Raw genomic sequence first — 211827 nt, 5'->3', positions numbered from 1 at the left:
GTCCGAAAACAGATTTACTAGAAAAATAATTACTTTTACTCATCGTATTTTGTATGTCGAAACACAAATTTACGATTCATTTAAAGAAGCCATCTTTTTGGCTTCTTTTTTTATCGGACAACAATGATTCAAAATGAAAATTTAAAAAAAATAAATGATAGCTTAAATTCTAAAAACTTAAAAATTAATATATCAGATATTTCAAAAAAAGATTATAATAATTTATTAGCCTTTTTAAATTCAAAAGCTGAAAAAGAAAAACTTTTATATAGTCTCAACGAACTTATTAATATGTTGAAAAAGAACGAAAGTATTGCAATACGCCAAATTTATGCAAACTCAACATACGAGCACGATATGAAACAGCTAGTTCTACATTTAACAAATTTAAAATTAATAAGCTCAACTAAATATTTAGATGAGGCGAGAAACCCATATGAAGGACTAAAAATGGGCACATCTTTCAAAGATTTTCTCAACATGGATATTTAAAAAACTATCGTTAACACACACTACAAGCAATTTGGGGATTTGGCAAATTCGAAAGATTACGCATTCTTAATCCAAACCTTGTAGCGACGGGACGTTAGTGACAAGCAACCGTGAAAACCCAAAACAACACGATTAAAAACAATGAGAAGAATATTAGAACTTAATCACGCAGAAGCAAGAGCATATTTTCTTAAAGCTGAAAGCTATTTCAATTTTGATTTACCTCAATACTTTGTTTTTCAAAATATAATTCATCAAGTTTCTGCTCAATTAGCAGGGTGCAGATTATCTGATTTTTTAGGTACTTACATAACTCCTACTGGTCAAGTAAAACCTACTTATCCTTCAGATTTTGAAAATGTAAATTATTCTTTCCTAAACAATAAAGACGGAAAATTTGCGTGGCGACCATTCCAATTAATACATCCAGCATTATATGTTTCTCTTGTTCACAATATGACAGAAGAAGCTAACTGGAATTTAATAGTTGCAAGATTTGGACAATTTAATGCAAATCCAAAAATTAAATGTTATAGCATTCCTTTGGAATCTGATAATGTTCAATCTGACAAAGCATCTACAGTTACCCAATGGTGGCAAACAATAGAGCAACAATCCATCGAACTTGCACTTAAATATGAATATGTCTTGCATACGGACATTACGGATTGTTATGGTTCAATATATACACATTCTGTTCCTTGGGCAATTCATACAAAACCAGTTGCAAAACAACCAGCGAATAGAACTAACTACGCATTAATTGGAAACTCAATTGATAAACACCTTCGAGAAATGGCATTTGGACAAACAAATGGTATTCCACAAGGAAGTGTTGTAATGGACTTCATCGCAGAAATGGTACTTGGGTATGCAGACTTGGAACTTTCAATTCGAATTCCAGCGCACATTCAAGATTATCAAATTGTTCGCTATAGAGACGATTATCGAATCTTTTCAAATAATCCACAAGATGCAGAATTAATCACCAAAATCTTAACTGAAATATTAATAGAACTTGGGATGAGACTTAATGCGCAAAAAACATTAGTTTCAAATAATGTAGTTCGTGACTCAATAAAACCTGACAAACTTTATTGGATTTCACAGAAAAACGGAAGTAAAAGTATTCAACAGCATTTACTAATTATTCACACTCTTTCAGATAAATATCCAAACTCGGGAAGTTTAAGCAAAGCATTAGGAAAGTTTTACGACAGAATAAAAGGTTTAGCCGAACTTTACAATGTTCATGTTTTAATAAGCATACTTGTGGATATAATGTATAAAAATCCAAGAACCTATCCTATTGCTTCAGCTATATTGAGTAAACTATTTTCATTATTAAATGACCCTGCAAAAAGAGATGTAATTCTTCAATCAATTATGACCAAATTTGAAAAAATACCAAATACTGGACATATTAAAATATGGCTACAACGCTTAACAATAAAAATTGATAGAACTAAAGTTTACGACGAAAATCTTTGTAGAAAAGTTAACAATCCAGCAATACAAATTTGGGATTCAACTTGGCTCAACCAAGCTTTAAAAACAATGATTGACAATGCACAAATTATTGATGAGCAATTTATTCAAAGTATTGACGTAGTTATTAATCCATTCGAAGTACAATTATTCGTAAATGAATATGATGAAGAGCCAGAATATGACGATGAACCAGAAGAATAAAGCCAGCCACTAATACCATCTACAAACAATTTGGACATTTTGCTTAATTTAGGATGGTCTTGATTTGGCACATAGAATGTTTAAAAATTCTGTTCTCTCCTATGGTAAGTTTTTTTCAAGTTCTGGAAGTGGAAAAGTATCGCTGGATGCAAAAGAAGTTTTCAAAATTGAGCCAAAATTGAAAGAAATTCATTTGCCTTTTGTACGAACTATGCTATAGAAAAAGTAAATAGAAAAGTAGACAAATTGGAAGATAAATTTGGTGTAAAAATAAAATTTAGCTAGTTTTCGCTAATGATTTTACTCAAAAGCAAAATGTTTCTCTCCAGCATCATGAACTGGTTTATCCAGTACGGAGAATTCGGCAAGAATAGTGCAGAGATTTGGCATTAATAGTGCGGAATTTTTGACTATATAAAGTGCAGTGTTTTCGGCAAAAATAAATACATAGATCATCTTTTTGGGGCTTGCGGATTAAAAAAAATATACAGGTGGGATCCTATAAGGATTTAGAGAGTATATTCGTAATTTTAGAGCTATTTGGTGTATAAATTTTAATTTTTATTTCCTGTTTAAATGTTTTTTAATTGTTAAACTCTTAGGAGACTTGAATTAGTACTGAATTTTTAATGAGAGTAGATTTGTTAACTTTTTTTATTTTTAAACGTATTTAGCGTGTTTAATTTGTTAATTTTGTGGTTGTTAACTATTATGTGGCCCCAGAAATCTATCTCCATTAAAATGTATCATGTGCGTTGGTTTGTCTGCAATCCAAACTTCTGTTTCCCATGCAATATCTGCGGCATATTTCCTAAAAGTAGCGGAATCAGGAAATGCGGTTACATAAACTCGTCCAATTCCTGAATCTTTAAATGCTTCTTCTAATTCTTCCCATCTTTTTGAAGAAACAGGACCATGGGATGTAACTGCTTCAATTAAAAATAACCAATTACGCTTACTGTCATAAACTACAACATCAGGTAGTTTATCATGGGCTAATTGAGGTATATTTAATTCCTCCATTCTTTGGCTTTCAAGATGAAGCATTTTCCCTCCTTCATTTCGACTACTAGCAGTGTCGCCTACATATAAGACTTCACCACCTTCGCCGACGAATCTTTCACAAAATTCATGAATAATATCAGCATGTAGTTTGTTGTGAGGTCCTGGGGATAAGGTAAAATTTTTTCCATTTGGAAGCTTGATCGGAATTTTATGAAGATCACGTTCACGATTATATCTTTCTGTTAACTTTGGAACCTCAAGATTGAATTTATTAATTTCGTCCTCCCATTTGCCGTCGGGATAGACCTTTAAAATTTCAACTATTTCTGCATTGAGGGAATAATTGTTGAGGCCACTATTTGTAGCTCTTGCGGGTTTATCACGATTTCTTACTATCAAACCAGCTTGCTCAAATTGATGTAAACATTGGCGTCTAATAGTTTCTCTAGAATTCGCGGCATAATCTACTCCATATTCACCACGAATGAATGCCATTATTGAATGTGTAATCAGTAGTTTAGAAGCAGCACTTGTCCATTCAGAATCACTAGTTACATTGGCAAGAGCAAGTAAAACTAACCCACACATCGGATTATACTGTTGTTTAGGAAGTCCTAAAGCCTTAAGTAATATTTGAGCTTCTGATACCTTTTGTTCTTGTGGTTCAGTCATAATTTTTTAATTGGAGTTAATTATATCTAAGACTAATTTGTCAATTATTTGTTGTGAATTACTATTTAATTTAAGAATTTTTTCCCCTAATAATTTTATAGTCTTTCTTTCAGGGAATTTCAAAACTCGAATTTCATTTGAATTTACTTGTGTATTACCAGAAATACTTCTAAAGTATTTATCCATAAAAGTAGAATTAAGAAAAGATGATAATCCAGTTGCTTCTTCTATTGAAAATTCTTCATTTTTCAATCCCAAATAGTTTAATTTATTTGAAATTCCTATTGATGTATGCTTATTAGGAAGGTAGATATTAGCAACAAGTCTTTTAGTTTCATCCTTAGAAGTAATTCTTTTTAATATAATATAAGTTTTACTCTCAACTAAATGACTTTCAAATTGACCTTTAAGTTGAAAGGCAATATCTTTCTTATGATTACCATTCCAAATTATTTTTGAATCGCTAAAATTGTGAGGTCTAATAACTGGTACAGCAGAATTTAATTCTGTTGTATGAAATTCTCTAGTTCTAAATTCAACAACTGGGCCCGTTGAAATAAAGTATCCCGCTTTAGAAAAAGTCGTCGGTAGCTTTTCGGCAAGTTCTAGGATATCAAATTGTTCCTTAGATTCAGGTATTCGGATAAATCTTTGTTCATTTGAAGGATCAATTATTAAATTTTTCGAGTAAATATTTCTGTTAGATTTTTTTGCATCTGCAATTGAATTACTTGATGAAATTACAATCGAGTCTGATTGTTCTTTCTTAACAAAACTACAAATAATGTTTTCTTGTAAAACATCATCACTTTTAAAAATTTTATTCCTTTTTGCAAAAATATGAATCATTTCCAAACTAGAATTATTTAGCATATAATTCCTAAAGTTTTTAAAATATAGACCATTGGTAAAGCTTCTAGGAACAATAACAATAAGTTGACCATTTGACTTTAAACTTTTCAAGCAAAGGGCCATAAATGAAGCATAAATGTTTGGATTTCCTTTATACAACGATAAAGTTGCTTTGCAATAAGGAGAATCTTTTGTATTATATTTAAAGTATGGAGGATTTATTACGGACAAATCAAATTTTTCTTCACTTCCGATTTGGTATGGAGGATTTAATACAAAGTCTAAATTATGAATGCGAAAGGTAAATGTAGCACCTTTAGACATAAAGAAAATTACTAACAACTCATATGTCATTTTCAGATATTCAATAGCTTTGGTGTCCAATTCATAGGCTTCTACGTGAATTTCCTTAATTCCCTTTTCCAAACATTCAAGTGATGCGGCAGCACTTAGAATTCCCATTCCTGCACCAGCATCTAGAATTTTAATAGAAAGTTTGGTTAGAATTTCAGGCCCTATTAATGAAGCCATAAATTCACTAACCTCTAGGCTAGTAAAAAATTGTCCTAATTTTTTTTTATCTGATTGTGATTTAGAAGAAAGAAATCTATTTTGAATATTAAAAATTTCCGATAACATTTTTTGACTTTCTTGCAAATATAAGTCTCTAATTACAATTATTAACCTGTTATCTTAATTATAATATTCTCTTTTTTTTATTTTTTATTTGGATGTGAAATTATAGTTGTAGGAACAAGTTTAAAACGAAAAAAAAAAGCCCTCCCGAAATCTGAAAGGCCTTAATAAGTAAAAGTAAGAATGAATTATTTTTTAGATTCTTCAATATTATCAAAAGAAATTGATAAGATCGAAAATCAGAAGAAGTAAATTATCACAAGTAGATAAACATTTTACTTCAAAATATCCTGACTATACAGGATAACTGTTGATAATCTTGTTTTGATAATCTTCATATATTGATTAGTGGTTACAATGTTGTAGCCACTAAATCAATTAGATATGAATTCAAAACCAATCGATGAGCTGATCCAATCATGCTTGCAGTCTTTAAATGAGACTAGTTACAACAGAGAAGTTACCATGGCGCATAAAAGGCGTTTTACCTTGCTTAAAAGCTTCATGGTTATACACTCAAAAGACCTTTATTCAGAGGTCATTGGAGAAAGTTTCAAGTTGTCCTTTCTTGAAACAAATTCTTTATCCGGTTATAAGTTTAAGAGTATTAAATCTTCTGTAAACTTATTAAACGATGTTCTCAATAATATTCCAATGAGAAGGAAGCGTATTAATCGTAAAGTATATCAATTCCCAGGTAAAATAGGAGAACAAATCCTTTCATTCTTAAAAGTATTTAAGGAAAAGGAACGTATTGCCGATAAGACCTTTTTCAAACATAGCCGGAATCTAAGCTATTTTGCTGTTAGAATGTACCACGATAAGATCGATCTGCATAATTTGAATGGTATAGGGATTAAACAATTTACTTCGTCCCTAAAAAACTCTAAACTTTATGTATGTGTGTCTTTACGATATTTTTTAAATTATCTACATGAAATAAAACTAATAGATACAAATTTAAGTATTTCACTTAATCAAATAAAGCGAAAACCATCAATAGAAAAACTCCCTTCGGTATATAGTTTGGAAGAAATTCGTCAAATGGATGCTGTTATTAATAGATCAAAGACCATTGGGAAAAGAAATTATGCAATATTCCTCCTCGCTTCCCGTCTAGGATTACGGGCAAGTGATATCTGTTCCTTAGAATTTGGTAATTTGGATTGGAATCGCAACATCATTTATTTCGAACAGTACAAAACACGGCAAAATATTGAGCTACCATTGCTTCCCGTGGTAGGCGAAGCGATTATTGATTACATACGTTATGGCCGTCCAAAATCACAAACCAAAACTATCTTTCTCAGTGGTATTGCTCCCTTCGTACCGGTATCAGCAGCCAATATATTTGCCATAATCGATGAAATAATAAGCAAGTCCAAAGTGGAAATAAACAGCAGGCATCACGGATCGCATAGTTTACGGCATAGTTTAGCCTCTCAATTATTGGAGCAAGGTACGCCACTTACAGTAATATCGGATTCTCTCGGACATAGCAGTAGTGAATCAACAATGTTCTATCTGGGCATAGATGTTAAAGGATTATTGACTTGTTCACTTGAGGTTCCCTTGGTTCAGGAAAAATTTTATACTCAAAAAGAAGGAGGGTTTTATGAATAGTTCAGATAAATTTAGCAGCATATTTGCTCCTTATATTAGGAGCTATATCAAAGAGAAAGAACTCCAAGATTTAAAACTGGAAAGATATAGAAGTTTCTTATTGGATTTTGATAGATTTTTGTCACAAACTACGAAAAATAATCTTCTCATTAATTCTGAAGATATAAAGAGATGGGTAGATACACGTATAAATGATAAAAAGACAACACTTTATGCGAGGTTCTGTATCATATCGAACTTCTGTCGGTATATGGATAGTCTTGGTCACGAATGTTATATTCCTGCTCACCCCAAAAGATCTTTTGAGAGTACAATCACTACAGTGTTTACTCACAGACAAATACAGAATATTTTCGATGCGTGTGATAATATGGTCACAAAAACCCATTGCCCAAAGAGTATGCTTTTTGTCATACCTGCTCTAATCCGAACGCTGTACAGTACCGGAATAAGAATAGGTGAAGCCCTTGCTATAAAAAATAAGGATATTGATTTTAAACGGAGCGTTCTTGTAATTAATGACACCAAGAACAACAGGTGCAGAATTGCACCAATTAACGAGTCTCTGGAAAAAGTTTTAAGACAATATATTGAATATAGGGAGAAGATTCCTATATATGACATTGGACATCCTGATTCTTATCTGTTTGTTTCAACCTTGGGAAAGCCTTGCAGCCATATTACTGTATATAAATATTTTGTCAGGATTCTTGAAAAATGTGAAATTTATGGCAGTTTTGGAACTAATAACCCTTCACTGCATTCGATCCGGCATACAACAGCTGTACATTCGCTTGTTAAGTTAACTGGTGCAGGAAAGGATTTATATTGCTCCCTGCCTTTACTTTCAGTCTTTTTGGGACACAAGAGCGTTATCGGTACAGAATCCTATGTTAGACTGACTCAAGAAATGTATCCCGAAGTCCTTAAACTGGATATGCACACTACGGATCAAATTTTCGCAGACCTTAACTTAAAACTTCAAAAGAACTATGAAAAAGAGGATAACTGATTTTGCTGAATATTTGGAGGCATTCTTCATTGAATATCTGGGAGCAGAAATAAATGTAAGCAAACATACTGTTCGCTCCTATAGAGATACTTTTGTCCATTTGATCGATTATATGGGCAATGTGCAAGGAATATCAGTCAATAAGCTTATGATGAAGGATTTTGATCGTGACATTATATTAGCCTTTTTGAATTGGCTGGAAGAAAAAAGGAACAATAGTATTGCCACACGAAATCAACGCTATGCTGCGATACGTTCGTTTTGTCAATTCTTGGAAAGAAAAGACCCTACAAGATTGGCAACCTGGCAATCAATGCGCTCTATCAGGATAAAAAAGAAAAAGAAACCTTCAGTGAATTATTTAACCGTTGAGGAAATCAGATGCATATTGGATCAGGTGTCACTAAAGAATAGACATGGACGTCGCAATCTAACAATACTTACGTTACTTTACGAAACAGGAGCCAGAGTTCAGGAACTAATTGATCTTACACCTGCCAGCATGAGACTTGAAAAACCGGCAATAGTTCGGTTACATGGTAAAGGGAACAAATCTCGAATTGTACCACTAAGAGATCAGATGGTTGAAATTCTCAGAACTTACATTGAAGAAAACCACTTGCTTATTCCTTCAAAGAAAGAACATCCCTTGTTCTTCAACAGTAGTGGGCAAAAACTCACAGGATCGGGTATCACATATATACTAAGAACCTATGTAGTGATGGCGCGTACAACAGAACCAGAACTGATACATGAGAAAATTAGTCCACACTGTCTTCGACATTCAAGAGCCATGCATCTACTCCAAGCGGGTGTGAACTTAGTTTATATCCGTGATTTATTGGGACATGTTTCCATCCAAACGACGGAAATATATGCAAAGGCTGATTCAAGATTTAAAAGGGAGGCTTTAGAAAAAGCTTCAGAAAACTTTTTTAATATGGATATAAAAGAAGCTTCCTGGAATGATGACAAAGAACTGAAATCGTTCTTAAAGGGACTAGCTTAGTATATTATTATGAAAAGCTGTTTTTTAGAGTATCTCTGTAATTAATTGATTATCAAAGATTCTAAAAAACAGCTTGTGATAATTTACTTCTTCTGATTTTCAATAGAAACTTTTCTGAACTCTTTTAAAAATTTCTCAATTTCTAAAGTTGATTTACGAGCTCTTGCTCCAGCAGCTTTAACACCTTTTTCGATCAATGAATCTGATTCTGTTTTAAATGTTTCGATTTCTGCGTTGATTTTTGCAACTAGATCTTTCATAATGTAAATTTTAAATTAGAGTGCGAAAATAAACGATTATCCGGTATTACAAAATAACTAAACGGTTTAATTGAATGAAATTGTATTTGCTTTTGGAAAACTGCCGTCATCGCTTTCTTTTTTAATCTGCTCTATGAAATAGGCAGTGGGTACTCCTGTCCTGGTTTTGAATGACTTTACAAAACGTTGTGTACTTGTGAATCCTATTTCAGCTGCGAGGGCGCTGTTTGTGTAGAATCTTGTTACTTTATCCTTTTTTAATAATTCAATTAAGTAGTCAATTTTTAGATCGTTGGTATATTCCACCACACTTTTTTGCTTGTAGTGCGATATAACTTTTGAAATGTATTTCTGATTTGCATTTAGAATTACAGCAAGCGCTGGAAGCCGGACATCTTTGGCTAAATATTTCTTTTCTTTTTCAAATATTTCCAGCTGTTTTAATATGGCATTGATTGTTTCTTGCGGTATATCAAGCATTTGTTTCTGATGCTCGATTTTTTTGTGATTTCTCTTTTTGTCGCTGATTTCAGGTTGTGAGGTTAGCATAATATCATCATATCTTTTTTTGTACAGCTTTTTGATTTTGTAATGACGATAAGTAAGGATTACAGAGAGGGTAAACAGTATTATAATGATAACTGATAATAGGATATCGTAATATTTCTGGTTTTCAAGCCGCTTTTTTATTTTTTCTTTTTCGGTAAGTAATTCTTTGGTATCATATTCCTTATGTATTTTGCCAATTAAATACCGGTGCGTTTCTGTTAAAACCTTATCCGCTTTAAGAAGCTGGTTAATATATTGTAGCTGGGCCTTTAAGTTGCCTGCTGTCTTGTAATAATCCAGGAGCAGCTCGTATACTTCCCGGAGATCAGGTCGCAGGAAGTTTTTTTCCTGAAAGATCTTATCGACCTTCAAGAAATAGGGTAGTGCTTTATCTTTTTTTCCGAGTGCCCAATAGCTCTTACCGATGTAAAAATAACCCACGGACTCATTTGCAAAATCCTTGTTTGTTTTAATTGAATCCAGTGCAGAGTTGATTTTAGATATCGCTGAGGCGTAATTTTTTTTAAAATATTCATTGATGCCTTCGGAATGAACGAAGTAAGGGATCATTTCCAGCTCTTTTAACCGTTTGCTTTCTTTCAGGCCACTTGCATTGGTCTGCGAACATAGTCCATAATTTCCAATTCTATTGTAACACACGCTCAGGGAATGTATCGTATTGATGTAAGCCCTGGCGTTATGATCTTTAAAATAGTCCAGACATTCCCGGAACAGGGATATAGCTTCATCATAGAAGCCCAGATAGTATTTTATTTGTGCGATTTGATGTTTCACCTTAAAGGTGAGGTATTGGTCGTTTGTCTGGGATATGTAATTGTTGGCCGTGATGTAATTCTCATAAGCATCTTCGTATTTTTTCTGACCATAGAAAGCAATTCCCCTGGACAGATAAGCAGAGCCCAGAAGTGCTTTGTCCTGCGATTTTCCGGCTGCATATATCATACTGTCAGCATACACAATGCGTAAGGTTTCCGGAGATTGGTGCAGGATATTCTGATAAGCATACATCAGTTCTTCCCAGTTGTGTTCATTTTTAGATTTATGCAGATGGGCAAACAGATAGATTGCTGCCTGGGTACTGTCTTTTTTAAGGTCATAAATTTTTTTATCCAGGTATTTATAACTTTTATGCTCAAGGGAGTCGGGTATTGGATAGATTTTTTGCTGTGCGGTGGTCAGGTTATTTAAACCGATAAACAGTACTAGTAGGAAATACGGTTTCATAGATTGACAGTTTGAAGATTTGTATTGTAAGCGTTACGCTTCTTTAAATAAATACACGTAATTTCTTCTTAAATGTGATAATTCAAAAATAATATAAACAATTGAAATTAAAGCGATTAATACTGTTAAAAAGAGGTGTGGATTTCACGGAAATCCACATGTTGATTTCATTGAAAGCCATATATAGGGGCTTGCAGGATGTTTTTTAGCGGAATAGATTTGCTTCGAATTCAAAAGCAAAATGTCTGGCATAGTGCCGGATTAAAGTTCTGCTTATCGCGATGAAATGGACTGAGAAGGAATTCTCATTCACATCAAAACAATTTAATCATGAAAAATTATTTAGTATGCACAGCACTTGTATTATGCGCTGCATGTTCAACAGATGAAAACTTAAATGAAAGCCAAAGCTATACAAACGATCAGTCACAGTCAAATACCATACAGGTGAAGGCAGGTAACAATTTAAACCCCTTTGACCGGGCAGGAATCGAATTTTATGATAAGCTAAACTCTTATTATAATAGTATTGGCTATCCGGCTTCTAATGAGGATTTCGAGGCGCAGATGCTGTTTCTGGCTCAGAAACCAACAGGGGACAGGAGCCTAAATAAAAGTGTCATTACCATTACCCCGGAAATGATTGTGGCTATTTTAGCGGACCCTGAAGTAAAGCTTGTGGAACTTATTGAGGCTTCTTCTCTCAGTGTGGAAGTAAAAAATAGCCTGTACGGATTTGTTTTTGATTTAGTTAACAGGCAGCAAACCGACTATGAAGATGTTTACAGTTTTATAATCTCCTATGAAGCGGCCGTTATTGCCGACAGCTCACTTCAGACAGATGAAAAGGACACTATTTTAAAAGTCTCTGCTATTTCCAGGTATTCCCTTTACGCGGAGGCAAGAAAGGATCGTGACTGGGAAACAGCTGTAACAAATAAAAAAGGCAGTTTGGACTATTCAGGTGGAGAAATTACGCTTGCTGCTTTGGCAGTATTGTTTGAATCTCTGCTCTGAAAAGATTGCTGTAAACCGATTTAAAATGACTCTTCGAATCTTATTATTTGCAATCCTGATTGTTTTGAATCTGGTAAGCCTGTGTGGCATCCTACTTTTATTTACCTGTGATGAAAAAGCAGTGTATTTCAATGACAGCTGGCAAAATACATGTACTTCACGAGCGCAGATCTATCTGTTATTTGTTACCACATTATCGAATCTCTATCTGATCTCCTATACAATTATTAAAAAGGCTTTTGAAGAGAAGGGGTAGGTGCTTGTATTGGGAGATCTCATACAATTCTAATTTCTTTTACTGATGATCAAAGAATTTATCAATATTGAGCTTAATAACCTGCCTATAGAGGGGCTGGATATCCATATTATAAAAAAGTACGAGATAACCACTTCGGGAGCGGAATCATTTTTGGTAGAAAATTTATCGATATTACTGATCAGGTCGGGCAGTTTTAAAATAAAGCTGCACGACATTGTTCAGGATTTAACTTCCCATGATCTGCTGGTACTTCCCAAAAATTCTTATTGTACACTTCTGGAAGCTCGCGATAAGCTGCAATTGTATCTTGTGTCGCTTTCCTCAGAATTTACCGTGAAGAATTGCTTTAAAAAAGAACTCGTAGATTCGCTCTATTTTTTTATCCGGAAAAGGTCATTTAAAATTACGCTGGAGGAACGGGAGTATCAGATGCTGTCTCTTATCTATAAGCTCATTTATTTTGTAAACAGGGATGCTGTGCGCAATGGGTTTGATGCAGAGCTGCAGCGGATCAGCTTAAACCTATTTCTATACGAATTGCGGGAGATTTATATCAAATATTCTCCCAAGGATGAAGTTCCTTTTAATAGAAAGGAAACGCTGGCCATTCAATTTCTTACCATGCTTTCCATACATGGAAGAAAACAGCATTACGTTCAGTTTTATGCCGGTTCGCTGTATGTTACACCTGCTTACTTAAATTTTTTGGTAAAGCAGTTTACAGGAAAAAATGTAAAATACTTGATAACAGAAAACCTTATTTTGGAAGCCAAAATCCTGCTGGAAGATACGCAGCTTACCATTGCTGATATTGTTGATGAACTGGAATTTACCAGCATGTCTGCCTTTAGTTTCTTCTTTAGAAAACATACTGCTTTATCCCCTTCTGAGTATCGTTCCAAATTTGTTGAGAGATTTAAAAGCCAGTAGATCTATCGATTGTCACCTAAAAAGAAATAGTATGATGAGTAATATATATCCTTTAGAATGGTTAGATTCATTAATATTACAAACTTTAAATCCTAAAAGAAACAATATCTCAAAATTATCAGATAGCGAACTGGCATATATAGCAGAACATATCGTAAAGGAGTCAAAGAGTGTTCAGATACGTATCAAAAATGAAATTTTTTCGCTTCTCAAGAAAAGAGAAATTCGTTTGCAGGTCAGAAAATACCATTCCAATTTGACTTATCTGCTGGATACCCAGATTGAGATCCGGAAAAACCATTTTGCAGGCTCTTCGGAACTATCGCAAATAGCAGATATTATAATCGCTAATCTGGAAGAATTAATTTCCTTTCTGGAGAACCGTTTTGCCAATTATTTAAGCCTGGATGAAAGGGTACCCATAACCTATCTGATGATCACCAAAAACGAGTTGCTTCTGAAATTGAATATACTGAAGAGTAAATATAAAGCAATAGAACTATACGACCGTTCCATTGCTATTGTAATTAATAAGGCAGTAGATTTTGTAAAATCATTTTCCAGACGAAAGATAACATACAGGCAGATCATTTATCATAAAGAATTGCTCAAAAGCCTTCAGGATCTGGAAAGCAGAACTGGTCAAACCCACCTATTCTCATCAGTAGATGAACTTTTGATACAAAAAAACTTTAATAGTGAAGAATATGTAAACCACCTGGTAAGCCGTTTGAAAACCCATCTTAACCAATATGTTTTGCTTGACAGCAGGATTGATGAATTATTATTGAATTTCAAAGAGTTTAATCAATTGCAGTCCGATGAGAAAATATCATTGGATCCCACACATCTAAACTTAAAAAACACTTTGGATAACTGGTTTAAGCATGAAATTGTCTATTTGGAACGAAAGCTTGCTGCTGAAACGCAATCGAATCATGCCCATGAATCTCTATTATTGAAAGACGACCGCAGCAAGATAGAATGTGACTTGTCAGCAGATCAAATTGCTCTGATTCTGCGTGCGGCAGACGAAGCAAGGATTATAAAAGCCAGATCTATGACTTTGGTTTTTCAAACGATTGTGCCTCATTTATCAACTTCTTTCAAAAAAGAGTTGTCTTATCAATCTGTAAGGAGTAAATCATATAATGCAGAAGAGAACGATAAACAAGCTGCAATTGCCAGTCTCGAGAAGATGATAAAAAAGATTAGAACGTATTAAAAAATGGAAAAATCAGAAGATTAAATATTTACCTGAGTAACAAATTTTAATTTTTCCGACACATAACTAAACAAATTAATTATGACACTAATTGCCATATTTTTTCCTTGTATTTCTTTTCTTTTAAGGGGAAAGATTTTTACAGCAATAATCTGTCTGATTCTACAGATTACTTTAATTGGATGGATCCCAGCTGCGATCTGGGCCGTTATATCCCTGCAAAATTCAAGAGCAGATAAACGTAACTCAAGATTGATAAAAGCAATGAAAAAGTAATAAGCCAACAGGCAGATCCAACTCAGTTATTAACTCATAGAGATAATCTAATCGGATTATTTCTATGAGTTTTTTTATTTGCTACAGTAATTACTGTTTTTTATTTCTTTATAATTTTCCGTTAAGGGCAGTATTTACTGGGGGTACGAAAGGGTACAGAAAAGTCGTACTTGTACCGGCCTGATTATCATTGTTCCTTTGACCTGTGAAATAAATTAAATGGTTCATCATTTTATTTATGTCGCGGTAAAGGATGTTTAATGATAAATGACAAGAATTATGCTAGCAACAATTTCATGGAGTGATTATGCGGTAACGGTTGTGATACTGCTTTTTATCTGGTATACGTATCTGGTTTTCAGGTTTTATTCCACTAAAGTTAAAGCTCTTTTTAATGGGAAAACCAGGATAGGGTTTCCAAAGAAAAAAGCAATGCTGAACGATTTACAGGATAGCTTATTTTCCGAATTCAGCGAGCCCTTCGATACACTTCAGGACGCAGAGGAGTTGTATGAAAAACTTTTACAGGCAATTCAGGAAAGCGCAGAACGAGAGATTTCTAGGATAGAATTTAAAAATTATATCAGGTGTATTCTTGAGGAATATCCTTATGTGAAAATGTCTTCGCTGCGGATTAAAATAAATACCCTTCTGGTCTGCGAATGCGAAAAGCATGCTGCATTCACTTTACAATATGCCGAGGCAGACCATTTGTGGGAAGATAGTATTTAGTTATATGGCGGAGGGATGTCCCTGTTCACTCTAGTGCAGTATGGTAAGATGTGACAAGGAAATAGTTGTTGTAACAGCGATATTCCTCTGCTTTTTAAAATATGATTTTAACTTAAAAATGAAGTGTGATGAAATGGAACGATTGGAAATTAAGAAATGTTGACGTACAAAAAGTGATGTCCTACGGTATTTTGGCTTTGCTGCTGGTTTATCAGCATAAGGTATTCGGCCAGGACGGCGTAGCGGGAATCAATGAAGCCAACCAGAAAGTGAGAAGCTACTTTGACGCGGGTACAGAACTTATGTATGCTGTAGGAGCCATACTTGGACTTATCGGCGCGGTAAAAGTATACCAGAAATGGAATGCTGGTGATCCCGATACCGGAAAAGTCGCGGCTGCCTGGTTTGGAAGCTGTGTATTTTTAGTGGTTGTGGCTACAGTTATTAAATCTTTTTTTGGAGTATAATGGCAAACAGCGTATACCAGATCAATAAAGGCATTAATAAAAGTATTGAATTCAAGGGGCTCAAAGCGCAGTATATATGGTATTTGGGTGGGGGAGTAGTGAGTCTGATGATTGTATTTGCTGTGCTTTATATTATTGGTATTCCATCGTTGATTTGTGTTGGATTTATTGGTGTTTCGGGAACCCTTTTGGTAGTCAGAATCTACAAGATGAGCAATACCTATGGAGAATTTGGCATGATGAAAGTGCTGGCTAAAAAAAGGCTTCCTAAAAATATAAAGGTAAACAGCAGACGAATTTTCATAATGTGATAGCTGTAGAATGTTAATGAGTTAAAAATGTAGATGATGGAGAAAAGGATAGATGCTGTTTTACCGATACTGGATATAGAACATGATTGTATTTTGTCCAGGCAAGGAGATGTGACCATTGTTTTTAAAGCGGAATTACCGGAGATTTTCACGCTTTCAGATCAGGAATATGAGGCCTTTCACCAATCATGGATTAAGGCCATAAAGATACTGCCGAAGTTCTGTGTGTTTCACAAACAGGACTGGTTTTTGGAAAGCAGCTATCAGGCAGATTTTACAAATGATGATACGAGTTTTTTAAGCAGAAGCAGCGAAAGATTCTTTAATGAGAGGCCGTTTTTGGACCACAGCTGTTATATCATGCTGACCAAAAAACCAGCAGGAAGAAAGAATTCAAGTTCGTTGTTTTCAACACTCATCAGAAGTTCTTCGGTTCCAGAAGAAGCTTTGAAACCACAGCTGCTACAGGATTTTCTGGATTCAGCAGGACAGTTTAAAAGAATTCTCGAAGATAGTGGATTTGTAAAACTTGTCCAGCTCAGGAAAAATGCCCTTAAAAGCCAAAGCAGAAATTTGGGACTCATAGAGCGTTACTGTTTTTTATCAGAAAAGGAAAATGAATTTGTGTTTAATGACATTTCCTTTCATAATGGACTCAGGGTAGGAGATAAGCATTGCCAGCTTTTTACGCTTGGCGATGCCGCAGATCTTCCGGGACTTTGTGGATCGCGGATTAATTTTGACCGGTATTCAACCGATAAAACAAAGTTCAGCATTGGTTTTGCCTCAACTCTCGGACAGCTGCTATCGTGTAATCACATCTACAATCAGTATATATTTATTGAAGATGCGCAGAAAACAATCCAGAAGCTCGAAAGCAAAAGGCTGAGACTGCAATCTTTGTCAGCATACAGCAGGGAAAATCTCCTTGCAAGAGATGCCACTAATGATTTTTTGAATGAAGCAATTGCACAGCAGCGGCTTCCTGTAAAAGCCCATTTCAATGTACTGGCATGGACCCAGAACGCTGAAGAACTGAAAGAAGTGAAGAATAAAGTTTCTTCAGCGCTCGCGCAGATGGACGCTGCGGCAAAGCAGGAAACGGTTGGAGCTCCTCAGATTTACTGGGCAGGAATACCGGGAAACGCAGCTGATTTTCCTATGAATGACACCTTTGATACTTTCACCGAACAGGCAGTTTGTTTCCTGAATATGGAAACGGGTTACCGCTCATCACTAAGCCCGATGGGAATTCGTCTGGGGGACCGATTGACTGGAAAACCGGTTCATGTCGATATCAGCGATGAGCCGGTCAAAATGGGAATCTGCACCAACCGGAATAAATTTATTCTGGGGCCATCGGGCAGCGGCAAGTCATTTTTTACCAATCATATGGTCAGAAGCTATTACGAGCAGGGAACCCATGTAGTTCTGGTAGATGTGGGGCATAGTTACAAAGGATTGTGTGACATGGTTAAGGGGTATTATTTTACTTATGATGAAAAGAACCCGATTCGTTTTAATCCTTTTTATATCTCGGAAGGAGACAATCTGGATACGGAGAAGAAGGAAAGCATCAAAACACTACTGCTGGCGCTATGGAAGAAAGATGATGAAACTTTCAACCGAAGCGAGTACGTGGCCTTGTCCAATGCACTACAGTTGTATTATGAAAAGCTGGAGAAGGAGAAAGAATATTTTCCATGCTTTAATACTTTTTATGATTTTCTTAAAGATGAATTTGTAAAGATTCTGGAGAATGACCGGGTGAAGGAGAAGGATTTTGATATCAATAATTTCCTGTATGTGCTCCGGCCTTATTACAAAGGAGGAGAGTTTGATTACTTGCTCAATGCAACGGAGAATCTGGAGCTTTTGAAAGAACGATTTATTGTTTTTGAACTTGATAATATTAAAGATCATCCCATCCTTTTTCCGGTTGTGACCATTATCATTATGGAGGTTTTTATAAGCAAGATGAGAAAGCTCAAAGGTATCCGTAAAATGATTTTAATTGAGGAAGCCTGGAAGGCTATTGCTAAGGAAGGTATGGCGGAATACATACGGTATTTGTTTAAGACCGTTCGTAAGTTCTTTGGGGAAGCAATTGTAGTGACCCAGGAGGTCGAGGATATTATTTCTTCTCCGGTAGTAAAGCAGGCCATTATCAATAACAGTGACTGCAAGATACTTTTGGATCAGAGCAAATACCAGAACAAATTTGATCAGATTCAGGAACTCTTAGGTCTAACTGAGAAAGAAAAAGCCTTAGTGCTGTCGGTCAATAAGGCCAATGACCCATCAAAGAAATACAAAGAAGTATTCATATCGTTGGGAGGTATGTCTTCCAAAGTGTATAGAACAGAAGTTTCTCTTGAAGAGTATATGGTATATACTACAGAAGAAAGCGAGAAGGTAAAAGTGAATGCCTATGCGAAAAAGTTTGGAGGAGATATCAAAAAAGGAATCGCGGCACTGGCTCAGGATATCAGAAATGGAACTTAAACGAAAAAGAAAAATGAAAGTAAAAACAAAAGTAATTGCGGGTATAATCTGTTTACTGCTTATCAGCAGTCCGGCAAGGCCAGCCGAAACCAAGGCGGTTATTCCGATACTGGAAATAGTAAAAACGGCAGTTAAGAAAGTAATCAAGGCAATTGATCTCAGGATTCAAAGGCTTCAGAACAAAACGATATGGCTTCAGAACGCACAAAAGAAAATTGAAAATACGCTGTCCAGGCTCAAGCTGGATGAAATATCCAATTGGACCCAGAAGCAAAAAGAGCTGTATAGAGGATATTACGAAGAACTTGCCAAAGTTAAATCCATAATTACCTATTACCAGAGAATCAAAGACATTACAAAGAAGCAGGCCCACCTGGTGAATGAGTATGAAAGGGCATGGAATCTGATCAGGCAGGACAGTCATTTTAAAGCTTATGAGCTGGATTACATTGAAAAGGTGTATACCGGAATTTTAAATGAAAGCCTTAAAAATATCGACCAGATTTTTTTGATCATTGATTCATTTGCCACTCAGATGAGTGATCTGAAAAGATTGGAAATTATCAACCATTCGGCTGATCAGATTGATGCCAATTATGATGACCTTAAAATGTTTAACCAGCAGAATTTCATGCTCAGCCTTCAGAGAGCCAAATCGGCTGATGAAGCAAAAGCAGTCAGACAATTTTACGGAATTCCATAAAACAGTAAAAAAAATGAAAACTATTGTTCTAATGTTATGCTGTTTGTTCTGTTTTGTGGGTATGAAAGGACAGGCAAAGCAACGAAAGGAACTGCTGCTGCAGATTGCAGCACTTCGGGTATATGCGGATTATGCGCAGAAAGGATATAATACAGCCCGAAAAGGGCTCAATTTTGTGGGAGATTTAAAAAAAGGGGAAGTGAATCTTCATAGTGATTACTTTATATCACTTCATAAAGTAAATCCAAAGATCAGGAATTATTTTAAAGTTGCCGAAATTATAGCGCTTCAGTTAAAGATTGTCAAAACCTGTCAAAAGACTATTAGAAAAGTGGAACAGCATGATCTTTTCCATGGCAGTGAAATGGACCATGTAAAGCGCTCTTTTGACCGTCTGCTGGAGCACTGCTCCGATACAATCGATGCGCTTATTGTGATGACCAAAGATGCTTCAATTGATCTTAAAGATGACCAGAGATTAGAGCGTATTGACAAACTGCATCTGATCATGCTGGATGACTACAATTTCTGTAAAAGTTTCAGCATGGAAGCAGAGGTTCTGGCAGTTTCAAAAGCAAAAGAGAAAAACGACGCTGCTATTTTAAACGGATTATATGAATCAAAAAAATAGAAATCATGAAAAGGAAATTCATCGTTTTGCTGTTTTTAATATTACTCGCGGTACCGCACAAAAGTACTGCGCAGTCTCAGGAAATTCAGCAATTGCTTTTAAATATTGAAAAGCTTTCACAATTCAAAGAGATATTGAAAGACATGAAAAAGGGATATGAGATCCTGACCAAGGGCTACAAATCGGTTAAAGATATGTCTGAGGGTAATTTTACGCTTCATAAAACTTTTCTGGATGCCCTGATGCAGGTGAGTCCGGTGGTAAGGAATTATAAAAGAGTCGGGGATATCATCAACAATCAAATCCTATTGCTTAAAGAAAGTAAAACAGCATGGAGCCGGTTTTCCAAAAGCAGCTCTTTTAAGGAATCGGAACTTAAATATTTTGAAGGTATCTATGGCAATATCACAAAAGAAAGCCTGCGTAATCTGGATGATCTGACCACTATCCTGACAGCAGACAAACTCAGAATGTCAGATGACGAACGTCTGGAAGCTATTGACCAGATTTATATTCAGATGCAGGACAAACTTGAATTTATCAGAAGCTTTAATACTACTTCATCAATCCTGGCATTGCAGAGAACAAAGGAAGCTGCTGAGGTAAATTCAGTCCGGGAGCTGCATTCATTAAAAAACTAGAGCCATGAAAATTTTCAAACAAGGATATTCGGTTAAAATGGTAACCGCAATCCTGCTGTTGCCTTTTTTGTCCCAATCGCAGACTTTAGCAGGAGATATGAACAGCCTTCACTCGGTACTTGATCAACTATATGATGAAATGATGCCGCTTTGCAGTAACCTTATCGGAGTGGGGCAGGGAATAGCAGGTTTTGGAGCCGTGTGGTATATTGCTTCAAGAGTCTGGAGGCATATTGCGAACGCTGAGCCTGTAGATTTTTATCCACTGTTCAGGCCCTTTGTTATCGGGTTCTGCATTATGATTTTCCCCTCAGTACTTGCGCTGATAAATGGAATTATGAAGCCTACCGTTACAGCCACTGCTGCCATGGTCGAAAATTCAAATTCGGCTATCGAAGTCCTGCTTAAAGAAAAGGAAAAAGCAATTAAAGAAAACAACGCCTGGCAGATGTATGTTGGTGAAACCGGAAGCGGCAATCAGGAGAAGTGGTACCGCTATACCCATGGTAATGCTGATCCGGATGATCAGGGAATGCTGGAAGGAATCGGAAGCGATGTCAAATTTGCAATGGAAAAAGCTTCTTTTAATTTCAAGAATTCTGTAAAAGAATGGATGAGTGAAGTGCTGAGGGTGCTGTTTGAAGCTGCTGCATTGTGTATCGATACCCTGCGGACATTCCAGCTTGTTGTACTCTCGATATTGGGGCCACTTGTTTTCGGAATTGCGGTTTTTGATGGCTTTCAGCATACCCTGACCGTCTGGCTGGCAAGGTATATCAATATTTATCTATGGCTTCCGGTAGCTAACATATTCGGGAGCATCATCGGTAAAATCCAGGAGAAAATGCTCCGGCTGGATATCACTCAGGTTAATGAGTATGGAGATACTTTTTTCAGCCAGACCGATATCGGGTACCTGATTTTTATGATAATCGGCATTATCGGCTACTTTACTGTACCCTCTGTTGCTAACTATATTGTTCATGCGGCGGGCGGTGGTGCACTGGGACAAAAAGTAACAAATCTCTTTGGGGGTTCAGTGGGATCAGCAGTAAATAATGTTTCTCAGGGGGCTTCAATGGTTATGGATGCGATGGGAAATAAAAGCGGACAAATGGCACAAAGTATGGCATCCTCCTCCAGCAACTCTCCCTACTTAAAGGAAAACAGCAGTTATAGGGAGGACAAGCTTAAAGGCAATAGCTAATAATTAAAAAGAAAATCATGTTTACAAAAATGAAAAATATAGATACAGCTTTCCGATATGTCAGAGGATTTACCATGCTGGTCATTGCTGGTTGTATTGTGATATGCTGTTATGCGCTCTATAAAAGTTTCGAAGCGGTAGCCCTGACACAGGAAAAGGTTTATATACTGGCCAATGGTAAGGCGCTGGAGGCATTTTCGTCAGACAGAAAAGATAATGTTCCGGTGGAGGCAAAGGACCATGTAAAGACCTTTCATACCTTTTTTTTTACGCTCGATCCTGATGATAAGGTGATAAAAGAAAATATAACCAAAGCCCTTTACCTGGCCGATGACAGTGCTAAGCGCATATATGACGACCTGAAAGAAAACGGTTACTACTCTGGGATTATTTCAGGCAATATCAGCCAGACGATCAGGATTGACAGTGTAAGTGTCAGTGTAAAGGAATATCCGTACTACTTCAGGTGTTATGCCAGACAGGACATCATCCGTACGACCAGTATCCTCAAAAGAAATCTTATTACAGAAGGAACTCTCCGCAATGTATCAAGAAGTGATAACAATCCTCATGGATTTTTAATTGAGAGGTGGGTTACCCTTGAGAACAAAGATATTGGAGTTGAAAATCGAAAATAGAGGCTTATGAAATGGTTTAAAAAACAAGCTGATTACAAATTAAGCAATAGATATGCCGGGATTCTCAGACAGAAATGGGCAGATAAAATGAACGATCTGACCAAAGACCTGTCAAAGAAGTCATTAATCATTCTGCTGATATTATTTGTAACAGGAGCCGGAATCTTCTTTGGCTCGCTATTGTACAACAGTTTGAAGATGGAAGTATCAGGAGCGTTTGATATTATCCAAATTTCGAAAACATTGCCTTTAAAAGAGAATAGGATTGACAGTAAAATGTCTAATGACAGTGCTGGCTTAAAAAGAATAATTATAAAATCAAATAATAAAAAATAAAATCATGGAACACAAAACATTATCACCAAAGCAATTAAAAAGAAGAAGACTGCTTTTTATGCTGCCCTTGTTAACGCTTCCGTTTTTAACGATGCTTTTCTGGACTTTGGGCGGAGGAACACCCACGATTGCAGCGATTCAGAATAAGGAGCAAAAAGGATTCAATTTCGAGCTTCCCCTTCCAAAATTTAAAGAGGATGATGCGCTTGATAAAATGAGTTACTACGACAAGGCAGCCACGGATTCTTTAAAACTATTGGAGGAAATCAAGAAAGATCCGAATTACTCTGACAATATCGCTGAGGAGGAATTTGACTTGGAATGGCAGCAGGAATTTTTAAAGCCAAAAAATAGCCGAAAAGGAAAAACTGCGCTCAGCGGTATTAGTGAAAAAGATCCTGCTTCGGAAAAGATTTACCAAAAGCTTGCATCGCTTCAAAAGATAATTAATGAGCCGCAGCCTTACACAGATCCCGAGCAGGATATGAGAGAATTTGATTATCGAAATAATAGAGACGATGCTGCTCAGGATATGAAAAGCCTCGAACAAATGATGACTGCAATGACCGCTCCGCAGCAAGCCGATCCTGAGCTGAAACAGCTTGGCGGAATGCTTGAGAATATCCTGGACATTCAGCATCCCGAGCGCATGCAGGAAAAACTGAAACAATCCTCTAAAAATCAGAAAGGCAAAACCTATGCTGTTGACAAGAAAAAAGCAGAAGACAACCTGACTTTTCTGGAAGCCAAAAACGGTGAACAAAACAGCGCTATAAAACAGAACGCTTTTTTCTCGGCAGAAGAAGAATCTTCACCTGAAGAAAACCAGAATGCACTCGAAGCAGTCATACATCAAACCCAGACCATTGTCAGTGGATCCGTTATCAAATTACGACTTACTGGTGATGTTGTTATCAATAATGTGTCGATTCCAAGTAACAGTTTCCTGTACGGTACAGCTGCCCTTAAAGGGGAAAGACTTGAAGTTAAAATCAGCACTATTAAATATCAGAATTCCATTCTGCCGGTGGAACTTGAAGTTTATGATATGGATGGCATACCGGGAATATACATTCCGGGAACTATAAACCGGGAATCAGCCAAGGCATCAGCCGACAGATCAATACAGGCCGTCGGGCTGGCTACACTCGATGATTCCTGGGGAGCGCAGGCAGCAGGAATGGGAGTGGAGGCTGCTAAAAGTCTGCTTAGCAAAAAAGTAAAGCTGATTAAGGTTGTAGTGAAATCGGGATACCGTGTGCTGCTGTATGACGAAAAACAAAAGAATGCTAACTAAATCAAATTATCAAATGAAAAAGTATAAAGTTATAACTGCCCTGTTGATGATGTTTGTTTCCGTATCAGGATTTTCACAGTTCATGGCAACTACGATAGCTAAACCGAAGGAAGATTTTAAAAGTATTGGTATTTCCTTTTCTAAAACAACCAGTATAATATTCCCTTATTCGATCAAAAGCATTGACAAAGGAAGCACTGAAATATTGGTTCAGAAAGCAAAAGGAGCAGAGAATATCCTTCTTTTAAAAGCGGGAGTGCAGAACTTCAGACAGACCAATTTAACTGTGATTACTGCCGATGCAAAACTGTACGGATTTGTCATAAATTATGATGAAGAGTGCCCTGTTTTAAATTTCATGGTGGATAAAGCACAAAGTGTCGATCAGGAAGTTTTGTTTTCATCAGAAAATGAAAACCAGAATAAAATCGAATTGTATTCCAAACTTGCCTTGTCCAAAACGAAAAAAGTGAGCGGTATCTCGAAAAGCAGCTATGGAATTAAGCTTGAGATGAACGGAATTTTCATTCAGCAGGATATCATGTATTTCAGGCTGGTTCTGCAAAACAAATCAAGGATAGGCTATGATATAGACCAGCTTCGGTTTTTTATCTGCGATCAAAAAAAAGCAGTCCGCACTGCAACACAGGAAATTGAACTTGAACCCATTTATTCAACCTTACAAGTATCGAAGATACCGGATGCATCTAAGTTGTCAGTTGTGGTTGCGGTACCAAAGTTTACTATTCCTGAAAAGAAAATCCTTACCATTCAACTGATTGAAAAAGACGGAGGGCGTCATCTGGAACTTACTATTCATAACAATGATCTTGTAAAACCGGAGATGCTTACGGGGTACTAGATAAATATTAATCTTTAATATCAAATAGTATGACATATGACAATAGATTTAAATGATATGGAAATGCTGTTGAGTTTTGCTCAGGAAATGGCTGATCTCGGCTATAAATATGCCGCTTTCAATTCAGATGATGTAAATAACAGCAATACGATTGAGTTTTTTCGGGACTCATCAGGTGCGAAAGAATACTGCCTTGTTATGACTAATGATGCGGATTATTTTGAGAGTCTGCCGATAGATAAACTGGTAAGCGACCTAGAGGCGCTTATGCAGAGCGGAATTGATACCTCCGTCAATGAGGCATTTGATCTTACTGCATTTGCGCGATTGGACAGGGAAAAGAGGGAAATATTAGATAATAACTTAAATACTAAAAAAATGAATCAGAAAAATTTGGATTTTTTGAAAGACCAGTTAAAATATTCTGGCTTTGGGGAAACACTGGAAGGTGTACTAAAACAAAACCTTGAAAAAGGTGATAAGGAATTTAAAATTGCGCACGAAGCCAAGTTCGGCAGCGATGATGTGAAAGCGGAACTGCATTTTAAAAAGTCCGATCAGAGCGATATGTATTTTTTTAATTCTTATAAAATAAATCTTCAGAAAGAAGGTTCTAAAGACGGGCTGGAGCAGATCTTTTATATCAATAAAGATAATAATGTCACCATGAAAGAAGCCTACAATCTTCTTGAAGGACGTGCAGTAAACAAAGACCTTAAAAATAAAGAAGGAGAAGTTTATAATTGTTGGATGAAAATGGATTTGAAATCTGCTGCTGATGACAAAGGCAACTTCAAAGTCAATATTTACCACCAGAACTACGGCTATGATCTTGAGGCTACTTTATCTAAGTATCCAATTAAGGAGCTGCTGAATGGGGAGCATAAAGAGAATTTGATAGCATCGCTCAAGAAAGGAAATGTTCAGTCCGTTAATTTTATAATTGATGGTAACGAGAAAAAACATTTCATTGAAGCAAATCCGCAATTCAAGTCAATAAATGTTTATGACGGTAACATGGGGCGAATCAGCAATCGTGAAGGCAAGGATAAAAAACAGTCTGAATCGGAGAGTAATTCAGTTTCAAAAGAACAGAAGAATACTATTGAGGGTGATTCCGATTCTCCTGAATCTGTAAAGAAGAATAACAGAAAAAGCAAATCACATTCAATTTAAAATCATGGAGAATTTAAAATCCTTGTTTAATTTTTTTTCTGCCATAGAAAAAGATTTTCGAATCAGTTCAACGCATATTGCCATTTATGCCGCATTGCTTAGGTTTCGTGAAGATAAGGGTTTTATTAATCCAATCTTTACTAACTCAGAGGAAATAAAAACAATTGCCAAGATATCTTCGCCAAAAACATACTTTAAATGTATAAAGGAGTTGAATGAATATGGGTACCTAGTCTATATGCCAACGAGCAAAAGGAATCAAAAAAGTAAGATTTATTTTTTGACCGATTAATAATTAGAATAAATTTAAAAATACGTTATGGATGAAATAGTAACAAAAGAAGACTTAAGACAGTTTGGTCTGTTGCTCTTCGAGAAGATACAGGGGACATTGAAAGAAATAAATTGTTCAGAGAAAGTGTCAGTTGATTCTGAATGGCTTAAAAGCAGAGCGGTGAGAAAACTATTAGATATTTCACCTGGTTCTGTACAGAATCTTAGAACAAGTGGTAAAATCCGCTTTAAAAAAGTTTTTGGCTCGTACTATTATAACAGAGAAGATCTTCAAAAACTGTTTAAGGATGCAACTGAGCGCTAGATCAGAGCAAAAAGAGCTGATGAATTATTTATCCGCTTACATGAACGATCCCAAGCTGAGCGTATGGCATCTTATGATTTTAACTGCTATTTTGACTCTTGGTTACGGGCAGAAAGAATGGAGCGCGATAAAAGTCAGCCGTCGAAAGATTATGATGCTTTCACATATAAAAACACTGCCGACATACCACAAATATTTTAAGGAGCTTCAAAAGTTTGGTTATATAACATATAGACCTTCTTTTCATCCTGGAAGCAGGAGTGAAGTGAATTTAAATTTAAAAGAGGTTATTTCATAATTTGAGATAACCTCTTTCTATTTTAAAATGTTCTTGACATTTAAGATCAGATGGTTTTATATTTTCCTTTAATTTCCTGTATTTCTTTTTCCAGTCTTTCCAGTAAGTTTAGATCTGGTATTGAAATTTCAGGCATATGCGGATTAAGTTTTTTAGTAAGTACCGACATCTCTCTTCCAATTGAAGCCTGTTCAGTAATGGCATAGCTTTCGGTCTGTTTGACTGATGAGTGTCCCAGCATTTCCTTTACAACATTAATAGGGACATTATTGTTTAGTGTTACTGTGCTGCCGAATGTCCTGCGGGCCATATGGGTATTAAGGGTGAAAGGAAAGCCGCATAATGATGCAATTTCTTTAAGGTATGCGTTCATTTTTTGATTAGAAGAAACCGGCAGTACTGTACCGCTTTTCAGACAGAGTGGATGATCTTTGTATTTTTCTATAATTTTTAATGCTTGGGGTAGCAGGGGAACATTTGTTGTGGAATTCGTTTTCTGTCTTTCGGACATAATCCACTTTTTCCCATCAACGCCATCTTTAATATTAGCACTTTTGAGCTGATAAGTGTCAATGTAAGCAAGACCTGTATAACATTGAAATACAAAAATATCCCGAACTGTATTGAGTCGCTCTACTGAAAACTGAAATCTTTCCAATTCTGCCAGTTCCTTTGCAGAAATGGGCTTCTTTACAATTTTAGTTTTCTTCCCTTTAAAATTCTTAAATGGATCTTTAATTATGATTTCTTTATCGATGGCTCGTATTACAATTTTCTTGAAATTAGAAATATATTTAAGTGTGGTATTATTTGCACATTTCCTTACGGTACGAAGATAGAATTCAAAGTCTTTTATGAATTCAAAATTTAAGTCAGCAAATTCAATGTCACTGTTATTGTATTTAGATTTAATGAAAGCCGTTAAGTGATTTTTAGTAATATTGAATCTTTCCAATGTGGCTTCTGTATATCCGTTGCCAATCAGGGCTTTCAATTCATCATTGTGTTTTTGAAATTCTTCCAGCACCTTGGCTCTGGGTATCATTCTTCCCATAACATGATCCATAATCTTTTGGGAAGTTATGTGTTTTCCGGTGTACCTAATTTCTGATTTGATTTCATGGATCTTCATAGCGAGTGAATCCAGAAAAAAGTTCAGGGATTTTGCGTCTTCTTTTGTACCTGTTGCTCTCTCGGTTTTCTGGTTCCAGCGCTCGCTGTCCCATTTCCGTCTTGTGGATGCTTCTTTCGGGATTCCGTCAACGGTTATCCTGAAATAAACGATTCTAATGTTACTCTCATTGCGGGATGCTTTCAAAAAGAATATCAACCCAAAGCTGTTCTCTAGCATAATTCAACTTATTAGATTAGTAAATGTAGAATTATAACCTCATTTAAACAAGATGTAAACGTGCTTAACCCCTTTGATATCGGGACTTAAGATGAAATTTTGTGGCACATTTTCGAAATTTGCAAGTGTGCCACGAATGTGCCACAAAGATTTTGTTCGATTTTATAAATATTGAAAAAAGGTATAAAAGAAAAAACCCTGCAAATCGTTGGATTTGCAGGGTTTACCGCTCTTTTTAGGCTTTTTTGAAAACTTTGTAAAGATTGCTATCCTTTAGTTTTTAAGCCTTCAGCGGAGAAAGAGGGATTCGAACCCCCGGACCTGTTACAGTCAACAGTTTTCAAGACTGCCGCATTCGACCGCTCTGCCATTTCTCCAGTATGTTGCGATCATTTGCTGATTGCGAGTGCAAATATAAGACGCTTTTTCGGTTCTCAAAACTTTTTTTGGACTTTTTTTGAAACTTTTTTTAAATAATTTTCAAGTGTCTAATTATCAGTATTTCTGGAAAAGAGATTTTTGAAAAAATTACTACAAGTCGTCTAAAATTGGCGTTGGTTTTTTGTTTTCATCAACTGCAACAAAAGAAAAAGTTCCTGAAACTACCGTTTCGCGAAGCTCGGAATACATTTGTTCCATAAAAATATCAACATGAATTTTACAACTTGTTCTTCCAACGGTATCAACTTTTGCTACTAATTCAATTAAAGTTCCAGCCGGAATCGCCTTTTTAAAATCGATTTGACCTGTAGATATAGTTACTACTTTTTTACGGCTAAAACGAGTCGCGCAAATAAAAGCAACTTCATCCATAAGATGAAGTGCAGTTCCGCCAAATAAAGTGTCATAATGGTTTGTTGTACTCGGAAAAACCGCTTTGAAAATATGCGTTTCAGATTTTATAATTCTTTCTTCTAAAGTTCCCATATCTTAGTAGCTTACGTATTCTGTTATTTCAAGTCCGTATCCAATCATTCCAACACGTTTTGTTTGCTCAGTATTCGATACCAATCTTATTTTGGAAATATCAATATCATGCAAAATTTGAGCTCCAATTCCGTAATCTTTACTGTCAATAATCACCTTTGGAGCTTTCATTGTACCTTCTGACTGTAATGTCTTAAGTTCAGAAATTCTATTTAATAAGTTTACTGCAGTCATATCCTGATTAATGAATAAAACGGCACCTTTACCATTTTCATTGATCACTTTGAACATATCGTCTAATTGTTGCTCGGCATTATTAGTCAATGTCCCTAACAAATCATTATTAACCTGGGACGAATTGATTCTCGTTAAGATTGGCTCTCCAAGATTCCAGGTTCCCTTAGTTAAGGCAATATGAATTTGCTTATTTGTAGTTTGCTCGTAAGCTCTTAATCTAAAAGTTCCAAAACGGGTCTCAATGTCAAAATCTTCTTTTTTAACGATCAAACTATCGTGCTGCATTCTGTACGCTACTAAATCTTCGATCGAAACTAATTTCAAATTAAATTTCTTAGCCACTTTTACCAATTCAGGTAAGCGAGACATAGTTCCGTCTTCATTAAGGATTTCACAAATTACACCAGCCGATTTAAATCCTGCTAATCTTGCAAAATCAATAGCAGCTTCTGTGTGACCAGTTCTTCTTAATACACCACCTTGTTTAGCTACCAAAGGAAAAATGTGTCCAGGGCGCGCTAATTCATGCGGTTTTACATTTGAATCTGTTAATGCGAGTACTGTTTTAGATCTGTCAGCAGCAGAAATTCCAGTCGTTACTCCATGTCCTTTTAAATCAACTGAAACAGTAAAAGCTGTTTCCATATGATCCGTATTATTGGTAACCATTGGTCTTAAATCCAATTCCTTGCAACGACTTTCAGTTAATGGAGCACAAATTAAACCACGTCCGTGAGTAGCCATAAAATTGATCATTTCCGGTGTTACTTTTTCGGCTGCAGCCAAAAAATCACCTTCATTTTCACGATCTTCATCATCGACTACAATGATTACTTTACCTTGACGAATATCTTCTATAGCTTCTTCAATGGTATTCAGTTGTATTTTTGTTGTTGACATTGGATAATATATTGTTTGTTATTTGTTGAATTCAGCAAGTGCTTCTTTCATGTGTGTTTTATTAAATAAATAAAAAAAGATATAAAAAGGAAATCCTAAAAACAATGTGAAATAAGGATTAGCAAAGTTTGAATTATCTGTTAATTTTGTAATTTCAGATAAAGTTTTAGTTGTTTTATAAATAAATAAATAAAACAAAATTAGATTAAGTATTTGTGCAATTATAAAAAAGAAATTTGTTGTTAGCAATGAAGAAAGGATGAATCCTAGCACGTATAAAAACAAAACTACATTACTTTGCTGGCGATATAACTGAAAATAGTATTTAAGTTTAAAGTAGTTTACATTATACAAATCATTAGATTTTAATAGATCTTCCTGAGTGATTCCTCTGTCTTCTAAAATCTTTAAAACTTTTAATCTTTGATCAGTTGAATACCCAAACTGTTCAGTGTTTTTGACAATTCCTTTTAATACATTCTCTGGTAATTGTGTATATTCTTGATATTCCTTATCATCATTATTTAATTCAACCAAATCGAGTGAAACTACCTCTTCTTTAAAATTAAATTTATTTTTATTGAATTTACTGATTAAATTATGGATTGGAGTTGTAATCGCATCAAAGTTGATTAGTCCGTTGTCGTTTGTAGCACGATACGTTAATAATATGGCTAATGGCGATAATACAAAAGAGGACATCCATGAACCTACAAATGGAGACATTCCGCCTTCTTGGGAAAGTCTTTTTCCAAAAGTATTGATAAAGTGAAAAGTGATAAAAATTAACACTGCGAAAACAATTGGCAAGCCAAGTCCGCCTTTACGGATAATAGCGCCTAATGGAGCTCCGATAAAAAACATTAAAAAGCAAGCAAAAGCAATTACAAACTTTTCATATAAAGCAGTTAAATGTTTATTGATGTCTCGTTGTTTATCTTTTAAATCTTTTTGCGTAGTTTCAATTGAGTAAATGTTGCTGGTAACATTACTGCTGGCCATTTTTAAGATATCTGATTTCTGCTTATTGGTGTATAAAGATAAAATATTATCAGGTAATTGTTTTTTCTTTATATTAGATTTTATCGAAACTGGAGTTTTTCTAATCCCAACACGTTGATTAATATTCTCTGAAAAAGAGATAATTTCATTGTCCAGATTTTTATTTAAAGAATCTAAAGTGTAGCGTAATTCGTTGACATTTAGCATTCCATTCGTACTACCAACATTTTCTTTATCTTCATCGACTTTATTCAATTCAGATAAATCAATATTGATAATTTGTTTTTTAAATTTTCCTTTTATAAAAGGTAACTTAGCACGTTCTTCATACTTCTTGGGTGTAACATCCTGATAATAATAGCCATCATTTAAAACTAATTTTAAAATGCTTGATTTCTCATTACTAATTAATTTACCACTTTTTGCCTTAATAACGGTTTTGTTTTCCCCAACGTTATTTGGTTTTTCATGAATAGTAACTCCCGTTAAGATATTTCCGTTTTCGCCTGATTTTTTATTTACTTTAATGTTGTAAAACCCTACATCATTAAATTGACCCTCGGCAATTGCCATTGCAGGTTTTGCCTGAGCGATGTTTTTTCTGAAATTAACAAACTTATATTCTGCATATGGAATTACATTGTTGGCAAACCAGAAAGCAACGATACTTAATACACATATAAAAACAATCAAAACCCGCATCGCTCTTTGAAGAGAGATTCCGGAAGATTTCATAGCTGCAAATTCATAATTTTCGGCTAAATTTCCAAATGTCATGATTGATGCCAGTAAAACCGATAGTGGTAAAACCAGAGGGATTATTCGGGGCATTGAGAATAAAAGAAATTTTACAATCAACAACAAATCCAAATCTTTACCTGCAAGTTCAGAGATAAAGAGCCATACGGTTTGAAGTATGAATATAAAAAAAAGGATTACAAATACCGTAGTAAATGTAATCAGAAATGTTTTTAGTAAGTATTTGTCTAAAATTTTCAACCTTGTAATTAGTCTAATTTGTTGATGTAGTATTTTGGATATTTGCTCGCTACAAATGTAAATTGATTTTTTGATAAAGGCTGATTGGTTTTAAAAGAATTAACGGTTAAAGTGGTTTTTGTTCCATTTTTTCCAGTTTCAATTAAATTGTAGATGTGTTTTGTCTGAACATCAATACCTAAAAGAATTTCTTTTCTCTGATCTTTTGTACTTGTAGGAGCTAATTTGATGTATTGAATTTTTCTTCCTTTTACGTTTTGTACAATATCCATATTGTATTTGTATCCGGAATTAAAAAAAGTCAACATTTTTGAAGGTGTAATTGCTGCATCATCTTTTTCGTTTACTTTTGATACAGTAACTTCCTCGTCTTCAGGAACGATAGTGTATGTTTTTTGACCATCAAAAATTTTAGTAACGCCCATAAAATTCAATACATATTGATTTCCTTTCATAGTTACATTTCCTTTACTGTCCTGATTGATATTCTCTTTTGCGTTATTCAAAGAATATTTAAAATCAATCACAATATTGTCGTAACTTTTAATTTTAGCAGTTACTTCGTTCAATAAATCTTTGGCTTTTTTATCCTGAGCCTGAATAGAAGTAAAGCTCAAAAGCAATATAACTGCCATTTGAAAGCACTTTTTAGTCATCTTAGTAATAGAATTGTTTTGGATTTCCTGAATTTTTGTTTTCATGATGGGATTATTTTTGTTCATTATTAAAAAATTGATCAAGAGCACTTAAGTCAGATATGTTCACACTTCTTGCTTTACTGCCTTCAAACGGACCAACAATTCCAGCTGCTTCCAGCTGATCGATCAAACGACCGGCTCTGTTGTATCCCAATTTTAATTTTCTTTGCAATAATGAAGCAGAACCTTGTTGTGCATTGACAATAATCTCAGCAGCTTCTCTAAATAAAGTATCTCTGTCGGAAATATCCATATCAAGATTAATGCCAGTTTCTTCCCCAACAAACTCTGGAAGCAAATAAGCTGTGGCATAAGCTTTTTGTGAACCAATAAAATCCGTAATTTTTTCTACCTCAGGAGTATCAATGAAAGCACATTGTACGCGGACGACATCATTTCCGTTAGTATATAATAGATCTCCGCGACCAATTAACTGATCAGCTCCTTGTGTATCTAGGATAGTTCTGGAGTCAATTTTAGAAGTTACTCTAAAGGCAATCCTCGCAGGGAAATTCGCTTTAATTAAACCCGTAATAACGTTAACCGATGGTCTTTGTGTTGCAATAATCAAGTGAATACCAATAGCACGAGCCAGCTGAGCTAGGCGCGCAATAGGAATTTCAACTTCTTTACCTGCCGTCATAATCAAATCTGCGAACTCATCGACAACCAATATAATATATGGTAAGAATCTGTGTCCAGCTTCTGGATTTAATTTTCTTGCTTTAAACTTATCGTTATATTCCTTAATATTACGAACCATCGCGTCTTTTAATAATGAATAACGATTGTCCATTTCAACACAAAGTGAATTTAAAGTATTCACTACTTTTGCATTGTCTGTAATAATTGCGTCTTCAGTATCAGGAAGTTTCGCTAAATAATGTCTTTCGATTTTATTGAATAATGTTAACTCTACTTTTTTCGGATCCACCAAAACAAATTTTACTTCGGCTGGATGTTTTTTGTATAAAAGTGAAGTTAAAACAGCATTTAGTCCAACAGATTTTCCTTGTCCTGTTGCACCCGCCATCAATAAGTGAGGCATTTTAGCTAAATCGACAACAAAAGTTTCATTCGAAATTGTTTTTCCTAAAGCAATTGGCAGCTCCATTTCAGCTTCTTGAAATTTAGCAGATCCAATAACGCTTTTCATAGAAACCATTGTTGGGTTCTTGTTCGGAACCTCGATACCAATTGTTCCTTTTCCTGGAATTGGTGCTATAATACGAATTCCTAATGCCGAAAGTGACAAGGCAATATCATCTTCTAAACTTTTAATTTTAGAAATTCTAATTCCGGCTTCCGGTACAATTTCATATAAGGTTACAGATGGACCAACGGTTGCTTTAATTTGTGCAATTTCGATTTTATAGTTACGTAGCGTATCTACAATTTTATTTTTATTTTCTTCTAATTCTTCCTGATTAATCGTAATTCCACCTGTCGAATATTCTTTTAATAAATCGATTGTTGGAAATTTATAATTCGATAAATCTAATGTAGGATCAAATAAACCAAAATCCGCTACCAAACGAGAAGCCAGGTTTTCTTCAATAATGTCTTCTTCTTCAGCTTTTTCAATAACAAATTCTTCTGTGTGAACCTGTGGTGCAACTGTTGCTGGTTTTATATCCATTTGAACTGGTTTTGCAACCGGATTCAAATCAATTTCTGAGGAATGATTAATCGTAGGTTTTAAAGCTTCCTTGTTGATTTCGAATTGTGTAACATCAGATTTTAAATGAATATTGTCTACTTCAGGGTCTTCTTCAGTAGCAAATTCTTCTAAATTGTAAGCACTTTCTGCTTGTGGTTTTAGAGAACCTAATTCTGATTTGAATTCTTTTTTTGTAGAATCAAAATAAGATTGAATTTTCTCCGGGGATAATTTAATTTTAAAGATCAAATAGATGATTAAACCAAACAGCAGCGCCAATAAAGTACCTGTTTTTCCGATGTAATCCTGAAGGAATAAATTCAGTTCATAACCAATTGTTCCGCCTAATTCAGGTGCTGAAGTAGCGAAAAATCCAAATAAAACAGAAACAATAATAATGGCAAATAAATCCCAAAACCAAATACTTTTGAGTCTTTTCGTCGACATTTCTAAAGCCAGAAATAATCCGGTTAAGAAAAATAAACGCACTAATACAAAAGAAGCAATTCCGAAACCTTTATAAACGATCAAGTCAGATAAAAAAGCACCAAATTTCCCTAGCCAATTTTCTACAACTTCTGTGCGATCGCTAAGCTGAGTTACTGCACTTTGGTCTGTTTGCCATTGTCCGTTGACGTAAAAAGAAATAAAGGCAACTAATAATGCGATAGAAAATAGTACCAAAAGGCAGCCCAAAACAAAACGTTGTTGTTTGTTGGGTCTCCAAGATTTTAAAGTCTCAGTTTTTGGTTCGTTTTTTTTATTTACAGTTTCTTTTTTTGTTGTTTTTGCCATTCTTGGGTTTCCTGTTGCCTATGTAAATTTTGGAATATAAATTATCAAGCCTATTGCAATTGCTGTCATTGCGGCAAAAAATACCGCTCCTGCAGCAATATCTTTAATAAAACCAATTCGTTTACTGTAATTAGGATGAATAAAATCGGCAATTTTTTCAACTGCTGTATTTAATCCTTCAATACTTAAAACTAAACCAATTACTAATGTTTGACAAAGCCATTCAGTTTGTGAAATATGAAAATAGAATCCGGCAATGGTCATTAAAATTCCCAACGAGAATTGAACCATAATGCTGTGTTCTGTTCGAATAAGTTTTACAGCTCCGTTAAAAGCATACGTCATGCTTTTTAATCTGCCTTTAACAAAAGTATTATCTTTTTGAAACTCCATTTAAAAGGTATTATTGTATTATAGTGCCGCTAAAGCTGCTTCGTAATTTGGTTCGTTTGCAATTTCAGCAACTTGTTCTGTATGTGTAATTTTTCCGTTTTCGTCAACAACAATAATAGCTCTTGAATGTAAACCTGCTAAAGGTCCGTCAGTGATTTCTAAACCGTTTGCTTTACCGAAAGTTCCTGCTTGAAAATCAGATAAGTTTACTACATTTTCTAATCCTTCAGCTCCACAAAAACGTTTTTGAGCAAAAGGCAAATCTCTTGAAATACATAAAACAGTAGTATTTTCTAAGTTACTAGCACTTTCGTTGAATTTTCTAACAGAAGCAGCACAAGTTCCTGTGTCAACACTTGGAAAAATATTTAAAACTAATTTTTTTCCTGCGAAGTTACTTAATGAAGCAACAGACAAATCGTTTTGTATTAATTTGAAATCAGTAAGTTGAGATCCAACTGTTGGTAATTCGCCTGAAGTATGAACTGGATTTCCTCCTAATGTTATTGAAGCCATGATTTTTATTTTTTTATGAGGTTCAAAAGTAAGGATTAATATTTGAATCTAAAAGTATTTGTTGTTGGTTTAAGTATAGATTAAGATGCGAATTTGTCTTTGCGAAGAACGAAGCAATCTCGTATGGGATTGCGCATATTTTGCCCGCGGATGACGCAGATTAAACGGATTATTACGGATTATTACGGATTTTATTGTCATTGTATTTCATTCCTAGTTCCTCGGAAGGATAAGATTCCGCTGAAAACTGAAACTGAAAACTGCTTTCCTCGCGAGAGGGATGGAAGCAATCCGCCGCGGCGGAGCGTACAGCCTGACAGCATTAGGGAAAGGGGCGAATAAACGCAAAGTAGATTTGCCCCTTTTTCTAATGGTGGCTCGCCCAAATGATTATTTGATTTCAGAATGAAGATTTTAGATTTTAGATTTTGATTGTGGAGTTTTTATGCGATCCTTCGACTTCGCTCAGGATGACAAGACTGAGTTAAAAACTGAAAACTGAAAACTGACACCGAAAACTGAAAACTAAAAACAAAAAAAACGCTTTCTTGGAATGAAAGCGTTTTTTAAGTCATGTTTTTTCTTAGGAAAAGAGGTCGATTATTTATCTATAGAGCCTAAAACACGTTTCATGAACGCATTTAGAGCTTCTTTTTTATCTGTGCCCTGAACTACCATTTTGTGTACTTCGAGTGCGCCATACATATTAGATATTAATTCGCCAATTACATCTAATTCTTCATCTTTTAGTGACGGAATTTCAGTCATCGCTTCCAGAACTTCAATCGTTTCAATGATATAATCCTGATCGTTTTCTTCGATGAATTGGGTTAATTGCTTTATTACGGGTAATTTCATTTTTAGACTTCTTAGATTTTTAGACTTGCTTAGACTTCTTAGACTTTTTTAAAATTTAAGACAACATCTACGAAGTCTAAAAATCTAAGCCAGTCTAACTAATCTAAATTTAAGCAATTGCGTTTACCAAGTCGATTAAAACTTCTTGTTTGTTGGTTTGAGTTTCTCCAACTAATTTTCCGTTTACGAAAGTTGCAAAAGTAGGCAAGTTGCTTACATTAGCTAATTTTCTTGATTCAGGAGAATTTTCCGCATCAACCAAAACAAAAGTGATAGCTTCATTTTCGGTTGCTAATTTTTTGAATTTTGGTTTCATAATACGGCAATTTCCACACCATGAAGCTGAATATTGTACTACTACTTTTTCGTTTTTAGCAACTAAATCTGCTAACGTATCTTCGTTTAAGTCGATTAACATAGTTTTGTTTTTTAAGGTTCAAAGGGGCAAAGGCTCAAAGGGACAAAGTTTTTGAAACTTCGTTTGTCTTTGTTGCTGTGCAACTCTGTAAAATTTTAAATGATTTCAAAGTAGCAAAGGTTCAGGGATATTAAATTTAAAATTTAGTAAATCGTAGCAAAAAACCTTTGCTACTTTGTACCTCTGAACCTTTGTACCTTTATAAAAAAATTAGTTAGCGCTCAAGTACTCAGCAGTACTGATTCTGTCAGCAGACATTGCTTCTTTACCAGCTTCCCAGTTTGCAGGACAAACTTCTCCTTTTTCCTGGATGTGAGTATAAGCATCAACCATACGCAAGTATTCGTTTACGTTACGACCTAATGGCATATCGTTTACACTTTCGTGGAAGATTTTTCCAGTTTCGTCAATAAGGTAAGTAGCTCTGTAAGTTACGTTTGAACCTTCGATAATAACGGAGTCAGTTTCTTCGCTGTATTCTGTAGATTCGATATCTAAAATCCCTAAAATGTTAGCTAAGTTACGGTTTGTATCTGCTAAAATTGGGTAAGTTACACCTTCGATTCCACCATTGTTTTTTGGAGTGTTTAGCCAAGCAAAGTGTACTTCGTTTGTGTCGCATGAAGCTCCGATTACGATAGTATTTCTTTTTTCAAATTCTGGTAATGCAGCTTGAAAGGCGTGTAATTCAGTTGGACATACAAAAGTGAAATCTTTTGGGTACCAAAACAATACTACTTTTTTATTATTGTTTACTGCTTCTTCAAAAATGTTGATTTTTAAGTTATCACCCATTTCTGAGATAGCATCTACTGCAATACTTGGGAATTTTTTTCCTACTAAAGACATATTTTTCGTTTTAAGTTAAAAATTTATTTCTGATGCAAAAGTAGGGTATAAGTAAGGGTACTTACAATAAGAAGTGATTATAAATATTTATATATTGATAGTATTTGGCTATTGAACTTTGTTGTTATTGTGTAACTTATTGTAAGTCAATATTTACGGGTAATTTTCCGTTACAAGTTGAATTTTCCAGAAACTGAATTCCTGCATTTTTCTGAAACTCATTAAAATCCTGATATACTTCAATAAGTCCAGAAGCTTTTTTAAGATTCGGAATTATGGGCAATGCGTAAGGATTTCCGAATACGTAAACGATGCATTTTTTTGTTTCTAATAAATTAGAAAGTAAATCTAAAACTTCAATATTGATTTCGAAATTATTCTGAGGTTTTGCTTTTGGAACAAATAATGAAATAATAATAGTTCCAAAATTCTCCAAATCTTTTTTGATGGTTTTTATATCTGAAACTTCCAGATTTTCAAAAGTAAATTCCGGTGAAGACAATTTTGAATTTAAAGTTTGAAAGAAGATATTTTCGACACCTTTATATAAACTCAGTTTAGCTAATTGATTGTTTTTATGCGCTTCGAAAGCCAATGCTGTATTTGAGTTATCAATGATTTTTGTGATTGAATTTTGAGCAATCTGAAGATTGAGTTCAGATGCTTTTTCGAAGTTTAATGTTCCCGAAGTAAAAACAGCATCAGAAAGAATTCCCACTTTTTCTTTAGCTCTCATGATTCTGTTAAAACTTTCTTCGATACGATCCGGTGAAGCATTTTGAAGAATCGCTTCAATTCCTTCCGCAACATTTTCGGCGAAACATAAAATATCATTTCCGGCGTTGAAAGCTTCCCATTCGAGTTCGCCTTTGGTTTCGTATAATTTAGAAACGCTGTGCATGTTTAAGGCATCAGAAATTACTAAACCATCATAACCCAATTGCTCGCGTAAAAGTGTTTGAATAATAGGTTTTGATAAAGTTGCCGATGTATTTTTACCGTCATTTAAACTCGGAACCGCTAAATGCCCAATCATAATTGAATCGACATTATTTTCGATTCCCTTAATGAACGGATATAATTCATTTTCCAGTAATTCTTCGAGAGTTTCGTTTAAAACTGGTAATCCCAAGTGCGAATCGACATTGGTGTTTCCGTGTCCGGGAAAGTGTTTCAGACAGCCTAGAATCCCAACTTCAGACATTCCTTTTAAATATTCAACGGCAAAATTGGCGACTTTTTCTTTGTTTTCACCAAAAGAGCGATATCCAATAACCGGATTATTCGGGTTGTTGTTGATATCTGCCAATGGCGATAGATTATAGTGAATTCCGGCGGCTTTAAGGTCTAAACCAATTTGTTTTCCAACTTCGTAAACCAAATGTGATTTACTCTCAGGCAAAGCACCAAGCGTAATTGCGTACGGATATTGTGGCGTTTTTTCAATGCGCATTGCCAAACCCCATTCCGCATCAATACTGATTAAAAGTGGAGTAGAAGCGGCTTTTTGATAACGAACAATTAAGTCTTTTATTTTTTGATAACTATCATCGTTAAAAACAACGGTTTTTTTGGTTTCATAATTCGTTGCGGCAGTGGCACGACTATGAAAAAATGTCAATCCGCCAATGTTGTGTTCTTTTATTAATCGTTCAGTTTCCTGAATATTTTCTTCGGTATCGTTTATGAAAACTGCGGGAAAAAAGAATTGTCCCACTTTTTGTTTTAATGCTTGAGCTGTCATTTTCATTATTATAAAGTCTTTTTCATGCAAACACTATTATCCATTTTTTCGTAAGGCGGATAATTTGGAATTATACTGTAACCTAGTTTTTGATACAAAGCAATGGCTTCCGGCTGTTTTTTTCCAGTTTCTAAAACTGTATAAGGATAATTTAGTTCAGTTGCCCAAATTTCTAATTCGGCTAAAACCTGAGATGCAATTCCTTTTTTGCGATAATCAGGATGTACAAACATACGTTTGATTTCGACCGAATCACTTTCTTTTTCTCTAAAAGCGCCACAACCTACGGCAATATCATTTTCATAAAAAATAATAACGTGTTTTATTTTATCTGTTTTATTAAACTGATTGTAAAAGGAGTGATCTTCTCCGTCTCTTATTTTTAAATCCTGATCTAGTAAAACTACCAGATTTTTAAAATCAATATCATCAGAGTTGGTTCTTTTTAAGCTGGTCATGATTGAATGCGATAAAAATTAGTCTTATTTAAGCTTGCTTTTTTTTTGTTTGGCAAGTTTAGCAAGCTGTGCTTTAGTATAAATTGCTTTTTCCAATCGGTTTTTGAAACGGAAGAGTTTTGGTAAACCTTCAATTCTATCTTCGATTGTAATTTCTTCATAAACAATAATCGCTTTTTCTAAAACCCGAATCTCGTTATCAATATCATTTTGGTTTTTGTAGATAGTGGCCAGTCGATCATAAGGATGATTTCCTTTAAAACTTTCCGTGACATTTTCTTCATATACCTCAATTGCTTTTTCAAAATTTCCTTCTTTTTCGAACTCAGCGCCTTTTAGGTTGCGTTCGGCTTGCAAATTCTCATTGATTTCCATAGGTAAGATGTTTGATTTGGGGTTAAACTTCTTCAGTAGATTTTTTCCCAAAATCTTTCGGGAAAATTAAAAAACGGGATAAAATAATTCCTGGAATTGTCGCCAGAAATACCCAGATAAAGAAATTTCCGTATCCTAAATATTCCTGAATATATCCGCTCACCATTCCGGGTAACATCATTCCTAATGCCATAAAACCCGTTGCCAGCGCATAATGTGCGGTTTTAGATTCCCCTTCGGCAACATAAATTAAATACATCATGAAAGCTGCAAAACCAAAACCATAACCAAATTGTTCTGTAATCACAACAGCATAAATATAATAAATAGAAGCAGGATGAAAATGTGCCAATGAGATAAAACCAATTATAGGTAAATGCATGGCTAAAATCATGGGTAACATCCATTTAGTCAGGCCTTGTTTTGAGATTGCAATTCCGCCAAGAATTCCTCCCAAGGTTAATGCTGCAACTCCAAATGTTCCGTAAATAATACCCACATCCTGAGTATCTAATCCCATTCCGCCTACATTTTTAGGATCAATTAAAAACGGACTTAACATTTTAATTAATTGTGATTCCCCTAATCTGAATAATAGAATAAAAGCCAAAACTAAGCCAATTTGCTTTTTCTGAAAAAAGGTAATAAAGATCGAAGCGAAATTTTGATGTTCTTCTGATTTCGGTTTTTCTCCGGCATTTATTTCTGTTCTTGGCGTGGAGAAATAATTATAGATCGTTATAAAAGTCATTAACAAACCAACAAAAATCATGGTGTATGACCATGCTTTTGTATTGTCGCCGTATTTGTGTTCCAGATATCCTGCTAAAAGCACAATTAATCCGTTTCCTGCCAACATTGAAAGTCGGTAAAAAGTACTTCTTATTCCCAGGAAAAAAGATTGTTGATTTTCCGGTAAAACCAATAAATAAAAACCATCGCTGGCAATATCATTTGATGCCGATGCAAATGCAGCGACCCAGAATATAGCCAGAGTCATCATGAAAAACCCGCTTGCGGGAATCGTAAATCCAACAATTAAAAACGCAATTGAAATAAGCAATTGCATCGATAAAAACCATTTCCGTTTGGTTCCGTGCAATTCAATAAACGGACTCCAAAGCGGTTTTATAACCCAAGGTAAGTATAATAAACTGGTATAAACTCCGATATCTTCATTTGAAATCCCCAGATTTTTGTACATAATGACCGAAACTGAGATAATTACAGCATAAGGCAAACCAGATGCAAAATTGAGAAGCGGAATCCAAAACCACGGTTTATTATCTATTTTCATTAGGCTGAGCAGGTGAATATGTTTTAAAATTCTTTTTTAAGTCGATAGCAGTTGGGGTACTTTCGTTCGCAAAATAATCAATAAATGTCACAGCGCAAGCTTTATACTGATTCATTTTTTCAGCCGGGATCGAAAATGTAATTGTACCGTCAAATTGGTAAACCGTTACTTTATCAATTATTTTAGATGGATCGTTAATATCTACTTTTGAGATATGTTCACCACCATAAATTACCATATAACGCACTTTTGTATTCAACGGAGATTTGATGTTGAACGAATATTTCGTGCTGTCTTTTTCAAATTCATTGATTACAGGCGTGTCTATAATAATGTGTTTTAAATTAGGAACGGCAGCAGGAAGTGCAGGATATTTATATTGGTTTTCTTCTAAAAGGCGTACGATGTCAAAGTTTTTGTTCATGAACCATTTCGAACTGAAATATGCACTTCCGCCCACTTTTTTGAAACTTCTGGCGTAATCAATCTGCGTTGGAATTTCATTCGCAAAATTCCAGCTTTTGTCGCTATCACCTCTAATTTTATACGAAGCGTGACCAATATAAAGTGCAGTATTGTTTGAGTTTTCTGACCACCATTTTACCAATTTAGAGTAAGATGCTCTTGGATTATTCATACTCCAATACAATTGGGGCAAGATGTAATCGATCCATTTTTGATCCATCCATAAAACTGGATCAGCATATAAATCGTCATAATTTGCAGTCGATTGTGTTTCAGAACCTTTTGGGTCAACAGATTTGTTTCGCCAAACCCCAAACGGACTAATCCCGAATTGTACCCACGGTTTACTCTCTTTTATGGTAGTCGAAATAGTGTGTACAAAGTTGCTCACATTCGCACGACGCCAGTCGGCAAGGGTTAAACCTGAACCGTATTTTTTAAACGAAGCCGTATCATTAAATACTTTTCCGGGAACGGTATAAGGATAAAAATAATCATCAAAATGAATCGCATCGATATCATATTTATCAACAACTTCTTTTACCACTTTTGTCAAATGTTCCTGAACTTCAGGTAATGCAGGATCGTAATAATATTTTCCTCCATATTCAATCATCCATTCCGGATGTTTGAAAATATCGTGATTTGGGCTTAAAAGATTTTTATTTAAATCGAAAGTCGCACGATAAGGATTCAGCCACGCGTGAAATTCAAAACCTCGTTTGTGCGCTTCGTCAATCATCCATGCAAGAGCATCATAATAAGGGTTGGGAGCCACACCTTCTTTACCTGTTAAAAAACGGGACCAAGGCGCGAATTCTGATGGATAAAAAGCGTCACCAACACTTCTAACCTGAACAATCACAGCATTATAATTTAGTTTTTTATAGGCTTCTAATATTTCAATATAATCGGCTTTTTCTTTTTCAACGCCATCACTGGCAGTTTTAGGCCAGTCGATGTTGACGACCGTAGCGATCCAGACACCTCTAAATTCGTTTTTAGGGTATATGGTTTTTTCCTGTGCATTAGAGATTAATCCAAAGAAAAGTATAAATATAATTGAGAAAAGGAGTTGCTGGTTTTTATGCATTTCAATCTTTTTTAACAGAAACCAAAAATAGTTTTTTTAGCTGAGTATAGTAAATAATTAATAAATTATAATTTGAACGTTATTTATTAGGTTTTCATATATGGGAATCTGTTTTTTAATAAATATTTTTTTTGCCACAAAGACAAAGGCACAAAGGTTATTATTAAAAAAAAATCTTCTTAATCTGCCAAATCTGCGAGAGAAAATTTTAAGCCACAGATTATAATGATTCACAAAGATTATCTCGTATATAAATTTCACGCAGATTTAAAAAGATTTAAGCAAATACGCGCAGATTAATTAAAAAAAATCTAAATTAAATCTGCTTAATTTGCAGAATCTGCGTGAAACAAAATCATTTTAATCCTTATAATCTGTGGCAAAAAAACTTTGTGCTTTTGTCTCTTCGGGACAAACATTTAATCCGGAAAAGAAATTTTCCCCATTGTCACAGAAGGAATTCCTTTTTTTGAACCAAAATTATAATCTCCTCCTGCAACAGTTTCATTGGCTAAAATGGCGAACAAAACAGCTTCTTTTGCATCACCTGCAATACCAAGATCGTCACTTTTTTGAAACCTGCAAGGCAATAATTCCTTTAGCCAAGTCACTAACAATGGATTGTTTGCGCCACCGCCAGACATATAAACGGTGAAATCCCCAATAGGCGTTCCTGAATTGTTTACGACAAACAAAATTGCTTCCGCAATTGTTTCTGCGCTAAGGCGCGTTAAAGTAGCTAACAAATCTGGTGCCGAAATGTTCTCTAAACCTGTTTTTAAAAGCGCTTTTTGTACAAATTCAAAATTGAATAATTCCTGACCAATTGTTTTTGGAAAACTTTTATGGAAGAAAGCATCACTTTTTAATTTGGTTAAAAGGTCTTGATTTACGATTCCGCTTTTAGAAATTTCGGCATCCTTATCATAGCTTTTTTCAGGAAAATAATGTTTGGTGTAAATATCGATTAAAGTATTTGCGGTTCCGGTATCGGTTACAAAAACGTCGCTGGCGTTTAGGGAAGCAGGTAAATACGTAAAATTCGCAATGCCGCCCATATTAAGCATGATGCGGTTTTCATCTTTTTTGCTGAATAATAAATAATCACCATAAACCGCCAAAGGCGCACCTTCGCCACCTGCAGCAACGTGTTTTTGTCTGAAATCCGACAACGTTATAATTCCTGTTTTTACCGCAATATGATCGCCATCGCCAATTTGCAAAGTCGCATTAGGAAATTTTTCCTGCTGATGCAAAAACTTCGGAGCGTGCAAAACCGTTTGTCCGTGCGAAGCAATTAAATCGACTTCATTTGCGGAAACATTCCATTTTGAGAGACAATCGTTCACCATATTTCCATGCAAAATCCCGATCCATTCGTTTAATAAAGCCAAATGCTGAAAATCGATCGTTTTCTGAGCAAACACTTTGCGGATTTCGGTTTTAATATCCTCAGTATAATTTATGGTTTCAAATTCAAGAATTTTTACATCAGTACTTTCGCCAGAGCCAGCAATAGCACAAAGCGCAATATCAAGTCCGTCAATCGAAGTTCCGGACATTAAACCGATTATTTTTCGGGTTTCTTTTTGGGCAATTTCATAAAGAGAGCGTATGTTTTTATTCATTAAAAATATGTTTTAAGGAAGCGTTTTTTGGTAATGCTAAAATCAGATTTTATTTGGATATAAATGTAGGGAAAATGTTTTTTACTGATGTTTTATCCAACTTAATCTTCGCAATTCAAATTATGTCTTATTCTATGTTTTATAAAACTTATTGAGGCTATTTAAACTGCGATAATAGTTTTGTTTTACTGATATCAAAACAACTAACTATTAAAACCAATCAGCATGTCTAAGTTTTCAGAACAAGTTCATATCACTATTGACGGATTTACACAAACAGTTATATACTACGATTTAGAACTTTCACAAGCTGTGATGGATCATCATTATTTTTCATTTGTATGGCAATATACTGGTCAAGCTATTATCAAACCTGCGGATCAGGCAAAAGCGTTGCGTACTTATAAAGGTATGGAAGTAATTTTTACTTTTAAAAGCTTAAACGGAGGCATAAGGTTAATGTCCAAAGGATTTATTACAGGTTTAAAGTCGATTGATATCCACGGAAGCCCTGTTGGTTTACATGTAAAAGGTACAAGTCACACCGTTCTACTGGACGATCTGGCAAAATCCAGAATCTTTTTAGACAGAAACTTACAGGAAATTGCAGTAAAAATATTTTCTGAAGAAACTGCCGGAGAGTTTTACCAGATAGACGCTATCAAACCCACGAACACAAAATATTTTGACTACAAGCCACAATACAACGAAACGAGTTTTAATTTCTTAAAACGTCTTTCGGCACGACATGCACAATGGTTTTATTTTGATGGAATGCGCATACAATTTGGTCAGTTAAAAACCAGCAAAGTAAAATTGATTAATGGATCCTCCCTGCATGAATTCGGAATCGAAACAAAATTGATATCTCACAAAGCATCGTTTACAGGTTATGATTATAATGATGACAAACACATCTTTGCATCGCAACTTAAAACAAACTCAGGAAGTGCAGACAGTTTTTCAAGAGTCGCGCTGGACAGGCAATCCTCGGTTTCACAACCTGATTTAAGCGTTGCTGGATATACCAATCAGGCAAAAAATGCCGATGAAATTTCAGAAATGGCGAAACTAAAAACCGCAGGCAGAGATGCAAACAGCGTGTTTTATACCGGAGTTTCGTACTTGCCTATTGGCGTAGGACAAGTTTTTACCATCCAGAACCAAACTGTCGAGCATGAACTTATTGCTATTGAAGTAATACATCAATCTGAGGTTCACGGAAATTACACCTGTAAGTTCAGAGCCATTCCTGCTGATGTTGCCGCACCTCATTATACCAATGTAGATGCTTTTGCAAGCGCAGCAAGCCAATCTGCAAGAGTTATAGACAATAACGACCCGGAAAAAATGGGACGTATAAAGGTAGCATTTTACTGGACAGGCGGAGACAACGAAAGTGAATGGATGCGAATGACACAACAATATTCCGGCGAAGGCAGAGGGATTTATTGCAGACCCGAAATTGGTGATGAAGTTCTGGTTGATTTTGAAGGCGGTAATATTGATCGACCTTATATATCCGGATCACATTATAACGGAAAAGCAAAACCTGAATTCTTCGATCCCAAAAATATGATAAAAGGATTCAAATTTAGATTTGGTCAATTATTAAAATTTGTCGAAAAAACAGGTATCTGGCTTTCTGATCCAAGCGGAAATGAATTGCATCTTGATGAAGTGAGTAAAAATATGAATTTGACTTCTGTTGAAACAATCACATTCAATTGTAAAAATTTTATAGTAAATGCCTCAGAAGGGATTACTTATAATGCAGGAACTCATATTGCTGAAACGGCGATAATGAATAAGACCACTAATATTGGCGGAGTTTTGCATACAAGCGTGGGCGGAGATAAAACACTGCATGTAGTTGGAGACAGTTATAAACAAATTGATGGTGAATCTAACTCAGAAGTTAAAAAGGGAAGAAATATATCAACTGAGAGTAAAATTATTATACAAAGTGAATCTGGACACGAATTCCATTCAGATCAGGAAATAAAAAATAATAGTGGCGAAGGCACGCGACTAAATTAGAAATATAACTATGAAGACACTTGGTGACGTAACTATAATAAGAAAGAAAGATCTAAATTGTTTCTACTATAATTTAATTAATGATGCGTATTTAAATGTATTTCCAAAAGTTTTTTTTTTATAAAGATCCTGTTGGTAATATTATGATAAGTTATCCACGTACTATACAGATCAACTCAAAGGTTTTTCAATTAGAGAAAATGGGAGATGAAATTAAGTTATCTAATGGTACACGATATATCATGATGCCTATCGAACAAGTTCAGGAAATTGCAAATAAAACTTTTTATGACAAGGGGCAATTTCGCACAGTAGACTTTTTAACTTTAATTATAACCGAAGAAAATAAATAACGATGTCAGAATATATAAGAGTAAAAGGCAATATTAATGAAAAAACTGGCGGCGTGTCTAAAGTATTTGCAAATGAAGGAATCGAACATAATTCTAACGGACACATTGATTATTTTGCGCCCAGTTATAGCTATGGTGATCCTGAAAAGTATGTGCCAAAACAACTGGAAGATGCCGTAAATGTATATGTAGGAATGTTTTTTGATGGTACAGGCAATAATCGTTTTAACTCTGAAAAAACATATTACTCTAAAATTAAATCAAGTGAAGCATTTTATAAAGCGGATACCATACCCGCAAGTTTTGAGTTTATAAATACGGTTAAAGACAAACAACAGCGCGAGGTAAATGTAAAAGTGAAAGTGGCTGATCGTGACAGTTACTGGAATCCTTATTCTAATATTGTCAAACTGCATGATTTGTATAAAGAAGTTACAGTCATTGATGATAAAAAAGAATTTGGTGGCGAATATGTAATTCTTAAACAATATGTAGAGGGCATTGGTACAAAACAGGATGAAGCTGATGATGTTTTAGGTTCAGCATTTGGGCGTTCTGGTTGGGGAATATTAAGCCGTGTAGAACAGGGAATTGAAAATATGGTCAACGACCAGTTTATCAATATCCCAACGACCAAAAAAATCAATAAAATAGTTTTTGATGTTTTTGGTTTTAGCCGTGGCGCAGCAGCAGCAAGACATTTTTGCAACGAAGTAAAAAAAACAGTAGATTATAAAGTTATCCCAAAAGACAAACATAATCAAGGCTCTGCACAAACAGTACTTATACATGCAGGTGGTTTACTGGGAAAGAAACTACAGGAAAAAGGATATCTGCCGGTTGGGCAAACGTATAGTATAGAAATACGATTTTTAGGCGTTTTTGATACCGTAGTCGGCGATATGGTAATAAAGGAAAATTTAGGATACAAACTCTCTTCATTGCCAGTTATAGGTCTAATGTCAAGTGTGGCACAGGCAAGTTTACAAACCATAAAAACCAGTCTGGCAGGTTTAGGAATCAAGAAAGTTTTTCACATTTTAGCTCAAAACGAATGGCGCGAAAATTTTGCACTTACTCCTGTTGATACCGGATTTACTTTTACAATGCTTGGAGCGCATTCAGATATTGGCGGCGGATATGCCAGTTTAGACAAGTACAAATCTGTAGTTGATTTTTTTGATGTTCCTGTAAATAATTCAGGTATATTAGCTGAAAAACAAAAGGTAAAGGATTTTTATGTTAATCACTATTTCTCTAAAAACAAAACAGAAATTGACTTAATTAATACCTACGATCATTATCAGGAAACTACCGCCGACCCACTTTTTGATAAATACTTTCCGATAATAGAAAGTAAAGAAGTGCAGAGATCCGGTGATTATTTGCCACCCCAAGAACGGGTTTATGACCCCACAAAAAAACATACAGTAAGCGAGACCAAACTTTCAGACCATTATATGATAACGGATCAAAGAATAATTTCAAACAAATACAGCTTGGTCCCTATGTATGTAATGCTCCAGAAAGCAATAGATCATGAGGTTCCTTTTTATGAAAATTATAAGACTGCAATAGGCAATAATGCTAAGATAGACTATCCTTTCGAATATGAAATACCCGAAAAAGATATCATATTAAAAGAGTATTTAACTAAAATGTTAGAAATCAGCAAAAAAGAAGATAAGAAACCGTATAAACTCTCTAAGGAAATGTACAGTTATATTTGTAATAAATATGTACACTTATCGGCACATTATGGTGGTTTAGATGCATTATATTCTAAAACAGGTGATCATTCTATTCTAGGAAATTATGGTTTTGTCAATTATCCTGTAGCCTATGAAAAAGACGAAAATGGAAATATCACTTATAAAAGAAAGTTTTATGCGAATCGTTAGTTATACTCTTTTGCTTTTTGTCTTAATGGCAAGTTGCCAATCTCCAAAAAAACAAGAAAAATTTAAATGGAATGCAGGAATTTCTTCTCCTAAATATTATTCAGCAGCTCCTTTTGTAGAATATTTTTACCAAGGAAAAAGTGTTGCAGGAGCTTCTACTAATGTTGGCGTAGGACAAGGTTGGGGAATAACAATGGGAGGTTTTACAGGCGGAGATATTTTTAAACCAGTACCTGACAGCGTTTTTGTAAAATGGTCATGTGGTATAGACGATATATTATACGAAAGAGGATATAAATTACCTCAAAAAAAAATGATTCAATTGTTTCGCTCAGGGGCTGTAAATTCATATGGTAAAATAGATGATTATACTGTATTGGTGGCTGGTACAGCACCCGGAGGCAATGTTACTATTTGGATGAAAGCAGGTCAGGTAATTACTGAAATTGTAAAATTTAAAGCTCAAAATAAAGGAATATGGATGAAAGGAAATGTAGAATATCAGGAACTCATGAAAGAAGTTAAAAATTCAAAAGAATATATTAATTCTGAAACTAGTATTTATTTGTATTTACATGGAGTTCCATATTCAGTTTGGGAAGCAGGAGAAGAAAAGTATGATTATGATATAGGATTTAGCAGTGAAGATTGTTTAGTGAAACCTAAAATAGTAACTATTTATTCAAGGGATGGTTCTTGGTATCAATCATGGACTAATATAGCGTCTATCAATTCTATAGATATTTATAAATGGGAAAATTATAATTATTTAAAAAATAATAATTTGAAAAGACAAGAAAAACTGCCGGTTCAAATTGATTTAAAATGGAAAATAACTAATCAAGATAAAATGATGCATGGAATTTTGGTAATGCCACAAAATCTAAAAGAATTAGTTTCTAGACCTTATGTCGATTCAATTTCAAATAAAACTGAATATTACAACCGTATAATTATCAGTTCATATAAAGGTGGAGACAAGGGTATTTTGTGGCTAACAGGTAAAAATAAAAAAATAAAATTGATGGAGTTTATAATGTTAGATTCTGAAGATAAAAATATAAAATCCTATTATTCTCTTCCAAAAGGTTTTGTTTTTCCTAAGTGGGAAGGCAGAGAACCTTTGAAAACTCTAGAAATTGAATATTGGCAAGAAAAGTAAGGGAAAATACTGAAACAGATTTGCAATAAATATGGCCATTTACCAGCGAACTATGATGGATTTAATGTTGTACTTAAAAACGGGCAATAATACATTATTAGCCCCAGCTAGCACGAGCGTCTACCTCGTGAACGCAAAGTTGATATAACAGAATTGAAATCCGTGGATGTGCACGAGCGCGACGGTCGCGCCAGCAGAGGATTCACATGAATCTGAAAGTATAAAAAATGTAGATTATTACGAAACAGTAGGAACAATTAAATATAATATGGGAAGAACTCTTAATAAAGCAACGACAGTTGTATGAAGACATATATTTTGGAAACCCTATAAAGATCATGAAAACAATAAAGGATATATTTGGAAATATTTTATGGATCGCAATTTATGAAAAAACTAATTCAAATATTAGTAGTTGTATTTTTAATAAGTAGCTGTGGCAGATTATTAAAAAAAGACAAAAATAATCAGATTACTGGTAATAAAAATAGTACCTCACTAAAACAGTGTAATAATAAAATTTTTCTTTATGACGAAAGTAACGATACCATAAAAACCGACACTTTTCTACTAAAAAACAATTTTAAGCTTGTTGTATTTGCAAACAATGTTGAAGAAAATGACAGTAGAATTAATTTTAATTTTTTAGGTAAAGACATCGATACAATAATCATGTCTGGTGTTATTTCAACCAAAAAAAAACACAGTTTATTTTGATGGTAGTGAGTTTAGCCATTTTTTTGCAATTAAGCAAAGTGGTGGGGGAAATATTAAATTTTTCTTATTTGATAAAAAAAAACTAAATCAATGTTTGATTGGACTTGAAGTAAAATTTGATTTAAAAAAACGAATTAATTATTTACAAAGATGAAAAATATAATTTGTTCTTATTTGATTGTAAATTAAATAAGAACATTCCAATAAATATACCATATAATGAATTAAAAAAATATGATTGTTTAAAATATGGAAACATTGAAAGTGAAATAAAAATAAAAAAGGTTTCTAATCATTTTTATCATTTTGGATTTAATATTTGTGATTCGATAGTCACTTTTAAAATAAAAAGATAATGTTAAATCCCCCGCTAGCGCGAGCGTCTCGCTCGTGAACGCAACGTTGATATAACAGAATTGAAATCCGTTGATGTGCACGAGCGCGACGCTCGCGCCAGCAGAGGATCTTCGATTGTACGGTTTATGCGTGATATTGTTCATGAACTGGATTTGAATACTAGGATTTGGAGAAAGGAATGATTTTTTTTAATATGTGAAAGCTCAACTTTGGTTGAGCTTTTTTTGTGGACAAAATCAGGTATAAGTACTTGCTTGTTTTAGAATGGTTAATTGATATTTTTGATAAATAAGATTTAACTCTACAAATATGGTTTTCCGTAAATAATTTGTAAATCGATAATCTACATTTGAAAATTGCTTTTACGAGCGAGATGCTCACGTCAGTTGGTTATCATTTTTGCTACTGTGTAGAAAATTGAATAAACCCAAATAAACATCTAGATAGCAATAGAAACACCAATATACTAAAAATATGGAAGCAGATTTAAGACTAAAACTTGAGCAATTACACCAAAGAGTTGATTCATTAAAAGATCAAATTAATACCGAAGAAGCTACTAAAAATGCATTTGTAATGCCATTTATTCAAATTTTGGGATTTGATATTTTTAATCCTACAGAAGTAATTCCAGAATTTATATGTGATATTGGTACAAAAAAGGGTGAGAAAATAGATTATGTAATTAAGAAAGATGGTGAACCCATTTTAATTATTGAATGTAAACATTGGAAAGAAAATGCTGATGCGCATAATTCACAACTTCATCGATATTATCATGTTTCAAAATCTCGTTTTGGAGTTTTAACTAATGGTCATACATATAATTTTTATGCTGATTTAGAAAAACCAAACATAATGGATGAAAAGCCATTTTTCACCTTAGACTTGGCAAATATTTCTGATTCCAGCTTAAAAATTCTTGAAAATTTCACCAAAAGCAGTTATAATTTAGAAAATATTTTAGACTCGGCAGAAGCATTAAAATATATAAAAGCAATAAGAAATGAATTTGAAAAAGAATTACAAAATCCGTCTGATGAAATTGTAAAGCTTCTGGTAAGTAAATTTTTTAATAAACCATTAACTGCGTCAAGATTAGTCGCTTTTAAAGAATACACAAAGAAAGCTTTTGCTAACTCTATAAATGAATCAATAAATTTCAGGCTTAAAAACGCATTAAATATTGGTGAAACTATTCCATCAAAAGAAAATCAAAAATTATCTTCTGTAGATGAAGAAATTGAAACGCCAAGATTTATTACAACCGAAGAAGAAATAGAAGGTTCACAAATTATCAAAGCAATTTTAAGAGAAGCAATTCCTGCTAATAGAATATTTTTTAGAGATACACAATCTTACTTTGGAATTTTACTAGACGATAATAACAGAAAGCCATTATGTAGATTACATTTTAATTCTGCTAACAAATATGTAGAGTTGTTTCATAATGGAAAAGATAATGGTGAAAAGCAACCTTTGCAAAGTCTTGATGAAATTTATAAATTCAAAAAAGAATTACTTTCTACTATAAAAAACTATGAATAAGTAATTACTTGATGTTTTAGAAGTCTTTTCAATTATGTGTAATGGCGAGAGCATCTCGCTCGTGTTTACAGTCTATATCACTAAATATTCTTAATGTTCATGAGCGAGACGTTCGTACTAGTATAGGAAGTTTATTAAAATATTGACGGAAATTAAAAAAGATATGGAAATTAATACTGCAATTTTCTTTATAAATGCAAAATCCAGCTAGTTTAAAGTGGATTTTGCATTTAAAATTGATTCAATTCAAGATGTGGTTATATAGAGGCACAATTAATAAAAAAGAAAGAAATCTCACTACTCAGTGGGATTTCTTTTATTTGATTTTTTCTTTTTTGTGATTTCTAATGATTTGGAAGAAATAGGTATTATTAAATCTCCTGTTATAATAGTCTCAGGATCGAAAATCGGAATGGATACATTAATATTTGTTCCTTCAGTCTTCGCATGTAAAAAGCCACGTGCGGCACCAACTGCAACAGAGAGCATTAAACAGACTGTAGCAAAAGGTAATGTAAAAGTATTTTCTTTTTTGTCGAAAAGTTTATCAAAAGATTTCTCATCTATTTTAAAATGCGCACCAACCTCAAGAACTAGAACTGGCACATTGCCATCATCTTTAATTAATTCAAATTTATAGATGCATCCTGTGGCTAACTTTGATATGTCAAGACCATATTCAAGCGAATTACTTATACTTAAACCAGTTTTGTCAACTTTAGAAGTAATGCTTTCTGCATGAAAAAACTGCTCAGTCGTAAGTTTTAACAGTTGCAGCTGTACTTTGATTTTGCTACTTTTTGCCATTTTGCAGTGTATTGATTTTGTGTCGGATAATTAGGTATTGTATCGTCAAAAGCAGAGATGTACGCAAGCGTTGGGGCTTCAAGTCTAATTGTAATTTGCGGTTTTTCTAGCTTTAAAGGATTTTGATCCGGAATTGCAATTAGTTTCAGTTCTAATATTTGCTGAATTTTGAAAATTGATTCTAAACCAAGATTTTGTTTTGACTTAAGTAATTTTGAAACATACTGTTTGGAAACACCAAGTTTTTCTGCTAATACTACTTGATTCCAACCTAATAAATCCATACGTTCAATTATACGTACAGACAGTTCAAAATAGAAATCATCTAATTCGTTTTCTAATTGTAATTGAAAGTCTTCTTTCCAAGAGTTATTGAAATTTGACTCGTCAATAAGTTGTTCTAGTTTTTTATTGTTTTCCATAATATTTATAAGTCGAGATAACACAAATCAATTTGATCATCTTCTCCAGACCGCAGATAATTTTCGGCCTGTTGTAGTTTTACAAGTTCATCCTGCAAATGCGGTGGAGACATATCTCTTGTCAGTTTAATACCACCACCCGTAATTAAATAGGTGTTTTTAGAGCAACGAACTGCATAAATTCTTAGCCAATTATGTTTTAATAAGCCTTTGCCTTTATCCCATTCTAATTTTCCGTATTTTCCATTTATTAATGGCATAAAATATTGAGAAAGAATCGTAAAATTATCATCTTGTCCATTTGCAATTGACAAAATTAATTTTTTCATTTCTTTTGCTTGCGCATGTGTTTGACGAACTGCATTGGCAATTGTAATACTTCCCCACGCTCCACTATTTAAATCAGCTTGGTTTGCTTTAAAAAAATTATATAGCCATAAAGGATCGTCCCACTTTTCAAACAATTTTACAAATTCACATTTTCCTTCCCCATCATATTTTATCGAAAATAACACATTGGGTATCAAACCTTCAAGTTTAAATTTACGATTTTTTGTCATAAAAATCAACTTATAGGTTTATTTTTTGAACAAATATTACGCAATTAAACAATATAACCAAATTTTGATACAAGTATTTCTTGTAACTACCGTTAAAATTTAAGTCTAATTGAACATTTACCAGTAAATACAAGGCAAATTTTAAACCAAAAAATGCACTAATTAAAATATCTGACAAGACTCCGCACAGATTTGTTCGAAATTATAACTATTTGCGTCAAAATCAATTACTAAATTTTAATGAAATTTTGCAAGTTTTAAAAATCACAAATTAAAATCAATAACTTCCGTACTGGTTTATTTCCTCTGACATCCTGACAATAAAAGTAGAATTAAGCACTACATTAACAGAGTGAAAGTTTACTATTTGCATATTATTTGATTTATTATGCTGCTGACGTGAGCGTTTCGCTCGTGTACTAAAAGAAAAATATTTAATAAAAGAATGAGTAGATTCAAAAGTATAGATTCAAAACTTTCTGATTTAACAAATAAGCTTAATGGAAGATTAAATAAAGATACCTAGTTACTCTTCGAAGTCTTCTAGAAACCAAAAATAGTATTGAAAGTTATACGCTGTGGCGAAGTCTCCTGACTTCGTACCCGTTACAATAATCAACAAAGAAATTAAACAAAAACCCTCGATCTTAAAAAATCGAGGTTTTTCCATTTATTGTAAAATCAAAATAAAACCTTACTCCAAACTCAAATAAGGATTTAAAACTTCGGCTAATTCATTCAACCAATAAAAGCTGTTTTCTAAAGTGTTTATTTGGGATTGAAGGGTTTCATGTTCCCTCATCAATTAGGATAAAATGAATATTATTAACTGATTGAAAAATATTTTTCTTAAATTAGAGAAACAATTAAATTCAAAAAATATGAATCCATCAAAAATAATAGGAATAATTCTAATCGTTATTAGTCTCGGTTTGGGATATATAGGTATCAACAAAATAGCCGATAATACAAAAGAAATCAATTTATTAGGACTAAAAATTAATGCGTCCAACGAATCCGGTAAACAACAAGGATACCTTTATTTAGGGCTGGGCGTCATTTTACTTGTGGGCGGAATTTATACTGTCAATAAATCAAAGTAAAGTGCTGTAAATAGGGATTGTAAAAATTGTATGAGGCATTGTTGGCTACTATTTCATGTCAATTAATTTTACAACAGACCCGCTTTTCAAAGTCTTGTTGAAACATGAAATTTAGCTGTGCGAAGTTCTCCTGACTTCATACGCGTTCCAATAACAACAAAGAAATCAAACAAAAAACCCTCGATCTTAAAAAATCGAGGGTTTTTTAGTTAATTGTAAAAACAAATCTTACTTCACATCCAAATAAGGATTTAAAATCTCTGCTAGTTCATTAAGCCAATAAAAGCTGTTTTCTACTTTGATAATTTCTTGTTGAAGCGTTTCATCTTCTCTGATAATTCCTAAAGCGAGTACAAAATTGACTTGCCTTAGTGCTTTCGCCATTTGTTCTGGCTCAATTGTGTTGTTGAAAAAATCTGTTAGCCTTGTTTGGGCTTCTTTTGAAAGAGTGTTTGTACTCATAACTTGACATTTGGTGATTAAAACCAATGTTGATAAGGTGTTGCGCGCGTTTTAGAGCGTTATTATTTTTACAATATTCGGCACCATTAACACAAGGGTAAATTTAAATTAATTCTTAGTGCCGTAGTTTAAGAAGAGCCAAATATAAGAAAAATCTTTCTATTTTTGCCGAAAAAATAACATATATTCGAATCAAATTATGAATTCGTTTTTTAATTATGATAAAAGAAATTTTAACTGACTACATTAATTTTATAAGAGCTTTTGAAGCTTTGTTAAAAGACAAATACAAAAGCGATAAAAATCCATGTTCGTTTTCAAGTACTTTTTTTGACCGAAAAGGAATTATTGACGGTATTGATTATTATTTTCACGGAAGTGGTTGTACTGCTGAAAAAGATGGTGTTAAGTATGAATATGATATTAGAGTAAACGAAATTAAATTTTCGCAATGGAAATTCTCAGAGTTAATAAGAACGCATCCGGATTACCAAAAACTAAATTATAGCGATGAATATATTGACTATGAATTATATCAACTTATAAATAAAGGAATATTAGGTTGGGAAATTGTCGAGAGTACAGCGGAAACAAATTTTGGTTGTGTTTTTAAATTGTATAGAGTTATTGAAGAATCATTTTTTGTATAAATCAATTTCTCCGTAAATCTCCTTATGAAATCAATTGCCCTAGCCCTGATAGAAGTGGAAATCCTTTTGTGCCGGGGTTCGGCACAAAAGATTGAAACGGATAGCAGGAATAGCTTCAAATTAATATTCCAATAAAAAAGTCCAAAATCCAATTATCCGTGATCTTTTCATTTTGAGGAACGAGAAATCACACGCGGTACGAACACACTGTTGCGGAGTTACTTGATGAGATTCTTCGTTCCTCAGAATGACAAACTTTATGTCAAATCTAGTTATTCGTGATCTTGTCATTTCGTCTGTTCGCGAAACCCGACAGGTTTTAAAAACCTGTCGGGTTTACTATGCGCAAAGCTTATGTGATTTCTCCTTCGGTCGATGACACACTTTGCGTCAAATTAGTTTTCCAAGATGACTTATGTCACTTATATGATGAAAACAAATGGCAAAGAAAAAAACCTTTGTGCCTTTGCAACTTTGCACCTCAGAACCTAATAAAAGAACCTTAAAAAAAACTATTTTTGTAACTGAAAAGAAAGCCATAAATTCAGTTATAATGTCAATAAATAAGGAGTTAGAACAATTATCAGCATCATTAGAGGGAACACTTTTATTTGATGATCTTCATAAAACGCTTTATTCTACCGATGCATCGGTGTACAGGATTCGACCAAAAGCGGTTGCGGTGCCTAAAACCATTGAAGATATTAGTAAACTGATAAAGTTTGCGGCGCAGCATCATATTTCGATTACGCCCAGAACTGCCGGAACTTCGCTTGCGGGACAAACGGTTGGCGACGGAATTGTGGTGGATGTCTCGAAAAACTTTACTAAAATCCTGAATTTTGACGCCATTAAAAAAACAGTAACAGTACAGCCTGGCGTAATTCGCGATGAACTGAATTTGTTTTTAAAACCTCATAACGTATTTTTCGGACCTAATACATCAACAACAAACCGTTGTATGATTGGCGGAATGGTGGGCAATAATTCTTCGGGAACAACATCGATTCGTTATGGCGTTACGCGCGATAAAATTGTTGAAATCAAAGGACTTTTGAGCGATGGATCGGAAGTGGTTTTTAACGAACTAACTTCGGCGGAATTTATCGAAAAAACCAAAGGAGATTCTTTAGAAAATAAAATATACAAAAGCCTTTATGACGAACTTTCGGTAAAAGCAGCGCAGGACGAAATTATAAAAGAGTTTCCGAAACCTGAAATTCACAGACGAAATACAGGTTATGCGGTTGATATTCTCTTAAAATCAGATTTGTTTGGCGGAACAGAACCTACAATCAATCTTGGAAAATTACTCTGCGGAAGCGAGGGAACACTGGCTTTTACGACCGAAATCACTTTGAAAGTCGACGATTTACCACCCGTTCATAATATTATGGTCGTGGCGCATTATCACAGCATTCAGGAATCGCTGGAATCTGTTGTCGTAGCAATGAAACATCATTTGTACACTTGCGAAATGATCGACGATACGATTTTAGATTGTACAAAAACGAGTCGGGAACACGTTAAAAACAGGTTCTTTTTAGTTGGCGAACCCAAAGCGATTATGATGTTTGAAGTGGCTTCGCACGATGCTGAAGATGCCGAAAATCAGGCAAATGCTTTAGTCGCTGATTTAGAAAAAAACAACTTTGGTTACGCGCTTGTAAAAATTTACGGAGCAGATATTGAAAAAGTAAATGAACTTAGAAAAGCAGGTCTCGGACTTTTAGGAAGTATTGTTGGCGATGACAAAGCAGCCGATTCTATTGAAGATACAGCGGTTGAATTGAGCGATTTACCGGCTTATATTGCAGAGTTTTCGGCGATGATGTTACGCCACGGACAAGGAGCAATTTATTACGCGCACGCCGGAGCGGGAGAACTGCATTTGCGTCCCGTTTTGAATTTAAAGAAAACATCTGACTTAAAATTATTCAGAACAATTGCGACCGATGTGGCAATTTTGGTCAAAAAATATAGAGGTTCATTAAGCGGTGAACACGGCGACGGAATTGTACGCGGAGAATTTATTCCGTTTATGATTGGTGAAACGAATTATGAATTGCTGAAAAGAATCAAATTAGCGTTTGACCCTAATTCGGTTTTGAATATCGGAAAGATTGTCAACGCTTTGAAAATGGACGAAAATCATCGTGTGATTTCAGGAAGGGTAGAACCGGATATTAAAACGTTTCAGGATTTTTCAGATAGTTTAGGAATTTTGCGCGCTGCCGAAAAATGCAACGGATCTGGCGATTGCAGAAAATTGCCATCGGCAGGAGGATCAATGTGTCCGAGTTATCGCGCGACCAAAAATGAAAAAGAAACTACGCGTGCGCGTGCCAATGCGTTACGTGAATATTTGACGTATTCTGAAAAAGAAAATAAATTTGACCAGAAAGAATTATACGAAGTTTTTGAATTGTGTGTGAGCTGTAAAGCCTGCGCCAGCGAATGCCCGAGTAATGTGGACGTTGCGACTTTAAAAGCGGAATTTTTATACCAATATCAAAAAGCAAACGGATTCTCGACCCGAAGTAAGATTTTTGCACACAATGCAAAACTGAATAAAATGGGAAGTTTGTTTCCGTCAATCACCAACTTTATTTCGAATCAATCGCTTGTGAAAAAAAGCATGGGAATTGCACCGGAAAGACAAGTTCCGTTATTGGCAAAAAAGACGTTTAAAAAATGGTTCGAAAATCAGAAGAAACAAAATCAGCATTTCCCAAATGGGCAAGTGTATTTGTTCAATGATGAATTTACGAATTATTATGATGTAAATATCGGAATCGATGCTTTTGAATTATTAACGAAATTAGGTTACGAAGTTTTGGTCGTAAATCACGAAGAAAGCGGAAGAACGTATTTGTCTAAAGGATTTCTAGAAGAAGCCAAGAAAATAGCAAATACAAACGTAAATATCTTCAAGGATTTAATTTCCGCGAAAGCGCCTTTAATAGGTATCGAACCTTCGGCAATTTTGACTTTTAGAGATGAATATTTGCGTCTTGCTGATGATAAGGAAAGTGCTGAAAGAGTAGCGCAATGTGCTTTTACAATCGAAGAATTCTTTAAAAAAGAAATTATCGATGGTAAAATCAGACCGGATTCTTTCTCACAAGAAAAGAAAGAAATCAAAATTCACGGGCATTGCCATCAGAAATCTTTGAGTTCTGTTGAAGCGACTTTCGCAATGCTGAATTTACCAACCAATAACACAGTTACAATTTACAATTCAGGTTGTTGCGGAATGGCGGGATCTTTTGGTTACGAAAAAGAACATTATCAGGTAAGTATGCAAATGGGGGAAGATACATTATTCCCAAAAGTGCGCGCAACCGCTCAAAATGTAAAAATTGCCGCTGCAGGAACGAGCTGCCGTCATCAAATTTTTGACGGAACAAACAGAGAAGCGCAACATCCGGTCAGTATTTTGAGAAGCTGTTTGCGTTGAGAGATGGCACACGGATGACACGGATGACAAGGATTTACACAGGTTTTTCTTTTTAATCTTTGTCAAAATAAATCTGCTCAATCTGCCAAATCTGCGAGAAAAAAGTTAGCCACAGATTATAACGATTAAAATGATTTTGTTTCACGCAGATTCTGCAGATTTAAGCAGATTTAATTTTAGATTTTTATAAAATAATTTGCGCGCATCTGCTTAAATCATTTTAAATCTGCGTGAAATAATCTGAGCTAATCTTTTAATCTGTGGTAAAAAAAAATAATTCGAGAAATTTGTGTAATTCGTAGCGAGAAAATAAACCTGCGTCAATCTGTTTAATCAGCATAATCCGTGGGCAAAATAATTCACCATAAAAAATACACACAAAACAAAATGGTTTTATATATTTGAAATCAGGATAATTTTTGCATTATTTGCAAAATAAAACCACAAAGACCGAAATATATTAATTTATAAAGCAAACTCACATATGGCATTATCAGGTTTATTCCGAAAAAAAACGGTACAAGATATTCTGAAACAAGTTGCAAAAAACGAAGCAGATGGTCATAATGCATTAGGAAAGCATTTAACCACCAAAGATTTAACTGCTTTCGGGATTGCTGCTATTGTAGGAGCAGGAATTTTTAGTACCATCGGGAAAGCCAGTGCCGACGGAGGTCCAGCTGTAATTTTCTTGTTTTTATTTACCGCATTAGCCTGTAGTTTTGCCGCATTTGCTTACGCCGAATTTGCCTCAATGGTTCCGGTTTCAGGAAGTGCTTATACATATTCATATGTGGCTTTTGGAGAAATCATCGCCTGGATTATCGGTTGGGCATTAATTATGGAATATGCCGTAGGAAACATAACGGTGGCAATATCGTGGAGTGATTATTTTACAGGACTGCTCCAGAGTGGCGGAATTCATCTTCCGCAATGGATTCAGATGGATTATCTAACCGCTTCAACGGGTTTTACTGATGCAGAAGCTTTAATGCAGGGCGGAAAATCGTTCGAAAATTTAAGTGCTTCTTTACAGGCAGCTCACACAGCATGGACAACGGCACCAACAATTGGTTCTTTCCATTTTGTGGCTGATTTACCTGCTTTATTTATCATTGTTTTAATTACCGCTTTGGTTTATAGAGGAATGAAAGAATCTCGTAACGCGAGTAATGTAATGGTTGTTGTAAAACTTTGCATCGTACTTTTAGTTATTGCGGTAGGAGTTTTTTATGTCGATACTGCTAATTGGGATCCGTTTGCACCAAATGGAGTTAGCGGAGTTTTAAAAGGAGTTTCGGCTGTTTTCTTTGCTTATATAGGTTTTGATGCGATTTCAACAACTGCTGAAGAATGTAAAAATCCACAACGCGATTTACCCCGAGGTATGATGTGGGCGATCATTATTTGTACAATTTTATATATTGCCATTGCTTTGGTTTTAACCGGAATGGTGCGTTATAACGAATTAAATGTTGGAGATCCTCTGGCGTTTGTTTTCGAAAAATTAAACCTAAAATGGATGTCGGGAATTATTGCCGTAAGTGCCGTAATTGCCATGGCAAGCGTTCTTTTGGTTTTCCAGATGGGGCAGCCTCGTATCTGGATGAGCATGAGCCGTGATGGTTTATTGCCAAAGAAATTTTCAACCGTGCACCCAAAATTCAAAACACCATCATTTGCAACCATTGTAACTGGTTTTGTAGTAGCAGTTCCTGCTTTATTTCTGAACCTGACAATGGTAACAGATTTATGCAGTATTGGTACTTTATTTGCCTTTGTATTGGTTTGCGCCGGAGTTTTGGTTTTACAGAATAAGCCTGAAATTCCAAGAGGAAAATTCAAAACGCCTTATGTAAATTCAAAATATATTCTGCCAGTTTTAATGATTGCCGGATTGTATTATGCTTTTGCATTCAACAATAAAGCGACAATGGCTTTTATAAATAATGATGCTCAGACAAATGATGCAACCACAATTATTACATTATTAGATAAAGAACAATCAGCAGAAGTTTTCAATTATTTAGAAAGTATCGATGTTCAAAATAAAACTGCCGAAACCGCAGATTTAGAACATTTACTAAGTCAATATCAAGACGACGATGCTAAATATGCTGAGGTTGTAAAAGGTTTACCAATCAATGATTCATTAAAATACGAATCTGGTTTCAGTTTATTCAAACACAAAATCCCAATGTGGATATTTTTATTCGTTTTGGTTGGATTAGCTGTTTGGTCGTTCAGACAAAATTTATCTTTAATTCCGTTGTTAGGGCTTATTTGCTGCCTTTATATGATGGCAGAATTAAGCGTCTGGAACTGGATTTACTTTACAATCTGGTTATTAATAGGACTTGTAATTTACTTTACATACAGTCGAAAAAACAGTAAACTAAACTTTGTAGAGAAAGTATAGTTTTTGAGTTATAAATTATAAGAGAAGCCGTTCTGATAGTATTTCAGAACGGCTTTTTTTATAAATAAAATGCAATTATTTAATATAAAAATTTTCTTACGCTATAAAATTTTCTTTAATTTGTTTTATAGTAAATATTAAATTTAAATTTTTAAGTGCATGAGTTTTTTCAAAAACATATTTAGTAAAAAAGAAGTCGCGATTACGTCATACAGTGATTTTTGGGACTGGTTTTTACAACATGAAAAAGATTTTTTCAAAATCGTTAAGAATAGGGAGAATATTGAGCAGGATTTTTTTAATAAAATTGCCCCAAAGCTAAAGGAGATTCAAAGCGGTTTTTATTTTTTGACCGGAATGTACAATGATGATACGGTTGAACTTATTCTCACGCCAGAAGGAGTAATAAAAAACATCTATTTTGTAGAAGAGTTGGTCAGTAAAGCTCCCAATATTGAAGGTTGGAAATTTACAGCCCTAAAACCTGCTACAGATATGACAGATTTTGGAATCAAAATGGAAGAATTTGAGTTTAACAAAGAAAACATAAAATTCTATTCTAATAATCATAGAGAATATTCAGATAAAATTGATTTGACAATAGTCTATGATGATTTCATAGAAGAAAAAAGAAGATTGATAACAAACGGAATTTATATTTTCCTGGATAATTTACTGGGAGAACTAGATTCGCTAACCATAATTGATAATTTAAATATAGTTGGAAAAGAAGGAATTTCTGAAGAACTAATTCCAATTGAAAAGCTAAAAGATTATCTAATCTGGAGAGAAAAAGAATTTGTCGAAAAATACGAAGCAATCAGGCATAATACAGAAAACGATAGTTACGCATGTCTGGAAACCACCACAGAAAACGGACCTTTATTAGCCGTTATAAATACAGATCTTATTAATTGGGACGCTAAAATGTCACACCCATGGATCACAATTGTTACCGTATTTTTTGATGGTAAAAGTAATAACGGAATGCCGGATGAAAAAATGTATAAATTCCTAGATAATTTTGAAGATGAACTAACAAGTGAATTAAAAGATTTTGAAGGATATTTAAACATCGGCAGAGAAACAGGAAATAATAAACGAGAAATTTATTTTGCCTGCAAAGATTTTAGAAAACCATCAAAAATTCTAAGCGAAATTGAAACAAAATATTCAAAAGAACTAAAAGTTACTTCCGAAATTTATAAAGATAAATATTGGGCATCTTTCAAACATTTTGAACAAAATTAGATAGCAAAAGCCGTTCTGAGACATTCAAAACGGCTTTCTGTTTTTTGATACAGATTATTGGATTTAAAAAAAAATGTTTCACGCAGATTTTACAGATTAAAGCAGATTTAATTTTTAATCTTAGTTAATGTAAAATCTGCCCAAATCTTTTAAAATCTGCGTGAAATAAAATCTGTGTATCTCTGTGAAAATTCTTTGTGAATCTCTGTGAAACAATGCTACAAAATCCCAAGTTCCACCATACAAGCTTTCATCATTTCGTAAGTACGCTCAATATCGTTATCCAACCCAATAGAAAAGCGGATTAAACCATCCGTCAATCCCATTTCTTTTTGTTCTTCTAATGGAATTTCACTCGAAGTCGAAGTTCCCGGCGCACTAAATAATGTTTTATAAAAACCTAAACTTACTGCCAAATAACCTAAGTTTCTCGCCTGCATCAACTCCATTAATTCATTGGCTTTAGCCAAAGTTCCAACATCAATAGTCATCATTCCTCCAAAACCATATTCACGGTTAATCATCGTTTTATACAATTCATGACTTGGATGACTTTTCAATCCCGGATAAACCGTTTTTAAACCGTCAGCTTCAAACTTATCCGCCAGAATATGCGCATTATGACTATGTTGTTTAATTCGGATATGAAGCGTACGCAGATTTTTCATTACAGAAGCCGAACGCAAACTATCCATTGTTGGACCCAAAAGCATACTTGCTCCCGAGTTTACATTTTTCAAAGCATTAATAAATTCTTTAGAGGCACAAGTCACACCACCAACCGTATCACTGCTTCCGTTAATATATTTTGTCAAACTATGAATCACAATATCCGCACCTAATTTCGCTGGAGAAACAGATAAAGGTGAGAATGTATTATCCACAACCAATTGCAAATTATGTCTTTTAGCAATTTGCGCCAGACCAGCAATATCAGCCACTTCTAATAACGGATTACTCACCGTTTCGCAATACAAAACCTTTGTTTTTGGTGTAATTGCAGCTTCTACAATATCCAATTTCGTAATGTCTACAAAACTCGTTTCAATCCCGAATCTAGGCGTAAAATTTTTCAAAAAAGCATAAGTTCCACCATAAATAGTTCGGCTTGAAACAATATGATCGCCCGCACCGCAAAGCTGTAATAGAGTAGGCGTAATCGCACCCATTCCTGAAGCCGAAACATTTCCAGTTTCCGTTCCTTCCATCGCTGCCAAAGCCTGATCCAGATACAAATTACTTGGAGAAGAATGGCGAGAATACAAATAGCAGCCTTCCATATTTCCTTCAAAAGTGTCAAACATCGTTTTAGCCGAAAGAAACGTATAAGTAGAAGAATCAGAAATCGAAGGATTCACGCCGCCAAATTCACCAAAGTACTGCAAATCCTGAATTTTATCAGCTGGATTAAAGTTTTTCATAATAGTTTTTGAGTTGATATTTATTATTTTTTGAGTTTGTTATTGAAATTGAAATTGAAATTGATTTTTGAAATTGCCATTGCCATTGCCATTGCCATTGGAATTTGGAATTTATTTATTGGAATTTTAATTTGAAGCTATTCCTGCTTTCCGTTTCAAGTCCTCATAAAAAAGGTAAGTTTCTAATGATCTAAAAAGAGCTTCCGTTGGTCGCTTTTTTAGACCAAGAAACTTTTGCCTTTTTTACTCCGGGCTTTCCACTACTATCAGGGCTATGAAACTCGTTTTCAAAAGAAATTCTATTCAAAATAACGTTTATTAAGAAAATTAATCAACCATAAAGCTTATAATTAGATTTTAAAACTATAAAAATTATTTTTAAAAGATTATTTATCTAAATTTGATTTAGAAAACTTAAAAAAATAGATTTTCTTTCATTGCAAAACAACAAACAATAAACCCGTTAAAATGACTTTAGACGCAACAGATAAAAAACTCCTCGTTTTATTACAAACCGACAGTAAAAAAACAACCAAAGAATTGTCCTTGAAACTCAATCTTTCGGTAACGGCAGTTTACGAACGCATCAAAAAGCTAGAGCGCGAAGGCATAATCACAAACTACGTAGCATTAGTTGATAAAACCAAAATCGATAAAGGATTTGTAGTTTTCTGTCACTTAAAACTCATTCAGCACACAAAAGAATTCCTAACCAAATTTGAAAGCGAAGTAATCAAACTCAACGAAGTTTTAGAATGCCATCACGTAAGCGGCGACTACGATTATATCCTGAAAGTCCTGGTAAAAGACATGGAAGAATACAGAGAATTTCTAGTTACTAAACTTACTTCGTTGCAACACATCGGCAGTACACAAAGTATGTTTATGATTAGCGAAGTAAAGAATTCGACGGTGATTTTTTGAGGGAGGTTCAAAGGGACAAAGGTTCAAAGGGACAAAGACTGACCGTAGAGAGGCACAGCTGTGCGTCTAAAATTTAGTGTTGATTTTTCAAAAGACGCAAAAGTACAGAGATGGATTTTTTTCTCATTCTGAGGGACGAAGGATCTCCGCAAGAAGCTCCGCACAGAATGTCGCCAATCTTTATAGAGTTACTTACGGAGATCCTTCGTTCCTCAGGATGACAAGTTGGTGTATAAACTTTGCGCCTCTCCGACTTTGCGAGAAACAAAAAAATCTGCTTTATCTGCAAAATCTGCGTGAAACATTCTTTTCAAAATCTTCAAAATCAAAAAAAAACTTTGCGGCTCTGCGACTTTTCGAGATTAAAAAAACAAAAGTTAGCGAACTTAAACGTTAAAAAACTTCGTGTATTTGTGCCTTCGTAGCAAAAACCTCACACCCAAAATTTCACACAAAAAACATTGAGATTTAAACTTTAAACAAAACTTTATTCCTTAATTTTGTATCGCTAAAAATAAAATAGACAAACTATGAGTTCATTTGACGTAGTCATTATAGGTTCAGGACCGGGCGGATATGTATCAGCAATTCGTTGCGCACAATTAGGTTTTAAAACAGCCATTGTAGAAAAGTATAACTCTCTTGGCGGAACCTGCCTTAACGTAGGTTGTATTCCTTCAAAAGCATTATTATCTTCTTCTCATCATTATGCAGAAATTGCACATTTTGCAGACCACGGAATCGAGGTTTCAGGAGATGTAAAAATCAATTTAGAGAAAATGATCGCGCGCAAACAAGCAGTTGTAGATCAAACCGTAGGTGGAATCAACTACTTAATGGATAAAAATAAAATTACTGTTTTTACTGGTTTAGGTTCTTTCGTAGACGCAACGCACATTGCAGTTGCAAAAGCTGACGGAACATCAGAAACTATTGAAGCAAAATATACCGTAATCGCTACAGGTTCAAAACCATCTTCTTTACCTTTTATCAAAATTGATAAGGAAAGAATTATTACTTCTACAGAAGCTTTGGCTTTAAAAGAAGTTCCAAAACACCTGGTAATTATTGGTGGTGGAGTTATTGGGATCGAGCTTGGACAAGTTTACTTGCGTTTAGGAGCTCAGGTTTCTGTAGTTGAGTTCATGGACAGAATTATTCCTGGAATGGATGCTTCTTTATCTAAAGAATTAACTAAAGTATTGAAAAAACAAGGAATGAAATTCTACGTTTCTCACAAAGTAAAATCAGTAGAAAGAAACGGTGATGCTGTTGTCGTTCAGGCTGAAAATGCAAAAGGAGAAACAATCACGCTTGAAGGAGATTATTCATTAGTTTCTGTTGGTCGCCGTCCTTACACAGACGGATTAAGCGCTGACAAAGCAGGAGTGAAAATTTCAGACAGAGGACAAGTAGAAGTAAATGATCATTTACAAACTAACGTTCCTAATATTTATGCAATTGGTGATGTTGTTCGTGGAGCAATGTTGGCACACAAAGCTGAAGAAGAAGGAACTATGGTTGCTGAAATCTTAGCGGGTCAAAAACCACATATTGATTATAACTTAATTCCTGGTGTAGTTTACACTTGGCCGGAAGTTGCTGCAGTTGGACAAACTGAAGAGCAGGTAAAAGCTTCAGGAACTGAATACAAAGTTGGAAGTTTTCCTTTCAAAGCTTTAGGTCGTGCAAGAGCAAGTGGAGATCTAGACGGATTTGTAAAAATCATCGCTGATGCAAAAACGGATGAGGTTTTAGGAGTTCACATGATTGGAGCCCGTACAGCTGATTTAATTGCTGAAGCAGTTACAGCAATGGAATTCAAAGCTTCGGCTGAAGATATTTCAAGAATGAGTCATGCGCATCCAACTTTCGCGGAAGCAGTAAAAGAAGCAGCATTGGCAGCAACAGAAAACAGAGCAATACACGTATAATACACGTATAATCTACGTTAAATCATATTTAGAAACCGTTAGAATTAATTTTTTAACGGTTTTTTTTATTGTTTCAATTTTTTTCATGTATAGCCCTATTGGCAATTTCATTAAGTTAAGAAAAAATCAATAATGTTATGCTGAATAAATCTCGCAAAATCAAAATGAAATAGTGTGTAAACTTTGCGTCTTAGCGTCTTTGTGAGATTAATTTTATTATCTAAAAGCTAACTTAATGACATTGCCCGTCGGGACTAAAAATTCCTCGTCCTGATTTATAAATTAGTGTAATACCAGAAAAAATATAAAATCTGCAAAAAATATTGTAAATTAAATAGACAATTGTGATGTTATCTTTACTCTATTAAAAGCCAACATCATGAAAAATAGATATATAGCTCCAGTTCTTATTGGAGCAGGAATAGCTTTAGCACTTTATTCTTGTGGTTCAACCATTCCTGATAATGTAAAAGCAGTAACAAATTTTGACAAATCAAAATATTTAGGAAAATGGTACGAAATTGCCAGACTTGATTTTAAGTACGAAAAAGGACTGAACAATGTTACAGCCGAATATTCCCTAAACGATAACGGAACCATAAAAGTAGATAATAAAGGTTATAACGCTAAAAAAGATAAGTGGGAGCAAAGTATTGGTAAAGCTAAATTTGTAAAATCAGATAATATCGGAATGTTGAAAGTTTCGTTTTTTGGACCATTTTATGCTGGATATAATGTAATTGCAATTGATCCTGATTACAAATATGCACTTGTTGCAGGAGAAAGCTTAAAATACTTGTGGATACTTTCCAGAGAAACCTCAATTCCTGAAAACATCAAGCTGGATTATCTTAGAAAGGCGCAGGAAATAGGTTATGATACTTCTGACCTTGTTTGGGTAAAACATGATAAAGCAAATTAATAAAAATCGTAAACGTTGAATTTTTATTAAATAAGAAACCCGGTACTTTTTTGAAGTATCGGGTTTGTATTTTTATAAGTAAAATAAATTATCTCGTGAAAACACTTCTATAATTACCCCAATATCTGTAAATCAAAAACAAATTAGCCAGAAACAATAACGCTGCAACAGGCAAACCATGCGGAGTCAGAAAATAATTGATAAACAAGATATTGACTGTAATAGGTAAGATCAAAATATTCGCTAATGTAACATACCGTCCCGTTACAAATGCAATTCCGCAAAGCAATTCTATTGATTTTGCTAAAGGAATTAAATAAGTTGAAGCCATTAAACCAACATTAAAAGCTTTGAAATTTCCGGTAGTTTCCTGTTCCGGCATCAGATGAAAAAAATAACTGATCGAAGCAAAAAGTAGTAAAAGACCAATTAAAACACGAACAATAATAGTAGCAATTTTCATAATACTTAAATTTTAGATAGGTTAAAAAAGTATAGTTTATTTATTGAAATCGTTATAAGCTGAATTCTCTAATAAAGGAAAGTCAATTTTTTTAAAGCTGATCTATTGAGAATTTTATAATATTTACAATCCTATTTTAGGATTACTACAATGCTATATCAAATATAACGAATTTTTTATTATGAAATTGCTATTTTATTAACACTTAATCTGTTTATTTGTAATGTTTGTGTTTAAGGTAAAAAGCTATTTTATGCTTTCATTTATAAGTCGTACCATTAATTTATTTAAGTGTTCAACCTGATAATTTCCTACTGATGCTGCAATATGATCATTCCCAATCCCGCTGTCGTTAGTTATAAAAACGTAAGTTCCATTAGTTGCAATTGCCATATAGCGCATTAAAAACTCCGTTTCCTTATCAATTCCGCTTGCAGTAATTGGGATAATTCTGATTCCTTTTTTACTTGCTGTGGCGATTAAATCATGAATTTCTGAGATAATATCATCCTCATAATGAGGTGGTGCGTCTAATACCAGAAACAAAATTCTTGAAGTAGCATCCTCAGACCATTCCAGATCATTGATTGATTTATCCAAAGCAGTTTCAACAGCTTCCGGAAAATCACCGCCGGCTTCAGCAGACTGATCTTTTATAAAATCAACAGTATCATCAATATCTGTCGAAAAATCAGATATTTTTGTTACATAATCCTCGCCTTTATCTCTGTAAAAAACAGCGCCCATATTTACTGTAACACCTTGGTTTTTATTTTTTACCTTAGAAATTACATCTGTTAATTCTTCCTTTAAATATTCCAGTTCATCTCCCATAGAACCCGTTGCATCCACCATAAAAGCAATGTCAATTTTCTTTTCGGTATTTTTTGTTTTATAATTTTGCAGCACTAATCTGTTGATTTTTTTATCATCAAAACTTTCGATGTTTTTAAATATCTGATTGCCAATTTTTATTTTTAAATTTTGGCGATTTGATTGATTTTCACCTTTTAAATAGGGCCATAATTCTGCATTTCCTTTATTGTTGGTTCTTGATGACCAAACAATTTCATTTTGAGAGTTGATCAATGAAACCGGTACATCAACTAAATTTTCTGAATCTGATTTTACATTTACAGAAACCCTGTCTTTCAATTGATATTTCCAATGATCGCTCATTTCAGAAAATTCAGAATTATTATTTAGAGATTCCCAGAATACCCAATTGCTTAAATCATTCCATTCGCCTGCGGTAATTTGACCAGCTTGTATTTGCTGTTGTGTTTCGGTTTCAGAATAACTGTCTCCCGATGATTCTGCTGCAGCTCGATCTTCCTTACTCGAAGATTCTACACTTGCATCTGCAGAAGAAGTTGCATCTGCTTTTTTACAAGAAAATAATAATGTGGAAATTACCACGGCGGTCAAGCCTAATTTTGCAATTGTTTTCATAAAAGTTTTAAAATTTGATTAATAAATAAAGTGGGAACTCTTATTAAATATCTTTTTTTGTTAAAAAGATGTTTTAATCTGAAGCGCTAATTCGATATACTAAAAAGTGTGCCAATAATTTTTGAGTATTATTTTATCGAAGGATTTTTTTTGTCGTAATTTTGAAATCTAAAATTTATACTTTTTTGAGAGTTTCCATTCATAAACATATTGCAAATCCGGAGCGTTTTAAACAACAACTTTTAAACTGGTCGCAACAATTTCGCGAAATAGTTTTCCTGGATAGTAATTCCTATCCGCAGGAATATTCCAGTTTTGATTGCTTATTAGCTGTGGATGCTTTTACGTCGCTAAAAACCGATTTTCACAATGCTTTTGAGGATCTAAAACAATATCAGCAAACGACTAAAGACTGGCTTTTTGGTTATCTTTCTTTTGATTTAAAAAACGATGTCGAAGAATTAAAATCATCTAATTTTGATGGTTTGGATTTTCCTGATTTGTTTTTCTTTCAGCCGAAAAAAATCTTTTTATTAAAAGAAAATCAACTTGAAATTCAATATTTATTCCTTTGTGATGATGAGGTTGAATATGATTTTGAGGAGATTGTACAAAGTCAGAATGATTCCTTTGAAACATTAAATGATGTCGAAGTGCAACAACGAATTTCAAAAGATTTATATGTTGAAAAAGTGACAAAAATGCTCGAACATATTCATAAAGGCGATATGTACGAAGCTAATTTTTGCATGGAATTTTATGCGGAAAATGCAATTATAAATCCGTTAGAAAAATTTCAGAAACTAAATGAAATTTCGAAAGCACCGTTTTCAGTTTTCTTTAAAAACCATAAACATTTTTTGCTTTCGGCATCTCCGGAAAGATATATAAAAAGAGTTGGAGAGACTTTGATTTCTCAGCCCATAAAAGGAACTTCAAAGCGATTTTCAGATCCTGTAGAAGATGAAAAATCAAAACAATTTCTCGAATCAGATTCAAAAGAAAGAGCCGAAAATATCATGATAACCGATTTAGTTCGGAATGATTTATCACACACCGCCCAAAAAGGATCGGTTGAAGTTGTCGAACTTTGTAAAATATATTCGTTTTTGCAGGTTCATCAAATGATTTCGACGATAACTTCAAAATTAGATGCTCAATATTCGTCAATCGATGTTTTAAAAACTACTTTCCCAATGGGGAGTATGACGGGCGCTCCCAAGATTTCGGTTATGAAAATTATTGAAAATCTTGAAGAAACCAAACGCGGATTATATAGCGGATCAATTGGTTATTTTACTCCCGAAGGCGATTTTGATTTCAATGTAGTAATCAGGAGTATCTTGTACAATCAGGAAAATAAATACGTTTCATTTTCGGTAGGAAGCGCTATTACAGCACAATCAATCCCAGAAAATGAATATGAAGAATGTTTGTTGAAGGCTAAGGCAATGCACGAAGTTTTGCAATAATTTTTTTAAAGTTAGCCACGAATTACACAAATTTGCACGAATTTTTTTGTTTTGCAATTCGTAAAAAATAGTTGCCACAGATTAAAGGATGAAAATGATTTTGTTTCACGCAGATTCTGCAGATTAAAGCAGATTTGAATAGATTTTTTATTAAAAATAATTTGTGTGAATCTGCCTAAATCTTTTTAAATCTGCGTGAAAATAATAATTCGAGTTATGAGTGACAAAAAAATGTAGCCACAGATTAAAGGATTAAAAAGATTTTTTCACGCAGATTTTGCAGATTAAAGCAGATTTGAATAGATTTTTTATTAAAAATAATTTGCCTGATCTGCCTAAATTTTTTTAAATCTGCGTGAAAATAATAATTAGTGAAAATTTGTGTAGTTCGTGGCAAAAAAAATATAGCCACAAATTAAAAAAATAAAATCTGCGTAATCTGCGTGAAAAAATAATTAGTGCTAATTCGTGCAATTCGTGGCAAAAATAAAATAAAATTTGTGCCAAAAAAATAACGCTTAACATTTCATTTAAAAATAGATCGAATTTAATTTTTTACATTTATCAAATGTTTTCAAAATTTCAAAATCACATCATTTCAAGGTTTCCATTTTTGGAAGAAAAAAAACTATTTCTGGCTGTTAGCGCAGGATTGGATAGTATGGTTTTATTGCATTTAATGAACCAATTGCCATACGAAATTGCCGTTTTACATTGCAATTTTCAGCTTCGCGGATTAGAAAGTTTTGGCGATCAAAATTTCATTCAGAATTACTGCGATCAAAATAACATTCCTATTTATACCACTCAGTTTGATACCGAAGCATTTGCAAAAGATTATAAATTATCTACGCAAGTTGCAGCACGTGAATTACGTTACAGTTGGTTTTATGAACTTCTTGAAAAAGAAAATTTCGATTATATCTTAACCGCGCATCATGCCGATGATAATCTTGAAACCTTTATAATCAATTTAACCCGAGGAACCGGTTTAGAAGGATTGACCGGAATTCCGGAACAAAACGACCGAATCATTCGTCCGCTTTTGCCTTTTTCCAGAGACGAAATTCTTAAATATGCCGAAGATAATACTATAGAATGGAGTGAAGACAGCAGTAATGCGTCGAATAAATATCTTCGGAACAAAATTCGTCATGATTTAGTTCCGATGTTGAAAGAAATCAATCCTAATTTTTTGAATGCGTTTCAGAAAACCCAATCATATCTGCAGGAATCACAGGAAATGGCTGAAGATGCTTCGATTATGATTTATCAGCAAGTTGCAAAAGACGAAGGTGATGATATACATTTCGATTTGAATCAGCTTAAAAAATTACCTAATTATAAATCCTATTTGTACCAATGGCTGAATGAATTTGGCTTTTTGGCGTGGAATGATATTTATGATTTAGTAGATGGACAATCCGGTAAACAAGTACTTTCGGCAGAATTTCGACTATTAAAAAATAGAAATACATTGATTTTAAGTCCGCTTTCTCAAATAGAAGAAAAGGAAGAATTTGAAATTAATGAAAAAGATAAAGAAGTTAATTTTCCCTTAAATTTGAAGCTTTGTCAAGTAGACGACATTACAATAGATTCAAATAAAGCTATCTTTGTGGACGCTGAAAAAATCCAATTTCCATTGATTTTACGTAAATGGAATGAGGGAGATGTTTTTCACCCCTTTGGAATGAACGGAAAGTCTAAAAAAGTAAGTAAACTTTTTAAAGATGAAAAGTTATCGCTGATCGAAAAAGAAAAAACATGGATTTTGTGTTCAGATAATCAAATTGTTTGGGTTATAGGAATCCGACAAGATGATCGTTTTAAAATAGAAAATACCACAAATAAAATACTTAAAATAGAATTGCAATAATGAACTTTAATCAATACCATCAAACGATAATGTCGAAAAGTATCTGGAATAAAACCATTGTGTTTTTGCTGTTTTTCTTGTTTGCTTTTGCAAAAGGAAATGCTCAAATCCTGGAACCGGTAAAATGGACTTCAAAAATTGAAAAGAAATCAGGAAATAATGCTGTTTTAATTTTTGATGGAACCATTGAAAAAGACTGGCATATGTATTCCCAGTTTACACCCGATGGCGGACCACTTGCGCTGGAAATTGTTTTTAAAAATCAAAAAGGGAATTATACTTTAGTTGGAAAAGCTAAAGAAGGAAAAACCAGAACGGCTTTTAATGATATTTTTGGAGTAAATGAAACTTTCTTTGAAGGTAAAGCGCATATCGAGCAGGAAATCACAATTATTAATCCGAATTTAAAAACGGTTGATGTTGATTTTGATTTTCAGGTTTGTAAAGAAGTTTGTATCAATTCAAGTAAAAAATTCTCCATCTCAGTTCCGTCAACTTTTAAAATGGATGCGGTTCCAACGATAACAGCAGCTGCACAAGATGAAACTAAAGTAGTTGGTTTAGCGGTTGATACTGCATCAAAAGCAACTGTTTCTGAAGCTGCTCCGGAAATTAAAACTGACAATGCATTGGCTACGGAAAAAGATGATATTCCTGCGCCGGCACCAACCAGAAGTTTATGGTCGATCTTTTTTATCGCTTTTATATCAGGATTTGCAGCATTGTTAACGCCTTGTGTTTTCCCGATGATCCCAATGACGGTAAGTTTCTTTACCAAACAAAGTAAAAGCAGGGCAAAAGGAATTAGAAATGCTATTTTTTACGGACTTTCGATTATTGCTATTTATGTTATTTTAGGATTAATTGTAACTAAGATATTTGGTGCAGATGCATTGAATGCTTTGTCTACAGATGTTTGGTTCAACTTAATTTTCTTCATTATATTGATCATTTTTGCCACTTCGTTTTTGGGAGCTTTTGAAATTATGCTGCCTAATTCATGGGGAAATAAAGTAGATCAACAAGCAGACAGAGGCGGAATAATAGGAATATTATTTATGGCTTTGGCTTTGGCAATTGTTTCATTCTCCTGTACAGGACCAATCGTAGGAACTTTATTAGTTGAAGCAGCTTCAAACGGAGGAATCGCTCCGGTTATTGGAATGCTAGGATTTTCGTTAGCATTGGCTTTGCCATTTATGTTATTTGCCATGTTCCCGGGCTGGTTAAATTCATTACCAAAATCTGGAGGATGGCTGAATACGGTAAAAGTAGTTTTAGGATTCTTAGAATTGGCTTTAGCATTTAAATTTTTATCAAATGCCGATTTAGTTCTTCAATTACATTTATTAGAAAGAGAAGTTTTTATCGCGATCTGGATTGCTATTTTTGCAGCATTGACTTTATATCTATTCGGAAAAATATCTTTGCCACACGATAGTCCGTTAAATCATATTTCTGTGGGCAGATTGTATTTAGGATTACTTACACTTGTGTTTACAGTTTATTTAATTCCCGGACTTTGGGGAGCGCCATTGAAATTAATCAGTGCTTTCCCGCCACCTCCACAATATAGTGAAAGTCCGTTTGGGGTAGGAGGTTCTGCTAATTCAAATGTTAGTGGTGAATCGATAAAAGGTTTGCCTGACGGAGCAGAATTAGGACCGCACGGTATTATGGTTTTTCATGATTATGAAGATGGACTAGCCTATGCAAAATCAATCAATAAACCTATTATGCTTGATTTTACAGGTTATGCTTGTGTGAATTGCAGAAAAATGGAAAATAATGTTTGGTCAGAACCAACGATTTTACCAATCTTAAAAAATGATGTTGTTTTGATTTCTCTTTATGTAGATGATAAACGTGAATTGCCAAAAGAAGAACAATTTGTAACTAAATCCGGGGATAAAATCATAACGGTTGGCGATAAATGGACTGATTTTATGATCTCAAAATACAAAACAAATACGCAGCCTTTATACATTATAACTGATCTAGAAGGGAAGAATTTAAACAGCTCAAAACCAACAATTAGTTATGTAAACGCAGATGAATATTTGCATTGGCTAAAAGAAGGAATTGGGAATTTTAAGTAGAGTTTTTTTAGATCTTAAAAGCAAGAAGCAAGATTTTTAGATACAAGATTTTAGAATAAAGAGAATAGATTATTATATTGAAATTAAGGTTTAATTAATTCAAAGCAAAAAAGCACTCTGGTATAAAACTCAGAGTGCTTTTTTATTTGGTTAACGCATAATCTACAACCTGAAAGATATTCATCTATAATCTTAGATCTATATTCTTGCATCTATTTTCTAAAATCTATAATCGACAATCCAGAAAAATCTTGCTTCTTGCTTCTAAAATCTATAATCAACAATCCAGAAAAATATTGCTTCTATAATCTTGCTTCTATTTTCTAAAATCTAAATCAAGCAAAAAAGCACTCTAAGTATAAACTCAGAGCGCTTTTTTATGGTTATTATATTGGTTTGGTATTGTGTCTTATAAAAATTCTCCGTGTTGAGAGATATCTAATCCTAATTCTTCTTTTTCTTCAGTAACTCTTAGAGGTGTAATTTTATTTACCACATAAAATAAAATATAAGAACCTACAAAAGCAAAGATAGAAACGATTACTAAAGCAGTTAATTGGTTAATGAATAAAGTTGGAGTTCCGAAAATCAGACCTTGATTATCTCCAACAGCCGGGTTAATCGCTTTTGAAGCAAACACACCAGTTAACAACATTCCTACCATACCACCAACACCGTGACAGGCAAAAACATCTAAAGCATCATCAATTTTTCCTTTAGGGAATTTGCTGACTACAAGGTTACTTACGATTGCAGCAAAAGCTCCGATGAAAATAGCGTGAGGAATACTTACGAAACCAGCAGCGGGAGTAATGGCAACAAGACCAACAACAGCTCCAATACAAGCGCCAAGAGCAGATAATTTATGTCCGATAATTTTGTCAAGGAAAACCCAAGCCATAGCAGCGGCAGCGGCAGCAACAGTTGTAGTTCCTAAAGCCTGAACTGCTAATCCGTTTGATCCAAGTGCAGAACCTGCGTTGAAACCAAACCATCCAAACCATAATAAACCTGTACCTAATAATACATAAGTAATTCTGGCTGGGTTCACTTTTTGAATTTTTCTTTTTCCTAAGAACATTGCTCCGGCTAATGCAGCCCAACCGGCGCTCATGTGAACTACAGTTCCTCCGGCGAAATCTAATACTCCCATTTTAAAGAAATATCCATCAGGATGCCACGTCATGTGCGCCAATGGTGCGTATATAAGTAAGATAAATAAAACCATGAATAATAAATAAGCCCAGAAACGTACACGTTCTGCAAATGCACCAGTGATTAATGCAGGTGTAATGATGGCAAATTTTGCTTGAAATAACGCGAATAACATAAACGGAATAGTTGGGGCAAGACTCCAGGCAGTATTTGTACCAACGCCCTGAAAGAATAAATTAGGAAGCGGGTTTCCGATGATTCCTCCAATAGTAGGTCCAAAAGCCAATCCAAATGCAACAACAACCCATAAAATAGTAACAATTACCATTGCCATAAAACTTTGAAGCATGGTACTAATAACGTTTTTCTTACCTACCATTCCTCCGTAGAAAAATCCTAATCCCGGCGTCATAAGCAATACAAAAGCAGTTGCTACGATCATCCAAGCTGTATCTCCTGTATCAAACTTTACAGCTTGTTCCGGAATCGGGTTGTCTGTGAGGATAAAGTTAGAGATAAAGGTTAGCACCAAAATAGTGATAAGAATCACACTTAAAATAATTTTTCGCATAGTTATTTAGTTTTAAATTTTTTATAAAAGTATAAAACGAAACGACACCCCTATAAAAAATAGAGTTAGATGTTTAATTTTTGTTAATTTTTAAATTTAACCCCCTATATTTTGCGTGTATTTGTTAAAATCAACTTAAAATTTGTAATTTACTAATCGAAAAGTTAAAAATAAGGTTGTTTGAAGTCTCTGTTAACAAAAAATCACGATAATAATTCTAATTTTAAGAGTAATTGTTTGGGAATTATTAGAAAAATGGATGAAACGGTTTTGATTCAAATAAAAAAGGCATCAGATGAAAATTTCAAATGATGCCTTTTATATAAAAGAGTTTTAACTATTTCTGGTTGAATTTTGCTTTGAATTTATCATTCAGTTTCGTTTGAAAAGTTTCTAAATTAATGGTTCTTCCCTGAATAAAAGCTGATGTTAATTTGTTTGTTCTCATGTCTAGCGCATCTCCTTCAGATACAAATAAAGTAGCATCTTTACCAGTTTCTAATGTGCCGCAAGTGGCATCAATACCCAGTAATTTTGCTGTATTTAAAGTAATAAGCTGTAACGCTTTTTCCTTATCTAAACCAAAAGCAACACAAGTTCCCGCTAAAAACGGAAGATTTCTAACACTCATACGTTCGTGATCTCCACTATTTTCCAGACCTACAACAATACCTTTATCAGTAAGTATTTTAGCCATTTTGTAAGGTAAATTTACATCTTGGTCATCACTTGTTGGCATATCGTGAACACGTCTCAATAAAACACCAACATTATATTTTTGCAAAACATCAGCTGATTTATACGCTTCAAATCCGCCTACGATAACAATTTTTTTAATCTGATTATCTACAGCTAATTGTATAGCATCTACAATTTGTTTTTCCTCATCGGCGTGGATGTAAAGTGTTTGCGTTCCGTCAAAAAGTCCTTTTGTAGCTTCAAGAACTACGTTTCTGTCTTTTGAAGCCGCTTGATTATACGCTTTTGAGTTCACTAAAAAAGCAGTTATTTCCTCCACTTGTTTAGGATAATCTTTATTTGCTTCAATAATTCCAGGTTCAAACCAAGATCCTGATCTTTTAAAATTCGACGGAAAATTAAGATGAATTCCGTCGTTTTCTTTTAAAATAGCATCTTTCCAGCTCCAAGCATCTAATTGTACCACAGATGATGTTCCTGAAATTGTACCTCCGCGAGGCGTTATCTGAGCGATCAAAACTCCATTTGGGCGAACCGTTTCTACAACTTTCGATTCAGAATTGTAAGCAATAATACTTCTTACATTTGGATTAAAACTTCCAATTTCTTCCTGATCGTCAGATGATTTTACGGCATCAATTTCTACTAAACCTAACGTTGCATTAGGAACAATAAATCCCGGATAAACGTGTTTTCCGCTGGCATCAATCGTGGTGTCAAAAGCATCTGCTGCAAGCCTTATTATTGTTGCATCAGCTACAAGTGTAATTTTTCCGTCTTTAAAACCAATTGCACTATTTTGAATAACGGTTCCGTTACCTAAATGTGCAGTAGCATTTAAAATCAAAACCGATTTGGTTTGTTTTGGTGCCGGTATTTGTTGCGCTTTTATTTGTATTGAAGTACAAACTGCGAGCAACATTATATATATATGTTTATTTATCATGTTATCTGTTTTTATCTTTACGAATTTTCTAAAGCGATTATTATTGTTCCAAAGTATCACAGTGATATTCTTTTTTCTCTTTTCTGGTTGGTTGTTGCGTTCCTGCACCTTTATTTTTTTCCTGTAGCATTTGTCCAATCAACAAGCTTCTTTCTTTAGTGATAGCCAATTGTTTTTCAGCATCTTTTTCGATATCAAAATAAACAACACCTTCAATAATTGTTTTTTCAGCTTTAGCATAAATAGATAAAGGATTATCGCTCCATAGCACGACATCAGCATCTTTACCCACTTTTAGGCTTCCTACCTTATCATCTATATGTAATAATTTTGCAGGATTCAGGGTGACGAATTTCCATGCATCTTCTTCAGAAATATTTCCGTATTTCACCGCTTTTGCTGCTTCCTGATTCAATCTTCTTGACATTTCGGCATCATCAGAGTTATACGCTACAACTAATCCCGCGTTATGCATAATTGGTCCGTTAAACGGAATTGCATCGTTTACTTCAAACTTATAAGCCCACCAGTCAGAGAAAGTCGAAGCTCCAACGCCGTGTTCTTTCATTTTATCAGCAACCTTATAACCTTCAAGAATGTGAGTGAAAGTATTTACTTTGAAATTGAATTTTTCGGTAACATTCATCAACATCAAAATCTCAGATTCTACATAAGAGTGACACGTAATAAAACGTTCTTTATTGATAATTTCAGCAATAGTCTGTAATTCTAAATCAACTCTTGGCGTTTTTCCTTTTTTAGAACCTGCGTTGAATTTTTTCCAGTTTTCGTCATATTCTTTTGCACGTTGAAAATAATCGGTAAAAACCTGTTCAACACCCATTCTGGTTTGCGGAAAACGAGTTGGATTATCAATTCCCCAATTTGCTTGTTTTACATTTTCTCCCAAAGCAAATTTGATAAACTTAGGTTGGTTTTTGTACAACATTTCATCTGGCGAAGAACCCCATTTCCATTTTACAATCGCAGAACGACCACCTATAGGGTTTGCAGATCCGTGTAATAATTGAGAAATGGTAACTCCTCCGGCTAAATCCCTGTAAATATTAATGTCTTCAGAGTTTACAACATCCTGAATTGTAACTTCGGCGGTAGAGTTATGACCCATTTCGTTTACACCTTTAGAAATAGCGATATGCGAGTGTTCATCGATGATTCCGCTAGTGATATGTTTGCCTTTTGCATCAATAACAGTTGCCGAAGCATCAGATAAATTTTTACCAACAGCAGCTATTTTTCCGTTTTTAATCAAAACATCAGTTTCAGTCAAAACACCTTCTTTTTCGTTAGTCCAAACCGTCGCATTTTTAAACAATAAGGTTTGCGCCGTTAGTTTTTTAGAATCACCAAAGGCAACGTTAGGATATGTTGTTGGGACAATTGGATTTGGTTTTTCAACTTTAGCTGTGTCTTTAACCGCAACAAATGCGCTGGTTTTTACAGCGTTCCAAACTAATTCATCACCGTTTGATAATACCGCTTTTCCGGATAAACTTTCAGGTTTTTCAACAAATCCTGTTAAACGGGAATAATTAGATTTAAGAGTATCCGCAGGTTTGATTAAAAGGGAAATCCAGTTTTTAGAAAAAGTAAAAGTTGTTTTTAATTTCTTTGCATCAGCAGTAGTAACCTCAGATTTTGGAGCATCGGCAGTTCCGTCGATTTTCCATTTATACGTATCTTTTCCAACCGTTAAATTATAGTTTCCACGAATATCTTTTCCATTAATATCATTTACGACATATTTAGTTCCCTGAACCCAGTTTTCGTATAAAACCGTTTTCTCGTCAAATATTTCACCAGATGTAATCACAAAATTGGCGTAACTTCCAGTTTTCAAACTTCCAACTTCATTACTTTTTCCAAGAATAGCAGCAGGAATTGTCGTTAAAGCTTCTAAAGCTTTCGTTTTATCGAAACCTAATTTTATCGCTTTCAATAAATTAGGTTTAAAATCTTCCGTCTTTTTTAATTTGTCAGTTGTCAAAGCAAAAACAATTCCGTTGTCTGAAAGCACTTTTAGGTTTGTAGGTGCCTGATTCCAGAAACGCATATCAGCCAATTCGATTTGATTCGATAAATATGGATTTGAAACATCATAAGCCTCAGGAAAACTTATCGGAATAATATATTTGGCGTTTGTGCCTTTGATTTCTTCGATTCTTTCAAACTCATTTCCGCTTCCTTTCAGAATATAGTTTAAACCGAATTCTTTAGCAATTTTAGACGCTCTTAAACTATTTAATTTGTCTTCTGAAGCAAAAATCTGAACTAATTTTTCGTTTTCTGCCAAAGCTTCTAACGATAAATCTTTGGTTTCAGAATTTCCTTTTTTGTACCAATCTAAGTCTAAATACATCTGACGCAACAAAGCCATCATACCCATTAATGAACTTGGATATGCCTGATTTGTTAAGGCACTTTTTGTAAACGCAAAGTGATTGGTTACTTTATTAGCAATAATTTGTTTGCTGTTTTCTGTATTGTTCAAGGCAACTAAAATTCCGGTTCCCTGAGCAACTCCGTCAGGAATATGCGTACCCACAACACCAAAACCGGCTTTTAATAATTCTTCAGCTTTTGGCTGATCGTATTTAAAAGATTCAAAAGTGTTTACTTCAGATCGAATACTTTCGTTCCAGTAGTAACCCACTCTTTTTGTGTCATATAATGGGTTACGATCGCGTCCGCGAGGCAAATTGCTTTTTGGTTTTTCAACTCCAAAGCTGGTATAAATATCAATAAATGAAGGATAAATTGTTTTTCCTTCAAGATCAATAGCGATGCTGTTTTTAGGAATTGTAATGTTATTTCCAACGGCGATAACTTTGCCATCCTGGATTAATAAAGTTCCTTTTTCGATTTTTTGAGTTGGGGTAACATAAATTGTGGCATTTGTAAAAACGGTGAAGTTTTTGCTTTTATTTTGCACACTTTCATTAACGGGGAAGTATTCCTGAGCGTACGTTTTTGTTAAAAATACACTCAAAAAGAGTAGGAGTAGGGCTTTTTTCATAGTTTATTTGCAATTTTGTTGCTAAAAATATGAAATATATGTTATCTAAAATTTATTTAGTAAAATGTTTTTTCTTTATTTAGATAAAATTTTAATTAAACCCTTGATAAATAGTACTTACAGAATATGATGGAAAATAACAATAAGATAAAATGGGGAATTATTGGCTTAGGAAATATTGCAAATCAATTTGCTGCCGACTTATTACTTTTAGATGATGCGGAACTTTTTGCAGTTGCTTCAAGAGACAATGATAAGGCAATTGAATTTGCCCAAAAGTACAATTGCCCAAAAACATACAATTCATATGATGCGTTATTTAACGACGATCAGGTTGATATTATTTACATTGCAACGCCACATGATTCACACGCCGAATTATCAATAAAAGCATTAGAAAATGGCAAACATGTTTTATGCGAAAAACCACTAGCATTGTCCTATAAAGATGCTGCTCGAATGATTGAAGCTTCAAAAAAGAATAATAAATTTTTTATGGAAGCTTTCTGGACACGCTTTATCCCATCGATTCAGGAAGTTTTATCTAAAGTAGATCAGGGAATAATTGGCGATATAAAATATGTCAAAGCCGATTTTGCTTTTTATGCCAATGAATCACAAGGAGGAAGGCTTTTTGATAAAAAACTTGGCGGAGGATCTTTATTTGATATCGGAGTTTATCCGTTGTTTCTCTCCTATATAATGCTCGGAAATCCGAAAGAAATAATTGCAAAATCAATCTATAATAATAACGGAATCGATCTTCAGACTTCTATGATTTTACAATATGAAAATGCTCAGGCATTTTTGCATTCCTCAATAGTTTCTGAATCTGATATGAAAGCAACTATAAGCGGAACAAAAGGACATATTCAGCTTAATTCTCCGTGGTATATTGCCGATGGATATACTGTTTCTATCGAAAATCAGGAGGTCAAATTTAGTTTGCCAAATCTGGGAAAAGGATATACTCATGAAGCAATTGAATGTCATAATTGCATTAGAAACAATCGAATTGAAAGCCAGCTTTGGTCACACCAAAATAGTCTGGATTTGAGTAAGATTGTGGAGGATATAAAAAATCAAATCGGATTAAGTTTTTCTTAATCCGATTAAGAAATAAATAGTATAGTTAATTAAGCAATTCAGCTATTTCATTCTGATTTGTTAAAACCGCGAGAGAAAATGCAGTATGTCCTTCCGCCGAAATTGATTTATCGGCATCATTTTCCAACAAAATCTTTACAACATCAATATGACCCATTTCACAAGCTCGATGTAATGCCGTAAATCCTCTGTGATCTTGCAGATTTATCAAACCTCCGGATTTTATAAGTAAATTTAATTTCTCAATTTTATTAGATTGTACCGCATTCATTATAGGCGTTGCGCCTTGATGCGTTCGTGCATTTGGGTCAGCTCCTAATTCAAGTAATTTTGCCATAGATTCAATACTTTCTGCTGCCATTGACCAATGTAAAGGCGCTAATCCATCTCCGGCTAAAGCATTTAAATTTACTCCTTTTTTAAATTGGTTCTCAATTTCTTGTAAATCTCCCTGGGCAACTGCAATATGAAGTAAAGAATGTGATCGCAAAGGCGAATTTGCAACGGGTAGAAATTGATCATCAAATACCCCCAATTGAGCCATATTTCCATAAGTCAAAAATGCCCAATGACTTGCAATTTTTGTATGATTTTCAAGTTCAAGAGGTAAAAGAGCAGGCACTATTTCCTCAATCGAATGGCTGATTAAAATAAAGTTGAGAATAGCTTTTGTAAATTCAGGACTTTCATCTTCTGTAAATTCTCCCGTAATTGTTTCTACTATAAGTTCATTTTCTTTTTGAGTTGTTTTTGCAATTACTAAAACTTCCCGTAACCAACTGCGAACAAAAATCAGAAATTCTCCATCAAAATAAACAGCCCATTTATGTTCCATTGTATTAGGTGTAAATAAAACTCCGGGATAAAGAATTTTATCTGTTTTAAATGAAATATTTGCAGTTATTGTTTTTTCAGTTACAGGTCTTTTTCCAAAAAAAGAAGAACCATTTTCACTACCATAAGAAATTGCATTTACAGCCATTTTTTGATTTTGAGAGGTAGAAATCATGGTTAGCGTAAAAGGTCGTAAATCTAAAATCCTGCGTCCCCACGGATTTTCAGCTGCTTCTATCCATGATAATTTTATTTCATCCGATATTATTTCTTCTTCTTTTTCCTCTTCCTGTTTTGCGTATTTTTCAACTCTTTGTTCCGTTTTCTGCTCAATTTTTTGTTCAACTTTATTTTTTCCGAAAAGATTTCTTAAAAATGACATTTTTTTGGGTTTTGGTTTTTATAAGGCTTATGTTTAAAAAACTAATATAGCAATTAAATTGTAATGAGCATTACGTAAAAATTTTATATCAAATTATTCATATCTCAAAATATTGTTTTTTAATATTGTAATAAAATATTTACAAAATAAATAGGTTTTAAGTATTTATTAGATACTTTTACTCTTTCAATAATGATCAGATATGTTAGTAAAAGTTTACGGAAGTGCTGTTTTTGGAGTTGAAGCTACTACAATTACAGTAGAAGTTCATATGGATAAAGGAATTGGTTATCATTTAGTTGGATTGCCGGATAGTGCTATAAAAGAAAGCAGTTTCCGGATTGCGGCAGCTTTAAAAAACAACGGATTAAGTTTGCCCGGAAAAAGAATTACCATAAATATGGCGCCCGCCGACTTACGAAAAGAAGGTTCTGCTTATGATTTGCCTCTTGCAATGGGAATTTTAGTAGGTTCAGATCAAATAAAAGCGCCCAATATTGAGGATTATATTATTATGGGAGAACTTTCGCTTGACGGAAGTTTACAACCTATTCGTGGCGCTTTGCCTATCGCCATAAAAGCAAAAGAGGAAGGTTATAAAGGTTTTTTTCTTCCAATTCAAAACGTAAAAGAAGCCGCTATTGTGGCAGGATTAGATGTTTACGGAGTCGAAAATGTGCAGGATGTAATTAACTTTTTTTCCGGAAAAGGAAATCTTGAACCCACTGTAATTGATACAAGAGCCGAGTTTTATAAAACACTGGATTTTCCTGAATTCGATTTCTCTGATGTCCGCGGGCAGGAAAGTATAAAACGCTGTATGGAAATCGCCGCTGCGGGAGGTCACAATATTATTTTAATTGGTCCGCCTGGAGCAGGAAAAACTATGCTTGCTAAACGTTTGCCCAGTATTTTACCGCCAATGACTTTGCGCGAAGCATTAGAAACAACTAAAATTCATAGCGTTGCAGGAAAATTAAAAGAAGTTGGATTAATGAATCAGCGTCCGTTTCGTAGTCCGCATCATACTATTTCGAATGTTGCGCTCGTTGGCGGAGGAAGTTATCCACAGCCCGGCGAAATTTCAATGGCGCATAATGGCGTTTTATTTCTGGACGAATTGCCGGAATTTAAACGTGATGTTTTAGAAGTAATGCGTCAGCCGCTTGAAGATCGCGAAGTCACTATTTCCCGCGCTAAATTTACTGTGACTTATCCATCATCTTTTATGCTGGTGGCAAGTATGAATCCAAGTCCGAGTGGTTTTTTTAATGATCCAAGTATGCCAAATACTTCTTCTCCACACGAAATGCAGCGTTATTTAAGCAAGATTTCAGGACCTTTATTAGATCGAATCGATATTCATATTGAAGTTACTCCGGTTCCTTTCGAAAAACTATCAGACGATCGAAAAGCCGAAAGCAGTGTAGAAATCAGAAAACGGGTTACGGCAGCACGTGAAATTCAAACTGCAAGATTTGAAGAAATGGAAAACATACATTACAACGCACAAATGAGCAGTAAATTAATCAGGGAATATTGCGCACTCGACGACCAATCAAAAGAATTGTTAAAAATGGCAATGGAACGATTGAATCTTTCCGCAAGAGCTTATGACAGAATCTTAAAAGTAGCCAGAACAATTGCCGATTTAGACGCTGCGCCAACAGTTATTTCGCAACATATCGCAGAAGCTATTCAGTATAGAAGTTTAGATCGTGATGGTTGGCTGGGGTAAAATTTTAGATTTTAGATTTTTAGATTTTTGCTAAGTATTGACATTACTAGGAACGAGGAATCTCCGCAAGTAATTCTACAAAGATGAGACAAACTTTGTCGCTTATTGTCGCGGAGATTCCTCATTTCTCGGAATGAAAAACTAGGCTTATAAAAGCTTAAACAATCTATTCAGCAACCTTTTTATATTCAAAAGTTCCTATTTGTGGTGTTGTAATAATACGTTTATTGGCATCAAAATAATCAACGGAGAATTTTACGGGCATTAAAATGGCAATAATAGTTAGTTCAGAATTATCCTTGGATAGTTTCCATTTCGCTTTATGCGATTCATCACCAACAAGACTTTCAAAATCACCATTTCCCTTGAAAACCTGAAAAACCTGATCGGTTTTATAATATTCCTTAATGTTTTTTTCCTTGCCTTTTTTAGTCCATTTTACTAATTGCCATTTTCCAATAAGTTCCTTTGAAGTCTGTGCGTTCATCGAAAAACCTATTAAAAAGATTACCATTAAAAATAATTTTCTCATAATTACAGTAGATTAAAGTTGTAGGATAAATTTACTGATTTTTAGAAATATTCCAAAGGCTCATTTTTCTTCTCGTCACAAAACCTAGTTTTTCATATAAGCCAATTGCTCCAATATTACTTTCGACTACATGCAAATATGGCGTTTTGTTCTGATTAAAAATAGCATTTACAACATGTGTAATTAATTGTTTGGCGTAACCTTTTCCCGTATGGTCCGGATGAGTTACAATAGCACTTACTTCGGTAAAATCGTTCATTTTCATGCGTTCACCAGTAATTGCAACTAATTGATTGTCTTTAAATATTCCATAATAATCACCTAATAATGGTGTTTTAGTTTTAAAATATCCGGGCTGAACTAAGTTTACCAAGTCACATAATTCAGTATTATGTTCTTCAGTAAGTTTAGTAATTTGAGCAGTTACAGGTTGGTCAATTTTGTCGTAAATAATCATTTGAAGGCAAACTAATTCCTTAACAATTTTTGCAGCATCTGCTATTTTTGGTTTTTCACCTACAATAAAAAAATTTTCTGATAATGCCACATATTCATTTATTGCTGCTACAGTACTTTCGGTTTTTATAACTCCTCCAAACGGACAATAATCGGGATTGTAAAATTTGGTTCCGTTATAATCAATATCAAATCCTGCATGGGTTTCACACAAAGAATTCCAGGTTGGATTGTCTAATTTATTTTCGTCTATACTTTTCATAATTGTATAATAGTATTCGATAATTTTAAAAGCTTGTTTTATTACTTCTCCTGAATTGGATAAAAGAACTTAAAAGAATTTGAAGTCGCAGGATGCAAAATTGTGCCATGATTTTCCTGAGGGAAATAATCAAAATACACTTTTATGTTTTTACTTTTTGTTGCTTTGATTTTTTCGGATAACAAATTGGCGTCAACTTCCATCACTCTCGGAATTTCCGTTGGCGTAAGACCTTCTTTACCAACAGCGATATAAATTTCGGTTTTTTGAGTAAAGTTTTCCTGAAAAATAGCACTATCCTGACTTAATATAGAACCATTATTCCACCAAATACTCGGACTCACAATAACATATTTATTAAAAAGTGTTGGTTTTTTTAATAGAATTTCGGTTTCTAATAATCCGCCTAAAGATTGTCCAATAATAGTTTTCGAATCGTTTGTTTTGTATTTTTTATCAATAAAAGGCTGTAATTCTTTTTCGATAAAAGCAATAAATTTATCCGAATGTCCGGAAGTTGCAAAGCGTTTCTGATCCTTTTCGATAGTGGTTGGAAACGTAAAATCCCTTCTTCTATCCACCGTTGCAATTCCTACTACGATAGATTTTGGAACCTGATTAATCCATTCAAAGCTATTAAATTGTACCAAACCCACAATGTGAATAAAATCTTCATCTGCTGAACCGTCTAATAAATAAATCACTGGATATTTAGTTGCATCTTTGGCTTTATAACCTTCCGGAAGATAAATGTTCAGGATTCGTTTTTCGCCTAATTCTTTCGATTGTAATTCATCAATTACGCCTAATACAAAAGGTTTGCTTGTTTCAGTGATTTTTGATTTATTGGCTTGACTAAAAATTAGAGTGGAGGTAAATAATAAGAAAGTAATAGTGATAATTTTATTCATTTTATGGTATTTAAGAATCATCTGGATTCAAATATAATATTTAGATAAAGTATTTTGTACTTATGCTGATTGTCTAATTTTGTATATGTGAAGTCACACAATATTCTAAATAGGCGATTATTTTTTCCTGAAGTCTTTTTTCCAGAAAATCATTACTTCCTTTTAATACATTTGATATTTGAACCGCTTCTTTCTGATATTCCTTAATTTTTTCTACACCCCAAAGTTGAGGCGGAGTTTGTAAATTCGTTATTCTGTCTGCTAATTTTACAGCCCAGACTTCTTTTGATAATTTTTTGATACGATTTAAACTATCACTCATTCTGTTTTCTTTAAGAACTTCAGCATTCTTTGTCAATGCTAAAACGGCTTCGGCAATTTCCTGACTAAATTCCTGAGAAAGTTCTTCAAATGTAGTTTTAGTATCTTCTAAAATGTCATGAAGCAAAGCTACCTGAATTGCAAATGGAGCATTAAAATCTTTTGTGTTTTGCGAAGCAACTAAAATTTCCATTGCTACATTACTTAAATGTACAACGTAGGGTAAATTAGTTCCGGGAATTACCTGATTGATATCTGCGTGTTTTTTTGCGGCGAATTTTATTGCTTTTTGATAAAGTCTTTGTATGTCAGTCATAATATTTGTTCAGAGATTTTTAATTTTTGGCGTATAATTATGTTTAAAAGACAGAGAATATTTTCTCTTATTACGAAAATACAAAAAAAATCCGCTTCGATTGAAACGGGATTTCATAGTTGTATAATTTAACCCGTTGGGTGTAATTATTTTTAACCCATAAAAGCATAGATATTTCTAGCTAAAAAAACGCGTTTCACTGATTTATAATACGCAAAACTAGCTCTATGAAAGAAATATATTTCTTTTTTGCGTTCTTTTTAAAGTTTAAAATCTATGTCCCAATAGCTATCGGGACTATGTGTTTAATTGAACTTTTATTAGTTACATCTAACGTGTTAATTTTATATAAATATTCCTCTTTATTTAATCAATCTGCATTCCACTTTCAGAATCAAATTGTTTTTTTTCGTCTTCAGACATTCTGTTTCGTAATACTTTTATAGTGTAACCGCCAAATAGTTTTCCGTTGTCAATATACATCCAGTCGCTAATGTTTTTAGAATCAACATTTACTTTATCGCCAATTTTATATTCGGTAATATATTCAGGTTCATTGTCTAAAACCCCGGAATATTTCCCATCTTTAAACTCAATATCACTTAGCCAAATATGCTCAGCATCAGTTTCATTTTGAAATTTAACTTTTAGTGATTTTACTTCAATTTCCGGATTCAGCAAAGCAGTATTAAAATCAGTCAAAGTTTGATTGGCTTTTTCAATTGCCGCATTCATTTCTTTATCAGTACTTTTAACATCATAAATATCAGGCTGATTTTCTCTTTCAACTTTATCAGAATTTTTACAGCTTATGAAACAAAATATAATTAAGGTAATCAGGATTTTACTTTTCATTTTGAGATTGAATTAAGTTTTACGTGGTTTTTTTTCAGAATAAGAACAAATCTTCAGGCAAAAATATTGTTTAACCTTTAAACTTATTCCTGACAATAATATCTTTAAGTCTGGCTTTTAAATCTTCGCCGGTATCAAAAACCATTTGTTCATTGTTAGGGAAAGGTACGGCGCGTTTGTTAAAATATGTCATATAATTATCCTCACAAGCACTTCTGTCGCCTTTGTAAGTCGAATAAATATTTTCGAAAATAAATTCACTCGTTACAGGAAATGATTGTAGCAATTGGTTTGTTTTTACATCAACGTAATCCACTTTTGCAGTAACCTGACAAGATTTAAATTGTCTAAATTCATAAATATTTGCGCGAAGTGTTCTGTAATTGTCCACTTTTATTTCCTTTCCCAAAGTATCTTTAACAGGTCTTCCGCGACTGTCCAAAAGTGTTTTTACACCATCCTTAACCTGTCTTTCTTTAATAAATTCCTTCTCCTTAATTTGTTCCGGCGAAATAATAATCTGTCTGAAATTGATAATCAGACTATAATCATACGCCACATTTTTTTGTCTTAAACTATGGTAAACCGTCCATTTATCGTTTAATCCGTAGGTTTTAAAATCTAACAAATCATCCTGAAGCTGTTTTGGGATCACCATATTTGTTTCGTTTTTTGCATAAACATCCACAAAATCAGTTCCTTTAAACTGCGCATCGTCCATCAGCTTTTTGGTGTTTTTATATCCCGGATTAATACTTTCCAGATAGAAAAAATCATCATAGGCTTTTCTGAAATCCAGCTTATTATTCTACTTTAAAAGTGCCGAAGCGTTTTCATATAAATATTTTGAAAGCGCATTTTTACTGCTCACAATTTGATCCGAATAATTCTCAAACGCAAACGAAGCATTTTTCCCCAGTTTTAATAAAGGCAATGGTAATAACGGTCTGATTTTTTCCTGACGATTATTAAGCTGTAAATAAGTATTGTAAATTCGTTCAGAATTAGCAACATTTGCTTCCTTTATCATCAAATCAAGATTGCGCAAATCCCTGTCTTTCGCTTTTGCAAAAGCTTCTTCGAGTAAATACACATAATCCTGTTTCCCTTTAGAGTCTTTTTTGGTTTTCAATGCTTCAACAGCGCGGTCTATGGCTCCGTCATAATTTCCGTCGCTTAACAACGACTGAGTAGTTTTTACACCACATGACGAAAGAGCTAAAAATAATATAGAAACCAGTAAAGTAATTTTTTGCATAACTATTGCTTTTAAAGCTGTAAATATATCTGTTTTTAGATGAATTTAAATAAGGTAAAATTTAAATTTCTGGAGAAGCAATTTTTGTTTTCAAAAGAACCATTCGTCCCGCTTTCGCCTTTATCTCTCCATTTCATTGCGAGGATATCGGCTCTATCGGGGCTAAATTAGACGATTTAGTTTTTATTAGAAATTCAGTCAAACTGTAATAATATTTTTTAATTAAGCCGTTGGGTGTAATTATTTTTTAACACTGAACTTTTATTGGTTGCACCCAACGGGTTTTAATTATACAATTAATCAAGTTTGTTTTTAATGTAATGATTCACGTAAAGGAAATCGTAGAGGCGCACAGAAGTACGTCTCAGTTGATGAATTTTTTGATGAATTTTAAAAATCTCAAAAATCACAAACTTCTGAAAATGTTATATTTGTAAGTTAAAAATTATATTTTTTAGTATTTAATATAAAATAATGAAAGAATAACTTTATAATTTAACCTATTATGTCTTTATTTGCGACAAATATTATCGTAATTATCTATAAAAGAAAAATGAAAAAGAAATTATTAGTTATTGGAGGTGGTTTTGCAGGTTTTTGGAGTGCTTTAAGCGCTGTTCGTCAAAGTCGCGAATTAAAAAAAGAAGATGAATTAGAAATAACCGTAATAAATATGGATGAATATTTAACCATTCGTCCGCGATTATACGAGGTTTCGTTAGAAGGATTGAGAGTTGAACTGAATAAATATTTCAAACCATTAAACATCAAACTTATCATTGGAAAAGCCGAAATTATAAATCCTGAAAAAAATCAGGTAACGGTTGCAACCGAGAACGGATCCAGAATGTTGGCTTATGATTATCTGATTTTATCTTCGGGAAGTGTTTTAAAGGCGATAGATATTCCGGGCATTGAAAAGACTTTTAATGTAGACACATTTAATGGCGCTCAAAAATTAGAAGACCATTTAAAACAATTAGCCGGAAAAAATTTTAATGGAGAAGGCGCTGCAACTTTTGTAATCGCAGGAAGCGGATTAACAGGCCTTGAAGTGGCGACCGTAATCAAGGAAAAAGCAAATAAAATATTAGCAGATCAAGCTCAGAAACCAATTGATTTTAAGGTTGTACTTATAGAAAAGGCAGAAAAGGTTGGGAGTTATTATTCGACCGAAGCACAGAATTACGTCATAGAAACATTAAATGCGAAAGACATAACAGTAATCACGGGAGTTACTTTAGATGGGTTTTCGCATAATGGCGCAACATTAAGTAACGGTCAATTTATAGCATCACAAACAGTGGTGTCAACAGTAGGATTAGTGGCGAGTTCGCTTTCTTCATTTTTTAAAGGCGAAAAAGACAAACAAGGGCGTTTGCATGTCAACGAATATCTCCAACTTGAGGAACATAATAACGTGTTGGCGGCTGGTGATGTTGCGAATGTTCCCGTTGATGATAAAGGAAATAGTTCAATAATGGCGTGTCAGTTTTCAATGTTTTTAGGTAAATGGGCGGGGCATAATGCAGTAAACGCATTATTTGGTCACGCTTTAAAACCTTACAATTATACAGATTATGTGACTTGTGTAGATCTAGGCCAGCAAGACGGAATGTTAACGACAGGGTGGGAACGTACATTGCTTTCAAGTGGAATTGAAGGGAAAACGATAAAAATGGAAGTGACTACAAAACTAATTTATCCGGCAGATGATGTTCAAACTGCACTGGAAGATTCATATCCTGAAGTGCCAAATGTGAGCCAAAACGCGGTTTAATATCAATCTGTTTTTTATGAAATTTATAAAATCATTGTTATGCCAACTTTAGGAAAAAATGTAGAATATGCCATACATTCTTTGGTTTATTTGATCGATACACCAAATAATTCTACGATTACGGTACGAGATCTTGCACAGTTTCAAAATATATCCGAAACATATCTGGCAAAGGCTTTTACCAAATTGAAAAAGGCAGGAATTGTGCGATCGAATATTGGTATAAAAGGAGGTTATAAACTGGCAAAATTAGCAAGTGAAATAACTTTTTTAGACATCGTTCTTGCGGTCGAAGGCGAGATTTCGTTTTTTGAATGCAACAATATCCGTGACAATTGTATCTTGATGGATAAAGAAAATCTCCCGTGGAAGAAAGGCAATTATTGCGCGATTCACCTCGCGATGATCGAAACCGAAAATAAGATAAAAGATTCGTTACGTGAAAAAAAACTGCAATGGGTTTATGATACCATGAATAAACAATACGGAAGTGGAATGATTGATAAATCGCGAAATTGGTTTCAGCGAAATGTAGTTGATGCAAAAAGAAGCTAGATTCCTGTTGATCGTAAAACGCACATTTTACAATATTTTTTACATTTCTATTAATTGTAGACGCGCACAACAGTGCGTCTAATAGTAACAAAAAAAGCGGAAAAGTATTTTTTGACTCTTCCGCTTTTTTATATGAAATTCTCTTTCGGGAATATTATTTTCCTTTTAGTAATTTTTCTAAATATTCTACTTTTTCTTTTTCAACCTGAACCAAACGTTCGTAAAGTTCAACCACTTTCTCAAGCGGATTAAAAGTACAATAATTATTAGGGCCGTTTACCTGATTATGATTAGAGCTATTGTCGTAAAAGTTATTGTAATAACTAAAAACAGTTTCTTCTGAAAAATTTTCAATTGCGTCAATTGTAACTCCAAGAATTTTTGCAATTTCTTTAAGCTTCTTAGTTTCAACTTCTTCACTTCCTTCGATGCTTGAAAAAGATTGTTGGCTTATGCCAATAGCTTCTGCAAATGCATCTTGTTTCATTCCGCGAAGTTCTCTCATTCGGCTAATATTTCTGCCAATGTGTTTACGTTTAGTTGCTGTGCTCATAATTCAAAGATATTTAAAATTCTTTAAAATAGAGATCTGTAAAAAACGCGTTTTTTTGGTGTGATACTATTTTGGTTGGTTTTGGTGAATTATCAATACAAGTGTTTTCTGATGTTTTAAACCTAAATTTCGATATTAATTTTTAGAATTAATTTTCAATTTTATCCGATACACAATTTCCCAAAACAAAATAGAAAATACTGCATTTGCCATAATTGCCGTTTTAATACCATAAGGATCCAGGTTTGAAAACAAATGCAAATCGCCAAACTTCATTGCTAAAAACAAAGCCAATGCTGCAATTGCAATAGAAGAAACGATATTTAATAAAACGTTCCATTTTAGTGCGAAAAAAGCATAAATAATATTCAATAAAGCAAAACCGCAGCCTAAAGTTTTAAAGGGATCAGTTGCTAATCTTTCTGCCAGCGAAAGTAAAGCGGAAGTCGAAGAAAGATACAGAAAAAATAGTATAGAATAAAAAAGGATTCGGATTTGAGGTTTCATTAGATTAATTTTTTTGTAAAGTTACTTAAAAGAATGAAACGGAGTTTTAGAATATTATTTTGATTATTGTTGTTGCTGCAAAGTTAAAATCCTGCAAGTTGTATTTACTTACTGCAAAAGCGCTTCTGTTTTAGTTTCCGATTTTTCTTTGACCGCACTGTCAGGACGTAAACTCCAGATTACCAGAAATTTTCCTTTTGCAAGATATTCTTCCGGATGCTCATCTGTTGGCTGACCATCTTTGCCCCACAATAATCCTTGCAGAAATCTGTCGCCTTTAAATGTATGTTCAAATTCGAAATACATTATTGATCCACGATCCGTTTTACTTTTAAAACTTTGAATTGCTTTATTCTTCACCGTTCCAACAATTGTACTGTAGGTTTCAATATCAGTATAAAAATTGCAAGCCTGAACAGAAACACAAATATTGCCGTCGTTTAAAGCGTAGGTTTTTGGAATTTCTTTTGGTTTTAGCTTTAAATCAGCGATAGTTTGGCTGAATATATTTGTACTCAGTAATAAAAATAACAGCGATAGGGGAATCGTAATTTTCATGAAGTTTTGGTTTATTAGGAATTGAATTTAACGAGCTAAAATAATATTTTTATTTGAATTTAATTAAAGTTCGTTTTCAAGGAAGGGTAAGATTAATTTGTATGCTAGCGCGAGCGTCCCGCTCGTGACAGTTCCAAATTTTTTAATTTCAGATTTGGCTATAGCTTGCGTTCACGAGCGGGACGCTCGCGCTAGCTGGAGAAGTTTTTTATTCAAAATACCAAATGTTTATTTAATTAGTATTTTTGATAATTCTATCGTGATCACCACTCAAAGAAGTTATATAATATGTAATACAGTCATAATCGAATTTTTCAAGTGTTTGTCCGCTTTCTATAATGTCGATTTCTTGATTTGTTAGTAAAGTAGTAGTTCCACCACCCGCACAAACAACAAAAAGTTCCTCACTTAATATTTTATAAAAATAGTCTAACGCAATTTTTATTTCTTCTTTGAAATCTTGATCACTATAACTATCAAAATGACAATGATAACCATCAAATCCGACAGTTAGTTCATTATTTTCGGAACTAAAGTATAAATTTGAAGAACTATTTTTGTTTTTGGATCTGAGTTCTATAAAAATGTGATTTTTTCCAAAATCGGAAGGTTGTAATGATATATTTTCGAGTAATTTACTATTATTCTTTTTTAGATATTCATAAACTTTATTTGAATAATCATTTAATTCATTTGAATTAATCATAATGTTTGATTTTATTTTTAAAATTTAAGTTTTTGTCTTGTATAACTTAATATTCTTATTTTTTTAGATTATCTCTAAATACTATTTATGCTGTAAAATAGTTAAAACGCACCCAGGTTATATTAAGTTTGTCTATAATTTTTTTATTTTTTATCAAGCTAAAATATTTATTTTTTCTTATAAATAACTATATCAACTGTCTTTTATCTCATGAAAATAATCCTGCGTCAGGGATAGAGGTGTTATCCTTTTGTGAAGTGGAATGGAACAAAAGATATAGCCGAAAGCCCGACCCGGAGGGAGACGCCCAAAATATTAAAATTTAATTTTTATCCCGAAGCCTCGGGACCAAGTTTCAATTATTCAGTTTAGTAAACCCGACAGATTTTTAAAACCTGTTGGGTTTGGTGGTTTAATGAAATTCTATTAAAGTTTCATTTCGAAAAACGAGAAATCACACAAGAAACTCGACAAAGCTTGACGATTTTGTTTGCTGAATTACGAGTGTGATTTCTCGTTCCTCGAAATGACAAACTTCTTGGTTTTGCATGGACTTCGACTTAAAAGTTCCGAAGGAACGTACTATTTTGTAGGGCTGGACTTCAGTCCAGTCTGACAAAATTGAGAATAGAATATCATAAAATCCGATTTAATCCGTGTTTTCATGAAGCTAATCCGTGTTATCCGCGTTCAGTATTGGCGATTTACTTTGCATACTTTCTTATGTGATTTCTCCTTTCGTCGAAATTGACAAATTTTGCGGTTATTTTGTAAGGACTTCTCCCGAATTCTCGAGGTGCCAGCCTTATACATGCTTCAATTTTTTTAATTAACCAAAATTAATAAGTAAGTTTTTGTTTACAATAATTAATCTTTTTAATTATCTTTAAAAATGTATTTATTACCTGTTTTTATCTGAAAAGATGAAAAGAAAATATAAGCACAATTCTTCAAAATAATAAAACACAAATAAAAGGAAATGGATTTAAATGAAATAACAAAAAAAGTTGTAATGGTATCTGATCAGTACGAGAAAAACTGCAATATCAAAAGAGACGCAGATTGGTATATTTTAAAACTACAGGAAGAATTAGGAGAGTTAACTCAAAATTATCTTTCATATACGCTTAGAGGGAGGAATAGAAATCTAACACAAGAAGAATTGAAAAAGAACATTTCGAATGAAGTCGCCGATATTTTGGGGCAAATTTTATTATTCGCAAATTATCATAATATTGATATAGGAAAGTCTATGGAAGAAAAATGGTTTACATATCTAAAATAAAATCTTGTTAAGTTTCCGCGTCAGGGATAGAGACGTTATTCTTTTGTGAAGTGAAACGGAACAAAATATATAGCCGAAAGACCGACCTGAAGGTAAGCGCCCAAGATATTAAAATTCAATTATAAAGTTTAGTAAACCCGACAGATTTTTAAAACCTGTCGGGTTTGTTACATCAAGTAGATTCAGTTGCAAAATCATGAGAAAAATCCGTTTTAATCCGCGTTTTTTCGAAGCAAATCCGTGTCATCCGCGTTCAATATTGGCGATTTGCTTTGTGGAATTTCTAATGTAATTTCTCGTTCTTCTAAATGACAAGTATTGTGGTTACTTTAAGCGGGCTTCGACTCCGTTCAGCCTGACAAGGATTGACGATTTTCTGCGGAATTACTTGATGAGATTTCTCCTTCGTCGAAATGACAAATATGGCGGATAAAAAAATCCCGTCTCAATTAAGAAACGGGATTAAATAGATATTCTCTTTTTTTTTATTTTTAAACTGCTGCAGCAACTTGCTCTGGCAACGGAATTTGATTTTTAAGTAAATCTTCGAATGTTTCGTGTTGGCGAATTAAGATTCCTTTTCCGTCCATCCATAAAACTTCGGCTGGTTTGTACCTTGAATTGTAGTTTGAAGCCATTGAGAAACAATATGCTCCGGCGTTTCTGAACGCTAGAATATCACCTTCGGTAATTTCTGAAATTCTGCGGTTATTAGCGAAAGTATCTGTTTCGCAAATGTATCCTACAACAGAGTAGAAACGCTCTTTTCCTTTTGGGTTCGAGATGTTTTCGATATGATGTTGTGAACCGTACAACATTGGACGAATTAAGTGATTGAAACCACTATCAACTCCAGCGAAAACTGTTGATGTTGTTTGTTTTACTACGTTAACTTTTACTAAGAAATGACCTGCTTCGCTCACTAAGAATTTTCCTGGTTCGAAAATCAACGTTAAATTTCTTCCATATTCTGAACAGAAAGCATTGAATCTTTTGGATAATTTTTTACCTAACTCTTCAATGTCAGTTTCGATATCGTCTTTTTTGTAAGGCACTTTGAATCCGCTTCCGAAATCTAAAAATTCAAGATCTTTGAAATGTTTTGCCGTATCAAATAAGATTTCAGCAGCATACAAGAATACTTCGATATCAAGGATATCAGATCCTGTGTGCATGTGAATCCCCACGATACTCATTTTTGTGTTCTCAACAATTCGCAATATATGCGGAATTTGGTGAACAGAGATTCCGAATTTACTATCGATATGTCCAACAGATATATTTGCATTTCCTCCCGCCATTACGTGTGGATTGATACGAATACATACCGGAATTTGTGGATATTTTGTTCCGAATTGCTCCAGAATAGATAAGTTATCAATATTGATTTGTACACCCATTGCGGCAACTTCTTCGATTTCTTCAAGAGAAACTCCGTTTGGTGTAAAAAAGATTTTTTCAGGTTCATAGCCAGCATGAAGTCCTAATAAAACTTCTTGAATTGATACAGTATCTAAACCAGACCCCATGTTCTTTAATAACTGAAGAATCGCAACGTTTGACAATGCCTTCATGGCGTAATTAACTCTCAAGTTTTCTACCTTAGAGAAAGCTTTAGTTAACCTATTGTACTGGGATTGGATTTTTTCGGCATCATAAACATATAATGGACTTCCAAATTGGTCTGCTAACTGCAGTAAATCTTTTGCTTGCATTTTTTAAACTATTTTGAGCAAAGTTATTACACTTTTGAGTAACCGCAAATTTTTTGTAGAAAAATAACAAATTGTAACAAATTGTTTGTTTTTAAACAAAAAGTACTTTATTTCGAATTTTTGTAAAATTATTTAGCCCACTGATTGTGCGGATCAAACGGATGAACACAGATTTTAAATAAAGATAGAAAAAATCAGCGTAAATCTGTTTAATCTGTAAAATCCGTGGGCAGAATCTGTGGCAAAAAAAGCCGCTAAAATTCCAAGCATAAAAACTTAGAACCTTAGCGACTTAGTATCTTAGAACCTTAGCTTAAAGACTCGGTAAGTCTCCGTTTCCTTTGGTTGGCAAGTTTGTAGAGCCCATTAAGAACAAATCTACCTCTCTTGCTGCTTCGCGACCTTCAGAAATTGCCCATACAATTAACGATTGTCCTCTTCGCATATCTCCAGCTGTGAAAATGTGCGGAACATTTGTTTGGTAATTTTTTGCCTGGTAGTTGCTTCTCATGTCCAATTCAATACCTAATTGCTCGCTTAAAGTTTTTTCCGGACCTGTAAATCCTAAAGCTAATAAAGCTAAATCGCAAGGCCAGATTTTCTCAGAACCTTCTTTTTCGATTAGTTCAGGACGTTGACCCGGAGTCATTTTCCATTGAACTTCAACTGTTTTTAATCCTGTTAATTCTCCTTTACTATTAGAAATGAATTCTTTCGTATTGATTAACCAGTTTCTGTCGCAACCTTCTTCGTGAGAAGACGAAGTTTTTAACTGCAAAGGCCAGAAAGGCCAAGGCGTAGATTCGCTTCTTCCAACTGGAGGTTTTGGCAAAATCTCAAAGTTAGTTACTGATTTTGCTCCGTGACGGTTTGATGTTCCTACGCAGTCAGAACCTGTGTCTCCACCACCAATTACGATTACATCTTTTCCTGTCGCTTTAACCTGATCCGGAATTGATTCTCCGTATAAAACTTTCGTTTGTTGTGTAAGGAAATCCATTGCCTGAACAACGCCTTTGCTTTCGATTCCTTTCGTTGGCAAACTTCTTCTTTCAGTTGCTCCACCGCATAATACGATAGAATCGAAAGCATTTAGTTCTTCTACACTAAAGTTAACACCAACATTCACATTCGTTTTAAAAGTGATTCCTTCTGCTTCAAGGATTAAAACACGTCTGTCGATAATTCCTTTTTCAAGTTTGAAATTCGGAATTCCGTAACGCAATAAACCTCCAATAGCATTGTCTCTTTCAAAAACAGTTACCGTGTGACCGGCTCTGTTTAATTGTTGAGCAGCTGCTAAACCTGCAGGACCTGAACCAATAACGGCTACAGTTTTTCCTGTTCTGGTTAATGGCGGTTGTGGTTTTATCCAGCCTTCATCAAAACCTCTTTCGATGATGTTTTTCTCGATGTTTTCGATTGCAACAGGTTCTTTAATGATTCCTAGTACACATGATTTCTCACATGGAGCAGGGCATAAGCGACCTGTAAATTCCGGAAAGTTATTAGTCGATTGTAAAATCGCTAAGGCACTTTGCCATTCTTCCTGATGCACCATGTCGTTGAAATCAGGAATTAAATTTCCTAACGGACAAGCACTGTGGCAAAAAGGAATTCCACAATCCATACATCTCGAACCTTGTTCTTTTTTCTTATCTTCTGCTAACGGTATAGTAAATTCGTTGTAGTTCGAAACACGTACTGCAACTGCAACATTACTTTCGTCGGCTCTGTTATATTCTTTAAATCCGCCTATTTTACCCATGACATTTTAATTAAAATTCCAATTTCTTTAAATTCCAAATTCCAATTTTTTATTAACATTAATATTGCCATTGAAATTGATTTTTGATTTTTGAAATTGATTTTTATTAAGCTATTAATTCTTCTATTTTTTTCTCTTCTGCAATTCGTTGTAATGCTTTTTTGTAATCGGTTGGCATTACTTTTACGAAATTGTTTTGTTCATTTTCCCAGTCTGCTAAAATTCTTTTTGCTAATGGACTGTTGGTGTACAAAGAGTGATTTTTGATTAGTTTTCTCAATTTCGTCACATCTTCTTCTTCGATAGGATCAAAAGCAACCATTTCCATGTTACATAATGTTGCATCGAATTGTTGTTTTGGATCGTAAACATAAGCAACACCACCGCTCATACCAGCTGCGAAGTTTCTTCCTGTTTTTCCTAAAACAACCACTGTACCACCGGTCATGTACTCGCATCCGTGATCTCCAATTCCTTCAACAACCGCAATTGCCCCAGAATTTCTCACACAAAAACGCTCACCCGCCATTCCATTAATATAAGCCTCTCCGGTAATAGCTCCGTAAAGGGCAACGTTTCCAATAATAATATTTTCTTCAGGTTTGAAAGTTGCAGTAGGAGGGACTTTGATAATTAATTTTCCTCCGGACAATCCTTTTCCTAAATAATCATTACAGTTTCCGTGAATTTTAAACGACAATCCGTTTGTTGCAAAAGCACCAAAACTTTGTCCGGCAGAACCTTCAAAATCAACTAAAATAGTGTCTTCAGGTAATCCTTGTGCGCCATATATTTTTGAGATTTCATTACTCAAAATAGCACCTACAGAACGGTCTGTATTTTTAATTTTAAACGTAACTCTTGTTTTTTCTTTTCTATAAATAGAAGGAATTGCTTCTTTGATAATCGCGAAATCCAATACGTTTTCTAAGTTGTGATCTTGCTCAGTTGTATTGTGATTCGGAACCGTTTTTGCTTTTTCTGGTTTGTATAGAATCGATGATAAGTCTAAACCATTGGCTTTATAATGTTTGATAGCTTTGTTCACATTTAATTTTTGTGATTGACCAACCATTTCTTTTAAGGTTCTGAAACCTAATTGCGCCATGATTCCTCTTAACTCTTCGGCAATAAAATACATGAAGTTGATGACGTGTTCCGGAGTTCCTTTGAAATTTTTTCTCAATTCAGGATCCTGAGTAGCAATACCAACAGGGCAAGTATTTAAGTGACAAGCTCTCATCATGATACATCCAGAGGCAACAAGCGGTGCAGTAGCAAAACCAAATTCTTCCGCTCCTAATAATGCAGCGATAGCAACATCACGACCTGTTTTCAATTGTCCGTCACACTCTAAAACTACACGGCTTCTTAAATCATTTAAGATCAAAGTTTGTTGCGCTTCTGCTAATCCAAGTTCCCACGGAATACCTGTGTGTTGTAAAGAAGTTAATGGTGCAGCACCAGTTCCTCCGTCATAACCTGAAATTAGGATAACGTCAGCTTTTGCTTTAGCAACACCGGCAGCGATGGTTCCAACTCCAACTTCAGAAACTAATTTTACGTTTACACGTGCTTCACGATTGGCATTTTTTAAGTCGAAAATCAACTGTGATAAATCCTCAATAGAGTAAATATCGTGGTGTGGCGGAGGCGAAATCAAACCTACATAAGGAGTAGAATTTCTGGTTTCGGCAATCCAAGGCACTACTTTTTCTCCGGGTAATTGTCCACCTTCTCCAGGTTTTGCACCCTGAGCCATTTTAATCTGAATCTCTTTAGCGTTTGTCAAATAGTTGATCGAAACACCAAAACGTCCTGATGCAACTTGTTTGATTGCACTATTTCTGGAATCTCCGTTAATTTCTTTCTGGAAACGTCTGGAATCTTCTCCACCTTCTCCGGAATTACTTTTTCCGCCAATTCTGTTCATTGCAATCGCCAAATTCTCGTGTGCTTCACTACTGATAGATCCGTAAGACATTGCACCCGTTTTGAATTTTTTCACAATTTCTGTCCAAGGTTCTACTTCGTCAATAGAAATTGGATCTAAATTGTTGAATTCGAATAAACCTCTAATCGTCATTAAGTTTGAGCTTTGCTCATTGACCATATCCGAGTATTCTTTATAACTTTCAGGACTGTTCAAACGAACGGCCTGTTGTAATTTTGCAATAGTAGTCGGGTTAAACATGTGTTTTTCTCCGCCACGTCTCCATCTGTAAATACCACCAATTTCTAATGACAATAAACTTGCAATTTTAGAATTTGGAAATGCTTTTTGAAAACGTTTTTTAACTTCTTTCTCTACTTCAATCAAACCAATTCCTTCAATTCTTGAAGGTGTGTAAGGGAAATATTTATTAGTGAAAGTTTTATTTAATCCTAAAATCTCGAAAATTTGTGCAGCTCTGTACGAATGTAAAGTCGAGATACCAATTTTGTTCATGATTTTAAGAATTCCTTTTGCGATCGCTTTGTTGTAATTTACAATTGCATAATCGGCTTTTATTCCTGTAATATGACCTTGATTTACCTGATCGTGAATGATTTCGTTTACCATGTATGGATTGATAGCACTTGCGCCATATCCAAACAATAAAGCAAAATGATGAGGTTCACGAGGTTCAGCCGATTCGATTATGATTCCGAATTTTGAACGTACCTGTAAAATGTTCAAAGAGTGGTGAATGTAAGAACACGCCAATAACATAGGAATTGGAGCGAATTCTTCGCTTACGCCTCTATCTGATAAAATGATGATATTACATCCTTCAGAAACGGCTTTAAATGTTGCCTGAACACATTTTTCAAGCGCTCTTTCTAAACCGTTAACTCCTTTTTCTATTTTATATAAAGTAGAAATTGTAGCCGATTTGAAATCTACGTGATCAATGTTTCTTATTTTATCTAAATCCTCATTTGAAATAACCGGATTTTGGATTTTTAGTTTTTTACATTGTTTAGATTCAATTTCAAAAATATTGAAATCTCCCCCAATTGCTAAACTGATATCGGTAATGATTTCTTCACGAATACCATCCAAAGGCGGATTGGTAACCTGAGCAAATAATTGTTTGAAATAGTTGTACAATAATTGAGGCTGATCAGATAAAACTGCCAATGGCGTATCGTTACCCATAGAACTAATGGCTTCAGCGGCCTGAGCTCCCATTGGGTTAATGATTGTTTTTAAATCTTCGATTGTATAACCAAATAATTTTTGTCTTGTTACGAAATCAAGTTTCTCAACAGGAGTTGGATTATTAGTATATGGAATTTTAGATAATGGCAACAAATTTGCATCGATCCATTCCTTGTAGGGACGCTTTGTTACAATTGCTTTTTTAATTTCATCATCTTCAATAATACGGCCTTCGTTCATATCAACCAGAAACATTTTCCCCGGCTCTAAACGACCATGCTGAATTACATCTTCCGGTTCAATATCAAGTACACCAATTTCTGATGACATGATTACGAAACCACTTTTTGTTAAAGTATAACGAGAAGGACGCAATCCGTTACGGTCTAAAAGCGCACCAATTACGTTACCATCTGTAAACGGAATCGAAGCTGGACCATCCCAAGGTTCCATAATACAAGCGTTAAACTCGTAGAATGCTTTCTTTTCCTCGCTCATCGTCTGGTGTTTTTCCCAAGCTTCAGGAACCACCATCATCATCGCTTCTGGCAATGAACGACCAGTCATTAATAAAAGTTCAACCACCATATCCATAGAAGCAGAATCTGATTTTCCTTCTAAGATAATTGGGAATAGTTTTTTGATATCATTTCCGAAAACTTTACTTTCCATCAATTCTTCACGAGCACGCATACGGCTCACGTTTCCACGAAGTGTATTGATTTCACCATTGTGACACATGTATCTAAAGGGCTGTGCTAACTCCCATGAAGGGAAAGTATTAGTAGAGAAACGCTGGTGAACTAACGCCAAACGAGTCACTAAATCGGGATCTTTTAAGTCAACATAATAACGGCTGATGTCTTCCGGCATCAATAGACCTTTATATATTATGGTAGTTGTCGATAAACTAGAGAAATAAAACATATGGCTTTCAGAGGTTTTTGATCCTCTAATAGCATGCTCGGCAATTTTTCTAGCTGCAAAAAGTTTTGCATTAAATTCTTGTTCAGTTAAATCCTGACCGTTTTTACTAACAAAAACTTGTTTAACTGTTGGTTCTTTTTCTGCGGCAATCTGCCCTAAATTCTCCACTTCAACAGGTACATCTCTCCAACCCAGCACTTTTAAGTTTTGATCCTTAATAGTTGATTCAAAAGCGTTGATGCAAAAAGAAACCTGGTTTTTGCTTTTTGGTAAAAAAACCATTCCTACTGCATACTCACGTGTTTCAGGGATTTCAAAATCACATACTTTTTTAAAAAAGGCATGTGGGATGTCAAATAAAATTCCAGCTCCGTCTCCAGTTCTTCCATCAGAACTAACGGCACCACGATGTTCCAATTTTATTAAGATATCCAATGCTTTGTGAATAATATCGTTAGATTTAATACCATTCAAATTACAAATAAATCCTGCACCACAATTGTCGTGTTCAAATTCAGGCAAATAAAGCCCTTGTTCTTTAACTTTCATTCTTGATATTTTTTCTACAAAAATAGAGATTTCGTTAAACATAATGTATTGAAATTGTAATTTGGCTTTCATTTTTGTTGTAATATTAGAAAAACAGTTCTTAAATGATAATAATTTCGTAGAAAGCATTGCAAAATGATGAAATCACAATATGTTTTGAATTATATTCTCGAAAGTCCTTTCTGAGCTATTGAAATCATTGAAGTTTTTGTTAAATTTCAAACTAAATAGGGTTTTTTAGTTAACAATTTGCATGCAATAGTTTAACGATTACTTTTCTTTAAAATATAATAATGCAGGAATATCTGAAGTACTTGTTTTTTAATTGAAAAAGATTTTACTTTTAAGTTGAATTTTGCTACTTTTGTCGCCACTTTTATTCTGAACTAAATTCAGAACCAGACAAATTCTATATTATGAACATACACGAATATCAAGGAAAAGAAATTTTAGCGAGTTACGGAGTACGCATTCAACGCGGAATTGTGGCTAACAATGCAGTTGAAGCTGTGGCTGCTGCAAAACAATTAACTGCCGAGACTGGTACAGGATGGCACGTAATAAAAGCACAAATTCACGCAGGTGGACGTGGAAAAGGTGGTGGAGTTAAGTTAGCAAAAAACTTGCAACAAGTTGAAGAAATTGCTGGACAAATCATCGGAATGCAATTGATTACACCTCAAACTTCTGCTGAAGGTAAAAAAGTAAACAAAATTTTAGTAGCAGAAGATGTTTACTATCCTGGTGAAAGTGAAACTTCTGAATTTTATGTTTCTGTTTTATTGAATAGAGCAACTGGTCGTAACATGATTATGTATTCTACTGAAGGTGGAATGGATATTGAAGAAGTTGCTGAGCATACTCCTCATTTAATTTTTACTGAAGAAGTTGATCCTTCTGTTGGATTACAAGGTTTTCAGGCAAGAAGAATTGCTTTTAACTTAGGTCTTTCCGGAAATGCTTTCAAAGAAATGGTTAAATTCATCGATTCATTATACAATGCTTACATTGGTTCTGATGCTTCTATGTTTGAAATCAACCCGGTTTTGAAAACTTCAGATAATAAAATTATGGCTGTTGATGCTAAAGTAAATATCGATGATAATGCTTTATACAGACAACCAAAATATGCTGAAATGAGAGATATCCGTGAGGAGAATCCTATCGAGGTTGAAGCTAAAGAAGTAGGATTGAACTATGTAGATCTTGACGGTACTGTAGGATGTATGGTAAACGGAGCTGGTCTTGCAATGGCAACTATGGATTTAATTAAATATGCTGGTTTTGAGCCTGCTAACTTCTTAGACGTTGGTGGAACTGCTGATGCAAAACGTGTTGAAACTGCTTTTAGAATTATCTTAAAAGATCCTAATGTAAAAGCTATTTTAATCAATATTTTTGGTGGAATCGTTCGTTGTGACCGTGTGGCGCAAGGAGTTGTTGATGCTTACAAAAATATGGGTGATGCTATTAAAGTGCCAATTATTGTTCGTTTGCAAGGAACAAATGCTGAAATTGCAAAAGAATTAATTGACAATTCAGGTATGCCAATTTTATCAGCTACTCAATTTCAAGAAGCTGCTGATCAGGTTAAAGCTGCACTTTCTTAATCAAACAAGAAATTAATTATATAGAAAATCCCTCCGAATATTCGGAGGGATTTTTTTATAGTACCAATTTACTGCAAGTTTTTTTTACCACAGAGAACGCTAAGATTTTATCCTGGAAGATGTTGACAAACACAAAGTTCACAAAGCTTTATCAAATCTAGCTTTGTGAACTTTGTAATTAATTTTAGCTCGCATAAAAAACTTCGTGAACTCTGCGTAAAACTTTGTGAACTCTGTGGTAAAAAAAATCTTATTGTTAGAAAATTATTTTAAAACTGTTGCCAATTCTACAATTTCAAATTCAGGATTATGTTCCACAAATTCTCTAATCATTGCCGTATGTCCCGCTCCCAATAAAACCATTATTTTATCATCTTTGCTTTCGGTCAATTTCTGAATTAAAGCATACATATAAAGATTTCTTCTATACCATTCCGAAACCAAATAAGCACCCACGAAATTATCCGTTTTTCCACCTTTAATAGCCGTTTCAAGATACCAATTAACATTATCATCATTTGATGCTTTTGTGTTAATGTCTAAAAGTAATTCAGTTAGATTATATTTAGCAATTTTTGCATTTTGATCTGTTTCATAATGTTTCATTGTTTCCTCATTTCTCTTGATTAAATCAAACTGACCTGCTGCCGTCATTCCTTTTACCAAACTATCATATGGGAAATCCGTATTGTTATAATCAATTGCATATAGTTGTTTATGACCTAATTTCTTAGCTGATCTTAAGGCGACCTGAACAATTTCGTCAGCATCTTTATGAAGTAAACTATCAGTATTTTTATTGTAGAATTTATCCAGTTTGGCTTGTTTTTGGTAATTCCATTCTACGAAAATTTTATCCGGTCCAAACTTTTTAATTTTATTGGTGATGTTTTCTAACTCTTTCTGACTCTTGTCTGACATAACGTTAAACGTATTTATTTTAGCGACATCAAGTCCCGGATTTTCAAAATGGAAAGTACCCAGTAATAAAATTTGTTTCTTTTTTGATTGAGCAGAAACAACGTTGAATGCAATTGTAAAAACTAATAATAAAGCGATTTTTTTCATGATGATTTGTTTTAAATTCATCACAAATGTATAGTAGCTTTTCGAGTCAATTTTTACTTTTTGATGAACACCAAGTTCCAAAGCACCAACGTTTAAAATTTGCCGCTGAAAAATTTCGTGTACTGTTTTTGATCGTTCATCCCATAAAATTGATGTTTTGTATAAACATAGCATTCATATAAAGTCATAGTTGTATTTTTGAACTACTAACAACATTATTATGAAGCTAAAAATCCCTCTTTACTATCATATTGTACTCTTTCTGGGAATATTTATAATTTTTTATCTTTGGGATATTGGGGTAAATAATCGTGAAATGAACTTCGTTTTTAGTACGATGTATTTTTCGTTTAATGTGACTTTTGTTTTGTCTGTATTCATCGTCTATATTCTTAATTTTTATACTTTTTGCGATTGGTTTTTTAATAAAAAGAAAATTGTATTGTATTCATTAAGTATTCCGCTTTCATTATTAATTTTTGCGGGAGTTCGCTATTTTTTGCAGGAAGTTATAGTTTTTGAAATTACAGGAATTCACAATTATTCCGAAAGATCGAGAGAGGTGACGTATTATATTCGTGATAATTTTTTCTTCGGATTACCGGCCATTATTTTAAGTGTTTTAAGCTATTTATTTTGGCAATTTCAGAATGCATACAAACAGAATCAGCAATTAATTTTAGAGAATAAAAAAGCCGAATTACAAATGCTGAAATCACAGGTAAGTCCGCACTTTTTGTTCAATACACTTAATTCGTTTTATAGCCAGTTGATTTTGAAAGAGGATAAAATGGCTTCGGATATTTTAGTGCTTTCAGATTTGCTTCGTTACGTAATTACAGAAACAGATAAAGAGGAAGTTTTACTTGCTAAAGAAATTCAGTTTGTAGAAAATTATATTCATTTACAGCAGAAGCGATTTGAAGATCAGCTTTATTTAGACTTTGAAATCGAAGGAAATTATTCGAATGAAAAAATTATTCCGTCAGCTTTGATTCATTTTGTCGAAAATGTTTTCAAGCACGGGAAACTGAATAATCCTGATGAAAAAGCTACTATTTCCATCAAAATAAAAGATGCCTTTTTAGAACTATCCACATTTAATTATAATGTTGAAGGAGAGAATTATTCTTCTACCGGAATTGGTTTTGACAATCTTACCAGACGTTTAGAATATGCTTATCAGGATCATTTTACAATAAAAAAAACCACAGAAAATAATACCTTTAAAACGTATTTTAAAATCCCTTTAAATAAATAGAAAATGAAGTTTAAATGTATCATTGTTGATGACGAACCGCCAGCAACCAGAATTCTGGAAAATTATATTGAAAAAGTTTCTTTTCTGGAAAAAGTGGGTGTTTTTAATGATTCATTAAAAGCATTAGAATTTCTAAACACACAAACAGTCGATGTTATTTTTTTAGATATTCAAATGCCACAATTAACGGGTTTACAAATTTCCCGAATCATTTCTAAAGATATCAAAGTGATTTTTACAACGGCATATCCTGATTTTGCTTTAGAAGGTTTTGAGTTAAATGCAATTGATTATTTACTAAAACCAATTGCTTTTGAACGTTTTTACCAAGCAGTTTCAAAACTAAACTCTGAACCAAAAACTGAAATCTCAACAAACAATTCATCTGATTTTATTTTTATTAAAACAGATGGTAAGAATAAATTTCAGAAGTTATTTTTAGATGAGATTTTGTACGTAGAAAGTCTTCAGAATTATGTTTGTATTCATACTAATAAACAGCAAATTATAACTCATTCGTCTTTAAAAAATGTAATTGAATCTTTGCCCGAAAATGATTTTATCCAAATCCATAAATCGTTTGTCGTAGCATTAAAGCAAATAGAATCTACAGATAGTTTTTCGGTATTTATCAATGCAAAAGAATTGCCGATTGGAGCAACTTTTAAAGATGCTTTTTTTGAACGAATTGATCAAAATAAGATATAGAAATGGCGATTGCCTGGGTGTTTACCGCAAAGCACGCAAATCTTTTTTTGTTCTGGATTATGATTATAAACACAAAGTTCGCAAAGCTTTGTGTTGAACCAGCTCTGTGAACTTTGTGTTTATATTATCTTGTAAATAAAAATCTTTGCGTTATCCGTGGTTAAATTTTTGTACTACGTTTAACCGCAAAATATTTACGATTTTTTACCTTTACCGTTTTTGTAAATCACTTTTTCTACGACCTGCACTTTAGGAGCAGTTTTCGTATTGTTTTTCTTGAAAGGTTTTTTAGCTGCGGGACCGGATTTAGAAGGAGCTTTGTCGCCTCTTCCTTTTTCAGCATCTTTTGCGCTAGCTTTAAATTCAGGTCTTTCTTTAGTGCTATCTTTCTTAGGGATTTCCGCTTTATGTTTTGCTAAAACGTCGTTTGGGTTTTTAGGATTTTCTTTTGTTCCTCTTAAATGAATTACCAATCCGTTTAAGAAATTACGCAAAACCTGATCGCCACATTCCATGTAATTTTCATGATCTTCGGCTCTAAAAAAAGCTCCCAATTCTGATTTTGTAATTCTAAAATCTACTAATTCTAAAATTTCAACTATTTGGTCGTCACGGAGCATCAAAGCCACGCGAAGTTTTTTTAGGATATCGTTATTCGTCATCGTTTAATTTTTTACAAAGGTACGTTTTAAAACTAATTTGATTGCAATTTATTGAGTTGGGTGAAGTTTTTTTGCCACGAATTTCACGAATTTTCACTAATTGGATTGCGTTTAAATTTTAATTCGTGATAATTAGTGTAATTCGTGACTAACTTTTACTTGGCATTGAAACTATTAATCGTTTAAGATATTTACTAATTTATCTAAATATTCTTTAAGATGATTAGCAGTAATCACGATTCGATTTAAATTTTTTGAGTTAGACTGATATTTAAAACTGGCGATAATGATTTTATTTTCTCTTAATATTTCAATTAAATTTTCATCTTCTAAATAAAGTAGAGGATACGATTTATCAAATTTAATGTTGTCTTTTTTGATTAACTTTTGATCGATATAATTCAGGTTTTCGAGTAGTTTTTGATGTTGAATTTTATAAATATATTCAGCATCGGCAAGAGTTTGCACAAAAGCAGGATTCATTCCGGCAGCAGAAATAAAAATATCAAGTTCCTTTATTTGATTGATAAATAAAACATCACTTGCAATAACGCCTCCATTTAAACCAAATGCTTTTCCTAATGAAGAAACCATAATTTTTCTTTTAACAGGAAGATCGATTCCTGAATAAATTCCAGAACCATCTCTTCCTAATATGCCAAACGAATGGGATTCATCAATAAGTAAAGTAATTTCTTTATGATCCGGAATTTCCTTTAAAATAGATAAATCAACAGCTTTAGTTTGAAATCCGGAAACACCATCGGTCAAAACCGTAATTTTTTCAGATTTAGAATCTAACAAAAGTGGATTTATTTTATCATTTATAAATATCGGTAAACTCTCATTAGTTTGAATTGCCGTGTGAGTATTTGGGAAATGAAAAAACGAATCTGTTTGTTTTTTTAGTTGATCGATCACTAATTTTCCCGCCAGCATTCCGGACGAAACTGTAACGGCGCTTTCGGCTTTTATATAATGGGCTAGAAAATTCTCGCCATTTTCATAAGCGGTTAATTTAATATTGGCACTTCTGGAGCTTCCGTAAGTAGTTCCCCATTGTTGAATGTTTTTAATTACCAATTCCTGAAAATCCTTATTTGTGGGTAATCCTAAATAAGCTGTTCCTCCAAAATACAAATAATGTTCCTGGTCAATCTCAATAATTCTATCCGGAAACTGATTGACATTCATAACGTTTAGATTAAAGTAACTCCGGTTCCGTTAAGTTCAGAATAATGAATAACACCATTTTTTATGGTTACGCCAGTTGCGATATCTTCGGCTAAAAGTAACGCTCCATCCATATCAACATAATCTAGTTGAGGTAATAAATGTGCAATTGCAGATATTCCAACTGTTGATTCCGTCATACAGCCTACCATTGTTTTTAGTCCCAGTTTTTTGGCTTCTTCAATCATACGTTTTCCCGGAGTTAATCCGCCGCATTTTACCAGTTTTACATTTACGCCGTGAAAGTGGTTGAAACATTTTGCAACATCCTCTTCGATAATACAGCTTTCATCGGCAATTATTGGCAAAACCGAATGTTTGAAAACTTCTTTATGCGCTTCCCAATTATCTGCTTTCATGGGTTGTTCCAGAAATTCTACACCTAATTTTTTTAATTCAACAGCATTAGTAATGGTTTCTTCAACGTTCCAGCCACAATTTGCGTCAATTCTAAAAATGGCATTAGTATGTTTTCGAAGTTCTTTTACAATCGCGATATCTTCTTTTGTTCCAAGTTTAATCTTATAAATAGGCCAGGGAAGTTCCTGCATTTTCGAAACCATTTTTTCTATAGAAGCAATCCCAATTGTATAATCTGTAAGTGGATTATTATTGATAGAATAATTCCATAACTCGTATAATTTTTTGCCTTTTTTGCGTGCATATAAATCATTATAGGCGAGATCTAAAGCGCATAAAGAAAACATATCATGTTTTAAATAGGGGTAGATTTTTGTCCAAAATTCATCTGGAGATTCATCTTCGGCAACTTCAATAATGCTTCTGATTTTTTCTAAATCCTGCATCATCACCGGAACCGTAGTTTTGTAATAGGGATTTGAAGTTGCTTCTCCAAAACCTGAAAAACCATCACTTTTGAGTTCCACAATCAGAGAAGGCTGAAAATCAATCGATTCTCTGGAAATAGTAAAAGTGTGTTTTAGTTTTAGATTGTATTCTCTTAAAATTAATTCCATAGTGATTTCGATTGCTTTTTATATTTCAGGTAAAATATTCGTCATCCAAAGCAATATAAAAAGAAGAATCCTCTAATGATGACTTCTGTTGCGTTTTAGATTTAAAAACAATATTTTAGCTAAAAATAATAAATTGATGAATACCGAAACAGAAAAGAGAAGTTTACTTTTAGAAATGATTGCTTTTTCTACCGTTGATGGGCAATTGCATAAACGAGAGTATGATTTTTTGTGGCTGGTTGCGCAGGAATTAAATATTGAATTGAGTGTTTTTCGTGATTTATTTCATCAGGAAAACACAAATTCGATCATAAAATCAGAGTTTCAGCGTATTCAGCAATTTTACAGATTGGCTTTGATTATGTATTGCGATGGTATTTTGCACGAAAAAGAAGCCAAAGCCATTCAGCAAATTGCAATTGAAATGGGGTTAAACCCAAATGCCACCAGACGTGTTTTAGATTTGATGAAAAAAGCACCAAACGCTATAATTGACCCTAATGTTTTACTGAAAGTTTTTCAGGAACAACACAATTAAGCCAATTGTTCCTGTAGTTTTTTAATATCGTCACGCAATTTTGCTGCTTGCAAAAAGTCCAGTTCCTTCGCTGCCTTCTCCATTGATTTTCGTTTTTCACGAATCATTTTTTCTAATTCTGCTTTTGATAAATAAGCCGTTTCCGGTTCGGCAGCAGTAGATAAAGAATGACCTAATTCATATTCAACCAAAGGGTTTTTAGTAAAAGCACTTTCGATTTTTTTGTTTAACGCCTGAGGTGTAATTCCGTGTTCAGTATTATAATTAATCTGTTTCGTTCTGCGATAATCCGTTTCATCAATTGTTCTTTGCATACTCGCCGTGATTTTATCCGCATACAAAATTGCTTTTCCGTTTAGATTTCTTGCCGCACGACCAATAGTTTGCGTTAAAGACCTGTGATTACGAAGAAAACCTTCCTTATCAGCATCTAAAATAGCAACAAGAGAAACTTCGGGTAAATCAAGTCCTTCACGAAGTAAGTTTACTCCAATTAACACATCAAAAATACCTTTTCGCAAATCTTGCATAATTTCAATACGCTCTAAAGTATCCACTTCAGAATGGATATAACGACAGCGAATATTCACTTTAGTTAAATATTTGGCTAATTCTTCTGCCATTCTTTTAGTCAAAGTGGTCACTAAAACTCTTTCGTCCAATTCACAACGAACGTGGATTTCTTCAATTAAATCATCAATCTGATTCAGACTTGGGCGAACCTCAATAATCGGATCTAATAATCCTGTTGGACGAATAATTTGCTCGACATAAACTCCATCCGTTTTTTGTAATTCATAATCTGCCGGAGTTGCAGACACATAAATGACTTGATTTTGCAACGCTTCAAATTCTTCAAATTTTAAAGGTCTGTTGTCCATTGCTGCAGGTAAACGAAAACCATATTCTACCAAATTTTCTTTACGGCTGCGATCGCCTCCATACATTGCGTGAACTTGTGAAACGGTTACGTGACTTTCGTCAACTACCATCAGGAAATCGTTAGGGAAATAATCTAATAAACAGAATGGTCTTGTCCCGGGAAGTCGTCCGTCAAGGTATCTCGAATAGTTTTCAATTCCGGAGCAATATCCTAATTCGCGAATCATTTCCAAGTCAAAATTAGTACGTTCTTCCAGACGTTTTGCTTCCAGATGTTTTCCTGTTTCTTTAAAATAATCAACTTGTTTGACTAAATCCTGCTGAATTTCCCAAATAGCACCTTGTAAAACTTCCGGAGAAGTTACAAACATATTCGCAGGGTAAATGGTGAGTTTTTTAAACTTTTCAATAACTTGTGAAGTCTTAGCATCAAACGATTCAATCTCTTCAATTTCGTCTCCAAAAAAGTGAATTCTGTAAGCATCATCAGCATAACTTGGATACACTTCAACCGTATCACCTTTAATTCTGAAAGTTCCGGGCGTAAAGTCGGCTTCAGTTCTGGCATATAAACTCTGAACTAAACTATGTAATAATTTTGTTCTTGAAATGACCTGATCTCTGGCGATTTCGATTACGTTTTTCTTAAATTCAACGGGATTTCCAATACCATACAAACAAGAAACCGACGCAACAACTAAAATGTCCCGACGACCTGAAAGCAGGGAAGAAGTTGTGCTCAAACGCATTTTTTCAAGCTCTTCGTTGATAGATAAATCTTTCTCGATAAAAACTCCTGTAACAGGCATAAAAGCCTCTGGTTGGTAATAATCGTAGTAAGATACAAAATACTCGACCGCGTTATTAGGGAAAAATTGTTTGAATTCTGAATACAACTGTGCAGCCAATGTTTTGTTATGGGCTAAAACCAAAGTTGGTCTTTGAACTTCCTGAATTACATTGGCAACGGTAAATGTTTTTCCGGAACCTGTAACTCCTAATAATGTCTGATATTTTTCGCCATCGACAATACCTTGCGATAGTTTTTCGATTGCTTGTGGCTGATCGCCTTTTGGACTATATTCTGAGAATACTTGGAAATTCATTTTTGAAGGATGAAAAGATTAGTTTTGTAAAGATACAAAGTTTGAATTCTATAAAAAAGAGTTGCCACGAATTACGCGAATTGCCCGAATTTTTATAAAATAACAGAATTTAAAAATTATATTTTTGATGATGAATTTATAAAATCAATTTTAAATAATTCCAGAAAATTTGTGTGATTCGTGGCGAAAAAAATCATTCTAAAAAATTAATCATCGCATCGTTCACGATTTTAGATTGATCAATTGATAAAAAATGTCCTGCATCTTTGACCATTTGTGTTTTGCTATTGACTAAATATTTTTGTGCTCGTTCTAGACTTTCGTCAGAATTGATAACGTCATGATCGCCTATTAAAACTAAAACCGGATTTTTAATTGACTCTAATTCCTTATCCGAAAAAGGTGTCATTTTAAGCATGCTAGAATTTGATTTTGCATATTTATTGGCCAGATAAAATTGTCGTTTATAAATAGGACTAATTTTTTCAGGATGTGTTGAAAATGTTTTTAATGTTTTTCCGAATTTCTTTTCGCTTGGAAATAATTTCAGCATTAAGGCAGAAGTTGTTTTGCCAACTTTGTCTATAAATTTAAAAGTTTGTGCCGGACTTAATAAAACTATTTTATCAATAGAATTTACTCTTTTAGTCGCTAATAAAGTCGCAATCCAGCCACCACGAGAAGCTCCTACAATATCAAATTTCTTTAATTTATAATGATCAAAAACTTCATTATACAAAAGCATGATTTCTTCTGATGAAAGTGGTTTTGATGTCAAAGTAGATTTACTGGGTTCCATCATAAAATCAATAGCATAAATACGATGATTTTTGGCTAAAGGTTTAATATTAGGAAACCACATTGTTGAACTGGCGTCCATTCCGTGGAGTAAAACTAAGTCCTTTCCGTTTTTTGGACCTGCCATTATAACGTGAGCCGTTCCGTACGTAGTTTTTACATTTTCTTCGGAATAAGGAATGTCCCAAAGTTTTAGGGCTTTGTCGTATGAATTTATATAAGCTTGTTTTTCACTTTTAGTTTTAAAAACGTAATCGTCAAATTTTACTTTTTTAGTAGACGAACAGCCTGTCAGTAAAAGTAATAATAGTATTCTAAAGTATAATTTTGGCATAGTTATAAAATTCAATTTACGTTTAAAGGTACGCAAATTGCGTATCGATTTAGTATCAGAATTTTACTTTAAAGTATCATAATTATAATGCTTTTGGATTTCGACTTGTATGTCTAATTCTTAAAATTCGAATTGTATTAGAAGTAATTCTGTAAGATATTCTATAGTTATAAATTTGGAAAGCTCTATAAGTACCATTATTTAAGATTTTCATTTCATCTACTTCATAGATTTCCCAATTTTTAATTAAAATAGTAACTGAATTAGTAATTTCATTAATAACTTTAATTGGAATGTGCTCAGTCTTAGATTCTTTTAATAAGGAAAAATAAATTTTTTCAAGCTGATTTTGAGCAGTAATTGACCAAATTATTTCTTTTTCCATTGCTCGATTTTATCAATAACCTCTTTGTGAGAATAAAAATTTCCATTTTCAATCTCTTCTTCAGCAACTTTTAGTTCTTCATTATATTGAGTCAAATAATTCTTTGAAGAATTGCTCCGACTGTCTAAAATGGTTTTTAAAGCAGATAAAAATGATTCATCATCAATTTTTGAAATTTCAGATATCAAAATATTCTTAAGTTCAAGAGTATTCATAGTAATATAATTTACACGAAGTTACAAAACAATAAATAAAAACAAGATTTATGATTCTAAAAACTTCCACGCTTTTTGCTGACTATCACTTAAAAATGTCCAGGCAACAATTCGGCTTGTTTTTTGACCTTGAGCCATATCGATTGTTTTTACAACAGATGCATTTACTTTATTTAGTGTTTTGTAAATGCTTGAAAGATTTTCTCGTTTTGAAACCAAAGTGGTGAACCACAAACATTGCATGGCAAATTTTGAGCTTTCATAAATCATTTGGGTTACAAAACCAATTTCCCCGCCGTCGCACCATAGTTCGGCATTATGACCTCCGAAATTCAGGACTGGATTTGTTTTTTTTCTTTCCTTCGTTAAATTAGAAACTTTACGAACTGTACTTTGATTCGCATCTTCGGCAGAAGAATGAAATGGGGGATTACAAATGGTGAACGTAAAACGATCTTCGGGCGTAATAATATTTTTAAAGATAAAACGAGATTCGGTTTGTTGCTGTAAACTTATTGCGTCTATTAATTTTGGGTTTGCCTCGATGATTTTGCTGCAATTTTCTATTGCATTTTCGTCGATATCCGTTCCCACAAAACTCCAATCATAAATGGCATTTCCTAAAATAGGATAAATGCAGTTAGCGCCTGTACCAATATCTAAACCTAATACTGAAGACCCTTGAGGAATAACTCCGTTGTTGGTCTCGCCAAGTAAATCGGCTAAATAATGAATATAATCTGTTCTTCCGGGAATTGGCGGACAAAGATAATTTTTAGGAATATCCCAGTTTTGTATGTCGTAATAAGTTTGTAGTAATGCTTTGTTAAGCGCTTTTACTGCTAACGGATTGCTGAAATCAATCGTTTCAATTCCGTGAATATTTATGGCAACGTAGCCTTTTAATTCGGGACAATTTGCGATCAGAAGTTCAAAATCATAACGGGAACGATGAAGATTTCGAGGATGTAAATTGTTTTTTTCGGAATTGTCTGTTTCTTTCATTTTGTAAATTTCCGTGCAAAGATAGTCATTCTTTTTGCGGTAAATGAAAATTATGAAAACGATTGACCTTTGTGGAAACCCCAATATTAAAATTCCAAATTACAAATGCATATTAAGACAATCGAAATATAAATTTTTGGTTTGCTTTAGATATAAAAATGATGTTTCTATGTGTTAATTTTTTCTCGCAGATTTTAAAAAGATTTAAGCTGATGCGCGCAATCTGCGTAATCTGCAAAATCTGCGAGAAACAAATTTTTTTTAATCCATGCATTCCATCAGCAATAAATCGCCGTTTGTATGGGTAATACTGACTAAGCCATTTTGCGCCACAGAATTGCTGCTGCCGGTTCTGTAACCAATTGTCAAAGTATCGTCTTTTAGCGGATATTGTAAATTGGTAGAATTAATTCCGTTAACAACGCCAATGGGAATCAAGGAAATAGGCGTTTTTGCCGTGTACCATTTCTCAAATTTATTTGGTAATAAAAAGATTTTAGAATGATCGTCCAGAATTACGATTTTAAGCAAATTACGATATCGAACGATATTGGTTAGGTTTGTAATGGTGTGATCTGCGCGTTTTCCGGTTGCCCAAACTACGTTTACAGCGGGAATTTTGCGGGCGATTAAATAATCAAAAGCTTTCTCTAAATCGGTTTTATCCTGATCTGGTGTGTGTACAATTTCGATAGGATATTGCGAGGTTTTGTAGATTTCAGGATCAAAACCATTATCAAAATCACCTAAAAGTACATCGACTTTTATATCAAGTTTTATAACTCTTTCAATAGCAGAATCCAGCACGATAACGAGTGGCGACCATTCGAGCAATTGTCCTAATAATTCCGGATTGCATGCTGCTCCGTTTGCAATAATTAATGCTGGTTCCTGGTCGTCGCGTACGATATGGTGTGATGACATTTAGATTTTTGATTTGAAATGTGCTGTAAATGTACGAAAGGATAAGATTTTAGAGGTTAGATTTTAGATTTTAGATTTTTTTTTACCATTAAGATATTAAGTTTCATACAGCATAAAACTTAATTTTTCTTAATCTCTTAATGGTTTAAAAATTACTTGCTTTAAAAGCGACGGCGTCTACTTCAATTAACATTCCATCGAGAGCTAGTTTAGAAACTGGAATTAAGGTACTTGCAGGGAAAGGTTTGTTTTTCCATACTTTGCTAATTTCTTCATTCCATATTTTTAGTTTTTCAGATGAATGGTCAACGATGAGAATTGTTATTTTCATGACATTCTCTGGCTTTAGATTGTAACTGTCCAGAATTGTTACGATATTTTTTAAGACAACTTGTGTTTGTTCTCTAAAGTTGCTGCTCAAGGTATGTTCTTTTCCTAATCCGCCGCTTTGTCCGGAAATGTAAACTAGTTCGCCTGTTGTATTTACGGAGGATGCGTGACTAAAACCATAAGGAGTTGGATCAAATAAAGAAGCGGGATTTTTGAAGGTTTGTGCTTTTGCAGTAAATGCAGAAAGAGATAATAAAATAAGAAGTAAATGTTTCATGTTTAGAATTTTGAATTAATTATAGCAAAGGTTGCTTAATTCTAATTTTTAAACATTTACATATGTTGAGGGTTTTTTAATAGTTTTCAGTTACAGTATTCAGTTACAGTATTCAGTATTCAGTCGCAGTTATAGTTACAGTATTCAGTCGCAGTCATAGTTTGCGGTGCTGAGTTAACTTTTAACTGTAAACTGAGACTGTAAACCGAGACTGAATACTGAGACTAAAAATCTTAAAATAACCTGCGGTGATAATTGATTTGTCCTAAATGATAGGCTAAATGTGTGGAAAGGTGAACCAAAAAGAAACCTGTTGTCATTTCTTTTTCGAATACAATTTGTGGATAAATGGCTTCTAAATCTTTTTCGGTTAAAGTATCAAGGGTATTATTTACAACCAAAATTGTATTGTCAATTTTGCTTAATAATTCTGATCTTGGAATATCTTTTAAAGAAAATTCTAAAGGACGATTTCGTATATAATCTATTTTTCCTAATTCAGCTCCAATGTAAGTATTGATGTTTCCAATTAAATGGAGGCAAAGATTTCCTCCTGAATTGGATATGTTTTTATCAATTACCCAGATTTGGCTTTCATTTTGATACGATTCTATTTCGAGTTTTAGTTTATTTAAATCCCTGTTGAAAAGGGATTTTAGTGTTTCTATTAGCATAATGTTTTGTTTTTTTAGCGACAGATTTAAAAGATTAATTCAAATTGTTTTTTACATATTCATTATTATAATCAAAAGACATTTTTTTAATCACTGAAATTTGTGGCAAAAAATTAAGCTTTATTAGTTATCGGAATCCAGATTTCTTCTTCAGATTCAGGATCTTCTTTTTTGTATTTATCTCCCATTACTGCAAAATGAGGCCTTTCATCAACAGTATATTCTGAATTGGGCAGCCATTCTACAAAAATGGAATGATAGGTTTTATGAGCTTCACTTTGTGGACCTTTATGAACAAAAACGGCATATAATCCGGTTGGAATTATGAGAGTTTCCATTTCAGAAGGAATCTCTTCAAAATCAAAAACTTCGACTGCTGCCCATTTTTGAAAACTATTATTTGGATCAAAATTATTAAAATGACCTTCAGGGAATACTTCAAGGGAATATAGATTAGAATCTACTGGGTTCTTGATTTCTTTTCGTCTTGGCATGAAAGAGCTCCATAATTGAAATGTTTTGTTTTCGATAAATGACATTACAATGTGTTTACCAATTAATTTTTTCTCGGATAAAATTTCAATTCTGGCTACCATATTAATTATTGAATTTTGTGTTTTTTTATATCGATTTCACTAAGCGAAAAATAACCTAACGGATAATTTTCTTTGTTAGTGATATTCATGATGTTTCCTTTTACTGTTGCCGGCGGAGATTGAAAGGGTCCTCCGGAATTGTTTCCTGCAATACTCACTAAAATGCTCATATAATTGTAGTATTGTTTTGAAATTCCGTAATGTGTAATTTCAACTTCATCGCCAATTTTTAGATCGTCATCATCTGATGAACTGAAGTATTCATTTCCCTGAAAAAATTTATCTTCACTTACATAATACGTTGAGGTAATTTTATTCGAGTAGACATATTTATACAAATAAAAATTATCTACATCAGGCGGATCGTTATAAAAAGCACGAACTTCGATTTCATCGCCTGTAATTCCGCCTTCGTCATTTTGTTCTATGCGTGTGATTGGAGCTACAGGTTTCATCATTTCAGTGGCATTATAAGTAATTCCGTTACTAATTACGGTTAAAATGTAGGTTTCGTCAATTACAGGCTTGAAGTTAGTACAAACATACCTGCCGGTTTTTGGAATTTCAGTAAAATTAAAGTGCTCGTTTTGGCTGTTTTGTATAAAAACTGTTGCTCCTGAAACCGTTGGAATTACATTTTCAAAATAACCGGTAGTTGTGCTTAATTTTATAGTTTGCTGATTTCCTGTTGTTCCTTTTTGCCAGTTTATGGCGGCTTCAATTACTAATTTTGGAGGTGCGGTATCGAGATCAACATCAACAACTTCCTCACAACTTGTAACGAAAATCGATATGAAAAGTACGATTAATAAGGTTGCTTTTTTCATGATATATCTTTTGTTTCTTTTTACAGAAATTGGTTTTTTAAAATTTAAAATTATAACTAACAGCAGGAACAATTCCGAAAATAGATGTTTGTACCGCTTCATTTGCGCCCGTATCAACATTTTGACGAAAATTGATTGAAGCTGCGTTATGGCGATTGTATAAGTTATAAATGCTAAAAACCCATTCGCCTTTCCAGTTTCTGTCCTTATTTGTTCTGGGTGTTAAAGTTGCCGAAACATCTAAGTGATGATAAGCCGGCAAACGGTTTTCATTTCTTTGTCCGTAATTAGGAACCGTGATTCCTAAATATTCATATTGACCGTTAGGATACGTTACGGGCTGACCGGATTGCAAAGCAAAGTTAGCTCCAAAAGACCATTTTTCGTTTAAATTATAAGCTGATGTAACGGCTAAATTATGTGTTTTATCATAAGCAGAACTGTACCATTGTCCGTTGTTGATTCCTGTTTCGTCTGCATTTCTTCCTGGAGTTTGTTGTTGTGATTTTGATAAGGTGTACGAAATCCATCCGTTTAATTTGCCTTCATTTTTCTTGATCATAAATTCGACACCATAGGCGCGCATACGTCCGTTCAGGATAACTTGTTCAATTGCGTCATTTGCAATTAAATCAGCACCATCGATATAATCCAATCGGTTTTGAATTTTCTTGTAGTAAGTTTCCACTTCTACAGAATAAGCGCCATTATTGATGTTTCTAAAATAACCCAAAGCAACCTGATCTGCAATTTGTGGCTTGATATAATTGTCACTTGGCATCCAGACATCTAATGGAGTAGGTGATGAGGTGTTCGAAATCAATTGAAGATATTGCGCCATTCTATTATAACTTGCTTTAATTGACTGATCATCATTTAATTGATACGCAACTGAAAAGCGTGGTTCTAAATTGTTATAATTCTGAATCTCTTTATTTTTGCCGAAATATTTTGTTGATGTTGGTGTAGCTTTTTCATAAATCTGCATATCAGTATTGAAAGTAACAGGTTCGTTATTCTCATAATAATTAATTGTAGACGAGCCTAAGCGATAAAATAAACTGTAACGCAATCCGTAAGAAACCGTAATTTTTTTCGAAAGTTGATTTTCTGCTTCGATATAAACAGACGGTTCAAAAGCATATTTTTTATCTAGTTGATCCGGATTAATTCCAGATGTGTCGTTACTTGGCTTAATAGTTCCGGGATTAAATTCATAATAAATTCCGTTTACGCCATAATTTAATTTGAATTTATCTGAAATGTAGTTTTTGAAATCGTACTTGATATTGTAATTTTTGATTCCGGAATCCCACTTGAAACCTACAAAATCCAGATCAAGTCCGTAATAATAGTCACTATAAATCAAGGATAAATTGGCAAATAATTTATCAGAATATAAATGATTCCAGCGCAAATTTAAAGTGGAATTTCCGTAAGTATTCGTAAAACTTTTATTGAGACTAAAAACATCACGACCAAAATAACCTGATAAATACAAGCTGTTATTGTCGTTTAATTTATAACTTAATTTTGTGTTTAAATCATAAAAATAAGCTGTGTTATCTTTTTGGTCTTCTGATAGTTTTAAGAATAAATGTGCATAAGATGCTCTTCCGCCAATTAGGAATGAACCTTTATCTTTTACGATTGGACCTTCGGCAAGAATTCGGCTTGAAATTAATCCAATTCCCCCATTTACATGAAATTCTTTACTGTTTCCGTCCTTCTGATAAATATCTAATACAGAAGAGGCTCTTCCGCCATAGCGAGCTGGAATTCCGCCTTTGTATAATTTTAAATCTTTTATAGCATCAGGATTAAAAACAGAAAAAAATCCAAATACGTGAGAGGAATTAAATATCGTAGCTTCATCTAATAATATTAAATTTTGATCAGCTCCGCCACCGCGTACATTAAATCCTGAAGCTCCTTCGCCGGCATTTGTAACTCCCGGAAGTAATAAAATAGATTTTAAAACATCGACTTCGCCCATAACAACAGGCATTTTTTTTATGGTGGCAATAGAAAGTTTATTGGCACTCATTTCCGGAGATTTGATATTAATTTTTCCTCGGTTATCTTTAATTACAACTTCCTGTAGGTCTTCGCCGCTTTCGTTGATTCCGAAATTCGTTTTTGTATTTTGATTTAAATTAACTGTTTTCTGAATGGTTTGATACCCAACATAACTGATTTCAATTTCATGTTCGCCTTTAGGAACGGTAAGGGAATAAAAACCATATTCGTTAGTTGTAGTTCCAATTTTTAGAGAGGGAATGTAAATATTAACACCAATTAGAGTTTCATTGTTTTTAAAGTCAGTAATTGTCCCGCTTAAAGTAAATTTTTCCTGAGAAAAGGAAGTTAAAGCAGTTAAAAGGAGTATAAAAAGAAGGCCGATTTTTTTTGTAATCATTGTCTTGTATTTGAAGCACATAGTTAATAATTCTTACTAAATATTAATGTAGAACTATTGTTAAACATTAGTTAAGAATCTTATTTTTCTGTTACAAAAAAAAAAGACAACCGTTTAAAGTTGTCTTTTTAATATTGATAAAAATTATCTTAAAGAAACACAACTGTGCCTCTTTTATTGATTATTTTATTTGAGCAATAATAGAGTTAAATGTTTCGCTAGGACGCATTGCTTTACTCATTAACTCAGGAGTTGGCTGGTAATAACCACCAAGAGTTTGAGGTTTTCCTTGCGCACCAATTAATTCAGCATCGATTTTTGTTTCGTTAGCTTCAAGTTCAGCTGCAACTGGAGTGAAAATAGCTTTCAAATCTGCATCTTTATTTTGAGCGGCTAAAGCTTGTGCCCAATATAAAGCAAGGTAAAAATGAGATCCACGATTATCAATTTGACCTACTTTACGAGCTGGAGATTTATCATTAGCTAAGAATTTATCATTAGCTTCGTCTAAAGTTTCAGATAAAACAATTGCTTTAGAGTTGTTTAAAGTTTGTCCTAAATGCTCTAATGAAGCACCAAGAGCTAAAAACTCTCCTAATGAATCCCAACGTAAATATCCTTCTTCAGTAAATTGTTCAACGTGTTTTGGAGCAGAACCTCCGGCACCAGTTTCAAACAATCCGCCACCATTCATTAAAGGAACGATAGATAACATCTTAGCTGAAGTTCCTAATTCTAAAATTGGGAATAAATCAGTTAAATAATCACGTAAAACGTTTCCTGTTACAGAGATAGTGTCTAAACCTTTGATAATTCTGTCTAAAGTAAATTCAGTTGCAGCAATAGGGTTTAAGATACGAATATCTAAGTTTGTTGTATTGTGGTCTTTTAAATATTTTTGAACTTTTACGATCAATTCTCTGTCGTGCGCTCTGTTTTCGTCTAACCAGAAAACAGCAGGAGTATCAGATAAACGAGCTCTGTTTACAGCAAGTTTAACCCAATCCTGAATAGGAGCGTCTTTTGCCTGACACATTCTAAAAATGTCATTAGCTTCAACTTCCTGCTCCATTAAAACAGTTCCTTCATTATCAACTACACGAACAACTCCGTCAGCTTTTAATTGGAAAGTTTTATCGTGAGACCCGTATTCTTCAGCTTTTTGAGCCATTAAACCTACGTTAGGAACACTTCCCATTGTTTTAGGATCAAAAGCACCGTGTTTTTTACAAAAATCGATTGTTGCAGTATAAATACCAGAATATGCACGATCCGGAATAACAGCGATTGTATCTTGTTGTTTTCCTTCTTTATTGTACATCTGTCCTGAAGTACGAATCATTGCCGGCATAGAAGCATCAACAATAACATCAGATGGAACGTGTAAGTTTGTAATTCCTTTATCAGAATTTACCATTGCTAAAGCTGGACCGTTTTCGATTGCTTTAGTAATGTCAGCTTCAACTTCAGCTTGTTCAGGTCTTCCTGCAATTTTTGCGTAGATATCACCTAAACCGTTTCTTGTATCAATATTTAATTCAGCAAATAAAGTTGCGTATTTTGTAAAAAGATCAGCAAAATATACTTCAACGATAGCGCCAAAGATAATTGGATCTGAAACTTTCATCATTGTAGCTTTTAAATGCACAGAAAGTAAAACACCTTCTTTTTTAGCATCAGCAATTGCATCAGCAACAAAGCTTTTTAACGCTTTTAAATGCATTACAGAACTGTCAATTATTTCACCTGCTTTTAGAGGAGTACTTGCTTTTAAAACAGTTGTTGTACCATCTTTAGCAATAAATTCAATTTTTACATCGTTAGCTTCTGTAACTGTAAGTGATTTTTCACTTCCGTAGAAGTCACCGTTTGGCATTGAAGCAACTTTAGTTTTTGAGTCAGCAGACCATGCACCCATCGAGTGTGGATTTGCTTTTGCAAAATTCTTTACTGCGCGAGGAGCTCTACGATCTGAGTTTCCTTCACGTAATACCGGATTTACAGCAGAACCTAAAACTTTAGCATATTTAGCTTTAATTTCTTTTTCGGCATCGTTTTGAGGATCTTCCGGAAAATTAGGAATTTTGTAACCGTGAGATTGTAATTCAGCAATAGCAGCTTTTAATTGCGGTACAGATGCAGAAATGTTAGGTAATTTGATGATGTTAGCTTCAGGTTGTGTAGCTAATTGCCCTAATTCAAGTAAAGCATCACCAGTTTTTTGAGCATCAGTCAAAAGTTCAGTAAAATTTGATAAAATTCTACCTGCCAAAGAGATGTCTCTAGTTTCAATTGCAATACCGGCAGTAGCAGTAAATGCCTGCACAATTGGTAAAAAAGAATAAGTCGCTAATAATGGCGCCTCATCAGTTAAGGTGTAATAAATTTTTGAATTCTGTGTCATTTTTTTTTTTTTTTTTTTATAATCGTATCGCCAAAGAGTAGCGATGTAAAAGGTATAGTCGGCTCAGAATGAGCGGAGCAAATATAATAAAAACAGTCCGAAAACGGTATAGTTTTCCTGAGAAATACCGAAATTATCAGATTGTTATTTCGAAGTCATTTAATTGTCAAATTGGTGATTTAGATATTAAAAATTTACAGTTTTGACATTTTGAAAATTAAGCATAAAAAAAAACTCGTTTCAAATTACTTGAAACGAGTTTTTTATAACAAAGAGATAAATGATTATCTTCTTTTATCTTTAATCTTAGCTTTTTTACCAGTAAGTTCTCTGAAGTAGAAAATTCTAGCTCTACGAACAGCTCCTTTTTTGTTGATTTCAATTTTCTGTAAAGCTGGTAAGTTTACTGGGAAGATACGCTCAACTCCAATAGCTCCTGACATTTTACGGATAGTAAAAGTTTCTGTGTTAGCAGAACCTCTTCTTTGAATAACAACTCCTTTAAAAAACTGAGTTCTTGTTTTTTCACCCTCTTTAATTTCGTAGTAAACTGTGATAGTATCTCCAGCTCCGAAAACAGGGAAATCGTTTTTAGCAACTAATTCGTCTTTAACGAATTTCATTAAATCTGCCATGATATCTTATAATTATGGTTTTTGTATAGAATAACATTCACGGATCTCGCCAGAGGTTAGTCTAATTCGGGTGCAAATGTAGAAAATAATTATGAATTATAAATTGTAAATTATAAATTATTTTAAGTTGAGGCTCAGTCTCAGTTTTTCAGTCTCAGTTTTTCAGTCTCAGTTTTTCGTCGCAGTCACAGTTTTCAGTCTCAGTATTAACCGCAATCAAATTCACTGAAAACTGAGACTGAGACTGAAAACTAATCTTGTTCTTCCAATAAATCCGGACGTCTGTTCTTCGTATGTTCATACGCCATGTCTTCACGCCATTTGTCAATTTTAGCAAAATGACCACTTGTTAAAACTTCAGGAACTTTCCATCCTTTATAATCTGCGGGTCTTGTATATATAGGTCCTGAAAGTAAATTGTCCTGAAAGCTATCGGTCAAAGCCGAAGTTTCATCACTTAAAACACCGGGAATTAATCTAATTAAGGCATCAGATAAAACCAAAGCGCCTAATTCTCCTCCTGATAAAACGTAATCGCCAATCGAAATTTCCTTCGTAATAAAATGATCCCGAACACGTTGATCCACACCTTTATAATGTCCGCATAAAATGATAATATTTTCATACATCGACATTGTATTCGCCATTTTTTGGTTCAGGGTTTCTCCATCCGGCGACATATAAATGATTTCGTCATATTCACGTTCGCTTTTTAAATGCGTAATACATGCATCAATTGGCTGAACTGTCATTACCATTCCGGCGCCTCCGCCAAAAGGATAATCGTCGACACTTTTTTGCTTGTTTGTGGTATAATCGCGTAAATTATGAAAATGTACTTCGACCAAACCTTTGTCTATGGCACGTTTCATAATTGAAGCCTCAAACGGACTTCTTAGTAATTCAGGTAAAATAGTTACAATGTCAATTCGCATTTTTTTTCTTCAATAGTTCTAAGTGGCAAAGATACAAAGTTAATATTTGTGAATTTTTAATGATTTTAGAAATGAAATAGTTGAGAAAAAATTATAACATTATTAACCTAATATGTAGGATTTATTTCAATTGATAAGAAATAAATCCCAGACTTAACAATTTGTTAAACAATTCAAAAAGTAGGAATTATGTAATGTGGAATTGTTTTGATGTAAATTTATAAAAGGTACTTACGCTTAATATTACATTTCATTATTTACTTAAAAATAACTCATAAATTGATTTGTCATGATAAAGAATATTCTGTTGCTAGTTACTATTTTAGTTTTGAATGCTTGTTCTTCAACTAAAAATTCAAGCGAAAATAATAAATGGATTGGGCAGTCTAAAAATAATATTATTAAAGCGTGGGGAACCCCAATACGTACTTTAAGCAATTCTGATCAGGGTGAAATACTTATATATGGAGAACAAATATATGCAAATGCCGGTAATGAAGAAGGCTCAAGAATCGCAGGTCCAAATTATTGGAATTACACTTATGTATATGTAGATAAAGATGATAAAATTTATTCTTATAAAACAGAAAAACAACAGCATACACCTCAGGAACTTGCGGTGAAATAGGTTATTACAAATTAGTGATATAGTTTTTATAATCGTTTTATTATTTTTTAGGTTTCTTAATTATAAAGATGCAGTTTATAACTATTGTATTCATTATTATAAAATTTCTTCAAGTAAGAATTTCGAAAATATTTGATTAGAAAAAATCAAAACATAAAATAAGAATAGTTGTTTTTTTGAATATATTTAACAAAAAGTATATGAAAAAAATAGCTATTCTTATTTTTGTAATATTTTGTTCCTGCAGTAAGGAAAAAACAAAAGAAAAAATACAGCAAACTTCAAAAGAAATTCCAGAAGAAGGACCATATTTTAAACAAATTAAAAGTAATGATGTTAAGATAGCTACACCTGTTTATGGAGATTGGTTATTCTCTCATAAAGAAAAAGGACAAACTTTTGAGCAATATTATATGTCTAAACATATTGTTCCAACGAAAGAGGCAAATGTCATCTATATTCAACCTATTGGAAAATTTAATTCTTTACAAAAGGAACAAGTTCAACTCACCAATGAATACTTAGAAATTTATTTTCAATTAAAAACAAAAACTTTAGACCCTATTTCTAATGATGTGATTCCAAATTCTGCGAGAAGAATGAATTTTGGACATGAACAGTTATTGGCAGGTTATATTTTAGATGATGTTTTGAAAGATGAAAAACCTTTAAACAGTATAGCTTTAATGGGGCTTACAGAACTGGATTTATATCCTAAGCCAGAATGGAATTATGTTTTTGGTTTGGCATCTTATCACGATAAAATAGGTGTAAGCTCAATTTATAGGTTTCAGGATGAGAAATTAACTTCGGAAAACTTTAATCTATGTTTATCAAGATTATTAAAAACAAGTTCACATGAAATTGGACACATGTTTGGTTTACATCATTGTATTACTACAAATTGTGTGATGAATGGAACCAACAGTTTATCTGAAACAGATAAAAGCTCAATAAGATTATGTTCTGTTTGTCAAAGGAAATTGAATTCATGTATAAAATATGATAATAAAAAGAGGTTAATTGATTTAGAAAATTATTTTAAAAAGAATAATTTAAATGACGAATTTGATTCGATGAAAAAGGACATTGTATTGTTCGATAAATAGAGATGAAAAAAACAAAAATACTTGCCATCATTGGCAGTACCAGAAAAAATTCAAGTAATTACAAAATTTTAAAATTTATTTCTGAGAATATAAAGCCTGAATTTGAGGTTAATATTTTTGAAGATTTAGCTGATATTCCACATTTTAATCCTGATTTAGATACTGAGAATCCGCCAGAAAAGGTCGAATTCTTCAGAAATAAAATCACTGAGGCAGACGGAGTTATAATTTGTACGCCTGAATATGTTTTTGGTTTGCCCGGAAGTTTAAAAAATACTTTAGAATGGTGTGTTTCGACTACTATTTTCTCAGATAAAAAAACCGGTTTAATAACAGCTTCGGCTTCAGGAGAAATGGCGCACCAACAACTTTTATTAATAATGAAAACGATTGGAGCTAAATTCGACGAAAATAAGCAGCTTTTAATACAAGGCATTCGCGGAAAAATTAATGAAGAGGGAAAAGTTATAGATCAGGAAACGGAAATTGCTCTTCAGTAATTCATAGATAATTTCGAAAATCAATTTTAGCGTTTTAAGATTGAATTAAAAGTTTAGATTTACATTTCTATTTTAAAATAAAAATGGTCACAAGAAGAAACTTTATTATAAATGCAAGTCTTGCCACAACAGCCGTTTTGGCTTTGCCATCATTAGCGTTTACTATGGATAAAAAAGAAATTGGTTTACAATTGTACACTTTAAGGGACGAACTTCCGAAAAATGTAAAAGCTACTTTAGAAAAAGTTGCCGCCGCAGGATTTACAACTGTAGAAACTTATGGCTATTCAATCAAAGATCAGTTTTGGGGATTTTCACCAATAGAATTAAAAAGAATTTTAGATATAAACGGACTCAAAGCCGTTAGCGGACATTATAATTTAGGAGGTTTTTTAGCTGATGGAAATACCACAGAACTTAAAGCTGCAATAAAAGCTGCTAAAATTCTAAAAAGTGAATATTTGACGGTTCCGTGGGTCGATGAACCTTTTAGAAAAAACATAAATGATTATAAAGTACTAGCTAAACGTTTAAATGATGCTGCAAAAATATGTGCAGATTCAGGCTTAAAATTAGCGTATCATAATCATGATTTCGAATTTCAAAAACATGATGGTATTACGGGTTATGAAATTTTATTAAGCGAAACGGATAAGAATCTGGTTTACTTTGAACTGGATTTATATTGGACAATTCACTCAGGAAATGATCCTGTTACATTCTTTAATCAAAATCCGGGTCGATTTAAAATGTGGCATGTGAAGGATATGGATAAAATTAACTCCGCTTTAAATACCGAAGTAGGTTCAGGGACAATAGATTTTAAAACTATTTTTAATCAGGTAAAACAATCCGGAATGAAACATTTTTTTGTAGAACAAGAGAATAATTATAATACAAACCCTTTTGAGTCAATTAAAAGAAGTTGTGATTTTATTGTTAAAAATTTAGTTTAAAATAAAACCACTTAAAAGATTATTTTTGTAAAAATTGAATTTAAAATAACAGATATGCAAAGTTTTGGCACAAGCAAAGAATTTATAAAAGGAGACGAAGTAGAGTGGGAAGTTGTAGGCGAAGGAATTAAACGTAAAATCCTAGCTTATGATGATCGCGTAATGTTGGTCAATGTTCATTTTGAAGTAGGAGCAATTGGCGTTCTCCACGAACATTATCATACACAAGTTACCTACATTTCAAGTGGTAAATTTGATGTTACAATTAGTGGAGTTACCCAAACCTTAAAAGAAGGGGATAGTTTTTATATTCCGCCTCACGCAATTCATGGTGTATTATGTTTAGAAAGCGGACTTTTAACTGATGTTTTCAGTCCAATTCGAGAAGATTTTATGAAATCATAAGGTTGTAAAAATCAGTAGAATTATTATAGAAAAGACTTGATTTGCTCGTAGATTTGAAAAATTTATACATTTTTTAAAGTTTTCGTACGAATTAGAATAGTATTTTTGCAAAATGAATTTATCCAAAACGAATGTCTTATTTATGGCAGCTTGCACTGGACTTATAGTTGCAAATCTGTATTACTGCCAACCTTTAATTGTTTTAATTGCCAACGAATTTAAAATTCCTGAAGCCAGCGCGGGAACAATCACATATCTCACTCAGGCTGGTTATGCTATTGGGTTGTTTTTTATGGTTCCTCTGGGAGATAAAATTGAACGCAAAAAGCAAATTTTAATCACGACTTTTGCTTCTGTAATCGCATTAATTCTTGCGGCTACAGCTAAAAGCTTTTTTCTTTTACAAATTGCTTCTCTGTTAATCGGAATTACTTCAATCGTTCCGCAACTTATTTTGCCTTTGGCAGCGTCACTAAGTGCGCCGGAACAAAGAGGGAAAGTTGTTGGAACTATTATGAGCGGATTGCTTGTGGGAATTTTGCTTTCAAGAACTTTAAGCGGATTCATTGGTCAGGTTTTGGGTTGGAGATCAATGTTTTATATTGCTTCCGGAATTTGTTTACTCATCTTTTTTGTGATTCAGAATAAATTCCCGGTCAATAAACCTCAGTTTCAGGGAAGTTATGGTCAATTAATCAAATCTCTTTTTACACTTATAAAAACACAACCCGTTTTACGTGAAGCAACTATAATAAATGTATTTAGTTTTGCACAATTTGGAGCTTTTTGGGTCACTATGGTTTTGTTGCTTTCTGGAGAACCTTTTCATTATAGCAGTGCTACAATTGGTTTGTTTGGGATTGTAGGGGCTTCAGGAGCTTTAGCAGCGCCTTTGGTTGGGAAATTGGGCGATAAAGGAGGTTCAAGAGTAGCAGTGGGTTATGGCTGTTTATTGATCTTAATTAGTTTCATAATCTTTTATTTTTCAGTAGAAAGTGTAATCGGGATCGCAATAGGAATTGTATTCATTGACGTAGGAATTCAAGGCGTTCACATCTCTAATCAAACCAGAGTTTATTCATTGCTTCCGGAAGCCAGAAACAGATTAAATACTGTATTTATGTCCTTTAGCTTTTTAGGAACTGCTGCAGGATCTGCTTACGGATTATTATTATGGAAATTAGGAGGATGGCATGCCGTAACTATAGGTTGTGTTGGTTTGTCAGCATTGGCATTTATAGTTTACGGTCTTACTTATAAATCAAAGTCTAAAAAATAGAAAGAACAAATTGATAAAAAATTAATTTGTAAATTTGCAATTAAATTAAAAATAACAAAAATGGAAAACGGAATATACGCTAAATTCAACACTAGCAAAGGTTCGATATTAGTAAAACTAACACACGATCTAACACCAGGAACCGTAGGGAATTTTGTAGCTCTTGCAGAAGGAAATATGGAAAATAAAGTAAAACCTCAGGGACAAAAATTCTATGACGGATTAACGTTTCACAGAGTTATTCCTGATTTTATGATTCAGGGTGGATGCCCAAAAGGAACAGGAACTGGAGATCCTGGTTATAAATTTGATGATGAATTTCACCCAAGTTTAAAACACGATCGTCCGGGAGTTTTAGCAATGGCAAATTCAGGACCTGCTAGTAACGGTTCTCAATTTTACATCACTCACGTTCCAACTTCTTGGTTAGACGGAAAACATACAGTTTTTGGTCATGTTGTAGAAGGTCAGGATATCGTTGATGCTGTTGCGCAAGGTGATGCTCTTGAAAATGTAGAAATCATCAGAGTTGGTGAAGAAGCTGAAAAATTTAATGCCATCGAAGCTTTTGTAGGTTTAAAAGGTGCTCGTTTGAAAAGAGATGCTGCTTTAAAAGCAGAATCTGAAGCTAAAATGGAGCAATTAGCTGCTGGATTTGAAAAAACTGAAAGCGGTTTACGTTACAAAATGATTCAAAAAGGAGACGGTAAAAAAGCGGAATCTGGTAAAACAGTTGCAGTTCATTACGAAGGATCTTTAGAAAGCGGAAAAGTTTTTGATTCTTCTTATCCACGTAAAAAACCAATCGAATTTAGATTAGGTCAAGGTCAGGTTATCGAAGGATGGGACGAAGGTGTTGCTTTATTACAAGTAGGTGACAAAGCTCGTTTTGTAATTCCATCTGATTTAGCTTACGGATCTGCAGGTGCAGGAGGAGTTATTCCACCAAACGCAACTTTGATTTTCGATGTTGAATTAATGGAAGTAAAATAATAAAATAAGAAGCAATTTAGTATTGTTTTAAATTAGAATCCCATTCGTCACGGCGAATGGGATTTTTTTATATTTACTTTCAAAATAAAAGAAAACAATGAAATTAAAAATTATAACTCTCACTTTTGTAACATTGCTTTTAGCTTCATGTGGTACTCAGAAAACTGCTTCAACAACAACTGCAGAAACTACTTTGCAAGTAAAAGAAACAGTTAAAAATATAGCATTAACGCCTGAATTAGCAGAAGGCAAAAACTTGTATGAAAACAGTTGTGCAAGATGTCATAAATTATATGACGCAAAGAAATTTACTCAGGAAGAATGGAAACCAATTTTAGCAAGAATGCAGAAAAAAGCGAAGTTAGATGATACTCAAATGGCTTCAATATCAAATTATATAACTTCACAATTGTAGGAAGTTGATTTTGTAGATTCATAAAACTATTCAGTGATTATTGGATAGTTTTTTTTGTTTAAAACAGAACATAAAAAAACACCTTCACAAATGAGGTGTTTAAAAAGTATTAATTGCTTACAGAAATATTATTAACAGCAATTATTTTTAAAGTTTTTATTCCAGCCGGTAATTCCCAATCTACTTCGTCATTTTCTTTAAAACCAATGATAGCAACGCTTAATGGAGCAAGAATTGAAATTTTACTTTGTTTTACATCTGCAAATGAAGGTAATACGATTTGAATTTTCATTTGTTTTTTTGCTTTTACATCTTCAATTGTTACATATGAATTGATTCTTACAATCGAGTTGTCTAACTCGGTTTCTTTGCTAATTATGGCACGGTCTAATTCTTGTGAAAGCTGATTGGCTTCTTTAGCATTTGTTGAATTTTTACTTTTTAAGATCAATTCTCTTAAAAAATTATAATCTGTTTTACAGAAAGTGGGTGTTGGTTTCATATTATGTTTTATTTATTATTGTTATTAATTTATTTGAATGACAGTGTTTTATGTGATTTCTTTCAGACTGATAAATGCATAATTTCTATTCCAAATTGCAATTGCAAATCAGAATTTTAATAATATACATTTTGGAAATTTTTGATTGAAAAAACCAAAAAATTATCTGAGAGAGAAATTTACTCTTTCAAATAAAATAAATGATTAAATCGTGGTATAAATCCTCCGCCTGAAAGAAGAAATTGAAATAGACGGAGGCCTAATTGATAAAGGCCTTACTATGTGAAATAAATACAGCAGTAAGTAGCCTTCCCGAAAGAGAAAACAACAACATAAAAACTGTAAATAGATTTATAGTGCTCACAATGAGTGTAATTAATTTGATCAGCAAAGATAGGTAATCTTTTTTAAATAGCTAAGATCTTTATTTCCATTTAATATTACAGCCCAGACTTGGCTTTTGAGGTTCTTTTAAACTTCTGTTGTAAATGAGTGCATCTATAGCGCTGCGCAAATCAGTTCCGCTTAACGGAATTCCGTTTCCGGGTCTTGAATCGTCAAGCTGACCTCGATAAAACAATCGGTTTTGCTCGTCAAATAAATAGAAATCCGGAGTACAGGCAGCATCAAAAGCTTTGGCAACTTCCTGACTTTCATCAAATAAATAAGGGAAATCAATTTTATTTTGAAAAGCAAATTCCGTCATAAGCTCAGGAGAATCCTGCGGAAATTTTTCAACGTCATTACTTGAAATAGCCATAACACCCATTCCCTGAACACGATAATCATTGGCAATCATCACAATTTCGTTAATAATATGAAGTACAAACGGACAATGATTGCAAATAAAAATAACTAATGTTCCTTTTGATCCTTTCAAATCTTCAAAAGAGTATTCATTATTAGAATTAGTGTCTTTCAGTTTGAAATTTGGAGCAATTGTTCCAAGCGGAAGCATATTTGAAGGAGTTCGTGCCATTTTTACAGAGATAAGTTTCTCAAAAATAACGCTAAAAATCTGTAAAAGAAAGTGTACACTATTAAAAAAAATATCCGCTGAAATCTTTTACTTCTAAAAGATTCCAGCGGATATGTAAATGCAAATAATGAATTTACGAATTTAGAAAATTCAATAAATCGTTATTCAATTTATCTTTATCTGTGTAGAATAATCCGTGTGGTGCGCCTTCATAAATAATATAAGTGTTTTCGCGAATGGCTTGTGCAGCTTTTGCTGATGTTAGGTCGATAGGAACAATTTTATCATCGTCGCCATGAATAATTAAGGTTGGAACTTTTATAAAATCTAATTCCTCTCTAAAGTCAGTATATGAAAATGCTTCGGCACATTTTAAAGTCGCACGAGGCGAAGCAAATGAACATAATGTTCTGTAATATTCTAATAGTGGTGTACTTAAGGGTTTATTGATAATATTAATTCCAAAGAATGTCTTTCCAAAATTATCCACAAACCCTATTCTGTCTTCTTTGATAGCAGCTGCCGTTGCTTCGCTTTTTTCTTTGGGATGTCCGTCAGGATTATCATTAGTTTGTAATAAAAAAGGAACAACCGAAGAAATAAGAGCGGCTTTTGTAACGCCTTTTCCACCATAACGACTAAAGTAACGCACTACTTCACCGCCACCCATTGAAAATCCTACAAGAGTTGCGTTTTCTAATTGAAGCTGATCGATAATTTCTTTTAAATCATCAGTTAAAGTATCATAATCATATCCGTCATAAGGTTGTGATGATTTACCAAATCCACGACGATCATAAGCAATAACTCTATAATTATTTTCAACTAAAAAATCAATTTGATATTCCCACATTTCGTTAGAAAGAGGCCAGCCATGAATTAAGATTACAGGTTTTCCTTTTCCATAATCTCTCACATAAAGCTTTACATTTTTAGAGGTTTTAATATATTTATCTGTATTTTGTTCATGTAAATTGAAATCAAAATCTCTTAAAGTTTGATCGGGGTTAAGAATTGTATTCTCCATTTTATATCTTTTTTAGTGTTAGCATAAGTATTTTATATGTAAATTTAGATGGAGAACTAAAAAAAGCGGTTATAGAATTAGTTTTAATAATTACAAAATTTATAGGTTTGTAGAAGTATAAAAAAAATGAACAAATGGATTTAACCTGGAATGAATTTGAAAGAACCGATATGCGTGTCGGAACCATTATAGAAGTAAGTGATTTTCCTGAAGCAAGAAAACCGGCTTACCAACTCACAATTGATTTTGGAGCTGAAATTGGTATCAGGAAGTCATCTGCACAAATAACAAAACGATACAAAAAAGAAGATTTACTGAATCGCCAAATAGTTTCGGTTGTAAATTTTCCAAAAAAACAAATTGGGAAATTTATGAGTGAATGTTTAGTTCTTGGCGCAGTAGGCGAGGAGGGAGACGTTATTTTACTTGCTCCGGATTTTAAAATAGAAAATGGGTTGAGGATAGGTTAATTAAATAGTAAATCAACAACAATAAAAATAGTTAAAGCGATTAACATTATTAAAAAAGCTGGAAGTAATAAGTTTAGAATTGCTTTACCTGTTGAAATTTTTTGCGCAACAGAAGTACCAATAACAAGAAGTACAACTGTCCAAATGATTAAAACTAAATCGGCAAAGTAAAAAAACCAATAAATAATGGTATGAAATAATCCGTAATAAAGGTCAAAAAAGCTGGATTGAAAAATAGCATTTCCGTAAATCAAAATTTGAAGGGAAAGAAAAAATAAAGAAGTAATTACAGGTAAACTTGAATAAGCAATCACTCTTAAAATAGCTTGTGTATCTCCACTGCCTTTAAGTAATCTTCCCGTCCAGCTTATTGAAAAAGCATATGTGAAATTTATTAGCCATCCGAAAGTTATTCCAATCAATATGCCATAAGTGATAACGCCCCAAAGAGGTAGGTTATTACCCATATCCTTAGATATAGCTTTGTCAAAAGAGCTAACAATGCCTGAAAGTATTAAAAATAAAGTTACATGCTTATTATATTTATAATCGTTTATAAATATAAAGGCTTCTTTTGGAGATGTTACTATTTTTGTTAAAATGTTTTTAGGATTAACTATAGCTTCTTGTTGATAGTTGTTTTCCTCAATCATTTTTATTTGTTTTAATATTTTGAATTAAATGTTCTAAAATCAACTGCCCTTCTTCCCAATATTTTAAATCAGAATCAGAGTTAATGTGTCCTTTTTGACCTACGTTTACAAAATCACTTCCCCACATTTCAGCAAAATATTGTTTTCTTTCAAAAGTAGCATAAGGATCATTTTCGCTTGCGACAACTATTGACGGAAACGGTAATTTGTTTAGAGGCATTGGCGAAAAATTTCTGATACTTTCCGGAGTATGTTGAGGTGAATCTACATCGGCAGGAGCCACTAATAAAGCGCCTACAATATTTTTATTGCTATTTGATGCTGCCCAATGTTGTACTAATGAAACCGCAAGACTATGAGCGACTAAAATAGTTGGCGCGTCAAGTTTTTCAACTTCTTCATTCAAGCGCTCTATCCATTCTTCACGAACGGGTTCATCCCAATTGTCCTGAACTAAGCGGGTTGAGTTTTTGAATTTTTTATTCCAAAAGGTCTGCCAGTGTTTAACACCTGAATTTCCTAGTCCGGGTAATATTAATAAGTTGGTTTCCATTGCCGTGGATTTATTAGGTTATTTTTTATTTTCTTTTATAATGCGATTGACTTCGTTGACAAGCAACGGAAAACCAGGTTCTGTCATTCCGTGTCCGTATCCGTCTAATTCATAAAGTTTAGTTTGTTTATGTCCTACTAATTTCATCATTCTTGCCAGATAGGCGTTTTCTTCATAACGTCCCAGCATTTCTAATTCACGATCTCCGGTAATCAATAAAAGTGGTGGAGCATCGGCACGAACATAATATAACGGAGCAAAAGTATCAATAGTTGGAGTTGTATCAGGAATTCCGTTTTCTTTTCTTATTTCAAAATGAGTAATGCATTGTCCGCTAAACGGAATTAATCCTGCAATTTTATTAGCATCAATTCCTTCTTTCTTTAAATATTCTTTATTTAAACCGATCATTAAACCTAAATATCCTCCGGCAGAATGTCCTGAAACAATAATTAAGGATTTATCTCCACCATAATTTTCAATATTATTAAATGCCCATGCAACTGCAGCGGCCGCATCATCTATAGATTTTGCTGCTTTTTCTTTTGGAGATAATCTGTAATTAACACCAATAATAGCAAAACCTTTATTTTTTAAAGCTTCCGGAATTTCTTTGTTTCCGCCAGTTAATCCGCCTCCATGAAACCAAACTATTGTGGCAAAACCTTTGGTTTTTTTAGGGTAATAAATATCAAGAACACATCTTTCATTAATGTAACTATCAGACTTATTGGTTGCTGAATTGTAATATTGAATATTTGATTTGGTTTCGTATTCTATTTTTTGGGCAAAACAAAATATGGAAAGCAAGAAGAAACCCAGTAAAAAAAATATTTTTTTCATTTTTATATTTTTAAAAAATGATAATGATATATAAGTTTTTCAAAGCTCCGGAGGAGCATAATATTTATAGCTAATATATGTTTTTTTCTTAAAGCTCCAGCGGAGCGAAATCTGGTTTTTATTTGTGATTATCAATATCTCACCCCAATGGGGTTTTGCAAAATAATTTTACAAATCTATAAATATAGCGTTCCGATGGAACTTGTTTAAATTAATTAAAATTGGCTTGATTTCGGACAACTTAGAGAAATCTAAAGTCTTAAATCTAAATAATTAATTAATATATAAAAAAAGTCCAAAATGCAGGACATATTGGACTCGTACTTTTTAAAAAGTTATATTGGACTAAATATCGTCAAAATCAATATCAGTAAAGCTAGATCTTTGTCCTTCAGGTTTATCAGAACCGTATTCTTTCTTAAAATCTTTTTGGTGTCTTTCAGAAATTACTTCTTCGCCCTTGTGGTTCAGGACATATGAAGTCATTTCTTCCAGTATTTCGGCAAAAGCACTAAAATCTTCTTTGTACAAGTAAATTTTGTGTTTTTTAAAATGAAACGAACCATCTTCTTCAGTAAATTTTTTGCTTTCGGTAATAGTGATATAATAATCATCAGCTTTAGTAGCTCTCACATCAAAGAAATAAGTTCTTCTTCCTGCTCGTAATACTTTAGAAAAAATCTCTTCTTTTTCTAACATGTCATTTTCTCTCATAATACGTTCTATCATTTTTTGGAATTAATAGTACTCAAAAATCATAAAAAATTATCTATTACGCAACATTTAAAGTAATTCTTTTTCCGAAAGTTGTTTTAAATATAACGATGCATAATAACCCTCCTGATTTATTAATTGATTATGAGAGCCTTGTTGAATGATTCTGCCATCTTCTAAAATGATTATTTTATCGGCATTTTTAGCTGATGATACTCGATGACTGACTATTATTGTAGTTTTATCCTTGCAAATTTCAAATAAATTATTCAAGATTGTTTCTTCGGTTTCTGTGTCAACTGCCGATAAACAATCGTCAAAAAGTAAAATAGCCGGGTTTTTAATAATTGCACGCGCAATAGATACACGCTGTTTTTGTCCGCCGGATAATGTGATTCCTCTTTCGCCCAAAATAGTATCATATTGCTTATTAAAAGCAATAATATTATCATGAACAACTGCATTTTTAGCCGCTTCAATCACTTCTTCGTCTGTAGCGTTTTGATTACCAAATTTGATGTTATTTTTAATACTATCCGAGAATAAAAAAGCATCCTGGGGAACAATCCCAATGTTGTTTCTTAAATCGTTTAAATTTAAAGAACTTATTTCGTTTTGATCAATTGTGATTTGTCCGTTTGTGACATCATACAATCGGGAAATTAAGGATAAAATAGTCGATTTTCCTGAACCGGTTTTTCCTAAAATAGCTAATGTTTCTCCCTTTTTTACTGTAAAAGTCACATTTTTCAGAGCTTTAATATTAGTGTCTTCATACGTATAACTTACATTTTCGAAAGCAATTGAACCTTGAATATCTGATGAATTTTCGTTTTTGTTTTTAATTTCAGGTTCAATTTTCAAAAACTCATTCAAACGTTTTTGAGACGCTTCGGCTTCCTGAACCATTGATGAAACCCATCCTAATGAAGCAACTGGCCAGGTTAGCATGTTTACATATAAAATAAACTCAGCGATTGTACCAATGTTGGCAATCGTTCCATTGATATACATAAGTCCTCCAAAATAAATCACAATTAAGTTACTAATCCCGATTAACGCAATCATTAAAGGACCAAATAACGATTGGACTTTGGCTAAATCCAAGCTCTTTTTTTTGCTTTCATCGGCAAGAGCCACCATGTTATTCTGATGTTGATTTTCTAAAGAATACGCTTTTATAACGCGGATACCTGAAAATATCTCTTGTGAAAAACTTGAAACTTTCGATAAATATTGCTGGAAAGTGGTGCTTCGTTTATTGATTTCTGAACTTAATTTAAAAATGCAATAGGAAAGAATTGGCAATGGTAAAATCGTATATAAGGTCAATAATGGCGAAACATTATACATATATATGATAACGATGGCAAAACGAATAAATGTATTGATGGTGTACATTACCGCGGGACCAACATACATGCGAACTTTTGAAACGTCTTCACTAATACGGTTCATTAAATCTCCCGTACGGTTTTGTTTGTAGAAATTTTGAGAAAGGTTTTCATATTGCCTGAAAACTTCATTTTTTAAATCAAACTCTATATGTCTCGACATTACAATTAAAGTCTGACGCATTAAAAAGGTTAAAAAACCAGCGACAATTGTAGTGGCTATGATTAACAGTACGTTATGAATTAAACCTTCACGATAAACATCAATAATTGTTTGTGATGCCTGGTCTGATTTTGGGAGCTTATCAAACTTTTCAATAGCGTTCAAAGACTTGCTAATTAGCTTTGGAGTGAATAAAGAGAATATTTGTGAGATTATAGTGATTAAAATTCCTAATGAGAAACTATATTTATATTTGATGAAATATTTGTTTAAATAGCTTAATTCTTTCATTTTTTTAAGAGATTCAATGACGAAATGTTTTGATTTTGTAGATTATCGTGAATTAAAATTAACGTAAAGTATAATTTAATCAAAACAAAACGATTGTTATATTGTTATTTTAAAGATAAAAAATTAGCACATGTACATTTTTTATATAAATTTGAGAAGTCTTTTTGACAAATTCACAATTTATAACTAAATAAAAACTAGCGCTATGGATGCAACTTTCGCAACTGCAAAGGAACTTCAAAAAATGGATCCTGTTTTTGGTCAACTTTCATTTGATGATCACGAACAAATTGTTTTTTGCAATGACAAAGATACAGGTTTAAAAGCAATTATTGGTATTCATAATTCAGTTATGGGTCCAGCTTTAGGCGGAACAAGAATGTGGAATTACAATACCGAATGGGAAGCTCTAAACGATGTTTTGCGTCTTTCAAGAGGTATGACATATAAATCAGCTATTACCGGATTAAATATTGGTGGAGGTAAAGCGGTAATTATTGGTGATGCTAAAACGCAAAAAACACCTGAATTAATGCGCAAGTTTGGTGAGTTTGTTCACTCTTTAGGAGGTAGATATATTACTGCTGAAGATGTTGGAATGGAAACGAAAGACATGGACACTGTTAGAGATGTAACGCCTTATGTTACGGGTATCTCTGAAGAAAGAGGTGGTTCAGGAAATCCTTCGCCAATAACTGCTTACGGTGTTTATTTAGGAATGAAAGCTGCTGCTAAAAGTCAGTTTGGTACTGATGCTTTAGACGGTAAAAAAGTTTTGGTTCAGGGAATTGGTCACGTTGGTGAAGCTTTAGTGGAGTATTTAACTAAAGAAGGAGCAATCGTTACTATTGCTGATATCAATGAAGAAAAATTATACGAAGTAGCTCAAAAATATAACGCAACAATATTTGCAGGAGACGATTTATACGCTGCCGATGTTGATATTTATGCGCCGTGTGCAATGGGAGCAACAATTAATAATGACACAGTAAACAAAATTAAAGCGAAAGTTATTGCTGGTGCTGCCAACAATCAATTAGCTGATGAAAATGTTCACGGTGCAAGATTACAGGAAAGAGGTATTCTTTATGCTCCGGATTTCTTGATCAACGCTGGTGGAATAATCAATGTTTATGCTGAATTAGAGCATTATGGTAAGGCTGAAATCATGACAAAAACCGAAAATATCTATAATACTACTTTAGAAATTATCGATTATGCTGTGAAAAACGGAATGACGACACATAAAGCTGCTCTTACAATCGCTCAAAATCGTATCGATTTGAGAAGAATTGAAAATGCTGCTAAGAAATAATTATTAGTTTACAGTTTACGGTCCCAGTATTCAGTCTCAGTTTGCAATGTAAACAGGGACTGAATACTGGGACTTTTTTTATTCGGTTTCCAAATCACTGAGTACTGCGACCGAAAACTGAGACTTAATTGAGTAATACTGAAACTGAGACTGAATACTGGGACTTTTTTTATTCGGTTTCCAAATCACTTCGTACTGCGACCGAAAACTGAGACTTAATTGAGTAATACTGAAACTGAGACTGAATACTGGGACTTTTTTTATTCGGTTTCCAAATCACTTCGTACTGCGACCGAAAACTGAGACTTAATTGAGTAATAGTACTGCGACCGAAAACTGAGACTTAATTGAGTAATACTGAAACTGAGACTGAATACTGGGACTTTTTTTATTCGGTTTCCAAATCACTTCGTACTGCGACCGAAAACTGAGACTTAATTGAGTAATACTGAAAACTGAGACTGAATACTGTGACTTTTTTACGAATTAATTTTAATATCAGGATTGAAATTCCTAATTTTGCAGACTAATTTTTAAATGTTCTTACAAGGTGGTAAATAGAAGACACATACGCGTTAAAGTAATGCAATCCATTTATGCAATGCATCAAAGCGGTTCTGATAATCTGGAAAAAGAAGAGAAATTCCTTTTTTACAGTATTGATAATATTCAGGACTTATATCTTATAATGCTTTCTTCATTGATTGAAATTTGCAAAAAAGAATCTGTTTTTTTACATCTATCAAGCAAAAAACATCTTGCAACTGCTGCAGAACGTAAACCGAACGAAAAGTTCATCAACAACAAAATTTTTCAACTTCTTGCCGAAAGTAATTCACTTAGTATTGCTTTAGAAAATCGTAAAATCAACAACTGGTCTTTGAATGATGATTATATCATTTTACTTTTAAATGATATTAAAGCAAGTGACTTGTATGCTAAATACATGAGTACTTCGGTAAATACTTTTGAAGAAGACAGACAATTTGTAATTGATTTATTTGCTGATGTAATTGTTCCTAATGAAAAATTATATGAGTATTTAGAAGATGATAAATTAACATGGGTTGATGATATTCCTGTTGTAAATACGCACATTGTTAAGCAACTTAAAGCGATTAAAACACAAGATCCGGACGATTTTAGAGTGCCAAAATTGTATAAAGATGTTGAGGATAAAGATTTTGCTAAAGATTTGTTCAGAAGAACAGTTTTAAACGAAACTATTTTTGCAAAAGAATACGACGATAAAACTCCAAATTGGGACAGTGAAAGGATTGCTGAAATTGATACTATTATTTTAAAAATGGCTATTTGCGAATTTTTAAAATTTCCATCGATTCCTGTAAAAGTAACTCTTAACGAATATTTAGAAATTGCAAAAGAATATTCTACGCCAAAAAGCAGTATTTTTATCAACGGAATTTTAGATAACCTTGTTAAGGAACTTACTGCTAATAAAAAGATGATTAAAGTTGGTAGAGGTTTAATGTAATTTTTGGGAAATCTCAAATTTTTAAATTACAAATTCCAATGATGTCACTCTGAGCTTAAGTCGAAGAGAAAAAATATTAATAACAAAAATAAAAAACTGAATACTATGCAAGATTTAATGAAATTTGCTCCTTATTTACTAATGTTTGTAGTACTGTATTTCTTCATGATCAGACCACAACAAAAAAGAGCGAAAAACGAAAAAGAATTTGAAAGCAGCCTAAAAGTAGGTGATAAGATAATTACTAAAAGTGGTTTTCACGGTAAAATTGTTGAACTTGCTGAAACAAGTGCAGTTATCGAAACAATGTCTGGAAAATTAAAAATTGAGCGTTCTGCAATTTCTATGGAAATGAGCGCAGCTTCGGTTAAAAAAGCGTAACTTTTTTTCAGAAATTCCAGATAAAAATATAAATCCCAAATTCCAATTAATTATTGGAGTTTGGGATTTTTTTATTCAATTTTTTATTTGGAAAAAGAGAAATAAAATTAGTTAATAGATAAAGTAGACACCTAAAATAATCACAAAGTATCTCATCATGAGTAACGAAGAATCTCCGCAAGTGACTCGATAAAAGTTGGTACACAATATATTCACAAAATGCTTTACTTATAAAGGAGTGATTAACCACAATTTATCATTTCTGCTCTATCGAAATGAGAATGCGAAAAAAAATCTTTGTCAAAGTTGTAAAACTTTGACAAAGATTCATAATTAAAATTGAGAATTTTTCCTCCCAAAATCTTAAATTTCTGAATTTATTTTTTTGTTATCTTTTTCTTTTAGGTTTTTCAGCAATATCAAAAATGCCTGGAATAGCAGTAAGTTCTGCAATTTTTACAATAACATCAGTTGCTTTTTGGATACTTTCTGCGGGAACATATTCGTATTTTCCGTGAAAGTTATGTCCGCCTGCAAAAATATTAGGGCAAGGTAATCCCATAAAAGACAATTGTGATCCATCAGTTCCGCCACGAATAGGTTTTATGATTGGCTTTATATCCAATTCTCTCATTGCTTTTTCGGCAATATCAACGATATGTTTTACAGGAAGTACTTTTTCTTTCATATTGTAATACTGATCTTTAATTTCAGCAATTACAATATCTTCGCCAAATTGTTTGGCAAATTTCTTGTTGATTTTTTTGGCAATTTTACCAATTAAATCTTTCCTTTTTTCGAATTTGATTTTGTTATGATCACGAATTATTAGTTCTAAAACCGTTTCTTCAATGCTTCCGGTTAAATGATGAACATGAAAAAATCCTTCGTAACCTTTAGTTTCCTGAGGTGTTTCATCTTTTGGAAGTTCATTTATAAAATGATTAGCAATCAACATTGAGTTGATCATTTTTCCTTTGGCATAACCAGGATGAACGCTTTTTCCTTTGAAAGTGATTTTTGCTCCCGCTGCATTAAAATTTTCATATTCTAGTTCTCCAATCTGGCTTCCGTCCATAGTATAAGCCCATTGTGCGCCAAATTTCTCTACATCAAAATGATGTGCTCCTCGACCAATTTCTTCATCAGGCGTAAAACCAATTCTGATTTTTCCGTGTTTGATTTCAGGATGCTGAACTAAATATTCCATTGCAGAAACAATTTCTGTAATTCCTGCCTTATCATCAGCACCTAACAAAGTAGTTCCGTCAGTTGTAATAATTGTTTGACCTTTATATTGAAGTAAATCTTTAAAATAATTTGGAGATAAGATAATGTTTTTCTCTGCATTTAAGACAATATCTTTTCCGTTGTAATTGGTAATAATTTGAGGTTTTACATTTGCTCCGCTAAAATCCGGTGATGTATCAAAATGTGAAACAAAACCAATTACAGGAACTTCATGATCTACATTACTTGGTAAAGTAGCCATGATATATGCTTTATCATCTATAGTAACATCTTCAAGACCAATTGTTTTTAATTCTTCGACTAATTTATTGGCAAGGTTCCATTGTTTCTCTGTACTTGGAGTTGTTTGCGAATTTGGATCTGATTCGGTATCAATAGTTACGTAACTGATAAAACGATCTATAATATGTTGCATTTGTTTAATTTTTAGCAAATATAAGCAAATAATCAGGCGTTTTACGGCTGTAAATTATGGAAAATTTAAAAAATGTTCCCTACGAATTTCACGAATTTCACAAATTTTGATTTAAATATTAAAATGGAATTTGTAAAATCTATCATTAATTTTAAATTGGTTATTAAAAAATTAGTGAAAATTTGTGCAATTCGTGGCTAAAAAAATCTTACTGAACACATCTAAAACCAATATGATTTGCCGGTGATTTATAATCTCCTTTTCCTCTGGTCCCTACCATATAGCGCGTGCAATATTGATCTGTACATAAAAATGATCCGCCACGCTGTACTTTTTTAGGCAAGTTTGGTTCTCCCGGATCGTATGATGATTCCGGACCTTGAGGATTTCTTGTTACTTTACCTTTCTCGCTTATTACAGTATAATAATCTGCGGTGTACCAATCGTTTGTCCATTCCCAAACATTCCCACCAATATCATAAAGTCCGTATGAATTGGGTTCAAATTTTGCTGTAGGGGCAATACCAATATAACCATCTTCGCCAGTGTCTCCTTTTTCAACCGGAAAATGTCCCTGATAGATATTAGCCTGAAATTTTCCTTTGGGTTTTAATGTATTTCCCCAGGCATACAATTGTCCTGATTTTCCGCCGCGAGCAGCAAATTCCCATTCTGCTTCAGTAGGTAATCTTTTACCCGCCCATTTTGCATAAGCGGCAGCATCGTCAAACGAAATTTGAACAACAGGATATTTTTCTCTGCCTTCTATAGAACTTCCGTCACCTTCAGGATGTCTCCAGTCTGCTCCTTTAATGTAAGTCCACCATTGCATATAATTATTTAAATTCACATCAGCAGGAGTAGGGGAAAACACAGCTGATCCGGCAACTAAATTTTCTAGTGGCGCATCAGGATATTCCTCATGAGTTGGTTTTATTTCGGCTAACGTTACATAGCCTGTGGCATTAACAAAAGCTTCAAATTGCTCGTTTGTCACTTCGGTTTGATCCATATAAAAACCATCAACATATACTTGATGAATTGGTGCCGCATCTTTTGTAACTCCTTTTATGCTGCATAAACTTTCATCTTCAACATTGCTTCCCATAGAAAATTCTCCACCGGGAATCCATACCATTCCTTTAGGTGTTTTATTTGCCGGAGGTCTGTTTTTATTTTCGATTGTAGGCTTAAATAACGAAGCATCAGATGCATTTGGAATTTCGGCGCAATCCATTGCGCTGAGCTTTTTGTCAGGAACAAATTTAGTATAACTATAAGCAATTGAAATAATGGAAATTGTGAGGATAGCGATAATCCAATATGTTTTATTTTTCATTGTAAATGATTTTAATCTAGTATTTTTTTTGAAAGAAAATTAATACGAATTTATAGAAAAATTACTTATTTCATAGCATGAATAGAGTTAAAAAAATCACTTTATTAAATCCTATTAGTTTGGTAAAGTTACTATAATTTATTTATCTTCTTCAACAAGTACAACTTCATATTTAGATTTGCCATCAACCTGAACGGGTTGATAGTAAGTTTCTCCAAATTTCACATATTTGACATCGCCAATAGTAACTTCTTCACCACCTTCGGGCAAATTATCCACTAATGTTCCAGCAGTTGGAGGTACAACTTTATAGGAACTTCCATCTTTTTCATAATAGGTTCCTCCGTAATAATAATTATTTACGGTTCCGGTATTGACTGTTTCTGCACCATTTGGGATATTATTGACTGTTCCTCCTACAGGTGCTGGAACGGCAGTATAGCCTCCGCTTGACGGTGCATACCAAACTCCCTGATCATAATGATATTGAGTACTTTCTACACTAACAACAATTGCTGTAACGGCTAAAGTGGCGGCAAAAAATCCCCAGGGATGCCAAACTGGTCCCCAATAATAGGGAGTGTAAGGATGAAAGTAATAAGGATGATATGCGTTGTATCTGTAACCGCCGTATCGATATGGCGGACGTGCATAAACAACTACTGTATTTCTTCGTACTACTGTGTTTCTGTTATTGTTTATAGTAATATCGCGACTTCTGTCTACATTTCGATTAATATTATTTCCGCTAATATTGGTATTTCGGTTTCCTGTGTTATTTCTGTTTACAGTATTTGAGTTTCTATTATTTGTTCGGTTTACAGTCGATGGTCTTGTGGCTTTATTACCGGTCGAAGCAGGTCTGGTTGTAGTGGCAGGTCTTTTTACTCCTGCACCATTAGAACCCGGTCTTGTTTGAGTGGCTGGTCTTGTTTGGTTCGCAGGTCTTGTCTGAACGGGTCTTGCCTGCGTTGCACCGCCTCTATGTGCTGCACCACCGCCACGACGTTGGGCGATACTATCAATTGAAATCAAAAAAAATGATCCCATTAAACATATAAGTGCTATTTGTCGAAGAGTTTTTTTTATGCTTTTCATTTTCAGTATTTTAAGTATATTAAAATTATAAAAAAAATAGGAATAATAGTAAAAAATAAAAATTCATTTTAGTTTATAATTGTCTGAAGTATTATAATTAAATTTGCAACCGAAAAAACACACACAACACTCTTATGTATAAATTGATAATTCGCCCTATACTTTTTTGGTTTGATCCGGAAGAAGTACATTATTTTACTTTTTCATTTGTTAAATTCATTTCAAAAATTCCCGGAGTTTCATCAATTATAAAATCCATATATGAGGTAAAAGATACTCGTTTAGAGCGTGAAGTTTTCGGTATTAAATTCAAAAATCCGGTTGGTCTTGCCGCAGGATTTGATAAAGATGCTAAATTATATAAAGAGCTTTCTGATTTTGGTTTTGGATTTATAGAAATAGGAACTGTAACACCGGTTGGTCAGGAAGGAAATCCTAAAAAACGTTTGTTTCGTTTAAAAGCAGATCAGGCAATTATTAACCGAATGGGCTTTAATAATGGAGGAGTCCTTGAAGCTGTAGAACGTTTAAAAAACAATTCTGGAGTTTTGATTGGAGGAAATATTGGAAAAAATAAAATTACTCCAAACGAAAATGCCGTAGACGATTATACAATTTGTTTTGATGCTTTATTTGATCACGTAGATTATTTTGTAGTGAATGTAAGTTCGCCCAATACACCAAATTTAAGGGCTTTGCAAGACAAGGAACCGTTAACAGCTTTGTTGCAAACGTTGCAAAACAGAAATGTAGAAAAGCAGAAAACAAGCACTCAAAAAATAAAACCAATACTTTTAAAAATTGCTCCGGATCTTACAGACGAGCAATTATTAGATATTATTGATATTGTAAAAACGACTCAAATTGCGGGTGTTATTGCAACAAACACGACGATTTCAAGAGACGGATTACAATCTGATAATAAGGCTGAAATGGGAGGTTTGTCCGGTAAACCATTGACAAAACGTTCGACTGAAGTTATTCGTTTTCTTTCGGAAAAAAGCAATAAAGCATTCCCAATTATTGGAGTAGGAGGAATACATTCTGCAGATGATGCTATCGAAAAGTTAAACGCAGGAGCAAGTCTGGTACAATTATATACAGGCTTTATTTATGAAGGTCCGGCTTTGATAAAAGCAATTAATAAAAAGATTCTAAAGCAATTGTAAAAGCAGCGCCTGAACAATTAATGCCGCGATAATTGCAGTTCCAAAACTGATTAAAGTACCAATTAAAACATATTCGGTAAGTTTTCTGTCTTTGGCTTCTTTTAAATCTCCAAATCTAAAAATAGATTTAGCGGCCAATAGAAATCCTATTGCTTCAAAATGTCCTGTTAGTATAAAACAGAATACAAATAAGCGTTCCAATATTCCAATATAATTTCCCGCAGTAGCGAGCGAATTATCATTGTGACTATTTTGGCTTTCCGGATTCCAGATCGAAATAATGGTTTTGATAAAAATCGAAGTTGGCTTAGTAATCAATAGAATACCGGTTATTAAAATCCAAAGCTGATTATTAAACCAAAGAAAGTTTAGAGGTTCATCCTTATAAAGTAATACGATTCCAATTAAAATTAAAATGTGTAAAATTTGGTCCACAATAAACCAGGTACGTTTTGTCTTTGTTTTCTGAAAATTCAGTTTAACCAAATCTACAATGCCATGCGTTACGGCAATTAAAATGGCGTAAGGTATAAACCGAATTTCTCCAGCCAAAATTGCCGCCAGAACTCCGTGCAAAAGAATATGAAAATATAAATAAATACTTTTATGTTTTTTAGCTTCCTTATCCGTCACCCAAGAGTTGGGCTGCCATATAAAATCGCCTAATAAATGTGCCAAAAGTAGTTTTATAAATAAAATCATAGCGTTGTAAGTTGTTTTATTTGTGTTCTGAAATAACGATCTAAATTCATTACCAATTCAAACTGCGCCCGCTTTTGTCTGCGGCTGACTGCGGCTTGATTAATGCCTAATTTTTGTCCCAATTCTTCTTGCGATAAAGTAGGATTTTCAATTGCAACGGCTACAAATTCGGCAGGTTGAGCAAGCCAATTGTTCATAAAAGTCAAAGCCAGTTGTAGCATCAAATTCAATTTTTCATCAACAATAGTATCTCCCGTTCTCAGTGCTAAAGTTACCTTTTGTTTTTTTAAAGTTTCAAAAAGTTCCCCTGAATTTATAAAAGCAGAACCATTACTTTCGGAAATTTTCTCGGCATTATGCGTTTTATCGCCAAAACCAATACTCATTCTGGCATCTAATTTTAAAGCTTTTAAATGTGCTTTTATTAAAATAGCCGACAGTAGTGCTTCTTCCGGATCTTTAATTTCAATCTGGAATTCATCGCCTCTGTAAACTTCCCATTGACTTGGTGTTTCCCCAAACGGAGACAAGATTTTTTTCAAATCTTCAACCCAATGTTTTGATGGCTGTTGTCTTGACCCAATAATATCACCAGTGATTACGCTTGTCATATTCAAATATAATTAAAAATAATTTAATTTTATATTACAAATATATGTAATAATTATTATAATTACGTTTTTATGTAATAATATATTTTATTACAATATGGTGTAATAGTATAATTAAGAAAATTATTAACTTTTATTTCTTTAAAAAAGAAACTAACTTAGCCTTCACTAAAGAATAAGCTTTGAATAAAGAAATCAAGATTATCGAATGCCCTCGTGATGCTATGCAAGGTATCAAAACTTTTATTCCCACTAAAAACAAGGTTACATATATACAAGCTTTGCTTAGAGTAGGGTTTGATACCATTGATTTTGGGAGTTTTGTATCTCCAAAAGCGATTCCGCAAATGCAGGATACGGCCGAGGTTTTGGCACAACTTGATTTATCGCAGACTACAAGTAAATTGTTAGCGATTATTGCCAATACACAAGGTGCAACGTTAGCAGCAGAACATCAGCAAATTCAATATTTAGGATTTCCTTTTTCCATTTCTGAAAATTTTCAGATGCGAAATACCCATAAAACCATAGCAGAATCTTTAATAACTTTAGAAGAAATTCTGGAAATCGCCGATAAAAAAAATAAAGAAGTCGTTACCTATCTTTCGATGGGTTTCGGGAATCCGTACGGAGATCCGTGGAATGTTGAAATCGTAGGCGAATGGACCCAAAAACTTGCCGGAATGGGAGTGAAAATATTGTCACTTTCAGATACCGTGGGCAGTTCAACGCCCGAAGTTATTACACATCTCTTTTCGAATTTAATTCCCAAATATCCAGAGATTGAGTTTGGAGCACATTTGCATACCACACCCAATAGTTGGTTTGAAAAAATAGATGCAGCATCAAAAGCAGGTTGTACCCGTTTTGATGGCGCAATTCAGGGTTTTGGCGGATGCCCAATGGCAACTGATAAGCTAACGGGAAATATGCCAACCGAAAAATTAATTTCTTATTTTACCTCTAATAAAAAATCAACAGGACTAAATTCCTTAAGTTTTGAAAGTGCTTATAACGAAGCTTCAAAATTGTTTGGTAAATTTCATTGATAAAACTAAGAAAATTACTATATTTACTATTGTGCAGATAATAAGTACTAACAAAATAACGTTGTTGTTATTTAGATACATATTAGCTATGAAAGTAAATTTTGTAAAGAGATTTTCTAAAATATTATTTTTATCAATCTTGTTTTTTTCGTGCTCAAGCGATCTGGATTTTGATCAGACTAAAGATCTAAAACTAGAACCTGTGTTTGTAGCAAATCTTGCTTATTTTAACGTGCCTGCGACTCAATTTGCAAATGGTGGCGACGGACAAATAGCATTTGATGAAGAGGAATTTGATGCTTTTAAAGAGAAATTTTTTAGAGATAATCTGGTAAAAGCCGAGCTTGATTTTGAAATTGAAAACACCATAATAAGAGCTTTTACTGTAGATATTGCGCTTATTGATGCTAACAATCAAATACTTGAAACGGACTCATATCCAATTCCTGCCTATTCCGGAAGCCCAAATACTATAAAATATCCTACCGAAGTATTTGAAAATCAAAGATTAGATCTTTTAAAAAGAACAGTTAAATTAGCCTTTTTTGTTAGAATGGCTCTAGGACCTCCATTAGATCAAAATAGTACAGGCAATTTAAAATTGCGTTCAGGTGCAACCGTTTATATGGAGATAGAATGAGAAAGATATATCTGATTTTAATCGTAGCTTTTCAACTTTCCTGTTTTTCTCAAAACAAAGAAGTGCTGTATAATTTCACATCCATTCCGCAATCGTCACTCGTAAATCCCGGAGCTGATGTTTCGTATAAATTCTATTTTGGTGTTCCCGTTTTATCAGGAGTTTCAGCAAATTTGGGTTCCAGCAGTTTTTCGGCTTATGATTTATTTGCTAATAATGGAGTTGATTTTAATGACAAAGTTCGCAATGTGATTAATAATTCTTCCAGCAAAGACAAAACTCAGGTCAATCAGCAACTTGAATTATTTTCTGGCGGATTTAGAGTAGGAGGAAAAGAAAGTCAATCCTATATTTCATTTGGTGCTTATCAGGAATTTGATTTTTTGATGTATGTTCCTAAAGATCTTGCAATATTAGCCTTAGACGGAAATCGCGATTATATAGGTAAATCATTCAATATAGCTGATTTAAACGTTAGAGCCGAAGTTCTTTCAGTATTTCATGTTGGATTTCATAAAAAACTAAATGAAAAACTAGTTTTAGGAGGTCGTGCAAAATTATATTCAAGTGGCGCAAATGCAACATCGACTAAAAATTCAGGATTTATTTATACAGGTCAAAACCCGGGAACGCCTAATGTTTATAATCAGGTGATTGCTTCAAATTTAGAACTTAAAACCTCAGGAATTGCCACTTTTACAAAAGACGAATACGACGGAAGTATTCCAAAAGATATCGTTCATAATACCTTCTTTAACGGAAGTTTAGGTCTTGGACTTGATGCCGGACTTACGTATTATTTCAAAGAAAACCTTCAATTTACGGCAAGTATTGTTGATCTTGGTTTTATCAGACATACCAAAGATATTGAAACATTAACGTATAAAGGAACCTATAATTATCAAGGTGTAAATCCTGGTTTTGATCCTTCAAATCAACCGGAAAATATCTTTGATGAATTTGATAAAGCCATTCTGCGAGACACACTTTACAATAAATACACCACTTGGCGACCAACAAAATTCTATTCTTCACTTCAATATTCATTTGGCGAATCACGTTATAACGGAGATTGCAACTGCAAAGGAAAAATCAATAGAAAATATGTAAACGCAGTTGGAGGACAATTGTTTATCACGTCAATGCCGGTACAACCTTTCGTTGCTTTAACCGCTTTTTACAAACGAAGCATTTTCGAGAAACTAGATGTTAAAGCCACTTATACATTTGATTCTTATTCAAATAAAAACATAGGTCTTGGAATTTCAGGTACACTGGGGAAACTCAATATGTATCTTCTCGTCGATAATGTCCTCGAATACAAAGATGTTTCGAAAGCCAATAGTATCGCATTTCAATTCGGCTTCAATTTTGTTTTTCAGGATTCTGAAGAGTAAATTTTCAAAATTCAAATAATAAATTCCAAATTCCAATTGTTGACGTTCGAATTGACTTGGAATTTGGAATTTAAAAAATTGGAATTTAATCTTTATTATATTTTGATAGACATTTCCTGTTAAGTTAATTTTATGAATAAGTTAGTAATCAAGTTTCCAATTTATTCACTATATTTGCACGCAATTCAACTACAAATTGCAACATGATAGCACACAACTCCAAGATTATCGGCGAAGGTTTAACTTACGACGATGTATTATTAGTACCTAACTACTCGAATGTGCTTCCTCGCGAAGTGAGTATCAAATCAAAATTTTCTAGAAATATAACATTAAACGTTCCAATAGTATCAGCTGCTATGGATACCGTTACCGAAAGTTCGATGGCAATTGCTATGGCACAGGAAGGCGGAATAGGCGTTTTACATAAAAATATGACGATCGAGCAACAAGCTGCGAAAGTTAGAAAAGTAAAACGTGCTGAATCAGGAATGATTATTGATCCGGTAACTTTACCAATGAATTCAACAATTGCAGATGCAAAAAATGCAATGAAAGAATTCGGAATTGGAGGAATCCCAATCGTTGACGAAAACAGAATCCTAAAAGGAATCGTTACAAATCGTGATTTACGTTTCGAAAAAAACGGAGCAAGACCAATCGCCGAGGTAATGACAAGTACAAACTTAGTTACTGTTGCCGAAGGAACTTCTTTAGAACAAGCCGAAGTAGTTTTACAAGGACATAAAATCGAAAAATTACCGGTAGTAAATGCTAACTATGAACTAGTTGGTTTAATTACTTTCAGAGATATTACAAAGCTGACTCAAAAACCAATCGCAAATAAAGATGTTTTTGGTCGTTTAAGAGTTGCTGCTGCAATTGGCGTAACTGGTGATGCTGTTGAAAGAGCAGAAGCATTAGTGGCGGCAGGAGTAGATGCAATCATTATTGATACAGCTCACGGACATACAGAAGGTGTTGTAAATACATTAAAACAAATAAAATCAAAATTTCCAAATATTGATGTAATTGTTGGAAACATTGCAACTCCGGAAGCAGCTAGATATTTAGTTGAAAATGGAGCAGATGGAGTAAAAGTAGGAATAGGACCTGGTTCTATTTGTACAACTCGTATAGTTGCAGGTGTTGGTTTCCCACAATTCTCAGCAGTTCTTGAAGTAGCTGCGGCTATCAAAGGAACCGGAGTTCCGGTTATTGCTGATGGTGGAATTCGTTACACAGGAGATATTCCTAAAGCAATCGCTGCAGGTGCTGACTGTGTAATGTTAGGTTCATTATTAGCAGGAACAAAAGAGTCTCCGGGTGAAACTATTATCTTCGAAGGAAGAAAATTCAAATCATACCGCGGAATGGGTTCTGTTGAAGCTATGCAAACCGGATCAAAAGATCGTTACTTTCAAGATGTTGAGGACGATGTTAAAAAATTAGTTCCTGAAGGAATCGTTGGTCGTGTTCCTTACAAAGGAGAATTGAACGAAAGTATGCTTCAGTTTGTTGGAGGTCTTCGCGCCGGAATGGGATATTGTGGTTCAAAAGATATTCCGACTTTACAAGAAACCGGGCGTTTTGTTAGAATCACGTCAAGCGGAATAACAGAAAGTCATCCACATAATGTTACAATTACAAAAGAAGCTCCAAATTATTCAAGATAATTTTTAGTTTTCAATATAAAACAAAAGGCATAAGATTTAGTTTCTTATGCCTTTTTTATTAATTGATTATAGCTGAAATACTGTTGTTTAATTCATCAATACTACTTTGGTTGAGTTCAATTGCTTCTGCCTGACCGCCGTATTGTATTTGTATCGAACCGCCTTTTCCATTACAAGTAAAACCTTGATATTTATATAAGTAATCATTGTATTCTAAATCACAAGTAAAATAATTAACCGTAATACCGTTGATTTTCTTTTTAAATATTTTCAGATTTTTAATTTCACCAACATCTTTGTATTGCTCTTCGATAGTGCTTTTTAAACTTTTATCAGTAATAAAATAATCATATTCGCTAAAATAAGCATTTACAACGTTGTATTTATCATGAAATTCCGCATCCCAATTAGTTGAAGGTTCTTCACTTTTTATCCAATGATCAAGATTGTATTTAATTTGATAAGTTTCTTTTCGGCTAACGTAAGTTTTTGACTTTGAGTCATTTTTTTTTTGCGCTGTCATAGCAAAGCTTGATAATACAAAAAGAAGAACTAATTTTTTTACCATTTTTTTTATTTTTAATTGCTTCTGCTGATGTACGAAGCTTCGGGGAACTAAAATATTAAAATAAAATTGACTAACGATACAATGGAAGTTGATTTTTTTAAAAAATTAGAATTAATTTTTAAGATTTGCATGATGTTAAACTCCACCGCGGCTGTTTAGGATTTTTTCGGTGGTAACATCAGAATGCAGTAATTCCTCCATTTGATATGTAGTACGTTGCGCTTCTAAAGCATAACCAAACATTTTTTGTTCATAATCATCAATTGCATCCTGAAGAGTTTTGAATTCGCCATTGGTTAGATTCTCGGTTAATTGATATGCATCCATCAGACCCATATTGACACCTTCGCCTGCAAACGGAGGCATAACATGCGCTGCATCACCTACAAGCGTGATATTTGAATGTTTTTTCCAAGGTTCTTCTAAAGAGAATAAACGCAATGGCAATCCTGTAAAATCAGTAGAAACGGCAAAGAATTTTTTATAATCTTCATTCCAATTTTTAAATTTTTCGTTTAAAAATGAAATAACCAAAGCATTATCTTCAAAGTCAATTCCGTTATTTAAAACCCAATTTTCATCTGCTTTAAATGAAACACCAAAGTGTACAGAACCGTCACGTAATGTATGAGAATAAAACATCTTTTGTTCGCCCATTGCCATTACATTTCCGTCACCATATTTAAGTTTATATTCAGGATAATCACGATCCGGATTTTCAATTTCTCCCTGAATAATATACGTTCCTGAAAGTTGAGGTTCTTTATCGGTAACGAATTTTCGGGCATTTGACCTTCCTCCATTGGCAACAATTACAAAGTCAACGGTTACTTTTGTACCATTTTTAAATTCTAAATAATATTGATCTTCTACTTTTTCAATAGTAGTCAATTGACTGTCCCAAACCACAGTATTTTGTTTAAGATTTTCGAGCATGATTTTTCTCAAATCATTTCTGTCAATTTCAGGTCTTGAATAAGCATTTTCTTCAGTAGGCATTTCTTCCGAAGTTATATTTCCGTGCATATCTGCCATTTTTTCTCCTGTTGGTCTTGCGTAGCGATAAAAATCATCCATTAAATCAGCTTTTTGAATTGCTTTTTGTCCTGAATCAGAATGAATATCAAGTGTTCCACCAGAAGTTCTGGCTTGTGCATTTAGGTCTCTTTCGTAAACTGTTACGTCAGCACCGTTAATTTGTAAAATTCTCGCTGTTGTCAAACCAACAGGTCCACCGCCAATGATAGCAATTTTTTTGTTTTTTATAAGTGAAGTATTCATATGATTTTATTTAATTGATATTGTAGTGATTAAATTCAAATTGTAATTGACATTGAATTTTGCAATTGCAATTGCCATTGATATTGAAATTGATTTTTTATGGGGTCAAAGCTTTTATAACCAGATTAAAAGCTTCATCTTGAATTTCCTGGGTAAGCACAAAAGGTTTTCCGGACATGGATTTTCCTTCTCTGTGGAGTTCTAAAAGCGAATAAAGTGATCCATAAGCAATACTCCAGAAAACTTCGAATGTAATAGGAAGAAGTTCTTTTTTTTCGATGGCATTAGTAATGAATAATGACATTTGCTGTTTAAAATCTGTTGTAATTTCTGCTAAAATTGCATCTCCGTAAGTAGAATGTTTCAGGAGTTCAAAACAAGTAGTTTGCAGAGAAAAAATAATAGCGAACTTAGAACGGTTTTCCCATTGTTTTCGTAAACCGTCTACAAAAGACATCTCAGAAGAAAATCCGACTAACATTTCTTCAAAAAAGTTTTTTCCAATTTCAATTCCAATTTTCCGAATTAGATCTTCTTTATCAGAATAATAGATATAAAGCGTCGCCACTGAAACTCCGGATTCTTTTGCTAACCTATTCATTCCAAAACCTTCAACACCTTGTGAAACCAGCATTTCAATTGCCTTTTGTTTTACAATTTCCTCTTTATTTGTATCTCTTGTTCTCATAATTACGATTAATTCTGATACAAATATATAATAAATAAATGAACGTTCGCTTACTTATTAAAAAAAAGTTTTAAGGTTTAAGGGTTTAAAGGAGCAAAGGTTCAAAGGTTCAAAGGAGCAAAGGAGCAAAGGTTCTGAGGTTAGATTGCATCAGGCTTTAACTCAATATCATTAAATCAAGCTTTTGACTAGCTCCCGCTTCAGTTGGAGGTGTTTCATAAGCACAATAAGATGGCTTTAGCCAAATCACGAATTTTTGGCTAAAACCATTCGGATTGATTTTATGTAAACTCCAGCTAAAGCTGGAGGCAATTCAAAACTGCACTTTGCTTGAAAATATAGTTTGAAAAATCTTAAATGACATTGAGTTTAGTTGGAGGTTACAATGAAAATAATGTAAAATAGCTTTAGCTAAATAACCTCGTTCCTCTGCACCTCTGAACCTTTGTAACTTTGAACCTTCAAAATAAAAAAGCTGCTAATACAATTCGTCAAAAATGTAATAGCAGCTTTTTTAGATAAAAATATATATGTTTATGGAGTCGCAGTAGTAGTTTGTTCTGCTTCCCTAACTTTTTGATTGTCTAGAATTTGTTGTATAAAAGGTTTGGCTTGGGTTTCTATTTCGTCTTCTGAAATATCTAACGCTTTAGGGTCTTTAACTAAAGCTAACCAAGGTTTTGCTTCACCAAAAGGATAACTTCCAAAAACAATAACCGGAGTTCCTTTTACTTTTACATTTTCCTTGTCTTTAAGAATCCATTCATCGGCAAATTTATAAAGATATTTTGCGTCGTTTTCCTGTAATCTTAAACATGAATGTGAAGCAGGATAACCAGGTAATTCATATTCGTGAAAACCAACGCCTAATTTATTTTCGATATTAAAATTCCATTTTAAGTCCCATTCGTCGTTGAAAGTACTTGTGGTTTTCTCCGCTTTCCAATTGGTAAAAAATAATCCGGTTGGAGTAGGATCTTTTTTTCTTCCCATGTTTGTAGGACCGGTATAAACTAATTCTCCATTTTCATAAGCAGCAAATGCCTGAGCGGGATAAGAGAAAATGATCACTTTCGAAACTTCTTCTAAAGCGGCTACATGTAAAGGAAACGGAAGATAATAAACTAAATCTCCGGTAAAATCTGCAGGAATTACTACAGAATCCATTTTTGCAAAATTCGCTTTATCAGTTCTGTTTAGTGCATAGGCAATATGAAGTTTTGCACTGTCAGATTCGTTTGCTTTTAGCCATTCTTTCGTTTTTTCAAAATGGTATGAAACCGATTTTGGCTTTGTATGTTCAATTGTTTTTTTTGGTTTTGCTTTTTCTTTAGTTTCAGTTGATTCATTTTTTTTACATGAACCTAATAAAACTAAGACTAATACTAGAATGATATTTGATGTGTAGTATAACTTTTTCATAAACTGGTTTTTTATTACTGTAAAGTTATTTTAATCATCACGAAAATTGCTTACACAATTTCTTGATTAGTTTGTTTGATTTTCATTTACTTCATTTGAAATAAAACATATCCAAACTGTCTATCCTTATTTTTATAAGATTCAGTCCAATTCATTATTGGAATTGTACCTCAACCAAACATCATATTCACATTTTTATTTTGCTAAATCAGGTTTTTTATTTTTGCATGCTGCAATAACATAATCGTTTTAGCATCTGTGATCTCACCGGATTCGATCATCGCATAAGCCTCATCAAAAGTATATTCGAGAACTTCAATATTTTCCTGTTCAGCATCTAATCCACCGCCCTCATTTACTTTCATGGTTTCGTCATATTCCCCAACAAAAAGATATAAAATCTCTGTAACAGATCCTGGAGACATATAAGTTTCAATCACTTTCTCCACTTTTTTTAATCTGTAACCAGTTTCTTCTTCCGTTTCGCGAATTACAGCTTGTTCTGCATTGTCCTGATCTAAAAGTCCTGCACAAACCTCGATCATCATTCCGGTTTTATTTCCGTTAAGATAAGTTGGCAATCTAAATTGTCTTGTTAAAACGACTGTTTTTTTAGAAGTGTTGTATAATAATATAGCAGCTCCGTTTCCGCGATCATAAACTTCGCGAATATGAGTTTCTACTTTACCATCTTTCTTTTGATAATCAAAAGTTACTTTGTTTAATATGTACCAGTTGTCTGATAATAACTTTGTATCAGTAACTTTAATTTCTGGATTTTTCATAATTAGAAATGTTTTGTATAAAAAAAAGCTCTGGTTATCAGAGCGTTTAGATGTATTATTTTGTTATTGTTTGCTTTCTGTCCGGGCCAACAGATACAATCTTAATTGGCACTCCAACTTCTGCTTCAATAAACTCAATATATTCTTTTAGCTCGATAGGTAATTGATCGTAAGTTGTCAATCCAGTTAAGTCAGCTTTCCATCCTTTAAATTCTTTATAAACAGGAGTTACGTTTTCCGGCTCGATGTTATAAGGAAAGTGAGAAATGTTTTGTCCTTTATAATTGTATTCAGTACAAACTTTCAAAGTTTCGAATCCTGAAAGAACATCGCCTTTCATCATCATTAACTGCGTTACTCCGTTTACCTGAACAGCATATTTTAACGCTACAAGGTCTAACCAACCGCAACGTCTTTGTCTTCCTGTAACAGATCCAAATTCGTTTCCAACTCTTGCCATAGTTGCACCAACTTCGTCAAAAAGTTCAGTAGGGAATGGTCCGCTACCAACACGTGTAACATAAGCTTTAAAAATTCCGTAAACTTCTTTGATTTTGTTAGGAGCAATTCCTAAACCAGTACAAGCTCCGGCAGCAGTAGTATTTGATGAAGTTACGAAAGGATAAGTTCCGAAATCAACATCTAATAAAGAACCTTGTGCGCCTTCGCATAAAATAGATTTACCTGCTTTTTGAGCTTGGTAGATATATTCTTCACTATCAATAAAATCTAATTTTTTTAATTCTTCGATAGCTTCAAAAAACTCTTTTTCAAGTTCTGCTAAGTTGTATTGAATTGCGACATCGTAAAAAGCAATCATTGCTTCATGTTTGTCTGCCAAAGCTCTGTAGCGTTCTTTAAAGTCTTCTAGTTCAATATCTCCAACACGTAAACCGTTTCTACCGGTTTTGTCCATATAAGTTGGTCCAATTCCTTTAAGAGTAGAACCAATTTTCGCTTTTCCTTTAGATGCTTCAGATGCTGCATCTAATAAACGGTGCGTTGGTAAAATTAAATGCGCTTTTCTTGAAATGATAAGTTTATTTTTGATGTCAAGATTAAACTTGGCTAAACCTTCAATTTCTTTTTGAAAAACTACCGGATCTATTACAACACCATTACCGATGATGTTTATTGAATTTTTATGAAAAATTCCAGAAGGAATGGTTCTTAATACATGTTTAATTCCGTCAAATTCTAATGTATGTCCTGCATTTGGTCCACCTTGAAAACGTGCAATAATGTCATAATTAGAGGTAAGAACGTCAACAATTTTCCCTTTACCTTCATCTCCCCATTGTAATCCTAGTAATAAATCTACGGTCATTCTGTTTTAATTTGCGTTTAGGCAATTTGAGTTGCCCTACTGATTAATGTAGTTAATTTTTTTTTTTTTATTTTGTAAAATAATGCCTTTTCGGGATTATATTTTTTGCTTTTTGTTTCCGTAGAAATACAATGAATGATTCGTTATTTCGATATCAAATATTTCTTCGATAGTTTTTTTGATGGTTTGAATTCTTGGATCGCAAAATTCGATAACCTCACCAGAATCAGTCATGATAATGTGATCATGCTGTTTATCAAAATATGATTTTTCGTAGTAAGCCTGATTTTGCCCAAATTGATGTTTTCTAACCAAAGCGCAGTCTAACAATAACTCGATCGTGTTGTATAAAGTAGCTCTACTCACACGGTAGTTTTTGTTTTTCATCTTGATATATAAATTTTCAATATCAAAATGCTCTTCGCTATCGTAAATTTCCTGAAGTATAGCATAACGCTCAGGAGTTTTGCGATGCCCTTTTTGCTCAAGATACATTGTAAAAACATTTTTTACAATTTCTTGATTCCTAGTGTTGTCAGTTGAAATGAGTGTCATATCCGGCAAAGATAAATTTTTATTTTTAATGAATAAAAGTTTCGGGTTTAAAGTTTAACGTTCAAGACTGTATTTGATTCGTAATAACGTATTATATACAGGCTTTTATCACATTAAAATTCAGAAAATTCATAAGAACTTAATTAACATAATTATTTTTATTTAGGATAAAACTAACAAACCCTTATTGAGTTTTTGTCATATACATGTACCAATTCCATTCCCAGGTTTTTCCTTTGTCATTAGACATTGCCTGACTCCAAACGGGGTTATTTTCCGCTCTCGCATCCCAGCGAAATACTTGTAAAACATCTTGACCTTCAAAAATATCTTTAGAAAAAAAATGTCCAATCTTATTTTCAAAAGAACCAATTACGGGTTTATCTAAAACTCCTGTATTCGAATCTGACCAATAAATGCTCCACAATTTTGTGCTGGGATTAAATAATCTAACCGTCATACCTTCAAAAGGTTCGCCGTCAAATGTGGCAAGAAAATTATCGATATTCCCAATTCCGTTTAAAATCTTGTACATTTCCTGAGTCGAAGCAAATTCGATCCATTCTGTACATTTTGCAAACCTCTTTTTTAATTTTTTGTTCTGAATATTAGATTTGCCCTGAAAAAAATCAAAATCATCTTTTGAAGAAGATTCAGAAGCACTAATTAAAAGTTCTCCATTTTCGTCAAAATGAACTATTGGAATTTCTAAATCATTATTATTCATAATTAAAAACTAGTTGTATTTCCGTTAAAAGGAAAAATTATAATGATTTAGGTTCTGTATTCTCTGGAAACTTTATCAACACCGTCAATTTTTTTAATGGCATTAATCATTTTCTTCAAAATGGTATTGTTTTGAACAATTACTGCAATCTGACCATGAAAAATACCTGCATCGGTACTCAAAGAAATACTCTGAATATTCACGCTCATATTGTTCGAAATTACCCTTGTCAATTGATTTGTAAGTCCTAAAACGTCCATTCCGGTAATATTGATAATCGCTTTAAATTCTTCTTGAGAAGAATCAATCCATTTTGCGCTCATGATACGATACGCATAGTTTGACTGCATCCCAATTGCGTTTGGACAATCTTTTTTATGAACTTTTATTCCTTCATTTATTGTTACAAAACCAAAAACATCATCGCCGGGAATTGGGTTACAACAAGGCGAAAGTTTATAATCGAGTTTATCATGTTCTGTCCCAAAAACCAACATATCATAATTGCTGCTCATCACAGGTTTATGAATATCTTCGGCAGCAGTTGGTTCCTTATTTCGTTTAATTTTATTTTTAAAGAAATTGATAAAACTGTTGCTTTTTTGTGCAGCGTAATCTTTTAATTGCTGATTTTCAATTGCTCCAAGTCCAACTCTGTAAAATAAATCTAAACTGGTTTTTAGTTTGAAAAAATTTACCAATTCATTGATAACCTGTTCGTTGATTGTTATTTTTAAATGCTTCAGTTTTCGGGTCAGCAATTCTTTTCCTTCTTCGGCAATTTTTTTAGTGTTTTCGTTCAGAACGTTTTTAATTTTATTTTTCGCTCTGGAAGTCGTTACATATTCTAACCAGTTTATGGTTGGTTTTTGATTTGCCGATGTAATAACTTCGACCTGATCGCCACTTTTTAGTTCATGATTTAGCGGAACCAAACGCCCGTTTACACGAGTTCCTCTGGTTTTAATTCCAATTTCTGAGTGAATACTAAAGGCAAAATCAAGCGAAGTAGCGCCTTTTGGCAATGATTTAATTTCTCCTTTTGGCGTAAATACGAAGATTTCCTTAGAATATAAATTCATTTTGAAATCTTCAACAAAATCAACCGCATTGGTTTCCTGATTTTCTAATGCTTCACGAAGTAAATTCAACCAGACATCTAAACCGCTTTCTTCAGTAGCGCCATTTTTGTATTTGTAATGTGCTGCGTAACCTTTTTCGGCAATTTCATCCATACGCTCGCTTCGAACCTGCACTTCAACCCAACGGCCTTTTGGTCCCATAACGGTAATGTGCAAAGCTTCGTAACCGGTTGATTTTGGAGATGAAATCCAGTCACGTAAACGGCTTGGGCTTGGTCTGTAATGATCTGTTACGATAGAATATATTTTCCAGGCAACGAATTTTTCATCGTGCGGATCTGATTTGTAGACAATTCTTAAGGCGAATTTGTCATAAACTTCGTCAAAACTCACATTTTGAGCGCGCATTTTTCGACGAATCGAATAAATAGATTTCGGTCGTCCTTTTATGATATAATCGATTGCTTCATTATCCAGAGATTTCTTCAATACATCAGATATATCTTTTATATAAGCATCTTGTTCTTCTTTTGTCTCGCGTATTTTGCTTACAATATCATTGTAAACAGCCGGTTCAGTATATTTTAAACCTAAATCTTCCAGTTTAGTTTTAATATTATAAAGTCCTAAACGGTGGGCGAGAGGAGCATAAATATAAAGCGTTTCTGAGGCAATTTTTGTCTGTTTATATTCCGCCATCGAATCCATAGTCTGCATATTATGCAAACGATCCGCGAGCTTAATCAAAATAACACGAACATCATCGTTCAGTGTCAGGATCATTTTTCTGAAATTCTCTGCTTGCATCGAAGCATTAAGATCCTTTTGAACCAGTGAAATCTTGGTTAAACCCTCAACTAATTGCGCCACTTTCGGGTTGAATAATCGCTCAATATCTTCAACAGTTATTGGCGTATCTTCAACAACATCGTGCAGTAAAGCCGCCGCAATAGAGGTCGCTCCCAAACCAATTTCAGAAGCTACAATTTTCGCAACTGCAATAGGATGAAAGATATACGCTTCGCCAGATTTGCGTCGTTGTTCTTTATGAGCATCAACGGCAACGTCAAAAGCTTTTCGGATTAATTTTTTGTCGGTTGGACTTAAAGTCTGATAACTGATTCGAAGTAATTCTTTATACTCTTGGGCAATTGCTTTATTTTCTTTTTCAATATCTATCTCTATCATAACGGCATGGTTCAAGTACTAAAAATAAGAATAAGTTTGAAGATATGCAAGGGAATCCATTGTTGATTTTAGAGTTTAGATTTCAGAATTTTGAAGTGCATAAAAGTTTAAATTTTAGATAGCTTTATTTGAAAAAATGACTTCAACTCCGCTCAGTCTGACATGCGAAAAGACTTTTTTAGATTGAAAATTAATTCGAAGAATTTAATTTTAAATCTAAAATCTAAAATCCTCTTTGTCTTTTCGCTTCAAAAATTAAAATTGCTGCGGCAACCGAAACATTCATGCTGTCGATTTCGCCTTGCATTGGGATTATGATATTCTGGGTTGCGGCATCGCGCCAATCCTGCGTAAGTCCCGTCGCTTCTGTACCAACAACTAAAGCGGTTGGAGTTGTAAAATCCTGAGTGTGATATGAAGTTGAATTTTGTAAAGTGGCGCAGTAAAAACTGATCTTTTTTTCTTGTAAAAATGCGATAATTTCTGCCGTTGTTCCTGTTGCGATTTGGTTCGTAAACAAACAGCCAACGCTTGATCGCACAATATTTGGATTGTATAAATCGCTTTTTGGGTTGGCGATTAATACAGCGTCAAGATTTGCGGCATCTGCGGTACGTAAAAGCGCACCGATATTTCCTGGTTTTTCAGGCGCTTCGGCAACTAAAATCAACGGATTATCTGATAATTTTAAATCAGATAATGACATCGATTTTGTTTTGGCTATAGCCAAAATTCCTTCGGTTGTATCGCGATACGCCAGTTTTTGGTAAACTTCTTTATTGATTTCGATAAATTCAACTTTAGAATTTACCAGTTTATTAATCTGATTTTCAGTAACCAATTCCGGTAAAAATAAAACCGTTTCAATTTCATAACCGCCTTTTATGGCTAATGAAATTTCGCGTAAACCTTCAATCAAAAATGTTCCGGTTTGTTTTCTGGCTTTTGCTTTTTCCTGCAGTAAAACGAGTGATTTTATATACGGATTTTGGATTGAAGTAATTTGTTTCATTTTTTTTAAAGGACTTAGTTTCTGAGGCGCTAAGGTACTGAGTTTTTTTTAAAATAGGAGCAGAGGTTCAGAGTTGCAAAGGTTCAGAGGTTTTTTTTCTGTAAGGCTTTAAACAATGAGATAAAAAGGTTGCTCCGAATTTCACTAATTTTCACGAATTTTTTTTCATAAACTTTGCGAGAAAAGTGTAGCCACAGATTAAGGGATTAAAATGATTTTTAATCTGTGAAAATCATTTTAATCTGTGGCTAAAAAAAAAATAATTCGTGAAAATTCGTGAAATTCGTGGCAAAAAAAAACTCTTATTTTTTAAACACTTCCGGAATTTCGTCTGCAACTGGATGAGATGTTGCAAATGTAAAGCCCATTATTTTTGCAATCGTTTGTGCTACTTGTTTTTGATACAATTGCGATACGGTTTTTATTTCGCCTTTTGGTGCAATTTCAGGTCCCATTGCAGCGAACCAAATTTGTGATGAGTCTTCAATACCAGAGCCATGACCCGTCCATTCTTTCTTTTTTTTATCGCCCCGACCGTGATCAACCGTGATTATTAAAGTCGTTTTGTTTTTATATTGCGGATCATTTTGTACAAAATCCCAGATTTCCTTAATCCATTTATCTACCTGATTTGCAGCATCAAGATAATATCTGTATTTTCCGGCGTGTGCCCATTCATCTGTTTCTCCGTAAGCGATATAAAGCACTTTTGGTTTATTTGTTTTTAGCTCGTCAACAGCTTGATAATGAGTAAAAACATCCAGACATTCATCTTCATGAAAAGGTTTAAATGAATTGTCGCGCATTTCATTTAATAGTTTCTGAATTTCGGTAGGATGATTTCCGCCAATGCTGTCAAAAGCCGAAATTACAGGAAACCCGCTTCTTTTTTCGTTTAAAATTCGGTCAAAAGCATCCCAGGCACCAAACGCATTCACTTTTCCCATTAGATTGGGTTGGTGGTTCAGAAATTCCAAAACATTGATATTCGGATTTTCTTTGTGTTTGTTTGAATCTACGTCACGATCTACATTTCCGGTCATCATTTCGCTATATCCCGGATAACTAATCATGTAAGGATTAGAAACATCCATTTTATTACCTAAATCGCGATTGCCATAAATCTGACCTTTTGATGCAATTTCTGACCATAAAAAAGGCATTATTTTTTCACGGGATTTTTGAGCATCAGAACTTCCGTATTTTTTATAAATATAACTTCTTTCGTCCTGATTGAATTTTTTATTGTCGGCTATTTCAGAATCAACTCCTTTAAAAACTTCCTGCCATCTTAAACCGTCTGTGGTTATTATGATGATGTTTTCTGTTTTTTGTGCCTGAGACAAAAAGCTTGTAAAAAGTATCGTAAGTAAAATTAATTTTTTCATTTTTTTGAGTTAGAATGTTCAAAGAAAAAAGGTTCAAAGAAAAAGGTTCAAAGGGGCAAAGGAACAAAGGTTCAAAGATTTTTTAACTATTTTTAGTTGATAGTAAGAACTTGATGTTTTAATAATATTTAAAAAATGGCTTCATCATTTTTCTCCAAAACATTTTACACTTCTACAAAATCCCTCTCGCCTTAATTTCTAAGTATTTATTAATTGCATCCAAAGTCAGATTTTCAGGTTGTGTTAAAACCGAATGTATTCCGTATTTCTTGAGTTCGTTTGCGATTAAGCGTTTTTCGAACATGAATTTTTCGGCAATTACTTTATCGTAAATTTCCTGAATTGTATCTGTTTTTCTGTTGATGATTGCATTCAGTTCAGTATTGCTAAAGAAAACTACAACTAACAAATGGCTTTTTGCAATTCCTTTTAAATAAGGTAATTGACGATTTAAACCATCCATTGTTTCAAAATTAGTGTATAGGATAATCAAACTTCTCTGATTGATGTTTTTCTTGATATCAACATACAAACGACTATAATCACTTTCGAAAAAATCAGTTTTGATGTTGTATAATGTTTCGAGAATTTTTTGCATTTGCGAAGCTCTTTTTTCCGCAAAAACTCTGTTTTCTACTTTTTTAGAAAACGCAAAAACGCCCGCTTTATCTTGCTTTTTCAAAATTACATTGGATAAAACCAAAGTCGAATTAATAGCATAATCCAGCAAACTCAGTCCGTCAAAAGGCATTTGCATGACGCGACCTTTATCTATCGCCATATAAACCGATTGTGATTTTTCGTCCTGAAACTGGTTGACCATCAAAGCATTTTTCTTTGCTGTGGCTTTCCAGTTTAAAGTTCGTAAATCATCGCCCTGAACATATTCCTTAATTTGTTCAAATTCCATAGTGTGGCCAATTCGGCGGATTTTTTTGATTCCGTATTGATGCAGATTATTGGAAAACGCCAATAAATCGTATTTTCGTAACTGAATATACGACGGATAAGTGGGGACCATTTTATTTTTATCGAAAGCAAATCTTCTTGAAATTAATTTTAAAGGCGAAGAAACGTAGATATTCAGTGCTCCAAAATTATATTCGCCACGTTCTGTCGGACGCAATTCATAACCAAATTCTTTGTGTTCTGATGCCTTAATAGTCTTTAAAATCTGAAAATCCCGTACCTGAAACTGAAACGGAATTTCATCTATAATTTTAATTGAAATTTTAAAAGTATAATGATTTTTTACAGCAACACTCATGGGATTTAAATCACCGTTCGATAATTTTTCCGGAGTAATTCTTTCCGCTTCAATTCCTGTTTTAGTCAGATATAAAACTAAAATATCAAGTCCTGAAAAAGTGACTAAAATCAAAACTACAAACCAAACGGCATTGTATAAATTTGGAAAAATAAAAGCGAAAACAAATAATCCTATAATGCCTAAAAGCACATAAAAAAAGAAGTTATTGAGGTAAAGGCTTTTTATGAATTTCACGATTATTTTGTTTAAAAATTCTTATCAGTCACTGTTTTTAGTCACGGTTTGCAGTCTCAGTTTGCAGTCTCAGTTTTTAGTCTCAGTTTTCAGTCTCGGTATTCAGTCTCAGTTGATCACTGAAAACTGCGACTGCGACTTTTTACTCAAAATTGCGACTGAAAACTAAAAACTACCTCGGTATTTCAACTGTTTCAATAATTTGTTTGATAATTTCCGAGCTTGTAATTCCTTCCATTTCACGTTCAGGCGCTACGATAACGCGGTGTTGTAAAACCGGAATTGCGGCTTCTTTAATATCTTCCGGAGTAACGAAATCACGACCGCGAATTGCGGCGAAACCTTTTGATGCATTCAAAATTGCAATTGACGCGCGGGGAGAAGCACCAAGATATAAAAAGGCATTTTCACGCGTGTTTACTACAATTCGGGCAATATATTCCAATAGATTTTGTTCTACTCTGATTTGTTTTACCAAACCTTGATATTCTTTAATTTCTGATGCAGAAAGGATGGTTTTTATCGCTTCTAATTTTCCGTGATCCTGCAATAAATGCTCTCTTTGGATAATTAAAATCTCTTCGTTTAATTTAGGATAATCGATTGTGATTTTGAATAAAAAACGGTCTAATTGTGCTTCCGGCAAACGGTAAGTTCCTTCCTGCTCAATTGGATTTTGCGTTGCAATGACTAAAAACGGAGTTTCAAGCTGATAAGCAAATCCGTCAATGGTTATCTGGCGCTCTTCCATAACTTCAAAAAGCGCCGCTTGTGTTTTTGCAGGTGCACGATTAATCTCGTCAATTAAAATTAAATTAGAGAAAATTGGACCTTTTTTAAACTCAAATTCGGAGTTTTTAAGATTAAAAATTGAAGTTCCTAAAATATCCGATGGCATTAAATCCGGCGTAAACTGAATTCGGCTAAAGCCAATACTCAACGTTTTAGATAATAATTTAGCGGTAATTGTTTTGGCAACTCCCGGAACGCCTTCAAGCAAAACGTGACCATTTGATAAAATCGCGACCAAAAGCTGATCGATCATTTTATGTTGTCCCACAATGACAGTTTCAAGTTCTTTTTTGATGCTGTTTACGTGGTCTAAAAGTGGTCCAAGATTTATTCTGGTTTCAAAATTCACATTTTCGTTTGTGATTTCTGTTTTTGGTGTATTGATATCGTCCATATTTGGTATGTTTCTTTAATTTTTTTGCCACAGATTAAAATGATTCTCACAGATTAAAAATCATTCTAATCTGTAGCAAATTTATTTTTAATATTAATGTAAAATCTTTTCTATTGCATTGTTTATTCGGATTAAATCTTCTTCCAGACTTCCGTGATAACTATTTCGATGTTCGTTGATTAAAAATATAAGAGCCTGAATATCTGTTTGATTTTTTCCTGTTTTATGCTGCAATTTTTGAATAAAAGCGTCATCTAATTTTGTGGTATCAATCAAATAATCAGTTCGGATTTTTTCTAAAAAGTAAATGATTTTTTTATCGATAATATTTTTATGATCGCCTTCCTGATAATACAAGTTTCCGATTGTTTTTGTAAAATCAACCGTTGAATTTTGCAAAGGTTTGATTATTGGTACAATTCGCTGTTTTCGTTTGGCATTGAAAATCATAAAAATCAACATTCCGATTAAAAAGAAATACCACGCCCATTTTAATCCCGGCTGACTCATAATATAACGCAATGAGGATTGTGATATGTCCTCTTTTTGTTTGGTGTACCAAAAAATATCACCTTTTGGCAAATACGATAAAACACTTTCGGTATATTGATAATGATCTGCTTTTAGTAAATTATAATTCGTAAAAGCCACAGGTTGTGTATGTAAATAAAAATATCCTTGTCTGTACGGAACCTTAATATAATCAATATGTTTTTTAAGACTTGATTTTGTGCTCTGATATCCCAGAACGGTCGTATTTAAAGTGTCAATTTTTGAAAAATAATATTCTAATTGTTGTGAGAAAGTATATTTTTTAGGATTCGTTTTTTTATTGGCAAGCTCTACAATCGTATTATTTGCATTCAGAAAATCAGAACTTATTTCGACTTTTAAAGTGTCTAATAAATATTGCGGAAAGGTTTTCATGCTTAAAAAAGCATTGTTTCCGTGAGATACAAAATAAAAAATCTCTTTAATAGATTGTTCATCAATTGTATTATTTTCGGATATATTAATAAAGTTTCCTTTTATTTTATAGTTTTCTACAAGTGTATCTTCATCATATTTTGAATCTAAAAATTCATATGGTGTTACTGTTGAAATTCTTTCGACTTTATGATTTTTAAAAAAGCCATCGATTTCCTTATCAAAAACATATAATCCGTACGGGATTTTGTCATTGACAGAATAAGTGGGCTGCCAGTCAATTTGCTTGGGCTGATCGTGATCTATTAGTAGAATAATACCTAAAATAAAAACCAGAACAGCAATGTAAATTTTGATGCTTTTATCCATTACTAAAGGTTTTTATGGCATTCTTAAATCGGTTTTCGGCTTTTATAAACGAGGTTTCATCAATTTCAAATTCTCCGTACCAGATATAATTGTACAAATAAGATAAATAGGTAAAATCCTCTTTATGATTTGGGTTTTGAAGTTCGTATAAATAATCAGAATTGGTTTTTTCAATATCCCATTCAATGTAATGATTTTGCGCCATCACTTTTAATAACCAAAGATAATAGTAGCGAACGGCGACTCTTTTTTCGCCGGACTGAATACTTTCCTGAATCATTTTTTCGAAATCTAAAAGATGTATATTCTTTTCAATATCCGAATAATTGATGTTTCTTTTCTTTGAGTTTTTTCCAAAAATCCATTGTCCTTCCTTGTTAATTATGGCTTTTACAATTAAGTAAATCACAAATACAATTATTAAAACAGCTATAGCTTTTAGAAAAAGGTCGATGAAACCTACCGAAGTTTGGATGCTTCTTGCTCCAAAAATACTTCTATAAATATAAGCGAGCCATTCTATAAAACGTTGCCAAAAACTTTTTTCAGGCGCTTTTTGTTCATAAACAAAATCTGAGTCGGTATATTTTTTCTTGAAATTTTTAGAAAAAGTTTTGACTTCAACAGTATCTGAATCAATCTGAATATCTTTTTCAGTATATTTTATTGAATTTACTGAAAAAGGTTCGGCTGTAGCCAAAGAATCCTGAGCATGCGAAATGCCAAAGAATAGGAGAAACGATAAAATGATGAGAACTCTATTCATTATTGTTCCCTATTAAATCAATTTCAGCAGTTGAAATTGTATCATCTGCACTTAAACTGTAATATATAATTCCCTGATTAATGACTAACATATTATTAAAAATAGTGCTGATTACCAATATTAAAATAAAGATTAATGTTATGCCAATGATTAAAAAAGGCGAAGCGGCATCAAATGATTGATCATCAAAATTAGGATTTATTAAGGCTGTACCAATAACTAAAAATATTCCAGCAAAGTAAATAAACATTGTTATCGATCCCTGAACCATTTGAATAATGACCATTGCTAAAAAAGTAGCGCCTATGCTTGTCCAGAAATTGTCTTTTAGTAAAAGATAAGCATTATTTAACGATTGAAAAAAGCTTTTTTCTTCGGTTAAATAAATATAAAAACTAAAATGAATCCATGTAAACAACGTTGGAATTGCAAGTATCAATAACGGAATCCCGATTAAAACGAAACAAAGTAAAAACAATATAATGATGGTGATAAATAGTACCGGAAATATAATGAATATCACTCCAATTGTGAATTTAAATAATTTCCAAATGTTTTGTTTAAAGGCTGATAAGATGTCTTTTGTGGTGAAATTATTTGTGTTTTTTTGGGCTATCAGTTTGAGATATAAAACCGGATAGGAGGAATTGAATAGCGACACAATCAGGATTAAAAGAATTGAAATGGCTCCAAAACCAACCAAAGCGGGATCATTATCATTAAAATAATTTAATAGAGAACCTGGTTCAGTCTGGTCTAAATTATTGCGGACTAATGATTGAAAATTATGTTTTAAAAACCAATATACTAACGCGCCAACGACGAGCAACATACCTGTATTTATGAGAAAAAAAGTTTTGAAAAAGTGTTTTCCGTAACTTTTAAAAAAGGTAAATGTATCTACTAAATAGTCGCTCAGTTCTCGTTTTTTGAAAAGTTCAAACATTATAATGAATTTATTTTTTTGTGAACAATGAATGGATAGACTAAATAATAAAATGAAATTATTCCTAAAGTAAACAAGATAATAAAGCTGCTCAGCCAATTAGGCATATCTACGGAATATCGTGTAATGAAACCTTCCAGAAATCCTGCACTTATGGTGAACGGAAAGGTACTAAGAAATATCTTAAAACTGTTTTTGAAACCTATTTTAAGCGAATTTAATCGTGAATATGTTTTAGGAAATAATATTGATGCACCTAAAATAAATCCTGCTGCAGATTCAATTACAATGGCAAAGATCTCCATAGAACCGTGTATCCAGATCCCGCGAACGCTTTTCCAGAAAACATTCTGATCATAAAAAAAGTATTGAAATGCGCCCAACATCAATGAGTTTTGCAGGAAAATGTAAAACGTTCCAAGTCCGCCAAATATGCCGTAAATATAACATCTTGCGCCTACGTACAGGTTGTTCATGGTGATGCCAACAAAACTTCCCCAGTTGCTTCCGGAACCGTAAACCGCCATGGGATCTCCTTTTTTGATATTATCCAAAGTCATGTTTACATAACTGTCACCCAATATCAACCTAACGAAATTCTGATCGTATATTGCCGAAATTACGCCCATTGCAAGGGTTAAAAAGAATAAAATAAAGGCATACAGCAAATATCTCCTGTATTCATAAAGGAGTAAAGGAACTTCAGTTTTAAAGAATTCTACTAATCTGTTTTGTTCGGTTCGCTTGGTTTTGTAGATCTTTTGGTAAATCTGTGAAGCAAGATGATTTAAATACACAACAGTCTTACTTTTGGGATAATACGTTTGTGCATACGACAAGTCATTCATCATTTGAATGTACAAATTTGCTAACTCATCAGGATTTTTTTTAGCTTTACCAAAAATAGCGAGCTCAAACTCCAGCCATTTTTCTTTATTTTGTTTTATGAAGGCGACTTCTCTCATTATAGGCTAAAATATAAAATATGTCAGAATTATCTATTAATACAACACAAAATGTTAAAATAAATTTTATCGCCGCTTCAGCAGGGGAACGAATAGGATCTTATTTTATTGATCTGGCTATAAAACTAGCTTATGTGACGGTGATTTCTCTTGTTTTTTTTTATTGGTTAAATTTCGATAAATTATTTCAGAAATTAGACAATTGGTCAAAATTTGCGATTGTTTTAGTGCTTTATTTTCCTTTTTTTATTTATTCCCTGACTTTAGAAAGTATTTTTGAAGGTCAGACTATCGGGAAAAAATTAGTAAAAATAAAAGTGGTAAAAATAGATGGTTATCAAGCCGGATTTGGTGATTACTTGATGCGTTGGTTTTTTAGATTAATTGATATTACACTTTTGTACGGTATTGTTGCTCTTATAAGTGTGGTTTCAAGTAAAAAAGCACAGCGATTAGGCGATATGGTGGCAGGAACTGCGGTGATTACTTTAAAAAATAAAATCAATATCAGCCATACTATTCTGGAGGAAATAGGTGATGCTTATGTGCCAACCTATCCTTTGGTGATTAAATTATCTGATAATGATATGCGTATTATCAAGGAAACTTTTCAAAATGCAACAGCAAAACACGATCATGAGGTTATTTTAAAATTAGTGGCTAAAATTGAAAGTGTTACGGGAATTAAAAACCAATCCGGAAATAGCAGCGATTTTTTAAGAGTGGTTTTAAAAGATTATAATTTTTACACTCAAAACATGTAATTCTCTGAAGATTAGATGTCGATTTTCTACAATTTTTCATGAAATCCAAAAGTCCTAGCCCCGATAGGACTCTACCGTCTGGACACAAATGTTATTAATCAATTTTGAACACGAATTTCACGAATTTGCACAAATTTTAATAGGTTAATTTAGTTTGTGAAATTAATTCCACAAACTAAATTAGTGTCAATTAGTGAAATTCGTGTTTGTCTTGTACTTGTGTCCAGACGGTAGGATAGGACTGGCAATCCTTTTTGCTTTTTTCTTTAAAAAGCAAAAGATTGAAAGGGATAGCGGGATTAGCTTCTGAAAAAAAATGTCTTTATTTGAATAAAAAATAAGATATTTCGTAACTTAGTGTTTGTTTAATTTTATAAATTTAACAAACATAATTTTTACAAAAGGTGAATCCGAAAAGCCTAAGAGTCGGAGAATTTAATTAAATACCATGAACTTTAAAAAAATTATTTACGTAGTAATAATGTTGCTTATTTCTTTGTTTTCTTTCGCTCAGGGCGGAAAAAAATTAGACAAAATAATAAAAAGAGATTATCAGATAATTGAGTGTACGATTGCCAGAATGTCTGATAAAACGGTTGAATATTCGTTGCCTGGCGAAACAATGCAAATTTCGCTTGATGTGTCTCAAATTGCCAGAATTGATTTTGCAAGCGGACGCTCTCAAACTTTTGATGTTTCTGCAAATGCTTCAACACCAGCATCTGAAAACTCTGGTCAGGTTATAGCTTCGGCAGAAATGAAACCCAATACAATCGCTGTTTTGCCGGTTCCTTATGTAAATTCCGGTACGATGGAAAGCTCTGAGGAAATGGCGAAATTTGCGCAAAATGATCTTTATAATAAGTTATTAGATAAATCTGCGAATCTTTTTCCGTTAACCGTTCAGGATTTAAGAGTTACAAATAGTTTGTTGCACAAAGCGGGAATTGACTATAAAAATATTGACGAAACGCCAATTCAGGATCTTGAAAAAATTCTGGGAGTTGATAATATTGTTGCTGCAAAAGTTTCATTTACTCTAACCGAAGGTGCAACTTCGTCAACTTATAATAGCGGAAACGCAAAAGTAAGCGACAATAATAAAAAGGTAAAAACAAGCGATGTTTCAACTACAAACTCAAGTAATCTAACGTATTACAATTATATGGTTTATTTTGACATGTATAAAAATGCTACCAAAATTTACTCGCAAACCCGTAAGCCTTTCCTGAATATAAAAGACAGCTGGATGGATTCTATTACATATTTATTAAAAAGAAGTCCTATTTACGTGAAGAAATAAGATATTTCACGAAAAGATAAGAAGAAAAAAGGTTCAAAAAACGAAATAATTATTCGGTTTTTGAACCTTTGAACGTTTGTACCTCTTTACCTTTGCAACTTAAAAAAATAAGAATGTTTCATTTATTAGATCTTATCGGTACTATGGCTTTTGCAATGTCCGGCGCTTTAACGGCAATGCATAAAAAACTGGATCCGTTTGGTGTTTTTATCATTGCATTTGTTACTGCGGTTGGCGGCGGAACGCTTCGCGATGTTTTAATAGGCAGAACTCCGGTGGGGTGGATGCAGGATTTGCAATATGTATATGTAATTATTTTAGGATTTGGTTTTGCGATTCTTTTCCGTAAAAAGTTTGACAGATTAAGAACGTCTTTGTTTTTGTTTGATACTATTGGTTTGGGTGTTTTTACCTTAATAGGTCTTGAAAAAGGAATTATGATTGGTTTACATCCTGTAATTTGCATTGCTTTAGGTACAATGACGGCTTGTTTTGGTGGTGTAACGCGAGATATTTTGTGTACTGAAATTCCAACAATATTTAGAAGGGAAATTTATGCAACGATTTGTATTTTTGGCGGAATTGTATTTTTTGCGCTGAAAAAACTGAATCTAAACGATGATGTTTTGTATCTGGTAACTTCTATTGTAATTATCAGCGTGAGATTATTGGCTGTAAAATTCAAATGGTATTTACCTGCATTTGAGCACAAATAATTTTTTCGCCACGAATTTTATGGCTTAAAAAATGTGCATAATAATTAGTGTAAATTTGTGAAATTCGTGGCAAAAGAAATAAAAATGACAAAGTACAGCGTAAAAAAATACGATCAGAACGATTATACAATTTGGAATGAGTTTATAACTCAGGCAAAAAATGCTACGTTTTTATTTCATCGTGATTTTATGGAATATCACCAAGATCGTTTTGAGGATTTTTCGTTGTTAGTATTTGAAGATCAAAAATTAATTAGTGTTTTACCGGCGAACAAAGTTGGAGATTCTATTTATTCACATCAGGGATTAACTTACGGAGGTTTGGTTTATAAAGAACAAACAAAACTGGTGCAGGTGATTCAAATTTTTCAGGCAGTTTTACTATTTCTGAATGAGAATAAATTCGAAAAATTACAGTATAAAACGCTTCCATCCATTTATCATATAAAACCAGCCGAAGAAATTTTGTACAGTTTATTTTTAACCAATGCAAAATTAGTGCGTCGGGACTCACTTTCGGTAATCGATTTATCTCAGGAAAATGTCACTTCAAAAATCAGAAAAAGAGGTTTTCAGAAAGCAATTTCAAATCAGTTAGAAATTAGGGAAGAAACTGATTTTGAATCTTTTTGGAATAAAGTTTTGATTCCAAATTTAGATAAAAAACATCAGGCAAAACCGGTACATTCGGTAGAAGAAATGAATTATTTAAAATCTCATTTCCCTAAAAATATTCATCAGTTTAATGTCTATCAGGACAATAAAATTATTGCCGGAACTACTGTTTTTGAAACAGAAACGGTGGCACATTGCCAATACATTTCAAAAAATGAAAATCAGGAAAATTTAGGGAGTTTAGATTACTTATATTATTACCTGATTCAGGAAAGATTTGCGAATAAGAAATTTTTCGATTTCGGAATTTCAAATGAAAATCAGGGAAGAAATCTCAATGAGGGATTATCATACTGGAAAGAGAGTTTTGGCGCAAGTACGATAATTCATGATTATTACGAAGTTGAAACATCAAATTATAATAAGTTAAATGGTATTTTTGTTTAAATTTTAAAAAGTAAAATGATACCATTTCTAGATCTTAAAAAAATAAATGAGCCTTATGAAACTGCTTTTCAGGATAAACTGAAATTAGTTTTAAATAATGGCTGGTATATTTTAGGCAAAGAAGTGGAAACGTTTGAAAAGGCTTTCGCCGAATATTGTAATGCTCAATATTGCATAGGAGTAGGGAATGGTTTTGATGCTTTGGTGCTGATTTTTAAAGGATATATTGCATTAGGAAAACTCAAAAAAGGTGACGAAGTTATTGTTCCCGCAAATACTTATATTGCAAGTATTTTAGCAATTATGCAAGCCGATTTAATTCCGATTTTGGTCGAGCCAATATTAGAAACATACAATATAAATCCGGATTTAATTCAGGAAAAAATCACATCAAAAACAAAAGCTATTTTAGCCGTTCATTTATATGGTCAATTAGCTGAAATGGAAAAAATTACCGAAATTGCAATTCAAAATAATTTGCTAATTATTGAAGATTCGGCACAATCACATGGAGCAGAAAATAATCTACAATCTAAAATCTACAATCTAAAATCTGCTGTTGCCTACAGCTTTTATCCCGGAAAAAATTTAGGTGCTTTAGGCGATGGCGGAGCGATAACTACAAACGATCCTGCATTGGCAAAAGTTCTTTTTTCTCTTCGGAATTATGGTTCACAGAAAAAATATTATAATGAATTTATTGGCGTAAATTCAAGATTAGACGAAATTCAGGCAGCTTTTTTGAACGTCAAATTACCTAATTTAAATACTGATAATGATAAACGCAGAACGGTTGCAAAACGCTATTTATCTGAAATTAAAAATGATAAAATAATTCTTCCGCTTTGGGATTTTTCGAACAATCATGTTTTTCATTTGTTTGTTGTGAGAACTTCAAACCGGCAAGATTTACAAGAATATTTGGCTAAAAATAATATTCAGGGAATGATTCATTATCCGGTTCCTCCACACAAACAAAAGGCTTTTTCTTCAGAAACTTTAGGATGGGATGATTTATCTTTTCCTATCACAGAGAAAATTCATAATGAGGTTTTGAGTTTGCCTATGAGTCCAGTTTTGACTGAGGAAGAGGTTGGTTTTGTTATTGAGATTTTAAATAGGTATTAATGTCTACTAATAAGGCATATCAACAAATTTTAAAAACAGCTTCTATTTTTGGCGGAGTTCAGTTTTTTACCATAATTATTTCGATAATAAGAACTAAATTAATTGCAGTTTTTATAGGTCCGGCAGGTATGGGACTAATTGCATTATTGAATTCTACAATTAATATTTTAGGCGGAATTTCAGGTTTGGGAATTGAAACCAGCGCTATTAAAAATATTTCTGAAAATTATAAAGATGAAGATTTAAAAAGTGTTTCAAAAGTTGTTGCGCTGGTAAAAAAAATGATGCTGATTACGGGAATATTTGGAGCATTATTGACCCTCATTTTTTCAAAATGGCTCAGTATTTTTACTTTCGGAAACTCAGATCAAATGTATTCCTTTATTTTTTTGTCTGTCACTTTGTTATTTAAACAACTCACATCAGGACAATTAATTATTTTACAAGGATTACGAAAAATTAAATTTTTAGCCAAAGCCAATTTGTACGGAAATTTATTCGGTTTATTGTTTTCGATTCCGTTATATGTTTTTTTCAAAATTGACGCAATCGTACCAAGTATCATTATAAGTTTTTTATCGGCATTGATATTTTCATTTTATTTTTCAAATAAAATAAAAATTGAAAAAGAAAAAGTTGAGAAAGCTTATTTTGCAACAGAGGGAAAACTTATAATTAAACTGGGAATAATGTTGACAATAAGTGGTGTTTTGGCTTTATTATCTACATATCTTGTCCAGGTTTTTATTAGTAATGTGAGCAATATTGAGCAAGTTGGTTTTTATAATGCGGGATTCACGTTATTAAATACGTATGTAGGGATTGTTTTTACAGTTATGAGTACAGATTATTTTCCAAGATTGGCGGCAATAAATAATGATAGTGAAAAAATTAAAATAAGCGTAACACAACAATCGTTTATGTCAATTTTAATTATTACGCCCATAATTGTCTTATTCCTGACGTTTATTCCTTTGATCATAAAAATTGTTTATACTTCAAAATTTACTGCAATTATACCAATGGTTTGTTTTGGTATTTTAGGAATGTTGTTCAGAGCAGTTTCATGGTCGATGGGATACATTTTAATTGCTAAAGGAGATTCGAAAATGTTTATTAGAACGGCGGTTTTTTTTAATTTCCTATCACTTATAATGAATATTTGTGGTTATTATTTTTATGGTTTGGAAGGTTTAGGAATTAGCTTCCTTATTTATTACAGTCTGCATTTTTTGCTTTTAAAAATAATTACAAAAAAGCGATATGGATTTTATTTTGAAAAGGATTTTTACGCCATTTATTTTGTTTGTTTTTTAATATGTATTATTAGTTTTATGTGCAGATACATTGAGTTTGAATTGTTGAAATATAGTTTGATGGGATCAATGTGTTTAATATCATTAGTTTTTGTTTTATATCAAATTAATAAAGTGATGAATTTGAAAAATGTATTAATTTCGACTTTTAGAAAATAACAATAACATCGCGTTTTTATGTACAATAAATTGAGAGTAGTTTATTATCGATTTAAATTTTATAATTCAGTAAATTGGACTAAAACGCTGTATTTTAATTTTAAAAAATTCCCTTTTAGTATTGCGAAAAAGCTTCCCGTTTTTTTTTATGGTAAGGTTCATTTTCAAAATATAAGCGGTGATATAACAATAAATGGCCCTATTAAAACGGCGATGATTGGGTACGGACAAAAATTTGAAACAGGAGTTAAATCAAAAGGAATTGCGGAGATTTCGCTTTACGGAAAGTTAACATTTAACGGATACGCACATTTTGGTAAAGATGTGATTTTATATATTGGTAAAAATGCATCTTGTGAATTTGGTTATATGTCTTGCCTGGGATCAGATGTTAAACTTGTTTGTACAAAGGAAATAAGCATTGGTGATTGGTCCGGAATTGGTTATGAATCTCAAATAATAGATACCAATTCACATCCTATGATAAATACAGAAACGGGTGAATTATATCCTTTAAACGGTCCAATTCATATTGGGAGCCATAATGCTTTTTCAAACAGGATTTCTATAATGGCAGGTACGCAAACGCCTGATTATTGTGTAATTGCTTCAAATACATTGTGTAATAAAGATTATACAAGTTTAGGAAATAACATATTAATAGGAGGAATTCCTGCAAAGCTTTTAAAAAATAATTATAGCAGAGATTGGGAAAATGAAAAAGAACTTTTGATAAAATATAAAGTAATAACTCTTTAGTTATTTCTGTAAATGAACTTCATTTTCGATTGTAGTGTTTGTATTTATCCTTTGAAATTTTGCTGGATTTCCAAACCAAACTTCATTTTCAGGAACATTTTTATTAACAAATGACAATGAACCAAGTATACTATTGTCGCCAATTTTGATACCATGTTGTAATACGCAGTTTGTCCCAATAAAAACATTGCTTCCAATTTCAGCACCTCCAATTTGATGTATATTCGTGTCTAAATTATTAGACATCATTTTAGGAGAAATATAAGTGTTATCTCCAATTTTCACTCCTTTGGCTATAATACTATCATAACGAATCGTAACATTATTACCAATTTTGCAATTTCCGGAGGAAGAAATTCTCGAATCAATGTAGCAATTTTCACCAATAATAGTACCTTCTCTTAATTCTACATAATTCTTAATAATGGTATTGTCGCCAATAGTCACATTGTCTTCTATTATACAAAAATGACCTATTTCGACATTCTTACCAATTGTAGATTTGCTGGATATTATACTGGTTTCCATTTTTAAATTTTGTTTTCAAAATTAGCAATATTTTTATAGAATATCTTAACACTTCTTAGATTATATGTTTTAATTTTTAATTGTAGAAAAATTAATTTCTATTCCAAACATCCATATATTTCTGGGCAATGTTTATATAATCATGTTCTTTTTTAATAAATAATCTTGCACGTTTTCCCATTGCTATTATTTCTTCGGGATTTTCAATTAACAATGATAATTCTCTAACCAGATAATCAACATCCGGAATCGCATTTATGCAGACTTTTTCGGTTAGGTTATAATAGTCTATAAACTCAGTTTCGGCACCGGTAAAAACTACTTTTCCTTTTGCCATTGCTTCCAATGCATTATAGCCCTGATCATAAGAATACAACTGATCTAATAAAATATGAGCTTTGTTATAAAGATTTATATATTCATTATAAGGAATATTTTCTACCGAAATAATCTCAATTTTATCACTATATTTTTGTGCAATAATTGCTAATGCTTTTTCGAAAAAATGAGTTCCTTTTTTTATATAACTGCTTTTGTTAATCCCTATAAAAATTATAATTTTTTCGGATATTACTAAGTTATCAAAACTAATTTTATTGGTGTTGACTGGATTTGGAATTAAAATTTTTTCAGGTAAAGGAATTTTATAATCGAGGTCTGATACTATTAATTGTGATACATTCAAACTAATAAAATTAAATAAATCGCGATAATTTTTTTGCACATATTTTAATGAAAACCAATATTCTGATTTTAAATTGCTATCATTTAAATACGGAGTCAGAATCGAATATTTCAATTGATCCTTTAACATAAAATCGATAATTGGAGTGTCTTCTCCACAAACTAAAAGGAAACTTTTTTTGTTTTGATTAAAAAGCTTCTTCAATAAATATTTTGAGAAAAACGGATAAGTTTCAATTGCATTTGAATTGATTAACTGAACAACATCATAATTCTTTAGTTTTGGTAAAAAAAGCCAAAAGCGAATTCCTTTCTCCGCCAATTGTAAATCCAATTTAAAAATACGGAATAAGATTTTATTTAAAAGTATTAAAATCCGATTCTGTAAAAAATACTTCGGAAAGATGCAGTAATCAACTGGATATTTTTTAAAATTATCACCGGTTCCTATAATAGTGACTTCATGTTGCAAGGCTTCCAGTCCTTCTTTTAAGGAATTATGTAATCTGCTATATTCTCCTACCAAGAGTATTCTCATTTTGTCCCGGAAATATTTATATTTACGTAAATATATATGAAAATGTTAAATGTTTTTTCCGAAAATGACTTTGAAATTTTAATTGCTACAAAAAATCGATGCAATTTAGATTTTTTACTGCCAATGTTTCCGTTTGAACATTTTTCAATTTTTAATTTAGTGATCATAAATCAATCTTCAGATAAAATTTTAATTTCTGATTTTTATACTGTTAAGGTTATTAATGTTGCTGAAACAGGATTGTCAAAAAGCAGAAATAAAGCAATTGAAAATGCATCAAAAAAAATATGTCTGATTGCTGACGACGATGTTGTTTTTGCCGAAAATTTTCAAAAAATCATTATTGAGGCTTTTCAAAATATACAGGATGCAGCTATTATAACATTCAATCATAAAAGAATTGGTGATTCGCAGCCACAAAAAAAAGGCAATACATCTTTTAAACATGATAATAAAAGCATCTGGAACGTTAGTTCAATTGAAATTGCATTCAAATTAGATGAGATTAAAAAAAATAGTATCACATTTGACGAAGATTTTGGACTTGGTTCTTATTTTGAAACCGCGGAGGAATTTTTATTTTTAAAAGAAGCTTTAAATCAAAATCTGAAAGTTTATTTTAGCCCTGAAATTATTGTTTCACATCCGCAGTTTTCATCCGGTAAAAGCGCAGGTTCAGCTGTTTTGATTTATGGACGAGCGGCTTTATTTTATAAATTAAAAGGGAAATTAGCTCCAATATGGCTTTCAAAATATATCTTTTTTTTAATTAGAAATAAGTACATAAGATTATCTGAAGTCAGAAAAAAATATAATATTGGATTATCCGGAATTGCAAAATTCAAAGAATTAACCAAAAACAAACTATGATTACAAATGCTGATATTCAGTTAATAGAAATTCCAAAAATTGAAGACAGACGCGGCAATCTTTCAGTTATAGAAGGAACAACAATTCCATTTGCTTCAAAACGAGTGTATTATTTATACGATGTGCCAAGCGGAAGCAAACGTGGCGGTCATGCACACAAAAAACAGAAGGAATTTTTGATTGCTTTAAGCGGAAGTTTTGATGTGATTTTGAAAGATGGAAAATCATCTCAAACTGTTACACTCAATAAACCGAATTTTGGATTGTTAATTGTAGAAGGAATTTGGCGTGAACTGCAAAATTTTTCTTCTGGAGCAGTTTGTTTGGTTTTAGCATCAGATGAATTTGATGAAGAAGATTATATCAGGGAATATAAAAATTTCAGACTATTTAAAAACGGATGATCCAAAACCTAAATTGACTAATTTGAGTTTTACCTGAATCAGAATTTTAAGTAAATAAGAAGGTAAACTCAATAAGAATCTTTTCTTGAAACCTATTTTGTTTAAATCAATTCCGTTATAATAATAATCAAAAAGAGTTTTATTTGATATCAACTTACTTTTTATAGCAAGTGAAAACCGATTTAAATCTAAGAAGTATTTTAAATCAGAATTTGTTTTTTCAAGCTCGGTAAATTTATTGAAATCCATTTTAGAATGCATCAAATCTGGTCTTTTTGAAAGGCTGTTTTCATCATGAATATAACGAACTAAGATTTTCCAAATAAATAAAATGGGATATTCAAGCCCAATTCTAATCCATAAATCAGTGTCTTGTCCGCTTTTTATTTTTGGATCAAAAACACCAATTTTAGTGAAAATTTTTTTATTGAAAACTGCACTTGAAGTTAAAATCGCAGATTCTTTTATACTGGCTTTAAAGTAATTTACAAACTCAAAATCGAATTCTTTACTTATAGAATATTCAGCAGGAAAAGTTTTTTTTGTAGTTTCAATTTCAATTGCCGATGCAAATATTTTTTGTTCAGGAAAGCGAGTACAATATTCAAACATTACTTTTAAAAAATCTGGATACCAATAATCGTCTGCATCCAGAAACGATATAAAATCAGCGTTTGCTAAAGTAATTCCCAAGTTTCGGGTAAGCGAAACACCCTCGTTTTTTTTATTGTAATATCGAATTCTTTTATCTTGAATGTTTAAAATTTTTTCTTCACTTTTATCTGTAGATCCATCATTAATTACAATAACTTCAAAGTCTGTAAAAGTTTGCTGCAAGACACTTTGTATCGTATTTTCGATAAAGTTTTCTTTATTATATAACGGAATTATTACGGAGAAAAACGCCATTTTATTTAGATTTTAAAGTGCAATAATAACCCAATCGATACAAATCAAAAAGTAAAAGTGAGGGTTTTTTACTTAACAATTGTTTTCTAACGAAAGGCTTGAAAATTTTGAATAGAAAAGCAACTAAATTTTGAAGATAATATTTTTTTAAAACCTGAAAATAATGCGATAGCTTAACATAATCTGAAGAAATTAAATTAGAATCGACTAAGTTTTTTAATCCAACAACAGATTCTTCGGATTTCTTTATAAACGTTACACTATTTTCTAATCCTAAATGATAAACGGGATTGTCTATATGAATAATTTCAATTTTATTTAGCATTAATTCATAGGAGAATAAAGTGTCTTCGTGCCTCAAATTTGGAATTTTTTCATTGAAACTTACTTTAGAAAAAATACTTTTTTTTATCAAAAAATTGAGTGTAAGAAATGAAATATAAGGATTTTTACTTCGATCAAAACGCGATAAAGCTTCACGTTTATTTCCATAAAACCAGCGTAAAAGTTTCTCTTTTGATGGTTTGCTATTTTGGTAAAGAATGCCTCCATAAACTATTTTTTCGCTATTATTTATTTGTAAAATATAGTTAGACAAAAAGTTTTCATGAACAGGAATTGTATCAGCATCTAAAAAAAGCAAGTTTTCATAAGTGGCTTTCTGAGCTAATAAATTCCTGATAGCGCTTCGACCAGTATTTTTTTCTAAAATAGAAAATGTGCTGTTTTTTAAGTGGTTAATGTTTTGGTTTTCATCTGATAAAATTTTAGATGCATCATCCAAACAAATGATTTCAAATACAATGTTAAGTTTTGAAGCTTGATTACACAAAGTTTCAACAAGCGGAAAAACATTATAATTATAAACCGGAACAAGTATAGAAAGCATTGCACGTTTTTTTTTGAATATATTTGTAAAGAAAATGTTTTTATTGAACAATTTCTTATGTTACTATAATTTGATTCCAAATTTCTTTAAAATATATAAAAAGTCAAAATGAATTTAAGAGCTATTTATTATGCTATTTCGCCAAAATCAAGATTTTTAGTTAGAAAGATATATTATTTTCCTGTTGATTTTTTAAATGCTATTACCAAGCCAAAAAACAAAAATGTTCCTAACAAAGGAGATATTTTTATTGGCGGAGGAGATTTTTCTGAACAAGGAAACCATCTTTTCAGCATCTTAAAACAATATGCTTCTTTAAAGCCGGAGCATACTGTTCTTGATATTGGTTGCGGCATCGGTAGAGTTGCTGTTCCTTTAACTAAATATTTGTCACATTCAGGTAAATATGAAGGTTTTGATGTGGTAAAAAAAGGAATTGTATGGTGTCAAAATCATATTGCAAAAGATTTTCCTAATTTTAAATTTCAATATATTCCTTTAAATAATGATCTGTATCATTTAACCGAAAAAAGGGCTGAAAGTTTTGTGTTCCCTTATGAGGATAATACTTTTGATACGGTTTTTTTATTTTCGGTTTTTACGCATATGCAACCGCTTGAAGTGCAAAATTACCTGAAAGAAATTTACAGGGTTTTAAAACCAGGCGGAAAATGTCTTTCTACGTTTTTTTTATATGATGAAGCTATCGAAAATGAAATTTCGCAAAAAAGCAGATCATTTTCATTTCCGTATAATAAAGGGAATTACAGATTAATGAACGAAAAGGTTCCTTCGGCTAATATTGCATTTAGTGAGGTTTATCTCCATGCAATGATCGAAGAAAGTCAGTTGAAATTAGAAAATAAAATATACGGACGCTGGGCTAATAGGGAAGCCAACGACTTATATGATTTTCAGGATATTTTGGTTTTAGAAAAAGCCGATTGATTAAATTACACGCTTCTTTGCACCACTTCAAAAATTCTCTCGTCTTCACATTTTAATGTTTTAGACGGGAATTTCATCAATAAAGCATAATCATGAGTTGCCATGATAACTGTTTTTCCGTTAGCATTAATTTTTTTCAATACTTCAAGAACCTCAGAGCTTGTTTGTGGATCTAAATTTCCTGTTGGTTCATCGGCAAGGATAAATTCAGGATCATTTAATAATGCTCTTGCAATGGCAACACGTTGTTGTTCACCACCGGAAAGCTGATGTGGCATTTTATTCACATATTCTTTCATGCCAACTTTGTCCAGAACTTCATCGATTTTGCGTTCCATTCCTTCTTTATCAACCCATCCTGTAGCTCTTAAAACAAAAAGCATATTGTTTTTTACAGAACGGTCCGGAAGCAATTTAAAATCCTGAAATACGATTCCGATTTTACGTCTCAAATACGGAATATCCTTCTCTTTTAAAGATGCTAAATCAAACTCAACTATATGACCTTCACCTTCTGATAAGGGCAAATCAGCATATAAAGTTTTTAAAAAACTACTTTTTCCAGATCCTGTTTTTCCAATGATGTAGATAAATTCACCATGGTTAACATCTAAATTAATATGAGATAAAATTTTTCTTCCTTCCTGATATATAGTGACTTCTTTGAGAGATAGTACGGTTTGTGACATAATAAATTGATTTGATTGGTAAAAGTAGTAAGATAACGCTTGGATTCAAAATAAATTTGAATCATTTCTGCTGAAAATATTAAAATGAAATTTGAAACCATATAAGTTATATAAGTTCATTTTAGTAAATTATATTGCAATGCTTTTTATTTGTAATAACATAACGCTGAATTCGGTTAAGGTAAGTTAGCAAAGAACCTAACTTATAATTACTTATATAACTTATATGGTTTGATTTATTTTTTATATTAGTTACAAATATTACTTGGTTAAAATAATGTTCATAATAAAAGCCTGAAACGTTTCGTTATAAACGGTATAAAATGATACATTTGAATACTAAATATAATTAAAATGCGTAAACTTTCCTGGTTCTTTTTATTACCAATTATCCTTATTTCGACCATAGTTTCGGCACAAAAATCAGCTATTTACACTTACGACTTAAAGGAATTTGACAAAGCACTGGCTTTATATAATGACAAACAATATGCTTCGGCACAACTTATTTTTGAGCATGTAAAAAACAATGCAAAGACCGAAGAAGTTCAGTCAGATTGTGCGTATTACATTGCCAACTGCGCCATTAGAACCAACAAAGCAAATGCTGATGCTTTGATGGAAAAATTCGTCACCGATTATCCAACTAGCACCAAACAAAATCAGGCTTACATTGAAGTTGCCCAGTTTTTCTTTGAACAGGGAAATTATCCAAAAGCGTTGCAATGGTTTGATAAAGTGGATGAAAGCTACATGAGCAAATCAGATTCGGATAAATTTAATTTCCAAAAAGGTTACAGTTATTTCAATGCTAAAAAGAAAAAAGAAGCTACAACGTATTTTAATAAAGTTGTAAACTCCCCGGAATTTGGTTCTCAAGCCAAGTATTATCTAGGATTCATGGCTTATGAAGGCGATGATTATAAAGAAGCAACCAAATATTTTGATGAAGTTTCTGGCGAGGAAAAGTACAAAGAGAAACTTTCGTATTACCAGGCTGATATGAACTTTAAATTAGGAAATTTTCAGAAAGCAATTGATTTGGGAAAAACTGCAATGGCAAAATCAAATGAACTTGAAAAATCTGAACTTAATAAAATCATTGGAGAAAGTTATTTCAACTTAAAACAATACGATAAAGCGATTCCGTTTTTAGAGCAATATGCCGGAAAAAAAGGAAAGTGGAACAATACAGATTTCTACCAATTGGGTTACGCCTATTATGAGCAAAAAGAATATGAAAAGGCAATTTCCCAATTCAATAAAATTATAGAAGGAAAAGATTTCGTAGCTCAAAATGCCTATTATCATTTAGGTTTGAGTTATTTGAATACAGGCAAAAAACAAGAAGCTTTAAACGCTTTTAAAAACGCTTCAGAAATGGATTTCAATACGCAAATTCAGGAAGATGCAGCTTTAAATTATGCTAAAGTGAGTTATGATATTGGGAACGCATATCAAACTGTTCCCGGAATTTTACTTGATTTCTTAAAAAAATATCCAAACAATTCAAGCCGATCTGAAATAGAAAAATTATTGGTTGATTCTTATATTTCGACTAAAAACTACAAAGAAGCTCTGAGTTTATTAGAGAAAAACAGATCTGCAGAAAATAAGGCGGCGTATCAAAAAGTACTTTTTTACAGAGGTTTAGAGTTGTATAACGAATCAAATTATCAGGAAGCAGGAAAAATGTTCAAAAGTGCAATCAGCGAACAAAAAACTCCTGAATATACTGCACGTGCGGCTTTTTGGAAAGCAGAAACCGAATATGTTACAGGTGATTTCCAAAATGCATTATTAAGTTACAAACAGTTTGCAGGTCAGGCTGCTGCCAAAACTACAGACGAGTATAAAAACATCAATTATAATATAGCTTATACTTATTTTAAATTGAAGGAATATGATCAGGCTGCAAATTCTTTTCAGGCACAAATCGATACTTCAAAAGAAGATAAAGTTCGTTTAAACGATTCGTATTTGCGTTTAGGAGATTGTCGTTTTGTGAGTGCAAAATATACTGCGGCAAATGAAGCTTATGCAAAAGCAATTGAAGGTAAAGGCGTTGATGCCGATTATGCTCAGTTTCAAAAAGCGATTTCTTACGGATTTATGTCTAAAAATGATAAGAAAGTTGACGAGTTGAATAATTTTCTTCAGATGTATAAAAAATCTGAATATCGTGACGATGCTTTATATGAATTAGGAAATACGTATGTGGCGGAGAAAAAAAATGATCAGGCGCTTAAAACATACGATCAGTTAATCGCTGAATATAAAAACGGAGCGTTTACTTCAAAATCAATTTTAAAACAAGGTTTGATTTACTACAATTCAGATCGTGACGATCAGGCATTAGTTAAATTCAAAAAAGTAGCGGCAGAATTCCCAAAAACTCCCGAAGCTTTAGAAGCAGTTTCAACGGCAAGATTGATTTATGTTGATTCAGGAAAAGTAGATGAATATGCAACATGGGTTCGTACTTTAGACTTTGTGGCCGTTACAGATGCTGAACTTGACAATGATACTTATGATGCAGCTTACAAACAATACAGCCAGAATAACAGTAAACTGGCGATAACAGGTTTTACGGGTTATATCAATAAATTTTCGACGGGACTTCATACATTAGAAGCTAATTTTTACCTGGCACAATTGTATTATGCCGAAGGTTCAGAAACTAAATCGATCGCTAATTATCAATATGTAATTGCTCAGGCAGGAAACGAATTTACAGAACAATCTTTAATGAAATTGTCTCAGATTTTCCTGAAAGCAAAAGATTGTGATAAATCGGTTCCGGTTTTAACAAGATTAGAAAATGAATCTGAGTCGGCTCAAAATAAAAGTTTTGCTCAGGCTAATTTGATGAAATGTCATTATGACAAAAAAGATTATGATAACTCGGTTAAATATGCAGATAAAGTGCTGCAGAATGTAAAAGCCGATGCAAACGTAAAAGCCGATGCGCAAATTATCGTAGCGCGTGCAGCCATGCAAACTGGTGATGAAGATAAAGCAAAAGCAGCTTACGCCAAATTATCAGCAACTTCAAAAGGAGAATTAGCAGCAGAAGCATTGTATTATGATGCTTATTTTAAAACGAAAGAAGGCAAGTTTGATGCATCGAATGTTTCGGTTCAAAAATTAGCTAAGAACTATTCGGCTTATAAATATTACGGCGCGAAAAGTTTAGTTTTAATGGCAAAAAACTTCTACGGATTAAAAGACAGTTATCAGGCAACTTATATTTTAGATAACGTAATCAATAATTTCACGGATTATCCGGACGTTGTTGAAGAGGCTAAAAAAGAACTTGGCGCTATAAAAGTAGAAGAGTCTAAAACAAATTCGTCGATTAATAAGTAAGATTTAAGAAGAGACAAGAGCTAAGAAAATAGAGGCAAGAGTATAGAGGCAAGAGTATAGAGGCAAGAGTGTAGAGGCAAGAGTAAAGAATTAAAAAAAGCATTACATAATAAAACTTTAGATTAAAACGTCAAGTCTTTCTTCTATAATCTTGACTCCTTCTTCTCAAAAAAAAAATAAAGAAAAAAAATGAGTTTACCTTTTTATATAATTGATGTTTTTGCGGATAAAAAATATGCCGGTAATCAATTGGCAGTTTTTTTAGATGCAGGAAAATTAAGTTCAGCAGAAATGCAGCAAATTGCGCGCGAAATTAATTTCGCCGAAAGTACGTTTATCACCAAACTTGACAAAGAAAATAATAAAGCCGAGATAAAAATATTTACCCCATCACAGGAGATGCAATTTGCGGGACATCCCATAATTGGGACTTCATGGGTTTTGATGAATAAAGTATTTGATAATTCGCCGGAGAATATAAAATTAAATGTTCCAATTGGACCCATTGCAATTCATCAATCGGAAGGTTTGATTTGGTTAAAAGCGGCGCAACCGAAATTCTGGGATATTTTTTCGAAAGAAGATATTACAGTATTTAGTAATCTCGAAAATCATGATTTTGAAAATCAATTTCCTATTCAGGAAGTAACAACCGGAAGTGCCTTTGTAATGGTTGGATTAAGTAGCAAAAGAGCATTGGAAAATTTAGTTTTAGACAAAGATAAAACGGATGAATGGCTTAAAAAAAATTGCAAAACAAGTCATAGGGGTTTATATTTTTATTATTTAGAAGGTTCGAAACTGTTTAGCAGAATGTTGTGTATTGAACACAATCAATTGGTTGAAGATGCTGCAACGGGAAGCGCGAGTACTTGTTTACAGGCTTTTTTGTTAAAATACAATAAACCGGAAATTGATTTAATTAATTATCAGGGAGATTACATAGGTCGTCCGTCTCAGATTTATTTTAAAGGAAGTTTAAACGATAATGAGTTTGACATACAAATAGGAGGAAACGCTCAGTTTGTTGCAAAAGGAGATTGGGAAGCTTAGTTTAATAGAAGAAAGAAGTGAGACAATAGAAGAAAGAAGCAAGAGAATAGAAGCAAGAGAATAGATATTAGACAATAGAATAAAAAATATAGAGAAAATTGAGAAACAAAGAGAAGTCTTTCTTCTTTACTCTTTCATCTTTTCTCTCAAAAAAAATAAATATGAAAATAAATTGCCAGAATAAAACCATCATTATACTAGTATTGTTTGTTGTGCAGCTTTCGTTTTCGCAAAAGAAAAAAGAGGAAAGTATTGGCACTGAAACTGTAAACGTGGTAAAACCTTATTCGCCAACAATTTCAGATGCTTTTAAGGTGAAGGAAACTCCTTCGCTAGACGATACAGGAAATCAGCCTAAAGAAACTATTAAATACAGTATTTTGTCAGTTCCTGTGGCTTCTACATTTACACCTTCAAAAGGAAAAGCAGAAGGTGTTGAGAAATCAAAAAGAGAAAAATTATTTAATAATTATGCGACTTTAGGAGTTGGAAATTATGGAACTTTAAATGCTGAATTGTTCGTAAATCAGGATTTAGGGAATAACGATTATGTGGCAGGAATGTTTCGTCACCATTCGTCTCAAGGCGGGATTAAAGGTGTAGACCTTAATGATGAGTTTTATGATACAGCATTAAATGTGGCTTACGGTGTAAATAATCGTGATATGGCCTGGAATGTTGAGTTGGGATATCAAAATCAATTGTACAATTGGTATGGTTTACCGGCTGAATTTGGTTTGAATTTAGCAGGACAAACGCGTGATGATTTAATTAGAGGAATCAATCCAAATCACTCTTATAATACTATTTCGGTAGGTGGAAATATAGAATTTAATGAAGGGATTTTTAGTAAAATAGCGACTAAGTTTACGCATTTTTCGGATAGTTTTTCTTCTTCAGAAAATCGTTTTTATGTAAAACCTACTTTTAAAGTAGAGGTAATGGATCAATCGATAAACACCAATATTATTGTTGATCATGTCAGCGGATCTTTTGAGCATAATTATGCCCGTAATAATACAGAACCTTTAAAATATAGTTTGACAAATTTCGGGATTGAGCCTAGTTTTGTAATTCTTGAAAACGACTGGACTTTAGAATTAGGAGCTGGATTGTTCTACGGTTTAGATTCTGAAAACAGCGGAAACAAGTTTTATATTTATCCAAAAGTAAATGCTTCGTATAAATTAGTAGGCGATTTGATGATTTTTTACACGGGTGTAAATGGTGGTTTAGAACAAAATTCTTATGCTGATTTTGTCACAGAGAATCCGTTTTTATCTCCAACTTTAAATATGAAACCTACCAATAATCAATATACAGTTTTTGCAGGTTTGAAAGGGAAATTGGCAAACAATATCAATTATAACTTAACGGGTTCATATTTGAATGAAAAAGACAAAGCTTTATATAAAGGAAATGATTATACAGAGGATTTTTCAAATCAAAATTATGCTTTCGGAAACTCTTTTGGAGTTGTTTATGATGATGTAAGAACCTTCCGTTTTTACGGAGAATTAAAAGCTGATTTTTCAAGAAATGTATCTTTTGGAATCAACGGAACTTTCAACAGTTATAAATATGACGGACTTGAAGCATGGAATTTACCATCGATGAAATTAAGTTCAAATCTGGATGTAAATATTACAAAACAATGGTACGCCGGTTTGAATATTTTCTATGTAGGAGAACGTAAAGACATGCAATCGAATCTGGATTTAGGAACTGATCCGGTGATTCTTACTTTAAAAAGTTATTTTGATGCCAATGCACATTTAGGATACAAATACAACGAACGTTTGACTTTCTTCTTGAAATTAAACAATATTGGAAATCAGGCTTACGAGAAATGGCTTAATTATCCTGTACAAGGATTTCAGGTGTTAGTTGGAGCAAATTATAAATTCGATTTTTAAGAGATTTTTGCCACGAAGGCGCTAAGGCACAAATTTTTATGTAAAGTTTTACGCCACGAATTCACGAATAATTAAGCATTCGTGAATTCGTGGCTAATTTTTTTTTTACGATCTTTGTGGCTTAGCGCCTTCGTGGCAGACAAACTATGGAATTCAAACAAAAAATACATTCACATTACCTACAAATGGTTCAGGACCGAATAGATGTTTTCAGAGACATGATTTCGGCTTTGACCGAAGATTCTAAAAACGATGCCAAAGGTTCCGCCGGAGATAAACATGAAACGGCTTTATCAATGATGCATATCGAACAGGAAAAACTAACCAATAAACTAAAAGAAGCTATAACTCAAAAAGCTATTTTAGACAAAATTGACGCCTCAAAAACCACCGAAAATATTATTTCGGGAAGTTTGGTAAAAGCAAACGGAATTCATTTGTATTTGAGTGTAGCGCTTCCTAAAATTGCAATTGACGGAATTAATGTTATTGCGCTTTCGCCACAATCTCCGCTTGGTTCTCATTTAATGGGAAATAAAGTTGGGTTTGCTTTTGAGATAAATAAAACACATTATACTATTGAGAGTGTTTTGTGATTTATTTCACGCAGATTTCACAGATTTAAGCAGATTAAAAGGATTTATTCGCAATTTTGTCAGACTGAGCGTCCCGAAGTCTCGGGAGAAGTCTGGCAAAGATTCTATAATGTTAAAGACCTTGTCAAATCATAAAAGAATAACTCATTTTTGTATGATTTCTACCTTCGTCGAAATGAAAAGATTAATCAAAACAACATTTACGATACCGCTTTTCTTCTTCTCTTTAAGAATCTTTCACTCAATTTGGAATATCACAATATTTAATTCAAAGTTTTCTTTAAAATGCTAATTTTTATACTTGATTTATCCCTGAAATTGAAATCTTCAAGTTTAGGGCTTTTTTTTGGTTTAAAATTTTACATTTTACATGTAAAAATGGAATTATGGTTTAAAATTGTAACTGATTTATGTGTTTACGTTTTTCAATCGTAACCTTTAATGCATCTTTGCCTTATCAAAATGAAATTTAAAAATAAAAATATATAGTTATGTGTGGAATCGTATGTGCCTTTGATCTAAAGCAAAAAGCTGAAACATTAAGACCTCAAGTGTTAGAAATGTCTAAAATCATTCGTCACCGTGGGCCAGACTGGAGCGGAATTTACAGCAATGATAAAGCAATTATGTCTCATGAGCGTTTGGCGATTGTAGATCCGGCTTCAGGAAAACAACCTTTATTTACAGAAGATAAAAAATTAGTTTTAGCTGCAAATGGTGAAATTTACAACCACAGAGAATTGCGTAAACAATTTGAAGGAAAATATAACTTTCAAACTGAAAGTGACTGCGAAGTTATCTTAGCACTTTATAAAGAAAAAGGCCCTCATTTTGTGGATGAAATGAACGGAATCTTCGGATTTGCAATTTATGATGTGGAGAAAGATGAGTATTTTATCGCTCGTGATCACATGGGGATTATTCCACTTTATATTGGTTGGGATCAGGACGGAACTTTCTATGTAGCTTCAGAATTGAAAGCTTTAGAAGGATATTGTACAAAAATCCAATTGTTTCCTCCGGGACATTATATGACAAGTAAAGATGGTGAATTTGTACAATGGTACAAAAGAGACTGGACAGATTATGATGCTGTAAAAGATAACGAAACAAGTATTCCTGAAATCAAAAAAGCATTAGAAGCAGCGGTTCATAGACAATTAATGAGTGATGTTCCTTATGGAGTTTTACTTTCGGGAGGTTTAGATTCTTCTATTACTTCGGCTGTAGCCAAAAAATATGCGCAAAAACGTATAGAATCTGATGATACAACAGATGCCTGGTATCCGCAATTGCACTCTTTTTCAGTAGGACTTGAAGGTTCTCCAGATTTAGCAGCGGCTCAGATTGTTGCAAAACATATTGGTACAATTCACCATGAAATTAAATTCACAATTCAGGAAGGTTTAGATGCCGTACGTGATGTAATTTACAACCTTGAAACGTATGATGTAACTACGGTTAGAGCTTCAACACCAATGTGGTTAATGGCGAGAGTTATCAAATCAATGGGAATTAAAATGGTGCTGTCTGGTGAAGGTGCAGATGAGTTATTTGGAGGGTATTTATACTTTCATAAAGCGCCAAATGCAAGAGAATTTCACGAAGAAAACGTTCGTAAATTAGGTAAACTTCACATGTACGATTGTTTACGTGCCAACAAAAGTTTAGCGGCGTGGGGAATTGAGGGTCGTGTACCGTTTTTAGACAAAGAATTTATGGATGTTGCGATGCGCATCAACCCACAAGATAAGATGATCAACGAGGAACATCCAATGGAAAAATGGGTAGTTCGTAAAGCTTTTGAAGATATGTTGCCGGCAAGTGTAGCATGGAGACAAAAAGAACAATTCTCAGACGGAGTAGGATACAGCTGGATTGATACTTTGAAGGAAGTAGTTGGCGAAGCAGTTTCGGATGAGCAATTGGCAAATGCGAAATATAAATTTCCATTACAAACACCAACTTCTAAAGAAGAATATTACTATCGTTCCATCTTTGCAGAACATTTTCCTAGTGATGCCGCAGCATTATGTGTGCCTCAGGAAGCAAGTGTGGCTTGTAGTACAAAAATTGCATTGGAGTGGGATGAAGCTTTCAAAAACATGAATGATCCTTCAGGAAGAGCTGTAGCAAGCGTTCATGATGATGCTTACGCGAAAGCATAAACAAGAATTATTAGAATTAGTATATATTATTTTCTGAAGACGTTCTCATTTTTGAGGACGTTTTTCTTGTCTAATATTGTTAAATTATATTATTTCAGTTACTTAAATTGTATTTTCCGATAATTATTTGACTTTCTTTTTTATATTTGGCATTAGCTGAAAATAAAATAAAATTCATAATATTGTAATTGTATTATTACAGAAAAGCAGAAAATGATATTTAGTTCAGCTGAAAATTTATAAATCATAATACATTATTTGGTTGCTAGATTTGATAGCGACTAAAAATAAAATAAATAAAAAATATAGAATAGTATGTCTGGATTATTAGCCGTTATAGGTAAAGGAAAAGACCCGCAACTCGTAAAAGAGCTTTCTACAAGAATGTCGCATCGTGGTCCTGATGAAAGTGATTTGCATATTATGGAAAATGGCAGTATTATTTGTCATGAAAGTTTGTCGATTATCGATCTTAAATCGGGCAAACAGCCTATTCAGGGAACTGATAAAGCGTGGATGGTGCATGATGGAGAAATTTATAACTATCAGGAATTAAAAGATACGGTTTTAAAAGATCACACTTTTAGAACAAAATCAGACTCTGAAGTTATCGTGCATTTGTATGAAGAATTTGGATATAAGTTTTGTAATATGCTTGATGGCGATTTTGCTTTTGTAATTATTGATGGTGATAATTATATTGCGGCCAGAGATGCCGTCGGGGTTAAGCCTTTATATTACGGATTAGACGAAAGAGGCAGAATTTATTTTTCTTCGGAAATGAAATCAATTGCCGATCAGTGTAAATCATTTTCAACTTTTCCTCCCGGACATTATTATACAGGCAAAACAGGTTTTGTAAAATATTATAATCCCGAATATGAAGATCATTCAAATGCTAATAAATTATTAGATCTTGATTTAGTTCGCGATTCATTAATTGAAGCAACCCGTAAACGTTTAATGAGCGAAGTGCCTATTGGGGTTTTGCTTTCAGGAGGTTTAGATTCGTCTTTATTATCTTCAATTGCTTCCCGATTATTTGCCGAAAGAGGCGAAAAATTACATTCTTTTTCTATTGGTTTAGATGCAGATTCACCTGATAATATAGCGGCAAGAAAAGCAGCTGAGTTTTTAGGTACGGAGCATCATGAAATTCATTTTACTGTTGAAGAAGGTGTTTCTATTTTAGAAAAAGTAATTTATCATATTGAGACTTACGATATTATATCGGTAAGAGCCGCAGTTCCTTTGTATTTGTTGTCTAAAGAAATTGCAGATCAGGGAATTAAAGCTATCCTTTCAGGAGAAGGTGCTGATGAGGTTTTTGGAGGACATTTGTATTTTAGAAATGCACCATCAGCTCAAGAATTTCAGGATGAGACAATTGAAAGAGTTCAGAAATTGTTTACTGCCGATTTATTGCGCGCAGATAAAGCAACAATGGCACATGGATTAGAAGTCAGAATTCCGTTTTTAGATAAGGATTTTTTAGATGTTTCCATCAGAATCAGAACAGAAGAAAAACAGCCAAAAACGTATGATGGAATTGAAAAATATATTTTAAGAAAAGCATTTGATACGCCAGAAAATCCGTATTTGCCAACTGAAATTTTATGGAGACAAAAAGAACAGTTTTCAGATGGAGTTGGATACAATTGGATCGATGAACTAATTGAATATTGTGCAACACAGGTTTCTGATGAGAAATTAGCGGGAGCTAGTGCCGAATTTCCATACAATTCGCCAACAACAAAAGAAGCTTATTTTTACAGATCTATTTTCCATAAATTTTACCCACAAGTGAGTGCGGCACAAACAGTACGAAAATGGATCCCGAAATGGCAGGAAAATCAAGATCCAAGCGGAAGAGCAAATGCAGCTCACGTAAAAGCGGGGATTGAAATTTCAAAAGCCGGAGTTACAGTTTAGGGTTAAATTCCAATTTTGAAATTCCAATAGACGAATTTCAAATTCTAAATTGAAGACTGAGTAATTTATTAAAAAATCCGAAATAACATTTCAAGTGTTAGATTCGGATTTTTTTATTTACAGATTTGGAATTTGGAATTTCAAAATTGGGATTTAGTTTATTTTTTTTGGATTTAAAATTAAAATTTCTTCGTCAAAGAGGATAATTTTTGGAATTTGGAATTTATTTTTTGATTTTTCACACAATTGTGTTAATAACTTAAGTGCTTTAAATCGTATTTTAACGGATATATAATTTGCGTTTTTATATATTTGCGTGTTAGACAATAATTACATTTTTTAGAATAAATTATATGAGCGAAGAAATCAAGAAGAACAATTATTCAGCAGATAGTATTCAGGCATTAGAAGGAATGGAGCACGTAAGAATGCGTCCATCGATGTATATTGGAGATGTGGGAGTTCGAGGGCTACATCATTTGGTTTATGAGGTTGTTGATAACTCTATTGATGAGGCGATGGGAGGACATTGTGATACTATTGGTGTTGCAATTAACGAAGACGGTTCAGTAACAGTTGAAGATAACGGTCGTGGTATTCCAGTTGATTTACATAAAAAAGAAGGTGTTTCGGCACTTGAGGTAGTAATGACTAAAATTGGTGCCGGAGGTAAATTCGATAAAGATTCTTATAAAGTTTCCGGAGGTTTACACGGTGTTGGAGTTTCGGTTGTAAATGCCCTTTCGGTTCATATGAAATCTACTGTTTTCAGAGACGGTAAAATCTACGAACAAGAATATGAAAGAGGTAAAGCTGTTTATCCTGTTAAACAAGTTGGAGAAACAGATAAAAGAGGTACACGTCAGACTTTTTACCCGGACAATACCATCTTTACACAAACTACAGAGTTCTCTTATGATACTTTATCTGCTCGTATGCGTGAGTTGTCTTACCTGAATAAAGGAATCACAATTACATTTACAGACAAAAGAGAAGTTGATGATAAAGGTGAATTCAAAGTAGAAGTTTTTCACTCTGATGAGGGGCTTAAAGAATATATTCGCTATTTAGATGGTAACCGTGAGCCAATTATTTCTCACGTTATCAGCATGGATCACGAAAAAGGTGAAATTCCGGTTGAGGTTGCCTTGATTTATAATACAAGTTATACAGAGAATATTTTCTCTTACGTAAATAATATTAATACACACGAAGGAGGAACGCATTTACAAGGTTTTAGAAGTGGTTTGACAAGAACCCTTAAAAAATACGCAGATGCATCCGGAATGTTGGATAAATTGAAATTCGAAATTGCGGGAGATGACTTCCGTGAAGGATTAACTGCTATTATTTCGGTAAAAGTACAAGAACCACAATTCGAAGGACAGACAAAAACTAAACTAGGAAACAGAGAAGTAGTTTCTCCGGTTTCTCAGGCAGTTGGAGAAATGTTAGAGAATTATTTGGAAGAAAATCCAAATGATGCCCGTATCATTATCCAAAAAGTAATTCTTGCTGCACAAGCCCGTCACGCTGCTAAAAAAGCACGTGAAATGGTACAGCGTAAAACCGTTATGGGCGGTGGTGGATTGCCAGGAAAACTTTCAGATTGTTCTGAGCAGGATCCTGCAAGATGTGAGGTTTATCTTGTCGAGGGAGATTCGGCTGGTGGAACAGCAAAACAAGGTCGAGATCGTGCTTTTCAGGCGATTTTACCATTACGTGGTAAGATTTTGAATGTTGAAAAAGCGATGCATCATAAAGTATTCGAAAACGAAGAGATTCGTAACATCTTTACCGCTTTAGGAGTTACAGTAGGTACTGCAGAAGATAGTAAAGCCTTGAATCTTGAAAAACTAAGATATCATAAAGTAATCATCATGTGTGATGCCGATGTCGATGGTAGTCACATTTCTACCTTAATATTAACGTTCTTCTTCCGTTTCATGAAAGAATTGATCGAAGAAGGTCACGTTTATATCGCAGCGCCACCTTTATACTTAGTTAAAAAAGGAAATAAAAAAGAATATGCATGGAATGACGTTCAACGTGATCAGGCAAATGAAAGAATGGGCGGAAGTGCTGCTATTCAACGTTATAAAGGTCTTGGGGAGATGAATGCAGAACAATTGTGGGAAACTACAATGGATCCGAGCTTTAGAACTTTACGTCAGGTAAATATTGATAGTCTGGCTGAAGCCGATAGAGTTTTCTCAATGTTAATGGGCGATGAAGTTCCGCCACGTAGAGAATTTATCGAGAAAAATGCAGTCTACGCTAATATCGATGCATAATAAATTTTAATCATCAATTCGTTTAATTGTTTAAATTTACTTAGACGATTAAACGAATTGTTGATTTACAAAACAAACAAATTAATTAATAACCGATAAAGTATAAAATATGAAAGTTACCATTGTAGGAGCAGGAAATGTTGGAGCTACATGTGCAGATGTTATTTCTTATAGAGGAATTGCAAGCGAAGTAGTGTTGTTGGATATTAAAGAAGGTTTTGCCGAAGGGAAAGCGTTGGATATTATGCAATGTGCGACAAATACAGGTTTTAATACCAAAGTATCTGGCGTGACCAACGATTATTCTAAAACCGCTGGAAGTGATGTAGTAGTAATTACATCAGGAATTCCAAGAAAACCAGGAATGACTCGTGAGGAATTAATAGGTATAAATGCAGGAATTGTAAAAACAGTTGCTGAGAATGTATTGAAATTTTCTCCGGATACTATAATTGTTGTAGTTTCAAATCCTATGGATACTATGACTTATTTAGCACTAAAATCTACAGGATTACCTAAAAACAGGATTATTGGTATGGGTGGAGCGTTAGACAGTTCTCGTTTCAGAACGTATCTTTCTTTAGCTTTGGATAAACCTGCAAATGATATTTCAGCAATGGTTATAGGCGGACATGGTGATACTACTATGATTCCTTTAACGCGTCTGGCATCTTATAACGGAATTCCGGTAACAGAATTTCTTTCAGAAGAAGTATTGCAAAAAGTAGCTGCTGATACAATGGTGGGTGGAGCTACACTTACAGGACTTTTAGGAACTTCAGCCTGGTATGCGCCGGGAGCTTCTGTTGCATTCCTTGTAGACAGTATTTTAAACGATCAGAAGAAAATGATTGCATGCTCTGTTTTTGTTGAAGGAGAATACGGACAAAATGATATATGTATAGGTGTACCATGCATAATTGGTAAAAACGGAGTAGAAGAAATCTTAGACATCAAATTAAATGACCAGGAAAAAACCTTATTTGCTAAAAGTGCAGATGCGGTTCGTGGTATGAATGATGCTCTAAAATCGATTTTAGTATAAGGATTTTCGAAAAAAAAGGAAAAGACTGCACTTTTGCAGTCTTTTTTTTAAGATTAATTAATAAATAAATTGGTTAATCTTTTCGTTAATTATATATTTGCTCGGTTTAAAAAAAATGTGGTAATTCGTGATCTGGAATTTTTAGTTTTAAAAAATCATGTCGGGGCTTATTTTATGGTACTTTAAAACAAAAACAAACAATAAAACATAATTAATTTTTAGTAATAATGCAGAATAAAGGACTTATTAAATTTTTCGCAATTCTATTTGCATTGGTAAGTATTTACCAACTCTCTTTCACTTTTGTGGCAAATAATGTCAAAAGTGAAGCTAAAGCTTTTGCAGGAGATAATCCTGACAAAGAATTAAAATACTTGGATTCTATTGGTAAAGAAAAAGTGTTAAACCTTGGTTTTTCGGATTTTACTTATAATGAAGTAAAAAACAAACAACTAAATAAAGGTCTTGACTTAGAAGGAGGAATCAACGTGATTCTTCAAATTTCTATTAAAGATGTTTTAAAAGGTTTGTCAAACAATTCTAAAAATCCGGTATTTAATAAATCATTAGCTGATGCAAGTGCAAATTTAGAAGGAAACAAAACCTATTTAAATAAGTTTTTTGAAGCTTTTGAAGCGAATTCAAACGGAACTGTAAAATTAGCTTCACCTGATATCTTTGCAAACAGAAGTTTACAAGGAGAAGGTGGAATCGATTTTCAAATGTCTGATTCACAAGTTCAAAAAGTAATCAAAAGAAAAGTTGATGAGTCTGTTGAAAGTGCTTACAAAGTATTAAGAGAGCGTATCGACAAATTTGGAGTTACACAACCAAACATCCAAAAATTAGGAGAAACAGGAAGAATCTTAGTAGAACTTCCGGGTGCTAAAGATGTTGACAGAATTAAAAAATTATTAGGTGGAAAAGCTCAATTAGAGTTTTGGGAAACTTATAAGGTAGAAGAAATAGGAAACTTTTTAGTTGCTGCTAACGAATCTTTAAAAAAGACTGAAGTTAAAAAAACAGAAACTAAAACTGTTGCTAAAGATTCATTGAATGCTTTATTGACTGACACTAAAGATTCAGTAGATACTAAAAAAGGAAACAACCCATTATTTGACAAAATGTTAGGTCAGGGTGGCGGACCAGTTTTAGGTTATTTTGCTACAAAAGATACTGCTACTGTAAATGCTTACTTTAAAAGAGCAGACATCAGAATTTTATTGGCTGCTGACCAACACAATGCGAAATTTGTTTGGAGTAAACCAACTTCTATTAAAGATGCAAAAGGAAAAGATCTTGAAGCTGTTGAATTATATGCTTTAAAAGGTAACAGAGACAACGTTCCTGCTATGAGCGGTGGTGTTGTAACTGATGCAAAAGATACTTTTGACCAATTAGGAAAACCAGCTGTTTCTATGCAAATGAACAGTCAGGGTGCTAAAGTTTGGGAAGAATTAACAGGAAGAGCTTTTTCTCAAAAAGGATATATTGCTATTGTTTTAGATAATATTGTTTATTCTGCTCCTGGTGTTACTAGTGGGCCAATTGCAGGTGGAAGATCTGAAATTACAGGTTCATTTGATGTAGCGGAAACTAAAGATTTAGCTAACGTATTAAATGCAGGTAAATTACCGGCTTCTGCTGATATTGTTCAATCAACTGTTGTAGGACCATCTTTAGGTCAGGCTGCAATTGATGCAGGTACAATTTCATCTGTATTAGGATTTTTATTAGTTTGTTTATGGATGGTATTCTATTATGGTAAAGCAGGTTGGTATGCTAATCTTGCATTATTATTAAACTTACTTTTCTTATTCGGAATTATGGCAAGTTTTGGTTTTGTATTAACATTGCCAGGTATTGCAGGTATCGTACTTACATTAGGTACAGCGGTAGATGCGAATATTATTATATTTGAAAGAGCAAAAGAGGAATTACGTGAAGGTAAATCTTTATCAGAAGCAGTGGCTACATCTTACGGATGGCACGGTGCAATGCGTTCTATTATTGATGCAAACGTAACACACGTTTTAACTGGAGCTATCTTATTTATCTTTGGAACAGGACCAATTAAAGGTTTTGCTTTAACTTTACTTATTGGTATCGTAACTTCAATGTTTACATCTATTTTTATCGCTAGAATTTTTATCGACAGAAATATTGCCGGAAAAGCTGATTTAACTTTCTCTACAAATATTACTAAAAACTGGTTTACTAATTTCCACTTTGACTTTATTAAAATCAAGAAATTTACATACATCTTCTCTTCAATTGTAGTTGTAGTAAGTTTAGTATCTATCTTCTTCGTTAACGGATTAGATGAAGGTGTTGATTTTGTTGGAGGAAGAACTTTCCAGGTTAAATTTGAAAAACCAATTGACGCTACTGTAATTTCAGATGAATTATCTGCTGCGTTTGGTACTCCGGTTGAAGCTAAAATTTTAGGTGATGATGACCAATTAAAAATCACTACAAAATATAAGATTAAAGAGGACGGTGTTGCTATCGACGAAGAAGTAAATCAAAAATTATATACGGCATTACAGAAATATTTCCCTAATGTTACTTATGATAAATTCACAAATACTTTTGACGGTAAAAAAGTTGGTGTTTTACAATCTTCTAAAGTTGGAGCTTCTATCTCTGAAGATATTAAAACAAACTCATATTGGGCAGTTTTAGGTGCAATGGCAGCGATCTTTTTATACTTAATGGTTTCTTTCCGTAAATGGCAATATTCATTAGGTGCGATTGCAGCTGTAGCGCATGACGTTATCTTTGTATTAGGAATCTACTCTTTATGTTATAAATTCATGCCTTTCCACATGGAAATGGATCAGCATTTTATCGCTGCAATTCTAACAGTTATTGGTTATTCTATGAATGATACTGTAATTGTATTTGACAGGGTTAGAGAGTTTATCATCGGAAACCGTAAAGGTAGTTTTGAAGATATCGTAAACGCTTCTATTAATACTACATTATCAAGAACATTGAATACGTCATTAATGATGATCATTGTATTGTTAACGATGTTTATCTTTGGTGGAGAATCTATCAGAGGATTTATCTTCGCAATGTTAGTTGGTATTGTTGTAGGAACTTATTCTTCATTATTTATAGCTACACCAGTATTGGTAGACACGATTTCTAAAGATGAAAAACATACTATCGAAGAAAAACACAAACAAGCATAATTGCAAGTTTATATAAATCAAAAAAGATCCAGCGAAAGTTGGATCTTTTTTTTTATGTACTACACCTGTCTATGTAGATTTTACGTTGTTTATTTTTATAATACCCTACAGGATATTTTATTGCGTGGTTATAACTTCTACGAATATTAAATTCATGACCGAGTAAATTGTGTATTGATTTTATGAGAAATGAAATTAGAATCTTTGATGTGATTCCAACTTGATATTTAATATGTGGTGCTTGAATATTATCGATTGGAAGTGTCAATTATAAATCCAAACGTGACAATATTCTCTTTATTATTGTAGCATATTAGAAGAAAGTAATTACTATATCAATGATCCCTTGATCATGAAATAAGCTATCTCTTCTTCATTTCTTATTAGATTGTCCAATCGTAAAAATCCGGCTTTTTGCAGTACATTCTGTGATCCGCTATTGTTGATATCGGTTATAGCGACAACTTCTTTTGTAGTTGTATTTGCAAAACTATATTGCACTATCGCCTTGCATACTTCTGTAGCAATACCTTTTCCCCAATATTTCCTGCTAAGTACATACCCAATTTCTATCTGGTTTGTGTTGTACGCAAAAATACGAGCAACACATATTCCGATAAAATCATTATTTGAAGTATCGAATATAGCCCATCGGCTTAGATTTTTATTTTTATAATTTTCAAGTAATTCGTTGAACATCTCCACATATCTTTCTGGTGTGGCATCCGGAAGGTATTTTGTAACTTGTGTATCTTTAAATAGGTCTAAAAAAGTTTGTTGTTCTCTAGGTAAAAATTCACGAATAATTATTTTTGGGCTTTGGTAAAGAATTGACATTACTAATAATTTTAAGGTAAATAATTTTGAATTTATCCAAGGTTGCTGCAATAAGAACAGTTTTTTTTTATTTTTATGTTCAACCGAATTTAAAGAAAATAAATTAGTAAATCAAAGTCTTTTTTTAAATTTCAGTGCGCTAGATTATTAGAAGCTTTTCTTTTCCCTGATAATGATTAATCTTCAAAGTAAATTAAGCGTAAACTCTTATGGAAAATACATTTCTAAATTAGCCCCGATGGAAACGATATCCTTTTTCCTGCTCCTTTAGCAGGGAAAAGATATAGTGTACAGCGGGACTCAGGGTTATGGTGAAAACGGTAAGTTGTGCTCTTTAAAAAACAAAAAATTAATGGCTATTTAGTGTGATAATTTCTCATTGATAATTTCGGGATGTGGGTAATGGTTTAATAAAGAAAACGCCCAATACAATTAAGTTTTGGGCGTTTTTTTATATTAAAAATAAATAAAATTTAAGATGCTGCTAAAGGATTTCTTTGTGCTCTGATGATAAAGAAAAGTCCGATAATGATAAAAGGGATACTTAACCATTGTCCCGTTGAGAAAATGCCTAATTCGTTCTCAAAACCGCCTTGGCTTTCTTTTACAAATTCAACGATAAAACGTACTACAAATAAAAGAACAAGGAACAATCCGAATAATAATCCTGATTTAAGCCTTGCATTTGTTTTCCAGTATAAAAAGAACAGAATTGCAAAAACAAAAATATAAGCAATACCTTCATACAATTGAGTTGGGTGTTTTACAGGAACCTGAGCCAATAAATCGGCAAATTTAGGATCTGTTGCGATTGCATTATAAGCAGCTTTTGGATCTGCGATTTGAGTTGCATTTACAGCTTCAGATTTACTGAACTGATCGTGTAAAAAACGAATTCCAAAAGCAGAATCAGTTTCTTTTCCTATGATTTCAGAATTAAAGAAGTTTCCTAAACGAACAAAGATTGCGCCGCTTGCCACCGGAATTACTACACGATCCAATATCCATAATAACGGACGTTTTAAGATCATTTTACTATAATAGTACATGGCAATGATAATTGCAATTGCGGCACCATGACTGGCTAATCCCTGAAAGCCTGTAAATTCAAATTTTGGTTCGAATCTAAAAGGTAAAAAGATTTCAAGTAAATGATTTCTAAAATATTCCCAATCATAAAATAATACATGACCTAAACGAGCTCCTATTAATGTAGCTAAGACGGTCCATACAAATAAAGAATCTAACTTGTCGATTGATTCATTTTCACGCTCGAAAATGTTTTTCATTATAAACCAGCCTAAACCAAAAGCGATTACGAACATTAAACTGTAATAACGAATCATAAAAAATCCTAAATCGATTCCTTCTGAAGGATTCCAAATGACATTTAAGGAGTGTGACATATATTAAATTGTTTTTTGAGTTGTAAAAATAAATATTTAAAGCAGAGTAAGTCTTTATTTAAAGTTAATGTTTGTGAGAACACTTCTTTTCAGGAACAGGATCGTAGCCTGTTCTTCCCCAGGGATGACAGCTCAATATTCGTTTTATTCCTAAATATCCGCCATAAAATAATCCATGAGTTTGCAGGGCTTGAATCATATATGTCGAACACGTAGGTTCGAACCTGCAGCTTGCCGGTGTAAAAGGCGAAATTGCAGTTTGATAAAAGCGAACTAATAAAACAAACGGAGTAGTTACTTTCATGATTTATTAGAAAATGAATTGGTTATATTGAAAAGCTGGTTCCTTCTTTCCCGTCTTTCAACTGAATTCCTAAATCAATTAATTGGTCACGAATCTGATCAGAAAGGGCAAAGTTCTTATCGGCTCTAGCCTGATTTCTCATTTGAATTAATAGTTCAATTGCTCCATTTAATTTTTCAGTTGTATCTGCCGTATTTTGAGAAACTTTATTATTCACTCCTAAAACGTCAAACAAGAAATTAGAAAACGTAGTAGATAATAATTCAATATCTTCCGCTGTCAATCTTTCAGTTCCGTCATTTACGACATTAATATAGCGTGCTCCTTCAAATAATTGTGCAATTAAAATAGGAGTATTAAAATCGTCGTTCATGGCATCATAACAATTCTGTCTCCATGCAGCAACATCTAAGGATGATGAATTGCTTGACTTTAATGATGAAGCTAATTTATATGATTCCATTAAGCGGTGATATCCTTTTTCGCTTGCTACCATTGCATCATTAGAAATGTCTAAAACACTTCGATAATGCGCCTGTAGAAAACAGAAACGAACAATATTAGGTTCAAATGATTTTTCGAAAAAAGGATTATCACCTTTAACCAATTCTAAAGGTAAAATATAATTTCCGGTAGATTTACTCATTCGTAATCCGTTCATAGTAAGCATATTGGTGTGCATCCAGTAATTTACCGGTGATTCTCCATTGCATGCTTTTCCTTGCGCAACTTCACATTCGTGGTGTGGGAATTTTAAATCCATTCCGCCGCCGTGAATATCAAATTTTTCTCCCAGATATTTAGTACTCATAGCGGTACACTCTAAATGCCAGCCAGGGAAACCTTCGCCCCAAGGCGAATTCCAACGCATTATATGTGCTGGTGAAGCCTTTTTCCAGAGCGCAAAGTCTTGTGGATTCTTTTTCTCATTTTGTCCGTCTAAATCTCTCGTATTAGCAAAAAGCTCATCAATATTACGATTGCTTAATTCGCCATATTTCATTCCTCTCTTGTTGTATTCAAAGACGTCAAAATAAACAGATCCGTTACTTTCGTATGCGAAACCTGAATCAATTAATTTTTGGGTTAATTCTATTTGCTCTAAAATATGACCC

General features: G+C 33.3%; 186 protein-coding genes, 1 tRNA gene and 2 pseudogenes (1 of these 189 cut by a window edge). 86 read left to right on the top strand and 103 right to left on the bottom strand.

The window, feature by feature from the left end:
- Positions 1–123: 123 nt before the first annotated feature.
- Positions 124–492 (top strand): hypothetical protein, encoded by a 369-nt coding sequence (locus KHA90_RS08095; protein ID WP_213297474.1) that lies wholly within the window; start codon positions 124–126, stop codon positions 490–492.
- 141 nt (positions 493–633) lie between these two features.
- Positions 634–2184: an RNA-directed DNA polymerase gene (locus KHA90_RS08090; RefSeq protein WP_213297465.1), complete on the top strand. Its 1551-nt coding sequence runs from the start codon at positions 634–636 to the stop codon at positions 2182–2184.
- 702 nt (positions 2185–2886) lie between these two features.
- On the opposite strand, the gene KHA90_RS08085 is transcribed toward KHA90_RS08090, so the two are convergent.
- Entirely contained in the window at positions 2887–3861 is a 975-nt protein-coding gene (locus KHA90_RS08085; protein ID WP_213297461.1) for a BsuBI/PstI family type II restriction endonuclease, read from the bottom strand.
- A 6-nt stretch (positions 3862–3867) separates the two neighbouring features.
- A complete protein-coding gene (locus KHA90_RS08080) occupies positions 3868–5352 on the bottom strand; it encodes an Eco57I restriction-modification methylase domain-containing protein (protein WP_213297459.1) in 1485 nt (494 codons plus the stop codon).
- A gap of 381 nt (positions 5353–5733) precedes the next feature.
- Here KHA90_RS08080 and KHA90_RS08075 point away from each other — a divergent pair, with 381 nt between their 5' ends.
- The 3 genes from KHA90_RS08075 to KHA90_RS08065 are packed head-to-tail and all read left to right on the top strand — an operon-like array spanning position 5734 to position 8993.
- Positions 5734–6972 (top strand): site-specific integrase, encoded by a 1239-nt coding sequence (locus KHA90_RS08075; RefSeq protein WP_213297450.1) that lies wholly within the window; start codon positions 5734–5736, stop codon positions 6970–6972.
- Entirely contained in the window at positions 6965–7984 is a 1020-nt protein-coding gene (locus tag KHA90_RS08070; RefSeq protein ID WP_213297447.1) for a tyrosine-type recombinase/integrase, read from the top strand. Before KHA90_RS08075 ends, KHA90_RS08070 begins: the two co-directional genes overlap by 8 nt.
- On the top strand, positions 7965–8993 hold the full coding sequence (locus KHA90_RS08065) for a site-specific integrase (protein ID WP_213297438.1): 1029 nt from the start codon (positions 7965–7967) through the stop codon (positions 8991–8993). Before KHA90_RS08070 ends, KHA90_RS08065 begins: the two co-directional genes overlap by 20 nt.
- An 83-nt stretch (positions 8994–9076) precedes the next feature.
- Here the strand turns inward: KHA90_RS08065 and KHA90_RS08060 are convergent, their stop codons facing one another.
- Together KHA90_RS08060 and KHA90_RS08055 are read right to left on the bottom strand one after the other, a co-directional pair.
- Positions 9077–9253, bottom strand: coding sequence for a histone H1 (locus KHA90_RS08060; protein WP_213297429.1), 177 nt, complete (start codon positions 9251–9253; stop codon positions 9077–9079).
- A gap of 66 nt (positions 9254–9319) precedes the next feature.
- On the bottom strand, positions 9320–11047 hold the full coding sequence (locus tag KHA90_RS08055) for an AraC family transcriptional regulator (protein WP_213297426.1): 1728 nt from the start codon (positions 11045–11047) through the stop codon (positions 9320–9322).
- Positions 11048–11377: 330 nt separating this feature from the next.
- Here KHA90_RS08055 and KHA90_RS08050 point away from each other — a divergent pair, with 330 nt between their 5' ends.
- The 19 genes from KHA90_RS08050 (at position 11378) to KHA90_RS07965 (ending at position 27156) form a co-directional block, all read left to right on the top strand.
- Complete coding sequence (locus tag KHA90_RS08050; protein ID WP_213297422.1) at positions 11378–12064, top strand: hypothetical protein; 687 nt, start codon at positions 11378–11380, stop codon at positions 12062–12064.
- 301 nt (positions 12065–12365) lie between these two features.
- Positions 12366–13253, top strand: a complete 888-nt coding sequence (locus KHA90_RS08045; protein ID WP_213297419.1) for a helix-turn-helix domain-containing protein — start codon at positions 12366–12368, stop codon at positions 13251–13253.
- Between the two features lie 31 nt (positions 13254–13284).
- The gene (locus tag KHA90_RS08040) at positions 13285–14478 is read left to right on the top strand and encodes a hypothetical protein (RefSeq protein ID WP_213297416.1); all 1194 of its coding nucleotides are present in this window, start codon (positions 13285–13287) and stop codon (positions 14476–14478) included.
- Positions 14479–14559: 81 nt separating this feature from the next.
- Positions 14560–14754, top strand: a complete 195-nt coding sequence (locus KHA90_RS25820; protein WP_379784285.1) for a YqaE/Pmp3 family membrane protein — start codon at positions 14560–14562, stop codon at positions 14752–14754.
- 279 nt (positions 14755–15033) lie between these two features.
- Positions 15034–15486 carry a hypothetical protein gene (locus KHA90_RS08035; protein WP_213297408.1) on the top strand — a complete coding sequence of 151 codons (453 nt, stop codon included), beginning with the start codon at positions 15034–15036 and terminating at the stop codon, positions 15484–15486.
- 176 nt (positions 15487–15662) lie between these two features.
- A complete protein-coding gene (locus tag KHA90_RS08030) occupies positions 15663–15953 on the top strand; it encodes a DUF4134 domain-containing protein (RefSeq protein ID WP_213297527.1) in 291 nt (96 codons plus the stop codon).
- The gene (locus KHA90_RS08025; RefSeq protein WP_213297405.1) at positions 15953–16264 is read left to right on the top strand and encodes a DUF4133 domain-containing protein; all 312 of its coding nucleotides are present in this window, start codon (positions 15953–15955) and stop codon (positions 16262–16264) included. The genes KHA90_RS08030 and KHA90_RS08025 overlap by 1 nt, the downstream gene beginning before the upstream one ends.
- A gap of 36 nt (positions 16265–16300) precedes the next feature.
- Complete coding sequence (locus KHA90_RS08020; RefSeq protein ID WP_213297395.1) at positions 16301–18769, top strand: TraG family conjugative transposon ATPase; 2469 nt, start codon at positions 16301–16303, stop codon at positions 18767–18769.
- Positions 18770–18782: 13 nt separating this feature from the next.
- Entirely contained in the window at positions 18783–19472 is a 690-nt protein-coding gene (locus KHA90_RS08015; RefSeq protein WP_213297393.1) for a conjugal transfer protein TraI, read from the top strand.
- Between the two features lie 13 nt (positions 19473–19485).
- Positions 19486–20103, top strand: a complete 618-nt coding sequence (locus tag KHA90_RS08010) for a hypothetical protein (protein ID WP_213297390.1) — start codon at positions 19486–19488, stop codon at positions 20101–20103.
- A 5-nt stretch (positions 20104–20108) separates the two neighbouring features.
- Complete coding sequence (locus KHA90_RS08005; protein ID WP_213297382.1) at positions 20109–20744, top strand: TerB family tellurite resistance protein; 636 nt, start codon at positions 20109–20111, stop codon at positions 20742–20744.
- Between the two features lie 4 nt (positions 20745–20748).
- Entirely contained in the window at positions 20749–21951 is a 1203-nt protein-coding gene (traJ, locus tag KHA90_RS08000) for a conjugative transposon protein TraJ (RefSeq protein ID WP_213297379.1), read from the top strand.
- Between the two features lie 29 nt (positions 21952–21980).
- Complete coding sequence (gene traK, locus KHA90_RS07995) at positions 21981–22589, top strand: conjugative transposon protein TraK (RefSeq protein ID WP_244860270.1); 609 nt, start codon at positions 21981–21983, stop codon at positions 22587–22589.
- Positions 22590–22595: 6 nt separating this feature from the next.
- Entirely contained in the window at positions 22596–22925 is a 330-nt protein-coding gene (locus tag KHA90_RS07990) for a hypothetical protein (protein ID WP_213297363.1), read from the top strand.
- A 4-nt stretch (positions 22926–22929) separates the two neighbouring features.
- A complete protein-coding gene (traM, locus tag KHA90_RS07985) occupies positions 22930–24222 on the top strand; it encodes a conjugative transposon protein TraM (RefSeq protein WP_213297361.1) in 1293 nt (430 codons plus the stop codon).
- 13 nt (positions 24223–24235) lie between these two features.
- Positions 24236–25084 (top strand): conjugative transposon protein TraN, encoded by an 849-nt coding sequence (gene traN / locus KHA90_RS07980; protein ID WP_213297359.1) that lies wholly within the window; start codon positions 24236–24238, stop codon positions 25082–25084.
- A gap of 36 nt (positions 25085–25120) precedes the next feature.
- Complete coding sequence (locus tag KHA90_RS07975) at positions 25121–26260, top strand: hypothetical protein (RefSeq protein WP_213297357.1); 1140 nt, start codon at positions 25121–25123, stop codon at positions 26258–26260.
- Between the two features lie 319 nt (positions 26261–26579).
- Positions 26580–26858, top strand: a complete 279-nt coding sequence (locus tag KHA90_RS07970; RefSeq protein WP_213297355.1) for a helix-turn-helix domain-containing protein — start codon at positions 26580–26582, stop codon at positions 26856–26858.
- The gene (locus tag KHA90_RS07965; protein ID WP_213297353.1) at positions 26842–27156 is read left to right on the top strand and encodes a hypothetical protein; all 315 of its coding nucleotides are present in this window, start codon (positions 26842–26844) and stop codon (positions 27154–27156) included. Before KHA90_RS07970 ends, KHA90_RS07965 begins: the two co-directional genes overlap by 17 nt.
- Before the next feature lie 46 nt (positions 27157–27202).
- Here the strand turns inward: KHA90_RS07965 and KHA90_RS07960 are convergent, their stop codons facing one another.
- From KHA90_RS07960 to KHA90_RS07875, 18 genes and pseudogenes are all read right to left on the bottom strand, one after another.
- Positions 27203–28507 carry a site-specific integrase gene (locus tag KHA90_RS07960; protein WP_213297350.1) on the bottom strand — a complete coding sequence of 435 codons (1305 nt, stop codon included), beginning with the start codon at positions 28505–28507 and terminating at the stop codon, positions 27203–27205.
- Positions 28508–28799: 292 nt separating this feature from the next.
- A tRNA-Ser gene (locus tag KHA90_RS07955) sits at positions 28800–28884 on the bottom strand.
- 154 nt (positions 28885–29038) lie between these two features.
- Entirely contained in the window at positions 29039–29434 is a 396-nt protein-coding gene (locus KHA90_RS07950; RefSeq protein ID WP_213297342.1) for an acyl-CoA thioesterase, read from the bottom strand.
- A gap of 3 nt (positions 29435–29437) precedes the next feature.
- Positions 29438–30571, bottom strand: a complete 1134-nt coding sequence (ribB, locus tag KHA90_RS07945) for a 3,4-dihydroxy-2-butanone-4-phosphate synthase (RefSeq protein WP_213297339.1) — start codon at positions 30569–30571, stop codon at positions 29438–29440.
- Between the two features lie 567 nt (positions 30572–31138).
- Positions 31139–32572: pseudogene (locus tag KHA90_RS07940) on the bottom strand (LptF/LptG family permease); the annotation flags it as partial.
- Positions 32573–32580: 8 nt separating this feature from the next.
- Positions 32581–33273, bottom strand: coding sequence for a LolA family protein (locus tag KHA90_RS07935; protein WP_244860268.1), 693 nt, complete (start codon positions 33271–33273; stop codon positions 32581–32583).
- 7 nt (positions 33274–33280) lie between these two features.
- Positions 33281–35725, bottom strand: a complete 2445-nt coding sequence (locus KHA90_RS07930) for a DNA translocase FtsK (RefSeq protein ID WP_213297337.1) — start codon at positions 35723–35725, stop codon at positions 33281–33283.
- Positions 35726–35743: 18 nt separating this feature from the next.
- Entirely contained in the window at positions 35744–36118 is a 375-nt protein-coding gene (locus KHA90_RS07925; protein ID WP_213297327.1) for a diacylglycerol kinase family protein, read from the bottom strand.
- An 18-nt stretch (positions 36119–36136) separates the two neighbouring features.
- Positions 36137–36634 carry a thiol peroxidase gene (gene tpx / locus KHA90_RS07920; protein WP_213297322.1) on the bottom strand — a complete coding sequence of 166 codons (498 nt, stop codon included), beginning with the start codon at positions 36632–36634 and terminating at the stop codon, positions 36137–36139.
- A gap of 600 nt (positions 36635–37234) precedes the next feature.
- A complete protein-coding gene (locus KHA90_RS07915; RefSeq protein WP_017495510.1) occupies positions 37235–37492 on the bottom strand; it encodes a DUF6952 family protein in 258 nt (85 codons plus the stop codon).
- A gap of 109 nt (positions 37493–37601) precedes the next feature.
- Complete coding sequence (locus tag KHA90_RS07910; protein WP_041519142.1) at positions 37602–37910, bottom strand: thioredoxin family protein; 309 nt, start codon at positions 37908–37910, stop codon at positions 37602–37604.
- Positions 37911–38120: 210 nt separating this feature from the next.
- Positions 38121–38759 carry a peroxiredoxin gene (locus KHA90_RS07905; protein ID WP_213297319.1) on the bottom strand — a complete coding sequence of 213 codons (639 nt, stop codon included), beginning with the start codon at positions 38757–38759 and terminating at the stop codon, positions 38121–38123.
- 136 nt (positions 38760–38895) lie between these two features.
- Positions 38896–40509 (bottom strand): glycoside hydrolase family 3 protein, encoded by a 1614-nt coding sequence (locus KHA90_RS07900; protein WP_213297313.1) that lies wholly within the window; start codon positions 40507–40509, stop codon positions 38896–38898.
- Between the two features lie 2 nt (positions 40510–40511).
- Positions 40512–40961: a GNAT family N-acetyltransferase gene (locus tag KHA90_RS07895; RefSeq protein ID WP_213297311.1), complete on the bottom strand. Its 450-nt coding sequence runs from the start codon at positions 40959–40961 to the stop codon at positions 40512–40514.
- Positions 40962–40985: 24 nt separating this feature from the next.
- Complete coding sequence (locus KHA90_RS07890) at positions 40986–41336, bottom strand: hypothetical protein (RefSeq protein ID WP_213297301.1); 351 nt, start codon at positions 41334–41336, stop codon at positions 40986–40988.
- 22 nt (positions 41337–41358) lie between these two features.
- Positions 41359–42633: an MFS transporter gene (locus KHA90_RS07885; RefSeq protein ID WP_213297299.1), complete on the bottom strand. Its 1275-nt coding sequence runs from the start codon at positions 42631–42633 to the stop codon at positions 41359–41361.
- Positions 42620–44191 (bottom strand): glycoside hydrolase family 10 protein, encoded by a 1572-nt coding sequence (locus tag KHA90_RS07880; RefSeq protein WP_213297297.1) that lies wholly within the window; start codon positions 44189–44191, stop codon positions 42620–42622. Before KHA90_RS07880 ends, KHA90_RS07885 begins: the two co-directional genes overlap by 14 nt.
- A 419-nt stretch (positions 44192–44610) precedes the next feature.
- Positions 44611–45819 carry an anhydro-N-acetylmuramic acid kinase gene (locus KHA90_RS07875; protein ID WP_213297286.1) on the bottom strand — a complete coding sequence of 403 codons (1209 nt, stop codon included), beginning with the start codon at positions 45817–45819 and terminating at the stop codon, positions 44611–44613.
- A 225-nt stretch (positions 45820–46044) separates the two neighbouring features.
- On the opposite strand from KHA90_RS07875, the gene KHA90_RS07870 reads away from it, so the two are divergent.
- From KHA90_RS07870 to KHA90_RS07845, 6 genes are all read left to right on the top strand, one after another.
- The gene (locus KHA90_RS07870; RefSeq protein WP_213297285.1) at positions 46045–47859 is read left to right on the top strand and encodes a type VI secretion system Vgr family protein; all 1815 of its coding nucleotides are present in this window, start codon (positions 46045–46047) and stop codon (positions 47857–47859) included.
- A 143-nt stretch (positions 47860–48002) separates the two neighbouring features.
- The gene (locus KHA90_RS07865) at positions 48003–48212 is read left to right on the top strand and encodes a hypothetical protein (RefSeq protein ID WP_213297283.1); all 210 of its coding nucleotides are present in this window, start codon (positions 48003–48005) and stop codon (positions 48210–48212) included.
- A gap of 2 nt (positions 48213–48214) precedes the next feature.
- Entirely contained in the window at positions 48215–50113 is a 1899-nt protein-coding gene (locus KHA90_RS07860; protein ID WP_213297281.1) for a phospholipase effector Tle1 domain-containing protein, read from the top strand.
- A complete protein-coding gene (locus tag KHA90_RS07855) occupies positions 50070–51275 on the top strand; it encodes a DUF2931 family protein (protein WP_213297278.1) in 1206 nt (401 codons plus the stop codon). The genes KHA90_RS07860 and KHA90_RS07855 overlap by 44 nt, the downstream gene beginning before the upstream one ends.
- 387 nt (positions 51276–51662) lie before the next feature.
- Positions 51663–51992, top strand: coding sequence for a hypothetical protein (locus tag KHA90_RS07850; RefSeq protein WP_213297275.1), 330 nt, complete (start codon positions 51663–51665; stop codon positions 51990–51992).
- An 831-nt stretch (positions 51993–52823) separates the two neighbouring features.
- On the top strand, positions 52824–53897 hold the full coding sequence (locus KHA90_RS07845; protein ID WP_213297271.1) for a type I restriction endonuclease: 1074 nt from the start codon (positions 52824–52826) through the stop codon (positions 53895–53897).
- 297 nt (positions 53898–54194) lie between these two features.
- Here the strand turns inward: KHA90_RS07845 and KHA90_RS07840 are convergent, their stop codons facing one another.
- From KHA90_RS07840 to KHA90_RS07830, 3 genes are read right to left on the bottom strand one after another with little or no spacing between them, the layout of a single operon-like run.
- Positions 54195–54704 (bottom strand): hypothetical protein, encoded by a 510-nt coding sequence (locus KHA90_RS07840; protein ID WP_213297259.1) that lies wholly within the window; start codon positions 54702–54704, stop codon positions 54195–54197.
- A complete protein-coding gene (locus KHA90_RS07835) occupies positions 54662–55126 on the bottom strand; it encodes a helix-turn-helix transcriptional regulator (protein WP_213297256.1) in 465 nt (154 codons plus the stop codon). The genes KHA90_RS07840 and KHA90_RS07835 overlap by 43 nt, the downstream gene beginning before the upstream one ends.
- Before the next feature lie 5 nt (positions 55127–55131).
- Entirely contained in the window at positions 55132–55686 is a 555-nt protein-coding gene (locus tag KHA90_RS07830) for a hypothetical protein (protein ID WP_213297249.1), read from the bottom strand.
- Between the two features lie 881 nt (positions 55687–56567).
- On the opposite strand from KHA90_RS07830, the gene KHA90_RS07825 reads away from it, so the two are divergent.
- Complete coding sequence (locus KHA90_RS07825; RefSeq protein WP_213297246.1) at positions 56568–56789, top strand: hypothetical protein; 222 nt, start codon at positions 56568–56570, stop codon at positions 56787–56789.
- A 228-nt stretch (positions 56790–57017) separates the two neighbouring features.
- On the opposite strand, the gene KHA90_RS07820 is transcribed toward KHA90_RS07825, so the two are convergent.
- Positions 57018–57251 carry a hypothetical protein gene (locus KHA90_RS07820; RefSeq protein WP_213297244.1) on the bottom strand — a complete coding sequence of 78 codons (234 nt, stop codon included), beginning with the start codon at positions 57249–57251 and terminating at the stop codon, positions 57018–57020.
- 218 nt (positions 57252–57469) lie between these two features.
- Here KHA90_RS07820 and KHA90_RS07815 point away from each other — a divergent pair, with 218 nt between their 5' ends.
- From KHA90_RS07815 to KHA90_RS07800, 4 genes are all read left to right on the top strand, one after another.
- Positions 57470–57901 carry a DUF6896 domain-containing protein gene (locus KHA90_RS07815; RefSeq protein ID WP_213297242.1) on the top strand — a complete coding sequence of 144 codons (432 nt, stop codon included), beginning with the start codon at positions 57470–57472 and terminating at the stop codon, positions 57899–57901.
- A 553-nt stretch (positions 57902–58454) separates the two neighbouring features.
- A complete protein-coding gene (locus KHA90_RS07810) occupies positions 58455–61361 on the top strand; it encodes an FAD-binding and (Fe-S)-binding domain-containing protein (RefSeq protein WP_213297514.1) in 2907 nt (968 codons plus the stop codon).
- 484 nt (positions 61362–61845) lie between these two features.
- Entirely contained in the window at positions 61846–63780 is a 1935-nt protein-coding gene (locus tag KHA90_RS07805; RefSeq protein WP_213297241.1) for an amino acid permease, read from the top strand.
- A gap of 159 nt (positions 63781–63939) precedes the next feature.
- Positions 63940–65031 (top strand): DUF695 domain-containing protein, encoded by a 1092-nt coding sequence (locus KHA90_RS07800; protein WP_213297239.1) that lies wholly within the window; start codon positions 63940–63942, stop codon positions 65029–65031.
- A 218-nt stretch (positions 65032–65249) separates the two neighbouring features.
- Here the strand turns inward: KHA90_RS07800 and KHA90_RS07795 are convergent, their stop codons facing one another.
- Entirely contained in the window at positions 65250–66452 is a 1203-nt protein-coding gene (locus KHA90_RS07795) for an aminotransferase class I/II-fold pyridoxal phosphate-dependent enzyme (RefSeq protein ID WP_213297236.1), read from the bottom strand.
- Between the two features lie 468 nt (positions 66453–66920).
- On the opposite strand from KHA90_RS07795, the gene KHA90_RS07790 reads away from it, so the two are divergent.
- The 3 genes from KHA90_RS07790 to KHA90_RS07780 all read left to right on the top strand — a co-directional run bounded on the left by KHA90_RS07790 (position 66921) and on the right by KHA90_RS07780 (position 70232).
- Positions 66921–67376, top strand: a complete 456-nt coding sequence (locus KHA90_RS07790) for an Lrp/AsnC family transcriptional regulator (RefSeq protein WP_213297234.1) — start codon at positions 66921–66923, stop codon at positions 67374–67376.
- Between the two features lie 530 nt (positions 67377–67906).
- A complete protein-coding gene (lpdA, locus tag KHA90_RS07785; protein ID WP_213297231.1) occupies positions 67907–69310 on the top strand; it encodes a dihydrolipoyl dehydrogenase in 1404 nt (467 codons plus the stop codon).
- Between the two features lie 379 nt (positions 69311–69689).
- Positions 69690–70232 carry a lipocalin family protein gene (locus tag KHA90_RS07780; RefSeq protein ID WP_213297213.1) on the top strand — a complete coding sequence of 181 codons (543 nt, stop codon included), beginning with the start codon at positions 69690–69692 and terminating at the stop codon, positions 70230–70232.
- An 88-nt stretch (positions 70233–70320) separates the two neighbouring features.
- On the opposite strand, the gene KHA90_RS07775 is transcribed toward KHA90_RS07780, so the two are convergent.
- Together KHA90_RS07775 and KHA90_RS07770 are read right to left on the bottom strand one after the other, a co-directional pair.
- Positions 70321–70695, bottom strand: a complete 375-nt coding sequence (locus tag KHA90_RS07775) for a DoxX family membrane protein (protein WP_213297211.1) — start codon at positions 70693–70695, stop codon at positions 70321–70323.
- Between the two features lie 246 nt (positions 70696–70941).
- A complete protein-coding gene (locus KHA90_RS07770) occupies positions 70942–72147 on the bottom strand; it encodes a vWA domain-containing protein (RefSeq protein ID WP_213297209.1) in 1206 nt (401 codons plus the stop codon).
- Positions 72148–72332: 185 nt separating this feature from the next.
- Between KHA90_RS07770 and KHA90_RS07765 the strand changes: the two genes are divergently transcribed.
- The 3 genes from KHA90_RS07765 (at position 72333) to KHA90_RS07755 (ending at position 77597) form a co-directional block, all read left to right on the top strand.
- Positions 72333–73619 carry an anthranilate synthase component I family protein gene (locus tag KHA90_RS07765; protein WP_213297207.1) on the top strand — a complete coding sequence of 429 codons (1287 nt, stop codon included), beginning with the start codon at positions 72333–72335 and terminating at the stop codon, positions 73617–73619.
- A gap of 568 nt (positions 73620–74187) precedes the next feature.
- The gene (tilS, locus tag KHA90_RS07760) at positions 74188–75498 is read left to right on the top strand and encodes a tRNA lysidine(34) synthetase TilS (RefSeq protein WP_213297201.1); all 1311 of its coding nucleotides are present in this window, start codon (positions 74188–74190) and stop codon (positions 75496–75498) included.
- Positions 75498–77597 carry a protein-disulfide reductase DsbD family protein gene (locus tag KHA90_RS07755; RefSeq protein WP_213297191.1) on the top strand — a complete coding sequence of 700 codons (2100 nt, stop codon included), beginning with the start codon at positions 75498–75500 and terminating at the stop codon, positions 77595–77597. Before tilS ends, KHA90_RS07755 begins: the two co-directional genes overlap by 1 nt.
- A gap of 409 nt (positions 77598–78006) precedes the next feature.
- Here the strand turns inward: KHA90_RS07755 and KHA90_RS07750 are convergent, their stop codons facing one another.
- From KHA90_RS07750 to KHA90_RS07740, 3 genes are all read right to left on the bottom strand, one after another.
- Positions 78007–79323 (bottom strand): ammonium transporter, encoded by a 1317-nt coding sequence (locus KHA90_RS07750; protein ID WP_213297188.1) that lies wholly within the window; start codon positions 79321–79323, stop codon positions 78007–78009.
- Positions 79324–79660: 337 nt separating this feature from the next.
- On the bottom strand, positions 79661–80968 hold the full coding sequence (locus tag KHA90_RS07745) for an amidohydrolase family protein (protein ID WP_213297186.1): 1308 nt from the start codon (positions 80966–80968) through the stop codon (positions 79661–79663).
- 40 nt (positions 80969–81008) lie between these two features.
- Complete coding sequence (locus tag KHA90_RS07740) at positions 81009–84005, bottom strand: amidohydrolase family protein (protein ID WP_213297184.1); 2997 nt, start codon at positions 84003–84005, stop codon at positions 81009–81011.
- A 126-nt stretch (positions 84006–84131) separates the two neighbouring features.
- On the opposite strand from KHA90_RS07740, the gene KHA90_RS07735 reads away from it, so the two are divergent.
- Positions 84132–85112 (top strand): Gfo/Idh/MocA family protein, encoded by a 981-nt coding sequence (locus KHA90_RS07735; RefSeq protein WP_317197382.1) that lies wholly within the window; start codon positions 84132–84134, stop codon positions 85110–85112.
- A gap of 25 nt (positions 85113–85137) precedes the next feature.
- On the opposite strand, the gene KHA90_RS07730 is transcribed toward KHA90_RS07735, so the two are convergent.
- Positions 85138–86328: an ankyrin repeat domain-containing protein gene (locus tag KHA90_RS07730; RefSeq protein ID WP_213297182.1), complete on the bottom strand. Its 1191-nt coding sequence runs from the start codon at positions 86326–86328 to the stop codon at positions 85138–85140.
- Positions 86329–86530: 202 nt separating this feature from the next.
- On the opposite strand from KHA90_RS07730, the gene KHA90_RS07725 reads away from it, so the two are divergent.
- Positions 86531–88066, top strand: a complete 1536-nt coding sequence (locus tag KHA90_RS07725) for a YifB family Mg chelatase-like AAA ATPase (RefSeq protein WP_213297162.1) — start codon at positions 86531–86533, stop codon at positions 88064–88066.
- Positions 88067–88232: 166 nt separating this feature from the next.
- Here the strand turns inward: KHA90_RS07725 and KHA90_RS07720 are convergent, their stop codons facing one another.
- The 6 genes and pseudogenes from KHA90_RS07720 to KHA90_RS07695 all read right to left on the bottom strand — a co-directional run bounded on the left by KHA90_RS07720 (position 88233) and on the right by KHA90_RS07695 (position 92977).
- Positions 88233–88598 carry a hypothetical protein gene (locus KHA90_RS07720; protein WP_213297160.1) on the bottom strand — a complete coding sequence of 122 codons (366 nt, stop codon included), beginning with the start codon at positions 88596–88598 and terminating at the stop codon, positions 88233–88235.
- Between the two features lie 31 nt (positions 88599–88629).
- Positions 88630–89316: a GNAT family N-acetyltransferase gene (locus KHA90_RS07715; protein WP_213297158.1), complete on the bottom strand. Its 687-nt coding sequence runs from the start codon at positions 89314–89316 to the stop codon at positions 88630–88632.
- 41 nt (positions 89317–89357) lie between these two features.
- On the bottom strand, positions 89358–90227 hold the full coding sequence (locus tag KHA90_RS07710; protein ID WP_213297156.1) for an alpha/beta hydrolase: 870 nt from the start codon (positions 90225–90227) through the stop codon (positions 89358–89360).
- A gap of 73 nt (positions 90228–90300) precedes the next feature.
- Positions 90301–90864: an HD domain-containing protein gene (locus KHA90_RS07705; RefSeq protein WP_213297154.1), complete on the bottom strand. Its 564-nt coding sequence runs from the start codon at positions 90862–90864 to the stop codon at positions 90301–90303.
- A 366-nt stretch (positions 90865–91230) separates the two neighbouring features.
- Positions 91231–91719, bottom strand: coding sequence for a YegJ family protein (locus tag KHA90_RS07700; protein WP_213297152.1), 489 nt, complete (start codon positions 91717–91719; stop codon positions 91231–91233).
- Positions 91720–91789: 70 nt separating this feature from the next.
- A pseudogene (locus KHA90_RS07695) lies at positions 91790–92977 on the bottom strand (hypothetical protein).
- A gap of 553 nt (positions 92978–93530) precedes the next feature.
- On the opposite strand from KHA90_RS07695, the gene KHA90_RS07690 reads away from it, so the two are divergent.
- Both KHA90_RS07690 and KHA90_RS07685 read left to right on the top strand, forming a co-directional pair.
- The gene (locus tag KHA90_RS07690; RefSeq protein WP_213297150.1) at positions 93531–94757 is read left to right on the top strand and encodes an NAD(P)/FAD-dependent oxidoreductase; all 1227 of its coding nucleotides are present in this window, start codon (positions 93531–93533) and stop codon (positions 94755–94757) included.
- Between the two features lie 39 nt (positions 94758–94796).
- Positions 94797–95312, top strand: a complete 516-nt coding sequence (locus KHA90_RS07685; protein ID WP_213297148.1) for an Rrf2 family transcriptional regulator — start codon at positions 94797–94799, stop codon at positions 95310–95312.
- A gap of 154 nt (positions 95313–95466) precedes the next feature.
- Here the strand turns inward: KHA90_RS07685 and KHA90_RS07680 are convergent, their stop codons facing one another.
- From KHA90_RS07680 to KHA90_RS07665, 4 genes are all read right to left on the bottom strand, one after another.
- Positions 95467–95865 carry a helix-turn-helix domain-containing protein gene (locus KHA90_RS07680; protein WP_213297146.1) on the bottom strand — a complete coding sequence of 133 codons (399 nt, stop codon included), beginning with the start codon at positions 95863–95865 and terminating at the stop codon, positions 95467–95469.
- 135 nt (positions 95866–96000) lie between these two features.
- Positions 96001–96372 carry a hypothetical protein gene (locus tag KHA90_RS07675; RefSeq protein WP_213297144.1) on the bottom strand — a complete coding sequence of 124 codons (372 nt, stop codon included), beginning with the start codon at positions 96370–96372 and terminating at the stop codon, positions 96001–96003.
- Positions 96373–96480: 108 nt separating this feature from the next.
- The gene (locus tag KHA90_RS07670; RefSeq protein WP_213297142.1) at positions 96481–96930 is read right to left on the bottom strand and encodes a hypothetical protein; all 450 of its coding nucleotides are present in this window, start codon (positions 96928–96930) and stop codon (positions 96481–96483) included.
- Between the two features lie 232 nt (positions 96931–97162).
- Positions 97163–97636, bottom strand: a complete 474-nt coding sequence (locus KHA90_RS07665) for a hypothetical protein (RefSeq protein WP_213297140.1) — start codon at positions 97634–97636, stop codon at positions 97163–97165.
- Between the two features lie 1012 nt (positions 97637–98648).
- Between KHA90_RS07665 and KHA90_RS07660 the strand changes: the two genes are divergently transcribed.
- Entirely contained in the window at positions 98649–98921 is a 273-nt protein-coding gene (locus KHA90_RS07660; protein WP_213297138.1) for a nucleoside triphosphate pyrophosphohydrolase family protein, read from the top strand.
- A 491-nt stretch (positions 98922–99412) separates the two neighbouring features.
- On the opposite strand, the gene lysA is transcribed toward KHA90_RS07660, so the two are convergent.
- The 3 genes from lysA to gltB all read right to left on the bottom strand — a co-directional run bounded on the left by lysA (position 99413) and on the right by gltB (position 107025).
- Positions 99413–100636 carry a diaminopimelate decarboxylase gene (lysA, locus tag KHA90_RS07655; RefSeq protein ID WP_213297135.1) on the bottom strand — a complete coding sequence of 408 codons (1224 nt, stop codon included), beginning with the start codon at positions 100634–100636 and terminating at the stop codon, positions 99413–99415.
- A gap of 313 nt (positions 100637–100949) precedes the next feature.
- Positions 100950–102404, bottom strand: coding sequence for a glutamate synthase subunit beta (locus KHA90_RS07650; RefSeq protein WP_213297132.1), 1455 nt, complete (start codon positions 102402–102404; stop codon positions 100950–100952).
- Positions 102405–102510: 106 nt separating this feature from the next.
- Complete coding sequence (gene gltB, locus KHA90_RS07645; protein ID WP_213297482.1) at positions 102511–107025, bottom strand: glutamate synthase large subunit; 4515 nt, start codon at positions 107023–107025, stop codon at positions 102511–102513.
- A gap of 416 nt (positions 107026–107441) precedes the next feature.
- Here gltB and sucC point away from each other — a divergent pair, with 416 nt between their 5' ends.
- On the top strand, positions 107442–108635 hold the full coding sequence (gene sucC / locus KHA90_RS07640) for an ADP-forming succinate--CoA ligase subunit beta (protein ID WP_213297129.1): 1194 nt from the start codon (positions 107442–107444) through the stop codon (positions 108633–108635).
- A gap of 264 nt (positions 108636–108899) precedes the next feature.
- Here the strand turns inward: sucC and KHA90_RS07635 are convergent, their stop codons facing one another.
- Positions 108900–109703 (bottom strand): DUF5694 domain-containing protein, encoded by an 804-nt coding sequence (locus tag KHA90_RS07635; protein WP_213297126.1) that lies wholly within the window; start codon positions 109701–109703, stop codon positions 108900–108902.
- 220 nt (positions 109704–109923) lie between these two features.
- Here KHA90_RS07635 and KHA90_RS07630 point away from each other — a divergent pair, with 220 nt between their 5' ends.
- Complete coding sequence (locus KHA90_RS07630; RefSeq protein ID WP_213297124.1) at positions 109924–110964, top strand: sensor histidine kinase; 1041 nt, start codon at positions 109924–109926, stop codon at positions 110962–110964.
- A gap of 3 nt (positions 110965–110967) precedes the next feature.
- Positions 110968–111672 carry a LytR/AlgR family response regulator transcription factor gene (locus KHA90_RS07625; RefSeq protein WP_213297122.1) on the top strand — a complete coding sequence of 235 codons (705 nt, stop codon included), beginning with the start codon at positions 110968–110970 and terminating at the stop codon, positions 111670–111672.
- Between the two features lie 194 nt (positions 111673–111866).
- Here KHA90_RS07625 and KHA90_RS07620 read toward each other — a convergent pair whose 3' ends face one another.
- The 3 genes from KHA90_RS07620 to KHA90_RS07610 all read right to left on the bottom strand — a co-directional run bounded on the left by KHA90_RS07620 (position 111867) and on the right by KHA90_RS07610 (position 114544).
- Positions 111867–112334, bottom strand: coding sequence for a DUF1456 family protein (locus KHA90_RS07620; protein WP_213297120.1), 468 nt, complete (start codon positions 112332–112334; stop codon positions 111867–111869).
- A 174-nt stretch (positions 112335–112508) separates the two neighbouring features.
- On the bottom strand, positions 112509–113528 hold the full coding sequence (locus KHA90_RS07615; protein ID WP_213297118.1) for an aminotransferase class I/II-fold pyridoxal phosphate-dependent enzyme: 1020 nt from the start codon (positions 113526–113528) through the stop codon (positions 112509–112511).
- A gap of 5 nt (positions 113529–113533) precedes the next feature.
- Positions 113534–114544: a dipeptide epimerase gene (locus tag KHA90_RS07610; protein WP_213297116.1), complete on the bottom strand. Its 1011-nt coding sequence runs from the start codon at positions 114542–114544 to the stop codon at positions 113534–113536.
- Positions 114545–114680: 136 nt separating this feature from the next.
- On the opposite strand from KHA90_RS07610, the gene KHA90_RS07605 reads away from it, so the two are divergent.
- Positions 114681–115082, top strand: a complete 402-nt coding sequence (locus KHA90_RS07605) for an excinuclease ABC subunit B (RefSeq protein WP_213297114.1) — start codon at positions 114681–114683, stop codon at positions 115080–115082.
- On the opposite strand, the gene uvrB is transcribed toward KHA90_RS07605, so the two are convergent.
- The 14 genes from uvrB to trmD all read right to left on the bottom strand — a co-directional run bounded on the left by uvrB (position 115079) and on the right by trmD (position 129828).
- Positions 115079–117070 (bottom strand): excinuclease ABC subunit UvrB, encoded by a 1992-nt coding sequence (uvrB, locus tag KHA90_RS07600; protein ID WP_213297112.1) that lies wholly within the window; start codon positions 117068–117070, stop codon positions 115079–115081. The two genes, KHA90_RS07605 and uvrB, sit on opposite strands and share 4 nt — an antisense overlap.
- Positions 117071–117263: 193 nt before the next feature.
- Positions 117264–118202: an alpha/beta fold hydrolase gene (locus KHA90_RS07595; RefSeq protein ID WP_213297109.1), complete on the bottom strand. Its 939-nt coding sequence runs from the start codon at positions 118200–118202 to the stop codon at positions 117264–117266.
- 82 nt (positions 118203–118284) lie between these two features.
- Entirely contained in the window at positions 118285–118587 is a 303-nt protein-coding gene (locus KHA90_RS07590; protein WP_213297107.1) for a type II toxin-antitoxin system RelE/ParE family toxin, read from the bottom strand.
- The gene (locus KHA90_RS07585; RefSeq protein WP_213297105.1) at positions 118572–118802 is read right to left on the bottom strand and encodes a hypothetical protein; all 231 of its coding nucleotides are present in this window, start codon (positions 118800–118802) and stop codon (positions 118572–118574) included. The genes KHA90_RS07590 and KHA90_RS07585 overlap by 16 nt, the downstream gene beginning before the upstream one ends.
- Positions 118803–118850: 48 nt before the next feature.
- Entirely contained in the window at positions 118851–119807 is a 957-nt protein-coding gene (rlmF, locus tag KHA90_RS07580) for a 23S rRNA (adenine(1618)-N(6))-methyltransferase RlmF (RefSeq protein WP_213297103.1), read from the bottom strand.
- Positions 119808–120068: 261 nt separating this feature from the next.
- Positions 120069–120731 carry a thiamine diphosphokinase gene (locus tag KHA90_RS07575; protein WP_213297101.1) on the bottom strand — a complete coding sequence of 221 codons (663 nt, stop codon included), beginning with the start codon at positions 120729–120731 and terminating at the stop codon, positions 120069–120071.
- A gap of 145 nt (positions 120732–120876) precedes the next feature.
- On the bottom strand, positions 120877–121338 hold the full coding sequence (locus tag KHA90_RS07570) for a RidA family protein (protein ID WP_213297099.1): 462 nt from the start codon (positions 121336–121338) through the stop codon (positions 120877–120879).
- Between the two features lie 233 nt (positions 121339–121571).
- Positions 121572–122012 (bottom strand): DinB family protein, encoded by a 441-nt coding sequence (locus KHA90_RS07565; RefSeq protein WP_213297097.1) that lies wholly within the window; start codon positions 122010–122012, stop codon positions 121572–121574.
- A 113-nt stretch (positions 122013–122125) separates the two neighbouring features.
- On the bottom strand, positions 122126–122608 hold the full coding sequence (locus KHA90_RS07560; RefSeq protein WP_213297094.1) for a GyrI-like domain-containing protein: 483 nt from the start codon (positions 122606–122608) through the stop codon (positions 122126–122128).
- Positions 122609–122613: 5 nt separating this feature from the next.
- On the bottom strand, positions 122614–123435 hold the full coding sequence (locus KHA90_RS07555; RefSeq protein WP_213297091.1) for a DUF4249 domain-containing protein: 822 nt from the start codon (positions 123433–123435) through the stop codon (positions 122614–122616).
- A gap of 37 nt (positions 123436–123472) precedes the next feature.
- The gene (locus tag KHA90_RS07550) at positions 123473–125854 is read right to left on the bottom strand and encodes a TonB-dependent receptor (RefSeq protein ID WP_213297088.1); all 2382 of its coding nucleotides are present in this window, start codon (positions 125852–125854) and stop codon (positions 123473–123475) included.
- A gap of 181 nt (positions 125855–126035) precedes the next feature.
- On the bottom strand, positions 126036–128258 hold the full coding sequence (locus tag KHA90_RS07545; protein ID WP_213297086.1) for an NADP-dependent isocitrate dehydrogenase: 2223 nt from the start codon (positions 128256–128258) through the stop codon (positions 126036–126038).
- 284 nt (positions 128259–128542) lie between these two features.
- The gene (gene rplS / locus KHA90_RS07540) at positions 128543–128893 is read right to left on the bottom strand and encodes a 50S ribosomal protein L19 (protein WP_213297084.1); all 351 of its coding nucleotides are present in this window, start codon (positions 128891–128893) and stop codon (positions 128543–128545) included.
- A gap of 251 nt (positions 128894–129144) precedes the next feature.
- On the bottom strand, positions 129145–129828 hold the full coding sequence (gene trmD, locus KHA90_RS07535) for a tRNA (guanosine(37)-N1)-methyltransferase TrmD (RefSeq protein ID WP_213297082.1): 684 nt from the start codon (positions 129826–129828) through the stop codon (positions 129145–129147).
- Positions 129829–130117: 289 nt separating this feature from the next.
- On the opposite strand from trmD, the gene KHA90_RS07530 reads away from it, so the two are divergent.
- From KHA90_RS07530 to KHA90_RS07495, 8 genes are all read left to right on the top strand, one after another.
- The gene (locus tag KHA90_RS07530) at positions 130118–130456 is read left to right on the top strand and encodes a hypothetical protein (protein ID WP_244860267.1); all 339 of its coding nucleotides are present in this window, start codon (positions 130118–130120) and stop codon (positions 130454–130456) included.
- A 200-nt stretch (positions 130457–130656) separates the two neighbouring features.
- Complete coding sequence (locus KHA90_RS07525; protein WP_213297080.1) at positions 130657–131565, top strand: archaemetzincin; 909 nt, start codon at positions 130657–130659, stop codon at positions 131563–131565.
- Between the two features lie 2 nt (positions 131566–131567).
- Positions 131568–132065 carry an NADPH-dependent FMN reductase gene (locus tag KHA90_RS07520; RefSeq protein WP_213297078.1) on the top strand — a complete coding sequence of 166 codons (498 nt, stop codon included), beginning with the start codon at positions 131568–131570 and terminating at the stop codon, positions 132063–132065.
- Positions 132066–132148: 83 nt separating this feature from the next.
- Positions 132149–133021 (top strand): sugar phosphate isomerase/epimerase family protein, encoded by an 873-nt coding sequence (locus tag KHA90_RS07515; protein WP_213297076.1) that lies wholly within the window; start codon positions 132149–132151, stop codon positions 133019–133021.
- Positions 133022–133075: 54 nt separating this feature from the next.
- Positions 133076–133426 (top strand): cupin domain-containing protein, encoded by a 351-nt coding sequence (locus KHA90_RS07510; protein ID WP_213297074.1) that lies wholly within the window; start codon positions 133076–133078, stop codon positions 133424–133426.
- A gap of 142 nt (positions 133427–133568) precedes the next feature.
- The gene (locus KHA90_RS07505) at positions 133569–134705 is read left to right on the top strand and encodes an MFS transporter (protein ID WP_244860266.1); all 1137 of its coding nucleotides are present in this window, start codon (positions 133569–133571) and stop codon (positions 134703–134705) included.
- Between the two features lie 60 nt (positions 134706–134765).
- On the top strand, positions 134766–135698 hold the full coding sequence (locus KHA90_RS07500) for a peptidylprolyl isomerase (protein WP_213297068.1): 933 nt from the start codon (positions 134766–134768) through the stop codon (positions 135696–135698).
- 97 nt (positions 135699–135795) lie between these two features.
- Entirely contained in the window at positions 135796–136113 is a 318-nt protein-coding gene (locus KHA90_RS07495; RefSeq protein WP_213297065.1) for a c-type cytochrome, read from the top strand.
- A gap of 109 nt (positions 136114–136222) precedes the next feature.
- On the opposite strand, the gene KHA90_RS07490 is transcribed toward KHA90_RS07495, so the two are convergent.
- The 3 genes from KHA90_RS07490 to KHA90_RS07480 all read right to left on the bottom strand — a co-directional run bounded on the left by KHA90_RS07490 (position 136223) and on the right by KHA90_RS07480 (position 138621).
- The gene (locus tag KHA90_RS07490; protein ID WP_213297063.1) at positions 136223–136615 is read right to left on the bottom strand and encodes a GreA/GreB family elongation factor; all 393 of its coding nucleotides are present in this window, start codon (positions 136613–136615) and stop codon (positions 136223–136225) included.
- A gap of 424 nt (positions 136616–137039) precedes the next feature.
- Positions 137040–137594, bottom strand: a complete 555-nt coding sequence (locus tag KHA90_RS07485) for a thioredoxin family protein (protein WP_213297061.1) — start codon at positions 137592–137594, stop codon at positions 137040–137042.
- A gap of 133 nt (positions 137595–137727) precedes the next feature.
- On the bottom strand, positions 137728–138621 hold the full coding sequence (locus KHA90_RS07480) for an alpha/beta fold hydrolase (RefSeq protein ID WP_213297059.1): 894 nt from the start codon (positions 138619–138621) through the stop codon (positions 137728–137730).
- A 134-nt stretch (positions 138622–138755) separates the two neighbouring features.
- Here KHA90_RS07480 and KHA90_RS07475 point away from each other — a divergent pair, with 134 nt between their 5' ends.
- Complete coding sequence (locus tag KHA90_RS07475; protein ID WP_213297057.1) at positions 138756–139091, top strand: tRNA-binding protein; 336 nt, start codon at positions 138756–138758, stop codon at positions 139089–139091.
- Here the strand turns inward: KHA90_RS07475 and KHA90_RS07470 are convergent.
- The 5 genes from KHA90_RS07470 to KHA90_RS07450 form a co-directional block, all read right to left on the bottom strand.
- Positions 139088–139744: a YIP1 family protein gene (locus KHA90_RS07470; protein ID WP_213297055.1), complete on the bottom strand. Its 657-nt coding sequence runs from the start codon at positions 139742–139744 to the stop codon at positions 139088–139090. The genes KHA90_RS07475 and KHA90_RS07470 overlap by 4 nt on opposite strands.
- On the bottom strand, positions 139737–140297 hold the full coding sequence (locus KHA90_RS07465) for an RBBP9/YdeN family alpha/beta hydrolase (RefSeq protein WP_213297052.1): 561 nt from the start codon (positions 140295–140297) through the stop codon (positions 139737–139739). The genes KHA90_RS07470 and KHA90_RS07465 overlap by 8 nt, the downstream gene beginning before the upstream one ends.
- Before the next feature lie 18 nt (positions 140298–140315).
- On the bottom strand, positions 140316–141140 hold the full coding sequence (locus KHA90_RS07460; RefSeq protein ID WP_213297049.1) for an alpha/beta hydrolase: 825 nt from the start codon (positions 141138–141140) through the stop codon (positions 140316–140318).
- A gap of 345 nt (positions 141141–141485) precedes the next feature.
- Entirely contained in the window at positions 141486–141854 is a 369-nt protein-coding gene (locus KHA90_RS07455; RefSeq protein WP_029268690.1) for a PUR family DNA/RNA-binding protein, read from the bottom strand.
- A 69-nt stretch (positions 141855–141923) separates the two neighbouring features.
- Positions 141924–143702 (bottom strand): ABC transporter ATP-binding protein, encoded by a 1779-nt coding sequence (locus tag KHA90_RS07450; protein ID WP_213297045.1) that lies wholly within the window; start codon positions 143700–143702, stop codon positions 141924–141926.
- A gap of 205 nt (positions 143703–143907) precedes the next feature.
- Here KHA90_RS07450 and KHA90_RS07445 point away from each other — a divergent pair, with 205 nt between their 5' ends.
- From KHA90_RS07445 to yajC, 3 genes are all read left to right on the top strand, one after another.
- The gene (locus KHA90_RS07445) at positions 143908–145017 is read left to right on the top strand and encodes a Glu/Leu/Phe/Val family dehydrogenase (RefSeq protein WP_317197381.1); all 1110 of its coding nucleotides are present in this window, start codon (positions 143908–143910) and stop codon (positions 145015–145017) included.
- Between the two features lie 583 nt (positions 145018–145600).
- Positions 145601–146512, top strand: a complete 912-nt coding sequence (nusB, locus tag KHA90_RS07440) for a transcription antitermination factor NusB (protein ID WP_213297042.1) — start codon at positions 145601–145603, stop codon at positions 146510–146512.
- 105 nt (positions 146513–146617) lie between these two features.
- Positions 146618–146893, top strand: coding sequence for a preprotein translocase subunit YajC (yajC, locus tag KHA90_RS07435; RefSeq protein ID WP_213297039.1), 276 nt, complete (start codon positions 146618–146620; stop codon positions 146891–146893).
- A gap of 388 nt (positions 146894–147281) precedes the next feature.
- Here yajC and pepT read toward each other — a convergent pair whose 3' ends face one another.
- The 3 genes from pepT to KHA90_RS07420 all read right to left on the bottom strand — a co-directional run bounded on the left by pepT (position 147282) and on the right by KHA90_RS07420 (position 150996).
- On the bottom strand, positions 147282–148559 hold the full coding sequence (gene pepT / locus KHA90_RS07430; protein WP_213297035.1) for a peptidase T: 1278 nt from the start codon (positions 148557–148559) through the stop codon (positions 147282–147284).
- A gap of 208 nt (positions 148560–148767) precedes the next feature.
- A complete protein-coding gene (locus KHA90_RS07425; RefSeq protein ID WP_213297033.1) occupies positions 148768–149898 on the bottom strand; it encodes a formylglycine-generating enzyme family protein in 1131 nt (376 codons plus the stop codon).
- 138 nt (positions 149899–150036) lie between these two features.
- Positions 150037–150996, bottom strand: coding sequence for a DUF6515 family protein (locus KHA90_RS07420; protein WP_213297031.1), 960 nt, complete (start codon positions 150994–150996; stop codon positions 150037–150039).
- Between the two features lie 134 nt (positions 150997–151130).
- On the opposite strand from KHA90_RS07420, the gene KHA90_RS07415 reads away from it, so the two are divergent.
- Positions 151131–152165 (top strand): quinone-dependent dihydroorotate dehydrogenase, encoded by a 1035-nt coding sequence (locus KHA90_RS07415; RefSeq protein WP_213297029.1) that lies wholly within the window; start codon positions 151131–151133, stop codon positions 152163–152165.
- Here the strand turns inward: KHA90_RS07415 and KHA90_RS07410 are convergent.
- Both KHA90_RS07410 and KHA90_RS07405 read right to left on the bottom strand, forming a co-directional pair.
- Positions 152151–152867, bottom strand: coding sequence for a DUF3307 domain-containing protein (locus tag KHA90_RS07410; protein WP_213297027.1), 717 nt, complete (start codon positions 152865–152867; stop codon positions 152151–152153). The genes KHA90_RS07415 and KHA90_RS07410 overlap by 15 nt on opposite strands.
- Complete coding sequence (locus KHA90_RS07405; protein ID WP_213297025.1) at positions 152864–153478, bottom strand: SatD family protein; 615 nt, start codon at positions 153476–153478, stop codon at positions 152864–152866. The genes KHA90_RS07410 and KHA90_RS07405 overlap by 4 nt, the downstream gene beginning before the upstream one ends.
- A gap of 182 nt (positions 153479–153660) precedes the next feature.
- Here KHA90_RS07405 and KHA90_RS07400 point away from each other — a divergent pair, with 182 nt between their 5' ends.
- The 4 genes from KHA90_RS07400 (at position 153661) to guaB (ending at position 158240) form a co-directional block, all read left to right on the top strand.
- Positions 153661–154527, top strand: coding sequence for a hydroxymethylglutaryl-CoA lyase (locus tag KHA90_RS07400; protein WP_213297023.1), 867 nt, complete (start codon positions 153661–153663; stop codon positions 154525–154527).
- Positions 154528–154615: 88 nt separating this feature from the next.
- On the top strand, positions 154616–155167 hold the full coding sequence (locus KHA90_RS07395) for a hypothetical protein (RefSeq protein ID WP_213297021.1): 552 nt from the start codon (positions 154616–154618) through the stop codon (positions 155165–155167).
- A complete protein-coding gene (locus KHA90_RS07390) occupies positions 155164–156564 on the top strand; it encodes a DUF5723 family protein (protein WP_213297018.1) in 1401 nt (466 codons plus the stop codon). The genes KHA90_RS07395 and KHA90_RS07390 overlap by 4 nt, the downstream gene beginning before the upstream one ends.
- A 203-nt stretch (positions 156565–156767) precedes the next feature.
- On the top strand, positions 156768–158240 hold the full coding sequence (gene guaB / locus KHA90_RS07385) for an IMP dehydrogenase (protein ID WP_213297015.1): 1473 nt from the start codon (positions 156768–156770) through the stop codon (positions 158238–158240).
- A gap of 58 nt (positions 158241–158298) precedes the next feature.
- On the opposite strand, the gene KHA90_RS07380 is transcribed toward guaB, so the two are convergent.
- The 17 genes from KHA90_RS07380 to KHA90_RS07300 form a co-directional block, all read right to left on the bottom strand.
- The gene (locus KHA90_RS07380) at positions 158299–158808 is read right to left on the bottom strand and encodes a hypothetical protein (RefSeq protein WP_213297013.1); all 510 of its coding nucleotides are present in this window, start codon (positions 158806–158808) and stop codon (positions 158299–158301) included.
- 135 nt (positions 158809–158943) lie between these two features.
- The gene (locus KHA90_RS07375) at positions 158944–160089 is read right to left on the bottom strand and encodes an FAD-dependent oxidoreductase (RefSeq protein ID WP_213297011.1); all 1146 of its coding nucleotides are present in this window, start codon (positions 160087–160089) and stop codon (positions 158944–158946) included.
- Between the two features lie 97 nt (positions 160090–160186).
- A complete protein-coding gene (locus KHA90_RS07370) occupies positions 160187–160777 on the bottom strand; it encodes a TetR/AcrR family transcriptional regulator (protein ID WP_213297009.1) in 591 nt (196 codons plus the stop codon).
- A gap of 534 nt (positions 160778–161311) precedes the next feature.
- Positions 161312–162199 (bottom strand): L,D-transpeptidase, encoded by an 888-nt coding sequence (locus KHA90_RS07365; protein ID WP_213297006.1) that lies wholly within the window; start codon positions 162197–162199, stop codon positions 161312–161314.
- A gap of 203 nt (positions 162200–162402) precedes the next feature.
- Entirely contained in the window at positions 162403–162984 is a 582-nt protein-coding gene (locus KHA90_RS07360) for an NUDIX domain-containing protein (protein ID WP_213297005.1), read from the bottom strand.
- Between the two features lie 55 nt (positions 162985–163039).
- Positions 163040–164311 (bottom strand): adenylosuccinate synthase, encoded by a 1272-nt coding sequence (locus tag KHA90_RS07355; protein WP_213297002.1) that lies wholly within the window; start codon positions 164309–164311, stop codon positions 163040–163042.
- A gap of 96 nt (positions 164312–164407) precedes the next feature.
- Positions 164408–164866 (bottom strand): Fur family transcriptional regulator, encoded by a 459-nt coding sequence (locus KHA90_RS07350; RefSeq protein WP_213296999.1) that lies wholly within the window; start codon positions 164864–164866, stop codon positions 164408–164410.
- 184 nt (positions 164867–165050) lie between these two features.
- The gene (locus KHA90_RS07345) at positions 165051–165593 is read right to left on the bottom strand and encodes a hypothetical protein (protein WP_213296997.1); all 543 of its coding nucleotides are present in this window, start codon (positions 165591–165593) and stop codon (positions 165051–165053) included.
- 47 nt (positions 165594–165640) lie between these two features.
- Positions 165641–167863 carry a RelA/SpoT family protein gene (locus KHA90_RS07340; protein ID WP_213296995.1) on the bottom strand — a complete coding sequence of 741 codons (2223 nt, stop codon included), beginning with the start codon at positions 167861–167863 and terminating at the stop codon, positions 165641–165643.
- Between the two features lie 223 nt (positions 167864–168086).
- Complete coding sequence (locus KHA90_RS07335) at positions 168087–168875, bottom strand: TrmH family RNA methyltransferase (protein ID WP_213296993.1); 789 nt, start codon at positions 168873–168875, stop codon at positions 168087–168089.
- Between the two features lie 302 nt (positions 168876–169177).
- Positions 169178–170263 carry a phosphoglyceromutase gene (locus KHA90_RS07330; RefSeq protein ID WP_213296991.1) on the bottom strand — a complete coding sequence of 362 codons (1086 nt, stop codon included), beginning with the start codon at positions 170261–170263 and terminating at the stop codon, positions 169178–169180.
- A gap of 172 nt (positions 170264–170435) precedes the next feature.
- Positions 170436–171767 (bottom strand): DUF58 domain-containing protein, encoded by a 1332-nt coding sequence (locus KHA90_RS07325; RefSeq protein ID WP_213296989.1) that lies wholly within the window; start codon positions 171765–171767, stop codon positions 170436–170438.
- Positions 171768–171939: 172 nt separating this feature from the next.
- On the bottom strand, positions 171940–172953 hold the full coding sequence (locus KHA90_RS07320) for an AAA family ATPase (protein WP_213296987.1): 1014 nt from the start codon (positions 172951–172953) through the stop codon (positions 171940–171942).
- Positions 172954–173046: 93 nt separating this feature from the next.
- Positions 173047–174249, bottom strand: coding sequence for a DUF4350 domain-containing protein (locus KHA90_RS07315; RefSeq protein WP_213296985.1), 1203 nt, complete (start codon positions 174247–174249; stop codon positions 173047–173049).
- Positions 174242–175015 carry a DUF4129 domain-containing protein gene (locus KHA90_RS07310; protein ID WP_213296983.1) on the bottom strand — a complete coding sequence of 258 codons (774 nt, stop codon included), beginning with the start codon at positions 175013–175015 and terminating at the stop codon, positions 174242–174244. The genes KHA90_RS07315 and KHA90_RS07310 overlap by 8 nt, the downstream gene beginning before the upstream one ends.
- Complete coding sequence (locus tag KHA90_RS07305) at positions 175008–175961, bottom strand: hypothetical protein (protein ID WP_213296981.1); 954 nt, start codon at positions 175959–175961, stop codon at positions 175008–175010. Before KHA90_RS07305 ends, KHA90_RS07310 begins: the two co-directional genes overlap by 8 nt.
- A complete protein-coding gene (locus tag KHA90_RS07300; protein WP_213296978.1) occupies positions 175961–176926 on the bottom strand; it encodes a stage II sporulation protein M in 966 nt (321 codons plus the stop codon). Before KHA90_RS07300 ends, KHA90_RS07305 begins: the two co-directional genes overlap by 1 nt.
- Before the next feature lie 20 nt (positions 176927–176946).
- Here KHA90_RS07300 and KHA90_RS07295 point away from each other — a divergent pair, with 20 nt between their 5' ends.
- From KHA90_RS07295 to KHA90_RS07265, 7 genes are all read left to right on the top strand, one after another.
- On the top strand, positions 176947–177690 hold the full coding sequence (locus tag KHA90_RS07295) for an RDD family protein (protein ID WP_213296975.1): 744 nt from the start codon (positions 176947–176949) through the stop codon (positions 177688–177690).
- Positions 177691–178138: 448 nt separating this feature from the next.
- Positions 178139–178993, top strand: coding sequence for a hypothetical protein (locus KHA90_RS07290; RefSeq protein ID WP_213296973.1), 855 nt, complete (start codon positions 178139–178141; stop codon positions 178991–178993).
- A 113-nt stretch (positions 178994–179106) separates the two neighbouring features.
- Positions 179107–179709, top strand: a complete 603-nt coding sequence (locus KHA90_RS07285) for a trimeric intracellular cation channel family protein (protein WP_213296970.1) — start codon at positions 179107–179109, stop codon at positions 179707–179709.
- A gap of 84 nt (positions 179710–179793) precedes the next feature.
- On the top strand, positions 179794–180771 hold the full coding sequence (locus tag KHA90_RS07280; protein ID WP_213296967.1) for a GNAT family N-acetyltransferase: 978 nt from the start codon (positions 179794–179796) through the stop codon (positions 180769–180771).
- A 15-nt stretch (positions 180772–180786) separates the two neighbouring features.
- Positions 180787–181899, top strand: coding sequence for a DegT/DnrJ/EryC1/StrS family aminotransferase (locus KHA90_RS07275; protein ID WP_213296964.1), 1113 nt, complete (start codon positions 180787–180789; stop codon positions 181897–181899).
- The gene (locus KHA90_RS07270) at positions 181899–183374 is read left to right on the top strand and encodes an O-antigen translocase (RefSeq protein WP_213296962.1); all 1476 of its coding nucleotides are present in this window, start codon (positions 181899–181901) and stop codon (positions 183372–183374) included. Before KHA90_RS07275 ends, KHA90_RS07270 begins: the two co-directional genes overlap by 1 nt.
- Positions 183375–183392: 18 nt before the next feature.
- Positions 183393–184133, top strand: a complete 741-nt coding sequence (locus tag KHA90_RS07265) for an acyltransferase (protein WP_213296960.1) — start codon at positions 183393–183395, stop codon at positions 184131–184133.
- Here the strand turns inward: KHA90_RS07265 and KHA90_RS07260 are convergent, their stop codons facing one another.
- A complete protein-coding gene (locus KHA90_RS07260) occupies positions 184134–184661 on the bottom strand; it encodes an acyltransferase (protein ID WP_213296958.1) in 528 nt (175 codons plus the stop codon).
- A gap of 91 nt (positions 184662–184752) precedes the next feature.
- Positions 184753–185883 carry a glycosyltransferase family protein gene (locus KHA90_RS07255; protein ID WP_213296956.1) on the bottom strand — a complete coding sequence of 377 codons (1131 nt, stop codon included), beginning with the start codon at positions 185881–185883 and terminating at the stop codon, positions 184753–184755.
- A gap of 42 nt (positions 185884–185925) precedes the next feature.
- On the opposite strand from KHA90_RS07255, the gene KHA90_RS07250 reads away from it, so the two are divergent.
- Both KHA90_RS07250 and KHA90_RS07245 read left to right on the top strand, forming a co-directional pair.
- The gene (locus KHA90_RS07250; protein WP_213296954.1) at positions 185926–186753 is read left to right on the top strand and encodes a glycosyltransferase family 2 protein; all 828 of its coding nucleotides are present in this window, start codon (positions 185926–185928) and stop codon (positions 186751–186753) included.
- Positions 186750–187157, top strand: a complete 408-nt coding sequence (locus tag KHA90_RS07245) for a sugar 3,4-ketoisomerase (protein WP_213296952.1) — start codon at positions 186750–186752, stop codon at positions 187155–187157. Before KHA90_RS07250 ends, KHA90_RS07245 begins: the two co-directional genes overlap by 4 nt.
- On the opposite strand, the gene KHA90_RS07240 is transcribed toward KHA90_RS07245, so the two are convergent.
- The gene (locus tag KHA90_RS07240) at positions 187140–188066 is read right to left on the bottom strand and encodes a glycosyltransferase family 2 protein (RefSeq protein ID WP_213296950.1); all 927 of its coding nucleotides are present in this window, start codon (positions 188064–188066) and stop codon (positions 187140–187142) included. The genes KHA90_RS07245 and KHA90_RS07240 overlap by 18 nt on opposite strands.
- A gap of 1 nt (position 188067) precedes the next feature.
- On the bottom strand, positions 188068–188955 hold the full coding sequence (locus KHA90_RS07235; protein ID WP_213296948.1) for a glycosyltransferase family 2 protein: 888 nt from the start codon (positions 188953–188955) through the stop codon (positions 188068–188070).
- Between the two features lie 108 nt (positions 188956–189063).
- Here KHA90_RS07235 and KHA90_RS07230 point away from each other — a divergent pair, with 108 nt between their 5' ends.
- Positions 189064–189903, top strand: coding sequence for a class I SAM-dependent methyltransferase (locus tag KHA90_RS07230; protein ID WP_213296946.1), 840 nt, complete (start codon positions 189064–189066; stop codon positions 189901–189903).
- A gap of 5 nt (positions 189904–189908) precedes the next feature.
- Here KHA90_RS07230 and KHA90_RS07225 read toward each other — a convergent pair whose 3' ends face one another.
- The gene (locus KHA90_RS07225; RefSeq protein WP_213296944.1) at positions 189909–190592 is read right to left on the bottom strand and encodes a cell division ATP-binding protein FtsE; all 684 of its coding nucleotides are present in this window, start codon (positions 190590–190592) and stop codon (positions 189909–189911) included.
- 354 nt (positions 190593–190946) lie between these two features.
- On the opposite strand from KHA90_RS07225, the gene KHA90_RS07220 reads away from it, so the two are divergent.
- The 9 genes from KHA90_RS07220 (at position 190947) to secDF (ending at position 208165) form a co-directional block, all read left to right on the top strand.
- A complete protein-coding gene (locus KHA90_RS07220; protein WP_213296942.1) occupies positions 190947–193961 on the top strand; it encodes a tetratricopeptide repeat protein in 3015 nt (1004 codons plus the stop codon).
- Between the two features lie 189 nt (positions 193962–194150).
- Positions 194151–195014 carry a PhzF family phenazine biosynthesis protein gene (locus KHA90_RS07215; protein WP_213296940.1) on the top strand — a complete coding sequence of 288 codons (864 nt, stop codon included), beginning with the start codon at positions 194151–194153 and terminating at the stop codon, positions 195012–195014.
- A 161-nt stretch (positions 195015–195175) separates the two neighbouring features.
- Entirely contained in the window at positions 195176–196930 is a 1755-nt protein-coding gene (locus KHA90_RS07210; protein ID WP_213296937.1) for a TonB-dependent receptor, read from the top strand.
- A gap of 146 nt (positions 196931–197076) precedes the next feature.
- Complete coding sequence (locus KHA90_RS07205) at positions 197077–197526, top strand: hypothetical protein (protein WP_213296935.1); 450 nt, start codon at positions 197077–197079, stop codon at positions 197524–197526.
- A gap of 491 nt (positions 197527–198017) precedes the next feature.
- Entirely contained in the window at positions 198018–199694 is a 1677-nt protein-coding gene (asnB, locus tag KHA90_RS07200; protein WP_213296933.1) for an asparagine synthase B, read from the top strand.
- A gap of 315 nt (positions 199695–200009) precedes the next feature.
- Entirely contained in the window at positions 200010–201626 is a 1617-nt protein-coding gene (gene asnB / locus KHA90_RS07195) for an asparagine synthase B (protein WP_213296931.1), read from the top strand.
- Between the two features lie 353 nt (positions 201627–201979).
- Positions 201980–203920 (top strand): DNA topoisomerase (ATP-hydrolyzing) subunit B, encoded by a 1941-nt coding sequence (gyrB, locus tag KHA90_RS07190; protein ID WP_213296929.1) that lies wholly within the window; start codon positions 201980–201982, stop codon positions 203918–203920.
- Between the two features lie 109 nt (positions 203921–204029).
- Positions 204030–204965 carry a malate dehydrogenase gene (gene mdh / locus KHA90_RS07185; RefSeq protein WP_213296927.1) on the top strand — a complete coding sequence of 312 codons (936 nt, stop codon included), beginning with the start codon at positions 204030–204032 and terminating at the stop codon, positions 204963–204965.
- Between the two features lie 227 nt (positions 204966–205192).
- The gene (secDF, locus tag KHA90_RS07180) at positions 205193–208165 is read left to right on the top strand and encodes a protein translocase subunit SecDF (RefSeq protein ID WP_213296925.1); all 2973 of its coding nucleotides are present in this window, start codon (positions 205193–205195) and stop codon (positions 208163–208165) included.
- 330 nt (positions 208166–208495) lie between these two features.
- Here secDF and KHA90_RS07175 read toward each other — a convergent pair whose 3' ends face one another.
- The 4 genes from KHA90_RS07175 to cysS form a co-directional block, all read right to left on the bottom strand.
- Complete coding sequence (locus KHA90_RS07175) at positions 208496–209002, bottom strand: GNAT family N-acetyltransferase (RefSeq protein ID WP_213296923.1); 507 nt, start codon at positions 209000–209002, stop codon at positions 208496–208498.
- A 473-nt stretch (positions 209003–209475) separates the two neighbouring features.
- A complete protein-coding gene (gene lgt / locus KHA90_RS07170; RefSeq protein WP_213296921.1) occupies positions 209476–210408 on the bottom strand; it encodes a prolipoprotein diacylglyceryl transferase in 933 nt (310 codons plus the stop codon).
- 64 nt (positions 210409–210472) lie between these two features.
- The gene (gene yidD, locus KHA90_RS07165; protein WP_213296918.1) at positions 210473–210712 is read right to left on the bottom strand and encodes a membrane protein insertion efficiency factor YidD; all 240 of its coding nucleotides are present in this window, start codon (positions 210710–210712) and stop codon (positions 210473–210475) included.
- 22 nt (positions 210713–210734) lie between these two features.
- Positions 210735–211827, bottom strand: the 3' portion of a protein-coding gene (cysS, locus tag KHA90_RS07160) for a cysteine--tRNA ligase (protein ID WP_213296915.1). The gene runs 395 nt beyond the window's last position; only the last 1093 of its 1488 coding nucleotides appear in the window; its start codon lies off the right edge, out of view — the gene reads right to left on this strand; its stop codon occupies positions 210735–210737.

The organism is Flavobacterium psychroterrae, assembly GCF_018380615.1.
In the GTDB taxonomy this organism is placed as follows: Bacteria; Bacteroidota; Bacteroidia; order Flavobacteriales; family Flavobacteriaceae; genus Flavobacterium; species Flavobacterium psychroterrae.
The sequence above is the reverse complement of the archived record's forward strand: the minus strand, read 5'-3'. Positions and strand labels throughout refer to the sequence as shown.

What these genes read in the sequence shown, in the direction of transcription:
- KHA90_RS08095 (WP_213297474.1), top strand. Translation starts at nt 124, where the DNA reads ATGATTCAAAATGAAAATTTAAAAAAAATAAATGATAGCTTAAATTCT.
- KHA90_RS08090 (WP_213297465.1), top strand. Translation starts at nt 634, where the DNA reads ATGAGAAGAATATTAGAACTTAATCACGCAGAAGCAAGAGCATATTTT.
- KHA90_RS08085 (WP_213297461.1), bottom strand. Translation starts at nt 3,861, where the DNA reads ATGACTGAACCACAAGAACAAAAGGTATCAGAAGCTCAAATATTACTT.
- KHA90_RS08080 (WP_213297459.1), bottom strand. Translation starts at nt 5,352, where the DNA reads ATGTTATCGGAAATTTTTAATATTCAAAATAGATTTCTTTCTTCTAAA.
- KHA90_RS08075 (WP_213297450.1), top strand. Translation starts at nt 5,734, where the DNA reads ATGAATTCAAAACCAATCGATGAGCTGATCCAATCATGCTTGCAGTCT.
- KHA90_RS08070 (WP_213297447.1), top strand. Translation starts at nt 6,965, where the DNA reads ATGAATAGTTCAGATAAATTTAGCAGCATATTTGCTCCTTATATTAGG.
- KHA90_RS08065 (WP_213297438.1), top strand. Translation starts at nt 7,965, where the DNA reads ATGAAAAAGAGGATAACTGATTTTGCTGAATATTTGGAGGCATTCTTC.
- KHA90_RS08060 (WP_213297429.1), bottom strand. Translation starts at nt 9,253, where the DNA reads ATGAAAGATCTAGTTGCAAAAATCAACGCAGAAATCGAAACATTTAAA.
- KHA90_RS08055 (WP_213297426.1), bottom strand. Translation starts at nt 11,047, where the DNA reads ATGAAACCGTATTTCCTACTAGTACTGTTTATCGGTTTAAATAACCTG.
- KHA90_RS08050 (WP_213297422.1), top strand. Translation starts at nt 11,378, where the DNA reads ATGAAAAATTATTTAGTATGCACAGCACTTGTATTATGCGCTGCATGT.
- KHA90_RS08045 (WP_213297419.1), top strand. Translation starts at nt 12,366, where the DNA reads ATGATCAAAGAATTTATCAATATTGAGCTTAATAACCTGCCTATAGAG.
- KHA90_RS08040 (WP_213297416.1), top strand. Translation starts at nt 13,285, where the DNA reads ATGATGAGTAATATATATCCTTTAGAATGGTTAGATTCATTAATATTA.
- KHA90_RS25820 (WP_379784285.1), top strand. Translation starts at nt 14,560, where the DNA reads ATGACACTAATTGCCATATTTTTTCCTTGTATTTCTTTTCTTTTAAGG.
- KHA90_RS08035 (WP_213297408.1), top strand. Translation starts at nt 15,034, where the DNA reads ATGCTAGCAACAATTTCATGGAGTGATTATGCGGTAACGGTTGTGATA.
- KHA90_RS08030 (WP_213297527.1), top strand. Translation starts at nt 15,663, where the DNA reads ATGTCCTACGGTATTTTGGCTTTGCTGCTGGTTTATCAGCATAAGGTA.
- KHA90_RS08025 (WP_213297405.1), top strand. Translation starts at nt 15,953, where the DNA reads ATGGCAAACAGCGTATACCAGATCAATAAAGGCATTAATAAAAGTATT.
- KHA90_RS08020 (WP_213297395.1), top strand. Translation starts at nt 16,301, where the DNA reads ATGGAGAAAAGGATAGATGCTGTTTTACCGATACTGGATATAGAACAT.
- KHA90_RS08015 (WP_213297393.1), top strand. Translation starts at nt 18,783, where the DNA reads ATGAAAGTAAAAACAAAAGTAATTGCGGGTATAATCTGTTTACTGCTT.
- KHA90_RS08010 (WP_213297390.1), top strand. Translation starts at nt 19,486, where the DNA reads ATGAAAACTATTGTTCTAATGTTATGCTGTTTGTTCTGTTTTGTGGGT.
- KHA90_RS08005 (WP_213297382.1), top strand. Translation starts at nt 20,109, where the DNA reads ATGAAAAGGAAATTCATCGTTTTGCTGTTTTTAATATTACTCGCGGTA.
- traJ (WP_213297379.1), top strand. Translation starts at nt 20,749, where the DNA reads ATGAAAATTTTCAAACAAGGATATTCGGTTAAAATGGTAACCGCAATC.
- traK (WP_244860270.1), top strand. Translation starts at nt 21,981, where the DNA reads ATGAAAAATATAGATACAGCTTTCCGATATGTCAGAGGATTTACCATG.
- KHA90_RS07990 (WP_213297363.1), top strand. Translation starts at nt 22,596, where the DNA reads ATGAAATGGTTTAAAAAACAAGCTGATTACAAATTAAGCAATAGATAT.
- traM (WP_213297361.1), top strand. Translation starts at nt 22,930, where the DNA reads ATGGAACACAAAACATTATCACCAAAGCAATTAAAAAGAAGAAGACTG.
- traN (WP_213297359.1), top strand. Translation starts at nt 24,236, where the DNA reads ATGAAAAAGTATAAAGTTATAACTGCCCTGTTGATGATGTTTGTTTCC.
- KHA90_RS07975 (WP_213297357.1), top strand. Translation starts at nt 25,121, where the DNA reads ATGACAATAGATTTAAATGATATGGAAATGCTGTTGAGTTTTGCTCAG.
- KHA90_RS07970 (WP_213297355.1), top strand. Translation starts at nt 26,580, where the DNA reads ATGGATGAAATAGTAACAAAAGAAGACTTAAGACAGTTTGGTCTGTTG.
- KHA90_RS07965 (WP_213297353.1), top strand. Translation starts at nt 26,842, where the DNA reads ATGCAACTGAGCGCTAGATCAGAGCAAAAAGAGCTGATGAATTATTTA.
- KHA90_RS07960 (WP_213297350.1), bottom strand. Translation starts at nt 28,507, where the DNA reads ATGCTAGAGAACAGCTTTGGGTTGATATTCTTTTTGAAAGCATCCCGC.
- KHA90_RS07950 (WP_213297342.1), bottom strand. Translation starts at nt 29,434, where the DNA reads ATGGGAACTTTAGAAGAAAGAATTATAAAATCTGAAACGCATATTTTC.
- ribB (WP_213297339.1), bottom strand. Translation starts at nt 30,571, where the DNA reads ATGTCAACAACAAAAATACAACTGAATACCATTGAAGAAGCTATAGAA.
- KHA90_RS07935 (WP_244860268.1), bottom strand. Translation starts at nt 33,273, where the DNA reads ATGAAAACAAAAATTCAGGAAATCCAAAACAATTCTATTACTAAGATG.
- KHA90_RS07930 (WP_213297337.1), bottom strand. Translation starts at nt 35,725, where the DNA reads ATGGCAAAAACAACAAAAAAAGAAACTGTAAATAAAAAAAACGAACCA.
- KHA90_RS07925 (WP_213297327.1), bottom strand. Translation starts at nt 36,118, where the DNA reads ATGGAGTTTCAAAAAGATAATACTTTTGTTAAAGGCAGATTAAAAAGC.
- tpx (WP_213297322.1), bottom strand. Translation starts at nt 36,634, where the DNA reads ATGGCTTCAATAACATTAGGAGGAAATCCAGTTCATACTTCAGGCGAA.
- KHA90_RS07915 (WP_017495510.1), bottom strand. Translation starts at nt 37,492, where the DNA reads ATGAAATTACCCGTAATAAAGCAATTAACCCAATTCATCGAAGAAAAC.
- KHA90_RS07910 (WP_041519142.1), bottom strand. Translation starts at nt 37,910, where the DNA reads ATGTTAATCGACTTAAACGAAGATACGTTAGCAGATTTAGTTGCTAAA.
- KHA90_RS07905 (WP_213297319.1), bottom strand. Translation starts at nt 38,759, where the DNA reads ATGTCTTTAGTAGGAAAAAAATTCCCAAGTATTGCAGTAGATGCTATC.
- KHA90_RS07900 (WP_213297313.1), bottom strand. Translation starts at nt 40,509, where the DNA reads ATGAAAATGACAGCTCAAGCATTAAAACAAAAAGTGGGACAATTCTTT.
- KHA90_RS07895 (WP_213297311.1), bottom strand. Translation starts at nt 40,961, where the DNA reads ATGACCAGCTTAAAAAGAACCAACTCTGATGATATTGATTTTAAAAAT.
- KHA90_RS07890 (WP_213297301.1), bottom strand. Translation starts at nt 41,336, where the DNA reads ATGGAAATCAATGAGAATTTGCAAGCCGAACGCAACCTAAAAGGCGCT.
- KHA90_RS07885 (WP_213297299.1), bottom strand. Translation starts at nt 42,633, where the DNA reads ATGAAAATAGATAATAAACCGTGGTTTTGGATTCCGCTTCTCAATTTT.
- KHA90_RS07880 (WP_213297297.1), bottom strand. Translation starts at nt 44,191, where the DNA reads ATGCATAAAAACCAGCAACTCCTTTTCTCAATTATATTTATACTTTTC.
- KHA90_RS07875 (WP_213297286.1), bottom strand. Translation starts at nt 45,819, where the DNA reads ATGAATAAAAACATACGCTCTCTTTATGAAATTGCCCAAAAAGAAACC.
- KHA90_RS07870 (WP_213297285.1), top strand. Translation starts at nt 46,045, where the DNA reads ATGTCTAAGTTTTCAGAACAAGTTCATATCACTATTGACGGATTTACA.
- KHA90_RS07865 (WP_213297283.1), top strand. Translation starts at nt 48,003, where the DNA reads ATGATAAGTTATCCACGTACTATACAGATCAACTCAAAGGTTTTTCAA.
- KHA90_RS07860 (WP_213297281.1), top strand. Translation starts at nt 48,215, where the DNA reads ATGTCAGAATATATAAGAGTAAAAGGCAATATTAATGAAAAAACTGGC.
- KHA90_RS07855 (WP_213297278.1), top strand. Translation starts at nt 50,070, where the DNA reads ATGGAAATATCACTTATAAAAGAAAGTTTTATGCGAATCGTTAGTTAT.
- KHA90_RS07850 (WP_213297275.1), top strand. Translation starts at nt 51,663, where the DNA reads ATGAAAAAACTAATTCAAATATTAGTAGTTGTATTTTTAATAAGTAGC.
- KHA90_RS07845 (WP_213297271.1), top strand. Translation starts at nt 52,824, where the DNA reads ATGGAAGCAGATTTAAGACTAAAACTTGAGCAATTACACCAAAGAGTT.
- KHA90_RS07840 (WP_213297259.1), bottom strand. Translation starts at nt 54,704, where the DNA reads ATGGCAAAAAGTAGCAAAATCAAAGTACAGCTGCAACTGTTAAAACTT.
- KHA90_RS07835 (WP_213297256.1), bottom strand. Translation starts at nt 55,126, where the DNA reads ATGGAAAACAATAAAAAACTAGAACAACTTATTGACGAGTCAAATTTC.
- KHA90_RS07830 (WP_213297249.1), bottom strand. Translation starts at nt 55,686, where the DNA reads ATGACAAAAAATCGTAAATTTAAACTTGAAGGTTTGATACCCAATGTG.
- KHA90_RS07825 (WP_213297246.1), top strand. Translation starts at nt 56,568, where the DNA reads ATGAATCCATCAAAAATAATAGGAATAATTCTAATCGTTATTAGTCTC.
- KHA90_RS07820 (WP_213297244.1), bottom strand. Translation starts at nt 57,251, where the DNA reads ATGAGTACAAACACTCTTTCAAAAGAAGCCCAAACAAGGCTAACAGAT.
- KHA90_RS07815 (WP_213297242.1), top strand. Translation starts at nt 57,470, where the DNA reads ATGATAAAAGAAATTTTAACTGACTACATTAATTTTATAAGAGCTTTT.
- KHA90_RS07810 (WP_213297514.1), top strand. Translation starts at nt 58,455, where the DNA reads ATGTCAATAAATAAGGAGTTAGAACAATTATCAGCATCATTAGAGGGA.
- KHA90_RS07805 (WP_213297241.1), top strand. Translation starts at nt 61,846, where the DNA reads ATGGCATTATCAGGTTTATTCCGAAAAAAAACGGTACAAGATATTCTG.
- KHA90_RS07800 (WP_213297239.1), top strand. Translation starts at nt 63,940, where the DNA reads ATGAGTTTTTTCAAAAACATATTTAGTAAAAAAGAAGTCGCGATTACG.
- KHA90_RS07795 (WP_213297236.1), bottom strand. Translation starts at nt 66,452, where the DNA reads ATGAAAAACTTTAATCCAGCTGATAAAATTCAGGATTTGCAGTACTTT.
- KHA90_RS07790 (WP_213297234.1), top strand. Translation starts at nt 66,921, where the DNA reads ATGACTTTAGACGCAACAGATAAAAAACTCCTCGTTTTATTACAAACC.
- lpdA (WP_213297231.1), top strand. Translation starts at nt 67,907, where the DNA reads ATGAGTTCATTTGACGTAGTCATTATAGGTTCAGGACCGGGCGGATAT.
- KHA90_RS07780 (WP_213297213.1), top strand. Translation starts at nt 69,690, where the DNA reads ATGAAAAATAGATATATAGCTCCAGTTCTTATTGGAGCAGGAATAGCT.
- KHA90_RS07775 (WP_213297211.1), bottom strand. Translation starts at nt 70,695, where the DNA reads ATGAAAATTGCTACTATTATTGTTCGTGTTTTAATTGGTCTTTTACTA.
- KHA90_RS07770 (WP_213297209.1), bottom strand. Translation starts at nt 72,147, where the DNA reads ATGAAAACAATTGCAAAATTAGGCTTGACCGCCGTGGTAATTTCCACA.
- tilS (WP_213297201.1), top strand. Translation starts at nt 74,188, where the DNA reads ATGTTTTCAAAATTTCAAAATCACATCATTTCAAGGTTTCCATTTTTG.
- KHA90_RS07755 (WP_213297191.1), top strand. Translation starts at nt 75,498, where the DNA reads ATGAACTTTAATCAATACCATCAAACGATAATGTCGAAAAGTATCTGG.
- KHA90_RS07750 (WP_213297188.1), bottom strand. Translation starts at nt 79,323, where the DNA reads ATGCGAAAAATTATTTTAAGTGTGATTCTTATCACTATTTTGGTGCTA.
- KHA90_RS07745 (WP_213297186.1), bottom strand. Translation starts at nt 80,968, where the DNA reads ATGATAAATAAACATATATATATAATGTTGCTCGCAGTTTGTACTTCA.
- KHA90_RS07740 (WP_213297184.1), bottom strand. Translation starts at nt 84,005, where the DNA reads ATGAAAAAAGCCCTACTCCTACTCTTTTTGAGTGTATTTTTAACAAAA.
- KHA90_RS07735 (WP_317197382.1), top strand. Translation starts at nt 84,132, where the DNA reads ATGATGGAAAATAACAATAAGATAAAATGGGGAATTATTGGCTTAGGA.
- KHA90_RS07730 (WP_213297182.1), bottom strand. Translation starts at nt 86,328, where the DNA reads ATGTCATTTTTAAGAAATCTTTTCGGAAAAAATAAAGTTGAACAAAAA.
- KHA90_RS07725 (WP_213297162.1), top strand. Translation starts at nt 86,531, where the DNA reads ATGTTAGTAAAAGTTTACGGAAGTGCTGTTTTTGGAGTTGAAGCTACT.
- KHA90_RS07720 (WP_213297160.1), bottom strand. Translation starts at nt 88,598, where the DNA reads ATGAGAAAATTATTTTTAATGGTAATCTTTTTAATAGGTTTTTCGATG.
- KHA90_RS07715 (WP_213297158.1), bottom strand. Translation starts at nt 89,316, where the DNA reads ATGAAAAGTATAGACGAAAATAAATTAGACAATCCAACCTGGAATTCT.
- KHA90_RS07710 (WP_213297156.1), bottom strand. Translation starts at nt 90,227, where the DNA reads ATGAATAAAATTATCACTATTACTTTCTTATTATTTACCTCCACTCTA.
- KHA90_RS07705 (WP_213297154.1), bottom strand. Translation starts at nt 90,864, where the DNA reads ATGACTGACATACAAAGACTTTATCAAAAAGCAATAAAATTCGCCGCA.
- KHA90_RS07700 (WP_213297152.1), bottom strand. Translation starts at nt 91,719, where the DNA reads ATGAAAAGTAAAATCCTGATTACCTTAATTATATTTTGTTTCATAAGC.
- KHA90_RS07690 (WP_213297150.1), top strand. Translation starts at nt 93,531, where the DNA reads ATGAAAAAGAAATTATTAGTTATTGGAGGTGGTTTTGCAGGTTTTTGG.
- KHA90_RS07685 (WP_213297148.1), top strand. Translation starts at nt 94,797, where the DNA reads ATGCCAACTTTAGGAAAAAATGTAGAATATGCCATACATTCTTTGGTT.
- KHA90_RS07680 (WP_213297146.1), bottom strand. Translation starts at nt 95,865, where the DNA reads ATGAGCACAGCAACTAAACGTAAACACATTGGCAGAAATATTAGCCGA.
- KHA90_RS07675 (WP_213297144.1), bottom strand. Translation starts at nt 96,372, where the DNA reads ATGAAACCTCAAATCCGAATCCTTTTTTATTCTATACTATTTTTTCTG.
- KHA90_RS07670 (WP_213297142.1), bottom strand. Translation starts at nt 96,930, where the DNA reads ATGAAAATTACGATTCCCCTATCGCTGTTATTTTTATTACTGAGTACA.
- KHA90_RS07665 (WP_213297140.1), bottom strand. Translation starts at nt 97,636, where the DNA reads ATGATTAATTCAAATGAATTAAATGATTATTCAAATAAAGTTTATGAA.
- KHA90_RS07660 (WP_213297138.1), top strand. Translation starts at nt 98,649, where the DNA reads ATGGTATCTGATCAGTACGAGAAAAACTGCAATATCAAAAGAGACGCA.
- lysA (WP_213297135.1), bottom strand. Translation starts at nt 100,636, where the DNA reads ATGCAAGCAAAAGATTTACTGCAGTTAGCAGACCAATTTGGAAGTCCA.
- KHA90_RS07650 (WP_213297132.1), bottom strand. Translation starts at nt 102,404, where the DNA reads ATGGGTAAAATAGGCGGATTTAAAGAATATAACAGAGCCGACGAAAGT.
- gltB (WP_213297482.1), bottom strand. Translation starts at nt 107,025, where the DNA reads ATGAAAGTTAAAGAACAAGGGCTTTATTTGCCTGAATTTGAACACGAC.
- sucC (WP_213297129.1), top strand. Translation starts at nt 107,442, where the DNA reads ATGAACATACACGAATATCAAGGAAAAGAAATTTTAGCGAGTTACGGA.
- KHA90_RS07635 (WP_213297126.1), bottom strand. Translation starts at nt 109,703, where the DNA reads ATGAAAAAAATCGCTTTATTATTAGTTTTTACAATTGCATTCAACGTT.
- KHA90_RS07630 (WP_213297124.1), top strand. Translation starts at nt 109,924, where the DNA reads ATGAAGCTAAAAATCCCTCTTTACTATCATATTGTACTCTTTCTGGGA.
- KHA90_RS07625 (WP_213297122.1), top strand. Translation starts at nt 110,968, where the DNA reads ATGAAGTTTAAATGTATCATTGTTGATGACGAACCGCCAGCAACCAGA.
- KHA90_RS07620 (WP_213297120.1), bottom strand. Translation starts at nt 112,334, where the DNA reads ATGACGAATAACGATATCCTAAAAAAACTTCGCGTGGCTTTGATGCTC.
- KHA90_RS07615 (WP_213297118.1), bottom strand. Translation starts at nt 113,528, where the DNA reads ATGAATGTCAATCAGTTTCCGGATAGAATTATTGAGATTGACCAGGAA.
- KHA90_RS07610 (WP_213297116.1), bottom strand. Translation starts at nt 114,544, where the DNA reads ATGGAATTAATTTTAAGAGAATACAATCTAAAACTAAAACACACTTTT.
- KHA90_RS07605 (WP_213297114.1), top strand. Translation starts at nt 114,681, where the DNA reads ATGAATACCGAAACAGAAAAGAGAAGTTTACTTTTAGAAATGATTGCT.
- uvrB (WP_213297112.1), bottom strand. Translation starts at nt 117,070, where the DNA reads ATGAATTTCCAAGTATTCTCAGAATATAGTCCAAAAGGCGATCAGCCA.
- KHA90_RS07595 (WP_213297109.1), bottom strand. Translation starts at nt 118,202, where the DNA reads ATGCCAAAATTATACTTTAGAATACTATTATTACTTTTACTGACAGGC.
- KHA90_RS07590 (WP_213297107.1), bottom strand. Translation starts at nt 118,587, where the DNA reads ATGGAAAAAGAAATAATTTGGTCAATTACTGCTCAAAATCAGCTTGAA.
- KHA90_RS07585 (WP_213297105.1), bottom strand. Translation starts at nt 118,802, where the DNA reads ATGAATACTCTTGAACTTAAGAATATTTTGATATCTGAAATTTCAAAA.
- rlmF (WP_213297103.1), bottom strand. Translation starts at nt 119,807, where the DNA reads ATGAAAGAAACAGACAATTCCGAAAAAAACAATTTACATCCTCGAAAT.
- KHA90_RS07575 (WP_213297101.1), bottom strand. Translation starts at nt 120,731, where the DNA reads ATGTCATCACACCATATCGTACGCGACGACCAGGAACCAGCATTAATT.
- KHA90_RS07570 (WP_213297099.1), bottom strand. Translation starts at nt 121,338, where the DNA reads ATGAAACATTTACTTCTTATTTTATTATCTCTTTCTGCATTTACTGCA.
- KHA90_RS07565 (WP_213297097.1), bottom strand. Translation starts at nt 122,012, where the DNA reads ATGCTAATAGAAACACTAAAATCCCTTTTCAACAGGGATTTAAATAAA.
- KHA90_RS07560 (WP_213297094.1), bottom strand. Translation starts at nt 122,608, where the DNA reads ATGGTAGCCAGAATTGAAATTTTATCCGAGAAAAAATTAATTGGTAAA.
- KHA90_RS07555 (WP_213297091.1), bottom strand. Translation starts at nt 123,435, where the DNA reads ATGAAAAAAGCAACCTTATTAATCGTACTTTTCATATCGATTTTCGTT.
- KHA90_RS07550 (WP_213297088.1), bottom strand. Translation starts at nt 125,854, where the DNA reads ATGATTACAAAAAAAATCGGCCTTCTTTTTATACTCCTTTTAACTGCT.
- KHA90_RS07545 (WP_213297086.1), bottom strand. Translation starts at nt 128,258, where the DNA reads ATGACACAGAATTCAAAAATTTATTACACCTTAACTGATGAGGCGCCA.
- rplS (WP_213297084.1), bottom strand. Translation starts at nt 128,893, where the DNA reads ATGGCAGATTTAATGAAATTCGTTAAAGACGAATTAGTTGCTAAAAAC.
- trmD (WP_213297082.1), bottom strand. Translation starts at nt 129,828, where the DNA reads ATGCGAATTGACATTGTAACTATTTTACCTGAATTACTAAGAAGTCCG.
- KHA90_RS07530 (WP_244860267.1), top strand. Translation starts at nt 130,118, where the DNA reads ATGATAAAGAATATTCTGTTGCTAGTTACTATTTTAGTTTTGAATGCT.
- KHA90_RS07525 (WP_213297080.1), top strand. Translation starts at nt 130,657, where the DNA reads ATGAAAAAAATAGCTATTCTTATTTTTGTAATATTTTGTTCCTGCAGT.
- KHA90_RS07520 (WP_213297078.1), top strand. Translation starts at nt 131,568, where the DNA reads ATGAAAAAAACAAAAATACTTGCCATCATTGGCAGTACCAGAAAAAAT.
- KHA90_RS07515 (WP_213297076.1), top strand. Translation starts at nt 132,149, where the DNA reads ATGGTCACAAGAAGAAACTTTATTATAAATGCAAGTCTTGCCACAACA.
- KHA90_RS07510 (WP_213297074.1), top strand. Translation starts at nt 133,076, where the DNA reads ATGCAAAGTTTTGGCACAAGCAAAGAATTTATAAAAGGAGACGAAGTA.
- KHA90_RS07505 (WP_244860266.1), top strand. Translation starts at nt 133,569, where the DNA reads ATGGCAGCTTGCACTGGACTTATAGTTGCAAATCTGTATTACTGCCAA.
- KHA90_RS07500 (WP_213297068.1), top strand. Translation starts at nt 134,766, where the DNA reads ATGGAAAACGGAATATACGCTAAATTCAACACTAGCAAAGGTTCGATA.
- KHA90_RS07495 (WP_213297065.1), top strand. Translation starts at nt 135,796, where the DNA reads ATGAAATTAAAAATTATAACTCTCACTTTTGTAACATTGCTTTTAGCT.
- KHA90_RS07490 (WP_213297063.1), bottom strand. Translation starts at nt 136,615, where the DNA reads ATGAAACCAACACCCACTTTCTGTAAAACAGATTATAATTTTTTAAGA.
- KHA90_RS07485 (WP_213297061.1), bottom strand. Translation starts at nt 137,594, where the DNA reads ATGGCACGAACTCCTTCAAATATGCTTCCGCTTGGAACAATTGCTCCA.
- KHA90_RS07480 (WP_213297059.1), bottom strand. Translation starts at nt 138,621, where the DNA reads ATGGAGAATACAATTCTTAACCCCGATCAAACTTTAAGAGATTTTGAT.
- KHA90_RS07475 (WP_213297057.1), top strand. Translation starts at nt 138,756, where the DNA reads ATGGATTTAACCTGGAATGAATTTGAAAGAACCGATATGCGTGTCGGA.
- KHA90_RS07470 (WP_213297055.1), bottom strand. Translation starts at nt 139,744, where the DNA reads ATGATTGAGGAAAACAACTATCAACAAGAAGCTATAGTTAATCCTAAA.
- KHA90_RS07465 (WP_213297052.1), bottom strand. Translation starts at nt 140,297, where the DNA reads ATGGAAACCAACTTATTAATATTACCCGGACTAGGAAATTCAGGTGTT.
- KHA90_RS07460 (WP_213297049.1), bottom strand. Translation starts at nt 141,140, where the DNA reads ATGAAAAAAATATTTTTTTTACTGGGTTTCTTCTTGCTTTCCATATTT.
- KHA90_RS07455 (WP_029268690.1), bottom strand. Translation starts at nt 141,854, where the DNA reads ATGAGAGAAAATGACATGTTAGAAAAAGAAGAGATTTTTTCTAAAGTA.
- KHA90_RS07450 (WP_213297045.1), bottom strand. Translation starts at nt 143,702, where the DNA reads ATGAAAGAATTAAGCTATTTAAACAAATATTTCATCAAATATAAATAT.
- KHA90_RS07445 (WP_317197381.1), top strand. Translation starts at nt 143,908, where the DNA reads ATGGATGCAACTTTCGCAACTGCAAAGGAACTTCAAAAAATGGATCCT.
- nusB (WP_213297042.1), top strand. Translation starts at nt 145,601, where the DNA reads ATGCAATCCATTTATGCAATGCATCAAAGCGGTTCTGATAATCTGGAA.
- yajC (WP_213297039.1), top strand. Translation starts at nt 146,618, where the DNA reads ATGCAAGATTTAATGAAATTTGCTCCTTATTTACTAATGTTTGTAGTA.
- pepT (WP_213297035.1), bottom strand. Translation starts at nt 148,559, where the DNA reads ATGCAACATATTATAGATCGTTTTATCAGTTACGTAACTATTGATACC.
- KHA90_RS07425 (WP_213297033.1), bottom strand. Translation starts at nt 149,898, where the DNA reads ATGAAAAATAAAACATATTGGATTATCGCTATCCTCACAATTTCCATT.
- KHA90_RS07420 (WP_213297031.1), bottom strand. Translation starts at nt 150,996, where the DNA reads ATGAAAAGCATAAAAAAAACTCTTCGACAAATAGCACTTATATGTTTA.
- KHA90_RS07415 (WP_213297029.1), top strand. Translation starts at nt 151,131, where the DNA reads ATGTATAAATTGATAATTCGCCCTATACTTTTTTGGTTTGATCCGGAA.
- KHA90_RS07410 (WP_213297027.1), bottom strand. Translation starts at nt 152,867, where the DNA reads ATGATTTTATTTATAAAACTACTTTTGGCACATTTATTAGGCGATTTT.
- KHA90_RS07405 (WP_213297025.1), bottom strand. Translation starts at nt 153,478, where the DNA reads ATGACAAGCGTAATCACTGGTGATATTATTGGGTCAAGACAACAGCCA.
- KHA90_RS07395 (WP_213297021.1), top strand. Translation starts at nt 154,616, where the DNA reads ATGAAAGTAAATTTTGTAAAGAGATTTTCTAAAATATTATTTTTATCA.
- KHA90_RS07390 (WP_213297018.1), top strand. Translation starts at nt 155,164, where the DNA reads ATGAGAAAGATATATCTGATTTTAATCGTAGCTTTTCAACTTTCCTGT.
- guaB (WP_213297015.1), top strand. Translation starts at nt 156,768, where the DNA reads ATGATAGCACACAACTCCAAGATTATCGGCGAAGGTTTAACTTACGAC.
- KHA90_RS07380 (WP_213297013.1), bottom strand. Translation starts at nt 158,808, where the DNA reads ATGGTAAAAAAATTAGTTCTTCTTTTTGTATTATCAAGCTTTGCTATG.
- KHA90_RS07375 (WP_213297011.1), bottom strand. Translation starts at nt 160,089, where the DNA reads ATGAATACTTCACTTATAAAAAACAAAAAAATTGCTATCATTGGCGGT.
- KHA90_RS07370 (WP_213297009.1), bottom strand. Translation starts at nt 160,777, where the DNA reads ATGAGAACAAGAGATACAAATAAAGAGGAAATTGTAAAACAAAAGGCA.
- KHA90_RS07365 (WP_213297006.1), bottom strand. Translation starts at nt 162,199, where the DNA reads ATGAAAAAGTTATACTACACATCAAATATCATTCTAGTATTAGTCTTA.
- KHA90_RS07360 (WP_213297005.1), bottom strand. Translation starts at nt 162,984, where the DNA reads ATGAAAAATCCAGAAATTAAAGTTACTGATACAAAGTTATTATCAGAC.
- KHA90_RS07355 (WP_213297002.1), bottom strand. Translation starts at nt 164,311, where the DNA reads ATGACCGTAGATTTATTACTAGGATTACAATGGGGAGATGAAGGTAAA.
- KHA90_RS07350 (WP_213296999.1), bottom strand. Translation starts at nt 164,866, where the DNA reads ATGACACTCATTTCAACTGACAACACTAGGAATCAAGAAATTGTAAAA.
- KHA90_RS07345 (WP_213296997.1), bottom strand. Translation starts at nt 165,593, where the DNA reads ATGAATAATAATGATTTAGAAATTCCAATAGTTCATTTTGACGAAAAT.
- KHA90_RS07340 (WP_213296995.1), bottom strand. Translation starts at nt 167,863, where the DNA reads ATGATAGAGATAGATATTGAAAAAGAAAATAAAGCAATTGCCCAAGAG.
- KHA90_RS07335 (WP_213296993.1), bottom strand. Translation starts at nt 168,875, where the DNA reads ATGAAACAAATTACTTCAATCCAAAATCCGTATATAAAATCACTCGTT.
- KHA90_RS07330 (WP_213296991.1), bottom strand. Translation starts at nt 170,263, where the DNA reads ATGAAAAAATTAATTTTACTTACGATACTTTTTACAAGCTTTTTGTCT.
- KHA90_RS07320 (WP_213296987.1), bottom strand. Translation starts at nt 172,953, where the DNA reads ATGGACGATATCAATACACCAAAAACAGAAATCACAAACGAAAATGTG.
- KHA90_RS07315 (WP_213296985.1), bottom strand. Translation starts at nt 174,249, where the DNA reads ATGGATAAAAGCATCAAAATTTACATTGCTGTTCTGGTTTTTATTTTA.
- KHA90_RS07310 (WP_213296983.1), bottom strand. Translation starts at nt 175,015, where the DNA reads ATGAATAGAGTTCTCATCATTTTATCGTTTCTCCTATTCTTTGGCATT.
- KHA90_RS07305 (WP_213296981.1), bottom strand. Translation starts at nt 175,961, where the DNA reads ATGTTTGAACTTTTCAAAAAACGAGAACTGAGCGACTATTTAGTAGAT.
- KHA90_RS07300 (WP_213296978.1), bottom strand. Translation starts at nt 176,926, where the DNA reads ATGAGAGAAGTCGCCTTCATAAAACAAAATAAAGAAAAATGGCTGGAG.
- KHA90_RS07295 (WP_213296975.1), top strand. Translation starts at nt 176,947, where the DNA reads ATGTCAGAATTATCTATTAATACAACACAAAATGTTAAAATAAATTTT.
- KHA90_RS07290 (WP_213296973.1), top strand. Translation starts at nt 178,139, where the DNA reads ATGAACTTTAAAAAAATTATTTACGTAGTAATAATGTTGCTTATTTCT.
- KHA90_RS07285 (WP_213296970.1), top strand. Translation starts at nt 179,107, where the DNA reads ATGTTTCATTTATTAGATCTTATCGGTACTATGGCTTTTGCAATGTCC.
- KHA90_RS07280 (WP_213296967.1), top strand. Translation starts at nt 179,794, where the DNA reads ATGACAAAGTACAGCGTAAAAAAATACGATCAGAACGATTATACAATT.
- KHA90_RS07275 (WP_213296964.1), top strand. Translation starts at nt 180,787, where the DNA reads ATGATACCATTTCTAGATCTTAAAAAAATAAATGAGCCTTATGAAACT.
- KHA90_RS07270 (WP_213296962.1), top strand. Translation starts at nt 181,899, where the DNA reads ATGTCTACTAATAAGGCATATCAACAAATTTTAAAAACAGCTTCTATT.
- KHA90_RS07265 (WP_213296960.1), top strand. Translation starts at nt 183,393, where the DNA reads ATGTACAATAAATTGAGAGTAGTTTATTATCGATTTAAATTTTATAAT.
- KHA90_RS07260 (WP_213296958.1), bottom strand. Translation starts at nt 184,661, where the DNA reads ATGGAAACCAGTATAATATCCAGCAAATCTACAATTGGTAAGAATGTC.
- KHA90_RS07255 (WP_213296956.1), bottom strand. Translation starts at nt 185,883, where the DNA reads ATGAGAATACTCTTGGTAGGAGAATATAGCAGATTACATAATTCCTTA.
- KHA90_RS07250 (WP_213296954.1), top strand. Translation starts at nt 185,926, where the DNA reads ATGTTAAATGTTTTTTCCGAAAATGACTTTGAAATTTTAATTGCTACA.
- KHA90_RS07245 (WP_213296952.1), top strand. Translation starts at nt 186,750, where the DNA reads ATGATTACAAATGCTGATATTCAGTTAATAGAAATTCCAAAAATTGAA.
- KHA90_RS07240 (WP_213296950.1), bottom strand. Translation starts at nt 188,066, where the DNA reads ATGGCGTTTTTCTCCGTAATAATTCCGTTATATAATAAAGAAAACTTT.
- KHA90_RS07235 (WP_213296948.1), bottom strand. Translation starts at nt 188,955, where the DNA reads ATGCTTTCTATACTTGTTCCGGTTTATAATTATAATGTTTTTCCGCTT.
- KHA90_RS07230 (WP_213296946.1), top strand. Translation starts at nt 189,064, where the DNA reads ATGAATTTAAGAGCTATTTATTATGCTATTTCGCCAAAATCAAGATTT.
- KHA90_RS07225 (WP_213296944.1), bottom strand. Translation starts at nt 190,592, where the DNA reads ATGTCACAAACCGTACTATCTCTCAAAGAAGTCACTATATATCAGGAA.
- KHA90_RS07220 (WP_213296942.1), top strand. Translation starts at nt 190,947, where the DNA reads ATGCGTAAACTTTCCTGGTTCTTTTTATTACCAATTATCCTTATTTCG.
- KHA90_RS07215 (WP_213296940.1), top strand. Translation starts at nt 194,151, where the DNA reads ATGAGTTTACCTTTTTATATAATTGATGTTTTTGCGGATAAAAAATAT.
- KHA90_RS07210 (WP_213296937.1), top strand. Translation starts at nt 195,176, where the DNA reads ATGAAAATAAATTGCCAGAATAAAACCATCATTATACTAGTATTGTTT.
- KHA90_RS07205 (WP_213296935.1), top strand. Translation starts at nt 197,077, where the DNA reads ATGGAATTCAAACAAAAAATACATTCACATTACCTACAAATGGTTCAG.
- asnB (WP_213296933.1), top strand. Translation starts at nt 198,018, where the DNA reads ATGTGTGGAATCGTATGTGCCTTTGATCTAAAGCAAAAAGCTGAAACA.
- asnB (WP_213296931.1), top strand. Translation starts at nt 200,010, where the DNA reads ATGTCTGGATTATTAGCCGTTATAGGTAAAGGAAAAGACCCGCAACTC.
- gyrB (WP_213296929.1), top strand. Translation starts at nt 201,980, where the DNA reads ATGAGCGAAGAAATCAAGAAGAACAATTATTCAGCAGATAGTATTCAG.
- mdh (WP_213296927.1), top strand. Translation starts at nt 204,030, where the DNA reads ATGAAAGTTACCATTGTAGGAGCAGGAAATGTTGGAGCTACATGTGCA.
- secDF (WP_213296925.1), top strand. Translation starts at nt 205,193, where the DNA reads ATGCAGAATAAAGGACTTATTAAATTTTTCGCAATTCTATTTGCATTG.
- KHA90_RS07175 (WP_213296923.1), bottom strand. Translation starts at nt 209,002, where the DNA reads ATGTCAATTCTTTACCAAAGCCCAAAAATAATTATTCGTGAATTTTTA.
- lgt (WP_213296921.1), bottom strand. Translation starts at nt 210,408, where the DNA reads ATGTCACACTCCTTAAATGTCATTTGGAATCCTTCAGAAGGAATCGAT.
- yidD (WP_213296918.1), bottom strand. Translation starts at nt 210,712, where the DNA reads ATGAAAGTAACTACTCCGTTTGTTTTATTAGTTCGCTTTTATCAAACT.